General features: G+C 71.4%; 193 protein-coding genes, 1 pseudogene and 1 riboswitch (2 of these 195 running past the window's edge). Of the genes and pseudogenes, 75 read left to right on the top strand and 119 right to left on the bottom strand.

The features are described from left to right. Window positions 1-215 carry the beginning of a molybdopterin-dependent oxidoreductase gene (locus ACH4SI_RS20520; RefSeq protein ID WP_398297516.1) on the bottom strand. 1045 nt of this gene lie to the left of the window's left edge, so the window shows 215 of its 1260 coding nt (coding positions 1-215); the start codon lies at window positions 213-215; its stop codon lies off the left edge, out of view. Window positions 216-380: 165 nt separating this feature from the next. Between ACH4SI_RS20520 and ACH4SI_RS20525 the strand changes: the two genes are divergently transcribed. Together ACH4SI_RS20525 and ACH4SI_RS20530 are read left to right on the top strand one after the other, a co-directional pair. Then, on the top strand, window positions 381-1790 hold the full coding sequence (locus ACH4SI_RS20525; RefSeq protein WP_398297518.1) for a hypothetical protein: 1410 nt from the start codon (window positions 381-383) through the stop codon (window positions 1788-1790). Between the two features lie 114 nt (window positions 1791-1904). Next, the gene (locus ACH4SI_RS20530) at window positions 1905-3215 is read left to right on the top strand and encodes a hypothetical protein (protein WP_398297520.1); all 1311 of its coding nucleotides are present in this window, start codon (window positions 1905-1907) and stop codon (window positions 3213-3215) included. Window positions 3216-3292: 77 nt separating this feature from the next. On the opposite strand, the gene ACH4SI_RS20535 is transcribed toward ACH4SI_RS20530, so the two are convergent. Then, window positions 3293-5266 carry a transglycosylase domain-containing protein gene (locus ACH4SI_RS20535; RefSeq protein ID WP_398297988.1) on the bottom strand — a complete coding sequence of 658 codons (1974 nt, stop codon included), beginning with the start codon at window positions 5264-5266 and terminating at the stop codon, window positions 3293-3295. Between the two features lie 357 nt (window positions 5267-5623). Here ACH4SI_RS20535 and ACH4SI_RS20540 point away from each other — a divergent pair, with 357 nt between their 5' ends. The 4 genes from ACH4SI_RS20540 (at window position 5624) to ACH4SI_RS20555 (ending at window position 10783) form a co-directional block, all read left to right on the top strand. Beyond that, entirely contained in the window at window positions 5624-6925 is a 1302-nt protein-coding gene (locus ACH4SI_RS20540; RefSeq protein ID WP_398297522.1) for a DUF692 domain-containing protein, read from the top strand. Window positions 6926-6930: 5 nt separating this feature from the next. Continuing rightward, window positions 6931-7980 (top strand): TIGR04222 domain-containing membrane protein, encoded by a 1050-nt coding sequence (locus ACH4SI_RS20545; RefSeq protein ID WP_398297524.1) that lies wholly within the window; start codon window positions 6931-6933, stop codon window positions 7978-7980. A gap of 81 nt (window positions 7981-8061) precedes the next feature. Beyond that, complete coding sequence (locus ACH4SI_RS20550; protein WP_398297526.1) at window positions 8062-8868, top strand: TIGR04222 domain-containing membrane protein; 807 nt, start codon at window positions 8062-8064, stop codon at window positions 8866-8868. Between the two features lie 100 nt (window positions 8869-8968). Next, window positions 8969-10783, top strand: coding sequence for an alpha/beta hydrolase (locus ACH4SI_RS20555; RefSeq protein ID WP_398297528.1), 1815 nt, complete (start codon window positions 8969-8971; stop codon window positions 10781-10783). 29 nt (window positions 10784-10812) lie between these two features. On the opposite strand, the gene hemQ is transcribed toward ACH4SI_RS20555, so the two are convergent. Genes hemQ through ACH4SI_RS20570 form a run of 3 tightly spaced genes read right to left on the bottom strand, consistent with a single transcriptional unit; the run spans window position 10813 to window position 14754 of the window. Then, window positions 10813-11565, bottom strand: a complete 753-nt coding sequence (hemQ, locus tag ACH4SI_RS20560; protein WP_398297530.1) for a hydrogen peroxide-dependent heme synthase — start codon at window positions 11563-11565, stop codon at window positions 10813-10815. 4 nt (window positions 11566-11569) lie between these two features. Next, window positions 11570-13024, bottom strand: coding sequence for a protoporphyrinogen oxidase (gene hemG / locus ACH4SI_RS20565; protein ID WP_398297532.1), 1455 nt, complete (start codon window positions 13022-13024; stop codon window positions 11570-11572). After that, window positions 13021-14754: an IclR family transcriptional regulator C-terminal domain-containing protein gene (locus tag ACH4SI_RS20570; RefSeq protein WP_398297534.1), complete on the bottom strand. Its 1734-nt coding sequence runs from the start codon at window positions 14752-14754 to the stop codon at window positions 13021-13023. The genes hemG and ACH4SI_RS20570 overlap by 4 nt, the downstream gene beginning before the upstream one ends. A 97-nt stretch (window positions 14755-14851) precedes the next feature. Here ACH4SI_RS20570 and ACH4SI_RS20575 point away from each other — a divergent pair, with 97 nt between their 5' ends. The 3 genes from ACH4SI_RS20575 (at window position 14852) to ACH4SI_RS20585 (ending at window position 18392) form a co-directional block, all read left to right on the top strand. Continuing rightward, the gene (locus tag ACH4SI_RS20575; RefSeq protein WP_398297536.1) at window positions 14852-16036 is read left to right on the top strand and encodes a 4-hydroxybenzoate 3-monooxygenase; all 1185 of its coding nucleotides are present in this window, start codon (window positions 14852-14854) and stop codon (window positions 16034-16036) included. Further along, on the top strand, window positions 16033-16842 hold the full coding sequence (locus tag ACH4SI_RS20580) for an IclR family transcriptional regulator (RefSeq protein ID WP_398297538.1): 810 nt from the start codon (window positions 16033-16035) through the stop codon (window positions 16840-16842). Before ACH4SI_RS20575 ends, ACH4SI_RS20580 begins: the two co-directional genes overlap by 4 nt. A 104-nt stretch (window positions 16843-16946) precedes the next feature. After that, window positions 16947-18392, top strand: coding sequence for an MFS transporter (locus ACH4SI_RS20585; RefSeq protein WP_398297540.1), 1446 nt, complete (start codon window positions 16947-16949; stop codon window positions 18390-18392). A 61-nt stretch (window positions 18393-18453) separates the two neighbouring features. Here the strand turns inward: ACH4SI_RS20585 and ACH4SI_RS20590 are convergent, their stop codons facing one another. From ACH4SI_RS20590 to ACH4SI_RS20625, 8 genes are all read right to left on the bottom strand, one after another. Then, complete coding sequence (locus ACH4SI_RS20590) at window positions 18454-18912, bottom strand: protein-tyrosine phosphatase family protein (RefSeq protein WP_398297542.1); 459 nt, start codon at window positions 18910-18912, stop codon at window positions 18454-18456. Continuing rightward, window positions 18909-19877, bottom strand: a complete 969-nt coding sequence (locus tag ACH4SI_RS20595; RefSeq protein ID WP_398297544.1) for a lysylphosphatidylglycerol synthase transmembrane domain-containing protein — start codon at window positions 19875-19877, stop codon at window positions 18909-18911. The genes ACH4SI_RS20590 and ACH4SI_RS20595 overlap by 4 nt, the downstream gene beginning before the upstream one ends. After that, the gene (locus ACH4SI_RS20600) at window positions 19874-22258 is read right to left on the bottom strand and encodes a PEP/pyruvate-binding domain-containing protein (protein ID WP_398297546.1); all 2385 of its coding nucleotides are present in this window, start codon (window positions 22256-22258) and stop codon (window positions 19874-19876) included. Before ACH4SI_RS20600 ends, ACH4SI_RS20595 begins: the two co-directional genes overlap by 4 nt. Next, window positions 22251-23285, bottom strand: coding sequence for a Rieske 2Fe-2S domain-containing protein (locus ACH4SI_RS20605; protein ID WP_398297549.1), 1035 nt, complete (start codon window positions 23283-23285; stop codon window positions 22251-22253). Before ACH4SI_RS20605 ends, ACH4SI_RS20600 begins: the two co-directional genes overlap by 8 nt. A gap of 55 nt (window positions 23286-23340) precedes the next feature. Next, window positions 23341-24339, bottom strand: a complete 999-nt coding sequence (locus ACH4SI_RS20610) for a Rieske 2Fe-2S domain-containing protein (RefSeq protein ID WP_398297551.1) — start codon at window positions 24337-24339, stop codon at window positions 23341-23343. Beyond that, window positions 24336-25442, bottom strand: a complete 1107-nt coding sequence (locus ACH4SI_RS20615; protein WP_398297554.1) for a Rieske 2Fe-2S domain-containing protein — start codon at window positions 25440-25442, stop codon at window positions 24336-24338. The genes ACH4SI_RS20610 and ACH4SI_RS20615 overlap by 4 nt, the downstream gene beginning before the upstream one ends. Continuing rightward, on the bottom strand, window positions 25439-26356 hold the full coding sequence (locus ACH4SI_RS20620) for a polyprenyl synthetase family protein (protein ID WP_398297556.1): 918 nt from the start codon (window positions 26354-26356) through the stop codon (window positions 25439-25441). Before ACH4SI_RS20620 ends, ACH4SI_RS20615 begins: the two co-directional genes overlap by 4 nt. A 137-nt stretch (window positions 26357-26493) precedes the next feature. Then, window positions 26494-27495 carry a TauD/TfdA family dioxygenase gene (locus ACH4SI_RS20625; protein ID WP_398297558.1) on the bottom strand — a complete coding sequence of 334 codons (1002 nt, stop codon included), beginning with the start codon at window positions 27493-27495 and terminating at the stop codon, window positions 26494-26496. A gap of 267 nt (window positions 27496-27762) precedes the next feature. Here ACH4SI_RS20625 and ACH4SI_RS20630 point away from each other — a divergent pair, with 267 nt between their 5' ends. From ACH4SI_RS20630 to ACH4SI_RS20650, 5 genes are all read left to right on the top strand, one after another. After that, a complete protein-coding gene (locus ACH4SI_RS20630) occupies window positions 27763-29286 on the top strand; it encodes a hypothetical protein (RefSeq protein WP_398297560.1) in 1524 nt (507 codons plus the stop codon). Window positions 29287-29315: 29 nt separating this feature from the next. Further along, window positions 29316-29915: a phosphatase PAP2 family protein gene (locus ACH4SI_RS20635; RefSeq protein WP_398297562.1), complete on the top strand. Its 600-nt coding sequence runs from the start codon at window positions 29316-29318 to the stop codon at window positions 29913-29915. Further along, complete coding sequence (locus ACH4SI_RS20640) at window positions 29912-30796, top strand: hypothetical protein (protein ID WP_398297564.1); 885 nt, start codon at window positions 29912-29914, stop codon at window positions 30794-30796. Before ACH4SI_RS20635 ends, ACH4SI_RS20640 begins: the two co-directional genes overlap by 4 nt. A gap of 46 nt (window positions 30797-30842) precedes the next feature. Next, window positions 30843-32042, top strand: coding sequence for a cytochrome P450 (locus ACH4SI_RS20645; RefSeq protein ID WP_398297566.1), 1200 nt, complete (start codon window positions 30843-30845; stop codon window positions 32040-32042). A 146-nt stretch (window positions 32043-32188) separates the two neighbouring features. Continuing rightward, window positions 32189-33574 carry an FAD-dependent oxidoreductase gene (locus ACH4SI_RS20650; protein ID WP_398297990.1) on the top strand — a complete coding sequence of 462 codons (1386 nt, stop codon included), beginning with the start codon at window positions 32189-32191 and terminating at the stop codon, window positions 33572-33574. A gap of 27 nt (window positions 33575-33601) precedes the next feature. On the opposite strand, the gene hemE is transcribed toward ACH4SI_RS20650, so the two are convergent. Then, window positions 33602-34687, bottom strand: coding sequence for a uroporphyrinogen decarboxylase (gene hemE / locus ACH4SI_RS20655; RefSeq protein WP_398297568.1), 1086 nt, complete (start codon window positions 34685-34687; stop codon window positions 33602-33604). Between the two features lie 91 nt (window positions 34688-34778). Between hemE and ACH4SI_RS20660 the strand changes: the two genes are divergently transcribed. The 5 genes from ACH4SI_RS20660 (at window position 34779) to ACH4SI_RS20680 (ending at window position 41362) form a co-directional block, all read left to right on the top strand. Next, on the top strand, window positions 34779-35498 hold the full coding sequence (locus ACH4SI_RS20660; RefSeq protein WP_398297570.1) for a DUF3000 domain-containing protein: 720 nt from the start codon (window positions 34779-34781) through the stop codon (window positions 35496-35498). Window positions 35499-35664: 166 nt separating this feature from the next. Next, window positions 35665-36327, top strand: coding sequence for a response regulator transcription factor (locus ACH4SI_RS20665; protein ID WP_063730929.1), 663 nt, complete (start codon window positions 35665-35667; stop codon window positions 36325-36327). 105 nt (window positions 36328-36432) lie between these two features. Continuing rightward, complete coding sequence (locus ACH4SI_RS20670; protein ID WP_398297573.1) at window positions 36433-37710, top strand: HRDC domain-containing protein; 1278 nt, start codon at window positions 36433-36435, stop codon at window positions 37708-37710. 308 nt (window positions 37711-38018) lie between these two features. Further along, window positions 38019-39236, top strand: coding sequence for a thiolase family protein (locus ACH4SI_RS20675; RefSeq protein WP_398297575.1), 1218 nt, complete (start codon window positions 38019-38021; stop codon window positions 39234-39236). Beyond that, complete coding sequence (locus tag ACH4SI_RS20680) at window positions 39233-41362, top strand: 3-hydroxyacyl-CoA dehydrogenase NAD-binding domain-containing protein (RefSeq protein WP_398297577.1); 2130 nt, start codon at window positions 39233-39235, stop codon at window positions 41360-41362. The genes ACH4SI_RS20675 and ACH4SI_RS20680 overlap by 4 nt, the downstream gene beginning before the upstream one ends. A 63-nt stretch (window positions 41363-41425) precedes the next feature. Here ACH4SI_RS20680 and ACH4SI_RS20685 read toward each other — a convergent pair whose 3' ends face one another. Genes ACH4SI_RS20685 through ACH4SI_RS20700 form a run of 4 tightly spaced genes read right to left on the bottom strand, consistent with a single transcriptional unit; the run spans window position 41426 to window position 45555 of the window. Continuing rightward, window positions 41426-42247, bottom strand: a complete 822-nt coding sequence (locus ACH4SI_RS20685; protein WP_398297579.1) for a carbohydrate ABC transporter permease — start codon at window positions 42245-42247, stop codon at window positions 41426-41428. Then, a complete protein-coding gene (locus tag ACH4SI_RS20690; RefSeq protein ID WP_398297581.1) occupies window positions 42244-43194 on the bottom strand; it encodes a carbohydrate ABC transporter permease in 951 nt (316 codons plus the stop codon). Before ACH4SI_RS20690 ends, ACH4SI_RS20685 begins: the two co-directional genes overlap by 4 nt. Before the next feature lie 11 nt (window positions 43195-43205). After that, window positions 43206-44594, bottom strand: a complete 1389-nt coding sequence (locus ACH4SI_RS20695; protein WP_398297583.1) for an extracellular solute-binding protein — start codon at window positions 44592-44594, stop codon at window positions 43206-43208. Beyond that, window positions 44587-45555: a carbohydrate kinase family protein gene (locus ACH4SI_RS20700; protein WP_398297585.1), complete on the bottom strand. Its 969-nt coding sequence runs from the start codon at window positions 45553-45555 to the stop codon at window positions 44587-44589. Before ACH4SI_RS20700 ends, ACH4SI_RS20695 begins: the two co-directional genes overlap by 8 nt. Window positions 45556-45699: 144 nt before the next feature. On the opposite strand from ACH4SI_RS20700, the gene ACH4SI_RS20705 reads away from it, so the two are divergent. Both ACH4SI_RS20705 and ACH4SI_RS20710 read left to right on the top strand, forming a co-directional pair. Further along, window positions 45700-46482 (top strand): DeoR/GlpR family DNA-binding transcription regulator, encoded by a 783-nt coding sequence (locus ACH4SI_RS20705; protein WP_398297587.1) that lies wholly within the window; start codon window positions 45700-45702, stop codon window positions 46480-46482. Next, on the top strand, window positions 46479-47846 hold the full coding sequence (locus tag ACH4SI_RS20710; protein WP_398297589.1) for a 6-phospho-beta-glucosidase: 1368 nt from the start codon (window positions 46479-46481) through the stop codon (window positions 47844-47846). Before ACH4SI_RS20705 ends, ACH4SI_RS20710 begins: the two co-directional genes overlap by 4 nt. An 18-nt stretch (window positions 47847-47864) precedes the next feature. Here ACH4SI_RS20710 and ACH4SI_RS20715 read toward each other — a convergent pair whose 3' ends face one another. Next, the gene (locus ACH4SI_RS20715; RefSeq protein WP_398297591.1) at window positions 47865-48923 is read right to left on the bottom strand and encodes a hypothetical protein; all 1059 of its coding nucleotides are present in this window, start codon (window positions 48921-48923) and stop codon (window positions 47865-47867) included. 67 nt (window positions 48924-48990) lie between these two features. Here ACH4SI_RS20715 and ACH4SI_RS20720 point away from each other — a divergent pair, with 67 nt between their 5' ends. Then, the gene (locus ACH4SI_RS20720) at window positions 48991-49395 is read left to right on the top strand and encodes an NTP pyrophosphohydrolase (RefSeq protein ID WP_398297593.1); all 405 of its coding nucleotides are present in this window, start codon (window positions 48991-48993) and stop codon (window positions 49393-49395) included. A 41-nt stretch (window positions 49396-49436) separates the two neighbouring features. Here the strand turns inward: ACH4SI_RS20720 and ACH4SI_RS20725 are convergent, their stop codons facing one another. The 9 genes from ACH4SI_RS20725 to ngcE all read right to left on the bottom strand — a co-directional run bounded on the left by ACH4SI_RS20725 (window position 49437) and on the right by ngcE (window position 61752). After that, window positions 49437-50984, bottom strand: a complete 1548-nt coding sequence (locus ACH4SI_RS20725; protein WP_398297992.1) for an amino acid permease — start codon at window positions 50982-50984, stop codon at window positions 49437-49439. Between the two features lie 205 nt (window positions 50985-51189). Beyond that, on the bottom strand, window positions 51190-53178 hold the full coding sequence (gene dxs, locus ACH4SI_RS20730; RefSeq protein ID WP_398297595.1) for a 1-deoxy-D-xylulose-5-phosphate synthase: 1989 nt from the start codon (window positions 53176-53178) through the stop codon (window positions 51190-51192). Window positions 53179-53298: 120 nt separating this feature from the next. Further along, entirely contained in the window at window positions 53299-54639 is a 1341-nt protein-coding gene (locus ACH4SI_RS20735) for a sugar ABC transporter permease (RefSeq protein ID WP_398297597.1), read from the bottom strand. Then, complete coding sequence (locus tag ACH4SI_RS20740; protein ID WP_398297599.1) at window positions 54636-55424, bottom strand: ATP-binding cassette domain-containing protein; 789 nt, start codon at window positions 55422-55424, stop codon at window positions 54636-54638. The genes ACH4SI_RS20735 and ACH4SI_RS20740 overlap by 4 nt, the downstream gene beginning before the upstream one ends. 135 nt (window positions 55425-55559) lie before the next feature. Next, window positions 55560-56657 (bottom strand): substrate-binding domain-containing protein, encoded by a 1098-nt coding sequence (locus tag ACH4SI_RS20745; protein ID WP_398297601.1) that lies wholly within the window; start codon window positions 56655-56657, stop codon window positions 55560-55562. 260 nt (window positions 56658-56917) lie between these two features. After that, window positions 56918-58117, bottom strand: a complete 1200-nt coding sequence (locus ACH4SI_RS20750) for an ROK family protein (protein ID WP_398297603.1) — start codon at window positions 58115-58117, stop codon at window positions 56918-56920. 177 nt (window positions 58118-58294) lie between these two features. Continuing rightward, window positions 58295-59239, bottom strand: coding sequence for a carbohydrate ABC transporter permease (locus ACH4SI_RS20755; RefSeq protein ID WP_398297605.1), 945 nt, complete (start codon window positions 59237-59239; stop codon window positions 58295-58297). Between the two features lie 85 nt (window positions 59240-59324). Then, entirely contained in the window at window positions 59325-60242 is a 918-nt protein-coding gene (locus ACH4SI_RS20760; protein ID WP_398297607.1) for a carbohydrate ABC transporter permease, read from the bottom strand. Window positions 60243-60315: 73 nt separating this feature from the next. After that, window positions 60316-61752: an N-acetylglucosamine/diacetylchitobiose ABC transporter substrate-binding protein gene (gene ngcE / locus ACH4SI_RS20765; protein ID WP_398297609.1), complete on the bottom strand. Its 1437-nt coding sequence runs from the start codon at window positions 61750-61752 to the stop codon at window positions 60316-60318. A 339-nt stretch (window positions 61753-62091) separates the two neighbouring features. Here ngcE and ACH4SI_RS20770 point away from each other — a divergent pair, with 339 nt between their 5' ends. Together ACH4SI_RS20770 and ACH4SI_RS20775 are read left to right on the top strand one after the other, a co-directional pair. Continuing rightward, window positions 62092-62613 (top strand): hypothetical protein, encoded by a 522-nt coding sequence (locus tag ACH4SI_RS20770; protein ID WP_398297611.1) that lies wholly within the window; start codon window positions 62092-62094, stop codon window positions 62611-62613. Window positions 62614-63048: 435 nt separating this feature from the next. Further along, on the top strand, window positions 63049-66906 hold the full coding sequence (locus tag ACH4SI_RS20775; RefSeq protein WP_398297613.1) for a GH92 family glycosyl hydrolase: 3858 nt from the start codon (window positions 63049-63051) through the stop codon (window positions 66904-66906). Between the two features lie 374 nt (window positions 66907-67280). On the opposite strand, the gene ACH4SI_RS20780 is transcribed toward ACH4SI_RS20775, so the two are convergent. Further along, complete coding sequence (locus tag ACH4SI_RS20780) at window positions 67281-67586, bottom strand: hypothetical protein (protein WP_398297615.1); 306 nt, start codon at window positions 67584-67586, stop codon at window positions 67281-67283. Between the two features lie 167 nt (window positions 67587-67753). Between ACH4SI_RS20780 and ACH4SI_RS20785 the strand changes: the two genes are divergently transcribed. Further along, window positions 67754-68614, top strand: a complete 861-nt coding sequence (locus tag ACH4SI_RS20785) for a helix-turn-helix domain-containing protein (protein WP_398297617.1) — start codon at window positions 67754-67756, stop codon at window positions 68612-68614. Between the two features lie 6 nt (window positions 68615-68620). Further along, window positions 68621-68824: a DUF397 domain-containing protein gene (locus ACH4SI_RS20790; RefSeq protein ID WP_398297619.1), complete on the top strand. Its 204-nt coding sequence runs from the start codon at window positions 68621-68623 to the stop codon at window positions 68822-68824. On the opposite strand, the gene ACH4SI_RS20795 is transcribed toward ACH4SI_RS20790, so the two are convergent. Further along, window positions 68808-70391 (bottom strand): FAD-dependent monooxygenase, encoded by a 1584-nt coding sequence (locus ACH4SI_RS20795; RefSeq protein ID WP_398297621.1) that lies wholly within the window; start codon window positions 70389-70391, stop codon window positions 68808-68810. The two genes, ACH4SI_RS20790 and ACH4SI_RS20795, sit on opposite strands and share 17 nt — an antisense overlap. Before the next feature lie 185 nt (window positions 70392-70576). On the opposite strand from ACH4SI_RS20795, the gene ACH4SI_RS20800 reads away from it, so the two are divergent. Further along, on the top strand, window positions 70577-71347 hold the full coding sequence (locus ACH4SI_RS20800) for a PIG-L deacetylase family protein (protein WP_398297623.1): 771 nt from the start codon (window positions 70577-70579) through the stop codon (window positions 71345-71347). Window positions 71348-71378: 31 nt separating this feature from the next. Beyond that, the gene (locus tag ACH4SI_RS20805; RefSeq protein WP_398297625.1) at window positions 71379-71918 is read left to right on the top strand and encodes a GNAT family N-acetyltransferase; all 540 of its coding nucleotides are present in this window, start codon (window positions 71379-71381) and stop codon (window positions 71916-71918) included. A 7-nt stretch (window positions 71919-71925) separates the two neighbouring features. Here ACH4SI_RS20805 and ACH4SI_RS20810 read toward each other — a convergent pair whose 3' ends face one another. From ACH4SI_RS20810 to ACH4SI_RS20825, 4 genes are read right to left on the bottom strand one after another with little or no spacing between them, the layout of a single operon-like run. After that, on the bottom strand, window positions 71926-72192 hold the full coding sequence (locus ACH4SI_RS20810; RefSeq protein ID WP_398297627.1) for a hypothetical protein: 267 nt from the start codon (window positions 72190-72192) through the stop codon (window positions 71926-71928). 2 nt (window positions 72193-72194) lie between these two features. Next, window positions 72195-72389 (bottom strand): hypothetical protein, encoded by a 195-nt coding sequence (locus ACH4SI_RS20815; protein ID WP_398297629.1) that lies wholly within the window; start codon window positions 72387-72389, stop codon window positions 72195-72197. Continuing rightward, window positions 72389-73312 carry a hypothetical protein gene (locus tag ACH4SI_RS20820; RefSeq protein ID WP_398297631.1) on the bottom strand — a complete coding sequence of 308 codons (924 nt, stop codon included), beginning with the start codon at window positions 73310-73312 and terminating at the stop codon, window positions 72389-72391. Before ACH4SI_RS20820 ends, ACH4SI_RS20815 begins: the two co-directional genes overlap by 1 nt. Next, on the bottom strand, window positions 73299-74321 hold the full coding sequence (locus ACH4SI_RS20825; protein WP_398297633.1) for an NAD-dependent epimerase/dehydratase family protein: 1023 nt from the start codon (window positions 74319-74321) through the stop codon (window positions 73299-73301). Before ACH4SI_RS20825 ends, ACH4SI_RS20820 begins: the two co-directional genes overlap by 14 nt. A gap of 78 nt (window positions 74322-74399) precedes the next feature. Between ACH4SI_RS20825 and ACH4SI_RS20830 the strand changes: the two genes are divergently transcribed. Then, entirely contained in the window at window positions 74400-75287 is an 888-nt protein-coding gene (locus tag ACH4SI_RS20830) for a GNAT family N-acetyltransferase (RefSeq protein ID WP_398297636.1), read from the top strand. A gap of 61 nt (window positions 75288-75348) precedes the next feature. Here ACH4SI_RS20830 and acnA read toward each other — a convergent pair whose 3' ends face one another. After that, window positions 75349-78066 carry an aconitate hydratase AcnA gene (gene acnA / locus ACH4SI_RS20835; protein ID WP_398297638.1) on the bottom strand — a complete coding sequence of 906 codons (2718 nt, stop codon included), beginning with the start codon at window positions 78064-78066 and terminating at the stop codon, window positions 75349-75351. A 296-nt stretch (window positions 78067-78362) separates the two neighbouring features. Between acnA and ACH4SI_RS20840 the strand changes: the two genes are divergently transcribed. Together ACH4SI_RS20840 and ACH4SI_RS20845 are read left to right on the top strand one after the other, a co-directional pair. Next, entirely contained in the window at window positions 78363-79262 is a 900-nt protein-coding gene (locus ACH4SI_RS20840; RefSeq protein ID WP_398297640.1) for a LysR family transcriptional regulator, read from the top strand. A 53-nt stretch (window positions 79263-79315) separates the two neighbouring features. Further along, on the top strand, window positions 79316-79882 hold the full coding sequence (locus ACH4SI_RS20845) for a Uma2 family endonuclease (RefSeq protein WP_398297642.1): 567 nt from the start codon (window positions 79316-79318) through the stop codon (window positions 79880-79882). A gap of 6 nt (window positions 79883-79888) precedes the next feature. Here ACH4SI_RS20845 and ACH4SI_RS20850 read toward each other — a convergent pair whose 3' ends face one another. Further along, a complete protein-coding gene (locus ACH4SI_RS20850; RefSeq protein WP_398297644.1) occupies window positions 79889-80248 on the bottom strand; it encodes a GntR family transcriptional regulator in 360 nt (119 codons plus the stop codon). An 8-nt stretch (window positions 80249-80256) separates the two neighbouring features. Then, window positions 80257-81222 (bottom strand): DUF1648 domain-containing protein, encoded by a 966-nt coding sequence (locus ACH4SI_RS20855; protein WP_398297646.1) that lies wholly within the window; start codon window positions 81220-81222, stop codon window positions 80257-80259. 111 nt (window positions 81223-81333) lie between these two features. Here ACH4SI_RS20855 and ACH4SI_RS20860 point away from each other — a divergent pair, with 111 nt between their 5' ends. Continuing rightward, on the top strand, window positions 81334-82863 hold the full coding sequence (locus tag ACH4SI_RS20860) for a helix-turn-helix domain-containing protein (protein WP_398297648.1): 1530 nt from the start codon (window positions 81334-81336) through the stop codon (window positions 82861-82863). A gap of 106 nt (window positions 82864-82969) precedes the next feature. Here ACH4SI_RS20860 and ACH4SI_RS20865 read toward each other — a convergent pair whose 3' ends face one another. Next, entirely contained in the window at window positions 82970-84343 is a 1374-nt protein-coding gene (locus tag ACH4SI_RS20865; RefSeq protein ID WP_398297650.1) for a cytochrome P450, read from the bottom strand. 432 nt (window positions 84344-84775) lie between these two features. On the opposite strand from ACH4SI_RS20865, the gene ACH4SI_RS20870 reads away from it, so the two are divergent. From ACH4SI_RS20870 to ACH4SI_RS20900, 7 genes are all read left to right on the top strand, one after another. Beyond that, window positions 84776-85279, top strand: coding sequence for a hypothetical protein (locus tag ACH4SI_RS20870; protein ID WP_398297652.1), 504 nt, complete (start codon window positions 84776-84778; stop codon window positions 85277-85279). 46 nt (window positions 85280-85325) lie between these two features. After that, window positions 85326-86240 carry a hypothetical protein gene (locus ACH4SI_RS20875; RefSeq protein WP_398297654.1) on the top strand — a complete coding sequence of 305 codons (915 nt, stop codon included), beginning with the start codon at window positions 85326-85328 and terminating at the stop codon, window positions 86238-86240. Between the two features lie 126 nt (window positions 86241-86366). Continuing rightward, a complete protein-coding gene (locus ACH4SI_RS20880) occupies window positions 86367-87290 on the top strand; it encodes a class I SAM-dependent methyltransferase (protein WP_398297656.1) in 924 nt (307 codons plus the stop codon). A 44-nt stretch (window positions 87291-87334) separates the two neighbouring features. Further along, on the top strand, window positions 87335-87949 hold the full coding sequence (locus ACH4SI_RS20885; RefSeq protein ID WP_398297658.1) for a GNAT family N-acetyltransferase: 615 nt from the start codon (window positions 87335-87337) through the stop codon (window positions 87947-87949). Between the two features lie 174 nt (window positions 87950-88123). Beyond that, the gene (locus ACH4SI_RS20890; protein ID WP_398297660.1) at window positions 88124-88996 is read left to right on the top strand and encodes a hypothetical protein; all 873 of its coding nucleotides are present in this window, start codon (window positions 88124-88126) and stop codon (window positions 88994-88996) included. Window positions 88997-89666: 670 nt separating this feature from the next. Next, complete coding sequence (locus tag ACH4SI_RS20895) at window positions 89667-91085, top strand: family 2B encapsulin nanocompartment shell protein (protein WP_398297662.1); 1419 nt, start codon at window positions 89667-89669, stop codon at window positions 91083-91085. A gap of 158 nt (window positions 91086-91243) precedes the next feature. Then, on the top strand, window positions 91244-93490 hold the full coding sequence (locus ACH4SI_RS20900) for a family 2 encapsulin nanocompartment cargo protein terpene cyclase (RefSeq protein WP_398297665.1): 2247 nt from the start codon (window positions 91244-91246) through the stop codon (window positions 93488-93490). Between the two features lie 673 nt (window positions 93491-94163). Here the strand turns inward: ACH4SI_RS20900 and ACH4SI_RS20905 are convergent. Genes ACH4SI_RS20905 through ACH4SI_RS20920 form a run of 4 tightly spaced genes read right to left on the bottom strand, consistent with a single transcriptional unit; the run spans window position 94164 to window position 97349 of the window. After that, window positions 94164-95234: a serine hydrolase domain-containing protein gene (locus ACH4SI_RS20905; protein ID WP_398297667.1), complete on the bottom strand. Its 1071-nt coding sequence runs from the start codon at window positions 95232-95234 to the stop codon at window positions 94164-94166. 27 nt (window positions 95235-95261) lie between these two features. Continuing rightward, entirely contained in the window at window positions 95262-95777 is a 516-nt protein-coding gene (locus ACH4SI_RS20910) for an ArsR/SmtB family transcription factor (RefSeq protein WP_398297669.1), read from the bottom strand. A gap of 46 nt (window positions 95778-95823) precedes the next feature. Further along, window positions 95824-96228, bottom strand: coding sequence for a RidA family protein (locus ACH4SI_RS20915; protein ID WP_398297671.1), 405 nt, complete (start codon window positions 96226-96228; stop codon window positions 95824-95826). Beyond that, window positions 96225-97349 (bottom strand): acyl-CoA dehydrogenase family protein, encoded by a 1125-nt coding sequence (locus tag ACH4SI_RS20920; protein WP_398297673.1) that lies wholly within the window; start codon window positions 97347-97349, stop codon window positions 96225-96227. The genes ACH4SI_RS20915 and ACH4SI_RS20920 overlap by 4 nt, the downstream gene beginning before the upstream one ends. A 127-nt stretch (window positions 97350-97476) precedes the next feature. Here ACH4SI_RS20920 and ACH4SI_RS20925 point away from each other — a divergent pair, with 127 nt between their 5' ends. From ACH4SI_RS20925 to ACH4SI_RS20935, 3 genes are read left to right on the top strand one after another with little or no spacing between them, the layout of a single operon-like run. Continuing rightward, window positions 97477-99123: an AMP-binding protein gene (locus tag ACH4SI_RS20925; RefSeq protein ID WP_398297675.1), complete on the top strand. Its 1647-nt coding sequence runs from the start codon at window positions 97477-97479 to the stop codon at window positions 99121-99123. Window positions 99124-99127: 4 nt separating this feature from the next. Continuing rightward, window positions 99128-99967: a PaaX family transcriptional regulator C-terminal domain-containing protein gene (locus ACH4SI_RS20930; RefSeq protein ID WP_398297677.1), complete on the top strand. Its 840-nt coding sequence runs from the start codon at window positions 99128-99130 to the stop codon at window positions 99965-99967. Further along, entirely contained in the window at window positions 99967-100236 is a 270-nt protein-coding gene (locus tag ACH4SI_RS20935) for a hypothetical protein (RefSeq protein WP_398297679.1), read from the top strand. Before ACH4SI_RS20930 ends, ACH4SI_RS20935 begins: the two co-directional genes overlap by 1 nt. 184 nt (window positions 100237-100420) lie before the next feature. Here the strand turns inward: ACH4SI_RS20935 and ACH4SI_RS20940 are convergent, their stop codons facing one another. Together ACH4SI_RS20940 and ACH4SI_RS20945 are read right to left on the bottom strand one after the other, a co-directional pair. Then, the gene (locus ACH4SI_RS20940) at window positions 100421-101356 is read right to left on the bottom strand and encodes an NADPH:quinone reductase (RefSeq protein WP_398297681.1); all 936 of its coding nucleotides are present in this window, start codon (window positions 101354-101356) and stop codon (window positions 100421-100423) included. A gap of 150 nt (window positions 101357-101506) precedes the next feature. Continuing rightward, on the bottom strand, window positions 101507-102259 hold the full coding sequence (locus ACH4SI_RS20945; protein ID WP_398297683.1) for an enoyl-CoA hydratase/isomerase family protein: 753 nt from the start codon (window positions 102257-102259) through the stop codon (window positions 101507-101509). 157 nt (window positions 102260-102416) lie between these two features. Here ACH4SI_RS20945 and ACH4SI_RS20950 point away from each other — a divergent pair, with 157 nt between their 5' ends. From ACH4SI_RS20950 to ACH4SI_RS20965, 4 genes are all read left to right on the top strand, one after another. After that, complete coding sequence (locus tag ACH4SI_RS20950) at window positions 102417-102662, top strand: winged helix-turn-helix transcriptional regulator (protein ID WP_398297994.1); 246 nt, start codon at window positions 102417-102419, stop codon at window positions 102660-102662. Between the two features lie 214 nt (window positions 102663-102876). Then, window positions 102877-104091 carry a cytochrome P450 gene (locus ACH4SI_RS20955; protein WP_398297685.1) on the top strand — a complete coding sequence of 405 codons (1215 nt, stop codon included), beginning with the start codon at window positions 102877-102879 and terminating at the stop codon, window positions 104089-104091. A gap of 20 nt (window positions 104092-104111) precedes the next feature. Continuing rightward, window positions 104112-104306 (top strand): ferredoxin, encoded by a 195-nt coding sequence (locus ACH4SI_RS20960; RefSeq protein ID WP_398297687.1) that lies wholly within the window; start codon window positions 104112-104114, stop codon window positions 104304-104306. A gap of 10 nt (window positions 104307-104316) precedes the next feature. Further along, window positions 104317-104988 carry a TetR/AcrR family transcriptional regulator gene (locus tag ACH4SI_RS20965; protein ID WP_398297689.1) on the top strand — a complete coding sequence of 224 codons (672 nt, stop codon included), beginning with the start codon at window positions 104317-104319 and terminating at the stop codon, window positions 104986-104988. Here ACH4SI_RS20965 and ACH4SI_RS20970 read toward each other — a convergent pair. Together ACH4SI_RS20970 and ACH4SI_RS20975 are read right to left on the bottom strand one after the other, a co-directional pair. Continuing rightward, the gene (locus ACH4SI_RS20970; RefSeq protein ID WP_398297691.1) at window positions 104985-107291 is read right to left on the bottom strand and encodes a bifunctional salicylyl-CoA 5-hydroxylase/oxidoreductase; all 2307 of its coding nucleotides are present in this window, start codon (window positions 107289-107291) and stop codon (window positions 104985-104987) included. The two genes, ACH4SI_RS20965 and ACH4SI_RS20970, sit on opposite strands and share 4 nt — an antisense overlap. Further along, on the bottom strand, window positions 107288-108115 hold the full coding sequence (locus ACH4SI_RS20975; RefSeq protein ID WP_398297693.1) for an enoyl-CoA hydratase family protein: 828 nt from the start codon (window positions 108113-108115) through the stop codon (window positions 107288-107290). Before ACH4SI_RS20975 ends, ACH4SI_RS20970 begins: the two co-directional genes overlap by 4 nt. Window positions 108116-108350: 235 nt before the next feature. Between ACH4SI_RS20975 and ACH4SI_RS20980 the strand changes: the two genes are divergently transcribed. Further along, window positions 108351-108848: an ATP-binding protein gene (locus ACH4SI_RS20980; protein WP_398297996.1), complete on the top strand. Its 498-nt coding sequence runs from the start codon at window positions 108351-108353 to the stop codon at window positions 108846-108848. Window positions 108849-108858: 10 nt separating this feature from the next. On the opposite strand, the gene argF is transcribed toward ACH4SI_RS20980, so the two are convergent. From argF to ACH4SI_RS21010, 6 genes are all read right to left on the bottom strand, one after another. Continuing rightward, a complete protein-coding gene (gene argF, locus ACH4SI_RS20985; protein ID WP_398297998.1) occupies window positions 108859-109863 on the bottom strand; it encodes an ornithine carbamoyltransferase in 1005 nt (334 codons plus the stop codon). Window positions 109864-110020: 157 nt separating this feature from the next. Then, window positions 110021-111250, bottom strand: a complete 1230-nt coding sequence (locus ACH4SI_RS20990; protein ID WP_398297695.1) for an arginine deiminase — start codon at window positions 111248-111250, stop codon at window positions 110021-110023. A gap of 67 nt (window positions 111251-111317) precedes the next feature. After that, on the bottom strand, window positions 111318-112118 hold the full coding sequence (locus tag ACH4SI_RS20995) for a hypothetical protein (protein WP_398297697.1): 801 nt from the start codon (window positions 112116-112118) through the stop codon (window positions 111318-111320). 14 nt (window positions 112119-112132) lie between these two features. Further along, window positions 112133-114208, bottom strand: a complete 2076-nt coding sequence (locus ACH4SI_RS21000) for a hypothetical protein (protein ID WP_398297699.1) — start codon at window positions 114206-114208, stop codon at window positions 112133-112135. 264 nt (window positions 114209-114472) lie between these two features. Beyond that, window positions 114473-115192: a Crp/Fnr family transcriptional regulator gene (locus tag ACH4SI_RS21005; protein WP_398297701.1), complete on the bottom strand. Its 720-nt coding sequence runs from the start codon at window positions 115190-115192 to the stop codon at window positions 114473-114475. Between the two features lie 84 nt (window positions 115193-115276). Beyond that, window positions 115277-116770 carry an MFS transporter gene (locus ACH4SI_RS21010; RefSeq protein ID WP_398297703.1) on the bottom strand — a complete coding sequence of 498 codons (1494 nt, stop codon included), beginning with the start codon at window positions 116768-116770 and terminating at the stop codon, window positions 115277-115279. Between the two features lie 72 nt (window positions 116771-116842). Between ACH4SI_RS21010 and ACH4SI_RS21015 the strand changes: the two genes are divergently transcribed. After that, window positions 116843-117832 (top strand): GlxA family transcriptional regulator, encoded by a 990-nt coding sequence (locus ACH4SI_RS21015; protein ID WP_398297705.1) that lies wholly within the window; start codon window positions 116843-116845, stop codon window positions 117830-117832. An 85-nt stretch (window positions 117833-117917) separates the two neighbouring features. Here ACH4SI_RS21015 and ACH4SI_RS21020 read toward each other — a convergent pair whose 3' ends face one another. The 7 genes from ACH4SI_RS21020 to ACH4SI_RS21050 all read right to left on the bottom strand — a co-directional run bounded on the left by ACH4SI_RS21020 (window position 117918) and on the right by ACH4SI_RS21050 (window position 126260). Beyond that, complete coding sequence (locus tag ACH4SI_RS21020) at window positions 117918-120545, bottom strand: polynucleotide kinase-phosphatase (protein ID WP_398297707.1); 2628 nt, start codon at window positions 120543-120545, stop codon at window positions 117918-117920. Beyond that, the gene (locus ACH4SI_RS21025) at window positions 120542-122179 is read right to left on the bottom strand and encodes a 3' terminal RNA ribose 2'-O-methyltransferase Hen1 (RefSeq protein ID WP_398297709.1); all 1638 of its coding nucleotides are present in this window, start codon (window positions 122177-122179) and stop codon (window positions 120542-120544) included. Before ACH4SI_RS21025 ends, ACH4SI_RS21020 begins: the two co-directional genes overlap by 4 nt. 34 nt (window positions 122180-122213) lie before the next feature. Then, window positions 122214-123131 (bottom strand): homocysteine S-methyltransferase, encoded by a 918-nt coding sequence (mmuM, locus tag ACH4SI_RS21030; protein ID WP_398297711.1) that lies wholly within the window; start codon window positions 123129-123131, stop codon window positions 122214-122216. Window positions 123132-123154: 23 nt separating this feature from the next. After that, a complete protein-coding gene (locus ACH4SI_RS21035) occupies window positions 123155-124078 on the bottom strand; it encodes an LLM class F420-dependent oxidoreductase (RefSeq protein WP_398297713.1) in 924 nt (307 codons plus the stop codon). 18 nt (window positions 124079-124096) lie between these two features. Then, window positions 124097-124582, bottom strand: a complete 486-nt coding sequence (locus ACH4SI_RS21040; RefSeq protein ID WP_398297714.1) for a DUF6099 family protein — start codon at window positions 124580-124582, stop codon at window positions 124097-124099. 132 nt (window positions 124583-124714) lie between these two features. After that, the gene (locus ACH4SI_RS21045) at window positions 124715-125140 is read right to left on the bottom strand and encodes a nucleotide pyrophosphohydrolase (RefSeq protein ID WP_398297716.1); all 426 of its coding nucleotides are present in this window, start codon (window positions 125138-125140) and stop codon (window positions 124715-124717) included. Further along, window positions 125124-126260 carry an AAA family ATPase gene (locus ACH4SI_RS21050; RefSeq protein ID WP_398297718.1) on the bottom strand — a complete coding sequence of 379 codons (1137 nt, stop codon included), beginning with the start codon at window positions 126258-126260 and terminating at the stop codon, window positions 125124-125126. The genes ACH4SI_RS21045 and ACH4SI_RS21050 overlap by 17 nt, the downstream gene beginning before the upstream one ends. Window positions 126261-126405: 145 nt before the next feature. On the opposite strand from ACH4SI_RS21050, the gene ACH4SI_RS21055 reads away from it, so the two are divergent. The 3 genes from ACH4SI_RS21055 (at window position 126406) to ACH4SI_RS21065 (ending at window position 127598) form a co-directional block, all read left to right on the top strand. After that, window positions 126406-126930 carry a hypothetical protein gene (locus ACH4SI_RS21055; protein WP_398297720.1) on the top strand — a complete coding sequence of 175 codons (525 nt, stop codon included), beginning with the start codon at window positions 126406-126408 and terminating at the stop codon, window positions 126928-126930. A 22-nt stretch (window positions 126931-126952) separates the two neighbouring features. Beyond that, window positions 126953-127300, top strand: coding sequence for a toxin-antitoxin system YwqK family antitoxin (locus ACH4SI_RS21060; protein ID WP_398297722.1), 348 nt, complete (start codon window positions 126953-126955; stop codon window positions 127298-127300). A gap of 82 nt (window positions 127301-127382) precedes the next feature. Then, on the top strand, window positions 127383-127598 hold the full coding sequence (locus ACH4SI_RS21065) for a hypothetical protein (RefSeq protein WP_398297724.1): 216 nt from the start codon (window positions 127383-127385) through the stop codon (window positions 127596-127598). Window positions 127599-127609: 11 nt separating this feature from the next. Here ACH4SI_RS21065 and ACH4SI_RS21070 read toward each other — a convergent pair whose 3' ends face one another. After that, window positions 127610-129076, bottom strand: a complete 1467-nt coding sequence (locus tag ACH4SI_RS21070; RefSeq protein ID WP_398297726.1) for an ATP-binding protein — start codon at window positions 129074-129076, stop codon at window positions 127610-127612. A gap of 274 nt (window positions 129077-129350) precedes the next feature. Here ACH4SI_RS21070 and ACH4SI_RS21075 point away from each other — a divergent pair, with 274 nt between their 5' ends. The 3 genes and pseudogenes from ACH4SI_RS21075 to ACH4SI_RS21085 all read left to right on the top strand — a co-directional run. Continuing rightward, window positions 129351-129941 carry a hypothetical protein gene (locus ACH4SI_RS21075; protein ID WP_398297729.1) on the top strand — a complete coding sequence of 197 codons (591 nt, stop codon included), beginning with the start codon at window positions 129351-129353 and terminating at the stop codon, window positions 129939-129941. Between the two features lie 301 nt (window positions 129942-130242). Then, window positions 130243-131271: an AAA domain-containing protein gene (locus ACH4SI_RS21080; protein ID WP_398298000.1), complete on the top strand. Its 1029-nt coding sequence runs from the start codon at window positions 130243-130245 to the stop codon at window positions 131269-131271. A gap of 14 nt (window positions 131272-131285) precedes the next feature. Then, a pseudogene (locus ACH4SI_RS21085) lies at window positions 131286-131543 on the top strand (AAA domain-containing protein); the annotation flags it as partial. Between the two features lie 898 nt (window positions 131544-132441). Here ACH4SI_RS21085 and ACH4SI_RS21090 read toward each other — a convergent pair. Genes ACH4SI_RS21090 through ACH4SI_RS21105 form a run of 4 tightly spaced genes read right to left on the bottom strand, consistent with a single transcriptional unit; the run spans window position 132442 to window position 141386 of the window. Continuing rightward, window positions 132442-135216 carry a pPIWI_RE module domain-containing protein gene (locus ACH4SI_RS21090; RefSeq protein WP_398297730.1) on the bottom strand — a complete coding sequence of 925 codons (2775 nt, stop codon included), beginning with the start codon at window positions 135214-135216 and terminating at the stop codon, window positions 132442-132444. A 32-nt stretch (window positions 135217-135248) separates the two neighbouring features. Continuing rightward, the gene (locus ACH4SI_RS21095) at window positions 135249-138755 is read right to left on the bottom strand and encodes a hypothetical protein (protein ID WP_398297732.1); all 3507 of its coding nucleotides are present in this window, start codon (window positions 138753-138755) and stop codon (window positions 135249-135251) included. Further along, complete coding sequence (locus tag ACH4SI_RS21100) at window positions 138748-139944, bottom strand: hypothetical protein (protein WP_398297734.1); 1197 nt, start codon at window positions 139942-139944, stop codon at window positions 138748-138750. Before ACH4SI_RS21100 ends, ACH4SI_RS21095 begins: the two co-directional genes overlap by 8 nt. Beyond that, window positions 139890-141386, bottom strand: coding sequence for a PD-(D/E)XK nuclease family protein (locus tag ACH4SI_RS21105; protein WP_398297736.1), 1497 nt, complete (start codon window positions 141384-141386; stop codon window positions 139890-139892). Before ACH4SI_RS21105 ends, ACH4SI_RS21100 begins: the two co-directional genes overlap by 55 nt. 102 nt (window positions 141387-141488) lie before the next feature. On the opposite strand from ACH4SI_RS21105, the gene ACH4SI_RS21110 reads away from it, so the two are divergent. Further along, complete coding sequence (locus tag ACH4SI_RS21110) at window positions 141489-142397, top strand: serine/threonine protein kinase (protein WP_398297738.1); 909 nt, start codon at window positions 141489-141491, stop codon at window positions 142395-142397. A 32-nt stretch (window positions 142398-142429) separates the two neighbouring features. Here the strand turns inward: ACH4SI_RS21110 and ACH4SI_RS21115 are convergent, their stop codons facing one another. After that, a complete protein-coding gene (locus ACH4SI_RS21115) occupies window positions 142430-145006 on the bottom strand; it encodes a tetratricopeptide repeat protein (protein ID WP_398297740.1) in 2577 nt (858 codons plus the stop codon). Window positions 145007-145427: 421 nt separating this feature from the next. Here ACH4SI_RS21115 and ACH4SI_RS21120 point away from each other — a divergent pair, with 421 nt between their 5' ends. From ACH4SI_RS21120 to ACH4SI_RS21130, 3 genes are all read left to right on the top strand, one after another. Beyond that, window positions 145428-145586 carry a hypothetical protein gene (locus ACH4SI_RS21120; protein WP_398297742.1) on the top strand — a complete coding sequence of 53 codons (159 nt, stop codon included), beginning with the start codon at window positions 145428-145430 and terminating at the stop codon, window positions 145584-145586. 376 nt (window positions 145587-145962) lie between these two features. Further along, on the top strand, window positions 145963-146649 hold the full coding sequence (locus ACH4SI_RS21125; RefSeq protein WP_398297744.1) for a hypothetical protein: 687 nt from the start codon (window positions 145963-145965) through the stop codon (window positions 146647-146649). Then, window positions 146646-146921, top strand: a complete 276-nt coding sequence (locus tag ACH4SI_RS21130; RefSeq protein ID WP_398297746.1) for a helix-turn-helix domain-containing protein — start codon at window positions 146646-146648, stop codon at window positions 146919-146921. The genes ACH4SI_RS21125 and ACH4SI_RS21130 overlap by 4 nt, the downstream gene beginning before the upstream one ends. A gap of 451 nt (window positions 146922-147372) precedes the next feature. Here the strand turns inward: ACH4SI_RS21130 and ACH4SI_RS21135 are convergent, their stop codons facing one another. The 8 genes from ACH4SI_RS21135 to ACH4SI_RS21170 form a co-directional block, all read right to left on the bottom strand. After that, window positions 147373-148716, bottom strand: coding sequence for a class I SAM-dependent RNA methyltransferase (locus tag ACH4SI_RS21135; RefSeq protein ID WP_398297748.1), 1344 nt, complete (start codon window positions 148714-148716; stop codon window positions 147373-147375). 110 nt (window positions 148717-148826) lie between these two features. Further along, window positions 148827-150908, bottom strand: coding sequence for an APC family permease (locus ACH4SI_RS21140; RefSeq protein ID WP_398297750.1), 2082 nt, complete (start codon window positions 150906-150908; stop codon window positions 148827-148829). Window positions 150909-150996: 88 nt separating this feature from the next. Further along, window positions 150997-152115, bottom strand: coding sequence for a cytochrome P450 (locus tag ACH4SI_RS21145; RefSeq protein ID WP_398297752.1), 1119 nt, complete (start codon window positions 152113-152115; stop codon window positions 150997-150999). Then, window positions 152097-153578 (bottom strand): cytochrome P450, encoded by a 1482-nt coding sequence (locus ACH4SI_RS21150; protein ID WP_398297754.1) that lies wholly within the window; start codon window positions 153576-153578, stop codon window positions 152097-152099. The genes ACH4SI_RS21145 and ACH4SI_RS21150 overlap by 19 nt, the downstream gene beginning before the upstream one ends. Then, window positions 153575-154186 (bottom strand): GTP-binding protein, encoded by a 612-nt coding sequence (locus tag ACH4SI_RS21155; RefSeq protein ID WP_398297756.1) that lies wholly within the window; start codon window positions 154184-154186, stop codon window positions 153575-153577. Before ACH4SI_RS21155 ends, ACH4SI_RS21150 begins: the two co-directional genes overlap by 4 nt. Continuing rightward, window positions 154164-154523, bottom strand: a complete 360-nt coding sequence (locus ACH4SI_RS21160; protein WP_398297758.1) for a DUF742 domain-containing protein — start codon at window positions 154521-154523, stop codon at window positions 154164-154166. Before ACH4SI_RS21160 ends, ACH4SI_RS21155 begins: the two co-directional genes overlap by 23 nt. Next, the gene (locus ACH4SI_RS21165) at window positions 154520-154948 is read right to left on the bottom strand and encodes a roadblock/LC7 domain-containing protein (RefSeq protein ID WP_398297760.1); all 429 of its coding nucleotides are present in this window, start codon (window positions 154946-154948) and stop codon (window positions 154520-154522) included. The genes ACH4SI_RS21160 and ACH4SI_RS21165 overlap by 4 nt, the downstream gene beginning before the upstream one ends. Continuing rightward, complete coding sequence (locus ACH4SI_RS21170) at window positions 154945-156414, bottom strand: ATP-binding protein (protein WP_398297762.1); 1470 nt, start codon at window positions 156412-156414, stop codon at window positions 154945-154947. The genes ACH4SI_RS21165 and ACH4SI_RS21170 overlap by 4 nt, the downstream gene beginning before the upstream one ends. 481 nt (window positions 156415-156895) lie before the next feature. Here ACH4SI_RS21170 and ACH4SI_RS21175 point away from each other — a divergent pair, with 481 nt between their 5' ends. After that, complete coding sequence (locus ACH4SI_RS21175; RefSeq protein WP_398297764.1) at window positions 156896-157564, top strand: potassium channel family protein; 669 nt, start codon at window positions 156896-156898, stop codon at window positions 157562-157564. Between the two features lie 88 nt (window positions 157565-157652). Further along, window positions 157653-158330, top strand: coding sequence for a potassium channel family protein (locus ACH4SI_RS21180; protein ID WP_398297766.1), 678 nt, complete (start codon window positions 157653-157655; stop codon window positions 158328-158330). Between the two features lie 56 nt (window positions 158331-158386). Here the strand turns inward: ACH4SI_RS21180 and ACH4SI_RS21185 are convergent, their stop codons facing one another. The 12 genes from ACH4SI_RS21185 to ACH4SI_RS21240 all read right to left on the bottom strand — a co-directional run bounded on the left by ACH4SI_RS21185 (window position 158387) and on the right by ACH4SI_RS21240 (window position 170911). Beyond that, window positions 158387-159229 carry a DUF3159 domain-containing protein gene (locus ACH4SI_RS21185; protein WP_398297768.1) on the bottom strand — a complete coding sequence of 281 codons (843 nt, stop codon included), beginning with the start codon at window positions 159227-159229 and terminating at the stop codon, window positions 158387-158389. A gap of 3 nt (window positions 159230-159232) precedes the next feature. Next, the gene (locus ACH4SI_RS21190) at window positions 159233-159643 is read right to left on the bottom strand and encodes an OB-fold nucleic acid binding domain-containing protein (RefSeq protein ID WP_361484755.1); all 411 of its coding nucleotides are present in this window, start codon (window positions 159641-159643) and stop codon (window positions 159233-159235) included. 155 nt (window positions 159644-159798) lie between these two features. Continuing rightward, on the bottom strand, window positions 159799-160482 hold the full coding sequence (locus tag ACH4SI_RS21195) for a response regulator (protein ID WP_398297770.1): 684 nt from the start codon (window positions 160480-160482) through the stop codon (window positions 159799-159801). Continuing rightward, on the bottom strand, window positions 160479-163058 hold the full coding sequence (locus ACH4SI_RS21200; protein WP_398297772.1) for an ATP-binding protein: 2580 nt from the start codon (window positions 163056-163058) through the stop codon (window positions 160479-160481). Before ACH4SI_RS21200 ends, ACH4SI_RS21195 begins: the two co-directional genes overlap by 4 nt. 4 nt (window positions 163059-163062) lie before the next feature. Beyond that, entirely contained in the window at window positions 163063-163725 is a 663-nt protein-coding gene (gene kdpC / locus ACH4SI_RS21205) for a potassium-transporting ATPase subunit KdpC (RefSeq protein ID WP_398297774.1), read from the bottom strand. Window positions 163726-163733: 8 nt separating this feature from the next. Further along, window positions 163734-165842 (bottom strand): potassium-transporting ATPase subunit KdpB, encoded by a 2109-nt coding sequence (gene kdpB, locus ACH4SI_RS21210; protein WP_398297776.1) that lies wholly within the window; start codon window positions 165840-165842, stop codon window positions 163734-163736. Then, entirely contained in the window at window positions 165839-167524 is a 1686-nt protein-coding gene (gene kdpA, locus ACH4SI_RS21215) for a potassium-transporting ATPase subunit KdpA (RefSeq protein WP_398297778.1), read from the bottom strand. The genes kdpB and kdpA overlap by 4 nt, the downstream gene beginning before the upstream one ends. Before the next feature lie 7 nt (window positions 167525-167531). After that, window positions 167532-167621 (bottom strand): K(+)-transporting ATPase subunit F, encoded by a 90-nt coding sequence (gene kdpF / locus ACH4SI_RS21220; RefSeq protein ID WP_037817630.1) that lies wholly within the window; start codon window positions 167619-167621, stop codon window positions 167532-167534. Between the two features lie 322 nt (window positions 167622-167943). Beyond that, window positions 167944-168816 carry a hypothetical protein gene (locus ACH4SI_RS21225; RefSeq protein WP_398297781.1) on the bottom strand — a complete coding sequence of 291 codons (873 nt, stop codon included), beginning with the start codon at window positions 168814-168816 and terminating at the stop codon, window positions 167944-167946. A 208-nt stretch (window positions 168817-169024) separates the two neighbouring features. Next, entirely contained in the window at window positions 169025-169816 is a 792-nt protein-coding gene (locus ACH4SI_RS21230) for a DUF3710 domain-containing protein (protein ID WP_398297783.1), read from the bottom strand. Window position 169817: 1 nt separating this feature from the next. Then, window positions 169818-170333 (bottom strand): dUTP diphosphatase, encoded by a 516-nt coding sequence (gene dut / locus ACH4SI_RS21235; protein ID WP_398297785.1) that lies wholly within the window; start codon window positions 170331-170333, stop codon window positions 169818-169820. After that, window positions 170330-170911 carry a PaaI family thioesterase gene (locus ACH4SI_RS21240; protein WP_398297787.1) on the bottom strand — a complete coding sequence of 194 codons (582 nt, stop codon included), beginning with the start codon at window positions 170909-170911 and terminating at the stop codon, window positions 170330-170332. Before ACH4SI_RS21240 ends, dut begins: the two co-directional genes overlap by 4 nt. Window positions 170912-170970: 59 nt before the next feature. Here ACH4SI_RS21240 and ACH4SI_RS21245 point away from each other — a divergent pair, with 59 nt between their 5' ends. Further along, window positions 170971-171414, top strand: a complete 444-nt coding sequence (locus ACH4SI_RS21245; RefSeq protein ID WP_398297789.1) for a DUF3093 domain-containing protein — start codon at window positions 170971-170973, stop codon at window positions 171412-171414. A gap of 15 nt (window positions 171415-171429) precedes the next feature. Here ACH4SI_RS21245 and ACH4SI_RS21250 read toward each other — a convergent pair whose 3' ends face one another. The 4 genes from ACH4SI_RS21250 to ACH4SI_RS21265 all read right to left on the bottom strand — a co-directional run bounded on the left by ACH4SI_RS21250 (window position 171430) and on the right by ACH4SI_RS21265 (window position 174869). Further along, window positions 171430-172206 carry a hypothetical protein gene (locus ACH4SI_RS21250; RefSeq protein WP_398297791.1) on the bottom strand — a complete coding sequence of 259 codons (777 nt, stop codon included), beginning with the start codon at window positions 172204-172206 and terminating at the stop codon, window positions 171430-171432. Between the two features lie 35 nt (window positions 172207-172241). Further along, window positions 172242-172544: a DUF4193 domain-containing protein gene (locus ACH4SI_RS21255; protein WP_009714537.1), complete on the bottom strand. Its 303-nt coding sequence runs from the start codon at window positions 172542-172544 to the stop codon at window positions 172242-172244. Between the two features lie 429 nt (window positions 172545-172973). Next, complete coding sequence (locus tag ACH4SI_RS21260; protein WP_398297793.1) at window positions 172974-174209, bottom strand: sensor histidine kinase; 1236 nt, start codon at window positions 174207-174209, stop codon at window positions 172974-172976. Window positions 174210-174215: 6 nt separating this feature from the next. Next, complete coding sequence (locus ACH4SI_RS21265; RefSeq protein ID WP_398297795.1) at window positions 174216-174869, bottom strand: response regulator transcription factor; 654 nt, start codon at window positions 174867-174869, stop codon at window positions 174216-174218. 323 nt (window positions 174870-175192) lie between these two features. Between ACH4SI_RS21265 and ACH4SI_RS21270 the strand changes: the two genes are divergently transcribed. After that, entirely contained in the window at window positions 175193-175360 is a 168-nt protein-coding gene (locus tag ACH4SI_RS21270) for a hypothetical protein (RefSeq protein ID WP_167542486.1), read from the top strand. Between the two features lie 175 nt (window positions 175361-175535). Here the strand turns inward: ACH4SI_RS21270 and ACH4SI_RS21275 are convergent, their stop codons facing one another. Together ACH4SI_RS21275 and ACH4SI_RS21280 are read right to left on the bottom strand one after the other, a co-directional pair. After that, window positions 175536-176336, bottom strand: a complete 801-nt coding sequence (locus ACH4SI_RS21275) for an inositol monophosphatase family protein (RefSeq protein WP_398297797.1) — start codon at window positions 176334-176336, stop codon at window positions 175536-175538. A 74-nt stretch (window positions 176337-176410) separates the two neighbouring features. Further along, a complete protein-coding gene (locus tag ACH4SI_RS21280) occupies window positions 176411-177553 on the bottom strand; it encodes a ferrochelatase (protein WP_398297799.1) in 1143 nt (380 codons plus the stop codon). A gap of 194 nt (window positions 177554-177747) precedes the next feature. On the opposite strand from ACH4SI_RS21280, the gene ACH4SI_RS21285 reads away from it, so the two are divergent. From ACH4SI_RS21285 to sepH, 3 genes are all read left to right on the top strand, one after another. Continuing rightward, window positions 177748-179004 (top strand): MFS transporter, encoded by a 1257-nt coding sequence (locus tag ACH4SI_RS21285; RefSeq protein WP_398297801.1) that lies wholly within the window; start codon window positions 177748-177750, stop codon window positions 179002-179004. Next, complete coding sequence (locus tag ACH4SI_RS21290; protein ID WP_398297803.1) at window positions 178958-180283, top strand: D-arabinono-1,4-lactone oxidase; 1326 nt, start codon at window positions 178958-178960, stop codon at window positions 180281-180283. The genes ACH4SI_RS21285 and ACH4SI_RS21290 overlap by 47 nt, the downstream gene beginning before the upstream one ends. A gap of 391 nt (window positions 180284-180674) precedes the next feature. Continuing rightward, window positions 180675-181766: a septation protein SepH gene (gene sepH / locus ACH4SI_RS21295; RefSeq protein WP_398297805.1), complete on the top strand. Its 1092-nt coding sequence runs from the start codon at window positions 180675-180677 to the stop codon at window positions 181764-181766. Window positions 181767-181862: 96 nt separating this feature from the next. Here sepH and ACH4SI_RS21300 read toward each other — a convergent pair whose 3' ends face one another. Then, on the bottom strand, window positions 181863-182699 hold the full coding sequence (locus ACH4SI_RS21300; protein ID WP_398297807.1) for a sulfurtransferase: 837 nt from the start codon (window positions 182697-182699) through the stop codon (window positions 181863-181865). A gap of 160 nt (window positions 182700-182859) precedes the next feature. Here ACH4SI_RS21300 and ACH4SI_RS21305 point away from each other — a divergent pair, with 160 nt between their 5' ends. After that, window positions 182860-183657, top strand: coding sequence for a VOC family protein (locus ACH4SI_RS21305; RefSeq protein ID WP_398297809.1), 798 nt, complete (start codon window positions 182860-182862; stop codon window positions 183655-183657). On the opposite strand, the gene ACH4SI_RS21310 is transcribed toward ACH4SI_RS21305, so the two are convergent. From ACH4SI_RS21310 to ACH4SI_RS21325, 4 genes are all read right to left on the bottom strand, one after another. Then, window positions 183654-184325, bottom strand: coding sequence for a thymidine kinase (locus tag ACH4SI_RS21310; RefSeq protein ID WP_398298002.1), 672 nt, complete (start codon window positions 184323-184325; stop codon window positions 183654-183656). The two genes, ACH4SI_RS21305 and ACH4SI_RS21310, sit on opposite strands and share 4 nt — an antisense overlap. 77 nt (window positions 184326-184402) lie before the next feature. After that, window positions 184403-185632, bottom strand: a complete 1230-nt coding sequence (locus ACH4SI_RS21315; protein WP_398297811.1) for an alkaline phosphatase family protein — start codon at window positions 185630-185632, stop codon at window positions 184403-184405. Continuing rightward, window positions 185632-186228: a DUF5998 family protein gene (locus ACH4SI_RS21320; protein ID WP_055549785.1), complete on the bottom strand. Its 597-nt coding sequence runs from the start codon at window positions 186226-186228 to the stop codon at window positions 185632-185634. The genes ACH4SI_RS21315 and ACH4SI_RS21320 overlap by 1 nt, the downstream gene beginning before the upstream one ends. Window positions 186229-186503: 275 nt before the next feature. After that, a complete protein-coding gene (locus ACH4SI_RS21325; protein WP_398297814.1) occupies window positions 186504-189443 on the bottom strand; it encodes a GNAT family N-acetyltransferase in 2940 nt (979 codons plus the stop codon). Window positions 189444-189642: 199 nt separating this feature from the next. On the opposite strand from ACH4SI_RS21325, the gene ACH4SI_RS21330 reads away from it, so the two are divergent. Beyond that, window positions 189643-189924 (top strand): HPr family phosphocarrier protein, encoded by a 282-nt coding sequence (locus tag ACH4SI_RS21330; protein WP_398297816.1) that lies wholly within the window; start codon window positions 189643-189645, stop codon window positions 189922-189924. 114 nt (window positions 189925-190038) lie between these two features. Here the strand turns inward: ACH4SI_RS21330 and ACH4SI_RS21335 are convergent, their stop codons facing one another. The 4 genes from ACH4SI_RS21335 to ACH4SI_RS21350 form a co-directional block, all read right to left on the bottom strand. Next, window positions 190039-190818: a GntR family transcriptional regulator gene (locus tag ACH4SI_RS21335; protein ID WP_398297818.1), complete on the bottom strand. Its 780-nt coding sequence runs from the start codon at window positions 190816-190818 to the stop codon at window positions 190039-190041. A 201-nt stretch (window positions 190819-191019) separates the two neighbouring features. Continuing rightward, a complete protein-coding gene (locus ACH4SI_RS21340) occupies window positions 191020-191814 on the bottom strand; it encodes a M23 family metallopeptidase (RefSeq protein ID WP_398297820.1) in 795 nt (264 codons plus the stop codon). A 13-nt stretch (window positions 191815-191827) separates the two neighbouring features. After that, window positions 191828-191990: riboswitch (cyclic di-AMP (ydaO/yuaA leader) on the bottom strand. 224 nt (window positions 191991-192214) lie between these two features. Next, window positions 192215-193600: a M16 family metallopeptidase gene (locus ACH4SI_RS21345; RefSeq protein ID WP_398298004.1), complete on the bottom strand. Its 1386-nt coding sequence runs from the start codon at window positions 193598-193600 to the stop codon at window positions 192215-192217. Window positions 193601-193620: 20 nt separating this feature from the next. Then, the gene (locus ACH4SI_RS21350) at window positions 193621-195003 is read right to left on the bottom strand and encodes a M16 family metallopeptidase (RefSeq protein WP_398298006.1); all 1383 of its coding nucleotides are present in this window, start codon (window positions 195001-195003) and stop codon (window positions 193621-193623) included. Window positions 195004-195291: 288 nt separating this feature from the next. Here ACH4SI_RS21350 and ACH4SI_RS21355 point away from each other — a divergent pair, with 288 nt between their 5' ends. Further along, on the top strand, window positions 195292-197736 hold the full coding sequence (locus ACH4SI_RS21355) for a DNA topoisomerase (ATP-hydrolyzing) subunit A (protein WP_398297822.1): 2445 nt from the start codon (window positions 195292-195294) through the stop codon (window positions 197734-197736). Between the two features lie 101 nt (window positions 197737-197837). On the opposite strand, the gene ACH4SI_RS21360 is transcribed toward ACH4SI_RS21355, so the two are convergent. After that, a complete protein-coding gene (locus ACH4SI_RS21360) occupies window positions 197838-198242 on the bottom strand; it encodes a tetratricopeptide repeat protein (protein ID WP_398297824.1) in 405 nt (134 codons plus the stop codon). Window positions 198243-198390: 148 nt separating this feature from the next. Between ACH4SI_RS21360 and ACH4SI_RS21365 the strand changes: the two genes are divergently transcribed. From ACH4SI_RS21365 to ACH4SI_RS21375, 3 genes are all read left to right on the top strand, one after another. Then, the gene (locus ACH4SI_RS21365; RefSeq protein WP_398297826.1) at window positions 198391-199377 is read left to right on the top strand and encodes a sucrase ferredoxin; all 987 of its coding nucleotides are present in this window, start codon (window positions 198391-198393) and stop codon (window positions 199375-199377) included. A gap of 81 nt (window positions 199378-199458) precedes the next feature. Then, complete coding sequence (locus ACH4SI_RS21370) at window positions 199459-201117, top strand: ATP-binding protein (RefSeq protein ID WP_398297828.1); 1659 nt, start codon at window positions 199459-199461, stop codon at window positions 201115-201117. A gap of 44 nt (window positions 201118-201161) precedes the next feature. After that, window positions 201162-201836: a response regulator gene (locus ACH4SI_RS21375; RefSeq protein ID WP_398298008.1), complete on the top strand. Its 675-nt coding sequence runs from the start codon at window positions 201162-201164 to the stop codon at window positions 201834-201836. A 25-nt stretch (window positions 201837-201861) separates the two neighbouring features. Here ACH4SI_RS21375 and ACH4SI_RS21380 read toward each other — a convergent pair whose 3' ends face one another. The 6 genes from ACH4SI_RS21380 to ACH4SI_RS21405 all read right to left on the bottom strand — a co-directional run bounded on the left by ACH4SI_RS21380 (window position 201862) and on the right by ACH4SI_RS21405 (window position 208668). Next, a complete protein-coding gene (locus tag ACH4SI_RS21380) occupies window positions 201862-203469 on the bottom strand; it encodes a cation acetate symporter (RefSeq protein ID WP_398297830.1) in 1608 nt (535 codons plus the stop codon). Beyond that, window positions 203466-203918 carry a DUF485 domain-containing protein gene (locus ACH4SI_RS21385; RefSeq protein ID WP_398297832.1) on the bottom strand — a complete coding sequence of 151 codons (453 nt, stop codon included), beginning with the start codon at window positions 203916-203918 and terminating at the stop codon, window positions 203466-203468. Before ACH4SI_RS21385 ends, ACH4SI_RS21380 begins: the two co-directional genes overlap by 4 nt. A gap of 101 nt (window positions 203919-204019) precedes the next feature. After that, entirely contained in the window at window positions 204020-204706 is a 687-nt protein-coding gene (locus ACH4SI_RS21390; RefSeq protein ID WP_398297834.1) for a response regulator, read from the bottom strand. A gap of 17 nt (window positions 204707-204723) precedes the next feature. Continuing rightward, complete coding sequence (locus tag ACH4SI_RS21395; protein ID WP_398297836.1) at window positions 204724-205878, bottom strand: sensor histidine kinase; 1155 nt, start codon at window positions 205876-205878, stop codon at window positions 204724-204726. Between the two features lie 20 nt (window positions 205879-205898). Next, the gene (locus ACH4SI_RS21400; RefSeq protein WP_398297838.1) at window positions 205899-206402 is read right to left on the bottom strand and encodes a DUF1453 domain-containing protein; all 504 of its coding nucleotides are present in this window, start codon (window positions 206400-206402) and stop codon (window positions 205899-205901) included. Between the two features lie 142 nt (window positions 206403-206544). After that, window positions 206545-208668, bottom strand: a complete 2124-nt coding sequence (locus ACH4SI_RS21405; protein ID WP_398297840.1) for a type IIA DNA topoisomerase subunit B — start codon at window positions 208666-208668, stop codon at window positions 206545-206547. Between the two features lie 442 nt (window positions 208669-209110). Between ACH4SI_RS21405 and ACH4SI_RS21410 the strand changes: the two genes are divergently transcribed. Next, window positions 209111-209341, top strand: coding sequence for a hypothetical protein (locus ACH4SI_RS21410; RefSeq protein WP_030842698.1), 231 nt, complete (start codon window positions 209111-209113; stop codon window positions 209339-209341). A 225-nt stretch (window positions 209342-209566) separates the two neighbouring features. Here ACH4SI_RS21410 and ACH4SI_RS21415 read toward each other — a convergent pair whose 3' ends face one another. The 6 genes from ACH4SI_RS21415 to ACH4SI_RS21440 all read right to left on the bottom strand — a co-directional run bounded on the left by ACH4SI_RS21415 (window position 209567) and on the right by ACH4SI_RS21440 (window position 218199). Continuing rightward, window positions 209567-210397, bottom strand: coding sequence for a S1 family peptidase (locus ACH4SI_RS21415; RefSeq protein ID WP_398297842.1), 831 nt, complete (start codon window positions 210395-210397; stop codon window positions 209567-209569). Window positions 210398-210597: 200 nt separating this feature from the next. Then, a complete protein-coding gene (locus ACH4SI_RS21420) occupies window positions 210598-212166 on the bottom strand; it encodes an RNA polymerase sigma factor (protein WP_398297844.1) in 1569 nt (522 codons plus the stop codon). 498 nt (window positions 212167-212664) lie between these two features. Further along, window positions 212665-213615 (bottom strand): FadR/GntR family transcriptional regulator, encoded by a 951-nt coding sequence (locus tag ACH4SI_RS21425; protein ID WP_398297846.1) that lies wholly within the window; start codon window positions 213613-213615, stop codon window positions 212665-212667. A gap of 85 nt (window positions 213616-213700) precedes the next feature. After that, a complete protein-coding gene (locus tag ACH4SI_RS21430) occupies window positions 213701-215734 on the bottom strand; it encodes an ATP-binding cassette domain-containing protein (protein WP_398297848.1) in 2034 nt (677 codons plus the stop codon). Between the two features lie 130 nt (window positions 215735-215864). Then, window positions 215865-216626: an NUDIX hydrolase gene (locus ACH4SI_RS21435; protein WP_398297850.1), complete on the bottom strand. Its 762-nt coding sequence runs from the start codon at window positions 216624-216626 to the stop codon at window positions 215865-215867. 169 nt (window positions 216627-216795) lie between these two features. Beyond that, entirely contained in the window at window positions 216796-218199 is a 1404-nt protein-coding gene (locus tag ACH4SI_RS21440) for a DUF4192 domain-containing protein (protein ID WP_398297852.1), read from the bottom strand. A gap of 110 nt (window positions 218200-218309) precedes the next feature. Here ACH4SI_RS21440 and ACH4SI_RS21445 point away from each other — a divergent pair, with 110 nt between their 5' ends. Together ACH4SI_RS21445 and ACH4SI_RS21450 are read left to right on the top strand one after the other, a co-directional pair. Then, window positions 218310-220499, top strand: coding sequence for a DEAD/DEAH box helicase (locus ACH4SI_RS21445; protein ID WP_398297854.1), 2190 nt, complete (start codon window positions 218310-218312; stop codon window positions 220497-220499). A 218-nt stretch (window positions 220500-220717) separates the two neighbouring features. Then, entirely contained in the window at window positions 220718-221338 is a 621-nt protein-coding gene (locus ACH4SI_RS21450) for a hypothetical protein (RefSeq protein WP_398297856.1), read from the top strand. An 80-nt stretch (window positions 221339-221418) separates the two neighbouring features. Here ACH4SI_RS21450 and ACH4SI_RS21455 read toward each other — a convergent pair whose 3' ends face one another. The 4 genes from ACH4SI_RS21455 to ACH4SI_RS21470 form a co-directional block, all read right to left on the bottom strand. Beyond that, window positions 221419-222075, bottom strand: a complete 657-nt coding sequence (locus tag ACH4SI_RS21455) for a hypothetical protein (RefSeq protein WP_398297858.1) — start codon at window positions 222073-222075, stop codon at window positions 221419-221421. A 68-nt stretch (window positions 222076-222143) separates the two neighbouring features. Further along, window positions 222144-222845 (bottom strand): ribonuclease HII, encoded by a 702-nt coding sequence (locus ACH4SI_RS21460; protein WP_398297860.1) that lies wholly within the window; start codon window positions 222843-222845, stop codon window positions 222144-222146. Window positions 222846-223035: 190 nt separating this feature from the next. Then, entirely contained in the window at window positions 223036-223926 is an 891-nt protein-coding gene (locus tag ACH4SI_RS21465) for an ADP-ribosylglycohydrolase family protein (protein ID WP_398297862.1), read from the bottom strand. Between the two features lie 11 nt (window positions 223927-223937). Next, window positions 223938-224597, bottom strand: coding sequence for a histidine phosphatase family protein (locus ACH4SI_RS21470; RefSeq protein ID WP_398297864.1), 660 nt, complete (start codon window positions 224595-224597; stop codon window positions 223938-223940). A gap of 154 nt (window positions 224598-224751) precedes the next feature. Between ACH4SI_RS21470 and ACH4SI_RS21475 the strand changes: the two genes are divergently transcribed. Beyond that, window positions 224752-225150, top strand: coding sequence for a TetR/AcrR family transcriptional regulator (locus tag ACH4SI_RS21475; RefSeq protein WP_398297866.1), 399 nt, complete (start codon window positions 224752-224754; stop codon window positions 225148-225150). 46 nt (window positions 225151-225196) lie between these two features. Here ACH4SI_RS21475 and ACH4SI_RS21480 read toward each other — a convergent pair whose 3' ends face one another. Beyond that, window positions 225197-225802 carry a YdbC family protein gene (locus tag ACH4SI_RS21480; protein WP_398297868.1) on the bottom strand — a complete coding sequence of 202 codons (606 nt, stop codon included), beginning with the start codon at window positions 225800-225802 and terminating at the stop codon, window positions 225197-225199. Between the two features lie 485 nt (window positions 225803-226287). After that, a protein-coding gene (locus tag ACH4SI_RS21485) for a vitamin B12-dependent ribonucleotide reductase (protein ID WP_398297870.1) crosses the window boundary here: on the bottom strand, window positions 226288-228549 show its 3' portion. Its footprint extends 603 nt past the window's final position; the window shows 2262 of its 2865 coding nt (coding positions 604-2865); the start codon falls outside the window, past its right edge; its stop codon occupies window positions 226288-226290.

Consider the following 228549-nt stretch of genomic DNA (forward strand, 5'->3'; position numbering starts at 1 on the left):
ACGGGGTGGGTCGGCCAGGAGAAGAGGAAGAAGCCGAGCAGCCCCTTGTCCGGCGTCTGGTCGTTGACCGGGGACAGATCCGGGTTGTACGCGGCGTACGACAGCAGCCCGGTGACGAACAGCACCGGGATCCCGAACAGCAGGATCAGACCGAACACGGACGTCAGCCAGGGGCCGCGCAGGGGGCTCCGCCAAGCGGGTGGACTGGGGCTCATGACCACGACGGTATGGCCGCCGGACCGGTCATCAGGGGCTCCGACGCATGACGAAACGCTGACGTCGGCCCGCCTGGCGGTACCCCTCCGCACAGGATCTGACGGTTCGGTGACGTGACGCGCCACAGCGGCCGATCCGGCAGGTCACCGGCTTAGCGTGAGGCCGTGAAGCTCCCCCTCCGCACCGATGACCAGACCGTTCGCACGCCGGACGGCGACGAGCGGACCGGCCGCCGCCGGGACGTGCTCGCCGCCGCTGCCGCCGGGCTCCTCTTCGCCGTCGCGGCCGCCGTCGGCACCCTGATCCAGCGGGCGTATCACACCCTGTACGTCGACTGGGCGCCGCTGTACGCCGACTGGCTGCCCCACGTGGGCCCCGGCACCCCAGCGGCCGTCGCCCTCGCCGTGGCCGTCGTCGCCCACGGCCCGCGCTACGCGGCGACGTTGCCGTGGCGTCGGCTGCTGTGGGCGGGCTGGGCGGCGGCGATGGCCTGGACCTGGGCGCTGGCGCTCGTCGACGGCTGGGGACGGGGCGTGGCCGGGCGACTGACGCAGCGGAACGAGTATCTGCGCGGCGTCGACCGCTTCCAGGACATCGGCGCCGCGCTGCGCGGCTTCACCGACCACATCCTGATCACCCAGCCCGACCACTGGCCCGCGCACATCGCCGGGCATCCGCCGGGCGCCGTGCTCACCTTTGTCGGGCTCGACCGCCTGGGGCTCGGCGGCGGCGGATGGGCGGGGGCGTTCTGCATCACCGCCGGAAGCTCGGCGGCGGCCGCCGTCCTGGTCACGCTGCGCGCGCTGGGGCAGGAGCGGGCGGCGCGCACCGCCGCGCCCTTCCTCGTCCTGGCCCCGGCCGCGGTGTGGGTGGGGGCTTCGGCGGACGGCTACTTCACGGCGGTCGCGGCCTGGGGGCTCGCGCTGCTCGCGCTGGCGGCGAGCCGTACGGCCCGGGCGCCGGGCGCGGTCGCACTGGCCGCCGGGCTGCTGCTCGGCCTCACCGCGTACGTGTCGTACGGGCTCACGCTCATGGCGCTGCCCGCCGCGGCCGTGCTGGTCCTCGCCCGAACGGTGCGGCCGCTGCCGTACGCGCTGGCCGGGGCGGCGGCGGTGGCGGCCGCGTTCACCCTGGCCGGATTCACCTGGTGGGAGGGGTACGCCCTGCTGGTCGAGCGCTACTACCAGGGGGTCGCGGCGGAGCGCCCGTACGGCTACTGGGTGTGGGCCAACCTCGCCTGCACGGTGGTCACGGCCGGTCTCGCCTCCGTCGCCGGGGCCCGCCGGGCGGCGGGGGCCGTGCCGGGGGCGGTACGGCGGCTGCGCGGTGGGGGTGACGGTGACCACGGCGGGGCTGACGGGCTCGTGGTGCTCGTCCTCGCCGCACTGCTCGCGCTGGCCACCGCCGATCTGTCCGGGATGAGCAAGGCCGAGACGGAGCGCATCTGGCTGCCGTTCGTGCTCTGGCTGCTGCCATCCGCCGCGCTGCTGCCCGCCCGTGACCTGCGCCGCTGGCTGGCGGCGCAGGCCGGTCTCGCGCTGCTGGTGAACCATCTGCTGCTGACCGGTTGGTGAGTGTCGGTTGATGAGTGGCCGGTGTGAAGAGCGGGTGATACTTCTGTGATACTGAGCGGGGGACACAACTGAACCGTTGCCAGGGGGCGGGACCCGTTGAAGGCGTTGAAGACCTTGAAGGCATCGCAGTCCTTGAAGGCGTTGAAGGCATTATCGGCGCGGAACGCCTACGGCGTGGCCGCGCCCCTGGGGGCGCTCGCGGCCGTGGCCGTGGTCGTGGCGCTGCTCATCGCCCTGACCTCGCCGGGGGATACGGGCGGCGCGGTGGACGGCAGCGTCCAGGCCGCCGCCCCCGTGCCGCGAGCGGACAAGGTTCCCCGGGCCACCAAGAAGAAGAACAAGTACGCCAACTGGGACGGCAAGGTGAAGGTGATCGGGGACGGTTCCACGTCCTACACCGGTCCCCAGCCGCACCAGATGAAGATCGAGAAACTGAAGCCGGGCCAGAAGCCCCCGCAGTTCGTGGTCTTCTCCTGGGACGGCGGGCTGGAGAACGGCGACCACCTCTTCTCCCGCTTCCGCCGGGTCGCCAAGGAATCCAACGCCACGATGACGTTCTTCCTCAGCGGCATGTATCTGCTGCCCAAGTACAAGAGCGATCTCTATCAGCCGCCGATGCACAAGCGGGGCTCGGCCGCCATATCCTTCCCCACCGACGAGCACATACGCGAGACGCTGGAACAGCTGCGCGGGGCGTGGCAGGACGGCAATGAGATCGGCTCGCACTTCAACGGGCATTTCTGCGGCGCCAAGGGCGGCGAGGACTGGACCACCCAGCAGTGGAAGAGCGAGACCGAGCAGGCGTACTCGTTCGTGGAGCACTGGAAGACCAATACGGGTTTCACCGACATCGAGCCGCTGCCCTTCGACTACGACGAGGAACTGGTCGGCGGCCGCGCCCCCTGTCTGGAGGGACAGAAGAATCTGATCCCGGCCATCAAATCGCTGGGCTGGCGCTACGACGCGAGTTCTCCGGGCGACTTCCAGCTGTGGCCGTCCAAAATCGACGGCATCTGGAACTTCCCGCTCCAGCTGGTGCCGTATCCGGAGAGCGAGAAGCAGGTCCTCTCCATGGACTTCAACTTCCTCTACAACCAGTCCGGCGACAGCACCGAGGGCGATCCGGCGAAGTACACCGAATGGGAGCGGCTGACCCGCGAGGGCTATCTGAACGGTTTCGAGCGCGTCTACAACGGCAGCCGGGCACCGCTGTTCATCGGCAACCACTTCGAGACCTGGAACGGCGGCATCTACATGCAGGCCATCGAAGACGTGATGCGCAGCGTGTGCAAGCGCCAGGGCGTGCAGTGCGTTTCGTTCAAGCAGCTCGCCGACTGGCTGGACGCCCAGGACCCGAAGGTCCTGGACAAGCTCCGGATGCTCGACCCGGCGGAATCGCCGGACTGGTCGACGTACACGAAGTAGAGATACCCGAGTAACGAAAGAGCCCGGCCCGGTGCGTTCCTCCGACGCACCGGGCCGGGCTTTCGCATATCCCCCGGCTACTTCTTCCCCGCACCCGCCATATAGCGCGTCCAGATGTCCAGCGGATAGGTGTCGCTCGCCTTTCCAGTGGCGTCTCCGCCCATTCCCTTGAGCGGCAATAACTCCTGGGTCTTGGGGTCCACCCGCGACAGCGACACGGCCGTGGACACCTCATCGGTGTAGCCGACGAACCAGGACGAGGTGCCGTCCTGCGCCGTGCCCGTCTTGCCGGCCGCATCGGGCCCCACCACGGCCGCCGCCTGCCCGGTGCCGCCCTGGACCGCGCCGTGCAGCGCGTCGTCCACCTGCGCCGCGACCTGGGCGCTGAACGCCCGCTTGGCGCGGTCCTTGCGCAGGGCGAACTTCTCGCCGTTACGGGTCAGCCCACTCACCGAGAACGGCGGCACATGGGTGCCGTCCGCCGCGAACGTCGCGTAGGCGCTGGCCATCCGGATGGAGCTGGGCGTCGCGGTGCCGAGCGAGAACATGGGCACTCGCGCGCCGAAGCTGCTGGGCAACAGCCCCGCGTCGATGGATGCCTGGCGGACCCGGTCGAGGCCGACGTCCATGCCGAGCTGCATCATCGGGGTGTTGATGGACCGGACGATGGCCTGGCGCAGGCTGACCTGCCCATACGACTGCTCGCCGTCGTTCTCGCCCCGCACGATCTTGCCGCCGCGGTCCCAGTAGGGCCCCTCGGGAGTCTTCACGGCGACCTTGTTGTTGCCGTCGTAGAGGGTGGTGGGAGTGACGGGCGTGCGGGGCCCGTAGCGCTCCTTGAGCACGCCGTCGCGCAGCGCCGCCGCGTAGACGAAGGGCGTGAAGGCGGTACCGGCCGGGACGACGGAGGCGTTGGCGTCGTTGAAGCCCTGCTCCAGATAGCCGGGGCCGCCGTACAGCGCCTCGATGCGACCGCCCGGCGTCACGGAGGCGGCGCCGATGCGTACGTACCGGTCCTCCTTGCGGTTCTTGGGGTCCAGGCCGTCGCGGGTCTTCTTCACCGACGCGGCGAGCGCGTTGACCTTCGCCTTCTCGAAGGTGGTGTGAATCTGATAGCCGCCCAGGTCGAAGTCGGCGTCGGAGATGGCGGTATGGGAACTCACATACGCCTTTGCGGTCTCCACCAGATAGCCGACCTGGCCGGTGAGCCCGGCGGACCTGGGCGCCGGATGGGGTTCGGGGAACGTGGTGTACTTCGCCCGCTCGGCCTTGGAGAGCTTGCCGATGTCGACCATCCGGTCCAGCACCCATTTCCAGCGGTCGACCGCCCTTTTGTGGTTCTTGGCGCTGAGCGTGGGGTCGAAGGTTCCGGCGCCCTTGAGGAGCGAGGCGAGCATCGCGCCCTCGCTCGCGTTGAGCCGGGAGACGTCCTTGCCGTAGTACGCGTAGGAGGCCCGCTGAATGCCGTAGGTGCCGCGCCCGAACCAGCTGGTGTTCAGATACCGCTCGAGAATCTCCTGCTTGGTCATCCGGTCGTCGAGCTTGATGGCCATGAACATCTCGGTGAGCTTGCGGGAGAACGTCTGGCGCTGATTGAGATAGGCATTCTTCACATACTGCTGGGTGATGGTCGAGCCGCCCTGGGTCTCGCCTCCCGTCACCATCCGGGTCACGGCGCGCATCAGACCGCTCGGGGAGACGCCGCTGTCCGAGTAGAAACTCGCGTTCTCGGCGGCGAGGATCGCCCACTGGACCTTTTCCGGCACCTTGGACAACGCCACCTCCTGACGGTTGACCGGGCCCGTACGGGCCATCTCGGAGCCGTCGGCCCAGTAGTAGACGTTGTCCTGCTGGGTGGCGAAGTCGTTGAGGTTCTTGGGTATGTCGGTCTGCATGTAGAGATAGCTCAGGACCCCGGTGAGACTCCCGAGGCAGAACACGAAGAGGAGACCGATCTGGCGCCACGACGGCAGCCACCGCCGCGCGCCCTGTCTCCCGGCCCGGGGATAGTCGAGCCGGATATGGTGGGCCGCCCAGCGACGCAGCTGCATGCCCCGGCCGACCGACGACGGCGGTGGCTTGCGGTGTGCGTTACGGCGGTGCTTCCCCATGGCATTGTTGCTGCCCAGCACGTGTGTTCCCCCACGCTCGCTCCGCGCGCGGGCGCGGCACATAAGGTGTGATCTTCCATCCCCCCAGACCACACGACCTTATTCTCCCTTCCGAACATCTGTAGCCACAGGGCCCCAAAATTTTGTAACAGTGCCTCAGCGGCGCGCAGAAGGGGGCGTAGCGTGACACCCCGAAGCTCACATGAACCTCTGAACCGCAAGCGCCGTGGATTCGTCCTCCCCTCAGAGGGTCATTACCCCGACAGACCGACTGAGCGACTGAGCGAAGGGGGAGCCATGACGCGTCTCGGGACCGGAATCGGCTGGCGACCGGAAATCGCCGAGGACATCGCGCGCCTGCCCGGCATCGACTGGGTGGAGGTGGTGGCCGAGAACGTCTGCCCCGGCCATGTGCCCGACGCGCTGCTGCGGCTGCGCGAGCGCGGTACGACGGTGGTCCCGCACGGCGTCTCCCTCGGCCTCGGCGGCGCCGAGCGACCGGACCCCGAGCGGCTGACGGCCCTGGCGGAGCGGGCGGAGGCGCTGGGTTCGCCCCTGGTCACCGAGCACATCGCGTTCGTACGGGCCGGGGGGCCGCTGACCGGGTCGCCCGCCCTCGAGGCCGGGCATCTGCTGCCGGTGCCGCGCACCCGGGACGCGCTGGACGTGCTGTGCGAGAACGTGGCGATAGCCCAGGCGGCGCTGCCGGTGCCGCTCGCGCTGGAGAACATCGCGGCGTTGATCTCCTGGCCCGGCGAGGAGATGACCGAGGGCCAGTTCCTTGCCGAGCTGGTCGAGCGGGCCGGCGTACGGCTGCTCATCGACGTCGCCAACCTGCACACCAACCACGTCAACCGGGGCGAGGACCCGGCCGAGGCGCTGGACGAGCTGCCGACCTCGGCCATCGCTTACGTCCATGTGGCGGGCGGGGTCGAACGGGACGGGGTGTGGCACGACAGCCACGCCCACCCGGTGACGCAGCCGGTGCTCGACGTGCTCGCCGAACTGTGCGCCCGTACGACGCCGCCCGGGGTGCTGCTGGAGCGGGACGAGGACTTCCCGGCGGCCGAGGAGCTGGCGGGCGAACTGGCCGCGATCCGCGCGGTGACGGCGGCCGGGGTGACGGCCACGGACGCCGCCGTGCCGAAGCGCGGCACCGATGGCGGGGGCATACCGGCCACCGACGCCGCGCGGGAGCGGCTGGCGCGCGCCCAGAACGAGCTGCTGTCGGCGCTCGTCGCGGGCGGCCCTGCGCCGGAGGGGTTCGACCGGCAGCGGCTGGGGGTCCAGAGCCGGGCGCTGACGGTCAAGCGGTCCGGGGTGGTCGCCAAGGTCGCGCCCGAGCTGCCGGAGATCCTGGGCGACGGCTACCGCCGGGCGTTCGAGGGTTACGCCGACGGCCGCCCGATGACCGGCGGCTACCGCCGCGACGCGATGGCGTTCGTCGAACATCTGCTGGCGGCCGATGACGTCCGGGACGCGGCGACGCGGCGCGGGCTGACGCTGTGGTGGCAGGAGCGGTCCGGGCCCGCCCCGCTGTCCCCGCACCCGCTGGCGCGCTTCGCCCGCCGGGCCCGGCTCGTGCTGACCGGGGGGTGACGGGCATGGCCGCGTTCGTGATCCTCGTGTACGTGGTGGTGACCGTGTCGTCGGCCGTGGTCATCACGGGCGTCGTACGGACCCGGCGGGCCGCCGCGGGGGCGCCGGAAACCGGCGTTGACGACCTCATGGAGGCCGCGTTCCTGGCAGGCGGGCCCGGCCGGGTGGCCGACACCGTGATCAGCGAGATGCACACCGACGGCCGGCTGGCGGTCGGCGGGCCCGGGGTGGTCTCGCTACGGCAGCCGGTCGCCCGCACCCCGATCGAGAACGCGCTTCTCGACGTTCTCACCCGTTCCCCGAACGGCGCCCTCGACCGGCTGCGCCGGGAGCTGATGCGCGCCCCGGAGGTGCAGGCCATCGGGGACGACCTTGCGCGGCGCGGGCTGCTGATGCGACCCGCCGCCCTCCGTCCGTGGCGGAACGCGGCGTGGGCGCAGGTGGTGGCCTGCTGGCTGGGCGTGCCTCTGGGCATCTGGCTGACCGTCCGGCAGATGGGCGGGAACGGCGGGTTCCCGGTGATCATCCAGATCCTTCCGGCGCTGTTCCTCGGCTTCGGGGTCGGCGGCGTCTGCGCGAGCCTGACCAAGGGCCGGCTGACGTCGGCCGGGAGGCGAGCCCTGGACGCCTTCCGGAGGGACACCGAGATGGGCACCGCCGAGCGGCCCGGAAGGCTGCCCAGCGGGCACTGGTCGTCGGCGCCCGCCGTATCCTCCGCGAACTCCGCGGCGAGGGCGGCGCCCGCCGTCGCGGTCGCCGTGGCGCTGGGCGGCGCGGCGACCATCGCCGCCGACACGGTGCTGCGGGACCAACTGCTCCAGGCCCATCGCGTGACGGGCGCGGGCGTGCCTTCGGGCAACGGTTCGGGTTCGTCGGGCATCTCCGACTTCTCCGGCGGCTCATGGTGCGGCGGCGGCTCCGGGGGCTCCGGCTGCGGCGGCTCGTCGTGCGGAGGCGGCTCCTCATGCGGGGGCGGCGGTTCCGGCTGCGGCGGCGGTGGTGGCGGCGGTGGCTGCGGCGGCGGTGGCGGTGGTGGCTGCGGCGGAGGCAGTTGACCGCTCACGAATCGCGGCACCGAATCGTGCATATCGCGAAATCTGTGGCGCGGAACCGGTCGGGTCCAGTAGAACTCGGCCATGTTGTGGGTCCTGTTCCTGCTCGTCGCGTGGGGCTCGGCGGTGGTCAGCTGCACCCGCCTGTGTCTCGCCGCGGTCGCGGCCGCCCAGCCGATGGACGCCGGTCCCGAGCCGGAGGGGCGGGCCCTGAGCCTGTACGAGGCGGCGTTCCTGGCCGGCGGGCCGCAGCGGGTGGCCGATCTCGCCCTGGTGTCGATGTCCCGTGAGCGCCGTCTGCTGCTCGCCCACACCGGCTGGGTCACCGTCGTGGACCCGGACGGCCGGGACGATCTCGAACGCTCGGTCATCGCCGCGGTAGGTCCGCGGGGCCAGTCCCCCGTGCCGCCGGTCCGCAACCTCCTGGCCGCCGCCGACCCGGTGCGGGCGCTGGCCGACCGGCTGGTGACGGCGGGGCTCGCGGTGCCCGCGGGGGCGCGGGCGAACGTGGCGGCCGCGGTGCGGCAGGTGCGGCTCGCGTGCGTGGTGGTCCTGCTGACGGGGGTGGTCGCGCTGCTGATGGTGCCGCCCGCCTCGGGCCCGGGCCCCGCGCTGGCGTGGTTCGCGCTTCCGCTGCTCCTCACCGCGAGCTGTCTGGTGATCGCGCGGATCGAGGTGCATCCGTACTCACGCTGGGCCTCCCCCGCCGGGCAGCGGCTGCTGGGCCGGATCGAGGTGCCGCCGCGGCGGCCCGTCGCCCGGCGCGCCGGGGACGTGACGGACGAGGAGCGCGACGACGGCGAGTTGCTCACCGCGCTCGCTGTCCACGGCACGGCCGCTCTGCCCGATCCGGCGCTGCGTGCGGCGCTGAGGGCGCATTGGGGTCATTGACCCCGACACCGCGGCCCGGTGCTTTACATGGCCAATCACCGCACCAAGTATCCCTTTTGTCGCGTGATGCGCGGAGGGATGGCTTGCGGAGGGACGGCTTGTGAGAGCAGCAGCGCTGTACGGCATCCTCGGGCCGCTGTCCCTGTCCCTGGCCATGACCGGGCTCCTCGCCACCCCCGCCACCGGCAGACCGCTCGCCACGCCTCCCGCGACACCCACGGCGCCCGCGCGCCTCCTCACATCCGCCGCCGGTCCCCCGGCGGCCACCGCCCTCGCGGCGGCGGCGCCCGCCTGGTCCGCCGCGCCCGCCTCCGCCGTGCCGGTCTCCCCCGCGCTGGCCTCCCCCGGGCTGGCCACGCCCCGGGGCGGCGCCGCCGAGGCCCGCGGGGTGACGGCGGCGGCCCGGAAGGCGGCCGCCCGGGGCATCGCCTTCGGCAGCTGCCCACGCTCCGAGGAGCTGTCCTCCGACGTCCGCTGCGGCACCGTCTCCGTACCGCTGGACTACGCGCGGCCGCACGGCAAACACATCCGTCTCACCGTCAGCCGGGTCCGCGCCTCCGGCCCCGAGGCCCGGCGGCAGGGCGCGCTGGTCTACAACCCGGGCGGGCCGGGCGCGTCCAGCATGACGTTCCCCGCGTACGCCGCCGAGGGCGCGTTCCGCAAGACGGCCGCGGCCTACGACTTCGTCGGATACGCGCCCCGCGGAGTCGGCCGCTCCGCGCCCGTGTCCTGTCAGCGGCCGGCGGACTTCGCCGAGACGCCGACCAGCTCCCCGCAGCACCCCTCCGCGGAGTTCAAGCGGGCGCTGGTGGCGCGGGCGCGCGCGTACGCCCGGGGCTGCGCGCGCCGTACGGGGGCGGTCCTGCGGCACATCACCACGCTCAACAACGCCCGCGACCTCGATGTGCTGCGCGCCGCGCTCGGCGAGAAGCGGCTCACCTTCGTGGGCGCCTCGTACGGCACGTACTACGGGGCCGTGTACGCGACGCTCTTCCCCCGCCATGTGCGCCGCATGGTGTTCGACAGCGTGGTCAACCCCGGCCCCTGGCAGATCTGGTACCGCAACAACCTCGACCAGTCCCTGGCCTTCGAGCGGCGCTGGGCGGACTGGCGCCGCTGGACCGCCCGGCACCACGCCGTCTACCACCTCGGCACGACCCCCGCCCGGGTGCTCGCCGCGTACCGGAAGGCGACGCACCGCCTGGCCCGGAAACCGGCGGGAGGCCACGTCGGCACCGGCGAGCTGCAGGACGCGTTCGTACGGGTGGGCTACAACGACGCCTACTGGGACGCCGCCGCCCGCGCCCTCGCCGCCTATCTGCGCGGCGATTCCCGGCCGCTGATCGCACTGGCCGCGTCCGAGTCCGGGGACGCGAAGGCCGCGGAGAACGGCAATGCCGTCTACACCGCCGTGGAGTGCAACGACGCGCCCTGGCCGCGCGCCTGGGCCAGCTGGGACCGGGACAACACCGCCCTCGCGCGCCGTGCGCCCTTCGAGACCTGGGACAACGTGGCGATGAACCTGCCCTGCGCCTACTGGCCGCTGGAGCACGACACCCCGATGGACGTGACCGCCCGGCCGGGGCTGCCCCCGGTGCTGCTGCTGGCGGCCGAACGGGACGCGGCCACGCCGTACGCGGGCGCCAAGGAACTGTGGCGCAGACTCCCCGGCGCCTCGCTGGTGACCGAGCGGAAGTCCGGTACGCACGGCCTGTGGGGCGGCCCGAACGACTGCGTCAACCGCAAGGTCGACACGTATCTGCTGACCGGGAGGACGCCGGGCCGGACGGCCTACTGCGCACCGCGCGCGGCGCCGGAACCGCGACCGGCCCCGGTGCCCGAGTCCGGCAAGCAGCCCGCGCTGCCCGGCGCCCCCGGATCGCCGGAAGCCACCGGGGTGCCCGGGATGCCGTGACCGTCGGGCCGGGCGACGACCGCTGACCGTCAGGCCAGACCGGCGACCAGCTCGGAGACCGGCTTGCGCCGCCCGGTGTAGAACGGCACCTCCTCGCGCACATGACGCCGCGCCTCGGAGGCCCGCAGGTGGCGCATCAGGTCGACGATCCGGTGCAGCTCGTCCGCCTCGAAGGCGAGGATCCACTCGTAGTCGCCGAGGGAGAACGACGCGACCGTGTTGGCGCGCACATCGGGGAAGCCGCGCGCCATCTTGCCGTGGTCCGCGAGCATCGTGCGGCGCTCCTCGTCGGGCAGCAGATACCAGTCGTAGGACCGCACGAAGGGGTAGACGCTGACGTAGTCGCGCGCGTGCTCGTCCGCGAGGAAGGCCGGGATGTGCGACTTGTTGAACTCCGCCGGGCGGTGCAGCGCCATGTTCGACCACACCGGCTCCAGGGCGCGGCCGAGCCGGGTGCGGCGGAAGAGGTTGTACGCCTCCTGCAGCGCGTCGGAGGTCTCCGAGTGCCACCAGATCATGACGTCCGCGTCCGCCCGCAGCCCGGAGAGGTCGTAGGTGCCGCGCACCGTGACGTCCTTGGCGTCGAGCTGCGCGAAGAGCTGCTCGACCTCGTCGGCGTAGCCGGTGCGGTCCTCCGGCAGCACGTCGCGCAGCCGGAAGACCGACCACAGGGTGTAGCGGATGACCTCGTTGAGGTCCTTGGCCTTCTTCCCGGCGTTGGGAGCCTTCGGAGACAGGGTTGCCTCGGGCGTGTCGGGGGTCTCGGGAACAGCAGCAGTCATGGTCCTATTCTCGCTCTCCGCCGTGCGAGCCCGCCGCCAGGGTCGCCGTGAGCGGTCCGAGCAGTTCGTCGGCGGCCGTGCGGGCGGATCCGACGCACGCGGGGATGCCGACGCCCTCGTAGACCGCGCCGCACACCCGCAGCCCGGGCAGCTTGGCGACCTCCGCGCGGATCCGGGCGACCCGGTCGAGATGGCCGACCGGGTACTGGGGCAGTCCGCCGTCCCAGCGGGTCACCCGGGTCGCCACCGGCTTGGCGCCGAGGCCGGTGGCCTCGCCCAGATCGGCGAGCGACATCCCTACCAGATCGGCGTCGTCGCGCTTCAGATGCTCCTCGTCCTCAAACCGCCCGATCGAGGTACGCAGCACGAAGAGATCGGGGGCGGCGTCGCGGAGCCAGCCCCATTTGCGGCTGGAGAACGTGGCCGCCTTGATCGTGTGGCCGTCCACCGGCGGGACCAGAAAGCCGCTGCCCTCCGCGAGCGAGGCCACGTCCTCGCGACGGAAGGCCATCGTGATCAGCGCCATGGAGGCGTAGTCGACGGTGGCCAGCTCGGCGGAGGCGGCCGGGGAGTCGGCCGCCAGGAGCCGGGCGGCGGCGGGCGCGGGGGCCGCCAGCACGACCGCGTCGGCCCGCAGTACCTCGCCGTCGGTGACGACGGTCCAGCCGTCGGCGGTCCGCCGCAGCTCCCGTACGGGTGTGTGGGTACGGATCTCGCCGCCCGCGGCCCGTACGGCGTCGGCCACCGCGAGCGGCAGCCGCCCGATGCCGCCGTCGATACCCGTGAACACCGGCCCCTCCTGCCGCTGGGCGGCCCGCTCGGTCAGCGCGCGGACCCCCTCGGCCAGCGGGCGGTTCGCCCGGGCCAGTTCGAAGAGGGTGGGCACCGCGGCCCGCATCGAGGTGCGGTACACATCCCCCGCGTACACCCCGCCGAGCAACGGCTCGACCAGCCGGTCCACGACCTCCCGGCCGAGCCGCGCGGCGATGAACTCGCCGAGCGCCACGTCCTCGCCGACCGGCGTGGGAGGCAGCTCCGCGTCGCGGGCGATGCGGGCCAGCCCCTCGTCCGAGATCACCCCGGACGCGGCGAGCGGCGCGAGATCGCCGGGCACGCCCATCACATGGCCCTTGGGCATCGGCCGCAGGGCGCCGCGCGTCCACAGGGAGGCGGTCGCCGTCGCGGGCGGCTCCAGCCGCTCGCCGAGGCCGACGGCGCGCGCCAGCTCCACGCCCTCCGGGCGCCGGGCGAGCATCGATTCGGCGCCCAGGTCGACGGCCACGCCCTCGATCTCGCCCGCGCACAGCTTGCCGCCCAGCCGCCCCGACGCCTCCAGCACGGTCACCCGCGCCCCGCCGGTCCGTAGCCGGTGGGCGGCCGCGAGGCCCGAGATCCCGCCGCCGATGACGACGGCATGGCCGGTGTGCCCAGGATTGTGCGGGGGGTTCGCTGCGCTCATGCCCCCACTCTCTCACCCGCCCCCAGGGGGTGATGGGCGGAGGCCGTGGCGAGGTCGGCCTCGATGCGGGCGGCGGCGGTCCGCAACGCCGGAAGCAACTCCTCAACGGTGGATTCCGCGCTGCCGCGGCCCGCGTGAGTGGCGATGTTGAGCGCGGCCACCACCCGGCCGTCCGCGCCCCGCACGGGCACCGCGAGCGACCGCAGCCCCTCCTCCAATTCCTCGTCCACCAGGGCGTATCCGTCCCTCCCGGTCCGCTCCAGGATCCGGGCCAGCTCGGGCACGGCGGTCACGGTGTGCCGGGTCAGCGGCCGGGGGTCGAGCCCGGCGAGGTACGCGGCGCGCTCGTCCGCGCCCAGCCCCGCGAGCAGCACCCGGCCCATGGAGGTCGCGTGGGCGGGGAACCGGGTGCCGATGGTGATGTTGACGCTCATGATCCGCACGGTGGGCACGCGCGCCACATACCGGATGTCGTCGCCGTCGAGGACCGCCAGGGACGCCGACTCGTGGACGGTGCGGACCAGTTCGCGCATATGGGGCTGGGCCAGCTCGGTGAACGACAGGTCGCCCAGCGGCGCGTAGCCCAGCTCCAGCACCCGTGGCAGCGGGCGGAAGGTCCGGCCGTCGGCCGCCGCGTATTCGGCGTATCCCAGCTCGACGAGGGTGAGCAGGGAGCGGCGCGCGGTGGCCCGGGGCAGCCCGGTGGCCTCGGCCACGGCGGTGAGCGTGAGCCCGTGCCCCGCTCCGTCGCCCTCCTCCCCCGGAGTGCCCAGCGCCCGCAGCACGGTGAGTCCGCGCGCGAGCGACTGCAGATATCCGGCCCCCAGCTCCCGCTTGGCCGCCCGCGCCGGGTCCTCGGTGGACCCGGCAGCGGCGAGCCCGCGCCCCGGCGGGCGCCTCCGGCGCGTGGGCGGGGCGGCCAACGCCGCCTCCATCGCCGGGATCTCCGCAGACAGCGGGCTCAGCACGGCGGCCCGCAGCGAGGCCACGTCGTGGCGGCTGGTGTGACTGACGACGTTCACCGCGCACACGGTGCGGCCCGAGCCGTCCCGCACCGGTACGGACACCGCCACCAGGCCGGGCTCGATCAGCTGGTCGTCGGCCGCCCAGCCGGTCCGGACGGCCTCCCGTACGCGCGCCTCGAAGCCGGTGTCGGCGGCGGGCCGGTGGCGCGGCGGAACGGCGGGGAAGGCGGCGTCGAGGGGGTCGGCGGCGCGGCGGGCGCGCCAGGCCGCCCACGCCCGCTCGTCCCAGTCGGCGGCGAAGAGCGCGCCCGGGGCGCAGCGCTCGGCGGGGAGCAGATCGCCGATGCGGAAGGCGAGGGACATGGTGCGGCGGCGGGTGGCCTGGACGACGAAGCGCGCCCCGTCGCCGTCCGGCACGGCGACCGAGACCGATTCGTCGAGCCCGTCGGCGAGCCGCTCGGCGAACGGCCCGAGCACGTCCGGCAGGCCGCTGGCGGCGAGGTAGGCGTTGCCCAGCTCCATGAGGCGGGCCGCGAGGCTGACGTCGCGCCCGTCGAGCCGCACATACCCCAGCTGTTCGAGCGTGCCCACGACGCGGTCGACGACGGACCGGGCGAGCCCGGTGCCGCGCACGAGGTCGCCGGGCCTGACCGCGGCCTGGCCCGGGTGCGCGGCCAGCCGGGTCAGCTCGCAGAGCACGGCGAGGCCGCGCTCCAGAGGGCCGACGGGACCATTGACAGGTGGGGTCACCGGACCGAGACTCATCACGAGTCCGATTATGAACGAAGTTTCACTCCGCGAACAAGTGGGGATCCTCACCTCACCTGGCTCGGACGACCGGCCCGGACGAAGGGACGATTCGATGCGCACGACCGTCGGGATCATCGGTGGAGGACCCGCCGGCCTGCTGCTCGCCCGCCTGCTGCACCGCGCGGGGGTGGACTGCGTGGTGCTGGAGAGCCGGGACCGGGCCTATGTCGAGCGGCGGCAGCGGGCCGGAATCCTGGAGCAGGGCACCGTCGACGTGCTGCGGGAGTGCGGCGCGGCCGAGCGCCTGGACCGCGAGGGGCTGCCGCACCAGGGCATCGAGCTGCGCTTCGAGGGCCGCGCCCACCGCATCGACTTCCCGGCCGCCACCGGCGGCAAGTCGGTGACGGTCTACGCCCAGACGGAGATCGTCAAGGATCTGGTCCGGCTCCAGCTCGCCGACCCCGGGGGCCCTCCGCTGCTGTTCGAGGCCGAGGCCCTGGCCATCGAGAAGGCCGATTCCGATGCGCCGGTCGTCCGCTTCCGTCACGAGGGCCGCGAAGAGGCGCTGAGCTGCGACTTCGTGGCGGGCTGCGACGGCTTCCACGGCATCGCCCGGGGCGCGGTCCCGGTCGACCGGGTCCGCGCCTTCGAGCGCACCTATCCCTACTCCTGGCTCGGGGTGCTGGCCGATGTGCCGCCGTCCTGCGAGGAGTTGATCTACGCCCGCCATCGGCGCGGCTTCGCCCTGCACAGCATGCGCTCCCCACAGGTCTCCCGGCTCTACCTCCAGGTGCCGAACGACACCGACCCCGCCGACTGGTCCGACGAGCAGATCTGGGACGAGCTGTCCGCCCGCTTCGCGCTGGACGACAGCGGGTGGAGACTGGAGCGCGGCCCGATCACCGCCAAGTCGGTCACCCCGATGCGGAGTTTCGTCCAGGAGCCGATGCGCCACGGCCGCCTCTTCCTCGCGGGCGACGCCGCGCACATCGTGCCGCCGACCGGGGCCAAGGGCCTCAACCTCGCCGTCGGTGACGTGGTCACCCTGGCCCGTGCGCTGGTCCAGCACCACACGACGGGCTCGACGGAGCTGCTGGACGGCTATTCGGAGACGTGTCTGCGCCGGGTGTGGCAGGCCGAGCGCTTCTCGTACTTCATGACGGACACCCTGCACCGGCCCCCGGAGCAGACACCGTTCGAGGACCGGCTGCAGATCGCCCAGCTGGACCGGATCGCCACCTCCCGCACCGCTTCCACCGAGCTGGCCGAGAACTACGTCGGCCTTCCGCTGTCATGACGGCCCCCGCGCACCCCGCGGCCGGCCGGCCGGATGCCGGGCGGTCGGTCGCGGGCCGGGTGCTAGCCGTGCTGGACGCGTTCGACGCCTCGCACCGGTCGCTGTCGCTCACCGCCCTCGCCCGGCGCGCCGGGCTGCCGCTGGCCACCGCGCACCGGATGGTCGCCTCGCTCACCCGCTGGGGCGCCCTGGAGCGCGACACCTCGGGGGCGTACCACATCGGGCTGCGGCTGTGGGAGGTGGCGACGCTGTCGCCGCGCGGGGTCGGGGTGCGCGAGGCGGCGCTGCCGTTCATGGAGGACCTGTACGAGGCCACCCATGAGAACGTCCAGCTGGCGGTGCGCGACGGCCTGGAGGTGGTCTACGTCGAGCTGATCTCCGGCCGCTCCGCGGTCCATGTGCGCACCCGGGTCGGCAGCCGCTGGCCGCTGCACGCCACGGGCGTCGGCCTGGTGCTGCTCGCGTACGGGCCGCCGGGCCTGGGCGAGCGGGTGTGCGCCCGGCCGATGCGCCGCTTCACCGAGCGGACCATCCAGGACCCGGCGCGGCTCCGGGCCACGCTCGCCGAGGTGCGGCGCACCGGGATCGCCGTCAGCGACCGGCAGATCACCATGGACGGGCTGTCCATCGCCGCCCCGGTGCGGGGGCCGCGCGGGGAGGTGGTGGCCTCGCTGTCGGTGGTAGTCCCGGCCGCTGAGGGGCGGGCGCCGGGGCTGATACCCGCGGTGCGGGTCGCCGCCCACGGCATATCCCGTACCCTCGCCGCCGCCTGGGGGCAAGAGTCGCTTGCCGAGGTTTCCGGCTGACGGAAGACCTGGAACTGCCCCTTGCCGGGGGTCCGTTCACGCCACATTCTGTGGGGCACATCGCGCTCCGCGCTGGAAACCCAACGCCCGAGGGGGCGCCCGAAGTGACCACCGAGGACACCGCCACGCGGGAGCGGACGGCCTCACCCCGCGGCTGGCAGCCCTATCACACGCTGTGGGCCATGCTGCTGGGCGGCTGGCTCTTCTCCTACGCCGACCGCACCCTCACCGGCCCGGTGGTGACCTGGCTGATCGAGAACGACCACGGCATGCTCGGCTCCGCCGGCCATCCGCATGCCCTCGGCGGTCTGATCGGCAGCCTCTTCTTCGCGGGCTACATGCTCACCCAGTTCCCCGGCGGCTATCTCGGGGACCGCTTCGGGCACCGCACGATGCTCGCCGTCTCGCTGCTGTGGGCGGGGGTGGCGACCCTGGCCAGCGGCGTGGTGAGCGGGCTGATCGCGTTCGTCGTCCTGCGGGTGCTGACCGGTCTCGGCGAGGGCGTCTTCTACTCCAACGACCGCTCGCTGATCGCCCAGCGCACCCCGCCCGCGAAGGCCGGCCTCGGCATGGGCGTCGCCATCACCGGGCTGTCGATCGGGCTGACGATCGCGACCATCAGCACGCCCTATCTCATCGACTGGGGCGCCCAGGTGTTCGGCCACGAGGACGCCTGGCGGATGCCGTTCCTGGTGCTGGGCGGTGCGACGCTGGCGTTCGGCTGGATCACCACGGTCTACATGCGCCGCATCGGCGGCCCGCTGAAAGCCACCGGCTCCACGCTGCGGCTGCTGGGGATCTCGGCGGTGCTGTGCGCGGCCGTCATGGCGGTCTATCTGATCGCCGACGGGGCGGGCATGCCGAGCTGGGGCGTGGCCGTCCTGGAGTGCGTGCTCGCGTTCGTGCTGATCGGGGCGATCTTCGCCCGGCGCGGATCACGGCTCGGCGCCGTCTCCCGCAACCGCAATGTGCTGCTGCTCAGCTTCGCCTTCATCGCGGTCATGTGGAACCTGTGGTTCTTCAGCTTCTGGTCGGTGTCGATCGTCGCCGACGCCGCCCACAGCTCCTTCCAGAACGCGGCGCTGGTCGCGACGTTCAACGCGGGCGCGGGCATCCTCGGGTTCCCGGTCGGCGGCCGGCTGTCGGACCTGGCGAAGGACCGGGGGTGGGGGCGGCGGCCGCTGCTGATCGCGTTCACCGTGGTCCAGGGCGTGCTGGTGCTGGTCTTCGCGGCCTATCTCCAGGCCCAGGAGAAGCCGTCCCTGCTGGTGATGTCCGTCCTGCTCTTCGTCACCAGCCTCTTCTTCAACGCCCTCCAGCCGATGGCGCACGCCCTGCTGAACGATGTGGCCGACGCGTCCGAGCGCGGCGCCGCCTTCGGCCTGTTCAACCTGGTCGGGGAGATAGGCGCGGTGATCAGCCCGGCGCTCAGCGGCACCCTCTTCGACCACTACGGCAGCTGGACGTCCGCCGTCTACATCGACGGCGCGCTGATGCTCACGAGTGCTGTTCTGTACGTCCTGGTCCGCGAGCCCACCGCCCGCTCGTAGGGGGGTGCGGGTCGCCGCGAGGCGCCGGGCCAGGTTTCCCGGCCCGACGCCTCGCAGGCGGTTACGCCCGTCCCGAGCCGGTGGCGGCGGCGGCGAAGACCTGGCGGATGAAGCGCCGCTGCCAGGGCACCTCGACCGCACGGGAGTGATAGTTCTGCCGCACCCACTTGACCGCTTCCTTGGGCTCCATGCCCTCGAAGACGCAGATCGCGGACAGTGCCGTACCAGTCCGTCCGATGCCGCCCCCGCAGCAGACCTCCACGCGTTCGCTCGCGGCGCGCTCGTGGGCGACGCGGAGTTTGCGCATCGCGTCCATGGGGTCGGCGGGAAGCCAGAAGTCCCGCCAGGGGACCCACAAGGACTCCCACGGCGGCTCGGGCGGCTGATGGTCGGTCAAATGCACCGCAAACGTAGGAGTCTGCCCCTCCGGCAGATCATATCTGAGGCCGCGCCCCCGAATCATCCGCCCCGAGGGCAGTTGAATCACCTTGGGAGTATCGGCGTTCCACAGTTCGGTCATGACGCATCCCGTTTCGATCGGTCTCGTAGAAATGACTTGCCGGCCATCGCGATCATCCCCAGCGGGATCTGGGGAAGTACTTGTTGGGCGTGGAAGACCAGCGCGAAGGCCAATCCTTCGGCCTGCCCGAGGACGCCCGCCGTCGCGCCCAGCACGGCCGCCTCGAAGGTGCCCAGTTGCCCCGGCAGGGTCGGCAAGATGTTGGACACCTCGATCGACAGCAGGACGAGCACCAGGACGGCCGCCGACAGCCGCAGGTCGAGGGCCTTCGCGACAGCCACCGCCGCCACGAGGTCGAGCGCCCGGGTGACGACCCCGGCCGCCCCCACCTCCGCGAAGACACGCGGATGGCGCACCGTCCCGAGCGAGGTGCGCGCGTCGAAGACGATCCGCCGCAGCCGGCCCTCACGAGCCGGGGCGGACGGGGTGCGCGCGACCCTCACGATCAGGACGGACTCCACCGTCAGCACCGCCAGGTACGCCCAGGCGACGGCCACCGCCCAGCCCGGCACCCCGCTCCCCGGCCACCAGATCACCACCAGGAAGGGCACCAGACCCAGGCTGGAGAAGTACTTGCGGACCAGCATGAGCGTGACGGTAGTCGTCCGGGCCACCCCTTCGCGCAGGAGATAGCCGACCCGGACAAATTCGCCCACTCCTTCGGGGCTGACGGCCGCCGCCGCTTGGACGGCGAACTCGATCCGTACCAGGAGCGGGAACCGGATCCGGGCCTCGGTGAACAGCCCGTTCCAGCCGAGGGCCCGGGTCACTTGCGAGGCCACGTTGGCCAGGACGGCCACGGCGAGCCATCCCGGGTCGGCAGCCGACAGCTCCCTCCACAGGTGGTCCGGATCCATACCCCGCAGGGTGAACACCAGGCTGACGGCCACCGCGGCGAACAGCAGCGCCCGGATCACCCGGTCGCGCGTGCTGCGGCTCTCCGCCGAGGACTCCGTTGGGGTCACAGGTCCCCCATGAGCCGAACGGTGCCCGAGTCGCCGTCCACGGCCAGCACGTTCCCGGTGACGATCCGCGAGGTCGCGGCCCGGACCCCCATCACCGCCGGGATGCCGTACTCGCGCGCCACCACCGAGCCGTGCGAGAGCGCACCCCCGACGTCGGCCACCACCGCGCCGGCGCGGGCCAGGAGCGGGGCCCACGCCGGTGTCACCTGACGTACGACGAGGACCTCGCCCTTCTCCAGAGCGTCCGCCTCCGCGATCTCGTGGATCACCCGGGCCCGGCCCGTGTAGTTCCCCGGGCTCACCGCCGACCCGCTCAGCTCGCCGTCCCGTTCCTCCCGCCGCTCGACCCCGAACAGGGCCAGGGACGTGATGTCCGTCCCGAAGAGCATGATCCGCGCGTCGGCGGGGACCACATCGGGCGGGTTGAGCCGCCGCTGCCATTGACGTCGCAGACGGCGCTCGCGCACCAGGTCGGGCCAGCGTGCGTCGCCCGCGTGCCCGCTCACCCAGCCGCTCAGCTCCTCTCCCGTCAGGTAGAAGACGTCATCGGCGGCGGTGAGCAGTCCCGCGCGCACCAGCCGGTGACCGAGTTCGAGATATCCGGCCCGCATGAACGGCCAGCCCAGCGTGAAGTAGTGCAGCGCCTCGTCCCGTACGCCGCTCCAGTGGTTCGCCCACCGGTGGACTCCGCGCCGCAACCGGCCGAGTGGCCCGTGCCCGAGCCGGCGGGCCAGGTCGGTGGCGCCGCCGGGACCCGGCACCGGCGCCCCGGCGCCCGGTTCGCCGCCGCCGCGGCGGCGGTCGGCTATCACCGAGCGAAGCATCGAGGGATCGTCGACCGCGGTGGGCTCGGCCAGGTCGAGGCTGTACACCAGATGGCCGAATCGCCGCAGGTACTCACGGAGCAGCTGCTCCTCTTCCTCCGGGGCCGCCGCCGCGACCCGGTCCAGGGCACGATCGGCCTGGTGGGCAAGCCGGTCCCCGCCCACGAGCAGGGCCCCGGCCGTGATCCCCGCGGTGCGGCGGCCGCTGCGTGCCAGGACCGCCGCCAGCAGCCACTCGGTGGTGTTCCAGTGCCAGGCGAGGCCACCGATCACCGCCCAGTAGCGGGCGCTCAGCTCCTCGACGGTTCGGATCCGCCGCAGCACCTCGGCCGACGCGAGGTCGGCGAGCGGCGTATCCCGCACCCCCGCCAGGCCGTCCCGGAGCGCGGGCAGCACCTCGCCGCGCCAGCGGCGCTCCACGGGCGAGAGGTGGAAGCCCAGCCAGCGCGCGGTGAGCCGCAGGGTGCGCAGGGGGTATCGGGAGAGGGGGAAGTCGAACCGCAGATAGGCGAACCCGTTGACGGTCCCGTGCATCGGCTCCGGGATCAGCGGGCTCCGCGTCCGTCGTTCGGGCGGACCGCCCCAGTTGGTCGCCCACCGGTCGATCAGCGTCGGGAACAGGGTGGTCGCGAAGAGCGGGGAAAGCGGATCGGACAACCATGAGTCGCAGATGCTCATCCGGGCCCACCGCGCCCCGGGGACCTCGCTCACCCAGTCGCCGAACTGCGTCGGCCGCGGGACGGCGGCGGTGATCGGACGGGCCTGCAACAGGTGGAGTCCGGTGTCGTCCAGGGCCCACTCGATGTCCTGCGGTCCGCCCAGCGCTCTTTCCACGGCCAGCGCCGTCCGCACCAGCGAGCGGAGGGGGCCCGTCCGCCCCTCCGTCCCGCCCATCCGCTCCCCGAACGCGGTGCTGAACGCGGGCGCGTGCGGGTCGTTCCGGGAGAACGCCGCCCGGTTCGGCTCCACCACCCCGTCGACGAGCTGCGTGCCGAGCCCCTCAACCGCCTCCACGAGGACCAGGTGATGGGCTTCCGCGACCGGGGCCTCCGCTGTGAACACCACCCCGGCCCAGGTGGGGGCCACCATCGCCTGCACCACGACGGCCATCGCCGGGGCCTCGTCGGCCAGGCCGATCCGGCCCCGGTAGACCTCGGCGGCGGCGGAGTGCCGGGACCGCTGGCACCGGCCGACGGCGGCCAGCAGCTCCTCGAAGGTACGGACACCGAGCACGCTCTCGTACTGACCGGCCGCGCTGCTCGCCACACCGTCCTCGCTGGTGGCCGAGGACCGCACGGCGACGCCGTGCGGCGCGTGCAGGGACTCCCAGCGCGCTCGTACCTCCGCGACCGCGTCGGGGAGGAGCCCCGACCCGCCGGCGCTCCCCCCGTCCTCCTCCCGGCCCGCCGAGGCGGCGAAGACATCCACCGGGAGGCAGAAGCCGGGCGGCACCGGGAACCCCGCCGCCATCAGCCGGCCCAGCCCCTTCGCCTTGCCCCCGACCCGTTCCACGGGCAGCTCGGCGGCTTCGACCAGATCCATGACGCCCTCAGCCACGTTGCGCCAACTCCACCCACTGTTGGTAGAACCGCCGGAACCGCCGGACCGCCTCGTCCCCGGGCACATAGATGCCGTGCCGGTCGCCCGGCAGCAGGGTGTCGAAGATCGGAAGGTCCTGGCGGGCTGCCACCTGTACCTCGGCACGGTGGACGAGCGCGCGCAGCCGTCCCAGGATCCCCGTACCGTCGGCGTCAACAGCGGCGCTGATGTGCTGGATGCTCCGGTGCTCCCCGATCGGGGTGACGGCCAGGACCATCCGGTACAGGCGCCGGCCGTCCGCGAAGTACTCGATCTCCTGGCAGCTCGCCCAGCCCCGCAGCCGCAGAGTGAACTCGTCGGCGTTGAGCCCGAACACGTTCGACACCGTGCCCAGCACGCCCCGGTACGAGGGCCAGGTCAAGGTCGCGTCGCAGCGCTCCTCCGGGTCGGCGTCCGCACTCTCCCGCGCGGCCGGGAACGTGATGCGGGCGTCCCCGGCCACCGTCAGTCCGTGCAGGGCCACCAAGTGGTCCGGGTCGTAGGTGTTCTCCAGAATCCGCCGGGTGGTGGCCCTGGTCGGATCGGCCAGCCGGAAGCTCCGGGTGCTCGGAAACCGCCGCGCCCGAAGGTCCGGCAGGTCCGGCGGTTCATAGCGCGGCGGCCCGTTCCCGTACCAGACCCACACATAGCCCGAACACTCGCGTGTGGGCAGCGAGGTGACGGCGGCCCGGGCCGGCGGGCGCCGCCCCGGCACGAACACGCACGCTCCCGACTCGTCGAACCGCCATCGGTGGAAGGGGCATTCGAGCGCTCCGTCGACCACCTTTCCGCCGTACAGGGCGGCCCCCGCGTGCGGGCAGATCGCGCCCTGCACATGGGCCCGGCCGTCCTCGCCCCGCCAGGCGACGCAGGCGTCCCCGAACAGGGTGGTCCGGCGCGGCCCGCGCCGCAGCTCCGCCGAAGGGAGCGCGACGTACCAGCCCGAGGCGAGGTTCGTGACCGGCCGTGCCGACGCCGTCCTCCGCTCAACCGTCCTGTGCCTCATCCGGCCCCCTCCTCAACGGTCCGCTGTCGTCTCCCCTTCGGTCCCGGTCGCCCCCTCACTCCGTCCCCCTCCCCGTCCAGCGGCGATGGAACTGGCGGAACCGCAGCACGCCCTCGTCGTCCGAGGTGTTGACCGAGCCGTCGGTCTCCTCGGCGTCCCGGTAGATGCGCAGGTCCGCCCGGGTTCCCCACCAGTGCTGGAGCCGGTACGCCCAGAAGACCGGGGCGGAGCCGAGCAGCCCCCCGGCCCGAGGCATGACGGTCCAGCCGTGCATGGTGGTCGCGCCCTCGGCCACCGGCGTCACGGCCAGCAACTCGTGTGCCATCGGGCGGTCGTTCAGCTCGAAGGTGAGCACCTGGTACGAGGGCGTCGAGCGCAGATGCAGACAGAGGCGCCCCAGACTCGGACGCCGGACCAGCGGGCCCGGCAGTGCGATCGACTCCGTGGTGAGGCGCGCCCCGATCGTGTGCTTGTTCTCCTCGGTGTCCCAGGTGAGCCGCAGATCGTCGGCGATCCCGTGGACCACCGGGAAGTGGGGCAGGTCGAAACCGTTCTCCAGGACCCGGCGAGCCGTCGCGTTCGTGTCGAAGGCGAACCGGTAGCGCCGGTGGGCCGGCGACACCGGGCCCAGGTGGGGGAAGTCCGGCGGCGGGTACTCGGGGACCGCCGAGCCCACCCAGGTCCAGACGTAGCCGAGCCCCTCCCAGGACGGGTGGACCCGGGCCGAGGCGCCGCGCGGCACCCGCCGGGTGGCGGGAGCGGCCACACAGGTCCCGTCGCCGTCGAACCGCCAGTGGTGGAACGCGCACCGCAGCGCGCCGTCCACCACCCGCCCCAGTTCCAGGGCGGCTCCCTGGTGGGGACAGAAGCGGTCCATGACCACGGCCGCGCCGTCGCCCGCGCGCCACACCACCACCTCCACCCCGGCCACGACGACGGCTCGGGGCCGTCGTCCCACCCGTGTGGAGCGCTCGGCCACGTACCACCCGCGCGCCAGACCGCGGGGCGGTTCGAGATCGCGGGGCGGTTGTCCCCGCACCGGGGCCAGACTCATGAGCCGGCCCTTCCGTCCGTCGCGCGGTCGACCCACGACTGGTAGTAGCGGCGGAACCGGAGCAGCCCGTTGTCGTAGCGCACGTAGACCGTGGGCTGGGCGTTGCGGGTCGAGTCGTAGACGGGCACGTCCTGGAAGGTCCCCGCGCGGTTCTGGACCCAGAACAGGGCGTAGTTGAAGAGGGTGCGGTGCCATCGTCCGGTACGGCGCACCCCCGCCCAGCCGACCTGCCGGGTGACCCGGTCCCCCTCGGGGACGATCCCCATGATCACTTTGTAGACCTCGGTGCCGTCCACGTACGCCGTGAACCGCTGTCCGCCCGGCCACCCGTCGACCAGCAGCTGCATGCGGCGGCCCATCGCGAAGGTGGAGACGACACCGGTGAGCCACGCGAGCGGCGCGCGGCGCAGGGGCGGCCGCCACGGCCGGCCGGAGAACCAGACGCCGAACCAGGCGTCGTCCCGCGACAGCGGCGGGCCGTTGTCCGCCGCTTCGGACTGCTCGGTCAGGACGCGGAACTCCACCCCGTCCAGATCCAGTCCGTGCAGCGCGCTGAAGTGCTGGTGGTCGACGGCGTTCTCCAGCAGTTGCCGGATCGTCCCGGTCGTCGCGTCGTCGTAGGTGAAGCCGACGTAACGACGGGGGCGGTCGGACAGGGCCGGGAACTCCGGCAGTTCGAAAAGGGGTTCGGCGGTGCCGTACCACACCCAGACGAACCCGTGGGCCTCTCGGGTGGGGTAGGACCGCGTTCGCGCGGTCGTCGGGATGCGCGAGAGCCCCGGAATGGCGGAGCAGACGCCGTTCCCGTCGAACCGCCAATGGTGGAAGGGGCAGCGCAGTTCACCGTCGACGACGTCCCCGAGCCCCAGGTTGGCGCCCTGGTGCGGGCAGTGCGCCGCGACACAGCGCGCCACCCCTCGTCGATCACGCCACAGCACCACCTCGCGCCCGAAGAGCCGCATCCGGTGTGGCTTCTTGTCCAGACGCGAACCCCTGATCGCGGCGTACCACGAGGCGGCGATGTTCGCCCCGGCGGGATTCGGCGGGACGGCCGAGGCCGGGCTCGTCTCCAGCTCCTCCCGGGAGCCGTCCGCGCCGATCACGCCGCGGCCCGGTCGTGGACGACCTGGGCGGCCCACCGGAGCATCGACGCGCGCTCGCCGAACCCGTCGAGCTGCGCCACCGCCCGCGTGATCAGTTCACGTGCCCGCTCGCGGGCCTTCTCCACCCCCATCAGCCGGGGATACGTCCATTTGCCCGCGGCCCGGTCCTGGCCGACTTCCTTGCCGAACTCGTCGAAGCTCGACGTCTCGTCGAGTATGTCGTCGACGATCTGATAGGCGAGTCCGAGGTTCCTCGCGTAGGTCGTGAGACGGGCTATGTCGTCCTGCGAAGCCCCTCCCAGTATCGCCCCGGTGACCACGGCAGCCTCGATCAGCGCACCCGTCTTCTTGATGTGCATCTCCTCCACGGTCCACGCGTCGACTTCCTCGCGTCCTTGGCAATAGAGGTCGATCGCCTGGCCGCCGGACAGACCGGACGGGCCGACCACTTCGATGAGTTTGGCCATGACGCCCAGGAGTTTCTCCTGACGCAGCGCTCCGGCGTTCTGGAGGATGAACTCCAGGGCGTAGGCGAGCAGCGCGTCGCCCGCCAGCAAAGCCATACCCTCGCCGAATACGCGATGGTTGGAAGGACTGCCGCGGCGGAAATCGTCGTTGTCCATGGACGGCAGGTCGTCGTGGATGAGCGACGCGGTGTGCAGCATCTCCAGGGCGCAGGCGGTGGGGAGAGCGAGCGCGACATCGGTGGCGAAGATCTCGAAGGTCAACAGGCATAGAGTCGGCCGAATACGCTTTCCGTCGGCCAGCAACGAATAGGCCATCGCCTCGCGCAGCCGAGGCGGTTCCACCGAGTCCACGGAGGAGCGCAGCTTTTCGTTCACCTGGCGGCGAAAGTTCTCCATCGATACCGGAAAGCTGGCTTCCATTTGGGTGTTGTCAACTGTGAAGGACACGAGCGCTCATTCCCCCCTATGGATTCGCTGTGCGATTCATCGATTGACCGGGCGACCCGCGGCCGAGCGGTTGACCGGACGGCGCTGATGATGCCGGTTCACGGCAGGATGCGACGACCGGTGCCCGTCCGGTCCGTTCAGAACGCCCGTGCGCTCATTTCCGCCCTCGCCTCGGCCGGCGAAGTGCCGGCCACGCTCATCCGCTTCAACCAGCGGTCCGTACCGTCGAACCGCGGCCGAAAGGCCCGTCGGCCGTGCACGGCACGGTAGTTGTCCACGATCAGCACGTCCCCCTCGCCGACCACCACGTCCCGCTGGGCGCGGTTCAGCTCGTCGACGATCGCGGCCAGTGCCTCGGCGGCCTCGTCGTCGCCGAGCAGCGCGGTCGTGTAGGGCCCGTCGATCCGCAGGTAGGGAGCCTCGGGATCGCCGAACAAGAGGGCGACCGGGTCAGGGTTCTCGTTCATCTCGTGCGCGCGCCGGAGTATCTCGCTCCCGGGCGCGAACTCGGCCAGTTGACGCAGATGCTCCAGGTCCGGGCGGATCAGAAAGCGTCGCTCGCCGAGCACGGATCGGTGACGCTCGGCCAGCCGCAGGTCGTGGACGCTGCCGAGCGTGGTGGGCACCTGATCGGGGTTCCTGATGCCGAGGAGCGCCAGATAGCGGCATCGACCCTGGTGGAAGCCGTCCTCGGTGTGCCACTCCAGGGTGACCGAGCCATGACCGCTCTGCTCCTCCCGATCGCTCTCGACCGGGATCAGGTTCTGCACCATCCGGCCCCGCTGGATGGTCGGCCACGCGAAGACCTCGCCCAGACAGGACGCCAGGAGCGCCAGTTGCGCCTCCTCCAGATCCTGGCGACTGGTGTCGAGTGCTTCCTGCCAGGAGAGCGGGGTCGGCCCGCAGCGTTCGGGGTCGACGCGCACCCCCGAGATGCGCAGCGCGCACAGCGAGGGCGATTCCCGAAATTGCCTCAGTACCGCGCGAATTGACTCGGGTATTCGAGGGACATACTCTTCCAGTCCCTCATAGAAAGAAGGATTCGCGGGAAGGCCTTGGGCGGCCAGGGCGGTCCGAGCTGCTGCGCATAACCCATCGGCCTCTTCGGTCGACAGTAAGTGCCCTAAAACGACGTCCATCGCAAACCCCCGTGGTTTGACCGTTGACCATATCCACGAGGAGCGGCATGGGCAACATTCAACGACGAAAAGCGTCAGACCTGTGCGACAGGTCTTGCAAGTAAGCCTGGGCCGTGCGGATCATTATGGTACACCATGTTCATCATCTGTTCGGGTAATCGCAACCCGGAACTACCGATTCCGTTAAGGCGGTTGTGCGTCCGGCGATCGGACGGCCCACGCGGGATTCGGCTCTAGGAGGCTGGATTGAGCAGGATAGGAACTCTGATGAGACTGCCGGCTTCTCAGCGCGCCAAACAGGTGCTGACCTCGGTCGTCACCCAAGTCGCCCCACCGATACGGCGTTCCACCGAGGTCGCGGTCAGCGAGGGCATCCACCGCCCCGTCCTCGGGTCGTCCCTGAAACGGCAACTTCGCGCCACGCCGGTGCGCCTGACGGCGCGCTACCTGACATTCGCGATGAAACGCGGCCGTCTCGCGGCACTCGCCCCGGAGCCCGTGGGGGGGAATCTATTCGGACATCTGATAGTGTTTCGGGACGCCTGCATCGAAAGGGTTCTGGCGCGGCTCTGCGCCCGCATTCCCGATGGAGCGCGCGCGCATCAGGACATCGCGGAACTCGCCGAAACGGAATACGCGGTCCGGCAGGGCGCGGCGGAACCCCACCAGTTGCGGCGGCTCATGGAACTGGCTCCCACCGAGCTCCGCGTCGTCCGCGACCTCGGCCGCCCCTGGGACCGCCACGGCGACGAGGCGCTCCGCGAGGCACTCCGGCCCGCCGAGACCCTGGCCTACGTCGCATCGGACGTGACGCAGTACGCCGCCGGCACCGACACGGTCAAGCGCACCAACATCTACGCCGCCTTCGTCGAGACCTACGGGGACACGGCGGCGGAGCGACTCCGCGACGAAGTGGATGATTTCCGGGCACAGTTCGAGAAACGCCTGCAATCCCTCGAACCCGCGGATCGCGAGCGGCTCCACCACGCGTACACGCGCCACTGCGCCCCCGCCTGGGGCGACTACCCGGACCCCGCGGCCGAACGGCACGAGCAGGAGAGCGCGGCCGAGGGGGTGTCGAGCGCCGTCGTCCTGTTCGGCATGTTGTGCGTGGTCGGATGGCTGGTCGCCTACGTGGCGATCGTCTACCGGGGCTTCGCCGACCAGACCTTCGGCGTGCCGCTCGCCGCCCTCTGCGCCAATCTCACCTGGGAGTTCGCCTACGGTTTCCTCCTGGACCCGTTGGGGGACTACTTCCACACCGCGAGCATCTTCGGCTTCCTGGTCGACGCGGTGATCGCTTGGCAGGCGTGGAAGTACGGCGCGGCGCAGTTCCCGAACAGCGCCCTGGGCAAGTACTTCCGCCCGATGTTCGGGCTGTTCCTGGCCATCGCCCTGCCGGTCAACTACTACGCGTTCATCGATCTGGCGGATCCCGACGGGGAGTACACCGGGTTCGGCATCAACCTCATGATGTCGATCCTGTACATCAAGATGCTGGAGGACCGCGGATCGCCCGCGGGCCAGTCGATGTACATCGCCCTGGGCAAGTGGCTGGGCACGCTGTGCGCCTGGATCGCCACGGCGCTCACCGTCACCACCTCACCGCAACGGACCTGGCCGACGAGCTGGTCCGACTTCCTGCGGAAATCGCTGGGCCACCGTTCGTATCCGCTGACGCCACTGATCAACGTGATGTACGGATGGACGTTCCTGCTCGACGCCGCCTACTGCGTTCTGCTCCACCGCAGTATCCGCGCCGCCGGCATGTCGCCCTGGCGCAGGCTCTGAGACCCCTCGTCGGATCGGCGGTCTCGGCGGTGGCGTTCGTCCTGCTGACCGCGCTGGTGGCTTCCGGAAGCGACGCCATCAGCGCGGTCGACGCCGATGTCCGGGCACTCGCCGACCTCGCACTCGGCACGTCGGACGGGCCCTGGCCCGGCGCCGGCGGGAGGGCCGACCTGGTCGGCTCGGCGCTGCTCGGGGCCGGCCTGGCGGCAGTCCTCGGCGTGTTGCTGCGCCGTCGCCGGTTCGGCGCCGCCCTGTGGGTGCTCGCCGGCCTCACCGCGCAGTTCGCGGCGGAGATGCTGCTCGAACCTGTGGTGGGGCGGCCGCTCCCGGTCCCGGCCGACGGCACACCCCCCGACGCCGGGTTCAGTTTCCCGTCCGGCCACATGGCCTCCGCGACGCTCCTGCTCGTGGTGCTGCTGGTGGTGATGCGCACCGGCACGCCGCTGTGGTGGCTGTGCCTGGTCGTGGGCCCGCTCTGTGCGGCGGCTGTCGGGATCTCCCGCGTCCTGGCCGACGCCCACCACGCCGCCGATGTCGCGGGCGGCGCGCTGCTGGGGCTCGCGGTCGGCTTCGCCGTCGCCTGGCGCGTCGACGCCCGCTCCCCGAACACCTTCGGAAAGGAAGCATGATGAACAGCTCCTGCCTGGCGGCGACTCCCCTGGGAAAGGCCGCGGGCATCGTGCGGGACTACGTCCTGCGGATGTACTACGTGGTGGACGAGGTGCCGCGTCGGCAGCGCCTGCGGCTGACGCCCGTGCTGCTCGGCGTCGAGTACCTGGTCTATCGCGTCGACTCCCTGGCCGAACGCAATGCGGCGGTGGACCTCGATGCCGTGCGCAACAGCGACTACGAGTCGTTCCACACCTACAAGAGGGCGTTCGAGAAGGTACTGCGTGCGCTGGGCGCGTGGAACGAGGACGTGGCGTTCCTGGTCGACGAGGCGGAGCGGTTCATCCGCCTGGAGAACGGCGCCACATCGCGCGGGACCGTCACCCGGGACGACACCCTCGCCATGGTCGAGCTGCGGCCCACCGACGTACGCCTGTTGCGTGCCATGTCCTTCGCCCTGCGCGGGCGTCCGATGGACCCCGCGACCCGGGACCTGCTCTGGCCGGTGGAGGTGCTCGCGGACATAGCGAACGACCTCCGGCACTACGAGCGGGACGTCGCGTCAGGCACCTTGAACGTGTATGCCGCCTTCGTGGAGCTCTTCGGCGACGCGGCCGCCACCGAGCTTCGGCGCGAGGTCGACCGGTACGAGGCGATGTTCCTGGAGCGCCTGTCCGCGCTGGCGCCCGAGCGGCGTGCGCGGATCGCCGAGGTCTGCCGACAACGCTACGCGGCGGCCGTGGAGCCGTACCCCCGGGTGATTGCCCCTTCCCCGGCCCCCGCGCCACCCTCCCGGCCCTCCGGCACGGGCCTGCGCAAGGGCGCCGCCGTCGGCGTGGCCCTGGCCGTCGGCGCCCTCGCCGCGGCGGCGCACAGGCGCGGACGGGCCCGCCCGGCCTGAGCCGATGCCCATCCCTACCGATACACATGACGAGAGGACATACGCGATGAGCGGCGCGATACGCCCGATGCCGGTCATGTTCAACCCGCTTTCCGACGGATTCATGGAGGACCCGCACCCCCACTACGCCGAGGTGCGCCGTCACGCGCCGGTGCACGAGCATCCGGGCGGGTTCTGGATGGTCTCCCGGTACGAGGACGTGGAGGCGCTGCTGCGCGCGGACCTCTCCGTCGACAAGCGCAACGCGGGGGGCTCCGCCGGCCCCGCCCGCCCACCACGCCTCAAGGGGCTCGCACTGATCGACCAGGACCCCCCGCACCACACCAGACTGCGCAAACTCGTCTCCCAGGCATTCACCCCCCGGGCGATGAACGGCATCGAGCCGGTGGTGCGCGACCTGGTCGACAAGGCGCTGGACGACCTGGGCCGCGCCGGGGGCGGGGACCTGGTCGACGCCTTCGCGTTCCCGCTGCCGTTCGCCGTGATCACCCGGATCCTCGGGATGCCGAAGATCGACACCGTGCGCCTGCGCGAGCTGACCAGTCTGCTCATCCGGCTGGGAGAGCCCGGCGCCGGCTCCGGCGGGAAGGCCGACATCGAGGCCGCCGACGCCGAGTTGCTGGAGCTGGTCTCCGACGCGATCTCCCGCAAGCGCCAGGACCGCGGCGACGACCTGCTCACCGCCCTCATCGATGCCGAGGACGGCGGCGACCGGCTCAGCCACGACGAGCTGGTGGCCCAGGTCGCCATGATCTACGTCGCCGGCTACGAGACGACCGTGAACCTGCTCTCCGGCGGGATCCTCGCACTGCTGCGCCATCCCGACCAGCTCAGCCTCCTGCGCGGCGCTCCCGAGCTGGACCGGAACGCGATCGAGGAACTGCTCCGGTACGAACCACCGGTCCATCTCGCCCGACGTATCACCCTTCGTCCCCACCGGGTCGCGGGACACGACATCCCGGCCGGCTCGATCGTCCTCGCGAGCCTGGCCGGCGCCAACCGTGACGAGGAATTCTGGGGCCCGGACGCCGACCGGCTGCGGCTGGACCGCGAGAACGCGCGCCGCCACCTCTCCTTCGGCGGCGGCGCCCACTACTGCGTCGGCGGGGCGCTCGCCCGGATCCAGGGACGGATCGCCATCGGGGAACTGATCCGCCGCTTCCCCGGCCTGGAGCAGGCGGGCGAGGTCCGCTGGAACGGTCTGCTGAGCCTGCGAGGCCCCGCCCACCTCCCGATCCGCCTCTGACCGCACGCGAGCGGGCAGCCCGCCGCCGATGCGGCGGCGGGCTCCTCACGAGTGCTGTTCTGTACGTCCTGGTCCGCGAGCCCATGGCGCGCTCGTAGCGTGGTACCCGACGGACCATGACATACGGCGGCGAAGGGGCGGATTCGATGGCGGCGGCACGGCGGATGGTGGTCATCGGGGGCGATGCGGCGGGGATGTCCGCCGCGTCCCGGGCGCGCAGGCTCAGCAAGCGGGGCGAGCTGGAGATCCTGGCCTTCGAGCGCGGTCACTTCACGTCGTATTCGGCCTGCGGCATCCCGTACTGGGCCGGGGGCCTGGTGAACGGCCCCGACGACCTCGTCGCCCGCACCCCGGAGGCGCACCGCGGGCGCGGTATCGACGTCCGGCTACGGAGCGAGGTCACCGAGATCGACGTCGCCGGGCAGCGGGTCCGGGTCCGGGACCTGGACGGCGGCGCCGAGCGCTGGCACGGCTTCGACGACCTGGTCATCGCCACCGGCGCCCGCCCGCGCCGCCCCGACATGCCCGGTATCGACGCGCCCGGGGTGCACGGGGTGCAGACCCTGGACGACGGGCGGGCGCTGCTGGAGACCCTGGAGGGCCGGACGGTCGAGCGGGCGGTCGTGGTCGGCGCCGGATACATCGGGGTGGAGATGGCCGAGGCGCTCACCCGCCGCGGCTGCCGGGTCACCGTCCTGGAGCGCGGCGAACAGCCGATGGCCACCCTCGACCCCGACATGGGACGGCTGGTGCGGGAGGCGATGACCGGGCTCGGCATCGACACCGTGACCGGCGCGGAGGTCGCCGAGGTGCTGACCGGCGAGGACGGTCGGGTGCGCGGGGTGGCCACCAAGGTCAGCGAATACCCCGCCCAGCTGGTCGTCCTGGGCCTCGGGGTGGCCCCCGAGACCGGGCTCGCCCGGGAGGCGGGGCTGCCGCTGGGCGAGTCGGGCGGGCTGCTCACCGACCTGGCCATGCGGGTGCGCGGCCACACCAACATCTGGGCGGGCGGCGACTGCGTGGAGGTCCTGGACCAGGTGTCCGGCCGCACCCGGCACATCCCGCTGGGCACCCACGCCAACAAGCAGGGCCAGGTCATCGGCACCAATATCGGTGGCGGCTATGCGACGTTCCCCGGTGTGGTCGGCACCGCGGTCAGCAAGGTCTGCGATCTGGAGATCGCCCGCACCGGGCTGCTGGAGGCCCAGGCGGAGGAGGTGGGGCTGCGCTTCCACACCGTCACCGCCGAGTCGACCAGCCGCGCCGGGTACTACCCCGACGCCCGCCCGATGACGGTGAAGATGCTCGCCGAGCGCCGCACGGGGCGGCTACTCGGCACGCAGATCGTCGGCCGGGAGGGCGCCGGCAAGCGCGTGGACATCGCGGCGGTCGCGCTGACCGCCGGGATGACGGTCGAGCAGGTGGCGTCGCTGGACCTGGGGTACGCCCCGCCGTTCTCCCCGGTGTGGGACCCGGTGCAGGTGGCGGCGCGCAAGGCGGCTGCCGTCGTACGGGAGGCGGCGGACCGCTAGGGCACAGCGGGCGCCGCCGCCCGGGCTTCAGCGCGCGGTGCGGGTGTGGACGTACTCGACGAGCCGGGTCAGGGCCTCCGGGTCGGTGGTGGGCAGCACGCCGTGGCCGAGGTTGAAGATGTGCCCTTCGAGACCCCGGGCCGCGTCCAGCACCTCGGCCGCCTTGGCCTCCACCGCCTCGCGCGGCGCGAACAGCACGGCCGGGTCGAGGTTGCCCTGAATCGCCTTGCCGGGGCCCACCCGCCGGGCGGCCTCGTCCAGCGGCACCCGCCAGTCGGCGCCGACGACGTCCGCGCCCGCCTCGCCGAGCAGGCCGAGGAGTTCACCGGTGCCGACGCCGAAGTGGATGCGCGGCACGCCGTACCCGGCGACGGCCTCGAAGACCTTCGCGGAGGCGGGCATCACGCTACGGCGGTAGTCGGCCGGGGCCAGGGCGCCGACCCAGGAGTCGAAGAGCTGCACGGCCGAGGCACCCGCCTCGATCTGCACCTTCAGGAAGGTCGCGGTGATGTCCGCGAGCCGGTCGAGCAGCTCGGCCCACAGCTCGGGGGCGCCGTACATGAGCGCCTTGGTGTGCTCGTGGTTGCGCGACGGGCCGCCCTCGACCAGATAGCTGGCGAGCGTGAAGGGCGCGCCCGCGAAGCCGATGAGGGGGGTGGCGCCCAGCTCGCCGACGAGCGACCCGACCGCCTCGGTGACGTACTTCACATCGTCCGGGTCGAGCGGACGCAGCCGCTCCAGATCCGCCCGGCTGCGGATCGGGCGCTCCACGACGGGGCCGACACCGGGCTTGATGTCGAGGTCGAGCCCGATCGCCTTGAGCGGCACCACGATGTCGCTGAAGTAGATCGCCGCGTCCACGCCATGACGGCGCACCGGCTGCAGCGTGATCTCCGTGACCAGGTCGGGGCGCATGCAGGACTCCAGCATGGCGGTGCCCTCACGGACCTTGCGGTACTCCGGCAGCGAGCGCCCCGCCTGCCGCATGAACCACACCGGGGTGTGCGGCACCGGTTCGCGTCGACAGGCCCGGAGGAAGGCCGAATCGGCGCAGGGGTTCGCCGCCGGGCGGCCGGTCTGCTGCTGGCCCGAGGGCCGCTCTGTGGCGCTCATGCACCAAATCTTCGCACGGGCCGAACGAGTGACCCGCCAACCCGGGTGTTCCTCCCCGGTTGGAGCCCTCGATGCGCCTAGTCTTCCGGGCATGGCAGCGGTTCAAGGACACCTCTCGAACGGTGCTGACGGTGCTGACGGCCCGGACGCGGGCGGGGAGGGCGCCCCGCTCGCCTTCCGGCGCGCGGTCGCCGGTCTGCGCGCGGTACGGGTGCGGCCCGAGGTGGAGCTCGACCCGACCCCACCACCGCGCCGCCTGGCGCCGTTCTCGTACGCACTCGAAGCGGTGGTCGCGGACGCCACCGCCGACGACGAGGAGGAGCTGGCCGAGGGCCGGCTCATCCTGCTGCACGACCCGGCGGGCCACGACGCCTGGCGCGGTACCTTCCGGCTGGTCACGCTGATCCACGCCGACCTGGAGCCGGAGATCGCGGCGGATCCCCTGCTGCCGGAGGTGTGCTGGTCGTGGCTCACCGGCGCGCTGGAGGCGCGCGGGCTCGCCTGCTCGGAGCCCAGCGGCACGGTGACACGCGCCAGCTCCCACTACTTCGGCGGGATCGGGGAGCGGGAGCCGTCGACCCGGATCGAGATCCGGGCCTCCTGGACGCCGTCGGACCACCCGTCACCCGAGCCGGCCCACCCGGAGCGGGCGGACGAGGCGGTCGCGGAGCCGCTGGGCGTACCGGACACCGGGGCGCACCTGGCGGCCTGGTGCGATCTGCTGTGCCAGATCGCCGGTCTGCCCCCGGCCGGGACGACGGAGGCGGGCGTGGTCTCCCTCCCCCAGCGCCGCGGACCCCAGCCCCGCTGAGCGGGCCCCGATACAGGGGGCCACTGCGCGCTTCCGCCGCTCGGGCAACCCCGTCTGACCGAGATTGCCCGAATTGTTACTCACCAAATCGTGATCATTCCCTAAAGCTGGACCGTATCGGTGCCGAAGGAGTGGTGACCCGTCCCACCACTTCCCAGGAGGCCTGGTGTCTGTTCTCCTCGAGCAACCGTCCAGCCTGGTCGCCTATCGCCCGAACAAGCCGACGGCCATGGTCGTCGTCGCCGACCCCCGCGTTCGTTCCACCGTCACCCGTCACCTGTGGGCCCTCGGGGTGCGCGACGTCATCGAGGCGTCGTCCGTCGCGGAGGCCCGCCCCCGTATCGGCAACCCGCGCGACATCTGCGTCGCCGACGTCCACCTCCCCGACGGCTCCGGCCTCACCCTGCTGTCCGAGACCCGCGCCGCGGGCTGGCCGAACGGCCTTGCCCTCTCCGCCGCCGACGACATCGGCGCGGTGCGCAACGCACTGGCCGGCGGCGTCAAGGGCTACGTCGTCACCGGCACCCGCACCAACCTGGGCATCCCGGGCCGTCCCGGCGCCGCCCCCATCGGCGCCGCCGCCGCCCGGATGCACCGCCGCCCGCCGGGCGCCCCCGGTCACCCGGGTGGCTACCGGGAGCTGTCGGGACGCGAGGTCGAGGTGCTGAGGCTGGTTGCGGAGGGCCAGTCCAACAAGGCCATCGGCGTCTCGATGGGCCTGTCCGCACTCACCGTCAAGAGCCACCTCGCCCGCATCGCCCGCAAGCTCGGCACCGGCGACCGGGCCGGCATGGTCGCGGTCGCGCTGCGTACCGGCATCATCCACTGAGCCCCACGGCGGGGATCACCCGCCGCGCACCACACAGGCGCCCGTCGACGGAACGTTCCGTCGACGGGCGCCTGTGTACTCGCCGTACACAGCTACCCTTGACAGGTGACCGACGCCCAAGAGACCGCAGACGAGACGACACTGCGAACCACCGGGGGCGCTCCCCCGGACGACCTCCCCCCGGCGCCGGTCCCCTTGCTGGAGCCGCGTGAGGGCATTCCGCCCGTCACTGCCGACCCGGACGCGCTCGCCGAGGTCGTCGCGGCCTTCGCCGCGGGACACGGCCCCGTCGCCGTCGACGCCGAGCGCGCCTCCGGCTACCGCTACGGACAGCGGGCCTATCTGGTCCAGCTGCGCCGGGCCGGAGCGGGGACCGCACTGATCGACCCCGTCGGCTGCCCCGACCTGTCGGGGCTGGGGGCCGCCATCGCCGACGCCGAGTGGGTGCTGCACGCCGCGACCCAGGATCTGCCGTGTCTGCGTGACATAGGCATGGTCCCGGACCGGCTGTTCGACACCGAACTCGCGGGCCGGCTGGCCGGGTTCGCCCGGGTGGGGCTCGGCGCCATGGTCGAGAACATCCTCGGCTACGCGCTGGAGAAGGGGCATTCGGCCGTCGACTGGTCGACCCGCCCGCTGCCCGAGCCGTGGCTGCATTACGCCGCGCTCGACGTGGAGCTGCTGGTCGACCTGCGCGACGCGCTGGAGGAGGAGCTGACCCGGCAGGGGAAGCTGGAGTGGGCCCACCAGGAGTTCGCGGCCATCGCCGCGGCCCCGCCCGCCCCGCCCCGCAAGGACCCCTGGCGGCGTACGTCGGGGATGCACAAGGTGAGACGACGACGGCAGATGGCCGTGGTGCGCGAGCTGTGGACGGCCCGGGACCGGATCGCCCAGCGCCGCGACGTGTCGCCCGGCAAGGTGCTGGGGGACGCGGCGATCGTGGAGGCCGCGCTGGCGCTGCCGGTGAACGTCCGGGCGCTGTCCGCGCTCAGCGGCTTCGGCCACCGGATGAGCCGCCGCCAGCTGGAGCAGTGGCAGGCCGCGGTGGACCGGGCCAGGGAGCTGCCGGAGGCCGAACTTCCGCAGCCCGGCCAGCCGGTGGCCGGCCCGCCCCCGCCGCGCGCCTGGGCCGACAAGGATCCCGCCGCGGCGGCCCGGCTCTCGGCGGCCCGCACGGCGGTGACGGCGCTCGCCGAACGGCTGAACCTGCCGCAGGAGAACCTGATCGCCCCGGACACGGTCCGGCGGCTGTGCTGGGAGCCCCCGGCGGAGCCGACGACGGCCGCGGTGGCGGACGTTCTCGCCGCTCATGGCGCCCGTCCCTGGCAGATCGACCAGGTCTCAACGGTCCTGACCGGCGCCCTGGGGACGGAGTCGGCGTGACCCCCGGCGTGATGTGACGCGCGTGGACCGGCGGCCTCGGCCGCCGGTCCGTTCAGGGCGTGTCCGCACAGTCGCGTCGGGTCAGCCCGCGGCGTCAGGGGGTACCTCCCAGCGGTAGCTGGGGGAGCGTGCCAGGCGTCGCGGGCCCGGCGGGACTGTGCGGACACGCCCTACGTGTGACCTGTGACCTTCGACGCTACGGCGGCGAAGACTGGGCAGCGTGGTTACTCATAAGTAGCATGAGGGTGTGGAGGCGCGCCGATGGCGTGCCCGCAGCAGTGCCATCCCGCACCTGGAGGAGAGCCAACGTGCCTCGTACCGCTAGGGACGTCGTCTTCGTCGACGGCGTCCGTACCCCGTTCGGCAAGGCGGGCCCGAAGGGCATCTACCACGAGACCCGCGCCGACGACCTGGTCGTCAAGTGCATCCGGGAGCTGCTGCGACGCAACCCGGACCTGCCGCCTGAGCGCATCGACGAGGTGGCCGTCGCCGCGACCACCCAGATCGGGGACCAGGGCCTGACCATCGGCCGCACCGCGGGCATCCTGGCCGGGCTGCCGCAGTCCGTCCCGGGCTACTCGATCGACCGGATGTGTGCCGGTGCGATGACCGCCGTCACCGCCACCGCGGGCTCCATCGCCTTCGGCGCGTACGACGCGGTCGTCGCGGGCGGCGTGGAGCACATGGGCCGCCACCCGATGGGCGAGGGCGTCGACCCGAACCCGCGCTTCGTCTCCGAGAAGCTGGTCGACGAGTCGGCCCTCTTCATGGGCATGACGGCGGAGAACCTGCACGACCGGCTGCCGCACCTCACCAAGCAGCGCGCCGACGAGTTCGCCGTGCGCAGCCAGGAGAAGGCCGCCAAGGCGTACGCCAACGGCAAGATCCAGCAGGACCTGGTGCCGGTCTCGGTGCGCCGCACCACCCCCGAAGGCGGGGAGACCGGCTGGGGGCTCGCGACCTCCGACGAGCCGATGCGCCCGGGCACCACGCTGGAGAACCTGGCCACGCTGAAGACCCCGTTCCGGCCGCACGGCCGGGTCACCGCGGGCAACTCCGCGGGGCTCAACGACGGCGCCACCGCCTCCCTGGTCGCCTCCGAGGACTTCGCCCGGGAGCTGGACCTGCCGGTCAGGATGCGCCTGGTGTCGTTCGCCTTCGCGGGCGTCGAGCCCGAGGTGATGGGCTACGGCCCGGTCCCGGCGACCAAGAAGGCCCTGTCCAAGGCGGGGCTGACGATCGATGACATCGGCCTCTTCGAGATCAACGAGGCGTTCGCCGTCCAGGTGCTGTCGTTCCTGGACCACTACGGCATCGCGGACGACGACCCGCGCGTCAACCAGTACGGCGGCGCGATCGCCTTCGGCCACCCGCTCGCCTCCTCCGGCGTCCGCCTGATGACGCAGCTGGCGCGGCAGTTCGAGGAGCAGCCGGAAGTCCGCTACGGCATCACCACCATGTGCATCGGTTTCGGCATGGGGGGCACCGTGATCTGGGAGAACCCGCACTTCGAGGGGAACAAGTGACTACCACCGCAGAGCTTCTCAAGGGAGCGGCCGAGCTGTTCCCGGACGAGGTCGTGACGCAGGCGCACGTCCGCCACCTCGACCTCCCCCAGGACGCGGGCCGTTTCGCGCTCATCACCCTGGACAACGGCCTGGACCACACCAAGCCGACCACCTTCGGCCCGGCCTCGCTCGCCAATCTGAACGCGGCGATCGACCAGGTGGAGAAGGAGGCAGCGGACGGCGAGATCACCGGCGTCGGCATCACCGGCAAGCCGTTCATCTTCGCCGTCGGCGCCGACCTCAAGGGCGTGGAGCTGCTGAAGCGCCACGAGGACGCGCTCGCCATCGGCAAGGGCGGCCACGATGTCTTCAAGCGGCTGTCCACGCTCGCCGTGCCCACCTTCGCGTACTACAACGGCGCGGCGATGGGCGGCGGCGTCGAGGTCGGCCTGCACTGCGCCTACCGCACCGTCTCGGCCGCGCTGCCCGCGTTCTCGCTGCCCGAGGTGTTCCTCGGCCTGGTCCCCGGCTGGGGCGGCTGCACCCTGCTGCCGAACCTGATCGGCGCGGACCGCGCGGTCTCGGTCATCATCGAGAACTCGCTCAACCAGAACAAGCAGCTCAAGGGCAAGCAGGTCTACGAGCTGGGGATCGCGGACGCCCTGTTCGAGGGCGCCGACTTCCTGGAGCAGTCGCTGATCTGGACGGCGTCCGTCCTCAAGGGCGAGATCGAGATCGCCCGGCCCGAGATCGACCGCGGCGACGCCTGGCATGAGGCCGTGGTGCGCGGCCGCGCCATCGCCGACGGCAAGGTGCACGGGGCGGCCCCGGCCGCGTACCGCGCGCTGGAGATCATCGACGCGGCCCGCAACGGCGACCTCGCCCGCGGCTACGAGGCCGAGGAGAAGGCGCTCGCCGACCTCATCATGGGCGGTGAGCTGCGCAGCGGCATCTACGCCTTCAACCTGGTGCAGAAGCGCGCCAAGCGCCCGGCCGGCGCCCCGGACAAGTCGCTGGCCCGCCCGGTCTCCAAGGTCGGCGTGGTGGGCGCGGGGCTGATGGCCTCGCAGCTGGCGCTGCTGTTCGCGCGCCGCCTGGAGGTGCCGGTCGTGCTGACCGACATCGACCAGGAGCGCGTCGACAAGGGCGTCGGCTACGTCCACGACGAGATCGACAAGCTGCTGCTCAAGGGCCGTATCAACCAGGACAAGGCCAACCGGCTCAAGGCCGCGGTGACCGGGTCGCTGGACAAGGCCGCCGCCTTCGGGGACGCCGACTTCGTCATCGAGGCCGTCTTCGAGGAGATGGGCGTCAAGCAGCAGGTGTTCGCCGAGGTCGAGGCGGTCGTGCCGGAGCACGCCATCCTCGCCACCAACACCTCCTCGCTGTCGGTGTCCGAGATGGCGTCGAAGCTCAAGCACCCCGAGCGGGTCGTCGGCTTCCACTTCTTCAACCCGGTCGCGATCCTGCCGCTGCTGGAGATCGTCCGCGGCGAGAAGACCGATGACGCGTCGCTGGCCACGGCCTTCGGGGTGGCCAAGAAGCTGAAGAAGACCGCCGTCCTGGTGAAGGACGCCCCGGCGTTCGTCGTCAACCGGATCCTGACCCGCTTCATGGGCGAGATCCAGAACGTCATCGACGAGGGCACCCCGGTCGACGTCGCGGAGCGCGCGGTGGAGCCGCTCGGGCTGCCGATGTCCCCGCTGGTGCTGCTGGAGCTGGTCGGCCCGGCCATCGGCCTGCACGTGTCCGAGACGCTGCACGGCGCCTTCCCGGACCGCTTCACGGTCTCGGAGAACCTCAAGCGCGTGGTCGAGGCGGGCAAGCGCGGCTTCTACGTCTACGACTCCGGCAAGCCGGAGCTGGACCCGGAGGTCGCCGCGCTGCTCCAGCAGGGCGGCACGGTCCTGACGGAGGAGCAGGTGCGCGACCGGGTGCTGGACGCCGTCGCGCAGGAGATCGGCCTGATGCTGGACGAGGGCGTCGTCGCCGAGGCGCAGGACATCGACCTGTGCCTGATCACCGGCGCCGGCTGGCCCTTCCACCTGGGCGGCCTCACGCCGTACCTGGACCGTGAGGGCGTCTCGGAGCGGGTGAACGGGAAGCGGTTCCTGGCCCCTGGGGTCGCGAGCGTCCCCGCGTAAGCCGCACCGCGTGAGATGCCCGGGCGCCGGGCGGGCTGGGTCCCGCCCGGCGCCCGGTGTCTTTCAGCCCTTCACCGCGCCGGAGAGCATGCCGGAGATGAAGTGCCGCTGGAGGAAGACATACAGGGCGACGACCGGCAGGGCCACGATGATGGAGGCGGCCGCCAGCAGGGAGTACTGGGTGGTGTGCTCGCTCTGGAAGAAGGCCAGGCCGAGCGGCGCGGTGCGCTTGTTCTCGTCGGTGATCATGACCAGCGGGAGCAGGAACTCGTTCCAGGTCCACATGAACACCAGCATCGCCATCGTCAGCAGCGCCGGACGGCTGGTGGGCACCAGGATCCGCCACAGCAGCCCCCAGTCGGACGCCCCGTCCAGGCGCGCCGCCTCGATGACGCTCGTCGGCACCGAGCGGAAGAAGTTGCGCATCCAGAAGACGCTGAAGGCGAGGGACTGGGCGGTCTGCGGGAGGATCAGCGACCAGTAGGAGTTGGTGAGCCCGGTGTCGCGCAGGTTGAAGTACAGCGGGATGACGAACGCCTCGGGCGGGATCATCAGCCCGATGAGGGTGACGTAGAAGAGCAGCGACCGGCCGGGGTAGTCGAAGTGCGCGAACGAGAAGCCCGCCAGGATCGCCAGGACGGACGTCAGGAGCACCACCGACACCGCCACCAGCACGCTGGAGGACAGATAGGTGCCGAAGTGGCCCTGGCGCCAGGCGGCGGCGAAGTTGCCGAAGTCCAGGTGGTGGGGCCAGGTGAAGGAGGGCGAGGACTGCGCGGCCGGGGTCAGCGCGGACGCCACCACGCCGATCAGCGGCACCAGGGCCAGCGCGGCGAAGACGGTGAGGATGGCGTAGTTCAGCAGGCGTTCGCGTCCGGAGATCATGTCTCGTCCTCCTGTGGCTGGAGCTTGGTGATCAGGAAGGTGAGACAGAGGATCACCACGGTCAGCACGACGGCGATGGCGCAGGCCGAGCCCACCTGGCTGGTGCCGAAGGCCCGGTTGTAGACCTCGTACGCGGGGAGGCTGGTGGCGTCGCCCGGGCCGCCGTGGGTGGCGACGTACACCAGGTCGAAGGTGCGCAGCGCGGCGATCACGGTGAGGGTGAGCGCGACGGTGATCTGCCCGCGCAGCCCGGGCAGGGTGACGGCGAAGAACTCCCGTACCGCGCCTGCCCCGTCCAGCTTCGCGGCCTCGTACAGGTCCGCCGGGATCTGCCCGATACCGGCGATGAACAGCACCAGGCACAGGCCGATCTCCAGCCAGGTGCCGATGAGTCCGACGGCGGGCAGGGCGGTGGAGAAGTCACCGAGCCAGGGGCGGGCGATCGCCTCCAGTCCGATGGCGCGCAGCGCGGTGTTGAGGACGCCGTCGGGGGCGTAGATCGCCGTCCAGGCGGTGGCCGTCACGACCATGGCGACCACCTGCGGCAGGAAGATCATCGCCCGGAAGGCCGAGACCCCGCGCAGTCGGCCGGCGCGGGTGGTGACCGCGGCGAGCATCAGGGCGAGCGTGATCGGGATGAAGGAGAAGAACAGGATCAGGACGAAGGAATGGAGGAAGCTCACGCGCAGCTGCGGATCGCGGGCGATCTCGGTGTAGTTGGCGAACCCCGCCCACGTGGAGGCGGACACTCCGTCCCAGTGGAAGAAGGAGATCTGCACCAGCTGACCGAGCGGGACCAGTAGGAAGGCCGTGAGGACGGCCAGGGCGGGAAGGGCGTAGAGGTAGCCCTTCCACTGGATGACGCGGCCGCGGCGCCGGGCCGGCGCCCGGGTGGGGGCGCCGGCCGCGTGCTTGGCGGTCTTTGAGCGGGGTGCGGTGGTGGCCATAGGGGACGGACCTAACGGCTGCTCTGGAAGGAGGAGTAGTCGGACTGGAGCGTGCTGGTGAACGCCTTGGGGCTCAGGTGTCCGGCGGTCAGCTCCTGCACGGCGGCGGTGAGGGTGTCGTAGAAGGTCGGGGTGGTGTAGTCGAGGTACGGAAGCAGCCCGTCCTTCTCGCTCACGCCCTTCCACTGGGTGAGAACGTCCGCGTCGACAGTGCCGGGGGTGGGCTTGTACTCGGCCGGCGGCAGGGCCGGCAGGTTGCCGTGGGCACCGGAGACCTTCATGCCGTTGTGGTCGACGAGGAAGTTGATGTACGCGGCGGCCACGTCGGGGTGCTTGGACTTGGAGGTCACGGACCACGCCAGGCCCTCGCCGCCCTGGGTGAGCGGGGGCTGCCCGGCGGCGGGGCTGAGCGCGGTGAAGCCGACGTTCTTCTTCATCTTGGGGGCGAGGACGGCCGCCTGCCAGGTGCCGTCCACCAGGAACAAGGACTTGCCCTTGGCGAAGGAGGCGACGGCCTGGTCCTTGCTCTGACCGTTGAAGCCGGAGCCCAGGTACCCCTTGTCGGCCCAGCCGCGCAGCGTGCTCGCGGCCTTGAGCGTGCCGGGGTCCGTCCACTTGGCGCCGCCCTCGTTGAAGACGAGCTTGCGGACCGCCGTCTTGCCGGCGGTGGCGGCCTGGACGACGCCGAAGATGTGGATGCCGGGGCTCTTGTCGGCGTCGCCGTAGGAGAGCGGCTGGAGGCCCGACGCCTTGGACTTGGCCAGGGCCTTCTCGAAGCTGCCGAGCGTGGTGGGCACGGACAGGCCGAGCGACTTCAGCTTGGCCTTGTTGTAGTAGACGCCGACGATCTCACCGGTCTGCGAGACCCCGTACAGGTTGCCGGTCTTCCAGGTCTTGCCGTCGGAGGTGAACCGGTTGAGGTCGAGCAGCTGGGACGGGTAGGCGCTGTTCCAGCCGTACGCCTTGGCATACCGGTCCACGGGCTGGAGCAGCCGGGCCTTCACGAAGGCGCCCATGTCGGGGTAGCCCTGGTTCGCCTGGACGACGTCGGGCGGGTTGCTGGAGGACAGGGCGAGCTTCAGCGTGGTCTTGAGGTCGGAGAAGGACCGGGAGACGCGCTTGATGGTGACGTTCGGGTACTTCTTCATGAACGCCTTGTTGAGCGCGTCGGTGGAGGCGTCGGTTCCGGGGTCGGTGTTCTGGTCCCACTCGGTGAGAGTGACCTTCCCGGCCTTGGCGGGGTCCTTGGAGACCGGGCCGGAGGTCTTCGTGCCGCCGGCGGAGGAGGAGTCGGCGCTCGGGCCGGGGGAACAGGCCGCGACGCCGGTCAGGACGCCGGTGGCGAGCGCCGCCGCGGCTATGAGGCGACGACGGGAGTGCCGTGGAGTTCTCTCATTCATGGGTGGTTCCTTCTGGTGCTGGTGGCGCGGTCCCCCAGGGGGCGGCGTCGTCCGGAATGCGGGGGTGGTGTTCGAGGAAGGCGTTGATCTCCTCGCGGTACGGTGCGCTGCTCGCGCCGCCCAGGCTCCGCACCGACAGGGCGGCGCACAGTCCGGCGTAGCGGAGCCGGGTGGGGAGGGACCAGCCGTGGTGCAGGCCGGTGATCAGCCCCGCGGTGAACACGTCACCGGCGCCGGTGGGGTCGACGGCCTCCACGCGGGGAGCGGAGGCCCGGACCAGCTCGCCGGTGCCGCCATCCACCCCGACCGCGCCGCGACCGCCATCGGTCACGACGACATCGGGCACGTGGTCGGCGAGGATCTTCACGGCCTCCTCGACCGTGCCGGTGCGGGTGTAGCTCATCGCCTCGACGGCGTTGCAGATGAACACGTCGACCTCGGCGAGCCGGGTGAGCAGCTCCGGTGACCAGTGGCCGGTGGGGTCCCAGCCGACGCCGCCGACCACACGGGTGCCGCGGGCGCGGAGTCCGGCCGCCCAGTCGGGCAGCGGGCCCCCGACGCCGAGGTGCAGGAAGCGCACGTCGGGCAGCTCGCCCTCCCACACCTCGGGGCGCCGCGCCCCCTCCTCCTGGTAGGTGAGGAAGGCGCGGTCGTGCTCCTGGGGCACCGCGACCGTGACCGGGGTGTGCACGGCGGGGTCCCGGCGCAGCCAGGTCAGGTCCAGGTTGTCCTCGGTCGCGAGCCGGGCGGCGAGGTGCTCGCCGAAGGGGTCGGTGCCGATCACGCCGAAGATCCCGGTCCGCAGCCCCAGGCGGGCCGCGGCGACGCTGCGGGTGGCGGTCCCTCCGGCGGAGACGGCGAATCGGTCGGCGTACACCTCGGTCCCTGGGGTGGGCAGATGCGGGATGCCGCCGAAGACGAGGTCGCAGAAGACCTCGCCGGCGAAGAGCACGTCGAGCACGGGGAACCGCCTCTCTCCGGTGCGACCACGGTGAAGTGCTCAACTATGAGCACCGCATATGCCAAATGACAAGAGTCAGTCAGTCACAACAATGTCTCGTTCCTCGTATGACTGACTTCGGTCATGCGGTGCTATCTTCAACGCGTGACTTCACGCAAACGACACGCGAAGATCGTCGAGTCGCTCCGGTCGACCGGGGTGGCCTCGGTCCGCGAACTCGCGGAAAACCTGCAGGTCAGCGAGTCCACGATCCGCCGGGACCTGACCCTGCTGGACCGTAACGGCGAGCTGGTCCGCACCTACGGCGGAGCGGCCATGTCACCGCGGGGCACCGTGGAGCCCGTCGACGAGGAGGCGGACGAGGCCCCCTTCGACGTGGTCGCCTCGCGCCAAGCGACGCTGAAGACCGCGATGGCCGAGGAAGCCGTGAAGCTGGTCGAGGACGACAGCGTGATCGTCCTGGACATCGGAACCACGCCCCGGGCCATCGCCCGCCGGCTGCGGGGCCGTCCCGTCACCGTGATCACCAGCAGCCTGGCGGTGCTCGACGAGCTCCGCGACGACGACGCCGTACGACTGGTGATGCTCGGCGGCGTGCTGCGCCGCAACTACCAGTCCCTGGTGGGGTCCCTCACCGAGCAGGCGCTCCGTCAGGTCAGCGCCGACCTGCTCTTCCTGAGCTGCACCGGAGTGCGGCCGGGCGGCCATGTGGTGGACAACATGGCCGTCGAGGCCCCCCTCAAACAAGCCATGATCGAGACAGCCGGGAAGGTCGTCCTGGTCGCCGACGAGACCAAATTCCCCGGCACCGGATCGCTGCGCGTGTGCTCGCTCTCCGACATCGACGTCCTGATCAGCACCAGCGGCGCCGACCCCGACACGCTCCAGCTCTACCGCGAAGCGGACGGAAAGGTAATACTCGCATGAAGTTGACCATCCTCGGCGGCGGCGGATTCCGCGTGCCGTACGTCTACCAGGCTCTGCTGCGCGATCAGGGTTCCCCCCGCATCGACGACGTGTGGCTGCACGACACCGACACGGCCCGGCTCAAGGCCATGGCCGCCGTGCTCGCCCAGTTCGCCGACGGCCATGCCGACGCGCCCCGGGTGACCGTCACCACGTCGCTCGACGACGCCTTGGAGGGCAGCGACTTCGTGTTCGCCGCCATCCGCGTGGGCGGTCTCGCGGGGCGCACGTGCGACGAGCGGGTCGCCCTCGACCTCGACGTCCTCGGCCAGGAGACCACCGGCCCGGGCGGCCTGGCCTACGGGCTGCGCACCATCCCCGTCATGCTCGACATCGCGCACCGGGTGCGGCGCCTGGCGCCGCACGCCTACGTCATCAACTTCACCAACCCGGCCGGCATGATCACCGAAGCGATGCAGAGCGTCCTCGGCGACCGCGTCCTCGGCATCTGCGACACCCCGTCGGGGCTGGGCCGCCGCATCGCCACGACCCTCGGCCTGGACCCGTCCCGCGCCCAGTTCGACTACGTCGGTCTCAACCACCTCGGCTGGATGCGCCGTGTCCTCCACGACGGCGAGGACGTCCTGCCCCGGCTGCTCGAGAGCGAACGCCTCGGCGACCTGGAGGAAGGCGTCGTCTTCGGGCAGGAGTGGCTGCGCGACCTCGGTGTGATCCCCAACGAGTACCTGTACTACTACTACTTCAACCGGGAAGCCGTCCGCTCCATCCTCGACGCTCCCCAGACCCGCGGCGAGTTTCTCGCCCGCCAGCAGCGCGAGTTCTACCAGCGGGTGACCGAGGCGGCCGATGGCGCGGCCGTGTCGCTGTGGCGGAAGACCATCGCCGACCGCAGCGCCAACTACATGGCCGAGGCCAAGGGCGCCGTCCAGGGAGAGGCACAGGCCGACGAGAACTTCCTGCCGGACCCCGCCCACCAGGGGTACGCCGGGGTCGCCCTCGCGGTGATGGCCGCCATCAGCCGCAACGAACGCGCCACGATGATCCTCAACGTGCGCAACGGAACCACCGTCTCCGCGCTCCCCGACGACGCCGTCGTCGAGGTGCCCGTGACCATCGACGCGGGTGGCGTCCGCCCGCTCACGGTCACCCAGCCCGACCTTCATCAGAGCGGCCTGATGCAACAGGTCAAGGCGGTCGAGCGCCTCACCATCAGCGCCGCGACCACCGGCTCCCGCGCCGACGCCACGAAGGCGTTCTCGCTCCATCCCCTGGTCGACTCGGTGACGGTCGGCCGCAAGCTGCTCGACGGCTACATCGACCGCATCCCCGAAGTGGCCGCGGTCTTCGGCGGCCGGACCTCCTAGCCCGCCGGACCGGACGCCCTAGCCTTTGGGCCCCGGGCCGCCCACCCGGGACCAGGCGCGCAGGGCCAGGCCCCGCTCGTCCGTCTTCTGACGCGCCACCAGCAGCCCGCCGTCCGGCGCCATCGCCGCCAGGACCACCAGCCCGCGCCCGTCGAGGGCCAGCGCCGGATGCCGGGCGCCGGGGTCGCCGGACGGGGTCCACCACACGCCCGCCGCCTCGTCCTCCGCCGGATGCGCGGCGACGGCCAGCCGGCCGTCGGCGGCGTCGTGGTGCGCCAGGACGGTGCAGTCGTGGCCGTCCACCGGGGCGCGGAGCGCCGCGACCGGGCCGGTGCCCATCGCCCCGCCCAGCGGCGCGGGGGCCGGGGCGTCCGGCCGCCAGGCCAGGACCTCACCGCTGCCGGCGTCGCGCCAGTAGTGGGTGAGAGTGCCGGGGCTGGTCTCCACCGAGGACACCGAATCCGGCTGGGCGTCGGCGGGGACGTCCTCGGCGCGCTTCGGGGCGGCGCCGGGCGTGGGCTGGTGCCAGCGCAGCGCGACGCCCTTCCCGGCCGGGGCGAGTAGTTCGAGGCGGCCGTCGGCGGTCACGGCCGCCGACAGGCCGTCCAGCACGTGCGCGCCCTTCCAGTCGGTCCAGCGGTCCCATCCCCCCTTGGGGTTCTGCCGCCGCGCGCTCACCCCGCCCCCGGCGTTGCGGACGAAGACGCGGAGGGCGCCCGTGGCGTCAACCGCCGCCGCCGGCGGCCCGGTCCGCCGCGCCTTGGTGCGGTCCTTGGGGTGGGGGGTGCCCAGGGAGTGCCATGCGGTGAGCGGGCGCCCGGTCTGGAACTGGGTGGCGTGGACGATGTCGACCTGTGGCCCGTCCTTGCCCTCCACGCGCCGGAGCCCCACCAGATGGGCGTAGCCGTCGGCGCCCTGAGCGACCGTCACCCGGGACAGCCCGGGGAGCTGGATCGGCCAGGGGCCCGTCCAGTCCGGTCCGCCGGGGCGATCCTCGGTCCACCGGGCGAGACCCCCCGCCACCAGTCCGTACGCCGTGAGCCTGCCGTCCTTGCCGCGGAGCAACCGCAACGCCATGGCCCGCTGCCAACCTTCCCGCGTCGATCTTCCGAACCCCCGTCCCTCATAGTATTTTGCCTGGTCTATGAGTGGTCTCGTCGGGCTTGTCGTCGTCGACGCAGCGAACGTGGTCGGCTCGGTGCCGGACGGCTGGTGGCGCGACCGGCACGGGGCCGCCGAGCGGCTGCGCGACCGGCTCGGCGCGGTCGCGGTGAGCGGCGTCCCGGAGCGCGCGGGCGTCCCCGACTGGGCCCGTCAACCGCCGCTGGACATCGTCCTGGTGGTGGAGGGCGCGGCGCGCGGGGTGCAGCCGGTGGAGGGCGTACGGGTGGAGCCCGCGCCGGGGAGCGGGGACGACCGGATCGTGGAGGTGGTGGCCGGGCGCGAACCGGGGCGGCCCTGTCTGGTGGTCACGGCCGACCGCGAACTGCGGGAGCGGGTGACGGCGCTGGGCTCGGAGGTCGTGGGCCCCCGCAGCGTCCGGGGATAGACGCGGCGTCAGGCGTCAGGCATCAGGGGATGGACGCGGCGTCAGTTGCGCGAGCCCGCCTCGGTCTCCCGGCTGTGCCTGCGCCCGTACAGGACGTAGATGACGACGCCCAGCACCATCCACACCGCGAACCGCACCCAGGTCTCGGCGGGCAGATTGAGCATCAGCCACAGCGACGCCGCCACGGACACGGCCGGCAGCACCGGCACCCACGGCGCACGGAAGGCGCGGTGCAGGTCGGGGCGGGTACGGCGGAGGACGACGATGCCGAGCGCGACGACGACGAACGCGAAGAGGGTGCCGATGTTCACCAGGGCCGCCAGCGCCTTGATGCTGGTGAACCCCGAGACCACGGCGATGATGACGCCCAGCAGGACCGTCGAGCGGTACGGCGTGCCGTACCGCGGGTGCACCTTGGCGAAGACCCGGGGCAGCAGCCCGTCGCGGCTCATCGCGAAGAAGACCCGGGTCTGGCCCAGCAGCAGGATCATGCACACGGTGGTGAGTCCGACCGCCGCGCCGAAGCTGATGAGGCCCGCGTAGAAGGGATGTCCGGTCGCCTTGAAGGCGTCGGCGAGCGGGGCGTCGATCGACAGCCGCGAGTACTTCTCCATGCCGGTGACCACGATGGACACCGCGACATAGAGCGCGGTGCAGATGAAGAGCGAGCCGAGGATGCCGCGCGGCATGTCGTGCTGCGGGTTCCTGGTCTCCTCCGCCGCCGTGGCCACGACGTCGAAGCCGATGAACGCGAAGAAGACCACGGCGGCGGCGGTGAAGATCCCCTCGACACCGAAGCTCGTCGGCCGGTAGCCGGCCATCAGCTCGATCAGCGGCGCCCTCAGCCCGGAGACGGAGGCCGTGCCCTGGGCCTCGGGGACGAAGGGGTGGTAGTTGTCCGCGTCGATGAAGAAGGAGCCCGCGATGATGACGAGCAGCACGACGGTCACCTTCACCGCGACCACGACGGAGGTGACGCGCGCGGACAGCTTCATGCCGAGGACCAGGATCGCGGTCAGCACCAGCACCAGGGCGGCGGCGAGGATGTCGAAGGTGAAGCCGCTCGCCGCGTCGGGGCCGGAGAGCACGGCGGGCAGCCGCCAGCCCGCGTTGTCCAGGAGCGAGCGTACGTAGCCGGCCCAGCCGACCGCGACCACGGCGGTGCCGAGCGCGAACTCCAGGACCAGGTCCCAGCCGATGATCCAGGCGGGCAGCTCGCCGAGCGAGGCGTACGAGAAGGTGTACGCGGAGCCGGCCACCGGCAGGGTCGAGGCGAACTCGGCGTAGCACAGCGCGGCCAGCGCGCACACCACGCCCGCGACCACGAAGGCCAGCGCGGTCGCGGGGCCCGCCTGCTGCCTGGCGACGGCCCCGGTGAGCACGAAGATGCCGGTGCCGATGATGACGCCGACGCCGAAGACCGTGAGGTCCAGGGCGGACAGCGACCGGGTGAGGGCGTACTCGGGCTCCTCGGTGTCCCGGATGGACTGCTCGATCGACTTCGTCCGCAGAAAGGCCGGCCGGGCCTTGGCCCGGGGGCCGCTTCGGCCTCCGTCGCCGCCTGGTTCCTCATCGCTCACCGGTGACACCTCCACGCCTGCCCCCGCGCGTCATGGTTCTGCCAACCGCCCGGGAGCGAAGCGCGCACACTCGGCGGCCTCGCCGATTCACCCGATGGGGGCGGACAGGCGGGATCGGCGCTGGGCCGGTCGGAGCAGACAGCCGGTCGGAGCAGAAAAGGGCCCCGGCCCGGACCGTGGAGGTCCGGGCCGGGGCCCTTGGCGCCGGAAGCCGTCAGTCGCGCACCGGCTCGGCGGTCGCCGGACGCGTCGCCACGCCCGCCTCCTCCGTACCGGACGAGTCCTCGTAGCCGCCGCCGAGCCGCGAGACCAGGCCGGTGATCTGGCGGGCGACGTCCGGCGCGGTCAGACCGATCTCGGCCATGACCTCCTTGCGCGAGGCGTGCTCCAGGAAGCGCGGCGGGATGCCGAAGTCGCGAACCGGCATGTCGACGCCGGAGTCCCGCAGCGCCTGCGCGATGGCGGAGCCCACACCGCCGACCCGGCTGTTGTCCTCGACGGTGACGACCACGCGGTGGCGCTCGGCGAGCGCCGGAAGCTCCTCGTCCACCGGCTTGACCCAGCGCGGGTCGACCACCGTGGCCGAAATGCCCTGCTTGTCCAGAAGGTCGGCGATCTCCAGGCACATCGGGGCCAGTGCGCCGACGGAGACCAGCAGGACGTCCGGGGTGTCCCCCGCGCTCTCCGCGGGCTCGCGCAGCACGTCCATGCCGCCGATCCGGCCGACCGCGGCGACCTCCGGGCCGACCGCGCCCTTGGAGTACCGCACCACCGTCGGCGCGTCGTCCACCTCGACGGCCTCCCGCAGCTGGGCGCGGACCTGGCCGGCGTCGCGCGGGGCGGCGATCCGCAGCCCGGGGACGACCTGGAGCAGCGACATGTCCCACATGCCGTTGTGCGAAGGACCGTCCGAACCGGTGATCCCGGCACGGTCGAGGACGAAGGTGACGCCGCACTTGTGCAGCGCCACATCCATCAGCACCTGGTCGAAGGCGCGGTTGAGGAACGTGGCGTAGACCGCGAAGACCGGATGCAGACCGCCGGTGGCAAGACCGGCCGCCGAGACGGCGCCGTGCTGCTCGGCGATGCCCACGTCGAAGACCCGCTCGGGGAACCGCTTCGCGAACTCGGTGAGGCCCACCGGGTGCAGCATCGCCGCCGTGATCGCGACGATGTCCTCCCGCTCCTCGCCGAGCTTGACCATCTCCTCGCCGAAGACCGAGGTCCAGTCGGCGCCGCCCGCCGAGATCGGCAGCCCGGTGTCGGGGTGGATCGGGCCGATGCCGTGGAAACGGTCGGTCTCGTCCTGCTCGGCCGGGGTGTAGCCGCGGCCCTTCTCCGTGAGGCAGTGCACGATGACCGGGCCGCCGAAACGCTTCGCCCGCTGCAGCGCGGACTCCAGCGCCTCGATGTCATGGCCGTCGATCGGGCCGACGTACTTCAGCCCCAGGTCCTCGAACATGCCCTGCGGGGCGATGAAGTCCTTCAGCCCCTTCTTCGCGCCGTGCAGCGTCTCGTACAGCGGCCGGCCGACGACCGGGGTGCGCTCCAGGAGGTCCTTGCCGCGGGCCAGGAAGCGCTCGTAGCCGTCGGTGGTGCGCAGCGTGGCGAGGTGGTTCGCGAGGCCGCCGATGGTCGGCGAGTACGACCACTCGTTGTCGTTCACGACGATGACGAGCGGGCGGTTCTTCGCGGCGGCGATGTTGTTCAGCGCCTCCCAGGCCATCCCGCCGGTCAGCGCGCCGTCCCCGATGACCGCGACCACATGGTCCTGCTTGCCCTGAAGCTCGTTCGCCTTGGCGATGCCCTCGGCCCAGCCGAGGACGGCGGAGGCGTGGCTGTTCTCGATGACGTCGTGCTCCGACTCGGCGCGCGACGGGTAACCCGACAGCCCGCCCTTCTTCTTGAGCCGCGAGAAGTCCTGGCGCCCGGTGAGCAGCTTGTGGACGTAGGACTGGTGGCCGGTGTCCAGCAGCACCTTGTCCTTCGGCGACTCGAAGACCCGGTGCAGGGCGATGGTCAGCTCGACCACGCCCAGGTTGGGTCCGAGGTGCCCTCCGGTCTTGGACACGGCGTCGACGAGAAAGGTGCGGATCTCCGCGGCCAGCTGGTTCAGCTGCTCCGGGGCGAGCCGGTCCAGATCGCGCGGTCCCCTGATGCCGGTCAGCAGCACCCGTGCCTCCTTGCTGTCGAGCGTCTCCATCGAGCCTTCTCAGTAGCCCCCGAGAGTCTAATGCTCCCCTACGTGAAGGCCCGGTCCGGCTCCGGGGCGCGGTGTCGATACGCCCCGGCCCCGAAGACGTTCCCTGATGAGAGGGGGTTCCTAACCCCGGCCGGCCGAGCGCTGTGTTCTCCGCGACACCGAGTCGATCACCACGGCGGCCAGCAGCACCGAGCCGGTGATCATGTACTGCACGGAGTTCGCGACGCCCAGCAGGTTCATCCCCGACGAGATCGACCCGATGACCAGCATGCCGAGCATCGCCGACCACACCGAGCCACGCCCGCCGAAGAGGCTGGTGCCGCCGATGACCGCGGCCGCGATGGCCTCCATGAGCAGGTTGCCGGTACCCGCCTGCTGGCTCGCGGAGCCGATCCGGGACGCGATCATGAGACCGCCGAACGCGGCCATGAGCCCGGACAGCGCGAACACCGAGATCCGTACGGCGACCACGTTGATGCCCGCGCGGCGGGCGGCCTCGACGCTGCCGCCCAGCGCGATCACCTTGCGCCCGTACGGGGTGCGGCGCACCACGAAGTCGAGCGCGACCAGCACCACCACGAAGATCACCAGGGCGAGCGGCAGGCCCATGTACTCGTTCAGCCGCCAGGCCGCCGCGTAGGCGATCACCGCGAGCACGGCGGTGCGCACCAGGATCTCGCTCAGCGGCCGGGAGGGTATGCCGACCGCCTTGCGGCGCCGGCTGTCCAGGAACTGGGCGAGAAAGAAAGCGCCCACCGCGACGGTCGCGGCGCCGTAGGCGGCGATGAGCTGGCTGAAGTAATGCCCGGTGAGGGTGTGCATGAAGCTGTCGTCGTCGATGCCGATGGTGCCGGTGGTGCCGAGCACCTGGAGCATCAGCCCGTTCCAGGCCAGCAGACCGGCGAGGGTGACGACGAACGCCGGGACGCCGATCTTGGCGAAGAAGAAGCCGTGCACCGCGCCCAGCGCCGCACCGGCGGCCAGCGCCGCGACGACCGCGACGCCCTCGGGCACACCGTGGCGCACGTTCAGCACCGCGAGGGTGGCCGCGGCCAGACCGCTCACGGAGCCGACGGACAGATCGATCTCGCCGAGCAGCAGCACGAAGACGATCCCGACCGAGATCATGCCGGTGCCGCCGATGAGGATCGACAGGTCGGAGAGGTTCTTGGGTGAGAGGAAGGCGCTGTCCTTCGCCTGGAAGACCGCCCAGATGATGGCGATGCCGACGATCACCGGGACCGCGCCCAGGTCGCCGCTGCGCATCTTGCGGGCGAACTCGTTGAGGTAGCCCTTGAAGCCCTCCTGGCGCACCAGCAGCCGAGGATCGACCACCGTGACGGCGTCCTTGGCCACCGGGCTGGCGTCGGCCGGTCCGGCCGGGGCCTTGTTGCCGACGTCGTCCCCGCCGGCCCCCTGCCCGCCATGGGCGTCGTTCGTCTTGTCGAGACGGGTGCTCACTTGGCGGCCTCCCCGCTGCGCGCCTTGCGGCGGGTCACGGCGTTGTCCGTGGCGCCGGTGATGGCGGAAATGATCTCTTCTTGAGAGGTGGTACGGACGTCGAACGTGCCGTTGTTACGGCCCAGCCGCAGCACCGCGACCCGGTCCGCGACCGCCTTGACGTCGGCCATGTTGTGGCTGATGAGGATCACGGCGAGGCCGCGCTCGCGCAGCCGCTCGACCAGGTCGAGGACCTGTGCGGTCTGCTCGACACCGAGGGCTGCGGTCGGCTCGTCCAGGATGACCAGCTTGGGCTCGCCCAGCATCGAGCGGGCGATGGCGACGGTCTGCCGCTGGCCGCCGGAGAGCGAGGCGATCGGGATCCGCACGCTGGGGATGCGGATCGACAGGGTGCTGAGCAGTTCGCGGGCGCGACGCTCCATCTCGACCTCGTCCAGCACCCCGGCGCGCAGGATCTCGCGGCCGAGGAAGAGGTTGCCGACGACGTCGATGTTGTCGCACAGGGCGAGGTCCTGATACACCGTCGCGATGCCCAGCTCCTGGGCGTCGTGCGGCCGGGTGATCTCGACGGGCCTGCCCTGCCATTCGAGGACGCCCTCGTCGGCGGGGCCGACTCCGGCGATCGCCTTGACGAGGGTCGACTTTCCGGCGCCGTTGTCGCCCACCAGGGCGACCACTTCACCGGCGCTGACCTCCAGGTGGATGTCGGTGAGCGCCTGGACGGCGCCGAACCGCTTGGAGATCCCGCGCAACGCCAACACGGGTTCGTATCCCACGATGGCCATCTCCGTTCCGGGCAGGGGCGGGCCCTGCTGTGTGACGGAGGGGAGAGAACTCTCCCCTCGGACGGGGGTGTTGGGGGTGTGGCGGGCGGGCCGCCGGTGTGGTCACGGCGGCCCGCTCCGGTCCGGCGGGCGAGGCTACTTGAGCCCGGCCGCGTCGCAGGCGGCCTTCAGCTTCGCCGAGCAGATCTGGTTGACCGTGTACAGGCCGTCCTTGATGACGGTGCTCTTGATGTTGTCCTTGGTCAGCGAGACCGGGGGGATGAGCGTGGCCGGGATGTCCTTGGTGGTCGGGCTGTCGACCGTGCTGGTCCCGCCGGCCTTCTCACCGCGGCCGAGGGCGATGGCCATCTTCGCGGCCGCGGTCGCCTCCGCCACGTAGGACTTGTAGACGCTCATGTACTGCTCGCCGCTCACCACCCGCTGCACACCGGCGAGTTCGGCGTCCTGACCGGTGACCGGAGGCAGCGGCTTGACGCCACCGCTCTTGAGCGCGGTGATCGCGCCGCCCGCCATGCTGTCGTTGGCGGAGTAGACGCCGACGATGTTGTCCTTGCCCAGGGAGGAAATGGCTCCCGTCATGGCCTTGTTGGCCTCCTCGGCCAGCCAGCGGTCGACGTCGTACGACTTGCCGATGTCCACCTTGCCCTTGAGGACCGAGAGCGCGCCCTTCTTGAACATGGCGGCGTTGGGGTCGGCCTCCCAGCCGTTGAGCATGACGATCTTGCCGTCCTTGGCCTTCTTCCCCAGGCCCTTCAGCAGCGCCTCGCCCTGGACCTTGCCGACCGTCTCGTTGTCGAAGGACGTGTACGCGGACACCGGACCCTCGGCCAGCCGGTCGTAGGCGACGACAGGGATGTGCGCCTCGGCGGCCTTCTTGACCGAGCCGCCAATGGACTTGGAGTCGACCGAATCCAGAATGATGACGTCGACCTTCTTTGTGATCATGGAGTCGACCTGCTGCTGCTGGACCGCGGGGTCCGACTTGGCGTTGACGTACTGAATCTTGCAGTCGGCGCAGTCGGCCAGAATCTTCTTCTTGATCAAGGGCCGGTCGAAGTTCTCGTATCTCGCCGTCTGGTCCTCGGGCAGCAGGAGCCCGATGGTCAGCGGACCCGACTTCTTCTTCTTTTCGCCCTTGCCGTCGGCTTCTTTCGCCGAACCACAAGCGGCGAGCGAGGCGGCCATCGATACGACGGCGGTGGCAATGGCGACGCGACGCATCGTTGCGTTCATAAGGGGGTGACCTCCCTGACGAGGCCGCGTCATTGCGGCCGAGGTGGCGTGAAGTCAACTCCGGTGCCGTCATGACGTCAAGAAGTAAATCCTTAACGAGATGGCAACGGTGCCATTCGTTATCTGAGTGAACGCAGTCCGGGCGGTTCCGAGATGGCCACGAGGGCACGCGAAATGCCCCCGAGGACACGGGAAAGGTCCTCCGGGGGCACGCGGCGCGTCAGGGTGTCAGGGCAGGCTGTCCGGCGTACGGCGGTGGCTCAGGCGAGCGCCGGGGTGCCCGCCGACAGCGCGCCCTCAAGCAGCGTCGAGTCGCCCATCTCGCTCAGCACCAGCGCGAGGGCGCCCAGCACCTCGGCCCGGCCGCCGAGCGCCCCGGGCATCACGGCCAGCTGACGGGCGGCGCTCGGAATCGCGTACCGCGCGACCGACTCGCGGATCGGGCCCAGCACCAGCTCCCCCGCCTCGGCGAGGTGGCCGCCCAGCACCATGCGGCTGGGGTTGATCAGATTGCACAGGTTCGCCACGCCGCTGCCGATGTGCCGACCGACGTCCGCGATCACCCGGCGGCAGCCGGGGTCGCCGTCCCGGGCGAGCTGCACCATGCGCTCGATGGTGAGGTCCGTGCCGTGGGCGGAGTGCAGCAGCGGCAGGACGTAGCGGGCCGCGGCGAAGGTCTCCAGACAGCCGCGGTTGCCGCAGCGGCACACCGGGCCCGACTCGTCGAGGGTGATGTGGCCGATCTCGCCCGCCGTGCCGCCCGGGCCGCGGTAGATCTGGCCGCTGATCACCAGCCCCGCGCCGACGCCATCGGCGACCTTGATGTACGCGAGGTCGGCGACCCCGCGCCCGGAGCCCCACACCAGCTCGCCGAGCGCGCCCAGGTTGGCGTCGTTGTCCACGTGCACCGGCACCCCGAGCCGCTCGGCCAGGTCGTCGCGCGGATTGGTGCCCGCCCAGCCCGGCAGGATCGCGGTCGAGCCGAGCGTGCCGGTCTCCACGTCTATCGGGGCCGGGACGCCGAGGCCGACGCCGACGACCTTGCCCTGACTCAGGCCGGTGCTCGTGATCAGCCGGCTGACCAGCTGCTCCGCCCGGTCCAGGCCCTGCGCGGAGGAGGCGTCCACATCCAGTGGCTCCGCCTCCTCGGCCAGGACCTGGTGGGCGAGGTTCCCGACCGCGACCCGGAGGTGCGTATGACCGAAATCCACGCCCACGACGATGCCCGCGTCCCCGCTGAGCGAGACGCTGCGCGCCCGGCGGCCGCCCGCCGAGGTGGGCGTGACCTCGACCGTTCCGCCGTCCTTCAGCTCGCGCACGATGTTGGAGACCGTGGCCGCGGACAGCCCGGTGGACCGGGCGATCTCCGCCTGGGTCAGCGAGCCCGCCATGCGCACCGCACGGACCACCCGCTCGAGATTGGCCCGGTGCAGCGACGACTGCGATCCCGGAGTCTCCACGCCCATCCACTCCCGCCTTCACGGGCGGCACGCCGGCCGCTCCGCCGGCCGGGCCGCAGCGATGGGGCCCGGCTTGTCTCCAACATGTGAACTCTAAGCTGAGCCGCTTCGCTCGTGCCACGTCAAGCCCTCGACATGCCATTTGCTTCGTTCACATAAGAGAGGGTATGGGGAATTTTATTTGAGCGCTCCGGCGGTCAGCCCGGTCTGGACCTGGCGCTGGAAGACGATGTAGGCCGCGAGCACCGGAAGCATCGCCAGTACCAGCCCGGCGAACAGCGCCGACCAGTCCCCCTTGTATTGCTGGCTGGCCGCGAGCTGCACAAGACCCTGGGTGAGCACCCGCTTGTCCTCGTCCGTGTTGAGCACCGTGGGCAGCATGTACTGGTTCCACTGGCCGAGGAAATTGAAGATGCCGACGCTGATCAGCCCGGGCTTCGCCATCGGCAGCATGACCTGGAAGAACGTCCGGGTGTGGGACGCGCCGTCGATCAGTGCCGCTTCCGCCACCGAGGTGGGCAGGGTCTTGAAGAAGGAGGTGAGGAAGAAGACGGTGAACGGCAGCGAATAGGCGATATAGACCAGAATCAGCCCGTGGAAGGTGTTGAGCAGGCTCATGTTCTTCATGACGAAGAACAGCGGCACCAGCGCCAGGATGATGGGAAAGCTCATCCCGCCGACGAACATGAAGTAGACGACGCGCTTCCCGGGGAATTCGAACCGGGCCAGCACATACGCCGCCATCGCCCCCAGCAGCATCGTGCCGAGCAGCGAACAGCCCACCACCAGAACGGTGTTGAGGAAGAAGTCGCCGATGTTCGACTTGCCCCAGGCACGCGACCAGTTGTCGAAGTGCAGCGCGGAGGGCAGCCCCCACGGCGAGGTGAAGATCTCCTTGTCGGTCTTGAGGCTGCTCATCACCGCCCACAGCAGCGGCATGGTGACGAGCAGCCCCCAGATCACCAGCATGCCGTGCGAGAAGACGTTGAGGACCTTGCCCTCGCTGCCGAGCCGCCCCTCGGGGGTGAAGCGCGGCGGCCGCTTGGCGACGGGCCCGGCGAGCGGTGGCTCGTCCTCCTTGGTGACGCCGGGGAGTTCCGAGGGCTCTGCTTGCGAGGTCACTGTGGTCCCCCCAGGTCGGCGGTCGAGCGGTGGTTCGCAGGTGCGGCCGCGGGCGCGGCGGCGGGCGCGGTCGTGGGCCCCGGCATCAGTACTCCAGCCGATCGCGTCGGCCGAGCCTGCCCACGACGACCGCGAAGATCAGGGTGACGATCAGCATCGCGACGCCGATCGTGGTCGCCCGTCCGGCCTGCCCGTCGTGGAAGGTCTTGGTGTAGACGTAGTAGCCCAGCACCTGGGTGGAGTCGGCCGGTCCGCCCGGCCCCACCGTCATGATCTGCACGACGGCGAACGCGTCGAGGGCGATGATGCCCATGTAGATCCAGCCGGTCTGGACCGTGTCCCACAGCAGCGGCACGGTGATCCGGAAGAAGGTGTTCACGCGGTTGGCGCCGTCGAGCAGCGCTGCCTCGTAGAAGTCCCTCGGGATGGAACTCATCCCGGCGGAGAAGAGGACGACGTAGAAGCCGACATTGCTCCAGACCATGACGGCCATGAGGCACCACAGCGCGATCTTCGGATCGGCCAGCCACTCCTGCTGGAGCGCGTCCAGGCCGATCCCGCCGAGGAAGGCGTTGAGAGCGCCGTTGCGCGGGTTGTAGGTGAACTGGAACAGCAGGGCGACGATCGCGATCGACAGCACCTGCGGAAAGAAATAGATCACCTTGTAGACGCTCGACCCGCGCACGCCCGTGACGGCCGCGTTCTTTCTCCCGCGGCCGCCGACATTGAGCATGAAGGCGAAGAAAAGTCCGAGCCCGAGCGTCACCAGCGGCACGATCAGCAGCAGCAGAACATTGTGCCCGACCGCTTTCCAGAAGAGGTCGTCATGCAGCAGCCAGTCGTAGTTCCTGAATCCGACCATCTTGAAGTCGGAGCTCAGGCCCGTCCAGTCCGTGAACGAATAGTAGATGGCCTGGACGAACGGCGAGATCACGAAGACCGCGTAAAGGATCACCGGCAGGGCCAGGAACCCCGCGATGAACCGGTACTTACCATGCTGCATTTCTACCGACCTCGGACTTCCCTCGCGGATAATGCCGCCGGTGACGCATCGAATCCCATCAGATGTGCCTCGGTCAGACGTGCTTGTACTTCTTGACGGCGTCGTCCTTCGCCGTGTCGTCGGCGAACTTCTGGCACTTCTTGATCGCCTCGGCCGGAGTCATCCGGCCCGCCATCATCTCGCCCAGCGCGCCCACGCCGATCTGCTGCTTCTCCAGCGTCACGTACCAGTCCTGGATGCGCGGGTTGACCACGTTCTTGCCGGCCTTCTCCAGCGCCGCCTGGGCCGACGACAGACCCGACGGCAGGCTCAGCCCGTCGGTGCCGCCGTTGAGCGAGGAGAGTGAGGAGACCTGCTGGACGAAGTTCTTGGTCGACTTCTCGCCGAGCATGATCCGCAGCAGCTCCATGCCGCCCTCGGGGTTCTTGGCCGCCTTCGGCACGATGAAGGGCTCACCGCCGGAGGCCCAGAGGGTGCCGAACGGCATCTTGTCGCTCTTGTCGAGGCTGGAGGGCGCGGCCACCGCCATCTGGAAGTCCTTCGGCGTGGTCTTCTTCGCCTCGTTCTCCACCCAGGAGCCGTTCGGGATGAACAGCGCCTTGCCCTCGTTCCAGGCGGTCTGCGACTCGATGTGGGTCAGCCCCGGGGTGCCCTTGAGGATGTAGCCCTTCTTGTAGAGCTCGTAGTACGCCTCGAAGGCGGCCTTCACGGCCGGGTCCTTCCAGGCGTTCGGCTCCAGATTGTCGATCGAGTCCAGGACGCCCTTACCGCCGATCTTGGCGATGAAGGGGTAGAGGCTGAACGGCAGGTAGTACGGGAACTTGCCCGGGTACGTCCAGCCCGCGACGCCCTTCTTCTTGGCCTTCTCGCAGACCTTGAGCATGTCGTCCCAGGTCTCCGGGTACTCCGCGTCGAGCTTCGCCAGGTTGGTCTTGGAGTACCAGACGCCGTAGACGGTGTACGCGTAGTAGAGGATCCACACCGGCTTGCCGTCGAACTGCCCCATCTCGACGACGCCGGGGCGCAGCGTCTCGCGCACCGTCTTGTTCGGGTCGTCGAGGGAGGGCGCGTCGAGCAGCGGGGTGAGGTCGGTCAGCTGGTTCTTGCTGACCAGGGTGCCGAAGTCCATCTGCTCGGCACCGGAGTTGTCGACGAGGTCCGGCGGGGTACCGCCGTTGAACCGCGGCTGGAGCACGGTCTGGATCTTCTGCGTCGCGGCGTGCTTGATCTTGCCCTTGGTCTTCGGGTACGCCTTGACGAACTCCGCCTCGGCGTCCTTGGCGTACTTCTGGCCGAAGCCGCCGTCGAAGATGACGACGTCGAGCGGTGCGCTCGCGTTGACGGCGAGCGGGTTCTTGGCGCTCTTCTCGCCCTTGTCGACCTTCTTCTCGTTGTCGTCGCCGCCGCTGGCACAGGCGGAGAGCACACTCATCGCGGGCACGGTGATCAGCCCGAGGGCCGCCGACCGCTTGATCAGGTCACGCCGACCGAAATCTGAGGTGGATCCCATGCTCAAGTCCTCGCCTTCGTCAGGACTCAGGCGGTGTAACGGTCTCCCGTACATGCTCGCCTCCGGGCGAGGGGCCCGACACCGCGGGTCAGTTGAAGCGTGAAGCGGAATTGCTGGGTGTGCACAGGGAGGGCTCAGAACCGCCGAGGCCCGCTCGGCACGGCCGCGGCGCGGCCTCCCCCCTGGGGCGACAGGTATAGTCCACTGGGCATCGAGAGGGCAAGATCGAGAGGTCATCGGGGTGGCATCTTTCCCGAGTTGAGACCTGTCCGACATACCGTGGGGGGCCCAGCCCGTACGGCACTCAGGCGTGCGCGCGATCCCCGAGAGGCGGTCCTCGTGACCCGGAAGCAGCTCCCCCTCGCCACCAGCGTTGTCGTGGCCGCGACACTCGCCCTCTCCGCGGGCTGTGGCACCGACAGAGGCGGCTCTCCGGCCGGGGACTCCAAGGGCGGCGCCGCGATCGGCAAGGGCATGGCCCGGCTCCCGGTGGAACCGACGGAGGAGCCGACCGAGGAGCCCACCGAAGACCCCACCGACACCCCCTCGGACGGGCCGACCGGCGGCTCCGGGCTGATATCGGCGGACGCCAAGATGGGCACATGCGGCTGGAGCTCGGACGGCAAGCCGTACGCCAATGTGAAAATCAGCAACTCCAGCTCCTCCACGGCCTATTACTTCCTCCTCGTCGGGTTCGTGGACAGCTCCGACGAGGTCGTGACCACGGGCACCGAGTCCGACGTCTCGGTGCCGGCGAACTCCGACAAGACCGTCAAGGTCTCCGCCCTCCAGGCGGACTCCTCCAAGAAGGCGAAGAAGTGCCGTCTGTCGATGGCCACCAAGTCCGACTCTCCCGGCTGACGCATCCGCTGATGGATTATTGACCGGCCGTCATGGGCAGGGGCCGCATCCCGGCGCGGGTGCGGCCCGCGTCGCGCGGTCGCCACCCCAAGATCACTCGCATGGAGTGCCAGGGGGTGTCCGCACGGCGGTGTGGGACCCTCGACGCCCGGTACGCGCCCCCAGCCACCGCCGGGAGGCGCTCCCCTGACGCCGCGTCGTCGGGCGCCGTCCGAGCAGTCCGCCCCCGGACCCCGCCCGAAAGGCGCCCCTTGACGGGCCGCAGGCTGATCCAACGCCCCGACTGCGCGGACGCCCCCAGGCGGTGCTCACCCGCACGGGTTACGCACGGCCGTCACCTTGACACCACGCTCCCCAAAACGTCCTACTTATCTCTGGCGTACCTCCCTGCCCCACCCAATCGACAACGTTGTCAGACTCGTTGAGAGGCCGAGTATGCGACAGAGACGGCTCAGACGCAGACCTCGCTTAAGCCGAGCGGCCGCCCTGGTGGCGGCCGCTCTGCTGGCCGCGACCGCCCAGGGCGCGGCGACCGCCGTTCCGCACGTCCCCGATGCGGCCTCGGACCGCGCAGGGACGCGGTTCGCCTCGTCCTTCGAAGCGGACGATCCGCAGCCCGACTGGCGCAACACCGTCGAGACCACCCCGGGCGGCGGCGAGAAGGCCGACGGGGTCGACGGCGGCTACACCTCCGGCATCCCGGGGAACGTGACCGACAAGGTCACCGAGATCCGGGCGAGCAGCGAATACGCCGACGCGGGCGAGACCAAGGAGAACCTGGTCGACGGCGAGGTCAACACCAAGTGGCTCGCGTTCGACCGGACGCCATGGCTCGAATTCGACCTCTCCGAGCCCGTCGCCGTCGTCCGCTACGCCCTCACCTCCGCCAACGACGTCGAGGAACGCGACCCGGCCGACTGGACGCTCAAGGGCTCCGCCGACGGCTCCGACTGGACCACGCTGGACACCCGTAAGGACGAGGCGTTCGGCGAGCGCCACCAGACCCGGGAGTTCTCCGTCGAGGGCGCCGCCGCCTACCGCCACTTCCGCCTGGAGATCACCCGCAACAAGGGAGCGGACGCCACCCAGCTCGCCGAGATGCAGTTCGGAGACGGCAACACCAGCCCGCCCGCCCCCGCCGACATGCGCAGCCTGGTCGACCGGGGCCCCTCCGGTTCCCCCACCGCCAAGGGGAACGCGGGCTTCACCGGCACCCACGCCCTGCGCTACGCGGGCAACCACAAGCCGGACGGCCGGGCGTACTCGTACAACAAGGTCTTCGACGCGAACACGGCCGTCACCCGCGACACCCTGCTCTCGTACCGGATCTTCCCGTCGATGACCGAGACCGACCTGAGCTATCCCGCCACCCATGTCTCCGTCGACCTCGCCTTCACCGACGGCACCTATCTGAGCGAGCTGCCCGGCGCGGTGGACCAGCACGGGGCGCGGATGAGCCCCCAGGGCCAGGCGGCCTCCAAGACGCTGTACGTCAACCAGTGGAACCACAAGGAAGCCCGGATCGGGGCCGTCGCGGCGGGCAAGACCGTCGACCGGATCCTCGTCGCCTACGACTCCCCCGCGGGCCCGGCGAAGTTCCGCGGCTGGGTGGACGACATCTCCCTCGCCCCCAAGGCGCCCGAGAAGCCCCTGAAGCACCTCTCCGACTACGCGGTGACCACCCGCGGCACGAACTCCAGCGGCAGCTTCTCGCGCGGCAACAACTTCCCCGCGACGGCCGTCCCGGGTGGCTTCAACTTCTGGACGCCGATGACCAACGCGGGCTCCACCGACTGGCTCTACCAGTACGCCCGCGCCAACAACGACGACAACCTCCCCACCATCCAGGCGTTCGGCGCGAGCCATGAGCCGAGCCCGTGGATGGGCGACCGGGGGACCTTCCAGGTGATGCCGTCCACCGCGGCCGGCACCCCGGACGCCTCCCGCACCGCCCGCGCGCTCCCCTTCCGCCACGACAAGGAGACGGCCCGGCCGTACGGCTACGGCGTGACGTTCGAGAACGGCCTCAAGGCCGAGATCGCTCCCACCGACCACGCGGCGGTCATGCGCTTCACCTATCCGGGTGAGGACGCGAGCGTCATCTTCGACAACGTCAACAACGACGCCGGGCTCACCCTCGACCCCGAGCACGGCGTCGTCACCGGCTGGTCCGACGTCAAGAGCGGAGGGTCCGCCGGCGCCACCCGGATGTTCGTCTACGGCGTCTTCGACGCTCCCGTCAGCGCGAGCGGCCCGCTGCCCGGAGGCGGCGGCAAGGACGTCACCGGCTACTTCCGCTTCCGCCCGGGTGCAGACCGCACCGTCACCCTCCGGCTCGCCACCTCCCTCATCGGCATCGACCAGGCGAAGACCAACCTGGAGCGCGAAATCCCCGCCGCGACGTCGTTCGAGCAGGTCAAGCGCCGCGCCCAGAGCGCCTGGGACGACATCCTGGGCCGTATCGAGGTCGAGGGAGCCAGCCGCGACCAACTCACCACGCTCTACTCCAGCCTCTACCGGCTGTACCTCTATCCCAATTCCGCTTACGAGAACACCGGGACCGCGCGGAAGCCGCGCTACCAGTACGCGAGCCCCTTCTCCCCCGCCGTCGGCGAGAACACCCCGACCCGCACCGGCGCGAAGATCGTCGACGGCAAGGTGTACGTCAACAACGGCTTCTGGGACACCTACCGCACCACCTGGCCCGCCTACTCGCTGCTGACCCCGAAGCGCGCGGGCACGATGGTCGACGGCTTCGTCCAGCAGTACAAGGACGGCGGCTGGATCTCCCGCTGGTCCTCCCCCGGCTACGCCGACCTGATGACCGGCACCAGCTCGGACGTCGCCTTCGCGGACGCGTACCTCAAGGGCGTCCGCTTCGACGCCGAGGCCGCGTACGAGGCGGCGCTCAAGAACGCCACCGCCGTGCCGCCATCGCCGGGTGTGGGGCGGAAGGGCATGTCCACCTCCCCCTTCCTCGGCTACACCAGCACCGAGACCCATGAGGGCCTGTCCTGGGCGCTGGAGGGCTACCTCAACGACTTCGGCCTGGCGAAGATGGGCCGTGCCCTGTACGAGAAGACCAAGAAGCCCCGCTACAAGGAGGAGTCCGACTACTTCCTCCACCGCGCCCAGAACTACGTCATGCTCTTCGACGACAAGGCGGGCTTCTTCCAGGGCAAGGACGCGGCCGGGAAGTGGCGGGTGCCGTCCGAGAAGTACGACCCCCGGATCTGGGGCTACGACTACACCGAGACCAACGGCTGGGGCTACGCCTTCACCGCCCCGCAGGACAGCCGGGGCCTGGCCAACCTCTACGGGGGGCGGTCGGGGCTGGCAAAAAAGCTCGACACCTACTTCTCCACTCCGGAGACCGCCTCCCCCGAGTTCAAGGGTTCCTACAGCGGCGTCATCCATGAGATGACCGAGGCCCGCGACGTCCGGATGGGCATGTACGGCCACAGCAACCAGGTCGCGCACCACGCCACCTACATGTACGACGCGGCCGGACAGCCCTGGAAGACCCAGGAGAAGGTCCGCGAGGTGCTCGCCCGCCTCTACACCGGCAGCGAGATCGGCCAGGGCTACCACGGCGACGAGGACAACGGCGAGCAGTCGGCCTGGTATATCTTCAGCGCGCTCGGCTTCTACCCCCTGGTGATGGGCGGCTCCGAGTACGCGATCGCTTCGCCGCTGTTCACCAAGGCCACGGTGCACCTGGAGAACGGCCGCGACCTGGTGATCAAGGCTCAGCGCAACAGTCGGTCCAACGTCTACGTCCAAGCCCTGAAGGTCAACGGCAAGGCGTGGAACTCCACCGCGCTCCCCCACTCGGTGCTCGCCCGGGGCGGCACGCTGGAGTTCGCGATGGGCGCCGAGCCGTCGAAGTGGGGCACGGGCGCCGATGCCGCCCCGTCGTCCATCACCCAGGACGACAGGGTGCCCACACCGCGCCGCGATCTGACGGTCCCAAGCGGTGGCACGGCGCTCCTCGATGACACCTCCGGTACGGATTCGACGTTCGAGTCGGTGGCCCTGCCGGTTACTTCGCCGTCCCGGGCGGTCCAATACACCCTGACCTCCTCCGACCGCACGAAGGCCCCCACCGGGTGGGTCCTCGAAGGCTCCCAGGACGGCGACAAGTGGCAGCCCCTGGACCGGCGGTCGGCCGAGTCCTTCGACTGGGACAAGCAGACCCGCGTCTTCACGGTCCACACGCCGGGCACGTACGAGCACTACCGCCTGGTGCCGGACGGCAAGGCCACGCTGGCAGAGGTCGAACTGCTCGGCTGAGCCAATGGGGATGGGTCAGGCCGGGCTCAGTCCCGGCGCGGGCACGTGGTCGGCGACGACGCGCCATCGGACGACGCGGCCCGGCCCGCTTCCGCGCCGTCTCGCGCCTGCGGCGCCTGGAGCATGGGGCGGCCCGGGGCCGGGTAGCGCGCCGTCGCCGTCGAGCGGGCCGGATGGGGCTGAGCGCCGTGCGCTCGGCCCATTGCGGTGAGTCTGGGCCGCCCGCTGGCCGCATGTGAACGAACCGACGGCGCATACTCACCGCAAGCGCGGCGACAGCCCGCCGGACGGCGACGGCGCGGGCCCGGGGCGGGGCCCCGCCGCTGCTCCATGCGCCGCAGGCGCGAGACGAAGCCCGCGCCCGACGGCCGGTCTCAGGCCGCCTCGGCGCGCTCGAAGGCGGGCGCCGAGGGCGCGGCGAACCACACGATCCGCGCGGTGATCCCCTTCTCCCGCCCGAACCACCACGTCGCTCGTTCGGGTGAAGTGAGGCTGAGCCGATGTTGCCCGTTGGCGGTGACGACATGCGCGCTCCCGTCCTCGTACGCCATGCCCCACGCGGCGATCTCCCCGTCCAGGGCGCCAGGTTCCACCTCGTACTGCACGGCCACGGCGAAGACGCGGGGCGCCGTGTCGAGTGCGAGGTCGCGGAGTTCTTGGTCGAAGTCGAAGGCAGCCATGGAAGTCTCCCGTCAGGAAGGGGAATTGGGCCATGCACGTACGGTGACGTGGTTCACACCGTAGCGGCCAACATGCGCTGCATTCCATGCTTTCTGCGAATGGAGCGCACTAACCCTCCGTTAGAGTGACAGCGGTGCATCTCGACGGACATAAGGAGTGACAGGTCATGGCAGCGACCACCCGGCCACCGACCCAGCGGCAGCGGCGCTTGGGCGCGGAGCTGCGGCGGCTCCGCGAACGAACAGACATGTCCGCCACGGAGGCAGGGGCGCGTTTCGGCTCCAATCAGTCACGCATCAGCAACATGGAGGCGGGGCGCTACCCGGTAAGCGCCGACCGAGTTCGTGCTTTCGCCCACCTGTACAGCTGCGCGGATCAGGAACTCATCGACGCGCTCGCCAACATGACTGGGCGGCAACCCCGGGGATGGTGGGAGCAGCACCGGGAGACCCTTCCGGCGGAGCTACTCGATCTGGCCGAACTGGAACACCACGCCACGTACGTACGCGTGGCCACCATGGTTCACATCCCTGGACTTCTGCAGACCCGGGAATACGCTCAAGTGCACTTCGAGGCAGGTATCCCCAGACTCTCGCCGCCAGCCGTAGAGCATCGTGTCTCGTTCCGGATCAAACGCCAGGGCATCCTTTACGCCGACGAGCCAACCCCACTGACCGCAATCATCCACGAAGCCGCGTTGCGCATCGGACTCGGTGACCCGGACACCGCCCGTGCCCAGCTTCAGCACCTTGTCGATATGAGCGAACGCGAGCACATCACCGTCTTGGTGATCCCCTTCGGCGTAGGGCCTCTACCTTGTTCCGGCCAGCCCATCGACTACTTCGGCGGCTCTGTGCCGCAACTCGACACCGTCCAGCTCGACACGGACCATGGCATCGATCTGCTCGACGCTGAGGCGCACCTCGTCCATTACAGGAGTGTTCTGGACCGTTTCGAGGGCTACGCTCTCAAGCCGACGGCGTCCCGTGACCTGATCCACGGGGTCACACAGAGCCTTGAGAGGTAGCAGCAGATGTCAGCTCGCGTCTGGCGAAAGTCTTCTTACAGTCAGCAGGGAGCCAACTGCCTCTACGTCGCCGCTCCGGCCCCCCACACCATCGCGCTCCGGGAGAGCGACGACCCGGACGTCATCCTCACCACCACACCCGCCACCCTCGGCACCTTCATACGCGCGGCGAAGGCCGGCACACTCGACCGCCTCACCGAGAACCAGTAGGGCTCGGAGACTGCGTGGGGCACGTCATCGCGATGAGGGCGTGGCGGAGGGTGGCATCGCTCGGTGGGCGGTCGCGCCAGCGGGCGCCGATGTGGCCGTCAGGCCGGATGAGCAACGCTCCACCCGGGCGGAGGCCGCAAAGGTCGGTGTGTTCGCCAGGAAGGGCCTCGACGCGCAGCGGCCATGGTGCGGGGGTGCGCTGTGCCCAGTAGGTGGGGTCCGGGGCGAGCAAGGTGAACCATTCACCAAAGGCGTCCAGCGTGGATCGGTCGCTCGTGAGCCAGAGGTGCGGCATGCGACGGCCTGGTTCTGCGGTGGGGACGTAATCCGTGGCCGTCTCGGATGGCTCGGGTGGGGCGTCGGTGAGGACGGCGTGGGAGCGGTAGGTGACGCCGAGCACAAGACCGAGCTGGGCGAAGTACCGGTCCGACCAAGGAAGTTCGACGTCGGCCGGCGTCACGTCGCTCATCCGGCGCTGCTCGCGGCGCCGGTCCTGCACTTGGAGCATGAGGCGGGTGTTGGCCACCGCTTCCCGAAGCGTCTGGTGGGCGACGGGTTGTCGCTCCGCCTCGTAGGTATCCAACAGGCTCGGTTCGGCCCACCCATGGAGCACGCCCGCCAGCTTCCAGCACAGGTTGTGCACGTCGGCGATGCCGGCGTTCATGCCCAGGCCGCCGATGATGGGGATCGCGTGGGCGGCATCACCGGCCAGCAGGATCCGGCCGTGACGGAAGCGTTCGGCGACGAACGCGTTCATCACCCAGTGCTCGACCCGCAACGCGTCGGCTCGTACGTCGCCACTTTGGCCGAGGGCGCGCGAGAGGAGTTCGGGCCAGTCGGCGTGCGTGGCGTCTTCGGGTGTGGGGAGGGACCAGGCCCAGCCTCGTTCAGGGTACAACGGGGCGAATAATCCGTGGGCGGTGAAGTAGACCCCGGCGGGCTGGCGGGCGCACCAGCGATTGAGGTCGGCGTCGAACAGGATGGTGGTGAAGCCCCCCATCGCCCCGGGACCGGTGGTGTCGATTCCGAGCAGTTGCCGGACGGTGGAGTTCGCGCCGTCGGCGGCGAGTACGTATCGGGCACGTACAGAGGTCTTGCCACCGCGTTGGTGGTCGACGAGCGAGGCCACGAGGCTGTCGGCTTCCTCGGTCAGGCCGATGAGCTCGACCCCGAACCGCACGTGCGCGTCCGCTGCGGCAAGCAGAGTGGGTTCCAGCCGATCCTGCGAGGTGACCACACCGATCACGGGGCTCTCGGGTACCGGCGCGTTGACCCCGACCATCGCCGCCGTGGCGAAGTCGCGGTCGTGCAGGGTGTCACGGAAGCGGACGCGGCCATACTCCGGTGGGAACGCATTGCCCGTGATCTCGGCGGCGAGGCCGAGCTGACGGTAGATCTCCATCGAGCGCATGTTGACCAGCCGGGCCCGGGGAAAAGGCGACAGTCCGCCGTGTTTCTCGACCAGCAATACCCGCACGCCCCACCGCTCCAGTAGCGCTCGGGCGGTGAGCCCGACGGGCCCAGCGCCGACGATCAACACAGCTACCTCGGTGTGTGCTACGGGCATGTCGCGCTCCTGCTGCTCACCTCGGATCCATCGGGGCACTCGGTGAGGTCAATCTGCCGCACCCGGTGACCGGGCGCAATGCCAGCGCGACGGCGTACGCCCGAACGTGCTGCGCGACCCTTCGCCGACTGGGCATCCGCGATACCGCGGCTCTCTGACGCCCGACGAATGCCAGGATGGACCGCATGGCTACCGTCCTGGCATTCCACGCCCACCCCGACGACGAGGCCCTGCTGACCGGCGGCACGCTCGCCCGGCTCGCCCACGAGGGGCACCGAGTGGTGGTCGTGGTCGCCACGGACGGGCTGATGGACGCCGCGCCGACGGAGGCCGAATCACCCCGCCTGCACGAGCTGCGCACCAGCGCCGCCCTGTTGGGCGTCGACCGCGTCGTGCACCTCGGCTACGCGGACAGCGGCCACGGCCCGCTCCTCTACCCCGACCCGCCGGACCGTGCGCGCTTCGTCCGCGCGGACACGGAGGAGGTCGCCGAGCGGCTGGCCACGATCCTCCGCGACGAGGATGCGTCGATGCTGCTCCACTACGACCCCCACGGCGGCTACGGCCACCGCGACCACATCAAGGTCCACCAGGTCGGACGCCGCGCCGCCGAACTGGCCAAGACGCCGAGGGTGCTGGAAGCGACGATGCCGCGCGACACCGCCGAGCGCCTGGTCCGCCTGGCCCACCGGCTGAGGATCCCCCTCCGCTTCGACCCCGAGGAGCTGAGCACCCGTTTCAGCCCCCGGTCGGATATCACCCACCGCCTCGACGTCCGCCGCTACGCCCGCCAGAAGCAGGCGGCCCTGGCGGCCCACCGCTCCCAGATCGACGGCACCGGCCGCATGAGCGCCGCCATGCGGAAGCTGACCCGCCTACCGTCCCCGCTCTTCGGCCTGCTGCTCGGCCGAGAGTGGTATATCGACGTCTCCCCCGTCCGTTCCCCACAGTCCTAGGTGCATCGTGGGCCGGTGTGAGCGTGCGCGGATGGAAGATCTGGGGCCCGTGGCTTGGCCGCCTGAGCCGATCAGGACCGAACGGCTCGTGCTCCGTGAGCCCGAGACCCGGGACCGGGCGGCGTTCATCGAACTGCTCGTCTCGCCAGAGGTGCACACCTACCTCGGAGGCCCCCGCCAGCGTGACGAGCTTGAGCGCGAGACGCCTGAGGTGCCCGAGCGGTGGCCCGGGAGCTTCGTCGTTGATCTCGACGGGGCGATGATCGGCCAGATCCTGCTCAGGAGAACAACCGGGCATTGTCGCCTGGCTGCCACGGGGAAGGCCGATCTCGGCTACCTGTTCCTGCCGCAGGCCTGGGGACTCGGGTACGCCGCCGAGGCCTGCGCGGCGGCACTCGGTTGGCTCGCCGACATCCTTCCCGGCGAGCCGGTGGTGCTCACCACCCAAACCGCCAACGTCGGCTCGATGCGCCTCGCGACGAAGCTAGGGTTCACCGAGGTAGAGCGGTTCGAAGCATGGGACGCTGAGCAGTGGCTCGGTATGTGGACCCCGGTCACGCCGTCCAGTTGAGTTCGTCCTAGCCGTCGGCGAACAGCTCCGCAGTGCGCGAAACGGTCACGGCCCGGTCCAGCCAGACGCCAAGGACGTCCAGGTCCCTGCACGACTCGATACGCTTTCGCGCCTCGGCGGTGACTACAAGCTCCCGTTGGCCAAGGACCCGCAAGATGTCCTCAGCGCGGCTCTCGATCCGAACGTCAGCGAAGGCTTGCTGGCCGATGCTGGAGCAGTAGAAGAAGTTGGGCTCCACGTCGATCAGGCGACACAGGTCCTCAGCGGAAGACACCGTCAGGGCTCCATCCACCAGTCCCCGAGAAGTTCCAGGTCGGTACACAGCTGAATGCGTTCGCGAGCCATGCCAACGACCTCAAAGCCCCGCTGATTGAGGACCCGCACAATAGTTTCGGCGCGGGTCTCGGCCCGAACCTTGGCGAAGGCTACCTGCGAGTGCTCGGAGCGGAAGAAGCTGAGCAGTGCGGACATCAGTCGAACAGATCCTCCACACGGGAGGCGGTGGCGGCCCGGTCCACCCAGGTACCGAGAACATCCATGTCCTTGCACGCCTCGATGCGCTCACGTGTCTCGTCGGTGACCTCAAGCCCTCGGGCCTTGAGGACCCGTAGCAGGTCGACGGCGCGCACCTCTGCGAAAGCGTGCTGGGCATGCTGGGAACGGAAGTAGTTCATCAGCACGGGCATCAGGTCTCTCCAGATCTCTCGTGCCGGGGTGTTTCCAAGACCGGCTTCAACGAGTTCGGCGTAGATGTTTTCCTGAACCGGGTCAAGTTTGCTGAGAGCGGTCGCGAGTGCCTTCAGTATCTCATCGATGCCTTCGCTTCTGCTGTGCGTAATCGCGGAGAAGGCAGCGATCGGGATATCCCTGGCCACCTCCTTCGCATCCGTGACGACGGGAGTGTTGCTGGGGCCCAGGACCAGCGGGCGGACCGTCAGGGAAGGGTGGCTCGGTAAGCCCAGCGTGATGGGCCGGGCGGCCCAGCGAGCCGTGGCGTCGTCGGGGCAGAGCACGATCAGCACCGGCTGGTGCCGGAACTTCGCGTGCATGTACGAGAGGTAGTACGCCCAGGCCGCCGGTTTGTCCTTGTCCCGTCTGCTCTGCGGCTCGATCGCGAAGAGATACGTGCCGTGCTTCTCGGTCTCGACCTGGAGCAGGGTGTCCACCCGTCTCTCGACGGGTGCGATCTCGGTGAGGTCGGGGCTGACGACGAACGTCTTGCTCGTATCCGGGAACGGAACACCCAGCAGTTTTCGGAGCGCTCGGACGATGGCCCCGGTGTCCTCCTGGAAAATCCGGTGGAGCGCTTCGTGTGAGGAACTGACCATGCGTTGAACGCTAAAGACGTGAGGGCAAGTGTCGGTGGCATTTGCCTTCACCTCACTCGAACGCATGCAGCCGCTCTTTGCGTTGACGTTGGGCGGCCAGCACCTCCGCCTCCTTCTCCGGTGCAAGGCCCACCGTCGGGCGGTCCGGGCGCTGCGGCGCCTGGCCGCCCAAGCCTCGCAGCCAGGCCCACGTATCCGTCACCGTCTCCCCGACCGGGCGGCACCGCAGGCCCGCCGCGAGCGCCTTCGAGACGTCGGCGGCGTGCAGCGTGTCGTACCGCTCGCCCGGGGGGAGCCAGATGGGGAGGTCGGTCCAGGGGGCGATGTCGGCGGCGAGGATGCGGTCCGGGTCGGTCCAGCGGAGGTCGGCGAGCGCGCCGGTGACGCGTACGCAGGTCTCCAGGAGTTCGCCCATCGTGGTGTGGCCCTGTGGGCTGACCGTGTTGTACGTGCCGCCGAGGCCGCGTTCGGCAGCGTCGAGGAGCCAGGTGGCCAGGTCGCGGGCGTCGATGTACTGCAACGGGAGGTCGCGCGGGCCGGGGGCGAGGACCGGGCCGCCGCGGGCGATGCGGGTCAGCCACCAGGGCAGGCGGCCGACGTTCTCGTACGGGCCGAGGATCAGCCCCGGCCGGGCCAGCAGCGCGCGGTCGCCGAAGGCGGAGAGCGCGGCGAGTTCGCCGCCCCGCTTGGCGCGGGCGTAGTCGGCGTCGTCATCGTCGTCCGGGGACGCCTCCACCACCGGGCCGTCCTCGGCGAGTCCAGCGGGCCCCGGGTAGGCGTAGACGGAGCGGGTGGAGACGTACGCGTAGTGGCGTACGCGGCCGGCGAGGAGCCGGGCCGCGTCGTGGACGGCCGAGGGGGCGCCGGACCAGGTGTCCACGACGGCGTCCCATACGCCCTCTTCGAGGGCGGTGAGCCCGTCGGGTGCGGTGCGGTCACCGTGCAGCACGGTGGTCCCCGGCGGCGGGGCGTGGTGGCCGCGGTGGAACACCGTGACCTGCCAGCCCCGGGCCAGGGCCGCCTCGGTGACGGCGCGTCCCACGAACTCCGTTCCACCCAGCGTCAGAAGTCTCATGACGGGGACTCTGACCGTTCCGGGCGGCGCGCGCCCGGCGTCTTAGCCAGCAGCAGATTTCGCGCCATGATGGTGCGCATGATCCTCCGCCAGCTACGTGACACCGAGGAGGACGCCGAGGCGGTCAGGACCGTGGCCTCGGCCGCCTTCGACACCTCGCGCGCCCTGCGGGGCGAACCGGCGGCCGACTGGCCGCCCGACCGGCTCGCCCGGATCGACAGCCGCAACCGCCATCTGGCGCGCACCGATCCGGGCGGCTGCTGGCTCGCCGTGGACGATGTCGGGATGCCGGTCGGCACGGTGCTGTCCACGCGCCGCGAAGGCACCTGGGGGCTCGCGCTGTTCGCCGTGCTGCCCCGGGCCCAGCGGCGCGGGATCGGCCGGGAGCTGATGGCGGCGGCGCTGCTGTACGGGCGGGCCTGTCTGCGCGGGATCATCTGCGGGTCCCGGGATCCCCGCGCGGCGGCCACCTATCGACGGGCGGGCTTTACCCTGCATCCGTCGATGCGGCTGCGCGGCACGGTCGACAAGGAGCTGAAGAACCGGCTGCCGTCGCTGGACGGCGCGGTCCACGAGGGCACGGCGCGGCACCGGGACCTGATGGACTCCCTGGACCGCCGCACCCGCGGCGGGGCGCACGGCCCCGACCACGAGGAGATGCTGCGGCACTCGCGGCTGCTGGTCGTCGACGAGCTGACCGGCAGCGGCTACTGCTACGTCGGCGCGGACGGGGACGTCGAACTGCTCGCCGCGACCTCCCGCCGCATCGCCGGGCGGCTGCTGACCGCCGCCCTGCTCAGCGTCCCGGTCGGCACGGAGGTGGCGGTGGAGAACCTGACGGCCGAGCAGGAGTGGGCGGTGGACGTCGGCCTCGAAGCGGGTCTGGAGCTGTCCAACGCGGGCTATGTGTGCCTGCGCGGGATGCGTCCGCCGTCGCCGTACATCCCCTCCGGCGCGTTCCTCTGAGGCATACGGACGGGCCGTACCCCTGCGCAGGGGTACGGCCCGTCCGTCGCGCGGATGCGTCTTACTTGCGGATCAGCGAGCGCAGCACGTACTGCATGATGCCGCCGTTGCGGTAGTAGTCCGCCTCGCCGGGGGTGTCGATGCGCACCTTGGCGTCGAACTCGACCTCACCGGCCTTGACCTTCACCGTCTCCGGGATGCCGCCCTCGTTGAGCGCGGTGACGCCGGTGATGTCGAAGGTCTCCTCGCCGGTCAGGCCCAGCGACTGCGCCGAGGCGCCCTCGGGGAACTGGAGCGGGAGGACGCCCATGCCGATGAGGTTCGAGCGGTGGATGCGCTCGTACGACTCGGCGATGACGGCCTTGACGCCGAGCAGCGCGGTGCCCTTGGCGGCCCAGTCGCGGGACGAGCCGGAGCCGTACTCCTTGCCCGCCAGGATGACCAGCGGGGTGCCGGCCGCCTGGTAGTTCTGCGAGGCGTCGTAGATGAACGAGACCGGCCCGCCGTCCTGCGTGAAGTCGCGGGTGAAGCCGCCCTCGGTGCCGGGCGCGATCTGGTTGCGCAGCCGGATGTTGGCGAAGGTGCCGCGGATCATGACCTCGTGGTTGCCTCGGCGGGAGCCGTAGGAGTTGAAGTCGCGACGCTCGACACCGTGCTCGGTGAGGTACTTGCCGGCCGGGGTGTCGGCCTTGATCGCACCGGCCGGGGAGATGTGGTCGGTGGTGACCGAGTCGCCCAGCTTGGCGAGCACGCGGGCACCGCTGACGTCGGTGACCGGGGCCGGGTCCATGGTCAGGCCCTCGAAGTACGGGGGCTTGCGGACGTAGGTGGACTCCGCGTCCCACTCGAAGGTGTTGCCGGTCGGGATCGGCAGCGCCTGCCACTGGGCGTCACCGGCGAAGACGTCCTGGTAGGACTTGTTGAACATGTCCTCGCCGATGGCGTTGGCCACGACGTCGTTGACCTCGGCCTCGGTCGGCCAGATGTCCTCGAGGAAGACCGGCTTGCCCTCCTGGTCGGTGCCCAGCGCGTCCGTGGTGATGTTCACCTTCATCGAACCGGCGATGGCGTACGCGACGACCAGCGGCGGGGATGCCAGGTAGTTCATCTTGACGTCGGGGTTGATCCGGCCCTCGAAGTTCCGGTTGCCGGAGAGGACGGAGGTGACGGCGAGGTCGGCCTCGTTGACGGCCTTGGAGACCTCGTCCGGCAGCGGGCCGGAGTTGCCGATGCAGGTGGTGCAGCCGTAGCCGACGAGGTTGAAGCCGACCTTGTCGAGGTAGGGGGTCAGGCCCGCCTTGTCGAAGTAGTCGGTGACGACCTTCGAGCCCGGGGCCAGGGTGGTCTTGACCCACGGCTTGCGGGTCAGGCCCTTCTCGACCGCCTTCTTGGCCACCAGGGCGGCGGCGACCATGACGTACGGGTTCGAGGTGTTGGTGCAGGAGGTGATCGCGGCGACGGTGACGGCGCCGTGGTCGATCTCGTACGTCGAACCGTCGGGGGCGGTGACCAGGGTGGGCTTGCTCGGCACGCCGTTGGAGACGGCCGGGGCGTCGGAGGCCGGGAAGGACTCCTTGCCCGCCTCGTCCTCCTCCGCGTCGGGGACGTAGTTGCGGACGTCCTGGGCGAACTGCTGCGCCGCCTCGGCGAGCACGATGCGGTCCTGCGGGCGCTTCGGGCCGGCGATCGACGGGACGACCGTGGAGAGGTCCAGCTCCAGCTTCTCGGAGAAGTCGGGCTCGGCGGCCGGGTCGAGCCAGAGGCCCTGCTCCTTGGCGTACGCCTCGACCAGCGCGAGCTGCTGCTCGCTGCGGCCGGTGAGCTTCAGGTAGTTGATCGTCTCGTCGTCGATCGGGAAGATCGCGGCGGTCGAGCCGAACTCCGGCGACATGTTGCCGATGGTGGCGCGGTTGGCCAGGCTCGTGGCCGCCACACCCTCGCCGTAGAACTCGACGAACTTGCCGACGACACCGTGCTTGCGCAGCATCTCGGTGATGGTCAGCACGAGGTCGGTGGCGGTGGTACCGGGCTTCAGCTCACCCGTCAGCTTGAAGCCGACGACGCGCGGGATGAGCATCGAGACCGGCTGGCCGAGCATCGCGGCCTCGGCCTCGATGCCGCCGACGCCCCAGCCGAGCACGCCGAGGCCGTTGACCATGGTGGTGTGCGAGTCGGTGCCGACCAGGGTGTCCGGGTACGCCTGGCCGTTGCGGACCATGACGGTGCGGGCCAGGTGCTCGATGTTGACCTGGTGCACGATGCCGGTGCCGGGCGGGACGACCTTGAACTCGTCGAACGCGGTCTGGCCCCAGCGCAGGAACTGGTAGCGCTCCTTGTTGCGCCCGTACTCCAGCTCCACGTTCTGGGTGAAGGCGTCGTTGGTGCCGAACTTGTCGGCGATCACGGAGTGGTCGATGACCAGCTCGGCCGGGGCCAGCGGGTTGATCTTCGCCGGGTCGCCGCCCAGCTCCTTCACGGCCTCGCGCATGGTGGCGAGGTCGACCACGCACGGCACACCGGTGAAGTCCTGCATGATCACGCGGGCCGGCGTGAACTGGATCTCCTGGCTCGGCTGGGACTGTGAGTCCCAGCCGCCGAGCGCTCGGATGTGGTCGGCGGTGATGTTGGCGCCGTCCTCCGTGCGGAGCAGGTTCTCCAGCAGGACCTTGAGGCTGTAGGGGAGGCGGGCGGCCCCCTCCACCTTGTCCAGCCTGAAGATCTCGTACGACTCGTCGCCCACCTGCAGGGTGCTGCGGGCATCGAAGCTGTTCGCCGACACGACAGTCTCCTTCATGCATGAATTACGCGCGTACCACCGCAATGCTGCCGCGACATGCCCGCGCCGATCCGCTAAGGTAGGGCTAAGTTAGGTAACCCTTACCGGTGCGGCGCGACGGTAGCGCCCGTTCGACAGATATCTCGATGTCGAGATAACTCTAGTACATGGCCATCCCGGCGGTCAGCCCAGCCCTGCCACCGGGGCGGCGTCATGCCGTGAAAATGGGGGCATCGGCGGCCATCGTGATGTCCGGAGACCTCACGAACGGCCCCTGCCGAGCCGCGATACTTGTCCCCATGGATCCGCATCTGCTCCGCACCTTCGTCTCCGTGGCCCACTGCGGCTCCTTCTCCGACGCCGCCCACAAGCTCGGCTCCACGCAGTCGGTCGTCTCCCAGCAGATCGCGACCCTCGAAGCCGATCTGCGCACACCGCTGCTGACCCGGCGGCCGGTGACGCTCACCACAGCCGGGGCACGGCTGCTGGAGCACGCGGGTCCGCTGCTGCGGCGACTGGACGCGGCCCGGGCGGACGTCGAGCGGCTGGCCGGGCCCGCCGCCGGGCGGCTGGTCCTCGGCGCCTCACCGTTGGCCATGACCCCCGACGTCGCGACGGCCCTGGACGAGACGCGCCGCGCCTGCCCGGACGCGGGCGCCGCCGTACGGATCCTCGGCCGCCGGGAGGTCCCGGCGGCCGTCGCCACCGGGGTGCTGGACCTGGGGCTGCTCGACGGCCCGGCCACCCCCGGCGCCCCGCTCCCGCTGCCCGACGCCGGGCCACTCACCACGATCGCGGTCGCGGAGACGCCGCTGGTCGTGGTCCTGCCGACCGGCCACCCACTGGCCCGCCGACTCGGCCTGCGGCTGGCGGACCTCGCCGACTCCCCCTGGCTGGACGCCCCGGACGCCGCGATGCCGCTCGGCGCCCTGCGCGCCGCGAGCGGCGCCGGCGGCTTCCGCGCCTCGCTGACATACGAGGGCACGGACGTCCGCGCGCTCCTCGCCCTGGCCGCGGCCGGCCACGGCCTGACGCTGCTCCCCCACGCGGCCGCCGAGGACGCCCCTGGCCTCGCCGCGATCCCCCTGACCACCCCCCGTCTGGTCCACCGCACCGAACTCCTCCACGGCCCCGCCGTGGACGGCCCGGCCCGCACGCTGGCGGCGGTCCTGACGGGGGACGGTCACCGGTACGGGTGATTGCCGGGCGGATTTGCGCGACTTCGGCTGGGATTGCGATAGGCCATGCGCCTATGAGGACGCAACCCCATGAATACACGGCTTCGTATGTGCCCGACGACCCCGAAACCGCACTGAAGTTTGCGGTCCAGCACCACCAAGGGGACCGGGTGCAGATCATCGAGGGGAACATCGAACCGTCGTCTCGGCCGTGGGGCGATGAAAGGACAACCGACAAGATCCGCAACCAGATCGCGTCAGCCGTGTCCAAGCTCGGCTGCGCATCGGGATCAGGAGATCTGGACCTTCCTGGCAGCAGCAACTGGTACGTGCCGGATCTGGCCGTCGTGCCGCGCGAGCTCGCGAAGGGTGGTGGCGCGCTGCTACCCGACCAGACCCTGCTGGTCGTCGAGATCACCTCGGACTCCAACGGCGACACCGATCGGATCGTCAAGCGCCGCCGCTACGCCGAGTACGGCGCACCGCTGTATCTGCTGGTCGACCGGCAGGAGCGCACCTGCACGCTCTACGCCGCACCCGGACCCCTCGGCTACACCAAATCGGACGGGCCGCACCCCTTCGGCACCCCCATCACGCTCCCTGAGCCCTTCGGCCTGGAGTTGGACACCTCGGATTTCTGACGCGGCTCAGCCGCCCGCCAGGCGGGTGCGCACCAGGGACAGGACCTCCTCGTCCGACAGGCCGAGCGACCGGGCCTCCTCCACCAGGTTCTGGACGCCCTCCAGGAGCCGGGCGCGGGCGGTGGGCTGTTCGCCGGTGATCACGGCGCCGCGGCCGCGGCGGAGGTCGATGAGGTCCTCCTCGCGGAGGCGCTGGTAGCCGCGGAGGACCGTGTGGACGTTGACGCCGAGGGAGTCGGCGAGGGTGCGGGCGGCGGGGAGGCGTTCGCCGGGGCGGAGGGTGCCGTCGGCGATGGCGCCGCGGACGGTGGCGGCGATCTGGTCCCCCAGGGGGACCGGGGAGCCGAGGTCGACACGGAAGAGCATGGTGAGCCTTACGTTCCAGGAGCGGTCCGGTCGCGCTCGACCAGGGTGTTGAGCAGGGCCGCCGCGGTGGCGGCGTCGTCCACCGTCACCACGAACTCCTTGCCGGTGGTCAGCCGCAGGAACAGCGCGTCGCCCGAGCGCAGCACCAGGGCGCTGCGCCCCGACTGGATGCGGTAGCCCCAGCCGCCCAGGGTGAGGGCGCGGGCCTCGCGGCTGGTGGCGTTCGCGATCCGCTCCAGCGGTATCCGCATCCGCGGGCGCGGGGCGAACCACGGCGCGACGGAGAGGCCGCGGCGGTCGACGGTGACCCGGCATTGGGACAGCGCCACCGAGATCAGCCCGACGACGATCAGCGCCGCCTCCGCCGGCACATCCGTGACCACGGTGAGCACCACACCCAGCAGGGCGGTGCCCCCTCCCACGACGGCCAGCACGCGCGATCCGACGCTGCGCGTCCAGACGGCGGGCTCGCCCTTGGCGAGCGGCAGCCGGGGACCGGCCGCCTCGTCGGGGGGCTCGTCGGCGGGGGCGGCGCCCCGGCCCGCCAGCAGCCATCCCGCCCCGCCGACGGCCCCGGCGACGGCGAGGGACACGGCCAGGTGCCACAGGGGGAGGGTCACCTCGGTGGCACGGCCGGCGCCGGCGTTGGCGCCCAGCGTCGTGATGAAGACGTACGCGAGCATCGCGGCCGTCCCGCACCCGGCGGCGACCAGAATCCGCCACGTGCCGGGCCCCGTGCGCGAGTGGTGGGCCGTGACCGCCATGAGGAGGCCCGGGAGCAGCAGAGCAGCGGTGATCACCGGGAGGAAGGCACCCAGACCGGTGAATCCGTCGGCCTGCCCGCCGGAGCTGAAATGTATGGCGAGCCGATCCGGCAGCCGATCGCGCAACACGGCGAAGGCCACCAGAACAGCGGCCCAGGCCAGCACAAAGGGCAGAGCGACGACGCCCGCGCGCCGCCAGGAACCGTTCACGACAACCCCCCTTGTTCGCGTACTACTAGAACAATACCCGGCTGGACAGACAGCACACCCCCACTCACCCCTGTCGCATGCGCATCTCATATCTGAGATAGCCTCTACTGCATGACTGACGACTACCTCTCCCGCATCGGCAAGCTCATCCGTGACGCCCGGCAGCACCGCGGCTGGACCCAGTCGCAGCTCGCGGAGGCGCTCGGCACCAGCCAGAGCGCCGTCAATCGCATCGAGCGCGGGAATCAGAACATCAGCCTTGAGATGATCGCCCGTATCGGTGAGGCGCTGGACAGTGAAATCGTCTCGCTCGGGTACGCGGGCCCGATGCATTTGCGTGTAGTCGGCGGGCGCCGCCTTTCCGGCGCCATCGACGTGAAAACGAGCAAGAACGCGTGTGTCGCGCTGCTGTGCGCCACCCTCCTCAACGCGGGCCGCACCACGCTGCGGAGGGTCGCCAGGATCGAGGAGGTGTACCGCATCCTCGAGGTGCTGGGCAGCATCGGCGTTCGCGCCCGCTGGATCAACGACGGCAACGACTTGGAGATCGTGCCGCCCGCCGAGCTGGACCTCGGCTCCATGGACACCGAGGCCGCGCGCCGCACGCGCAGCGTCATCATGTTCCTCGGCCCGCTCCTGCACCGGATGGACCGCTTCCGGATCCCCTACGCGGGCGGCTGCGACCTCGGCACCCGCACCGTGCAGCCCCACATGACCGCGCTGCGCCCCTTCGGCCTCGAAGTGACCGCCACCGACGGCATGTACCACGCCCGCGTCGACCGCTCGGTCTCCCCCGGCCGCGCGATCGTACTGACCGAGCGGGGCGACACGGTCACCGAGAACGCGCTGCTCGCGGCCGCCCGCCACGACGGCGTCACGGTGATCCGCAATGCCTCCTCCAACTACATGGTCCAGGATCTGTGCTTCTTCCTGGAGGAATTGGGCGTCAAGGTCGAGGGCGTGGGCACCACCACGCTGACCGTCCACGGCGTCACCCACATCGACCGTGACGTCGACTACGCGCCCTCCGAGGACCCGGTGGAGGCGATGAGCCTGCTCGCCGCCGCCGTCGTCACCGAGTCGGAGCTGACGATCCGCCGGGTGCCGGTCGAGTTCCTGGAGATCGAGCTGGCCATCCTCGAGGAGATGGGGCTCGACCACGAGCGCAGCCCGGAGTACGCGGCGGACAACGGCCGTACCCGGCTGATCGATCTGACGGTCCGGCCGTCGAAGCTCCAGGCGCCCATCGACAAGATCCACCCGATGCCGTTCCCCGGCGTCAACATCGACAACGTGCCCTTCTTCGCCGCCATCGCGGCTGCCGCCCAGGGCTCGACGCTGATTCACGACTGGGTCTACGACAACCGCGCCATCTATCTGACGGAGCTGAACCGCCTGGGCGCCCACGTCAAACTCCTCGACCCGCACCGGGTCCTGGTCGAGGGCCCCACCCGCTGGCGCTCCGCCGAGATGATGTGCCCGCCCGCCCTCCGCCCCGCCGTGGTCGTCCTGCTGGCGATGATGGCCGCGCCCGGCACCTCGGTGCTGCGCAACGTGTACGTGATCAACCGAGGTTACGAGGACCTGGCCGAGCGGCTGAACTCGATCGGCGCGCAGATCGAGACCTTCCGCGACATCTGAGAGCTCTCAGAATCGGTGCCGCCAAGCCCCCTATGACCTGCACAAATACGGGGACGAGAGGGTGCGGCGGCGCCTCTGGGACTTTTCTGGGACTTTTGGCCACCGTCTACAGCTCATGGCTGTCTCCCACTGCTTCAGTTCCTTGCCGCGGTCGCACCCGCAGGAGGAGGCGGCGCGGATGCAGGATGGCGCTGTGCGGGGCCGGACGCGCATCGGACCCCGGGGCGCTGCGCAACTGCCACCGGTGGGTAATGGTCGCGAGGGCGAGGGTGGCCTCGACCATGCCGTAGCGATCTCCGATGCATTTGCGTGACCCTGCGCCGAAGGGCAGGTACGCCCCGCGGGGAAGACGGCCGACGTGGTGCGGCAGCCAGCGGTCGGGGTCGAACACGTCAGGATCCGCGTAGAAGCGGGGGTTTCGGTGCACCGCGGCGCTGCTGAAGACGACCGTGCTTCCGGGGCGCAGTTCGTGTCCGCCCAGCCGGGTGGGGGCGGTGGTCACCCGTGTGAGCAGCCAAGCGGGAGGATAGAGGCGGAGCGCCTCGGTCAGTACGCGGGAGGTATAGGGAAGTCGGGCCGCGTCGCTCCACTGCGCCGACCTGCCGTCGAGCACCCGGTCCACCTCCTCGTGGACCCGGCGCTCGGCGTCGGGATGCTGGGCCAGGAGGTGCAGGGCCCAGGCCAGCGATGCCGCGACGGTGTCCGAGCCGGCGATGAGCAGCGGGAGGACCTGCTCATCGATGTCCGCGTCGGACAGCCGGCCGTCGCCCTTCTCCTTCCGGGCGGCGATCATGGCGGAGAGAATGCCGCCGTCCTCGCCCCGATCATGAGCGCTCTCGGCCATGAGGCGGTCGCGGGCGCGCAGGAGATCCTGCATCACTTGCTGGAGTCGACGGATCATGGGCAGCGGGAGCTTTTCCAGCCACCGTGGCACCATCAGCCGCGGCAGGAAACTACCCATCGCAGCTGCCATGCTGCGCCGGAACTCCTCTACCGAGTCCGGGTCGGCACTGGTACGGAACAGCGTGCGGCTGACCGTACGCAGTGCCATGTCACAGAGTGTGGGGAAGCCGTCGATGACCTGGCCGTCTCGCCAGGAGGCTGTCGTGGCGGTGATTTCGTCGACCATGGCCTCGCTGTACTGCTCCAGCCTGCTGCGATGGAAACCCGGTTGCATCAGCCGACGCTGCCGAAGGTGATCCCGATGGGGACACAGTGGCAGGCCGTTGCCCGCCAGCGCGCGCGCCTTGCCATACATCCAGCCGCCCTTGTCGAACGTACGGTCGTCCGTCAGGACCTGCCACAACAGCTCCGGATGGCACGCGACGTACGCGCGCAGCGGACCCAGCCGGATCGTCACCAGATCACCATGACTGGCCAGAGAGGTGGTGAAGTCAAGCGGGCGCCGCAGCAGCGCCCAGCCATGTCCGACGACCGGAAGCGCGCCCGGGGCAGCCGCGGCAGTGAAGGTGTGGGGCATCGGCGCCGGTTCCCTCATCAAGCGGTGGACCAGGGAGTACTTTCAGATGACCTCACCTGATCATCGCGCCATCGCTCCGTCAAGATCGACTGAAAAGAGCGAGGCCGACGGCTCGATGAACACCGCACGGTCCCGGACCTCGGGCCCATGGAGCACGAGCCTCTCAGCAAGCTCGGCAGCGATCAAGACTTGCCCACCGATCAACTCATCGGCCTGAGGCAGGGCCTGGCAGGCGGCCACTTCTCGGCCTTGGCCCCAGCGCCTTGACGCGACACGACGCCAATGACCAGGTAGGTCAGGAAACGAACATCGTGCAATCGCGACTCGCCATATTCACCCGCATGAGTGAACCGCGTCGGTAGAAGTTTTACCTCCTCGCACTCCGCGCAGACGTACCCGGGGCAGGTCAACAACGAGAGCGAAGGAGTAGTTATGTCGTACGAGGGTGAGAAGCAACTCATGGTGAACCGCCTGAATGGGAGCCTCCTGACGGTGCAGGGAGGCAAGTGTTTCGACGGAGCACGCATATGCAGTGTTCGCTACGCGACTTATGACCACTACCCGCAGCGGTGGACGACGCGGAAGATCGGAGAGGTAGGCGGGTGGACGGTTTGCCACGTCGAAATATCGGAAGGCGGCGAAACCTTCCGTCTGGCCGTTGACAGCGATGAGCCAAAGATCTCTCTCGCCAGCCAGCCCTTGCTCAAAGAGCCCGACGACTCAGATCGGCAGAAGTGGTGCTTTCGCTCCGACTGGTCAGGAGGGGGCGCTCATCTGATGAATGTGGCACCTTATTTGAACCGTTCGGCCGGGCTGGGACTCAGGGATGACTTCGGACTGGAGTGGACTGAGGCCGCCCTGGTCAGGAACTTCTCGACCATTGAACAACTGTGGTACTTCAATGCGGGCGATTACAAGGACTCCATTCCCAACTGACCTCTGCTGGTAGGCGGCCTCCAGAAAGTCATACAAGGAGTTCTTCATGAGCACGACCGACATCAGGCCCTCCGCCGATGCCGTGGAACCGCACGGAGGCGGGCACCCCTTCCACATCACCAAGGAGGAGGAGCGGCAGCTGCGCCTCCAGGGCGCGCGGGCCACGCCATCACTGGTGATCGGGCAGGCGACGTCCTTTGACGAGTACGCCCGGCAGCTGATGATCCCGCCCGCGGTGATGGACCTGGCTCGCAAGGCCGAGCCCCTGCGGCTCTCGGCCTGGGAAGTGGAGGCGCTGCGCAAGCATCTGGCCCCCGCCGAGCCGGACGGCAGCGTGGGACTACTGCGCCGGATCCTGCAGCTGAAGTACGACGACGACAGCTCCCACCCGCCCTACATCCGCGTCGCCTGCACCGGCCGAGGACACTACGACCACCTGGCCACCAAGCATGGTCACCTGGATTCCCTCGAAGACCCCGAGGGTGAGATCGGTTCGCCGGTGGTGCTGGAAATTTGGCCCGCGCAGCACTATTCGCCCATCCACTCCCACGGGCACACGTCGGGCATCGTCTTCTGCCTCGCCGGCCAGCTCGACGTCATGGCCTACGACAGCCTGCACTGGGACGCCACCAAACTCGGCCTGATCACCCTCACTCCGGGGCAGTGCGCCTGGCTCACGAAGGACAACTACGCCGTACACCGGGTGTACTGCCCGATGGACGGCGGCGACGGCACCACGGGGCCGGGATACATGAACTCCACTGCCGAGTTCGGTGCCAGCTTCCACGTCTACCTCAACCCGGACGGCTCCTCAGTGGAGAGCGACGACGGCGAAAGCCATAACCGGGACGCCTTCGACTACATACACGAAGAGAGCAAGAAACACAAAAAGTTCGAGACCCAGTCCGACCTGTCCTGGAGCGTACTGCGCCGAGTTCTGTCCAGCACCACACTGACCTGACCAGACGCGCCACGTAACTCCGATTTCGCATGGGGCCCGTCAGCTTGTTGGCGGGCCCCTTGCTCGTTCAGATACGCCGTCATGGGGGGCGATCAGAGCGATGCGGAGCGAATAGATTACTGTTGAATGGTGGACCCGCAAGAACAAGACGTGAAGCTGTCAGGCGTTGCTGAGACGACTTTATGGACGCTATATCACCGCGCACTCGATGCCCGTAACCCGGACACCGCACTGTATGACCCGAAAGCGGTGGAACTGACTGACTCCATCGCCTTTCCCTTCAAAAACCGTTTCGGCTCCGGCAACTGGGGACAGGCGCAGGGAACGGGGCTGCGTGCCCTCTGTTTCGATGCTGAGGTGCGCCGCTTCCTCACCGACCACCCCGAGGGCACCGTGGTCTCACTCGGGGAGGGACTGGAAACGCAGTTCTGGCGGGTGGACAACGGCAGCGTCCGCTGGCTGAGCGTCGACCTTCCCGACGTGGCCGCTGTCCGGAAACGGCTGCTTCCGGACACGGACCGCCGCCGCACTCTGGCCTGTTCGGTGACCGACAGGTCATGGATGGCCGAGGTGGACGATTCGCGTGGCCTGCTGATCACGGCTCAGGGCGTGCTGATGTACCTGTCGCCTGCCGAGGCTCACGATCTGATCGCGGAGTGTGCGCACCGCTTCCCCGGTGCGGCACTCGTATTCGACACACCACCTCAGTGGGTCACCGGCCGTACGGTACGACGCCAATGGCGCTATCCGGCCGGCTACCAGCCGCCCCCCATGCCCTGGGGCATGACCTCGGCGGAGGAGGAGAAACTGCGCGGGCTCCCGAAGGTGGCCGGGGTGCGCAGCGTCCGCGTCCCGCGCGGGCGGGGCCTGGTGTGCGGGGTGCTGCTGCCCGCACTGACATATGTGCCGGGACTGCGGTCGCGAAAGCCCCTCTGGGTCACGCGAGTCGACTTCCAGACAGATGAGGAGCGTCCGGTGGGAGCCGACGCGGCACAGCAGGATCAGCAGATACGTAACGTTCCCGCCAAGCAATCGGAAAGTGACCGTTGATGAGCGCGCCTCCGCAGGAAAGCAGCTACACAGAGGGACAGCCAGTGCTGCTGGAGAGGAATGACCTCCGGCTGAGGGAGTTCACCCCTGACGACGTTGACGGTGTGCTGCGTATCTTCGGCGACCCCAGCACCACACTCCAGTTCGGCATGAAATCCTTCCGGCAGAGTGAGGCCGCGGAACTGGTGGAACAGGCAGCCGAGAGTGCGCGGCAGCGGCCGCGTACGCAGTACAGGCTGGCCGTCAGCCAGATCAGCACAGGCGAACTCATCGCCACGGTCAAGCTTTTCGTCACACCGCCGTCCGAGGGTGCGCTCGTACAGCTGGGTCACCGCAGTGCGGAGTTCGGCTGTGCGTTCCGGCCTGACATGACCCACAAGGGCCTGAGTGTCGAGGTCGGCCGCCTCGTGAGCGCATTCGCCTTTGGCCAGCTCGGGCTGCACCGAGTCTGGGCAGGTTTCATGCCGTCCAACGTGGCGGCACAGCGGGCCGCGGAGAAGTCCGGTCTGACGCACGAGGGAACGCTCCGCGACTACTGCTGGGTAGACGGCAACTGGCACGATCTGGCGATCTGCTCGATTCTGGCAACCGAATGGCAGCAATCCGTGTCCGGCCCCCTCTCCGGCCCTCGTCCAGGAGCGATGGCCGCTCGGCCGTGACCGGGCCCTGGGCCCCGAGCCGGTCCAGCGTCATCGCCTCGCGCTCACCCTGACCTGGTAGGTGCAGGTTGCCCGGCCGCCCGCGATAGCAGCCGGGCAACCGGCTTCCTGCTGAGCGGCGTCGGCGTCGATCACGAAGCTTCCTAGGCTGCCCGGCTCCTCTCCTCACGTAACGTGGGGGCCACGGTTGCGATAACCCCGCGCAAGGCCCGGCGTTGCTACAACGCTCACCATCCCTTCCACGCGGGGTACTACTTCGCACCCGAGCACGACGACACGTACGCCGAGCTCGGGCTGGCGCGCGGGGCCATGGCGTACTTCGCCGGGCGGTCCTCACCGTTCGGTGCTGTGGGATCAGGTGTGGTCACCGCCGCCTTCTACAACTTCCATCCGGACCTCGTTGCCCCGCACCTCCCCCGCGCCTGGAAGATCGCCTCCCCCGAAGCCGTCCTGGAGGCCCGACCGCGCATCACGGATGCGTACCTCAGGCGGTTGCTGGGGCGTGAGGCGCTCTCCTCACCCGAGATGGCGGAAAGCGCCACCTTGGCTCTTCGAGCGGCGGAGGCATGCCGCCGACCCGGGAGGCCGCTGTACTCGGCCAATGCCGACCTGCCGGTGCCCGACGCTCCGCATCTGGCCCTGTGGCACGCGACGACCCTGCTCCGTGAACGCCGCGGCGACGGCCATGCGATCGCGCTCTCGGAAGCCGACCTCGACGGCTTGGAGGCGCTGGTGTCTCATACCGCCACCGGGACGAACTGGCGCCCCGCATACCTGCAATCCACACGGGGCTGGTCCCCGGAAGAGTGGGCCGCGGCGCAGGACCGCTTGCGGGAACGTGGGCTTCTCGACGCCCAAGGCGCGTTGACGGACCAGGGCGCCGAGCTGCGCCGTGCCATCGAGGCGGATACCGACCGCCTCGACCTGGCACCGTACGAACACCTGGGAGCGGCGGGCACCCGACGGCTCACCGAACTGACCGGCGCCTTCTCCAAAGTGGTGCTGGCAGGTGGAGGCATGCCGCTCAAGGAGATCGGCAAGCGCTGAGCCGGACGGTCTCCTGCCGAATTCCGTGACGATCAGGCTGAGATGTTGTCCGTTGCGTGCCGTGGGCTCTCATCCGTGAGGCTTTGACCCGGGCCGGGGATGCCAGGTCCGCGTGGTGGCTGACCTCGCGCATGAGCCGCCCGACGGAACAGCGGGCCGCGTGCCCACGCCTTCGCACCGGAGCCGACGGTGGGCGCACCGGACCTCATAGGTCCCGCCAAGGCGAGGGGATGCCACGGACGCGCTCGGCGAGCTGCTCGTCGCACAGGCGCCGGGCGGACCTGGACCGCCCGCGGCGTGCGTTGTATGCCGATGCCGACGGGTCCAGTTCCTCTCACACGGGCTCGCCCCCGAAGTCGTCGCGGAGGTAGTTGATCTCCGAGTCGGCCTCGTGCGGGGCTGGACGAGCTCCTTCGGGCTGCGGGCCGGGCGGGCGGCGGCCAGCTCGGGGAACGCGCCTTCCCACCCCGACCGTGCTGTCACAACCGGCCTGACCAGGCCGAATTGAGTCGCTTCCGCCAAAAACTCCCTATCCACCGCTTCGAGTTACCGCCAGGAGCGGAGTGTTAGTGTCCGATGCGGGCGAAGATCATTTTCTTGCGTCCCGACAGTGACGACCGGCCTGTCGCTGTCGTTCCTTCTCCCGCTCTCATGGATGGATGGCGCCTTCATGTCCCTGCCGTTCGACCCGCCCCCTGCCGACCAGGACGCCCCGCAGCCTCAGCTGAGCCTGGCCACGGCTGCCGCGCGGAATCTGGCGAGTACGACGAAGACCCCTCCGCAGATGCAGGGCCTCTCCTCGCGGTGGCTGCTGCGCCTGCTGCCATGGGTGCAGGTCTCCGGAGGTGCGTACCGGGTGAACCGCCGGCTCACCCACACCCTCGGCGACGGCCGGGTCGAGTTCGTCGCCACCGGCGCGGACGTCCGGGTCATCCCGGCCGAGCTGCGTGAGCTGCCGCCGCTGCGGGACTTCACGGACGAGCAGGTCCTAGGCGCGCTGGCGGAGCGGTTCGAGCAGCGGGAGGTGGCCGCGGGCGAGACCATCGTGGAGTCGGGCCGCCCGGCCGACGAGGTCGTTCTCCTCGCGCACGGCAAGAGCAACAAGCTGGGTACCGGCAAGTACGGGGACCCGACCGTCCTCGGTGTGCTCGCGGACGGCGACTACGTCGGCGAGGGGCTGCTGACCGGCGCGGCCGGCGAGTGGGAGTTCACGGTGCGCGCGGTGACGACGTGCACCGTCCTGAGCCTGTCCCGGGCGGCGTTCGAGGAGGTCCAGGGCCGCTCGGAAGTGCTGCGCACGCACCTGGAGGCGCTCGGCACCGCCGCTCGCCCGCCGCAGAACAAGCAGGGGGAGGCCGCCATCGACCTGGCCTCCGGACACGAGGGCGAGCTGACTCTGCCCGGCACGTTCGTCGACTACGAGCTCAGCCCCCGCGAGTACGAGCTGAGCGTCGCCCAGACCGTGCTCCGCGTGCACAGCCGCGTCGCCGACCTCTACAACGACCCCATGAACCAGGTGGAGCAGCAGCTCCGTCTCACGGTCGAGGCGCTGCGCGAGCGCCAGGAACACGAGCTGGTCAACAACCGTGACTTCGGCCTCCTCCACAACGCCGACCTGAAGCAGCGCATCCGTACGCACAGCGGCCCGCCCACTCCCGACGACCTCGACGAGCTGATCTCGCGGCGCCGCAAGACCCAGTTCCTGCTCGCCCACCCGAAGGCGATCGCGGCCTTCGGCCGGGAGTGCAACAAGCGCGGGCTCTACCCGCAGGGCGGGGAGCTGGACGGCCACCAGGTCCCGGCCTGGCGCGGCATCCCGATCCTGCCCTGCAACAAGATCCCGGTCAGCTCCGCAGGCACCAGCTCCATCCTGGCCATGCGCACAGGCGAGGAGGACCAGGGTGTCGTCGGCCTCCACCAGACCGGCATACCCGACGAGATCGAGCCCGGCCTCAACGCCCGCTTCATGGGCATCGACGAGAAGGCGATCATCTCCTACCTGGTCAGCACCTACTACTCCGCGGCGGTCCTCGTCCCGGACGCGCTCGGCGTCCTCGAAGACGTCGAGATCGGCCACTACGGGAACTAGAGAAGGCCGGGCGGATCAGGGCGCGCGCCCCGAGGGGCAGTCGACGATCTCGCCGGGGCGCGCCCCGCACCCCGCCCCGACTGATCCGCCGGACCCGGTGTGATCCGCCGGACACGGCTTGAGCGCACGCTTCGCATCCAGGAAAGGGCCGGGCACCCGTGACACAGCCTTTTGAACTGCCGGACTTCTACATGCCGCACCCCGCGCGCCTGAACCCTCATCTGGAACAGGCACGGCAGCACTCGAAGCGGTGGGCCCGTGAGATGGGCATGCTCGAAGGCTCGGGTATCTGGGAGGAGCGGGACCTCGACGCGCACGACTACGCCCTGCTGTGCGCCTACACCCACCCCGACGCGTCCGGCCCGGCCCTTTCCCTGGTGACCGACTGGTACGTGTGGGTCTTCTTCTTCGACGACCACTTCCTCGAGGAGTTCAAGTACACGAATGACCGGGAGGGCGCCAAGGCGTACCTGGACCGGCTGCCGCTGTTCATGCCCACCGACCCGGCCGCGACCGTCCCCGAGCCGGTGAACCCGGTCGAGGCCGGTCTGGCCGACCTGTGGGCCCGTACGGTGCCGAGCATGTCGGCGGGGTGGCGGGCGCGGTTCGCGGAGAGCACCGAGAACCTCCTCAACGAGTCGTTGTGGGAGCTGTCGAACATCAACGCCCACCGCATTCCCAACCCTGTCGAGTACATCGAGATGCGCCGCAAGGTCGGCGGTGCCCCCTGGTCCGCGGGACTGGTCGAGTACGCGATCGGGGCCGAGGTACCCGCGCCGGTCGCCGCGGCGCGCCCGTTGCAGGTGCTGCGCGACAGCTTCTCCGACGCCGTGCACCTGCGGAACGACCTCTTCTCGTACCAGCGCGAGGTCGAGGAGGAGGGAGAGAACAGCAACGGCGTGCTGGTCCTGGAGACCTTCCTCGGCTGCGCCACCCAGGAGGCCGCAGACGCCATCAACGACCTGCTCACCTCCCGCCTCCAGCAGTTCGAGAACACCGTCTTCACCGAGCTTCCCCCGCTCTTCGCCGAGACCGGCCTGAGCCCGGACCGATGTGCGGCCGTCCTCGCCTACGTCAAGGGGCTCCAGGACTGGCAGTCGGGCGGCCACGAGTGGCACATGCGGTCCAGCCGCTACATGAACGGGAACGGGGCGGAGGGGGACCCGGCCCCGTCGGGACTCGGCGGGTTCTCGCTCGCGCCGAGCGGACTGGGCACCTCCGCGGCGCGGATCGGGCTGACGACCACCCGCCGGGCCGAGGCCGGCCGGCTGCGGAGCTTCAGCCACGTCCCGCATCAGCGCGTGGGGCCCTCGCGACTGCCCGATTTCTTCATGCCGTTCACCACCCGGCTCAGTCCCCACCTGGACGGCGCCCGGCGGAACGTGGTCGCGTGGGGGCGCCGCATGGGCATGCTCGAAGCCCAGCCCGGCATCCCCGGCTCGCACATCTGGACCGAGCGCGAGCTCGCCGGTTTCGACTTCCCCCTGTGCGCGGCGGGCATCCACCCCGACGCCACGCCCGAGCAGCTCGACATCACCTCCGGCTGGCTGACCTGGGGCACGTACGGGGACGACTACTTCCCCGTCGTCTTCGGCCGCACCCGCGACCTGACCGCCGCGAAGGCCGCCAACGCGCGGCTCTCGTCCTTCATGCCGGTGGACGGCTCCGCGCCACCCACCCCCGCCAACGCGCTGGAACGCGGCCTGGCCGACCTCTGGGCCCGCACCGCCGGCCCGATGACCCCGCAGGCCCGCCGCACCTTCCGTACGGCCATCGAGGACATGACCTCCAGCTGGCTGTGGGAACTGGCCAACCAGGCCCAGAACCGCATCCCCGACCCCGTCGACTACATCGAGATGCGCCGGATGACCTTCGGCTCCGACCTCACCATGAGCCTGTGCCGACTGGCCCACGGGCAGCAGGTCCCACCCGAGATCTACCGCAGCGGCCCGCTGCGCTCCCTGGAGAACGCCGCCGCCGACTACGCCTGCCTCCTCAACGACGTCTTCTCCTACCAGAAGGAGATCGAGTACGAGGGCGAGGTGCACAACGGTGTCCTGGTCGTCCAGAACTTCTTCAACTGCGACTACCCGACCGCCCTCGGTATCATCCACGACCTGATGACCTCCCGGATGCGCCAGTTCCAGCACGTCGCGCAGCACGAACTCCCCGTCGTCTACGACGACTTCAAACTGGGTCCGGACGCCCGCCGCATCCTGGACGGCTACGTGCGCGAGCTGGAGAACTGGCTGTCGGGCATCCTCACCTGGCACCAGGGCTGCCGCCGCTACAAGGAGGACGACCTGCGCCGCGACCTCCCCGGCCGCCCGCACCGCCGCCTCGACATCCCCACCGGCCTGGGAACCTCGGCCGCCCACATCCCCCGGCTGACGCGACGGCGGTGACGCCTCGGCACGTCCGGACACCCACGGCGAGCCGACGGCGGCGCGGGGACGAGCGGCGAAGGGCGTCCGCGCCCGGAAGGAAGGAACCGGCCCCCGGGCGCGATGCGTTTGCCCGCCGGTTCCAAGCCATGCCGCTTCGCGTAGTTGACGCCGCGCCGCCACTCCGCGACCTCGTCTTCATCGGGATCAGCAAAGCGGACACGTCCCTCGGCGACGAGTCTCTCGATCAGCTCCCGTGCTTTCGCACGCCGGGCACGCGCGAACAGAAGGCCACGATCACGCGGGGCGTAGGCCGAGCGCCAGTCTCCCGATGCCCAGGCTCCAGGTTCTTCGCCAGCTGCGAGCCGTTCGAGAAGCGCGCGCGCTGCCTTTGTTCAGGGTGGACCACCGATGCACAGGCTCCAGCTCACACCGCACCACCGCACTCTGGATAGAGCCGAAAGAGTGGCCGTCAGCAGTGGGAGTCCTCTGGGACTTTTCTGGGACTTCCGGCTGCATCAACAGGGACGAGCGCGAAACAGGGGAAAGGCTATCTATGCTGGTCAGCGGCATGCAGCCACTCAGCACGGCAGGTCACAGAGCCGGCTGGTCTCTTCCGCGACATCTGAGCCGAGCCGAAGTCTGAGCCGAGCCGAAGAAGGGGCGCGCGGCACCGCGCGCCCCCTGCATCGCGTCAGCGGTCGGCGGCGAGGGCGTCGAGCAGCTCGTGGGTGAGGATGTCCATCGGGCGGTCCTTCCCCTCGGGCACCGGGCTGACGTTGTTCGTCATCATCACCACCGCCGTCCCGCTCTCCCGGTTGAACGCCGCACAGGTGCCGAAGCCGCCCGTTTGCCCGTTGTGCCAGGTCATGGTGCGGCCGCCGGGCAGCGGGCTGAGGTGCCAGGCGAGCCCGAGCCGCAGGCCGCTGTCGTCGGTGAAGTGGGTCCGCTGGGTCAGTTCGATGGCCGCGCGCAACGGGGAGCGCTCGGGGCGGAGTTGGGCGGCCAGGAAGCGCAGCATGTCGTCGACGGTACTGTAGAGGGAGGTGCCCGCGGCGCTGAGCACGCGGTCGTGCCAGTCGGGCACCGGTGTGCCCTCGTAGTGGCCCACGGCCTTGCGGAGCAGCATGTCCGGCCGCAGGGTCGTCGTGGTGTCGGTCAGCCGCAGCGGCGCGGCCACCCGCTGCCGCAGCATTTCGTCCACGCGGTCGAAGGCCAGGGCCTGGCCGAGGAGTCCGAAGCCGAGGTTCGAGTAGGAGTATTTCTCGCCCGGTTCGGTGGCGAGGGTGGTCTTGCCGAGGCCCTCGGCCAGGTCGTCCAGCGTGTAGTGCGCATACGGGTCGTACGGGTTCGCCCCGTCGAGGAGGTTGGGCGGCAGCGAGGGCAGGCCGGAGGAGTGGGTCGCCAGATCGGCGAGGGTGATCCGCCGGGGGCCCTTGCGGGGTATGGGGAACCGGGCGGGCAGGGTGAGCGGGGCGTCGAGGCGCGTTTCGCCCGCGCCGACGGCGAGGGCGAGGGCGGTGGCGGTGAGCGTCTTGCTGATCGAGCCGAGCTGGAAGACGGTCCGGCCGTCCGGCGTCCGCTTCCCCTTCCCGGCCGCGCCCGCCACGTACGTACGCCCGCCCCGGATGACGCCGCACACCGCACTCGGAGCCCCGGCGGCCAGCACCTGGTCCAGGGTGCGCCGCACCTGTGCGGGCAGGGTGTCGTCGGCCGCTGCGGCGGTGCCGGACAGCAGCGGTGTGACCGCCGTGGCGGTCGCCATGGCGATTAATTGACGTCGGTTCATATGTCATTCCCCCGTTGTGGGTTTGCCTGGTGGCACCACCGCGGACAGCAGCACGAGCAGCGGTACGACCCGGCCCGCGGGCACCTGGTAGTGGCCACGGCCCTCGGCCTGGAGCCAGCCGGCCGCCGTGAGCTGCTTGAGGTGGTGGTAGAGCTGGCCGGTGGTGTTCAGCCCGGCGGTCTCCTGGAGTTCGGCCGCGGAGCAGATGCCGCCCAGCACGGCGTGCAGCAGGGTGAGCCGCACCGGGTGGCCCAGCGCGGCGTAGGGCGCGGCGTGTTCGGACCAGTCCGCGTCCAGCAGCCCGTCCGTCGTGGCGCCCTGCTGCCATTCGTAGTGCTTGCCGGTGGGCAGCTCGACCGCACCGGTGAACAGCACCTGCCCGTGTCCCGTGGCCCGTCGGCGCAGCCCCTCCAGGGCCCAGAACACCTCGTTCCGCGGGGTGTCCGGCGCTTCGGACTCCAGGCGCGACACCCGTTCTTCGAGTGCCGCGACCCGCTCGTGCAGGGACTCGTCGGCCATGCGCGAGACACTACGTTATTCCGGAATAACAGAGCAACAGCTTTCCCTACGGCAGCACCGCCATGCCGTCCAGTTCGACCATCGCCTCCTCGTCCCACAGCCGGACGATGCCGATGACCGCCATCGCCGGATAGTCGCGGCCGGCTATCTCCTGCCAGATCCGGCCGAGTTCGGGGGCGCACTCGCGGTAGGCGGCGACATCGGTGGTGTGGACGGTCAGCCGGGCGAGGTCGGCGGGGGCGCCGCCGGCGGACTGCAGCGCGGTGAGCAGATTGATGAGCGCCCGGCGGAACTGGTCGGGGAGGGTGTCTCCGACGATCTCGCCGTCCTGGTCCAGCGCGGTCTGACCCGCCAGGAAGACAAGTTGCCCGCCGGTCGCGGTGACGGCGTGGCTGAATCCGGCGGGCGGGGACAGCTCGGCGGGGTTGATCCGTTGCAGGGGCTCTGTCATCGGTACAGCTCCTTCGCGATGATCGTGCGCTGGACCTCGGTGGCGCCCTCGTAGATCCGGGGCGCGCGTACTTCACGGTAGAGGTGTTCCAGCGGATGGCCACGGCGAAGCGCGCGGGCGCCATGAATCTGGACGGCGGCGTCCACGACGTACTGCGCGGTCTCGGTGGCCAGCAGCTTGGCCATGGCCGAGCGCCGGGCGATGCCGGGCTCGCCGTCGTCGTACGCCGTGGCCGCCGCGTACACCAGCAGCCGGGCGGCCTCGGTGCGGGTGGCCATCTCGGCGAGCTGGTGCGAGACGGACTGCAGATCCTTCAGGGGTCCGCCGAAGGCGGTACGGCTTCCGGCGTGCGCCAGCGAGGCGTCCAGCGCCGCCTGCGCCATGCCGACGGCGAACGCGCCCACGCTCGGGCGCAGCAGGTTGAGGGTGCGCATGGCGACGCGGAAGCCCGCGTCCGGCACGCCCAGCACGTCCTCGGCGGTGACCGGGACGCCGTCGAAGACGAGGCGGCCGATGGGGTGCGGGCTGAGCATCTCCAGGGGTTCGCCGCCGAGTCCGGGGCGGTCGGCGGGGACCAGGAAGGCGGTGACGCCGCGTGAGCCCGCGCCGGGGGTGGTGCGAGCGAAGACGGTGGTGACGTCGGCCCCGGGCGCGTTGGAGATCCAGCACTTCTCGCCGGTCAGCCGCCAGCCCCCGGCGCCGTCCCGGTCGGCCCGCAGGGTGAGCGCGGCCGCGTCCGATCCGGCGTCCGGCTCGCTCAGCGCGAAGGCGGTGACGGTGCGGCCCGCCCGGATCCCGGGCATCCAGCGCTCGTAGAGCTTCTCGCCGCCGGACAGCACGATCGGGTACGCGCCGAGCCCCTGGAGGGCGAGCGCGGTCTCGGCCTCGGTGCATTCCATGGCCAGCGACTCGCGCAGCAGGCACAGGTCGAGTGCCCGGATCGGTCCGTCCTCCGGGAACAGCCGCTCCAGCAGGCCCAGTTCGCCCAATGCCTCGGTCAACGGCCGGTTGATGCGCCCCGGCGTACCGGCGTCAGCGAGCGGACGCAAGCTCCTCCGGGCCAGCGTACGCAGCCGGGCGCACCAGCGCCGCTGCTCCGGATCCAGTGCGAATGACGGCATCGGGGCCCTCCCTCGACACAACCCTTATCGCGGCATATTGACTGTCGTCACCATCACGTTACGCTGGCAAAGCGGCTTCAGACAGCCATCCGGCAGGCACATCGGGCAGGCAGGGGGCGCATTCTCGATGGAGCTCAGGCCTTCGGCACACGTCGACACCTTCGCCCGTGACCACCTCCCGCCCGCCACCCAGTGGCCCGGGCTCCTTCTCGACCTGCCGGGGCCACGCCGCCCCGACCGGCTCAACTGCGGGGCGGAGTTACTGGATCGGACCGTGGAGCGCTACGGGCCGGAGCGGGCCGCCGTGCGCGACGGCTCCGGCGCGGTGTGGACGTACGGAGAGTTGCGCGCGCACGTCGACCGCATCGCGCACACCCTCACCACCACGCTCGGCGTCGTCCCCGGCAACCGTGTGCTGCTGCGCGGCCCCACCTCCCCCTGGCTGGCCGCCTGCTGGCTCGCCGTCATGAAGGCGGGCGCGGTCGCGGTGACCGTCCTGGCCGCCCAGCGGTCCCGCGAACTCGCCACCATCTGCGGCATCGCCCGCGTCCGGCACGCGCTGTGCGACGCGCGGTTCGCGGACGACCTGGTCAAGGCGGAGGTGCCGGGGCTGCGCACCCTCACGTACGGCGGTGACGCGCCCGACGACCTGCTGCGGCTCGCGGCCCGCGCGCCCGCGTCGTACGAGGCCGTGCCGACCTCCGCCGACGATGTCGCCCTCATCGCCTTCACCTCGGGAACCACGGGGCGGCCCAAGGGCTGCATGCACTTCCACCGCGATGTGCTCGCCATCGCGGACACCTTCTCGGCCCAGGTGCTGCGGCCCACCCCCGACGACGTGTTCGCGGGCAGCCCGCCGCTCGGCTTCACCTTCGGCCTCGGCGGTCTCGTCGTCTTCCCGCTGCGCGCCGGGGCGTCGGCGCTGCTGACCGACCGGGGCGGGGGCGGGCCGGAGCGGCTGCTCGGCGACATCGGGCGCCACCGCGTGTCCGTGCTGTTCACCGCGCCCACCGCCTACCGGGCCATGCTGCACCGGCTGCGCACCGACCCCGGGGCGTACGACGTCTCCTCCCTCCGCCGCTGCGTCTCCGCCGGGGAGAACCTGCCCGCCGCCACCTGGCACGACTGGCACGAGACCACCGGGCTGCGCATCATCAACGGCATCGGCGCCACCGAACTGCTCCACATCTTCCTGTCCGCCGCCGACGACGCGATCCGCCCGGGGACGACGGGCGTTCCGGTGCCGGGCTACGAGGCGCGAGTGGTCCGGATGGCCGACGCCGACCTGTGCCCCGTCCCCGACGGCGAACCGGGCCTGCTCGCCGTGCGCGGCCCGACCGGCTGCCGCTACCTGGCGGACGAACGCCAGCGTGTCTACGTACGCGACGGCTGGAACCTCACCGGTGACACCTACGTCCGCGACCCGGACGGCTACTTCCGCTACGTGGCCCGCGCCGACGACATGATCATCTCGTCCGGGTACAACATCGCGGGCCCCGAGGTCGAAGACGCCCTGCTGCGCCACCCCGACGTGGAGGAAGCCGCGGTCACCGGGCAGCCGGACGAGGAGCGGGGCATGATCGTCGTGGCCCATGTCGTGCTGCGCGCGGGCGTCCCGCGGACCGAGGAGACCGTGGCCGCCCTCAGGGCCTTCACCACCGCCGAGCTCACCCCCTACAAGTGCCCGCGCCGCTTCGTCTTCCTCGACGCGCTCCCCCGCACCGCCACCGGCAAGCTCCAGCGCTACCGCCTCCGCGGCGGCGCCCTAAAGTGACCTCGTGAACGGCCAGCACACCCCGCGCTCCCTCATCGTCACCCACTACGGCGCCTACGGGCGCGGCGCTCCCGGCCGGCCCGCCGGGCCGGTGCCCGTCGCCGCCCTCATCCGGCTGCTGGGCGCCGTCGGCGTCGATCCGCCCTCGGTGCGCTCCGCCGTCTCCCGCCTCAAGCGGCGCGGGCTGCTGGTCGCCGACCGGACCGCCGCGGGCGCCGCCGGGTACGCCCTGTCGACGGACGCCCGCCAACTCCTCGACGACGGCGACCACCGCATCTACCCCCGCCCCACCCCGGAGCCCGGCCGCTGGCTGCTCGCCGTCTTCTCCGTCCCCGAGCAGGAGCGCAACAAGCGCCATCTGCTCCGCTCCCGCCTCTCCCGCCTCGGCTTCGGCACCGCCGCCCCCGGCGTCTGGATCGCCCCGGACCGCCTCTACGACGAGACCCGCCACACCCTGGAACGGCTCGGCCTCTCCTCGTACGTCGACCTCTTCCGGGGCGACCACGCGGGCTTCACCCCCACCGCCGAGGCGGTCCGCCGCTGGTGGGACCTGGACGAACTCGCCGCCCTCCACCACGACTTCCTCGCCGCCCACGAACCGGTCCTCGCTCGCTGGACCGGCCACACCCCCACCCCCGAGGCCGCCTACCGCGACTACCTCCTGGCCCTCGACTCCTGGCGCCACCTCCCCTACGCCGACCCCGGCCTGCCCCCCTCGCTCCTCCCCGACGACTGGCCCGGCGCCCGCGCCGCCGAGGTCTTCACGGCGCTGCACGAGCGGCTGCGCGACGCGGGGGCGGAGTACGCGGAGGCGGCACTTCACTGGACGATGGGATCAGTCTGATGGCACTCGCAGCCCTGGGGTTCACCCTCATACCGTGGTTATGGGCCTTCGCCGCCACCATCCCCTTCCGCCAGGTCCGAACGGGACTGCTCTGGTCCCTCCTCCACCTGTCCGCCACCGGCGCCCTCCTGCTGTGGCTGCGCGCGAGCACGGGCGGGCAGACGGCAACTTGGACAAAGCTCCTCCTACCGCCGCTCCTCGCCGGCGGCGTCCGGCTCGTCTACGAGATGTACCGCCGCCTCACCGGCGAAACGAACGACAAGCCCTGAGCCCCCACCTCACACCCAGAACGGCGGGACTGGTACGGCGACGGCTTCGCCTCCCACTCCCCTGGGCGGACGTTTTCTCGGCCTCGGCATTCGATAAGCAGATCTTCGACCCCTTCTTGCTCCGATCCACGAGTCGGATCAGCCTGCTCCTCGGCCGGCTCGATGGACACGGCAAGTGGACTGATCAGCGCAGGTCGAGTACGGCCTTCCCGATGAGGCCGTTCTCGACGGCCTCGTGTGCGAGCGCCACGTCGTCGAGGCTGAAGGAGTGCACTGGCAGTGGCGTGAGAGCGTCCTCGCGCAGGGCTGCGGTGATCTCTGTGGCGGCGCGCAGCAGCGCGTCCCGCGGTTCGGTGAGGAAAAGCGCGAACCGCAGCACCAGGTTGGACCACATGAGCCGGAAGACCGGCAGGGTCGGGTCGTCGGGCTGTGCCGCGTAGGTCACGATGGTTGCTCCCGGGCCGGTGACGGCCAGGTCCAGTTCGAGGTTGTCGGTCAGCGAGACCTCAATGATCCGGTCGACAGGCCCGGCTCCGTCGAGGATCTGCTGGGCGGCGTCGGCGTCGCGATAGTTCACGACGAGGTCTGCACCCGCGGCCCTGGCCAGCGCGGCCTTTTCCGGACCGCTGACCGTCGTCACGATCCGTGCGCCCGCAATCCGGCCGAGTTCGATCGCGTAGTGCCCCACGGCGCCCGCACCGGCCGCAACGAGTACGGTGCGGGCGCGGGGCGAACCGTCGGCATGCAGGCACCAGTGCGCGGTCATCGCCGGGATGCCGAGGCAGGCGCCGAGCTCGTCGGGGGCCCCGTCCGGCAGCGCAAGGGCCTGCTCGGACGGTACTACGGTCCACTCCGCCGCGGTCCCCCACGGATGACCTGCGCCGGCCATCCAAATCCACACGCGTTCACCGATCCGGCTCGGGTCGACGCCCGCGCCGACCGCGTCGATCGTGCCGGTGCCGTCCTGGTGCGGAATGCGGCCGGTGTATTCGCCGACACGTGGGAAGTCCTGCGGGGTGGAGTTCCGCCGCATGAATATGTCGCCCGGGTTGATCGCGGAGAGTGCGATACGAACGCTGACCTGGCCGGGGCCGGGCTCAGGGCGTTCAACGTCAAGCACCCGCAGCACGCTCTTCGCGGGGCCCGGCGTGTCGTAGAAGGCCGCCTACATCGGTTCATCTCTCCTCTTGGGTGTGGCGCGATCCACGGCACTGGCCGGGGAGCGCGCACGTCACCACGGCGGGGTCCTTCCCGGCCTGTGACTCTCGCTCTACAGGCCGGCTGCGACGCTTCGCATGACCGATTCCAGATCGCGCTCACCCGCAGGAGTCTGCACACCGCGCTCCAGAGCCCCTGTCATAAGTCGTGCCGGCAGATCCCCGCTCACCAGCTCCGCCCATGCGTCGTTCTCCGCTCGCAGGCCGTCGGTCAGGTCCGCCGGAGGGACCAGTCGCTTGGCGGCGGCGATGAGCACCGGGGAAAGCGCGGCGATCTTTTCCGCCACCCCGTCGACGAACGCGTCCAGTTCGGCCGCCGGTACCGCACGGTTGATCCACCCGTAGGCGGCTGCGGTGTCCGCATCCACCAGATCGCCGGTGAGCAGCAGCTCCAGCGCCCGGTTGCGCCCGGCCCGCTCGCGCAGGTACTGCGTTCCTCCGCCGCCCGGCACGATGCCCATCAGCACCTCGCTCTGTCCGATACCCGCGGTCTCCCGCGCAGCGAAGGTCATGTCGGCCGCCGCGACGAACTCGGCGCCGCCGGCTCGCGCCGTGCCCGCCAGTTTGATGATCGTCACCTGCGGCTGGTGGCGCAGCAGTTCGCCGACCCCCTGGAAGAGATTGGCGTCCGGGTTGCGGTCCGCGATCCCCTGCAGCTCGTCCATCTCGTGGAGGATGTGGATGTCGACGTGGGCGATGAAGAACTCGGGGTTCGCGCTGGAGAACACGATGACGCGGACCGAGCGATCGTCCCGCAGCGTCCCGAGGGCGTCGTGCAGTTCGCGGATCAGGGTTCCGCTGAGCACGTTGACAGGGGGTTGTCCAGGGTGAGCCACGCGACTCCGGCGTCGATGGCGACGCGGAGCGTCGTGTACCGGTCCAGGTTCATGAGTGTTCCAAGGTTTGCGGTAAGCCAGTAGGTTTGCAACGCATACCTACCCTGGGCTCTGCCCCGAGGACGAGATCAAGCGACAACTGGAGGGCATCACGCAGCGGGTACTGACCCAGACACTGCGCAGACTCGAACGCAACGGCCTGATCCGGCGCCGGGTGCTCGAGACCTCCCCCCTCGGCGTGGAGTACTCCCTCACTCACCTCGGCGAGTCCTTCCGCGAGCCCTTCACCCGTCTGTACGACTGGACGGTCGAGCACAGCGACGAGGTCCTGACGGCGCAGCACGAATACGACGTGCGGTCATCAGGACAGTGAGATGTCATCTCACTTGACTCAGTAAGTTTCCTTGCTGACCGCAACCGTCTTCATCGCAATCGGTGAGTCCGCACTATTGGCGTGCCCGCGGCAGCGGTGAGCTGTACCCGGCAGCGCCCGGGGCGAATGTCGGCCATCCCTTCTAAAGCGATTGCCTTAATAAGTCAGTCGACTTACGGTGATCGCAGGTCCCCGACACCGGAGGAGTCCCCCCATGACGGAAGCCGTCCCCGACTACCCGTTCGAGCAGCCGAACCTCCTGGAGCCCCCGCGCGAGTGGGCCGAGACGCGGGCCGCGTGCCCCGTGGCACACGTGCGGATGCCCAGTGGGGATGTGGTCGGCCTGCTGACCGGGTACGAGGAGGTCCGCGGGCTGCTGACCGACCCGCGGTTCAGCCGCAACCTCGACCGCAAGGGCGCCGCACGCATGGCGACCACCGACGACGGGGGGATGTTCAGCCGGCCGTCCCCGGGAGAGGTGGACAACAAGGAAGGGCCGGGGCACCGGCGGTGGCGGCGGCTGATCAGCCGCGCGTTCACGGTGAAGAAGATGGAGGGGTGGCGGCCGCGGGTCCAGGAGATGGCCGACGCGCTGGTGGACGACATGGTGGCCAAGGGGTCGCCCGCGGATCTGCGCGCGGCGCTGGCGCTTCCGCTGCCGGTGCGGGTCATCTGCGCGCTGCTGGGTGCGCCGAGCGAGGACCAGGACAAGTTCGCGCGCTGGTCGGAGGTGCTGCTGACGCTGACGCGTTACACGCAGGCCGAAGTGGACGAGGCACAGCGGGACTTCCACGCGTACGCGTCGGATCTGGTCGAGCGCAAGCGGGCCGAGCCGGGCGACGATCTGCTCAGTGAGCTGACGCAGATCTCCGACAGCGAGGACGGGCGGCTCAGCCACGACGAGCTGATCTCCACCGCGGTCGGCCTCCTGCTGGCGGGGCACGAGACCACGTCCAACATGATTTTGAAGATGACGGCGATGCTGCTGTCGGAGCGGGAGCGCTACGAAGCCATGGTCGCCGACCCCGGGCTGGTCCCCGGTGTGGTGGAGGAAGCGCTGCGGATGGACGCGAACGGCGGCGTGGGCATCCCCCGGTTCATCACCGAGGACACGGAGGTCAGCGGGGTGCCGGTCGCCGCCGGGAGCACGCTGTTCGTCAATCTGCACGCCGCCAACCGGGACGAGCGCAAGTTCCCCGAACCCGACCGGTTCGATCCGCGCCGCGAGAACAACGCCCAGCACCTCGCCTTCGGCGCGGGACCGCACTTCTGCGTCGGGCAGACCCTCGCCCGGGTGGAACTCCAGGTGGTGCTGGGGACGTTCGTCAGGCGGCTGCCCGAGCTGCGGCTGCGGGAGTCCGCGGAGAATCTCCGCGCCCGCGAGGGAGTGGCGGCGGGCGGTTTCGAGGACATGTGGGTCACCTGGTGACGGCCGGCGAGGAAGGTACCATGAAGATCACTGCTGACGAGGGAGTCTGCTGCGGCAGCGGGATGTGCGTGCTCAGGGCCGACCAGGTCTTCGACCAGCGTGAGGAGGACGGGATCGTGGTCGTGCTGGACGACGCTCCGCCTCCGGAGCACCACGATGCCGTCCGCGAGGCCGCTTCGGCGTGCCCGACCGGGGCCATCAGCCTGACGGAATGACTCCTGCCGAATGACGCTTTCCGGCCCGGCTGCCCCGCCGTCCGCGCGCTCGGTGCTCGCGCGGGACAAACTGATGCGCACCGCCGAGCGGCTCTACGCCGAGCGCGGCTTCGCGGGCGTCTCGGTGCGGCAGATCAGCGAGGCAGCCGGGCAGCGCAACAACTCGGCGGTGCAGTACCACTTCGACAGCCGTGACAACCTCATCAAGACGATCCTGTCGAACCACACCGCGCTCGTGGAGAAGCACCGCATCGCCATGGTGGAGGCGCTGCGCGGGCAGGAGGCCGTGTCCCTGGAGAAGCACTACCGCTGCCTCATCCTGCCGACCGTGGAGACCCATATCGAAGCGGGCACCCCCACGTGGCGCGCCCGCTTCTTCGCCCAGGCGCTCGTCGAACCGGTGTTCCGCGACCACGTCCTGCGGGAGCATCTGGACAGCCCGTCCCTGCGCCTCCTGGACGAGATCGGTGCCATTCGCCGGGACGAGATCCGCCCCGATCTCTTCGCCCGGCACGGCGCCATGGTGCGCCAGCTGTCGGCGCACGCCTTCGCCGAGCTGGAGTACGACCTGGCGAACGGCCGTATCGACCCGGCCGCAGCGGTGGATTCGTGGCGGGTCCTGGGCCGGGACCTGATCACAGCGCTGTGCGGGCTCACCACCGCTCTGCTCGGTCCCCTCTAGCTCTCCAGCGCGAGCCGGGGCCTCGGGGCATCCGTGCGGCCCGTCGGGGGTGTGCGGCTGCCCGCCTGGTACGGGAGGGGCCAGGGGGCGGCCGGGCCGGTGTAGTTCTGGTCGGCGGCGGCGTGCAGGGTCCAGTGGGGGTCGTACAGGTGGGGGCGGGCCAGGGCGCAGAGGTCGGCGCGGCCCGCCAGGATCAGGGAGTTGACGTCGTCCCAGGAGGAGATGGCGCCGACCGCGATGACGGGGACGCCGAGTTCGTTGCGGATGCGGTCGGCGTAGGGGGTCTGGTAGGAGCGGCCGTAGTCGGGGGTCTCGTCGGGGACGACCTGGCCGGTGGAGACGTCGATGGCGTCGGCGCCGTGGGCGGTGAAGGCGGCGGCGATGGCGACCGCGTCGTCGGCCGTGGTGCCGCCGTCGGCCCAGTCGGTGGCGGAGACGCGGACCGTCATGGGTCGGTCGTCGGGCCAGACGGCGCGGACGGCGTCGAAGACCTCCAGGGGATAGCGGAGGCGGGCGTCGAGGGAGCCGCCGTAGGCGTCGGTGCGGTGGTTGGTGAGCGGGGAGAGGAAGCTGGAGAGCAGATAGCCGTGGGCGCAGTGGAGTTCGAGGAGGTCGAAGCCCGCGCGGGCGGCGCGTTCGGCGGCGCGGACGAACTGATCGCGGACGGCGGCGAGTCCGGCGGTGTCGAGGGCCTGCGGGGTCTGGTTGACGCCGGGGCGGTACGGGAGGGGCGAGGGGGCGACGAGCGGCCAGTTGCCGTGCGGGAGGGGCATGTCGATGCCCTCCCACATGAGCCGGGTGGAGCCCTTGCGCCCGCTGTGGCCGAGCTGGACGCCGATGGCCACGCCCGGGGAGTGGGTGTGGGCGAAGTCCGTGACGCGGCGCCAGGCGGTTTCGTGGGCGTCGGCGTAGAGGCCGGTGCAGCCGGGGGTGATACGGCCCTCCGGGCTGACGCAGACCATTTCCGTCATCACAAGACCGGCCCCGCCGAGCGCCCGGCCGCCGAGGTGGACGAGGTGGAAGTCGCCGGGGGTTCCGTCGGGGGCGGCGGAGTACATGTCCATGGGGGACACGACGACGCGGTTGCGGAGGGTGAGATCGCGGAGGCGGAAGGGGGTGAACATGGGCGGGGTGGCGGCGGGTAAGGCGGCCTCGCGCTCCACGGTCTCCACGAATTCCGCGTCGCGCAGCCGCAGGTTGTCGTGGGTGACCCGGCGGCTGCGGGTGAGGAGGTTGAACGCGAACTGCCGGGGCGGCTGGTCCAGATACAGCTCCAGGCCCTCGAACCACTCCAGGCTGGCGCGGGCCGCGCGCTGGGTCGATGCGACCACCGGGCGGCGTTCGGCCTCGTACGCGGCGAGCGCGTCGGGGAGGGCGGAGTGTTCGTCGAGGGAGGCGGCCAGTGCGAGGGCGTCCTCGACGGCGAGCTTGGTGCCGGAGCCGATGGAGAAGTGGGCGGTGTGCGCCGCGTCGCCGATGAGGACCGTATTGCCGTGTGACCAGCGCTCGTTGACGACCGTGCGGAAGGCGGTCCACTGTGAGCGGTTGCCGCGCAGGGGGTGGCCGCCGAGCGCGTCGGTGAAGAGCTTGGCGCAGCGCTCGGTGGACTCGCGTTCGGTGCACTGGTCGAGCCCGGCCCGTCGCCACACCTCTTCGCGCGTCTCGATGATGACGGTGCTGGCGTCCGGCTCATACGGGTAGCCGTGGAGCTGCATGACGCCGTGCTCGGTCTCGGCGATCTCGAAGCGGAAGGCGTCGAAGGCGATGTCGGCGGCGAGCCAGATGTAGCGGCAGCGGTGCGTGGTGATGCGGGGGCGGAACGCGTCGGCGTGGGCCTGGCGGGTGGTGCTGCCCGCCCCGTCGGCCGCGATGACCAGGTCGTACGTGCGGGACAGCTGCTCGGCGGGTGGCGCCTGGGTACGGAACCGGAGCCGTACGCCGAGGGCCTGGCAGCGCTCGTGGAGGATCCGCAGCAACCGGCGGCGGCCGAGGGCGGCGAAGCCGTGGCCGCCGGAGGTGAGCACATGGCCGCGGTGGGCCACGTCGATGTCGTCCCAGCGGACGAACGCGTCGCGGAGGGCGGCGTAGACGACGGGGTCGGCGTGTTCGATGCCGCCGAGGGTCTCGTCGGAGAGGACGACGCCGAAGCCGAAGGTCTCGTCGGGGCTGCCCCGCTCCCAGACGGTGATCTCGCGCCGCGGGTCGAGGCGGGCGAGCAGGGCCGCCGCGTACAGACCGCCGGGGCCGCCGCCGACGACGGCGATGCGGAGCGGGGGGCGTGAAGAGCCGGGGACGGGGGTCATCGCCCCTGCCACAGGGGCGCGCGGCGGGCGGTGAACGCGGCGTGGAACTCGGTGTAGTCCGCGCCGGTCATCAGCAGCGCCTGGGTCGACGCGTCCATCTCGATCGCGGCGGACAGCGGCATGTCGAGTTCGGCGGTGAGCAGCGCCTTGGTCTGGGCGAGGGCGAGGGAGGGCCCGTCGGCCAGCCGCCGGGCGAGCGCCGCCGCCTCGGCCCCGGCCTGGCCCTCGTCGGCCAGCACGCTGATCAGGCCGATGCGCTCGGCCTCGGGGGCGCGGACCGGTTCGCCGAGCATCAGCAGCCGGGTGGCGTGGCCGAGCCCCACCACGCGGGGCAGCAGATAGGCGGCGCCCATGTCGCCGCCGGAGAGCCCGACCTTGGTGAAGAGGAAGGAGAAGCGGGCCGACGGGTCGGCGACCCGGAAGTCGGCGGCGAGGGCGAGGACGGCGCCCGCGCCGGCGGCGGCACCGTGCACGGCGGCGACCACGGGGAAGGGGCACTCCCTTAAGCCGCGGACCACCTGCCCGGTCATCCGGTTGAAGTCGAGCAGCTGGCGGGTGTCCATGGCGAGGGTGGCGCCGATGATCTCGTCGACGTCGCCGCCGGAGCAGAAGCCGCGGCCGTCACCGCCGAGCACGAGGGCGTGTACGGAGCCGTCGCGGGCCAGCTCGGCGAGGAGGTCGCGCAGATCGGCGTAGGCGCCGAAGGTGAGCGCGTTGAGCTTCTCGGGGCGGGCGAGGGTGACGGTGGCGACGCCCTTGTCGAGGGTGAGGCGCAGATGCCGCCAGTCCTCGGTGCGGGGCGCGGAACCGGTGAATGGACTCATGGGGGCCATGGCCTCCTTCAGCCGGACGGCTGGGTCTGCCTGGTGCCTGCGTGCCTGCTTTTCGAAGTTATCACCGCTACGTGATTGTCGTCACGAGTGCGCGATAGAACGGACCGTGATCGATGAGTGGCCGATGGGGCCTTAAGTCCCCCCAAGAGTGGTCTCAGGCCCCTTCCGGCACTATCGTCCGCTTCATACCGTCAAGGGCTGCGGTACTCCGCTCCACGCCGACCGTCTGGACCCGTACGTGCCCGAACCCCTTCACGCCGCTACCTGGCGCTTCGCACTGCCGCACACCACGGCCGCCGTGCCGCTGGCCCGTGCGCTGATCCGCAACACGCTGGCCGACATCGGCGCGCCCGTGGACGGCGACACGGCGGAGCTGCTGACGGCCGAGCTGGTCGCCAACGCGGTGCAGCACACGGCCGGAGACGAGCCGATAGAGCTGGTGGTGGAGCTGGTGCCGACCGGCGGCTGGCAGGTGGAGGTGCACGACATGGACCCCACCCCGCCCGGCGGGTTCAGCGGCCCGGACGGCCCACGGGAACACGCACATGAAGAGGTGCGCGAATCCGGCGGCCCCGGCCGCCCCGAGGGACCCAAGAGATCCGACGCCCTGGCCGAACGGGGACGCGGACTGCTGCTCATCCGGGCCCTCAGCGCGGACACCGGCTACCGCCCCACCCCCTTCGGCAAGGCCGTCTGGTTCACCCTTCCCCCGGCGGAAGGCTGAGGGCTGAGGGTTACGCCGCGCCGAGCGTCGCCACCAGCACCGCCTTGATGGTGTGCATCCGGTTCTCCGCCTCGTCGAAGACGACCGAGTGCTCCGACTCGAAGACCTCCTCGGTGACCTCCAGCTCGGTCAGCCCGTGCCGCTGGTAGATCTCCCGGCCCACATCCGTGCCGAGGTCGTGGAAGGCCGGGAGGCAGTGCATGAACTTCACGGCGTCGTTGCCGGTGGCGCGCAGCACGTCCATCGTCACCGCGTACGGCCCCAGCAGCGCTATCCGCTCGTCCCACACCTCCTTGGGCTCGCCCATCGACACCCAGACGTCGGTGGCGATGAAGTCCGCGCCGCGCACGCCCTCGGAGACGTCCTCGGTGAGCGTGATCCGGGCGCCGGAGGCCGTGGCCATCTGACGCGCCAGCTCCACGATGGTGTTGTCCGGCCACAGCAGCTTGGGCGCGACGATCCGCACGTCCATGCCCAGCAGGGCCCCGGTGACGAGGTAGGAGTTGCCCATGTTGTACCGGGCATCGCCGAGGTAGGCGTACGCGATCCGGTCCAGCGGCTTGTCGCTGTGCTCGGCCATGGTGAGGACGTCGGCGAGCATCTGGGTGGGGTGCCACTCGTCGGTGAGGCCGTTGTAGACCGGCACTCCGGCGTGGGTGGCCAGCGCCTCGACCACGCCCTGGCCGTGTCCGCGGTACTCGATCGCGTCGTACATCCGGCCGAGCACCCGCGCCGTGTCCTTGACCGACTCCTTGTGGCCGATCTGCGAGCCGAGCGGGTCGAGGTACGTGGTCGAGCCGCCCTGGTCGGCGGCGGCGACCTCGAAGGCGCAGCGGGTACGGGTGGAGGTCTTCTCGAAGATCAGGGCGATGTTCCTGCCCTGGAGCCGGCGCGTCTCGGTTCCCGCGCGCTTGGCCGCCTTCAGCTCGACCGACAGGTCGACCAGGTGCCGGAACTCCTCTGCGGTGAAGTCCAGCTCCTTGAGGAAGTGGCGGCCGGTGAGGTCAATCGCCATGGGGTGGGCTCCTAGATCGCGGCGGTCGAGCGGGTCGAGCAGAGTGAGCGGGTCGAGCGGGTCGATGTGGCCGCAGCGCACACCACCGCGACCGTGAACCATGGAAGCATATACGAGCTTCTGTATATATGCGGGGGTCGCGGTGGTAACCCCACCGTTACGACTCCACGGCGTCCCGCTCGACCGGGCAGCTCATACAGCGCGGCCCGCCCCGGCCGCGGCCCAGCTCGCTGCCCGGGATGTCGATGACCTCGATGCCGCGCTTGCGCAGGAACGTGTTGGTCGTCGCGTTCCGCTCGTAGGCGACCACCACACCCGGCTCGACCGCGAGCACATTGCAGCCGTCGTCCCACTGCTCGCGCTCCGCCGCGTGCACGTCCTGGGTGGCGGTGAGCACCCGGATGGCGTCCAGGCCGAGCGCGGCGGCTATGGCCCGGTGCATGTGCTCCGGCGGATGGTCGGTGACCTTCAGCTCCCGGCTGCCCGCGCCCGGCTCGATGGTGTACGAGCGGAGCATCCCGAGCCCCGCGTACTGGGTGAAGGTGTCCCCGTCGACCATCGTCATCACCGTGTCGAGGTGCATGAAGGCGCGCCCCTTGGGCATGTCGAGCGCCACGATCGTACGGGCCGAACCGGCCTCGAAGAGCCGGTGCGCCAGCATCTCCACGGCCTGCGGGGTGGTCCGCTCGCTCATGCCGATCAGCACCGCGCCCTTGCCGAGCACCAGCACGTCGCCGCCCTCGATCGTCGACGGGTACGCGGCCTGACCCTCCGACCAGACGTGGAAGTCCTCGGCCGCGAACAGCGGGTGGTGGCGGTAGACGGCCTCGTAGTGCACCGTCTCGTGCCAGCGGGCGGGCCAGCGCATCGCGTTGATGGCCACCCCGTCGTACACCCAGGCGGAGGCGTCCCGGGTGAACAGGTGGTTGGGGAGCGGGTTCACCAGGAAGTCGTCCGGCTCCATCGCGTGGAAGCGGATGGAGACCGGCTCCGCGAACCGGGCCAGATACTCGCGCTTCGTCATGCCGCCGATCAGCGCCTCGGCCAGCTCCGGTGCGGTCAGCTCGTCGAAGGCCGCGCGCAGCCGGTCGGTGGCCAGCGGGCCGTACTCCTTCTCGTCGAAGACCCGGTCCAGCACCAGGGACCGCGCCGCGGCGAGGGCCAGGCTCTCGGCCAGCAGGTCACCGAAGAGATGGACCTCGACGCCCCGGTCGCGCAGCACGTCCGCGAATCCGTCGTGCTCCTGGCGGGCCCGGCGCACCCACAGGACGTCGTCGAAGAGGAGCGCGTCCCGGTTGGTGGGGGTGAGCCGCTTCAGCTCCAGGTCGGGACGGTGCAGAATGACGCGGCGCAGCCGCCCGGCCTCCGAGTCCACGTGGAATCCCATGATTCCATCTTCGCCGCTTCGGGCCCGCTGCGGATGACCCTCGACACAAAGTCATGACCGAGGGGCCCTATGCCGCCGCGAGGATGACGATCAGGACCAGGGCCACGGCCAGGAAGCCCAGCAGGGCCGAGACCCACAGCTGACCCGGCTGAAGATCGATACGGCCGCCGTCGCCGCCGCCGTCCTCGGTACCGCGGCGGCGCACGGGCCATCGTGCGGGGCGGCGGCCTGCTCCGCGGGAGACGGCCTCCGCGCGCTCCCGGCACTCCTCATGCTCACGGCACTCCTCGGCCAGGCCGCCGAACAGCGCCTTCCAGCCCTTCTCCCCGAAGCCGGTGACCTGCCGGGTGGTGGCGATACGGCGCACCACCTCGCGCCCCGCGCCGTCGCCCGCCGCCCACAGTCCGGGCAGGACGCACGCCATCAGCTCGGGGACGGCGCCCCGGTCGGCGTACGGGCGCACCAGGCCCTCGTACAGCATCAGCGCGTTGCGCACCCGGAGGCGGCCGCTCCCGCCCGGCTGATCCAGGTAGAGGCGGGCGACCAGCACCTTCTCGCAGACCGCGTCGGCGAGCCGCGGCCCGCGCTCGGGGGCGCGGCGCACCAGCTCGACGACGACGCGGGTGGCCCGGTCGGCGGGCAGTCCGGCGTCGAGCGCGCTCAGCAGCAGCCCGTCGTCGGCCTCGCGCAGCGCCGCGGGGAGGGCGTCGCCGCCGTGCCGCAGCGCCTCGCGCAGGGTGCGCAGGGTGCGTACGGCGGACACCGGGACGACCTCCGTGGTGTGGGCCCGTTCCGTGTCCCGCTCCGTGCTCTGCGTGTTTTCCGTGTCCTGCTCCGTGTCCTGGGTGTACTCCGTGTCCTTCACCATCGACGTTCCTCTCCTCACAGCGCTTCCAGCACCTCCCGGATCCGGGTGGCCGCCCGTACGTCGAGCGGTTCGTCACCGTCGTGCGCCAGCCGGGGCAGGAAGCCGTACAACACCGCCAGCTGGCGGTCGTCGCGGGCGGCCCGCCGGATCCAGCCGACCAGCGCGTCCTCGGCCGCGGCCGCCGAACGGGCCCAGGTCAGCGCGACCCGCAGCAGTTCGGCGAGCTGCGGTGCGCTGCCCGGCCGGGCGGCCAGCAGCGCGGTGGCCAGCGGCCAGGCGGCGTACGGCTCCAGCTCCGGCACCTCGCACAGCCCCCACAGATGCGAGGTGCGGGTGGTGACGGCGCGCAGCACCGTCAGCAGCGCGAGGTCCCGGCGCGGCCGCCGGGTGTCGTGCAGCCAGTGGGTGAGCGCGGCGAGCGCGGCTTCCGGCTCCGTTCCGGCCAGCAGCCGCAGCACGCTGTACGAGGTGATCCGGCCGTCGTCCGCGTACGCCAGCCGGGCCAGCTCCTCCAGGGACGCCTGGACCGAGCCCGCGGCGAGGCCGTAGCCGTGGGCGAGGGCCGCCGTCTCGCGCTCGCGTTCGTCGTCGCCGAGGGCCCAGCCGCGCAACAGGCCGTCCACGGCGGGCCGTACGCCGTCGTCCCGGGCCGCCTCGGCGAGCGCCGTGGCCGCCGCCATCCGCTGCACCGGGCTGTCGGCCCGGGCCAGCGGCAGCAGCAGTTCGACGAAGCCGTACAGATAGTCGCGGGCGCAGAGCACGCCCGCGGCGACGGCCGCGCGCACCCACACCTGGGGGCGCGGGTCGTCGCACAGGGCGCGCAGCCAGCGGGCCATCGGGCCGCGGACGTTGTGGTGGCCGTCCCATGCCTCGCACAGCACCGCCGACGCCAGCCGCCGCCCCTGGAACCGGACGGCGCGGACCGGGACCGACGCCTCGCCCAGATCCTCCACGCCGTCGCAGCACACCGCGCGCACCGCGGCGAGCCCGGCCCCGGGGCGGGCGGCGAACAGCGGGCGCCCGGGCGCGTACTGGGGGTCGAGCGTGACGGCCAGCTCCCAGGTCAGCAGCTCGGCGGCCTCGGCCGTGAGGCTGTGCGCGGAGCCGTCGAAGACGGCGAGGGCGATCCGCAGCGCCGCCGTACGCAGCGCGGGCAGCGCGGCGGGCAGGGTGCCGGGGCGGCCCGCGCCGTCGAACCACGCGCGGGCCTGGTCCGGGGCGAAGGCCCGGCAGCGCTCCAGCAGCCCTTCGCCGGACAACCGGCCCTCGGCGTGGGCGGCGAGGTGCCGGGCGAGCCGGGCGGCCTCCGCAGGGCGCGGCTCGTCCAGGCCGAGGGCGTCGGCCACATCGGGGCGGGCGGCGGTGGCGCGGGCGAGGTCCAGCAGCTCGGCGGGCTTGTCCGCGAGCAGGTCGGACAGGTGCTGGTCCAGCACCTCGGCGGCGGCCGGGGGTTCGTACGGCACGGCGTGACGGCGGGCGCCCAGCAGCCGGTCGGCGGCCGGGCCGCCCGGGACCACGACGACGCCGAACGCCGCACGCTCGGCGAAGTGGGCGCGCAGCCGGTCCAGAAGGGGCCCGGGGTCGGTTTCGTCGGCGGGGAGTTCGAGGAGATAGCCGTGGCCGCGCTCGGTCTGCGGCGCGGTGAGCAGGCCGGAGAGGGCGCCGGGCCCGAGCCGGACCACGTCGCGGCCCGCCTGCCCGTCCGCTTCGGCCGGGTCGTCTCCATCGGCCAGGTCGGCGAGGAGCGCGAGCCCCGTCCAGGCGCGGCCGGTGCCGGGTTCGCCGCACAGGGCGAGGAGGTGGCTGCGCCGCAGCCGCTCCCGCATTCCGGCGTAGCCGGGGACGGGCCGGTAGACGCGGCGCAACAGCGCCAGCTCCTCCCGGGTGACCGGCCCTTCGGGGAGCGGGCGGTGCTCGTCCCCGTCGGGCGGACGCGGCGGGCAGTCGGTGACGCGCAGATGTGCGCGCGCCTCGCGCGCCGTGCGGGCGCCGCCCGCCTCCCCCGCGCCGTCCAGCGGGCCGCCCCTCGGGATGTCCAGCCGCCGCGGGCCCGGGTCCGCCGGGATGTCGATGCCGTCCGGTCCGCTCATCGCCCGCCGCCCTTCAGCCGGTCCCCGTAGGTCCTCGTACGTCCTCGGGGGTGGCGTCCTTGGAGCGAGATCCGAAGCGGGCGGCGGGGCCTCACCCCCGTATCCGTCCCGCCGCCCTTCTCCGGTGCCAGGCGCTGGGCCATGTGCACCCCCGTCGCACACGGTCCCGTTCACCTGTGCCATCACCAGAGTGGGCCGGGCGCGGGGCGGGGGCTGTAGCCGTTTACACAGTCGCGCGCATTCGTGGAGCGTGCGCGCCCGCGCTCATTCGCAGGGGCGCGCCGGGATGTGCTCCCCGGTCGCACGCCCCTCGGCCAGCAGCCGCAGCAGCCCGATGTCCTGCACCTCGAAGCGGCGCGAGGCGGTCCGTACGACACCCTGGTCGCGCAGCAGCCGCAGCGCCTTGGCGACGGCCTCCCGGGTCGAGCCCACGGCGGCCGCGATGTCGTGCTGCGGCAGCTGCAGATCGACGGCGATGACCCCGCCGGGACCGGGGTGGCCGGTGCGCTCGGCGATCTCGACCAGCCGGGCGGCCAGCCGCTGGAGCACCTTCTCGGAGGCGAGGGAGCGCCGTTCGCCGTCGGAGCTGCGCAGCCGGGAACTGAACTGACGCATGATCAGTACGGTGGCGACCGGCCGCGCCGCCAGATAGGCGCGGAACCGGTCGCCGGAGACCACGACCGCCTCCATCCGGCCGAGCGCGGTGACGGTGGCGCTGCGCGAGCCGTGGTCCACCGCGGCCTGGTCCCCCACCACCTCGCCCGCGCCGCGCAGCGCCAGGATCAGCCGCACTCCGCGTTCGGTCTCCACGGAGACGGTGGCCCAGCCGGAGACGATCGCGACGACGAAGGTGGTGCGGTCGTGCTCGCGCAGGACGACCTCGGAGGGTTCGTACGTCCGCGGGCTGCCGAGCGCGAGCAGGGCGCGCCGGTCGTCGGCGGGGAGCGCGTGCAGAAAGGGCCGGCCGTCCTCGAAGAGACTCATCCGCCCTCCCGCTTCGCTGGTGGCTCGTCAGGTTGCGGAGAACCGATGGGATGACGAGCACGCTAGGCAGGTGGCACGGGCACGTCAATGGGGCAGGACGGAACCGGTGTCCGCGGGCGGACCTGCGGCGGAATCCGTTCGAACACCTCTGCAATCGCCCGTCCGCCCGCCGGCTCCGCGGAGGGCCGTCGCCGCGAGCGCGGCGAGCCCGGCGGCCACCGCGGCGAAGACCCAGCCCCCGCGCAGCGCCCCCACGTCCGGCCGGTCGGCGCCGCCCGTGATCACGACCAGCGCCGCCACTCCCAGGGCCGAACCGCCCTGCCGGGACATCATCAGCACGCCCGAGCCGAGGGAGAGCTGACGGGCCGGAAGAAGTCCGGCGGCCGCGAACATGACCGGCTGGTAGAGCCCCGCGCCGATCCCGGTGAGCACCAGCCCCGGCATGAACGCCACGGCGTAGTGCCCGCCGTCGCCACCGGCGAACAGCAGCCACCACACCGGCCCGGCAGCGAAGCACAGCGCGCCGAGCGCGGCGGCGCGCCGCTCCCCCAGGGCCCGTACGAGCCGCCCCGACAGCACCGAGACCACCAGCACCGCCAGCGGCCAGGGCGTGATGGCCAGGCCCGCGCGGACCGTGGACCAGCCCCAGGCGCCGGTGAACAGGAGGGTCGAGGCGAGGAGCATCGACGCGTAGGCGAGGAAGTAGCCGAGCAGGCCGAGGGTGGCGGCGGTGAACGCACGGGTACGGAACAGCGCCGGGTCCACCACCGGGTCCGGGTGGCGGCGCATGTGGGCCACCGCCAGCCCGCCCGCCACCATTCCCCCGGCCAGGAAGCCGAGGGTGGCCGGTGCGCCGTAACCCCAGTCCGGGGCCTCGACGCAGGCGGTGGTCAGGGCTCCGGTGGCGAGGAGTACCAGCAGGGTGCCGATCGGGTCGAGGCGGCGGCGCTCGCCGCGCGCCGGGCCGATGCGCGGCAGCAGCCGCAGGCCCGCCGCCCAGGCGACCAGCACCACGGGCGCGTTGATCAGGAAGATCCACCGCCAGTCGGAGGCGGCGAGCAGGCCGCCCGCCACCGGCCCCGAGCTGGCGGCGACCGCGCTGACCGCCGTCCACGCGCCGACCGCCGTGGGCCGTTCGCGCGCGGGGAAGGCGGGCAGCGCCAGCGCCAGGGAGGTGGGCACCAGCACGGCCGCCGCCGCACCCTGCACGACGCGCGCCCCGACGAGCGCGCCGAGCCCGGGGGCCGCCCCGCAGGCGACCGAGGCCAGCCCGAACAGCACCATGCTGGCCAGGAACGAGCGCCGGCCGCCGATCGCGTCGGCCAGCCGCCCGGCCGGGACCAGCAGCGCCGCGAGCACGATGGTGTAGGCGTTGAGCACCCAGGACAGCTCGGCGGTGGTGGCCGAGCGGAAGTCCGCGCCGATGGCGGGGAAGGCGATGTTGACCGCGATCATGTCGAGCACGGCGAGGAACTGGGCCGCCGACGCGACCGCGAGGATCAGCCAGCGCCGGGGGTCCGGGGGCGTGCCGGGGGCGGGCGCACCACTCCCCGGTGCCTTCGTGGAAGGAATCGTCATGCCCATCCAGCATCGGCTGTGCGGTCGTCCACAACGAGTGGCAAGAGCGACAGCACGCGCTACATTCTTGCCATGCGCCCCTCGATAGCCGTCGCCGTCACCGAAGGCATGCCGATCTTCGATCTGGCCGTCCCGTGCCATGTCTTCGGCTCCGATCGCCCCGAACTCCCCGACGACTGGTACGACCTGCGGGTCTGTGCGATCGGCCCGGAGAGCGGCCGGGCCGGGGCCCCGGTGGCCACCCGCTCGTGGTTCGCCGCGCACACGCCGTACGGGGCGGCGGAGTTGGTCGGCGCCGACACGGTGATCGTCCCGGCCTCCGCCGACGTACGCGGCGACCCGCCCGGGGAACTGGTCGACGCGCTGCGCGAGGCGCACGGGCGCGGCGCCCGCATCGTGTCGCTGTGCTCGGGCGCGTTCACCCTCGCCGCGACCGGGCTGCTCGACGGCCGGACGGCGGCCACCCACTGGATGTACGCGGCGCTGTTCGCCGAGCGCTATCCGGCCGTACGCCTCGATCCGTCGGTGCTGTACGTCGACCACGGCGACGTCCTCACCGGGGCGGGCTCGACCGCGTGCATCGACGTGTGCCTGCACCTGGTACGCGAGGACTTCGGCAGCGAGGCGGCGAACACCGTGGCCCGGCAGCTCGTGGCGCCCGCCCACCGGCCCGGCGGCCAGGCCCAGTACATCGAGACGCCGCTGCCGGAGCGCACCGACGACTCGCTCGCCCCGCTGCTGCACTGGGCCGCCGAACACCTCGCGGAGCCGCTGACCCTCGCGGACCTCGCCCACCGCGCCCACACCAGCCCGCGCACGTTGGCCCGGCGCTTCGAGGCCGCCACCGGGACGACGCCACTGCGCTGGCTGCGAGGCCAGCGCATCGCGCGGGCCAGGGCCCTGCTGGAGGGCGGCGACCTGCCGATGGACCGGATCGCGGAGCTGTGCGGACTGGGGACGCCGGCCAACCTACGGCGCCACTTCACCCGGGCGGTGGGTGTGCCGCCGCACGACTACCGCCGCGCGTTCCGCGCCCGCGAGTCGGCGGCGACCGCCGTCTGACCCCGGGGGGCGGGCACGATCAGGCCCCGGGCCGGGGACGGGAATCGGCGCCTGCCCGCCGTCCGGCACCGGGCCCGGGCCCCGGCTACAGCCGCGGATCCACCGGCTCCGACTCCAGGGCCAGCACCGCGAACACCGCCTCGTGCACCCGCCACAGCGGCTCCCCATCCGCCAGCCGGTCCAGCGCCTCCAGGCCCAGCGCGTACTCCCGCAGGGCCAGCGAGCGCTTGTGGCCGAGGTGGCGCCGGCGCAGCTGGTCCAGGTTCTCCGGGCGGGTGTACTCCGGGCCGTAGACGATCCGCAGATACTCCCGGCCCCGGCATTTGACGCCCGGCTGGACCAGCCGGCCGTCGCCCTTGCGGACGAAGCCCTGGAGCGGTTTGACGACCATGCCCTCGCCGCCCGCCTCCGTCAGCTCCAGCCACCACGCGACGCCCTCGGCCACCGACGCGTCGTCCTCGGTGTCGACGACCAGGCGGCGGGTGGGGGCGAGCAACGGGCCACCGTCCGGGCCCGGCTTCTCCGCCTCGATCATGCGGTCGATCAGGGCGAGTTGCCGGTCGTGCGGGAGCGCGGCGAGGCTGCGCCCCTGGGCGGCCAGGATCTGGAACGGCGCCATCCGTATGCCGTCCAGCCCGTCGACCGGCCAGCAGTAGCGCCGGTACGCCTCGGTGAACGCGGCCGCGTCCACGGCCCGCCCGCCCTGCTTGTCGAGGAGCGCGGACACCTCGACGCCGCGCGCCGCCGCGCTCTCCAGCGCCGAGAGCACCCCCGGGAAGACGGCACCGGACGCCGCGCCCACCGCCGCGTACTGGTTGCGCAGCAGCCCGGCGGCCTTGAGCGACCACGGCATCAACTCGGCGTCCAGCAGCAGCCAGTCGGTCTCCAGCTCCTGCCACAGACCGGCGCCCTCGATGCCGCCGCGCACCCTGCCGAGGACGGATTCGGCCAGCGGCGGGTCGTCGAAGAACGGCCGCCCGGTGCGAGTGAACACCATGCCGGATACGCCCTCGGGCGCCCCGAAGCGCTCCTTCGCCACCTCCTCGTCGCGGCAGATCAGCGCCACCGCCCGGGAGCCCATGTGCTTCTCCTCGCAGATCACCTGGCGCACCCCGTCCGCGCGGTAGGCGGCGAACGCCTCCGCCGGGTGCTCCAAGAAGTGTCCGTCAGCGGCTCCGCCGCGGGCTTCCCCCGCCGAGGTGGCGACGGGCGCCATGGTGGGCGGGAGGTAGGGCAGCAGCCGTGGGTCGACGGCGAAGCGGCTCATGACCTCCAGGGCCGCCGCCGCGTTCTCCTCCTTGACCGCGATCCGGCCCATGTGACGGGTCTCGACGACACGGCGGCCGCGCACATCGGCGAGGTCGAGCGGACGGCCTTCGGCGCCGCCCGGGGCCTCGTTGCCCAGCGGTCTGACCGGCTCGTACCAGACCTGCTCGGCCGGGACGTCCACGATCTCGCGCTCCGGCCAGCGCAGCGCGGTCATCCGGCCGCCGAAGACGCAGCCGGTGTCCAGGCAGAGGGTGTTGTTGAGCCAGGTCGCCCTGGGGGTGGGCGTGTGGCCGTAGACGACCGCGGCGCGGCCCCGGTAGTCCTCGGCCCACGGGTAGCGCACCGGCAGACCGAACTCGTCGGTCTCACCGGTCGTCTCCCCGTACAGCGCGTGCGAACGCACCCGGCCCGACGTGCGGCCGTGGTACTTCTCGGGCAGCCCGGCGTGACAGACCACCAGCGCCCCGCCGTCCAGCACATAGTGGCTGACCAGCGACTCGATGAACTCCCGCGCCCGGTCGGCGAACTCCGGGTCCGCGGTGTGCTCGCGGTCCAGCTGCTCGACCGTCTCGGCGAGGCCGTGGGCGATCCGGACCTTGCGGCCCTTGAGATAGCGGGCGAGCTTGTTCTCATGGTTGCCGGGCACACAGAGCGCCGCCCCGGAGGCGACCATACCCATCACCAGGCGCAGCACCCCGGGGCTGTCCGGCCCGCGGTCGACGAGGTCGCCCACGAAGACGGCGGTGCGCCCCTCCGGGTGGACGGCGTCGACCGGGCGGCCCTGCCCGTCACGGCGCAGCGCATATCCGAGCTTGCCCAGCAGGGTTTCCAGCTCGGAGCGGCAGCCGTGGATGTCGCCGATGATGTCGAACGGGCCGGTGAGGTGGCGCAGATCGTTGTAGCGGCGCTCGATGGCGATCTCCGCGGCCTCGACCTGCTCGACGCCGCGCAGGATGTGCACCTTGCGGAACCCCTCGCGCTCCAGGGCCTTCAGGGAGCGGCGCAGCTCGCGGCGCTGGCGCGGGATGACGTGGGAGGGCATCTCGGCCCGGTCGGGGCGGGCCGCGTTGCGCCGCGCGCACTCGCCCTCGGGGATGTCGAGGACGATCGCGACCGGGAGGACGTCGTGCTCGCGCGCCAGCTGGATCAGGCTCCGGCGGGCCTCGGGCTGGACGTTGGTCGCGTCGACCACGGTCAGCCGCCCGGCCGCCAGCCGCTTGCCCGCGATTGTGTGGAGCAGGTCGAAGGCGTCGGGGGTGGCGCTCTGGTCGTTCTCGTCGTCGGAGACGAGGCCCCGGCAGACGTCGGAGGAGACGATCTGGGTGGGCTTGAAGTGGCGCCGGGCGAAGGTGGACTTGCCGGAGCCGGTGGTGCCGACGAGGACCACGAGGGACAGGTCGGGCACGCCGAGGCTGCGCGGGTCGAGCGTCATGGTGTCGGTCATGCGGCGGCCTCCTTCGATGTCGTGGTCGTCGTGGAGCCGGCAGTCGTGCCGGTTTCGCCGCTCTCCTGCCGGAAGAGCGCGAGCTGGGTCGGCGGCCCGACCTCGGGGTCCTCGGGGCCGACGGGGCGGAACTCCACGGCGTAGCCGTGCCGTTCGGCGACTCCCCGGGCCCAGTCCCGGAACTCCTCGCGCGTCCACTCGAAGCGGTGGTCGGGGTGGCGGACCTGCCCGGCGGGCAGGGTCTCCCAGCGCACGTTGTACTCGACGTTGGGCGTGGTCACCACGACCACCGTGGGCCGGGCGGCGCCGAACACCGCGTACTCCAGGGCGGGCAGCCGGGGCGGATCCACATGCTCGATCACCTCGCTGAGCACCGCCGCGTCATAGCCGGTCAGCCGGGAGTCGGTGTACGCGAGCGAGCCCTGCGTCAGCTTGAGCCGCGCCGACTGCCGCTCGGGCATCCGGTCCAGGCGCAGCCGCCGCGCCGCCTCGTTCAGCGCGCGTATCGACACATCGACACCGACGAGCTCGGTGAACCGCGCGTCCTTGAGCAGCTCGCCCAGCAACTGGCCCTGGCCGCACCCGAGATCGACCACCCGGGACGCCCCGGCACCCCGCAGGGCGTCGAGGATCGCCTCGCGCCGCCGCACGGCCAGCGGCACCGGCCGCGGCGCGCTCTCCTCCTCCGGCTCCACGCCTCCTCGCCCCCCTTGCACCGCCTGTCCCATCTGCTCCGTCTGCTCCGTCCGGCCCTCCTGCCCCGACTGCTCCGACTGCCCCGCCCGCTCCGTCCCGCCCTCCTGCTCGGCGAACTCGGCGGCGAGCTCCTCCACCGCGTTGTCGATCTCCTCCACCTCGGCGTCGTCCGTCTCCGCGAGCCGAGCCAGCTCCAGCCGCTCCAGCGCGCTGCGGGTCAGCGACCAGCGGCGGGCCAGATAGCGGTTGGTGATCAGCCGCTGCTCGGGGTGGCGCTCCAGCCAGCCCTCGCCGGAACGCAGCAGCTTGTCCACCTCGTCCGGCGCCACCCAGTAGTGCTTCGCGTCGTCCAGCACCGGCAGCAGCACATACAGATGGCGCAGCGCGTCGGCGAGCCGCAGCTCGCCCTCCAGCACCAGCCGTACGTACCGCGAGTCGCCCCACTGCGGGAACCGCTCGTCCAGCGGCACCGGCTCGGCCGTCACCGCCCAGCCCAGCGGCGCGAAGAGCCGCTCGACCAGGGCGGCGCCGCCGCGGGCCGGCAGGGCGGGCACCTCGATCCGCAGGGGCAGCGGCCGCTCCGGCAGGTCGGGCCGCGCCTTGCAGTGGCCCCTCAGGGCGCTGGAGAAGACGGTGCTCAGCGCGACGGCCAGCAGCGAGGAGGCCGCGTACGGACGGTCGTTGACGTACTGGGCGAGCGCGGAGTCGGGCGCGCCGCCCCGCCCCTTGCCCCGGCCCCGCCGCACCAGCGCGACGGGGTCGACCTCCAGCAGCAGCGCCGCCGTGCAGCGCTCGGTGTCCGCCTCGGGGTAGAGGACGTGCGCGGTGCCATGGGAGGTCGAGAACCGCTGCGCCTTGTCGGGATGCTTGTGCAACAGGAACCCGAGGTCGGTCGCGGGACGCTCGCTGGTGCCGGTGGTGGTAATCGTCAAGAACACCCGTCCGAGTATCGCCGGGTGCGCGCCCCCTCACCTAATGGTTTCTCACCACGCCCGCCAGCTCGGCGATCCGGTCCGGCCCCACCCGGCAGCAGCCGCCGATGAGCCGCGCCCCGGCATCCCGCCACGCCTTCACCCGCGCCGGGTCGAAGGTGGACCGCCCGCGCCAGCTCCGGGCCGTCGCGTCCCACTCCTCTCCGCTGTTCGGATACACCACCACCGGCTTTCCGGTGGCCTCGGCCGCGATCTCCACGGCCCGGTCCGCGTCGCCCGGCTCGCAGCAGTTGACGCCGACGGCGATCACCTGCTCGTTCCCGGCGGCGACGGCGAACGCGTCCCGGAGCGGCTGCCCGGCCCGGGTGGCCTCTCCCGCGATGCTGTACGACAGCCACACGGGCACCCCGCAGCCCTCGACGGCCCGCAGCATGGCCGCCGCCTCGTCGGCGTCCGGCACCGTCTCCAGGGCCAGCACATCGGGCCCGGCCGCCACCAGCGCCTCGATCCTCGGCCGGTGGAACCGCTCCAGCTCGGCCACGCTCAGCCCGTACCGCCCCCGGTACTCGCTGCCGTCGGCCAGCATCGCCCCGTAGGGCCCCACGGAGGCCGCCACCCACACCGGGGCTGCCGGGTCGGCCGCCCCCTCGGCCGCGCTCCGGGCCAGCTCGACGCTGCGCCCCAGCAGCGCCGTGGCGTCCTCGCGCGCCACGCCCCGATGGGCGAAGCCCTCGTAGGTGGCCTGGTAGCTGCTGGTGATGAGCACCCGCGCGCCCGCCCGCACATACGCGGCGTGCGCCGCCTCGATCTGCCCCGGGTCATCGGCGAGCAGCCGGGCCGACCACAGCTCGTCGGAAAGGTCGCAGCCCTGGGCCTCCAACTGGTTGGACAGCCCGCCGTCGAGAACGAGCGGCCCGCTTTCCACAGCGGTGGCCAGAGGCGTAGAGGGGACGGACATCACGGGTACTCCTGGTGGTTCGTTCAGCCCAGCTGGGCCTGGACCTGGGATGAAATCAGCTCGAGGTGATCGAGGTCGTCGAGGTCCAGGATCTGGAGGTAGACCCGGGACGCCCCGGCCTCCGCATAGCGGCCGATCTTCTCGACCACCTCGGCCGGGGAGCCCGCCAGCCCGTTCTCCTTCAGCTCCGGGACCTCACGGCCGATCGCCGCGGCCCGCCGGGCGACCTCGGCGTCGTCCTTGCCCACACAGACCACCAGCGCATTCGAGTACACCAGGTCGTCGCCCTTGCGCCCGGCCTCCTCGGCGGCCGCCCGCACCCGGCCGAACTGGGCCTCGCTGTCCTCGACCGAAGCGAACGGCATGTTGAACTCGTCCGCGAACCGCGCGGCCAGCCGCGGGGTGCGGGTCGGCCCCTGACCGCCGACCAGCACCGGCACCCGGCCCTGGGCGGGCTTGGGCAGCGCGGGCGAGTCGGTGAGCTGGTAGTGCGCACCGTCATGGCTGAAGGTCTCGCCGACCGGCGTCTTCCACAGGCCGGTGACGATGGCCAGCTGCTCCTCCAGCCGCGCGAACTTCTCCTTCGGGAAGGGGATGCCGTACGCGGTGTGCTCCTCCTCGTACCAGCCCGCGCCCAGGCCCAGCTCGACTCGGCCACCCGACATCTGGTCGACCTGCGCGACCTGGATCGCGAGGACGCCCGGAAGCCGGAAGGTGGCGGCGGTCATCAGGGTGCCCAGCCGGATCCGCTTGGTCTCGCGGGCCAGCCCGGCGAGGGTGAGCCACGCGTCGGTCGGGCCCGGCAGCCCGTCGACGCCTCCCATGCGCAGGTAGTGGTCGGAACGGAAGAAGGCGTCGAAGCCGAGGTCTTCGGTGGCCTTCGCGACGGAGAGCAGAGTGTCGTAGCTCGCGCCCTGCTGGGGCTCGGTGAAAATGCGGAGATCCATGCCCCCCATCCTGCCTTCTCACGCCGCACCACCCCACTCCCCACCCCACTCCAGCCCCGTGAGATGCCTCAGCATCCCGTGCACCCGGTCCCTGGCCTCGTCCGCCGCGTCGATCGCCTCGACGCACTGCCAGTACAGCGCCTCCTCCTCCGTGCTGGAGGCGACGCCCACCAGCGCGAATCCCGCCTCCGCGAGCAGATCCCCCAGCGCCAGCAGCACGCCTCGGGGGTCCCGCACCTCCGACAGCTGAGCCGCCCGTAAGCCCCCGCCGCGCAGCGCGGGATGGTGCAGCGCCGGGTGAAACAGCGCCCCGCGTGCCCTGCCGCCCGCCTCGCACAGGCCGCGCGCCTCCGCCCGCGCCGCCGCCGGGCCGCTCACCATGAAGTATCCGCCGACCGCTTCCGCCAGCGCCTGGACCTGCCAGGCCTCGGCCACGATGTCCTGCACGCCCCCGGCCTTCGCCAGGGCGTGCCGGGTGACACCGATCAGCCGCATCGCGTCCATGCCCCGAACCCCTCTCAACGGACTTTCCGCACCCGTCACTCCTCCACTACCCAGAGTGATGACTAACAGGCCGAAAAGCTAGGGGAATTCAGGAATCTGTTGACAACAGTTGCGTTGTGGATAACTTTATCACTACGGAGAGTGACGAACGGGACTTCCGGGAGCCTCCTCGACCGGGAACCGGCCCTCGTTGCGGTCGATCTTCGCGGCCAGCGCGGCGAGCGCGTCGATCCCCAGCACCTCGCAGAACTGGAGCAGATACGCCAGCACATCGGCGACCTCGTCCTCGACCCGGGCCGCCTTCCCCGGCTCCTCCATCACCCGCGCCGACTCCTCCGGCGTCAGCCACTGGAAGATCTCCACCAGCTCCGACGCCTCGACGCTCAGCGCCGCCGCGAGGTTCTTCGGGGTGTGGTACCGCTGCCAGTCGCGCACCGCCGCGAAGGCCGCCAGCCGGCGCTGCAGGCCCGCCACATCGAGGGCGTCGGACCGTCGCTCGCCAGCGGCGGAAAGCTCAGGGGGACGCGCACCGGACTCGGGTTCAAGAGACTCGCTCACGCTCCAGGTTTACCACCGTGACGGGGGCGTCCCCGACCGCCCCCGTCACGTCCCCCACGGTCCCCACCAGCCGGATGTGCCCCCGTGCGCACATCCGGACCGCCACCCCCAGCAGTTCCCGCGCCTGCCGCCGGTCCAGGCAGCGGTCGAAACCGTCCGCCAGGACCGTCAGCACCTGCCGCGCGGGAAGCACATCCGCGACCGGGTCCATCGCCAGCACCCCCGGCCCGGTCAGCAGCACCAGCGCGAGCGCCAGATAGCGCAACTCCCCGTCGCCCAGCCGCTCCACGGGCAGCGCGCCCAGCTCCCCCTGCTCCACCAGGGCCCGCACTTCGCCGCCCCCGGCCCCCTCGGTCACCAGGCCCTCCACCGGCCCCGCGCACCCCGCCCGCACCGCCGCGACCAGCGCCGCGTGCCGGGAGACGCACTCCCGGCTGGTGCGCCGCAGCACCGCCGCCAGGTTCTCGCAGCCCCCGCGCAGCCGCCCGTCGCGCGGCGCCGCCGGCGCCCGCATCCGATCCGGCCGCGGATCGCAGGGGAACACCGAACGCAGCGCGATCACCACCTGCTCGGCGGCGGCCAGCGCGAGCCGCTGCCCCTCGGTGATGCCCGCCACCCGCAGCGGCAGCACCGAGGTCGCCAGCCGGTCGTCGGGCAGCGGAGCCCGGGTGACCGCGACCGCCCCCGCCGTATGCCAGGCGGCCTGGACGCAGCGCCGCCCCGGATCGCGCAGCGCCGTCTCCAGCAGCGTCTCCCCCGCCCCCGTCAACCTCTCGCCCACGATGCGCAGTTCGGGCTCGGCCTGCACGGCGACATCGAGCCGCACCGGCCCCACCGGCCCGTCCACGGTGCACCCGATACGGAAGCCGCGCCGCCCCTGCCGGTCCGGCCGCGCCCGGCACGGGATGTACGACGCCGGCTCGCGGAACACCTCCGCGAGCCGGGCGCCGCCCGCCAGGCGCGCGAGCGCCCCGTACGCCTCCAGCACGCCCGATTTTCCGCTTCCGCTCGGCCCGGCGAACAGAGTCAGCGGTCCCAGCGAAAACACCGCACGTCGATGGGACTTGAAGGCGGACAGCCTCAACTCGGTCACGGCGGGCCGCAGCCCGGATGCGCTCATGCCCGGAACATATCTGTGGCGCACACCGCCGAACCGTTACTCCTTCCGTATCTTCCTACCATCGGGGGATGGTGGCCGTGGCCGAAGATGACCGATGGGAAGCGAGGGGCGTGCATGAACGGGGCAACGGGGAGGGGCGGCCGTGATGGCTGACAGCACCTTCTGGATCGCGGCCCTCACCGGTGGCACCGCCGTCCTGGCCAGCTGGGTCACCAGCCGAGGCAACACCCGCGCCGCCCAGATCCAGGCCGACACCGCCGCCCGCGCCCAGCAGTCGGAACGGCTGCGCGACAGCAGGCGGACCGCGTACCTCGAATTGATCGAGCAGATTCACCGCATGGGCGACTTCTACTGGGAGATCTCCGCCGCCCAGCGCAACGGCGAGTTCCGAAGCCGCCCCGCACTGCTGGCCGAAACCCTGGAGCGCGAGCGCGACCACTACGGGAAGCTGCGGCACTGCGCGCGCGTGGTCGAGCTGGAGGGCCCCTCCGCCGCGGGCGAGGCGGCCCACAAACTCCAGAAGTCGACCGGCCGGTTCCACCGCTCGCTGGAGGCCATGGCCGCCGACGACCCGGAGGCGATACGGCGCTTCAACGACGCCTACAGCCCGTTCTGGGCCGCCCTGGGGGACTTCGTCGACACCGCGAAGGCATCCTTGCAGGAACCCTAGACACAGCCCGCGGGAGGCGAACGTGGCACAGGAGCCCGAGCCGACCGCGGCCACCCGGGTGGTCCGGGACGACGACCTGGACTCGTACCCGCAGGACGGCCCTGTCCACTACCAGGGCGAGCTGTTCACGGGCGACGGCGAGGACCGCGCGTTCGACGGCACCCTCAATTTGCGCACGTCCTACCTCGACGGCCGGCAACACGGCCCGGACCGCGAGTGGCACCCGGACGGAACCCTGAAGACGGAGGGGTTCTTCCAGCACGGCATCCCGGTCGGTGTGCACCGGGCATGGAGGCCCGACGGGACGATGTCGCAGGAGGTGGAATTCTCTGACAGCGGCATGATCCTCAGGCGTGACAGCCACCCATGACCGGGGGCAACCTTCGGCTTCGCTCAGCTGTCTGTCTGCGGTGAGTCGAGGCGTCTGCTTTCACGGGGGCGGCGGCAAGGCCATGAACCCCAAGATCACAACAGGGAGGAATCCCGCGCTGCCGTGGAAGAAGACGGTGACGTTGCGCGGCATCATGCCGTCGGCGGTGACGCCGGTCTCCACCGACCCCTCGGTGAGCTGCAAGATCGTGTACAAGGGCAAGGTCATCGCGGAGAAAAAGGGCAAGAGCCTGATCAAGGCCGGTGCGTGCGTCGGGGAGTCCCCGATCGCCGCCTGACCCCAGGCAGTTCACTCGCCGTGGTACATACGATCCAGGTCGACCAGCTCGACGTCGCCGCGTCGGCCGGCTTCGCGCCGGAGATCGTCGGTGAAACCGGAACGCGCGAAGAGCAGGAGCTTGGGCAGCGCCCCCACGCGGGCGCTGGGCAACAGCCCCCGGAGGTGTTCGAGCCGCTCCAGCTGCGGCAGGGCGACGGGGGCGAGGGTCGCCTTGGCCTCGCCGATCGCGGTGATCCGCTCGGGTCCGTACGCCGGCGACTCCGCCACCACGAGGTCCAGCTCGTGCCCGCGACGGTGGTCCCGGCAGGCGATCTCGGTCGGGCGCACCCAGGTTGCCCGGCCGCCGAGGCTCTCCGCTGCGGCGTGTTCGAAGCACCACTGGCGGGCCAGCTCCTCGAAGTGCGGACCGTAGATCTTCCCCGCGACGGTGTCGGCGCTGTCCGCCCAGACGCGCTCGGCCCGGCCCACGACCAGCTCCGGCTCATGCCGCTGGATCAGCAGCTGGTGCAGCCTCACCGCGGGCTCGGCGACCCGGAAGACGCTGCGCTTGTCCCTGAGGGCGTCCTCCACCTGCTCCAGCAGGCCGATGTCCTGGAGCCCAGAGAGCAGATGCGCCAGCGCGCTGCTCGGCCGCCCCAGGGCCCCGGCGATCTCCGACCGCCGGTGGTGCCCGGCGCTGACCGCCGCCAGGACCGCCGCGTACGAGGTCGGGTCGGAAATCGAGGGCTCCTCGCGCAGCAGCAGCCCTCCCTCCCGGAACATGGCGGAGGCCGGGTTGAGGAGCCGGCGGGCCACCCACCGGTCGAAGTCCGCCAGGCCCTCCGGCCCCGCGCCCCCGCACATCTCCCGGTACGCCGGGGTCCCGCCCACCAGCGCGTGCAGCCGGAACGCCAGCTCGGGGTCCTCCGCCACGCCCCAGAACGCGGCCGCCTCCCGGTAGCGGAAGGGCCGCACCACCAGCTCCATGCCCGCCCGCCCGCGCAAGGGCGCGCCGCCACCCAGAAGCTGCGCCATCGTGGTCAGCGCACTGCCACAGAGGATCATCCGGGTCCGGGTGTGCTCCTTGGCATGGCTCAGCGGGCTGAGAGCCTGTTGCAGATAGGAGGGCAGCGCAGGGGTCGCCGACACCAGGTAGGGGAACTCGTCGATCACCACCGGCACGGGGGTGTCCTCACCGATCCGCAACAGCTCGTCCAGCGCGTCCCGCCAGTCTGCGAACAGCACCGGCCGCCGCAGCCCGCGGAACGCCGCGTACGCCCTGCCCAGATCCGCGAGATTCTGCGTCTCGCTCTGCTGGGTCGCCGCGAACAGGAAACCGCCCGCCTGGCGGGCCAGCAGTTCGAGCATCAGCGTCTTCCCCTGCCGCCGCCGCCCGTAGACCAGGCCGAGCGACGCCCCCTGGCGCTCCGATGCCGCGAACTCGTCCAGTTCCCGCCATTCCGCATCCCGTGCGAACAGCCGCTCCGGCTTGATCACCGATAACCACCTCTCCGATTATGATAGGCGCAGCTATCATAATCCGCTCGATGTAATTGTCGACGCTCACGGGATCACCACGCCCACCCGCTGGGTAGGGTCCGCACGGGATCTGCCGGGCGGACGGGGAGCGGGGGCGACGGCGGTGGGGTGGGGCGAGGAGATCGCTACGGCCCTGGGCGAGCTGGTCGCGATCATGGGCGGCACGGGCAGACAGCCGTGATGGCAGCGCATCGGGCGCGCGATCCGCACCAAGGAGGCGGGCTGGTACGCGGTGGATCTGCGCGGCTCCGACATCGGACCGGACCAGCTGGACGCGCTGCGCCTCGCGGGTCCGGAGTCGGACGGTGTCGAGACCAAGGGCTTCGCCGTCGCGGAGACGGTACAAAGCGGCTCCCTGCTCACGCTGAAGGTCGCGGAGTTCGCCGACCTCACGGACGCGTATCTGTGGCTGCTCAAACAGCCACAGACCTTTCTCGTCGAGGCGCTGCGCGACGGCATCGCCGGGCTGGGCGAGACCCCGCTGGCGAGCGCCCTGGCCGGAGGCACGGTCGGCGGTGCCTCGTCGTCCGACCCCGACCCTCCGGGGTTCCATCCCGCGCAGGGGGACGCCTACCGTGCGTGCCTCGGCCAAGGTGTGCATCTGGTGTGGGGTCCGCCGGGCACCGGGAAGACGACGGTGCTGAAGCGTGCGATCGGGGACCTGATCGCACGGGGTCCGCGTGGGCCCGCCGCAGCTGCGGGAGGTCGCCGACAACCCCGAGGTGTCGCTGCCGCTCATGGTGCGAGCGCGGCTGGCCGAGACGGCCGAGCGGCGCCTCAAGATCGAGACCGCCCTGGTGGACGTCCGGACCCGCGCGGCTGAGCTGTCCGCACTGGATGTCTCCCTCACCCGCTTCGACCCGACCGCGCACTTCAACGCCCTGAAGCTGCTCCGCACGCCCAACCAGGACCCGGTGTCGGTACGGGAGCGCGCGGAGACGGCGGCGGGCCTGCTGGAGGATGCGGAAGCGACCCGGGACATGGTGGAAAAGGCCACGACGGCGGCCCAGCGGCGCCGGGACGGGGCTGAGGAGTCGCGCCGCCAGTGGGCCGAGATCGACCGGCTTCGCGAGGAACAGTCCCGCGTCCTCAACGCCGCTGAGCGGAAGCAGGCCGAGTGCCTGATGACCGAGAACAACCTCAGCGATCTGCGCGAGGAGTTTCGGCAGCTCGACGCCCAGCGCTCCGTGGCACGGTGGCGTGCCCGGGAGAAGCGACAGACCCTCCGCGAGCGTCTGGCCGCCGCAGAGGAGGATGTCGCCCGCGCTCGTCGGGTGGCGCAGGCCGCGCGCACCACAGCGGAGGCGCACGTCGTCACGCTGGAGAAGGACGTGGCCGAGCTGGTCGCCGGCATCATCCACACCCCCGAGCAGATCACCGCCCTGGAACAGGCGCTCACGACCGCACTGTCCGCCCGCAGGTCGGCCCTGGACCTCGTGGCCACCCGCCGCGAGGAGACCACCCGGCTGGAGCAGGCCGTCGTCCGCGCCCTGGACGCCGCTGAGCTCACCGCCCGCGCCGCGCGGCTGCGCCCCCAGGTGACGGCTGACGCCGCCCGCGGCTCCGCCCTCGAGGAGGAGTTCCAGCAGGTCCAGGAAGAGTACGAACGCCTTGCCCGCAACGCCCAGGGCGAGATCATCAAGAGCGCGAAACTGGTGGCCACCACGCTCACCCGGTTCCGCACCAACAAGGCGGTCTTCGAGGGCCCGTACGACGTGGTCCTGGTCGACGAGGCCGGTGCGGCGACGCTGCCAGAGGTGATTCTCGCAACGGCGAAGGCGACTCGGACGGCCGTCCTGCTCAATGATTTCATGCAGCTCGGCCCGGTCATCGAGGATCAGCTGAAAGATCTCGACCGCCCGGACGTCAAACGTTGGCTGCTCCCGGACGTTCCAGCACTGCGGTATCCGGGACCCGGCGGAGGCTCAGCGACACCCGGCCTGCGTCACCCTGACCGAGCAGCACCGCTTCGGTCCGGCGGTGATGCGCCCGCGCTCGCGTACGGAGGCATGCTGCGGGCGGCAAGCAGGTCGCCGCACCGAGACCGCCCGACGACCCTGAGATCGTCGTCGTCGACACCGACGGACTGCACGAACTGGCCAGGCCCCATCTCACAGGCCGCCGCAGCGGCTGGTGGCCGGCCGGGACGCTGATCGCCAGAGCCCTCGTGGAGTACCACCGCGAGAAGGGCGAGGAACCGGGCATCGTCACGCCCTACGGCGTCCAGGCGGATGCGACGCTCGAAGCCCTGCGGGATGTGGAAAGCGGTGGCGTCCCGCTGGCGGAGGTGGGCACTGCGCACCGTTTCCAGGGCAGGGAGTTCCCCGTCGTCGTCTTCGACACGGTCGAAGGCGAGGACGGCCGCGAATTGTGGATGTCGCTGGCGCACCGGGAACCGGGCGCGTCGGACTGGGCGCGCAGCGGCGTGCGTCTGTTCAACGTGGCGGCCACCCGCGTCCAGACCCGCCTCTACGTCATCGGCAGCTGGGAACGCATCCGGGCCACGAAGAACGGCAAGGTCTTCGCACACCTGGCCGACCTGGTCGGCACCTCCGGCGTACGGCGGCTACGGGCCAGCCACCTGATCACTCCGCCGCACGAAAACACCCGGGACCTCGGCGGTTTCGGCGCCGCGCTCGCGGATGTCCTGGCCCGGCACGTCACGGTGACGGGCATCGACGACGAGCGGACCTTCTTCAGCATGTTCGAGGACGAGATCCGCCAGGCCCGCACCTCGATCTGGCTGTGGGCGCCGTGGGTGGCGAACCGCGTACGCGACATCCTGCCGCTGCTGCGCGAGGCCTCCGAACGCGGCGTACGGGTCACCGTGTTCATCCGCGACGACACGGACCAGATCCAAGGCCGTCCGGACAACCAGGGCCTCATCGAGGATCTCCGGTCCGTCGTCCACACGGTCGTCCCCGCCGAAGTGCGCCCGCTGCGGCGGCACGAGCATCGAACTGCGCCGCCGCCGCAACGGCGTCTGGTTCTGGCGCTGCTACGACACGGTCTGCAAGACCGGGCTGAACGGCCGGAGCAACGCGTGGAACCAGGACATCAGGTCCGGCGGTGCCAGACGCTGAGGATCACGCGCCCTTCGCGGCCGGTTCGAGGATGGCGACGCACTCCACGTGGTGCGTCACCGGAAGCATGTCACCCAGCTGAGCCAGAGAAAACCGCAGGTCAGTGCAATCTCTCGTCTCCGTCTGGGGCCACCAGATGCGCAGAGCGTCAAACGAGCGTCACGGCGGAGAAAACAATCGGGCCCGGTGATCCCCTATCAGCGTCGATCGTTGGGGCGTCCCATGCAGGCGGCGTGTCGCTCATGGAGTGGATGACGTGCTCCCCTCCTCCTTCGTTCCAGCCAGCGGAAGCACGTACTGACCGGCGAGACGTGCCAGGTGCAGCGGGAGGGGCCGGGCGAGCGGCGGGTAGTCGTCGTGGTAACGCAGCTGGTGCGTGAGCGTCGCCCACTCCGCCGGCCGGTCGGGCAGGTCCCCTTCACGCCCCGAGTCCGCCAGCGCCTTCTCCGACAGGCAGCCGAGCACGGTGATCTCCAGCTGCCCGGGGTTCCAAGCGGTCTTCCCTGGTGCTGTCCGGCCCTGTGCCGTGGGCGCCAGCTTCATGAGTCCCTTCGGTAGCTTCGCCGCCGTGTGCGGGGTCGAAGCAGTACTCGCGAAGACACGGCTCTCCGTCTCCGCCGTCCCCCACACTCCCTCGGCGAAGCCGACCCTGTCCTTGGCGTCGTGGGCGTACCACTCCGCCACTTCCTCCCGCGCGTTGGCGTCCCGTACGAGCACCGCCCGCAGGTCGTCGCCGTAGAGCGTGTGGCGCTGGGCGGGTTCGGCACCGAAGCCAAGCATGTCGCGGTGCAGTTCGCCGTTGCGCAGGCCCGGCCAGCATTGGCGCAGATTGCCGGCGTCCGCCAGCAGGAGCGTCGGGCGGTCGCGGAGCTGGAAGAGCAGCGCGCGGATCTGCCGCTCGGTCTCCCGCTGTCTGTACTGCTCCACGCCCGGGCGGGTAGTGGGCCAGAGCTGTCCTCGGGCGGCCGCGCCATCGCCAGGGCCTCCCGTATCAGCCTCCTCCCCCTTCCCCGCCTCCGCCACGGGTTCCACTGCCTGGGAGAGCAGCAGCAACAGCTTCGGGTATGGCACCCATTCGGCTCGCTCGGCGTCCCATCCCTCGATGACGCCCGGTCCGTCCCCGGGTCGGACCCTCACCGCGACCAGTCGGCGGACGGGGCACCGCGTGGGCCCCTTCCTGGTGTGGCGTACGAGCCAGAGCGCCGCGTACTGGAGGTCGCCGGGAACTCCGGCTCCCACCCGGTGGGCGGGCGGACTGATCGCGCCGAGCTGCCGGAAGGCATCCAGCCAGGTCCACTTGGCCCGGTGCTCTAGGCCGCTCTCGGTGTCATCGGGCAGGTTGACGAACTGGCTCAGCCGGCCCTGCCGCGCCCAGGCGATGCGCAGCGCGTGCTTGGGGTCGGAGTCCGGGACGGCGGCGAAGCGCTCCTTGCCGGCAATCTCCGCGATCACGACTCCGGCCCCGTCGGGTCGCGAGACCATCCGGTCCGCCACCAGCCGGCAGCGCCCTTCGACGGCTTCGGCCAGCCGGACGGCCCTGGGGCGCCTGCGCTCCCGGGAAACCGGCAGGGCGTCGGCCAGGGACCCCGCGGGCCGGGCTCGTACGCGGATCTCGACCCCCTCGCCCCGCCACCGCCAGGTGTCGTCGTCGGATGGCCCCATTTTCTCCCCGGGAGGGAAACCGATGAGCTTCGGCAGTTCTGCGAGCAGTGCGGCACGGGTCTCCGGGGACTGCCAGAAGACGTCGACCTCCAGGGGACGGCCGTTCAGGGCACGCGCCAGCGCCGCCCGCCGCTGCAAGGCCAACCGCGCGTCCCGGACGCCCGGACCAACTCCCACACCCGAACGAGGCAGCAGCGAGGGGGTGTTGCTCCGGGTGACCCGCGTGAGGTCGGGGACCCGGGTCAGCATGGGGCGCACCCCTTCCTCGACCCAGGCGTCCAGATCCGCGCGCTCCCGTGGCATCAGCCCGGGTCCGACCTCGTGCGGGCCGATCGACGGGTGGTAGACGATGCCGGCGGCCACGCCCCCGGACCCGTTGATCCAGCGTTCCGGATGAGTGAAGAGCGCTTCGGGCTGCGGGTAGTTGCGAACGATGTCCAGTTCGGGCACGAGCGGTGCGGGGCTGTGGTGGCGCCAGGCCAGTTCCTTCAGCCGCCGGTCGTAGCCGAGGGTGTTCACCATCAGCCTGTGGCCCCGGTCCGGCCCTCCCGGCCACGGCAACGGGGCATCGAGCAGGACGGTCGCGCCGCCGAGCTGGTGAGGGCGTACGTCCAGCCGGGTAGCCCACCGGCGTACCTGCGTCGACAGGTGGACACGGAACCGTGGGGCGAACGGCACGGTGTGGACGGTGATGTTGAGGCAGGCCGAGTAGTACCAGGTCTGGCCGCGTCGCTCGTACCGCTGGGGCGGCCAGGAGACGAGTCGCGCACCGTTGCCCGAGCTCTCGACACGGAAGTGGAGTGTGGCGCCCCCGGTGCGGAACGTCCGGGCGGCCAGCCGGAAGGCGACCCACTCGGGCAGCAGGCTGTAGAGCCGCGCGGCGGGTTCGGCGGTACCGCCCGCCGAGGTCACCGTCTCGGCGAGGTCGATCGATTCGGCCTCCCAATGCGGCAGCTGGACGGTCTCGGCCGGGTCGTCGGAGCGGAGCCTCCCCTCCAGATCGGCGCCTTCGGTGTCGTCCTCCTCCCGGTACATGCCCGCCGCCCAAGTGCCGATCACCGGGGCCAGCGCTTCCGACGGGACGGCTTCCCGGGCGTAAAGCCACGGCAGGCGGCCGTCCCTTCCGGCGTTGCGACCTGTCGCGATGACACCGGGGGCCATCGCCTGGAGCAGGGAGTTGAGCCTGCGTACGGGGAGCCGGTCGGGGCGGGCGGAGCCCTTGTCGGCCTCGGAGTGCATCCTGGTGAGCTCGGTATGCAACTCCTCGCCGAGCCGCAGTACCTTCATCTCCTCCCGCCACGGCCCATGGAACGGGTCGGGTTCGTAGGCTGCGACGCGAATGGTGTGATACACGAAATTTCCTTCTTAAAGCTGGAGTTCGGCGCTTACGGGTGGGCCGTGGCGGCAGCAGGGGCGAGCAGACGGGTGAGCATGCGCCGGAGCGGTTCGTACAGGGCGCGGGCGATGAACTGCTCCTCCGCGCTCTTCGTACCGCCGTCGAAGTACGGGTCCAGCACGTCGAGCACGCTGTGCAGCAGGCTGGAGCGGGGGGTGTCGGGGCGTGGTGGTACGGCCTCGCGGTTCGGGGCGAAGGCGGCGTCGACGAAGACCACGCGGGCCGGTACGCCGCCGCGTACCAGACGCCCGATCACCTGCCACAGCAAGACGAGCATGTCCCAGGTGACCTGCTCCCGGACCTCGTCGTCGAGGCGGCTCCACGCCATCGAGCGGGCGAGTACCTGGTACCAGCGCGAACGGGCGAGGCGGCGGACCTCGTCGGCATATTCCTCGACGGTGGCCTGTCCCTGTCCCCAGGTGGCGAAGTCACCGCCGGTGACGGCGCGGACGATCCAGTCGTTGACGGCGTGGACGGCCAGGGACAGGTCCTCGGGGTGCGGATTGGGCCGTGCCAGGAAGTAGACCGTGCCGATGGCCGCCTCGTCGTCGTCATTGAGGATGTTGTGGCCCCGCTCCACGGCCAGCAGGGGGGCCACGAGGATGTTCGCGTCGAGGTCCTTCAGGTGCTCGACGTCGCCCCGGCGCAGTGATCGGGCGCGGTAGGCGGACGGCGCCTCGTCCTCCGGGGCGATCTCCTCGTCGTCCGAGACCAGGCAGAGCACGCTGTCGCGCCAGCGGGAGTTGAGGTTGTGCAGGGTGTCGGCCACGATGCGCGCCTCGGCGTAGCTGCCGACCAGCAGGAGAATCTGGTCGCGCCCCGGGGGAAGGGAGAGCAACTCGCGCTCCAGCGGGCCACCTTCGAGGGCGTCGTACTCCCCCGCCCCGAGATGGTTGGCGATGCGGCGCAGCTTCTCGGGGCGGTCGTCCGGGTGGGTTCCCGACAGGCGCAGCTTCTCGTCGCCGTCGTCGATGAACTCGAAGCGCATCGGGCTCTCGTCCGCGATGCGTTCGGTCACCTCGGCCGGCGGCTCGATGACCACACCGACCGGGACACAGACGTGGTAGCGGCTGGACGCGCCCGCCCAACTGCTGCCGGACATGAGCAGCAGATGGGCTCCGGGCCTGCCGTCGACAGAGGCGAGGTGAGGCATGGCGCGCAGTAGCTCACGTCCGACGCCGCTGCAGCGGAAGAAGGTCAGCTCACCGCTACGGACTCCGCCCTGGTCCTCGCCCGGGACCCGGAACTGGAAGCCGAGTACGTTGCCCATCGGGGCCTCGGGCACCATCGGGCCGTAGTCGAGCGGCCGACGGTACATCGTGTTGTAGCCAAGGCTGAGGGCGGCCTCGACGCGGGGCCACATGGCGTTGATCATGGCGAGCCGGGGTTCCAGGGCGCTGAGCAGCAGCGTGAACTCGAAGCGTTCGGCGAGTTCCTGCCGCCACTGCTCGGGGGTCTGGGGCGGCAGCTTGGGCTTCCGGCGGCGCCCGCGCTTCTTCTGCCGTTCGTCCTCCTCGCGCTGCCACTCGTCGTACTCCTCTTCGTACTTCTGCTTCCGGGCGGCCATGTACTGCGGGTCGATGTGGAAGACCTCGTCCATGACCTCGGTGAGGTGACGCCGGGTGTTCTCCGGGTTGCCGGTGTGGAGCAGTTCGTTGAGGAGGGCGGTCAGCCGACTGAAGTCCTCCTCCGTCCTGCGGCGGCGGTCGCCGAAGGGGTTGTCTCGGAAGGCGTCGAGAAGATTGCCGAGGGCCTCTCTGGGGGCGTGGTTTTGGTGTTCCGGCCCGCTGCCATAGGGAAGCTCGTAGCGTTCGTCGAGCAGTCCGAGCTGGAGCGTCCAGGCGCTGAAGTAGCCCATCCGCACCCAGTTGCGCAGCTCGTAACCGGCAACGAGCATCGCGTACAGCCGGTCGGTGGCCAACCCGGCGGTGTTGAGGGCTGCGGCGAAGGTCTCCACATCCCGTTCGGAGAGCTGGGTGCGCCCGCTCTCCGCGAGTTCCCGGATCTTGTGCCGGGTCAGCTGGTCGATGAGTCCCTTGTCCTCGTCGCTGGCGAGGACGACGGCGGGGGCGAAGGTCTGGTCGAGCTGCATCTGCACGCGGTCGGCCTCGTCAATGATCACGAGGTCGCTGCGGCGGCAGGCGAGTTCGAGGTAGCGGATGCGCTCGCCGTTCTGAGGGCTGGGCGGCGAGGCGTCGATCAGTCCGGCCGGCGTGGCCACCCAAATCAGGGCGCCGACCAGGCTGCGGGCTCCGTGGTGCCGGGGGCATGCGGACCAGTACGGGCAGCTCGTCACCCTCTTCTGCCATTCGGAAGCCCGTCCGCCGCCCTTGACCCGCCGCGGGTCCGACGGTGGCCGGAGCCGGGAGCAGGGCGCCTCGCCGAAGGCGAGCGGCTCGGTGGACGAAGTGGCGGCCTGCCGCCTGACGTTGAGCACGCAGGAGGTCCCGAGATAGGTGAAAGCGGGGTCGTCGTGGGCAAGCAGCCGGTGCTCGCTCCGGCCCGCCAGCCGACGGTGCAGCCGCTGGGCGTGCCGCTCCCGGCCGGAGGAGCCGAGCACGGGTGCGGCGGCGTCGGTGTAGAGGTTGTAGAGCCGGACGAGCTTCAGCACCTCTGCGACGTCGGTGACCACGATGGTGGTGCGTTTGCCAAGCTTGGCGAGATGGACGGCGATGATGTCGCGCAGTGTGCTCTTGCCCGCGCCGACGATGCCGAGCAGGTGCTGGATCCTGTCGACTGTGAACCTGAAGTCCTCGTTTTTCCCGGTCTTGTGGAACGTGCTGTTCTCCTTGGTGGACAGGTCGAAGGCCCGTAGCCGCTCCAGCCAGCGCGGCGGCCTCCCTCCGTCGGCGCCGGCGTGCGTGGCGTCCATCTCCGCCGCGGTGCGCTCCAGGTCCTTCCTGGTGAAGACCAGGGGCTCTCCACCGCCGGCCGGTTCCAGGTCCATGTCGTGGGCGACGAGGGGGGTGTGGGGGACGGGCGGCAGGTCGACGACGGCCATGGTGCGGCTGACGGGGAAGGCGTGCGGGCCCTGGCCCGCGACCGGCAAGCGTTTGCCCGCCAGAGGCGGTGCGGCACGCAGCAGTTGCTCGTAGACGGGGAAGCGGTCGCCGGCGACGGAGAGTTCGCGACGGGTGGCGGGCGACTCGGTGTCCGGTACGTCGTAGCCGCGCACTCTGGGGTCGAACAGCTGGTAGCTCTCCAGCGCCTCCCGCCAGGTACGGCTCCTGCGCAACGTCCACAGCGAGTACCGGGCGACACGCAGCGTCTGCGCGGTGTCCGGTGGCAGCGGCGCTCCGTACGCCTCAGCGAACCCGTACCCGCTGAACAGCACCCAGGCGCTGCCCGCGGGGCTGCCCGGCATCAGCTTCTGCTGGAGGTACAGGCCGAGTTCCACCTGGCAGAGGGCTTCCAGGGCGGGCTTGGGGGCAGACGGCCCCAGGAACGCCTGGAGTGCGCGGAGTACGTCGTTCAGGGGCGCGGTGATGCTACGCATCGCCCTTCTCCTCTCTCCTGGCCCGTCCCAGGTCGGGCACGAGGTCCACGGGTGTGGTGAGCACCAGCCGGTCCCGCAGGAGCGCGGGAAGGGCGTCGGTGAATGACTCCCGGTAGCCGTCCCGCCCAGCGAGCGCGTCAGGGACCACGACGAGAGCGCGGTCCGCGAGGAGTGCGCCGTCGGTGAGATGTGCGGCGAGGAGGGCCGGCTGCAGGCGGTCGTACACCTGGATGTCCACGATTCCGGACCCGGTTTCGCTGAGCCGGTAGGCGGACAGAGACCCCGACAGGGCATCGTGACCGACCCCGGCGCGATCCAGTGCGTCGCGGGCGGCCTCTTCGGTCCGGTACGGCAGTGCGAGGAACGTCCGCAGCGACCCCCGCAGGATCCACGCCTGGTCCGGTTCGCGGATCAGTTCTGGAGGGTCATGGCGCGGGCATTCCTCGCCCTCGCACCAGATGTCCGCGTCGGTGGCGGGCGACCCGGGTACGGGCACGGCCCCATCCCGGGGCAGTGCAGGGAGCCCGCACGAGGGGCAGCGCAGGAAGACGCCGTCGACGAGCAGGGATTCGGGCAGCGGCCCGTAGAGGTCCTTGACCCGGCTCCAGACAGCCTGGCTCCAGCCGGGCCCGAAGCGGTCCTGTCGGTGGACCACCGGGTGGCGGGCCAGGAACCTCCGGCACTGCCGGTAGCGCTCGCCCGTCACGCACCGCGCCTCCAGGTCGCCCAGAAGCGCGCGGGCTTGCGCCGCCACGCCCCCGTCCGGCCTGTACGAGGCGACTTCGAGGCACGACCGGCTCGGCATCCGGCCAACCGGGTGCACCAGCGTCGTACCCGGGGTGACCAGGGAGGCGGGAACCGCGAAGAGCGGATCGTCGGCAGGCCTGGTCCGGCACCACTCCCATAGCTCCGGAAGGCTCCTCGGTGGTGTCTCCCCGACGTCGAGGCAGTGCATCACCGTGCGGTCCAGCGCGCGCTGGGCAAGGCCGGGATAGGGCAGGGCGAAAGAGCGGAGTCCCTGGACCTCGGCGAGGGCCGCCACCATGCGGGCGAGCTCGCAGAAGAGCTCGATGCCCACGTCCTCGGGCGCCTCTCCGGCCTCCGGCTGGCCGGGCCGGCGGGCCGCCCCCGCCCTCATGCCGCGGCCTCGGCGGCGGGCGACGCCGAGCACCAGCGGGCCACTTCGCACCGTGCGCAGGAGCGTCCGGGCCTGGCCGCGTAGCGGTCGTCCTCGTGCCAGTCGGCCACCATCGCTCGTAGGACTTCCTCCGCTGCGGTCCGGTTGACCGTGGCGAAGGGGTCGATGATCTCCAGGTCGGCACCGCCGGGGCGCAGCACCTCCAGCTCGACCCGGGCACGGGACGGAGCGCCACCCAGGTCACCGCGGGCGATCAGCACGGCCGCCAAGGCCAGTTGGGGGTAAAGCTCCAACAGGGGGCGATTGGAGCGCCGTTCAGTGGCGGAAGTCTTGGTCTCGCGCCACACCCATGAGCCGGCGTCCCGGTAGAGCAGGTCGGGTGCGGCGATCACCACGACGTCGGCGGCGGTGTCGTGTCGCACCACCCGGGGTTCGGTCCGCACGTCTGTGCCGTCCCCGACGCACCGCAGCGGGCAGACCGCGGCGTGCCGCCGCAACAGGAGTGCGCCGAGCCTGCGTTCGTGGTCGGGCAGGTCGAATCCGTCGGGCACCCACTCCTCGGGGACTTCGACCGTGCACGGTCGTGGTGATCCGTGGCCGTGCCGGTCAGCGAGGTAGGCGTGCAAGGCCCGGCCGCGTTCGGCCGTTACCTCGCGCTCGACGGAGTCCGCCGTGGGCAGGTGCAATCGGCGCATGTGGTCACGGGCCGGGCAGACCCGGTAGTTACGTCCGTTGGTCACCGACCAGGTGCGGCGGGGCCGGTCTGGCGCGTCGATGCCCAGCAGTCCGGGCGCCACGCGCAGGGCCGGGCAGACCGACAGGTAGGGGCATCCGCCGCAGGCGGAACCGGGGCGGTATTCCCGTCCGTCCAGTACGCCGGCCAGGGCATCGGGGCCGTGCTTGCGGTAGCCGGCGAGTGCCTGCGCCCGGCTGCCGGCGAAGAGCTCCCGCGTACGGCCGTCGAACAGCGCGAACTCCACGATCCGTAGGTGCTCCGGCGGTGGCCCGGGGGTGCCCTCGGCCAGCACCAGGGCGACGGCGGCGGTGAACCCGTCGGGCGGCAGGTCCCGGTTCAGGCGATGCACCGGCAGACGGAGTTCACGGTAGGCGCCGTCGGCGGAGGCCAGGCAGCGGCCCCACACGGTGAAGCGGTATTCCTGGGCGTTCCGCGGGTCGGGGCCGGACGGCCGGTAGCGATACGTCCACGGCTCGGGCACCTCGTTCAGGGGGCGTTCCGGGTCGGCCGGGAAGGCAGCTTCGTACGCCTTCATGCCATGGTCTGACCAGGTCCTCAGGCCGTCGTGCGGAGGGTCGGTACGTGTCCGGGGCGGGCTGCCGGAAGGACGGAAGCGGGCGTCGCAGGCGGCCATGAAGGGGCCCAGAGCGAACTGCTCCAACTGCTCGCGGCGGCGCGGTACGGGGTCGGCGGTGTGGTAACCGCGGGCCTTGAGGGCGTCGGCGGCGGGGCACCGGAATTCTCCTCCCTTGAACATTCCGGCGGATACCGTTATGGCTACGGAGGTTCGGGTCACCCCGTCGGGGGGCATCCATGGCTCTGACATTTCCTGCTCCATTTCTGTCCGGAGGAAAGAAGGGTGGCCGTGAGGGAAATCGAGGAGATCGGCAATGCGGAGAAGCGCTACGAAGTGCTGGACATGGTCGGTGACGGCGGCCAGGGCGACCTTTTCCTCGGCCGTGACCGCAGGAGCGGGGAGAGGGTGGCGCTGAAGCTCCAGAAGGCCCGGGATCTCGGCCCCGAGAGCGATTTCCACTGGGCTGGCAGGAACCTCCTCGAAGAGGGCTCCCGCATGATGATGCTGACGGGAATTCAGGCCATTCCCGAAATCATCGCCACCGGGACACACCGAGGGCGTCGATGCCTGGTCATGGAATTCATCGAGGGACACCAACTACAGAACGTCCTGTTGGCGGCCCGGCCCGTCAGACATCCCGGTGCTGTCGCGTCCGTCATCGGCCAGCTGTGCGAAATTCTGCGGGAAGTACACGAACGGAATCTGGTGCACTGCGATCTCAAACCCGAGAACGTCATCGTGCGACCGGACGGCCGTCTCAGTCTCATCGACATGGGCCACGCGATCATGGCGGGCGAGCGGACACTCCACGAGCGAGGGACGCGTGGCTGGGCCTCCCCCGAGCAGTCCGACGCGTGCCCTCCGGGTTTGACGCGGCGGGCGGACATCTTCGGGCTCGGCTGCATTCTGCTGGAGATGACCGTCATGCGGCTGCCCTACGGCGGACTGGAGGAGCGGGCGGAACCGGGTGGCCCAGTGCTCCCGCCCGACCTGCTCGCCAAGCTCCCCCCGGAGTTCGCCTCCCTCGCGCTGTGGATGGTCCGGTGGAAGGCGGAGGAGCGGCCGGCGGATGTCCGTGAGGTGTTCGAACGGCTCCGCCCATACCTGCCCCGGCTGGGCTCGCGACGGCCGTCGAAGCGGCTGCGCCCCGACCCGACCGAGTACTACCGCACCCATCCACCCCTGCTGTGACGGTGAGCCGACGGTCACCGGCCGAGTGGGGGTCACCTCAGCCCTTCCAGCAACTCGCGTACCTCACGTACGCCTTCGCCTCCCATCAGCTCACGCAGCATGATGACTCTCTCCAGCTCCCGTACCGCCTCATCGGTCCTACCGGCGGATACCAGGACGTCCGCGAAGAGCTGCCGCGCCTTGTCCTCGTTGGGCCAGTTCTCCTGTTCGCGATAAATGTCGCAGGCCCGGCGGTACAAGGAGACGGCCTCGTCCCGCTCGGAGCGTGCCATGTGCACCTTGGCCAGGGTGAACAGCACGTCAGCCAGGCCGCTGCGCTCCACCGTGCGCTCCACCGCACCCAGGGCGTCGGCGCATCGCCGGAGCGCCCGCTCGTGATCGCCCCTGTCGTGGTAGAGCGCGCCGAGCGCGTTCAGGGTGGCCGCCTCCCCGACCGAGTCGGACACCCCCCGGCACAACTCCAGTGCCTGGCACAGCGCTTCCTCCGCCCCCGTCCGGTCGCCCTGCTTGCGCAGGGTGATCCCGAGCCGGTGCAGCGACCGGGCCAAACTCAGTCGGCCTGCCTCGCTGTGGTCCTCCTCGCTGAGCCGGACGGCCCGGCGCAGGTGGCCCACGGCCACGTCGTACTTGCCGAGCCGCCACTGTGTCCCTGCCAGCATCCGGTGGACCATGGCGCAATCGACCGGGGCGGCAGCGGATTCCGCTGCGTCGGCGGCGTACTGGAGGTTGTTCAGCGCGTCGTCGAGGAGGTGGCGGCGCCACTGATAGGTGACCAGGGCCATCGAAAGCAGCCATTCGTACCGTTCGATGCCCTGGCCAATGGCTAATCGGATGCCTCGCTGGACGGCGGCGTATTCCTCGTCCAAGAACGCCATAGCCTGCCCCGGTCCTGCGGGGTCGGTGACCGTGACCCCGTCAGCCTCGCCGATGGGTAGGACGCGCTCATGGTCGAGCGCCCGATCGCAGGCACGGACGTTATGCAGCTGGTGTTCCAGCACCTGCCGTACGGTCGCACACTCGATGTCCGCCGTCTCTCCATCCGCCCCCGGCCGCACGTGCTGGCGGGCGAAGGCCCGCACGAGGTCGTGCAGTCCATACCGGTCGCCCTGGAGCTCCACCAGGTTCGCCGCCACGAGTTCCACCAAGGCCCGGTCGGTGCGCGCCCCTTCACCTGCCGCCCTTCCTAGGTCCATCACCGCCTCCCAGGAGGCGCTGGGCCCGGGGTGGACGGCGAGCTGCCACAGCAGCAGCCGGGCCTCCTCACCGAGCACGCGTACGGAGCAGTTCAGCGCGGCGCGGACCGATAGTTCGTGCTCCGGCAGGTGCAGGGTATCCAGCTCCGCCCGCTCTCGCTCCTCCCTCAGCTCCCGCACCAGGGCGGGGAGGGTACGCAGCGGACGCGCACCGCCTTCCAGGAGCCGGGCCACCACAGCGAGGGCCAGCGGCAGCCTGCCGCAGAGGCGGACCAGGTCGCGGAAGGCCTGGGCGTACTTCACCCGGTCCTCGGCCGACACCTTCTCCTGGAGCACCTCCAAGGCGTCCGCCTCTTGCAGCGGCTCCATCTTGCGGAACAGCACCCTTCTCTCTGACTGCAGTCGGAAGAGGTCGTTACGGCTGGTGATGATCACGGCGCTAGTGCCGTCTCCGGGAAGCAACGGCAGCACCTGCTGGGCGTTGAGCGCGTCGTCGAGGACCATGAGTACCGAGCGGTGGGCCAGTGCCGATCGCAGGGCATTACTCTTGCTCTCCGGTCCGGTCACCGTGGTGTAGGGCGGCAGCGCGGCCAGGAACCCGTTCAGGACCTCGTCCGGTTCGGCGGGCAGCACGTCTCCGCCGACGAACCCGTTCAGTCCGGCGTAGAGCACCCCGTCGGGAAACCGCTGCCGCAGCCGACGGGCGAGGTGGTGAGCCACCGTGCTCTTCCCGACACCCGCCATGCCGCTGATGAGGACCAACGCCAGGTTGCCAGCGTCCTGTTCCTCGCCCACGCCCTCGACGAGGCCGCGGATCAGTTCGTCCTGCCCGACCGGCCTGCGTCTGCTGCCGGGCAACTGGTCGGGTACGGGCGGCAGGAGCGTCCCGCCCGGCCGGTGGGCGACTCCCCGGACCTGGTCGATGGCGCTCTGCAATTCGGCGTCCGGCTTTCCGTTGCGCTTCGTCCACTCCTTGATGAGCCGTTCACACTGGCGCTCCGGCAGGTCGTCGTGGGCGAGCAGGTAGAAGCGGAAAATCTGGGGCAGTTCCGGTGCGCGCTCGAACCATTTCTCCGTCTCCTCGCGGAGCCATTTCTCCTTCCTGGACCTCCAAGCGGCCTCCAGCCGGGCGAACACGGCAGCCATCAACTCGGCCCGCAGCTTCTCCCGGCGCAGTTGGAAGCCGCTCTGGGTCAGCCCGCGCAGCGGTTCGTCGTCGTCCCACTCCTCCAGGGCCGCACCGAGGTGCTCGAACCGCTCCGGGTGGCTCAGCCCTTCGGACCTCGCCACCCCGTCGCGGAAGCGGAGCAGGTCGACGCTGCCCTCCGGCACGCGGAGCGTGCAGTAGCCCGACGTGCCCTGGGGCACGACCTTCGGGCCCAGTTGCTTCCGCAGGTCGGAGACGGCACGGTCCACCCGGTCGCCAACCTTCTCGTCGCCCTCCCAGAGGACTTCGGCGATCTCCCTCCTGGTGCATCGACAGCCCGGCGATGTCACCAGAAGTGCGAACAGCGCAGCCGCCTTCGAACCTCCGAAGACCCTTCCGCCATCGTCCCCTTCGGCTCTGACCATGCCCAGCACGTGCCCCTCCATCGCCCTTCCCCTCTCCGCACCGGAAGCAGTGGTCCAGCCCCTCGACGGCGCCCCTTCATCTGTGCGCTGCGGTGTGCCGCTTCACACGCGCTTTGCTCCTTCACGCCCCCCTGGCTCAGTTTTCCCTCAGTTTCCGCTCTGCGGCCTTTTCCCGTCCCCGGGCACGATGGCACCAGCCGCTCGCAGAAGCGCGAAACGGCGGTGTAGTCATCCATCGACCCACCAGGAAGGAACCGCAGGTTCTATGAATAACCGTCAGCGAAACCGTCGGGCGAGCCGTCTGCGCCAGTCCCCCGACTGGCCGCCGAGCCGCCGTCGGCGGGCGGCCGACCGGACCGAGGGCACCACGCCGACGACCCCGCGCACCGAGGCGCCGGACGCCTCGCCCTCCGAGACCGCCTGAGCCCCACGGCTCGTGGGTGCCTGTCCCGGGCGGGCACCCACCCACCTCGGCCCCACCCTTACGAACTCCTCCGACCGGTGAGCTCGCGGCCTTTCCGCACCTGTCACACGCTCGTGGTCGAAGGCGGTGATTCCCGGTCGACAAGACCAACACCGCATACGTACGCATCAAAGTGAGGCGCCTGGGGCTTGCTCCCGTTCCATCCACATCTGGGGTGTGTGGCCACCCCGCAGGACTTCAGCCCGTGCAACACCTCGGTACCTCCGGCACCTTCAGCCCAAAGAAAGGATATTTCCTGATGTATCCACCATCAAGCAGTATGTTCGCCTCGGTGAGGCGGCACTTCGACGACCCCCGGGTCAGCGAGGCTGTCCTCGTGACCGTTCCTACGGGCACCGAGGGGGCGGAGCCGGTCCGACTGACCGCCGCCGAGACGCACGAAGCCTTGTACGGGCCGGGCTCCGACCCGCAATTCGCCGACGCGGTCTGGAAGGAGGTGCTCCGCACCGCGCTGAGTGACCTCGCTCCACACGGCGCCGGGAAGCTCCTGGTGATCTGGCTGGCGCTGCCCCGATTGACCATGACGGTCCACCGCGTCTGCACGCGCCTGCGTGCCGATCGGTCGGACGTGGAGGCCGAGACGGTCTTGGCCCTCCTGGAGGAACTGGCGGCCCCGGACGCCGCGAACCGCCTCTCCGGCTCCACCCTGATCCACGCGGCGCGCACCAAGGCGTGGCGCTTCGCCCGCGACGGCCTGCGGGAGCTCCCCTCCACCCAGGTCGAGCGGATCGCCCAGGACCGCGCGCTCACCGCGCCCGACGGGGAGGCGGACGCTCCGGCCGAGGAGGGCCTGGACGTGCGGGTCGACCGGCCGGACGGCCCGGCCGGGCTGCGCGCCCCGCTGCGCCTCCGGGTACGGCCGGAGCATCTGCGCAAGGGTACTTTCGCCGACACCGACGACGTGACGAGGGACCGTTCGACGCGCCACGGCCCCCGGAAGAAGCGACCGTCCGGACGCCGCGTGGGCACCCGGCCGGTCCGCCCTGCGGGGAGGCGAGCATGACGGACCCGGCAGAGGGCCGACTCAGTTTCACCGAGATGTTCGACCTGCCCGTCGCAGTGGACCTGCGGACGGCGGCCCGAGCGCTCGGGATCGGCTCGACGACCGCGTACCGGCTGATCCGCGAGGACGAGTTCCCCTGCTCCGTCCTCCGCGTCGGACGCAGGTACAGGATTCCGACCAACGAACTGATGCGCGCCCTGGGGATCGAGGACCGTCCGCTGTACAGCGTGGACCTGAAGCTGGACGCGGACGACCCGAGCACCCACCTCTGACAAGGAGGAAGAGGGGCTCGTGTCCTCCACCACCGTGCGGCCCCGTGGCATCAGCCACGGGGCCGCACGGCCCTGCTTCTCCACACCCCACCCGGTCCGTCACCCGATGGTGGCCCGCTGAGTCGCCGCGGCCGGATGATCGTGCGCCATGGCAAAGTGAGCAGGTCGATCTGAGGAGCGACCTCAGCGCCGGTTGTGACACGACTCCACACAGCATGAGCAGCAGGCCGGTAGGCCGGACACATCGTTAAGAGCAGCGTCGGATGAGCGTCGAAACGACTTCTCACCGCCCCCGCGATGATCGGGCCCACGAACCCTTCATCCAGCATGGCCTCCGCAGAACCGCAGGTCAGAGGCTCGCATCCGTCATGTGACAGGCTCCACGTCATGCACGCCAGGGAACAGGTCGATCACACCGCGGCACACCTGAGCAGCCCAGGGAAACCGCAGCTCAGGCGCCCTTCGCGACGGGTTCAAGCACCGCCACGCACTCCACGTGGTGCGTCACCGGGAACAGGTCGAACGCGCGCAGGCGGCGCGGTACGTAGCCCGCTTCGCGGAAGTAGGCGAGGTCGCGGGCGAGGGCTGCCGGGTCGCAGGCCACGTAGGCGATGCGGCGGGCGCCCAGGGAGGCGAGATGGGCGACGGTGTCCTTGCCGGCGCCGACGCGGGGCGGGTCGAGGACGATGAGGTCGGCCTCGGTGATGCCGGTGCGGGGCAGCACCTGCTCGACCTTGCCATGTTCGATGCGGACGCGGTCCAGGTCCTGGAGGTTGTGCCGGGCGTCGTCGGCGGCGCGCTTACTGGACTCGATGCCCAGCACCGCGCCCTGCTCGCCGACCCGCTCGCCGAGGGCGCCCGCGAAGAGGCCGACGCCGCAGTAGAGGTCGAGCGCCGTTTCGCCCTTGCGCGGCATGAGGCCCTGCATGACGGCCTCGACCAGCAGGTCGGCGGCCTTGGGGTGGACCTGCCAGAAGCCGCCCTCGCCGACGCGCCAGGTGCGGCCCGCGGCGCGTTCGCGGACGAAGGGGCGGCCGTGGACGCGGTGCACGAGGCGGTGCCGCTCGCGGCCGCGGGACTCCCCGATGCGCAGGACCGAGACCGGGCGGTCGAGTTCGACGATCGGCAGCCGGCCGCCGGGGCGGGGGGTGAGGACGACCTGGCGGTCGGAGGAGCCGGTGGCGGCGATGGCCTCGACGGACTCGATCTGCGGCCACTCCCGCTTCTCGATGCCGAGTTCGGTGACCCCGGGCGCGGCGATCAGACAGTGGTCGACGGGTTCGACCTCGTGCGAGCGGTGGCGGCGCAGCCCCGCGTGGCCCTGGGCGTCCACCGCGTACTGCAGCCGGGTGCGCCAGGCCGGTACCTCGCCGCGGGACACCTTGTCGCCGGGGGCGGGTTCGACGGTGCCGTCCCAGCGGGCGGTCTCGGGGGTGAGCCCGGCCAGCCGCTGAAGCTGCTCGGTGATCACCTCGGCCTTGAGCCTGCGCTGGGCGCCGGGGGCGACGTGCTGCCAGTCGCAGCCGCCGCACCGGCCGGGGCCGGAGAACGGGCAGGGGGCCTCCACCCGGTCCTTGGCGGGGTCCAGGATCCGCACCGCGTCGGCGCGCAGGAAGCGCGCGCCTTCCTCGCCCTCGGTGACCCGGGCGACGACCCGCTCACCGGGCAGGGTGTGGCGGACGAACAGCACCTGGCCCTCGGCGGTCCGGGCGATGCAGTGGCCGCCGTGCGCCACCGGGCCGACCTCGACCTCGTACTCCTCGCCGACCAGCGACGTCTTGGGCTGACTTTGCATGGCGGGCTCGGCTCCGTAAGGGGTGAGGGTGCGGGTGGGACAACAGCGGCCCGGGCGGGGCAACAGCAGCCCACCAGTCTACGGCCCCGCACCCCCGCCCCACACAAAGGCTATCGGCCAGGCGTACGGACGCCCGCCTTCTCGGCCTTGCGCTCGCCCTTCGGCCGCGGCGGCACCACGGGACCGCGCCGGACCGAGCCGGGTGCGGCCCACTCCGCCCGCTTGCGGGCGCGTTTGCGGGCCAGCTCCGAGGAGTCCAGCTGCCAGGGCACGGAGGTCACCATCACGCCGGGGGTGAACAGCAGCCGGCCCTTGAGCCGCAGCGCGCTCTGGTTGTGCAGCAGGTGCTCGTACCAGCGGCCGACCACGTACTCGGGGATGTAGACGGAGACCACGTCGCGCGGGCTCTCCCGGCGCAGACTCTTGACGTAGTCGATGACCGGCCGGGTGATCTCGCGGTACGGCGAGTCGAGGATCTTCAGCGGGACGTCGACTCCGCGCTCGCTCCACTCGGACTGCAGCGCCTTGGTCTCGGCGGGGTCGACGTTGATGCTGAGCGCCTCCAGCCGGTGGGAGCGCATCAGCTTGGCGTAGGCGAGGGCGCGCAGCGTCGGCTTGTGGATCTTGGAGACGAGGACGATGGAGTGCACCCGGGAGGGGCGGACGTCCTCCTCGTCCTGCTGCTCGTCGGCCGCGGCCAGTTCCTCGGAGACGCCGTCGTAGTGGCGCCGGATGGCCGTCATGGTGATGTAGAAGACGGCCATGCCGAGCAGCGCCACCCACGCGCCGTGGGTGAACTTGGTGAGCAGCACGACGACCAGGACCAGCCCGGTGAAGAAGGCGCCGAAGGTGTTGATCGCGCGGGCGCGGATCATGCGGCGGCGGGCGGCCGGGTCGCGCTCGGTGGCCAGGTGGCGGTTCCAGTGCCGCACCATGCCGGTCTGGCTGAGGGTGAAGGAGACGAAGACGCCGACGATGTAGAGCTGGATCAGCCGGGTCGAGTCCGCGCCGTAGATGTAGACGAGGACCGCGGCGGCGGAGGCGAGCAGCACGATGCCGTTGGAGAAGGCGAGCCGGTCGCCGCGGGTGTGCAGCTGGCGCGGCAGGTAGCGGTCCTGGGCGAGGATCGAGCCGAGCAGCGGGAAGCCGTTGTACGCGGTGTTGGCGGCCAGGAACAGGACCAGCGCGGTGGCCGCGGCGAGCACCACGAACAGGAACGAGCCGTCACCGAAGACGGCGGCCGCGACCTGCGAGATCACCGGGTTCTGGGTGTATCCGGAACCGAGCGCGGCGCCGTCCTTGAACAGGTCGCTGGCCGGGTTCTCGGCCATCTTGACGTTGGTGACCAGGGCGAGGGTGATGATGCCGACGAACATGGCGACGGCGAGGCCGCCCATCAGCGCCAGCGTCGTCGCCGCGTTCCGGCTCTTGGGCTTGCGGAAGGCGGGCACCCCGTTGCTGATGGCCTCGACGCCGGTGAGCGCGGCGCAGCCGTCGGAGAAGGCGCGCAGCAGCAGGAAGACCAGCGCGAAGCCGGCCAGCCCGGTCTGCTCGGCGTGGACCTCGAAACCGGCGGTGGGGGCCTTCATGTCGTCACCGAGGACGAGCCCGCGGTAGGCGCCCCAGAAGATCATCACGAAGACGCCGCCGACGAAGACGTACGTGGGGATCGCGAAGAGCTTGCCCGACTCGCGGACGCCGCGCAGGTTCATCAGGGTCAGCAGCAGGATGATCGCGACCGCGACGAGCGTCTTGTGCTCCACGATGAAGGGCACGGCGGAGCCGAGGTTCTCCACGCCGGAGGAGATCGACACGGCCACCGTCAGCACGTAGTCGACCAGCAGGGCGCTGGCGACGGTGAGGCCCGCCTTGGGGCCGAGGTTGGTGTTGGCGACCTCGTAGTCACCGCCTCCGCTGGGATACGCGTGCACGTTCTGGCGGTACGAGGCGACCACCGTGAACATGAGCACGATGATCGCGATCGTGATCCACGGAGAGTAGTGGTAGGCCGACGCACCCGCCACGGAAAGGACGATCATCACCTGCCCGGGCGCGTACGCGACGGAGGACAGGGGGTCGGAGGCGAAAACGGGGAGCGCGATGCGCTTCGGGAGGAGCGTTTCCCCCAGCTTGTCGCTGCGCAGCGCCTGCCCGATCAGGATCCGTTTCGGGAGGTCGGTCAGTTTGGACACGCTGAGGATCGTAAAGGGTGGGCGGGGCGCCCGCCCACCCGCCTGCCCACACGGAGGCGGGCGGGCGGCGGAACGGCCCGCACGGCGGTCAGGACAGCCGTACCGGCAGGGTGCGGTGGCCGTTGGAAATGAAGGACTCCACCGGCTCCAGCGCGTCCTGCCCGGACGCTAGCGAGAGTCGAGGGAAGCGGTCGAACAGCGCCGGGAGCGCGATCACTGCTTCCAGCCGGGCGAGCGGGGCGCCGACGCACAGATGGACGCCGTGGCCGAACGCGAGGTGGTTCTTGATCTCCCGGGTGACGTCGAACCGGTCGGCGTCCTCGCCGTGCACCTGCGGGTCGCGCCCGGCGGCCGCGTAGGCGGCGACGATCGCGTCACCCTTGCGCAGCACCACTCCGCCGTCCAGCTCGATGTCCTCGACGGCGTAGCGCAGCGGCAGGTTGGCGACCGGGGCGGAGTGCCGCAGCGCCTCCTCGATCACGTCCTCCCAGGTGGCCCGTCCCGCCCGGACGTGTTCAAGCTGCTCGGGCTGGCTGAGCAGCAGGTGAATGGCGTTGTCCAGCAGGTTGACCGTGGTCTCGTGACCGGCCGAGAGGAACAGGGCGAGGGTGTCGGTGAGCTCCTTCTCGCTGAGCTTGGAGTCGTTCCCCTCACCCTGGACCTCCAGCAGCCCGCTGGTCAGGTCGTCGCCCGGGTGCTCGCGCTTGGTGGCCACCAGCTCGCCGAGGACGGCGTACAGCTCGGTGTAGGTCGCGGTGACCTCCTCCGGGGTGGCGGAGGTGTGGAAGATGCTGTCGACGACCCGGCGCATCCGCCCCACCAGGTGCTCGTCGTCCATCCCGAACAGCTCGGAGATCACCTGGATGGGCACCGGATACGCGTACGCCTCGCGCAGGTCGACCACCTCGCCCGGCGGGGTGGCGGCAAGCCGGTCCAGGAGGTCGGCGCACATCTTCTCGATGCGCGGCCGCAGCGCGGCGGTGCGCCGCGCGGTGAACGCCTTGGAGATCAGCGTGCGCAGCCGCCGGTGGTCGGTGCCGTAGGAGGTGAACATGTTCTCGACGGCGACCCAGGTGATCAGCGGCCACTCCTGCGAGATCTCACCGTTGATCCAGGCCGGCCAGTGCTGGCGGGGGTCCTTGGAGACGCGGGGGTCGGTGAGCAGCCGCTTGAGCGTGCTCTGGGTGCTTATTGCCCACGCCACCACGCCGTGAGGAAGCTCAACAAGCGTCGCTTCGCCACCTGCGGCGACTCGGGCCGCTTCTCCGACGATGTCTCGGCCGGTGGGGTCGAGGACGATGGGACGGGTTTCCATTGGCTGTCTCCAGGGTTCTCGGCGGATCGGGCTGACTCGGGTCGGACGGACTCGGGTGCGGATGCTGCGAACGGTTCGATGGAGGTCGCCAATTGGGCGGGGAAGCGCACCGGCAGGGACGCCAGGGCGCGGTGGAACGGTCCGGTCCGCCAGGTCAGCCGTTCGGCGGGGACGGCCAGTTCCAGGTCGGGCAGACGGTCGAGAAGCCGCTCGATCGCGACGGTGGCGATCAGACGGGCGGGCCGCTCCGCGGGGCAGCGGTGGGCGCCGGCGCTCCACGCCAGATGGGCCCGGTTGCCGGACCGCCGGTCGGTGGCGAGGGCGGCCTCCTGGTTGGCGGCGGCGTAGCTGATGAGCACCGGCTCGCCCTTGCGCAGCCGCACGCCCGCGACATCGCAGTCGTAGCGGGGGAAGCGGGTGCCGTAGTTGGCCATCGGCGGGTCGTTCCACAGGACCTCGTCGATGGCGTCCTCGACGGGCATGCTGCCGCCGGACAGCTCACCGGCGAAGCGGTCGTCCGACAGCAGCAGGCGCAGCGCGTTGGCGATCAGGTTCTGCTGGGGGTCGGTGCCGGCCGCCATCATCAGGATGATCTGCTGCATCAGCTCGTCGTCGGCCAGCTGCGAGGGGTGCGCGATCAGCCAGGAGGTGACATCGGCCGAGGGCCGCTGGCGCTTGCTCGCCACCAGGCCCGAGATCCAGCGCAGCAGGTCCTCGTTGGCCTGTGCGGCCTCCTCGCCGCTGTCGAAGAGCTTCATCATCGTCTCGACCAGCTTCGGTCCGTCCGCGGCGAGCGCGCCGAAGAGCTGGTTGAAGACGAGCAGCGGGAGGACCGACGCGTATTCGATGAGCAGGTCGGCCTCGCCCCGGGAGGCGAAAGCGTCGATCAGGGTCTCCGCGCTGCGCTCGACGTACTCGCTGAGCGCGTGCGGGTCGACCCGGTCCAGGCTGTCGGTGATCGCCCCGCGCAGCCGGGCGTGCGCCTCGCCGTCGGAGAACAGGGCGTTCGGCCGGTACATCATCATGGGGGCGACCGGGCTGTCCTGCTGGACGGTCCCGTCGTGCACCGCCCGCCAGCCGCGCGGGTCCTTGGCGAACCGCTCGGTGTCACGCAGGACCTCCAGCCCGAGCTGATAGCTGGTCACGAGCGAGCCGTACACCCCGGGCGACAGCTCCACCGGCGCGATCGGCCCGTGGACGGTGCGCATCCGCTCATAGGCGGCGTACGGGTCGGCGGCGAAGTCGGCCCCGTACATCGGCACCGTGCCGCGGCTGCCCACGACTCCGGTGGGGCCCGTGTGCGCGGGGCAGCCGGGTGGTGGAACGGGTCCGGCGGCGGCGAAACGGTTGGTCACACATTCTCCTGAGCGCTTGCGGTGTGGAGGGCCTGCAGATACTGGACGAGGGCGATCAGCGCGTGGGTGGAGGAGATCCGGTCCCGGGCGTCACAGGTGACCAGCGGGGTCTCCGGCAGCAGATCGAGCGCCTCCCGCACCTCGGTCTCGGCGAAGCGGGGCGCCCCCTCGAAGTGGTTGACGGCGACCGCGTACGGCAGCCCCTGCTCCTCCAGGACGGCCATCACCTGGAAGGACTGCTCCAGCCGCCGGGTGTCGGCGAGGACCAGCGCGCCCAGCGCGCCGCGCGTCATGTCCTTCCACATCCGGGTGAAGCGCTGCTGTCCGGGCGCGCCGAAGAGGTACAGGACCAGGGACTCGCTGAGGGTGAGCCGGCCGAAGTCCATGGCGACGGTGGTGGTCGTCTTCTCCTCGATGCCCGCGAGGTCGTCGATCAGCGCACCGGCCTGAGTCATCGCCTCTTCGGTGCGCAGCGGGCGGATTTCGGACAGCGCGCCCACGAAGGTCGTCTTGCCGACCGCGAAGTGACCGACGACCAGCAGCTTGGCCGCGGTCCGTACGGTCTGGGGCAGATAGACGGCCCGGTCAGAGGCGAGCACGGAGTCCATCGAGCACCTCCTGGAGCAGCTGGGTCTCAGGGAGCTCGGCGGTCGGGATGGGGGCCCGGGTGCTGATGTGGCCGCTGTCGACCAGATCGCCCAGCAGGACCTTGGTGACGCTCACCGGCAGCTCCAGATATCCGGCGACCTCGGCGACCGACAGCGCGCCGCCGAGGCAGAGTTCCATGACCGCCCGCTTCTCCGGGCTGAGACCGGCGAGCGGCCGGTCGGGGTGGGCCATGACCAGGGTCACCAGGTCGAAGGTGTTGCGGCTCGGGTAGGCACGGCCGTCGGTCACGACATACGGCCGTACCAGTCCCTTCTCGCGCCTGCCCGGGCCACTCATACGTGGCTGCCGATCCCTTGCCGGGTCGTGCCCTGCCGCGGCGGGCTGGTCAGTTCCTTGCCCAGCCGGTCGACCAGCTTCTGCATCCGGTAGCTGACGGCCTCCATGTCCACGTTCTCGGTGGCCGAGACGGCCAGGTACGCGCCCGGCCCTGCGGCGATCAGGAAGATGTAGCCGCCGACGAACTCGACCAGCGTCTGCTGCCAGGGCGTCTCCTCGCGGTCGCAGAACTCGGAGGTGCTGCGGCTGATGGACTGGAGCCCGGAGAGCGCGGCGGCCTGGCGTTCGGCCTCGTCGCGCGAGATGCCCTCGGAGTGCGACCGCAGCATCCCGTCGGCGGAGAGCAGGATCGCGTGCCGTGCCTCCGGCATCTTGACCACCTCGTCGAGCATCCAGCCCAGCTCGTTGTTCATGTGGTCGTTCATGCCTGGCGATTCCCTTCTTCGTTGTGAGGGGCGGCATCCTGTGAGACGCCACGGCCGGACCGCGTACCGCGCGCGAACGCGCCCATGCGCTTGGCGGTCTCTTCGGCCGAGCGGGCACGGTGCGAACCCGTGTCGGTCTGGGGGGCGCCGGACCGCTGTCCGGGCGGGGTGGGCCAGTCGTCCGCCGGTGGGGCGGCGGCCTGCCGGCGGCGGCGCTTGGGCAGACCGCCCGCGGTCTCCCCGTACACGCGCGTCGCCTCCTCGTCCATGGAGGGCGCGGGAGCGGGGGCCGGGGCAGGCGCCTGGGGCGCGGCAGGGGCCTGGGCCTCCGCGGGGACCTGCGGCGCGGCGGGGGCCTGCGGCGTGGCCCTGCGCCGGGTCGGGCGGGACGGGAGGGTACGCAGCGGAGCGGCGGCCTCGGCCTCGTACGCGTCTTGGGCCGCCGGCGCGGCGGCGGGCGCCTCGGCGTCGATGTGGGTGAGCAGCGCGCTGGGGAGGAACAGGACGGCGCGGACGCCACCGTACGGGGACCGGGTGTCCACCGAGACGCTGAAGCCGTACCGGGCGGCGAGCAGGCCCACCACGGCGAAGCCGAACTGCGGCGGGTCGCCGAGCCGCGAGACGTCCACGGCGCGCTGACCGGACAGCAGCCCGGCGGCCCGCTGGACCTCCAGGCCGTCCATACCGACCCCGGCGTCGTCGATCACGATGCAGGCGCCGTTGTGCACGGGCTGCAGGCTGACCTCGACGTTGGTGTTGGGCTGGGAGTGCCGGGCGGCGTTGTCCAGCAGCTCGGCGATTGCGAGCACCAGGGGCTCCACCGTGCGGCTCACCACGCCGATGTCGATCAGGGCGTGCACCTGGACCCGCCGGTAGTCGCGGATGCGCGACTTGGCGCCCCGGACCACATCGGTCATCGAGGAGGCGGTGCGCTGACGGCCGGGCCAGGAGCCGCACAGCACGGCGATGGCCTGGGCGCGCCGGCCGAACTGCGCGTTGGCGTGGTCGATCTCCAGGAGGTCGCGCAGCACGTCGGGGTTGTCGTGCCGCTCCTGCATCTCCGAGATCGACACCTGCTGCTCATTGGCGAGGCCCTGGAGGGCGCGCATCGACGCCTTGAGCGCGGCCTTGGCGGAGGCGTCGGCCCGCGACTGCGCCTTGTCCATCGCGCGCGCGAAGTGTTCCATGACCGCGTGCAGGCTCTGCGCGTAGGCGGTCCCGGCCAGCTTCTCGTCCCGCAGCCCGGGCAACGGGGTGGGCTGGTTCAGCGCGTCCGCGATCGCCGGGATGCGGACCGCGACCAGATGCTGCACTTCCTCGTCCCGGGCGCGCAGGCTGTCCTCGAGGGTGGCGCTACGCCTGCGGGCTGCGGCGGTGATCCGCCGCTGGCGCATCAGAAGCACCAGAACGATGAGGAGAACGACGGCCAGGCACCAGCTCACTGCCTCCGTTATGTGATCTGTCATCAGGAACCTCGTGCAGAGAACGCGGGTGTGGAAGGAACGATTCAGAGCCCTGATGTCCCGTCCGGAAACGGAGTACGGCGATCATCTTAGCCATGCTGTGACCTAGTGTCCGATGGCCGTAACAAAGTTCGAACTCACGGGACTCTATTGCCATTTCACGTAAGGGTTCGGTGAAGGTCCTGGATATCGGGCAAAGATGGGGGAGGTCGTCCCCCCACGGCGGTCGCCGGTGCCCGCCGCTCACGGTAGTCGCCCGGCCACTCGCGCACCACGTTTCCTCCCGGCCGGTGCACTCGGGCAGGGAATCGCCCCATGGGTATGGATACGGTGGGAACAGACGCCGTGGCGGACGACCTCCGTCGCCGTACGGCACCGGCATCGGGGCCCTTGCCCCGCTGTCACCCCGTAGGTCCTGGAAGGAAGATGTGAGCAGGGTGTTTGCGCAGGTCAGCACGGTCATCAGGAGTGCGGGGTAAGACGCATGCATATCGTGATCATGGGCTGTGGCCGGGTGGGCGCGGCGCTCGCCCAGACCCTGGAGCAACAGGGACACACCGTCGCGGTCGTCGACCAGGACCCCACCGCCTTCCGTCGCCTCGGCGCGGGTTTCGGCGGCCGCCGGGTGACCGGCGTCGGATTCGACCAGGACACGCTCCGCGAGGCGGGCATCGAGGAGGCCGGGGCCTTCGCCGCGGTCAGCAGCGGCGACAACTCCAACATCATCGCGGCCCGGGTGGCCCGCGAGATGTTCGGCGTGGAGAACGTGGCGGCCCGGATCTACGACCCGCGCCGCGCCGAGGTCTACCAGCGCCTGGGCATCCCCACGGTGGCCACCGTGCGGTGGACCGCCGACCAGATGCTGCGGCGGCTGCTGCCCTCCGGCGCCGAGCCGCTGTGGCGGGACCCCAGCGGCGGCGTGCAGCTCGCCGAGGTGCACACCTCCCCCGCATGGGTGGGGCACAAGGTCAGCAAGCTCCAGGAGGAGACCGGGGTACGGGTCGCGTTCCTGACCCGGCTCGGCGAGGCGATGCTGCCCACCTCGCAGACGGTGCTGCAGGAGGGCGACCTGGTGCATGTGATGATGCGCACCGACGAGGTCGAGAAGGTCGAGGCGTCCTTTGACGAGGGACCTGAGGAGGGTGTGCGGTGAGCGACGCACGCACGGCCGCCGGGCCGCACCCTGAGGCGAAAGCTGCACTTCTGCGCCGTGCGGGCGGAGAAGCGAACGAGGAGACGCGATGAGGGTTGCCATTGCCGGAGCGGGCGCCGTCGGGCGCTCCATCGCGGGTGAGCTGCTGGAGAACGGGCACGAGGTCCTCCTCATCGACAAGGCACCGACCGCCATCTCGGTGGAGCGGGTGCCGCAGGCCGAATGGCTGCTGGCCGACGCGTGCGAGATCACGTCACTGGACGAGGCGGCGCTCCAGCGCTGCAACGTGGTCATCGCGGCCACCGGGGACGACAAGGTCAATCTGGTGGTGTCGCTGCTCGCGAAGACCGAGTACGCGGTGCCGCGGGTGGTCGCCCGCGTCAACAACCCCAAGAACGAGTGGCTGTTCAACGAGGCGTGGGGCGTCGATGTCGCCGTCTCCACGCCGCGGCTGATGTCGGCGCTGGTCGAGGAGGCGGTGAGCGTCGGCGATCTGGTGCGACTGCTGCGCTTCAGCCACGGCGACGCGAACCTGGTGGAGCTGACGCTGCCGCCGGAGGCGGCCCTGGTCGGCACCCGGGTCGGCGACGTGGAATGGCCGGAGGACACCACGCTGGTCACGATCATCCGGGGCACCCGGGTGCTGACCCCGAACAAGGACGACGTCCTGGAGGCCGGCGACGAGCTGCTGTTCGTCGCGGCCCAGGCGCGCGAGGAGCAGCTGGAGCAGCTGCTGTCCGTCCAGCGCCAGGACGCCGCGGGCTGACGCCGACGCGAAAGGCCCCGGGCTTCCCCGTACGGGAACCCGGGGCCTCGTAGTCGTCAGTGCCGGGGCGGGCGCCGGTCGGCCGACTCGGTGCGGGCCTCGTTCACGATCTGGTCGGTCCACTCCGAGAGCAGCGGGTCGGCGATCCGCTCGGCCTGCTCGGCCTCCCGCTTCGCGCGCTCGCGCTCCCGCTCCGCCTTCTCCTCGGCCTCCATCTCGGCGATCACGTCGATCGGCGGCGGGGCCTTGGCGAGGAAGATCCACGTCAGGTAGACGCACAGCAGGAACGGCGGAATGCCGAGCGCCACCTTCACCCAGCCGAGCTGGGTGACGTCCCCCCACCAGTAGAGCGGGAAGAGGATCGCCGACTTGGCGAGCAGGATCAGCCCCCACGCCCAGGTGGACCGGGTGTACGCGCGGAACCGGCCGGGGTTGCGGGTGCGCCAGGAGAGGTTCTCCTTGAGCATCGGCCCGAGCAGCACGCCGATCAGCGGATAGCGGAAGATCGCCGAGAGGACGTACGCGATCGCCAGCCCGAGCGTGTAGAGCATGCCCGGCAGGTAGAAGTTCTTGGCGTCGCCGGACATCATCGCGAAGATCGCGCCGAACGCGACCCCGAAGACCCCGCTGAAGGCGTGCTTCAGCGTCTCCTTGCGCGCCAGGCGGGTCAGCGCCAGCAGCACGGTCAGGCCGAGCGCGGCGATCGCGGCCAGGTGGATGTCGCGCTTGATGGTGTACAGCAGGACGAAGACCAGCCCGGGGACGGTGGTGTCCACCATGCCCCGCACCCCGCCGAACGCCTCCAGGAGCGCGGTGTCCGCCGCCGCCCTGCTCTGTGCGGTGTCGTCGGCGTCCTGGTGATGGGTCTCGGTCGGGGTCGTCTTGTCGTCGGACGTCACCGGCTACTCCTGTCCGAGTGGTCGGAGTTCGTACTTCGGATTGAACAGCACCCGGCGCCCGTGGCTCATGGAGATCCGGCCGGTGGCGATCAGCTTGCGGCCCGGTTCTATACCGATGATGGAGCGGCGGCCCAGCCACACCACGTCGAGGGCGGCAGTGCCGTCGAAGAGCTCTGCCTCCAGCGCGGGCACTCCGGCCCGCGGCCGCAGCGTGACCGTGCGCAGTGTACCCGTCACCTTGACGATCTGTCGGTCGCCGCAGTCACCGATCTTGGTGCAGCCCGCGTTCTCCGCGTCCTGCTGCAGCTCGGCGGAGTGCAGCTCCTCCTGGGAGCTCGACAGCCGGTCGATCATCCGCCGGAAGCGGCCAACCGGCTTGTCACGCTTCCCGGGGGGCTGGGGTACGGAACTCATGCGGCCAGCGTACCGGGGAGCCCCGCCGATTCCCCGCGCAACCGCGTCCCCGCCCCGCCGCTCACCGCTCGAAGCGGTAACCCATCCCCGGCTCCGTAATACAGCATCCCCCGGGGGCAACCCCCGGACCCCCGGCCGGACACCCGCCCCGCCGCTCACCGCTCGAAGCGGTAACCCATCCCTGGCTCCGTAATGAAGTGCCGCGGATGGGAGGGGTCGTTCTCCAGCTTGCGGCGCAACTGCGCCATGTAGACGCGCAGGTAGTTGGTCTCGGTCCCGTACGAAGGCCCCCAGACCTCCTGGAGCAACTGCTTCTGGCTGACGAGGCGGCCCTCATTGCGCACCAGCACCTCCAGCAGATGCCATTCGGTGGGCGTCAACCGGACGTCGCGCCCGTCACGGTGCGCCTTCTTGGCGGCCAGGTCGACACTGAACCCGTCGGTCACGACGACCACCGCGGCGTCCAAAGGCCCGGAGGGCTCGGCGCGGCGGACCGCGGCGCGCAGCCGGGCCAGCAGCTCGTCCATGCCGAACGGCTTGGTGACGTAGTCATCGGCCCCCGCGTCCAGCGCCTCGACCTTCTCGTCGGAGGTCTGGCGGGCCGAGAGCACCAGGATCGGGACCCGGGTCCAGCCCCGCAGCCCCTTGATCACTTCCACGCCGTCCATATCGGGCAGGCCCAGGTCGAGCACGACCACATCGGGGTGGCGGGTGGCGGCGAGCTTCAGGGCGGTCGCGCCGTCCCCGGCGGCGTCGACCTCGTACTTGCGCGCCTTCAGGTTGATCACGAGGGCGCGTACGATCTGCGGCTCGTCGTCCACCACGAGCACCCGGTTCATCTGACGGCCTGCCTCTCCGTTGTGCCGTGCGGGTCGTGCCGCGGGCGGCCGGGGGCGGCCCGCAGGGTCAGCACCATGGTCATCCCGCCCCCGGGGGTGTCCTCGGCGGCCAGCGATCCGCCCATCGCCTCCACGAAGCCGCGGGCGACGGCGAGTCCGAGGCCGACCCCGGAGCCGCGCGGGGCGTCCCCGTAGCGCTGGAAGGGTTCGAAGATACGGTCCTTCGCGGCGTCCGGGACACCCGGGCCGCGGTCGGCGACGCGCAGTTCGACCCGTTCGCCGAGCGCGCTCGCGGAGACCAGCACGGGCCGGTCCCGCGGGCTGTACTTCACCGCGTTCTCGACGATGTTGGCGACGCTGCGCTCCAGCAGCCCCGGGTCGACCTCGACCATCGGCAGATCCTCGGGGATCTCCAGGGTGACGCCGCTTTCGGGCACACCGACGAGCGCCATCGGCACGACCTCGTCCAGGTCGATCTCCCGGATGAGGGGGGCGACGGTGCCGGTCTGGAGCCGGGACATGTCGAGCAGATTCCCCACCAGGTGGTCGAGGCGGTCGGCGCCGTCCTCGATGCCCTCCAGCAGCTCGGCCTCGTCCTCCGGTGACCAGGCCACGTCGTCCGCGCGCAGGGACGACACGGCCGCCTTGATGGCCGCGAGCGGGGTGCGCAGGTCATGGCTGACGGCGGCGAGCAGGGCGGTACGGATGCGGTTGCCCTCGGCCAGCTCGCGGGCCCGCTCCGCCTCCCCCACCAGCCGCTGCCGGTCCAGCACGACGGCGGCCTGGGCGGCGAAGGCGGCCAGCACCCGGCGGTCCTCGGCGGGCAGCACCCGGCCGGACAGCGCGAGCGCCATATGGTCGCCCACCGGCATGTCCACGTCCGCGTCCTCGGGCCGCTCCGGCGGGGTTGCGCCCGCGGTGCCGCCGGCGCTGCCCGCGCAGGTCCAGGGCGCGACGTCGCTCTCGCGCTCCAGCAGCGCCACCGTGTCCATGCCGAAGGTCTCGCGGACCCGTTCCAGCAGCGCCTCCAGGCTGGTCTCCCCGCGCAGCACGCTGCCCGCGAGGAAGGACAGCACCTCGGACTCGGCGCGCAGCCGGGCGGCCTGATGGGTGCGGCGCGCGGCCAGGTCGACGACGGAGGCGACGCTGACCGCGACCGCCACGAAGATCACTATGGCGACGATGTTCTCGGGGTCGGCGATGGTCCAGGTGTGCGTGGGCGGGGTGAAGTAGTAGTTGAGCAGCAGCGATCCGACGGCCGCCGAGGCGAGGGCGGGCAGCATCCCGCCCAGCAGGGCCGCCAGCACGTTGAGGAACAGGAACAGCAGCACCTCGTTGGCGAAGCCCGGACCGGCGTCCGCGCTGAGCGTGGCCCCCGTACCGGTGAGCGCCAGGGTGAGCAGGGCGGGCCCGGCGACCCCCACCAGCCAGCCCGCGATCAGCCGGGCGCGGCCGAGCCGGGCGCCGCGCGCGACCGGCAGTCCGCGCCCCTTCGCGACCTCGTCGTGGGTGACGATGTGCACGTCCAGGTCGGGCCCCGAGTCCCGGGCGACGGTCGCGCCCACGCCCGGCCCGAAGACGTGACTCCAGGCCTTGCGGCGGCTGGAGCCGAGCACGATCTGGGTGGCGTTGACGCCCCGCGCGAACTCCAGCAGCGCACCCGGGATGTCCTCCCCGATGACGTGGTGGAAGGTGCCGCCCAGGTCCTCGACCAGGGTGCGCTGGACCGCCAGCTCCTTCGGGGAGGCCGAGGTGAGGCCGTCGCTGCGGGCGATGTAGACGGCCAGGATCTCGCTGCCGGAGCCCTTGGCCGCCATCCGGGAGGCGCGCCGGATGAGCGTGCGCCCCTCGGGGCCGCCGGTGAGCCCGACGACGATGCGCTCGCGCGCCTGCCAGGTGGAGCGGATGCTGTGCTCGTCGCGGTACTGCTGGAGGTATTCGTCGACCCGGTCGGCGGTCCACAGCAGGGCCAGCTCGCGCAGCGCGGTGAGGTTCCCGGGCCGGAAGTAGTTGGACAGCGCGGCGTCGACCTTGTCGGGCGCGTAGATGTTGCCGTGCGCCATGCGGCGGCGCAGCGCCTGGGGTGACATGTCGACCAGCTCGATCTGGTCGGCGCGGCGCACCACCTCGTCGGGCACGGTCTCCCGCTGCCGTACGCCCGTTATCGACTCGACCACGTCCCCCAGCGACTCCAGGTGCTGGATGTTGACGGTGGAGACGACGTCGATCCCGGCCTTCAGCAGCTCCTCGACGTCCTGCCAGCGCTTGGCGTTGCGGGAGCCGGGGACGTTGGTGTGGGCCAGCTCGTCGACGAGCGCGACGCCGGGGCGGCGGGCGAGCACCGCGTCCACATCCATCTCGGTGAACGCGGAGCCCCGGTACTCCAGCTCCCGGCGCGGCACCTCCTCCAGGCCGGCCATCATCACCTCGGTGCGGCGGCGGCCGTGGTGCTCCACGAAGCCGACCACGAGGTCGGTGCCCCGCTCGACCCGCCGGTGCCCCTCGGACAGCATCGCGTAGGTCTTGCCGACGCCCGGCGCCGCGCCGAGGTAGATCCGAAGCTTGCCGCGTCCCATGCCCCTATTTTCCCCGTTCGCTCAGGTGCCGGACGGCGATGTTCAGCTCCAGCACGTTGACGTGCGGCTCGCCCAGGAAGCCGAGCGGGCGACCGTCGGTGTGCTCCCGGACCAGCCGGGCCACCTCGGCGCGGGGCAGGCCGTTCGCCCGGGCCACCCGGTTCACCTGGAGGGCGGCGTACGCGGGCGAGATGTCCGGGTCGACGCCGGAGGCGGAGGCAGTGACCGCGTCCGGGGGTACGGCGGCGGGCGAGACCCCGTTGAAGGCGGCGATCCGGCCGCGGCGCTCCTTGATCTGCCCGCTCAGCACCGTGCTGTCGGCGGCGAGGTTGGACCCGCCCGAGACGAGGATCTTGTACTGGGTGTTGACGGTGTTGGTGCCCGCCGCCGAGGGGCGCGGCTGGAAGTACTTCGGGTCCGGCAGCGGGTTCCCGGCCTTGTCCTTGCGCGCCAGGGTGTACGTCTGACCGATGAGCGCGGAGCCCGCGGTCCTGCCGTCCGCCCGTACCTCGGAGCCGTTCGCCCGGTGCGGGAAGGCGGCCTGCGCGATGCCGGTGACGGCGAGCGGATAGAGCACCCCGCAGAGCACCGTGAGGGCGATCAGGGCGCGCAGTGCGGCGCCCGCAAGCCGGACTGTGGAGCGTGCTGTGCCGTTGAGAAGGGTCATGACTGGGGTCACCCGATGCCCGGTATGAGGGAGAGGAGCAGGTCGATGAGTTTGATGCCGAGGAACGGGGCGATGAGCCCGCCCAGGCCGTAGAGGGCGAGGTTGCGGCGGAGCATCCGGTCGGCGCTCATCGGGCGGTAGCGCACGCCTCTGAGGGCGAGGGGCACCAGCGCGACGATGACCAGCGCGTTGAACACGACCGCGGACAGGATCGCGGACTGGGCCGAGGCCAGATGCATGATGTTGAGCGCGTCCAGGCCCTGGTAGCCCGCCACGCCCGCGAACATCGCCGGGATGATCGCGAAGTACTTCGCGACGTCGTTGGCGATCGAGAAGGTGGTCAGCGCGCCACGGGTGATCAGCAACTGTTTGCCGATCTCCACGATCTCGATGAGCTTGGTCGGGTTGGAGTCCAGGTCGACCATGTTCCCGGCCTCCTTGGCGGCCGAGGTGCCGGTGTTCATGGCCACGCCGACGTCGGCCTGGGCGAGCGCCGGGGCGTCGTTCGTCCCGTCGCCGGTCATCGCGACCAGCTTGCCGCCCGCCTGCTCGCGCTTGATGAGCGCCATCTTGTCCTCGGGGGTGGCCTCCGCCAGGAAGTCGTCCACGCCCGCCTCGTCGGCGATCGCCTTGGCGGTCAGCGGGTTGTCACCCGTGATCATCACGGTCTTGATGCCCATCCGGCGCAGCTCGTCGAACCGCTCCCGCATGCCCTCCTTGACGACGTCCTTGAGGTGGATCACGCCGAGCACGCCCGGGCTGCCGGCGCCGTCCGCCGCGACCAGCAGCGGGGTGCCGCCCGCCGCCGAGATCGCGTCGACCTTCTCCTGGGCGTCGGACGGGACGTGTCCGCCGCGTTCGCGGACCCAGGCGATGACGGCGCCCGCCGCGCCCTTGCGCACCGAGGTGCCGTCCACGTCGACGCCGGACATCCGGGTCTGGGCGGTGAAGGGCACGAAGGTGGCGTGGCCGAGTTCGCCCTCGTGGCGGGCGCGCAGTCCGTACGCCTCCTTGGCGAGGACCACGATCGAGCGGCCCTCGGGCGTCTCGTCGGCGAGGGAGGAGAGCTGGGCGGCCTCCGCGAGCTCCGCCTCGGTCGCACCGTCCACCGGGACGAACTCCGCGGCCTGCCGGTTGCCCAAGGTGATCGTGCCGGTCTTGTCGAGCAGCAGCGTCGACACGTCGCCCGCCGCCTCGACCGCGCGCCCGGACATCGCGAGCACATTGCGCTGGACCAGGCGGTCCATGCCCGCGATCCCGATCGCCGAGAGCAGCGCCCCGATGGTGGTCGGGATGAGGCACACCAGCAAGGCGGTGAGCACGATCATGGTCTGTTCGGCGCCCGCGTAGATCGCGAACGGCTGGAGGGTGACGACCGCCAGCAGGAAGACGATGGTGAGCGAGGCCAGCAGGATGTTGAGCGCGATCTCGTTCGGGGTCTTCTGCCGGGCGGCGCCCTCGACCAGATTGATCATCCGGTCGATGAAGGTCTCACCGGGCCTCGCCGTGATCTTGATCACGATGCGGTCGGAGAGCACCTTGGTGCCGCCGGTGACCGCGCACCGGTCGCCGCCGGACTCGCGGATGACCGGCGCGGACTCGCCGGTGATGGCGGACTCGTCGACGGACGCGACGCCCTCGACGACATCGCCGTCGCCCGGGATGACGTCGCCCGCCTCGCAGACCACCAGGTCGCCGACGCGCAGCGCGGTGCCGGGCACCCGTTCCTCGCCCCCGTCCGCGAGCCGCCGGGCCTCGGTGTCGGTCTTGGCCTTGCGCAGGGTGTCGGCCTGCGCCTTGCCGCGCCCCTCGGCGACGGCCTCGGCGAGGTTGGCGAAGAGCACGGTCAGCCACAGCCACGCGGTGATCGCCCAGCCGAACCAGTCGCCGGGATCGAGGGCGGCGAGCACGGTGGTGAGCACCGACCCGATCTCCACGACGAACATCACCGGGGACTTCGCCAGCACCCGCGGATCGAGCTTGCGGAAGGCGTCCGGCAGGGAGGTGAGCAGCTGCCGCGGGTCGAACAGGCCGCCGGAGACCCGGCCGCCGCCCGGGTCGTGCTGGTGCGGATGCGTTCCGTCGGGGGCGGGGCGTACAGGGGTGGTCGTGCTCATGAGAGTCCCTCCGCCATCGGGCCAAGGGCCAGGGCCGGGAAGTAGGTGAGACCGGTGACGATCAGGACGGCGCCGACGAGCAGCCCCGCGAAGAGCGGCTTCTCGGTGCGCAGGGTGCCCGCCGTCTCGGGGACGGGCTTCTGCTCGGCGAGCGAACCGGCCAGCGCCAGGATGAAGACCATCGGCAGGAAGCGGCCGAGCAGCATCGCCAGGCCGAGCGTGGTGTTGTACCAGTCGGTGTTGGCGTTCAGGCCCGCGAAGGCGGAGCCGTTGTTGTTGGCGCCGGAGGTGAAGGCGTACAGCACCTCGGAGAAGCCGTGCGCCCCGCTGTGGCCCGCCGCGTCGCCCGCGGTGTTGAGGATCGAGTGCGGCGGGGTGGACAGCACCACGGACAGGGCGGTGAAGCCGAGCGCCAGCGCCGGGGTGACGAGGATGGAGCACGCGGCGAGCTTGATCTCGCGGGAGCCGATCTTCTTGCCCAGGTACTCGGGCGTACGGCCGACCATGAGCCCCGCGATGAAGACCGCGATCACGGCCATCACGAGCATGCCGTAGAGGCCGGAGCCCACCCCGCCGGGGGCGATCTCGCCGAGCATCATGCCCAGCAGCGCGATGCCGCCGCCGAAGCCGGTGAGGGAGGAGTGCATGGCGTCCACCGCGCCGGTGGAGGTCAGCGTCGTACTCGTCGCGAAGATCGAGGACGCGCCGACTCCGAACCGCTGCTCCTTGCCCTCCATCGCGGCGCCCGCGGCCCGGAGGGCCGGGCCGCCATGGTGGAACTCGCTCCACATCATCAGCGCCGTGAAGCCCAGCCAGATCAGGCCCATGGCGGCGAGGATCGCGTACCCCTGCCGGACGTTCCCGACGAGGACGCCGAAGGTGCGGGTCAGCGAGAACGGGATGACGAGGATCAGGAAGATCTCGAAGAGGTTGGTGAAGGCGTTCGGATTCTCGAACGGGTAGGCGGAGTTGGCGTTGAAGAAGCCGCCGCCGTTGGTGCCGATCTCCTTGATGGCCTCCTGCGAGGCGACCGCGCCGCCGTTCATCTGCCGGCTGCCGCCGGTGAGCTGCCCGACCTCGTGGATGCCCGCGAAGTTCTGGATCGCGCCGCACGCCACCAGCACGACCGCGGCGATCACCGCCATCGGGATCAGGACGCGGACGACCGTGCGCACCAGGTCGGCCCAGAAGTTGCCCAGCTCGCCGGTGCGGGAGCGGGCGAAGCCCCGGACGAGCGCGATGGCCACCGCGATGCCGACGGCGGCGGACAGGAAGTTCTGCACCGCGAGCCCGGCGGTCTGGACGACATGGCCCATGGACTGCTCGCCCGCGTAGGACTGCCAGTTGGTGTTGGAGACGAAGGACGCGGCGGTGTTGAACGCCTGCGCCGGGCCGATCGAGGAGAAGCCGAGCGAGAGCGGCAGCGCGCCCTGGAGGCGCTGGAGCAGATACAGGAACAGGACGCTGACGCCGGAGAAGGCGAGCACCCCGCGCAGATACGCGGGCCAGCGCATCCGGGTGTCCGGGTCGGCGCCGACGCAGCGGTAGATCCACCGCTCGGCGCGCAGATGGGTCGCGGAGCGGTAGACGGCGGCCAGGTAGTCGCCGAGCGGCCGGTACACCAGGGCGAGCGCGCCGATGAGCGCGGTGAGCTGGAGCACCGCGGCGAGTTCGGAACTCATGACGCCCTCAGAACCTCTCGGGGAAGAGGAGGGCGAGGACCAGATAGCCCAGCAGCGCGACGGCCACGACCAGGCCGACGACGTTCTCGGCGGTCACAGCTTCGTCACCCCTTTGGCGACGAGGGCCACCAGCGCGAACACCGCGAGCGTGGCGACGACGAAGGCCAGATCGGCCATCGTGGGCTCCTAGAGGATCGGTGGAGAGCTGACCTCTAGAGCAAAACGCCTGTTCGGAGCGCAGGAGCCGCCGTTGACGGCTCCCTTACGGCGGCGGGCACCCTCTTGACGCCTCCCTGACGCCGGGGGCGCGCGCACGCACAACACCGGCGCACGCGAAATATCCGGTGGGCCGTACTCCGCAGAGAAAAGTACGGCCCACCGGTAGAACGCTCACATCAGCGGAGCCTTACGCCGGGGACTCAGCCGGATGCGAGCGAGCAGCCCGCCAGAGCGTCAAGACCGGAGGGGGCGGTCGAGCCCTGGCGGGAGAATGAGATCTTGATGCGGTCGATCGTGGACTTCCGCTTGTCGGCCAGCGGGCCCAGGATCGCGTTCTGCACGAAGTTCGGACCGCCCTGGCCCGCGGAGGTCGCGAGTCTCTTGTTGGCCTCGCTGAGCTGGGTGTCCAGCAGCGCGAGGTTGCGGTCCACCTCCGCCTTGGCGGCGGCCGGCACATCGCCGATCTCACCGGCGACGTCCGGGCAGCTGATCGTCTGGCCGGAGCCCGCGCCCGCGTCCGCACCGGCCCCCGTGTCGGCACCGGTCTCCGCCGCCGGGTCGGCCGAGGCCGCGGCGCTGGCGGCGGCCGTCGGGCTCGCCCCGGCCCCGTTCTCGGCACCCGCCCCGGCGCCGCCGCCGGACAGCGTGCACTCGGCGAGGGCGTCCAGGCCGGTCGGCTTCTCGGCCCGGCGCCCGATGGAGATCGCGATGCGATCGAGGGTGGACTTCCGCTTGTCCGCCAGCGGACCGAGGATCGCGTTCTGCACGAAGTTCGGGCCGCCCTCGCCCTGGCTGGTGCTCAGCCGCTTGTTCGCCTCGGCGAGCTGGGTGTCCAGGAGGGCGAGGTTGCGGTCCACCTCCGCCTTGGCCTCCGCGGGAATCTCCGGAAGGGATCCTTCAACGGCGGGGCAGCTGATCGTGGACGCGGCCTTGACCGACGCCTTTCCGCTGCCGCTGCTGTCGTCCTGACCCGCCATGGCGGCTCCCACCGCGACGGACGCACAGGTGATACCGCCGATCACACCGGCGACGACGATCCGCCGACGGTGAAGTAACGGAAGCCCTCGGGACATTGATCACTCACCTCGTTGAGATGGGACAGGGGATATGCCCGTCGCGCCCGCTCTCCCACTACCGCGGGCGCGCCGGGGGGTCTCTCGCCCATCAATACGCCCCGGGTGGCGGGGGTGTTCAACGTGGTGCGAAAAAAAGCCGAAGGGCCCCGGGGAAACTCCCCGGGCCCCTTCGGACCTGGCCTTGCGGACCGAGTGCGGCCTGCGGTCAGCGCACCTCGGTGATCTCCGGACCGCGCTGGAGCTGGTCGGCGCCGCCCGCGAACCGCGAGCCCTGCGCCTCATCCTGCTGCACCCCGTCGGGCACCATCTGCGCGTCGTTCGGCAGCTTGAGCACGATCGGGTCGCGCGGGGCCATCGGACCCTCACCGCGCACCACGACCGTGTCCTGGAAGATCGCCTCCAGCAGGCTGCCGGTCTCGGGCTGCACGGCGCCCTGCCCGGAGATCACTCCGCGCAGGAACCAGCGCGGCCCGTCGACGCCGATGAAGCGCACCACCTGGACGCCGTTCTTGCCGTCCGGCAGCTGCACCGGCACCTGGGCCCGCAGCTCCCAGCCGAGCGGCCCCTCGACCTCGTCCACCACACCGCCCTGCTGGGTGATGCCGGTGGCGATCTCGTCCCGCACCTCGGTCCAGATGCCTTCCTTCTTGGGCGCGGCGAACGCCTGCAGCTGCACGGCGCTGTCCCGCAGCACCACGGTCGCGGCCACGATCGCGTCCCCCGCGACCTCGACCCGCAGCTCCATGCCCTCGACCCCGGGCACGAACATGCCGCCGAGGTCCACCCGGCCCTCGCCGGGCTCCCGCACCTCGGACACGTCCCACGGGCCGTCGGGGCGCGGCGCGGGGGGCAGGCTCACCCTGGGAGCCTCCGCGTCGCCCTCGTCGACGAGGCCGTCGGCGCCCTCCGCGTCCTCCGCGTCCTCGGCCAACTCCTCGGAGGTCACGTCGAGCGACTCGACGTCCTCCTCGCTGCGCTTGCGGCGACGTCCGAACACGTCATCGTCCTTCCCGGTCGGAACCGACCGAAGCGTATCCATTCCCACCCGTTGTGCCGTCCACGGCGGCATGACCGCCGGTGGACCCGAAGCCCCCTTCGGCCCGCGCCGACCCGGGAAGCTCCGCCACCTCCTGGAAGCGCACCTTCTCGACCTGCTGGACGACCATCTGGGCGACCCGGTCGTAGCGCTCGAACCGCACGCTCTCGCGCGGGTCGAGATTGACCACGATCACCTTGATCTCTCCACGGTACCCGGCATCGATGGTCCCCGGGGCATTCACCATGGCGACTCCGCAGCGGGCGGCGAGTCCGGACCTCGGATGCACGAAGGCGGCATACCCCTCCGGGAGCGCGATAGACACTCCGGTGGGCAGAACCGCGCGCTCGCCCGGGGCCAGCTCCGCCGCCTCGGTGGTGACGAGATCGGCACCGGCGTCCCCCGGGTGGGCATACCCCGGGATCGGCACGTGGGGGTCCACCCTGCGGATCAACACGTCCACCGGTACGGGAGTCACGGATTCACCTCGAATGCGCGCGCGACCTTCACCTGATCCGGGTCGGCGAGCGCCGCGTTGATCTCCTCCGACCGGCCGTTCTTGATGAAGTGGTCGACCTGCACCTCTATGAAGAGGGCCTCCGCGCGCACCGCGACGGGCCCCTCGGGACCCCCGATGCGGCCCGTGGCCGCACAGTAGATCTTGCGGCCGTGCACGGCGGTCACCCGTGCCTCCAGGTGCAGCACGGTGCCGACGGGCACCGGCCGGACGAAGTCCGTCTCCAGCCGCCCGGTCACGGCGATCACGCGCTGCAGCCAGTTGAGTGCCCCGAGCGTCTCGTCCAGCGCCGCGGTCAGCACGCCGCCGTGGGCCAGCCCGGGCGCGCCCTGATGGGCGGCGTCCACGGTGAACTCGGCCGTGAGGCCGACGCCCTCGCCCGCCCGCACCCGCAGGCGCAGGCCACCCGCCTGCTCGCCACAGCCGAAGCACTGGTCGTAGTGCGCGCCGAGGAGTTCCCCGGGCGCGGGCGCGTCGGGGTGGCGCACGGGTGCCGTGGCGCCGTCCGGCGGCTTCAGCACTGTCGTTCTTCCACTCACAACGGCTGACCTTACCCGCGAGAGATGCCCCGGCAGGCGGCCATGCCAAGCTGATACGCATGCAGCCTTACGACGAACGTCTCACCGCGCCCCGTTCCTGGTGGTTCATCGCGATTCTGATCGGGGTCGGCACGGCGTTGGTCATGCTGCCGTTCGGCACCCTGCCGATGCTCGGTGGCCTGATCGGCGGCGCGGCGCTGGCCTGTGTCGCGGTGAGTTCGTACGGCTCGGCCCGGGTGCGGGTGGTGGCGGGCTCGCTGGTCGCGGGAGAGGCCAGGATCCCGGTGACGGCCCTCGGGACCGCCGAGGTGCTGGACGCCGAGGAGGCGGCCGCCTGGCGGACGTACAAGGCCGATCCGCGGGCCTTCATGCTGCTGCGGAGCTACATCCCGACCGCGCTGCGGGTCGAGGTCACCGATCCGCAGGATCCGACGCCCTACGTGTACGTCTCCACCCGGGACCCCGAGGGCCTGGCGGCGGCGCTGACGGCCGTACGCGCCTAGGAGACGTCTTCCCGCCTAGGAGGCGTCTTCCGGGCCCCGCTGCGGGGGCGGCAGCTCGCCCGGGGCTCCGGGCGGCTCGCCGGGGGCTTCCGGGGACGAGGGAAGGGCGTCCCAGGGCACCTGGCGGTCGCGCAGCTCCTTGCGGATCTTGCGCGCGAGTCTTTTGGTGTCGCGCCGGTTCATCGAGGCGCCGACGGCCGCGCCGACCATGAAGGGCGCGAGGACGGGCAGGTTCCGGAAGCTCCGCCTCAGCACCTGCTGGCGCAGCTCGCGCTTCAGCCGGACGTTCAGCGCGGCGTTGACGCTGCCGGGGACGGTGGGGTCGATGCCGCGCTCCTCGGCCCATGAGCTGAGGTAGACGGCGGCCCGCTGCCGGACGGTCCCGGGCGCCCGCACCCCGTAGACCTCGTGCAGCTCGGCGATGAGCTTGAACTCTATGGACGCCACGCCGACGATCTCGGCGGCCAGCTCGGTGGGCATGGCGGGCGGGGCCGGCAGCATCGCCGCGGCACCGACGCCCGCACCCACGGTGGAGGTGCCGTACGCCGCACCGGCCACCAGCTTGTCCGCGATCTCCTCCGGACCGAGCCCGGGGAACTGCTTGCGCAGCGCCGCGAGATCGCGGACCGGAACGCGCGGGGCATTCACCGCGATCCGGTCGGCGACCGCGTACACCCCCGCCCGGGCACGGCCGCCGCCCCGCCGGACGCCGCGACCGAGGGCGGCCGCGAGCGAGGCCACCCGGCCTCGCTCGACATGCGCCCCCTCCACACCATCGTGCTCCGCGTTCACACTGCCGTGCTCCGCGTCCACGACCGGCCCGCGGCTCAGGCCGCGCAGTCGCGGCAGATCGGCTGGCCGTTCTTGGTCTCGGCGGCCAGCTGGCTGCGGTGGTGCACGAGGAAGCAGCTCATGCACGTGAACTCGTCGGCCTGGCGGGGCAGCACCCGCACGGACAGCTCCTCGTTGGAGAGGTCCGCGCCGGGCAGCTCCAGGCCCTCGGCCTGCTCGAACTCGTCGACGTCGACGGTGGACGCCGACTTGTCGTTCCGCCGGGCCTTGAGTTCCTCGATGCTGTCCTCGTTGACGTCATCGTCGGTCTTGCGTGGGGTGTCGTAATCCGTTGCCATGTCGCTCTCCCCCTCTGGGTGTCTGCGGTGTCTCAGCGCTCGTAACGCGTGAGAGGCCGGACTTGTGCCCGACCTGAGGCGGAGATTTTGCCTCACATCAAGGTCTGTTACTCAATCGACACCCAACCGCACCCCTGAAGAGGTGATCGGGTTGGATGGCCATCGGGACCGTACACGGTCCGAATGTCGCACTCTCATGCGCCATGACGTGTACTTCCCGTGATCACAGTGCCTGAAAACCCGGATTTTTACGGCTTTCCGGCAACCGGCACGATCACGCAGAGTGTATGGCTTGAAAATCGCCCATGTGATCGATCACACACGATCCAGGTGGTGGGCGGATCACGAAAATTCCGCCCAAAGCGAACACCCCACGAGGGTACTCCCCCTTTCAGCATTCCGCCGTCTCGCCGTTTCGCCGTTCCGCACTCAGACCGGGAGCACCACCCGCATCACCAGGCCGCCGCCCTCCCGCGGCTCGGCCGCGATGCGGCCGCCGTGGGCGCGCGCCACCGAACGGGCGATCGACAGCCCGAGGCCGACGCCCTTGTCGCTGCCGGTGCGCTCGGTGCGGAGCCTGCGGAAGGGCTCGAAGATGTTGTCCATCTCGTACGCCGGGATCACCGGTCCGGTGTTCGCGACCACCAGCACCGCCTGCCCCTGCCGCACCTCGGTGGTCACCTCCACCCAGCCGTGGTCCGGGACGTTGTAGCGCACCGCGTTCTGCACCAGGTTCAGCGCGATCCGCTCCAGCAGCACCCCGTTGCCCTGGACCACCGCGGCCGCCCGTTCGCCCCGGATCTCCACCCCCTGGGCCTGGGCCTCGGTCCGGACCTGTTCCAGCGCCTGGGAGGCGACCTCGGCCAGATCCACCGGCTTGCGGTCGACGATCTCGTTGTCGCTGCGGGCCAGCAGCAGCAGACCCTCCACCAGCTGCTCGCTGCGCTCGTTGGTGGACAGCAGCGTCTTGCCGAGCTGGACCAGCTCCGGGGACGCCTGCGGATCGGACAGCTGCACCTCCAGCAGGGTGCGGTTGATCGCCAGCGGGGTGCGCAGCTCGTGCGAGGCGTTCGCGACGAACCGCTGCTGCGCGGTGAACGCCCGGTCCAGTCGCTCCAGCATCTCGTCGAAGGTGTCCGCCAGCTCCTTCAGCTCGTCGTCCGGCCCGTCCAGCTCGATCCGGCGGGACAGGTCCGAGCCCGCCACCTGACGCGCCGTACGGGTGATGCGGCCCAGCGGCGAGAGCACCCGCCCGGCCATGGCGTAGCCGAACGCGAACGCGACCACGGCCAGCCCCAGCAGCGCCAGCAGCGAGCGGCGCAGCAGCCCGTCCAGGGCGAAGTCGCGCTGCTGGGACATGCACTGGGCCACCGCCCGGTTGAACGCGTCGTTGTTGCCCTGGCTGGGCAGATGGCACGTGTCGGAGGGCTTGTAGTCGATCCGCACGATCTGCAGCGGGAACTCGCTGCCCCGGCGGATGGCGTCGGCCGCCAGCAGATAGATGATCGTCAGCAGCACCACACCGGCGATCAGGAACATCCCGCCGTACAGCAGGGTGAGCCGTATCCGGATGGTGGGGCGCAGCCAGGGGTTGGGCGGCGAGGTGTGCTGCGGGTCCCAGCTGGGCTTGGGCGGTGCCGCCGGCGGGAGCGGAGTCGTGGCCATGCCCGGTCAGATCCGGTAACCCGAGCCGGGGACCGTGACGATCACGGCCGGCTCGCCGAGCTTGCGGCGCAGCGTCATGACGGTCACCCGGACGACGTTGGTGAACGGGTCGGTGTTCTCGTCCCACGCCTTCTCCAGCAGCTGCTCGGCCGAGACCACGGCGCCCTCGCTGCGCATGAGGACCTCCAGCACCGCGAACTCCTTCGGCGCCAGCGCGATCTCCTTGTCGTCCCGGAACACCTCGCGGCGGTTCGGGTCCAGCTTGATCCCGGACCGCTCCAGGACCGGCGGCAGGGCGACGGTGGTGCGGCGGCCGAGCGCCCGCACCCGGGCGATCAGCTCGCTGAAGGCGAACGGCTTGGGGAGGTAGTCGTCGGCGCCGATCTCCAGCCCCTCGACGCGGTCACTGACGTCACCGGAGGCGGTGAGCATCAGGACGCGGGTGGGCATGCCGAGTTCGACGATCTTGCGGCACACGTCGTCGCCATGGACGAGCGGCAGGTCACGGTCGAGGACCACGACGTCGTAGTCGTTGACGGCGATGCGCTCCAGGGCGGCGGCACCGTCATACACGACGTCGACGGCCATGGCCTCCCGGCGCAGTCCGGTGGCCACCGCGTCGGCGAGCAGTTGCTCGTCCTCGACGACGAGTACACGCACGTCGTTCGTCCTTCCCTCATGGCCGCGGCGGGCTCTCGTGCTCCACAGCGTTCGGCGCCTCCATCCTGCCTCGAAGTCTCATAAACCGGCGGTAAGAGGTGCCGGGGCCGCGGGCGGACGGCCGACTTCAAGATCCTTCAGAAACTTTTGGCGCCGGAGGTTTCCGCTCCGAGTGGGGTGGGGAGGACGACTGCACACCCCGCGATCACGCCCTGTATGTGGCTATCCATTGACGCCGCTGCCACCCTCAGGGATTCACGTACGTGATCGCTCCCGCCGTCGGCACACCCCCGTGCCACCGACCCACGACGAGGGGGCGCACCATGGACGCGTTCACCGCAGGCATTCTGCAGCGTATAGAGACCACCCAGTCCGACCTCACCCGCGCCCGCGAGACAGGCGACGAGTTCCTCGCCGACGTGGAGCTGGCGGAGCTGGAAGACCTCCGTCGGCTCGCCGCCGAGCATGGCGTGGAAGTAAGCGCCGCCTGATCCAGGTTGTTTGATCCACTGCGCCGTCGGTTCCCGTTGGCGGCTTGATCACCCGGTGTGACGGAGACCGATCCAGCTCCGGTACGCCGATCCATGAGCACGACCGGCACAATCCACGCCGAAGCGCCCCGGTGCCCTCCTGGCACCGGGGCGCTTCGCGTGCCCGGGAGGCGACTCAGTCGTGCCAGGCGCCCAGGTCCTCCAGCAGGGCCTGCAGCGGCTCGAAGAGACCGGGGGCGGCGGCGATGGTCAGCTCCGTCGATGCGGGTATGCCCGGCCGTCCGCCGGTGAGCGCGCCCGCCTCGCGGGCTATGAGGGCGCCGGCCGCGTAGTCCCAGGGGTTGAGCCCGCGCTCGTAGTACGCGTTGAGCCGGCCGCAGGCCAGGTCGCACAGGTCGATGGCGGCCGATCCGCCGCGCCGGATGTCGCGCACCTGGGGCAGCAGTTCGTTCAGGACCCTGGCCTGCCCGATGCGGCGCTCGCGCAGATAGCCGAAGCCGGTGCCGATCAGCGCCTGCTCGAAGGGGGGCGCGGGGAGCACCCGCACCGGCTCCCCGTCCGCGTACGCGCCCTGGCCGAGGACCGCGTGGTACGTCTCGCCGCGCATCGGCGCCGTCACCACGCCGACGACCGGCTCGCCGTCCCGCTCGACGGCGATGCTGACCGCCCAGGACGGGAGGCCGTAGAGGTAGTTCACGGTGCCGTCGAGGGGGTCGATCACCCAGCGGACACCGCTGCTGCCCTCGCTGCTCGCGCCCTCCTCGCCCAGCACGCCGTCCTCCGGGCGGTGCTGCGCGAGGAAGTCGGTGATCAGCTTCTCGGAGGCGACGTCCATCTCGGTGACGACATCGATCGGGCTGGACTTGGTGGCGGCCACGCCGAGGTCGGCCGGGCGGCCGTCGCGCAGCAGGTCCCCGGCCCTGCGGGCGACCTCCAGGGCCAGTTCGAGCAGTTCGGCGTTGAGCGAGTCGGTCATCGTGCTCCTTTGCGGATTACCCGTGCGTACTGCGTGTGCGCGTGCGATGGCCCTGGAGATCCGTCGGAGGGGAACTAGTCGGCCCCGGCGGCGGCCGGCCGCGGCGAGCGGGCCGGACAGCAGCCCACCGGGCAGAGGTCGTGGCTCGGGCCCAGCGCGCCCAGCGCACAGCGCTCGGGCGCCGACGGGGCGTCCCCGGCGGCGAACCGCTCGGCGGCCGCGCGCTCCAGCAGCAGATCGCGCACCGCCGCCGCGAACCGCGGGTCCGCGCCCACCGTCGAGGCCCGGGCGACCGGGAGGCCGAGATCGGCCGCCTTGGCGGCCGCCTCGGTGTCCAGGTCGTACTTGACCTCCATGTGGTCCGAGACGAAGCCGATCGGGACCATCACGGCGGCGGGCACGCCGTCGCCGTGCAGCTCCTCCAGGTGGTCGCAGATGTCCGGCTCCAGCCAGGGGATGTGCGGGGCACCGCTGCGGGACTGGTAGACCAGCCGCCACGGGTGCTCGGCGCCGGTCTCCTCGCGCACCGCCTCGGCGATCAGCCGAGCGACGTCGAGGTGCTCGGCGACGTACGCACCGCCCGCTCCGTGGTCCTCGACCGGGCCGGAGGTGTCCGCGGCGGCGGTCGGGATGGAGTGGGTGGTGAACGCGAGGTGCGCGCCCGCCCGCAGCCCCTCGGGCAGCTCGGCGAGCGCGGCGAGCGTCGCGTCCACCATGGGCCGGACGAAGCCGGGGTGGTTGAAGTAGTGCCGCAGCTTGTCCACGCGCGGCAGCGGCAGCCCCTCGCCCTCCAGGGCGGCGAGCGCGTCCGCGAGGTTCTCGCGGTACTGGCGGCAGCCCGAGTACGAGGCGTACGCGCTGGTGGCGAGCACCGCGATGCGGCGGTGGCCGTCGGTGACCATCTCGCGCAGGGTGTCGGTCAGGTACGGCGCCCAGTTGCGATTGCCCCAGTACACCGGCAGGTCCAGCCCGTGCTCGGCGAAGTCCTTGCGCAGCGCGTGCAGAAGCTCGCGGTTCTGCGCGTTGATCGGACTGACGCCGCCGAACAGGAAGTAGTGCTGCCCGACCTCCTTGAGCCGCTCCCGGGGGATGCCCCTCCCCCGCGTGACGTTCTCCAGGAACGGCACGACGTCCTCCGGGCCCTCGGGCCCGCCGAACGAGAGCAACAGCAGGGCGTCGTATGGGGCGGGGGATGTCCGCGCTGGCTGTTCCGGCATGGTCCCGATCCTGCCACCAGCCCCGGACCGGCGGGAAATGCCCCTGCGCGGACCCCGGGGCGACCGTAAGCTGTATCAGCTTCGACGTTCCTTACCCTGCCGCGCCCCACCGCCCCCGGCGACCTGCGCTCTTTACCCGCACGCCGTCCCGTCCCGCCGCTCTGCCGCCCTGCCAGCCCGCGGAGGCCCCTGTCATGCCCGGCCCCAGTCCCTACCGTGTGATCTTCGCCGCCCCCGGCGCCAAGGCGTTCTCCATGGCCGGGTTCATCGGGCGGATGACCGTGGCCATGACGAGCATCGGGGTGGTCACGATGGTCTCCCGACTCACCGGCCGGTACGGACTCGCCGGTGCGCTGGCGGCCACCCTCGCGCTCTCGGTCGCCGTCATCGGCCCGCAGACCTCCCGGCTGGTCGACCGGTACGGCCAGCGCCGGGTGCTGCGCCCGGCGACCCTCGTCACGCTCACCTCGCTGGCCGGACTGCTGCTGGCGGCGCACCGGGGCTGGCCGGACTGGACGCTGTTCGCGTGCGCCGCCACGGCCGGCTGTGTGCCGAGCGTCGGGTCCATGGTGCGAGCCCGCTGGGCCGCGATCCACCAGGACGCGCCGCGCGAACTGCACGCCGCGTACTCCTGGGAGGCCATCGTCGACGAGGTCTGCTTCATCCTGGGGCCGATGATCTCGATCTGGCTCTGCACCGCCTGGTTCCCGGAGGCGGGGCCGCTGCTGGCCGGCTGCTTCCTGGCCGTCGGCGTCTTCTGGCTCACCGCGCAGCGGGCCACCGAGCCCGCGCCGCATCCGCGCGGGCCGCACACCGGTGGCTCCGCGCTGCGCTCGCGCGCGCTCCAGGTGCTGGTCCTCACCTTCGTCGCGGTCGGCACGATCTTCGGGGGGATCGACGTGGCGACGGTGGCGTACGCCGAGGCCGAGGGCCACAAGGCGGCGGCGAGCCTGGTCCTGGCGGTGTACGCGCTGGGCTCGTGCGCGGCGGGAGCCGTCTTCGGGCTGCTGCCACGCAAAAGATCACTCTCTTTCCGCTGGTTGCTGGGTATTTGTGCGATGACCGTGAGTATGATCCCCCTCCAACTGGTCGGGAACCTTTCGTTTCTGGCCGTGGCGCTCTTTGTCGCGGGCCTGGCCGTCGCACCGACGATGGTCACGACCATGGCCCTCGTCGAACAGCACGTACCACGCGCGCATCTGACCGAGGGAATGACCTGGGTGAGCACCGGGCTCATGGTCGGCGTGGCGCTCGGCTCGTCGGCCACCGGAGGGGTGGTGGACGCCGCCGGGGCCCGCGCGGGGTACGCGGTGCCGGCCGTGGCCGGGGCGCTCGCGGCGGCGGTGGCGTTCCTCGGGTATCGCCGGCTCCGGCCGGCGCCACAGCGGGAGGGGTCGGGAGCGGATGGCCGTCAAGACCGTAAGAACCGAGCGGAACAGCGTGTGGCGTAACTGGGCGGGGAACGTCATCGCCCGTCCGGTACGGAGTGTGGCCCCCTCCTCCACTCAGGAGCTGGCCGAGGCGGTGCGGCAGGCCGTGGCGGACGGACTGCGGGTCAAGCCGGTGGGCACCGGCCACTCCTTCACCACCACGGCCGCCACGGACGGCGTGCTGATACGCCCCGACCGCCTGGTGGGCGTGCGGGAGGTGGACCCGGAGGCGGGCACGGTGACCGTCGCCGCGGGCACCTCGCTGCGTCAGCTCAACGAGACCCTGTCGGGCCACGGTCTGTCGCTGACCAACATGGGCGACATCATGGAGCAGACGGTGGCCGGGGCCACCTCCACCGGCACCCATGGGACCGGGCGCGACAGCGCCTCGATCGCCGCCCAGGTCAAGGGGCTGGAGCTGGTCACGGCGGACGGCTCGGTGCTGCACTGCTCGGCGACCGAGCACCCGGAGATCTTCGCGGCCGCCCGGGTCGGCCTCGGGGCGCTCGGCGTGGTCACGGCGATCACCTTCGGGGTGGAGCGGGAGTTTCTGCTCACGGCGCGCGAGGAGCCGATGTCGTTCGACCGGGTGATGACGGACTTCGAACAACTCGTCGCCGAGAACGAACACTTCGAGTTCTACTGGTTCCCGCACACCGGCAACTGCAACACCAAGCGCAACAACCGCAGCACCGGCCCCGCGGCCCCGGTCGGCCGGGTCAGCGGCTGGGTGGACGACGAGCTGCTGTCCAACGGCATCTTCCAGGTGGCCTGCACGGTGGGCCGGGCGGTCCCCGCCACGATCCCCGGGATCGCCAAAATCTCCAGCCGCGCCCTGTCCGCCCGTACCTACACGGACATTCCTTACAAAGTCTTCACCAGCCCGCGCCGGGTCCGCTTCCTGGAGATGGAGTACGCGGTGCCGCGCGAGGCCGCCGTCCCGGCGCTGCGCGAACTGAAGGCGACCGTCGAGCGGTCGGGGCTGCGGGTCAGCTTCCCCGTGGAGGTGCGGACCGCGCCCGCCGACGACATCCCGCTGTCCACCGCCTCCGGCCGGGACACCGCGTACATCGCCGTCCACCTCTACCGGGGCACCCCGCACCGGGCGTACTTCACGGCCGCCGAGCAGATCATGACCGCGCACGGCGGACGCCCGCACTGGGGAAAGCTGCACAGCCGCGACGCCGCCTATCTGTCCGGGGTCTATCCGCGGTTCGGCGAGTTCACCGCGCTGCGCGAACGGCTCGACCCGGACCGGGTGTTCGGCAACGACTACCTGCGGCGGGTCCTCGGCGGCTGACGGGGCCGCCGGGCACGCTGCCTCTCCCGGCGTCGCGTGGACAGTCGCGTGGACATTCGTTCCCGCTCGCAGAGGGAAGTGAACTATAAACGAAGCGGATCATTCCGATTCTGACGTTTCCGTGAAACTTGCCGCCCAAATTGCGCCCTCCTTCGAAGGATTCGGTGCCGGATCACCACGCCACGCCCGAACTCGGCTGGCGCGCCGCTCCACCCGAGCGGCCCGAATGGAGTACTGTGGCGAGCCCTGGCCCCGATTTCCCGTCCGGCCGCCCGGACCCAACGGGAGGGGCCGAGGGCGGCAACCAACCGGCCCGGGCAACTCGGCAAAGTTGTGGCAGGCTGCACCCGGGCAGGCCACACTCGTCTAGCGGGAGAGCAGCGACGCAACCGTGACGTCGGCAGGCACCACCCGGGAGGTCCCCATGCCCGAACTGCGTGTCGTGGCCGTCAGCAACGACGGCACACGGCTGGTGCTCAAGGCTGCGGACAGCACGGAGTACACGCTTCCCATCGACGAGCGACTGCGCGCCGCGGTGCGCAACGACCGCGCTCGGCTCGGCCAGATCGAGATCGAGGTCGAGAGCCATCTCCGGCCCCGTGACATCCAGGCTCGTATACGCGCCGGCGCCACGGCCGAAGAGGTCGCCACGATGGCCGGCATTCCCGTCGACCGCGTGCGCCGCTTCGAGGGCCCGGTGCTCGCGGAGCGCGCGTTCATGGCCGAGCGCGCCCGTAAGACACCCGTGCGCCGTCCCGGGGAGAACACCGGACCGCAGCTCGGCGAGGCCGTGGCGGAGCGGCTGCTGCTGCGCGGCGCCGAGAAGGACACCGCGCAGTGGGACTCGTGGCGGCGTGACGACGGCACCTGGGAGGTGCTGCTGGTCTACCGGGTCGCCGGCGAGCCGCACTCGGCGAGCTGGACGTACGACCCGCCCCGGCGGCTGGTCCAGGCCGTGGACGACGAGGCGCGGACGCTCATCGGCGAGGCCGACGACACCCCGGAGCCCAGCTTCCCCTTCGTGCCGCGCATCGCCCGGCTGCCCCGCGACCGGGACAAGGACAGAGGGACGGCCTCCGAATACGGCGACGACGAGGACGAGTCCGCACTCCCGGTGCCGTCGTCCGCCTCGCTGGACGACGGCCTCGGCGGCGAGCGCGACTCGCTGACCAGCCTGCTGGAGGCCGTGCCCAACTTCCGTGGGGACATGGTCGTGCCCGAGGCGCCGGTCGTGGCGCCGCCCCCACCGCCGGACGAGCCGGTGGAGGAGGCGGAGGCCGTCGAGCCGCCCGCCCCGGCGGCGAGCGCGGGTTCGGCGTACGCGGATGTGCTGATGCCCCGTTCGGTCGCGGGCCACCGCGACCGGTTGACCGGCACGACGGATCGCCAGGCGGAGGCGGACGGTGTCCGTCCGGGCCGCCGGGCGGCGGTGCCGAGCTGGGACGAGATCGTCTTCGGTACGCGTCGCAAGAAGCAGGAGTAGCCCCAAGGGCCGCTCACACTCGAAAGCTCCGGGCCCGTCACCGACCAGCGGTGACGGGCCCGGAGCTGGTGCGCACGGCGATTCAGCCGCGCTCGTTCAGCCCCGCTCGGGGCCGGTGGCCACCGGACGGCTGTCGTCGGCGGACCACTCGCTCCACGAGCCCACGTACAGGGCCGCCGGAATCCCGGCTTCCGCCAGGGCCAGGACCTGGTGCGCGGCCGAGACGCCCGAACCGCAGTACACCCCGACCTCGGCACCCTTGGTGGCGCCGAGATCCGCGAAGCGCTCGGCCAGCCGCTCGGCGGGCAGCAGATGCCCGTCGTCGGTGACGTTCTCGACGGTGGGAGCGGAGATCGCGCCCGGGATGTGGCCGCCGACCCGGTCGATCGGCTCGACCTCGCCGCGGTAGCGCTCGCCCGCCCGCGCGTCCAGCAGCACTCCGCGCCGCGCGAGCGCGGCCGCGTCGTCCGCGCTCAGCAGCGGCAGGGCACCGGGCTCCGGGACGAAGTCGCCCTCGGGCCCGCCCGGGAGTTCGGTGGTCAGCGCGCCACCGGCCGCGGTCCAGGCGGGCAGACCGCCGTCGAGCACGCGTACATCGGGGTGGCCCGCCCAGCGGAGCAGCCACCAGGCGCGCGCCGCCGCCCACCCCTGTCCGCCGTCGTACGCCACCACACGCCGGCCCCGGCCGACCCCGGCCCGGCGCATCGCGGCCGCGAACGCGGAAAGATCGGGCATCGGATGGCGCCCCGCCGCCCCGGCCGGGCTCGCCAGCTCGGTGTCGAGATCGACGTACACGGCGCCGGGCAGATGTCCGGCCTCGTACGCGGGGCGACCGGGAGGGCCGCCGAGCTGCCAGCGCACGTCCAGCAGAAGCGGGGGACGCTCCCCCGTCAGCGCGTCCATGAGATCGGGTGCGGTGATGATGGCATTCATGAGAACCATCCTTGCGTAGATACCCCTGCGGCGGCTTGCCGCGACAGATGGTGGAAATATCGTTCGGGCCCCCACATCAGCACCTCCGCATCACCGCCCCGCGCCGCCGACCGGCCCGGGGCCGCACGGCCACGACGATGGTCCGAGGAGAGAGTGACGTATGACCGAGGCAGCGACTCGGCGCGCACCGGGCACGCCCTGCTGGACGAGTTTGATGGTGCACAGCCTTGCCGCGACACAGGACTTCTACCATGCCCTGTTCGACTGGGAGTTCACCCCTGGTCCGCAGCAGCTCGGCGCGTACGTCCGCGCCGTACGGGACGGCCGGCCGGTCGCCGGGCTGGGCGAACTGCCGCCGGATCGTCACCTTCCGGTTTCCTGGATGACCTATCTGGCCTCCGACGACGCCGACGAGACGGCGGAAATGATCCGCGCCTGCGGCGGCACCGTGGCCGTGGGCCCGCTGGACGCGGATGAGGCGGGCCGGATGCTGATCGCCGCCGACCCGGAGGGCGCGGTGTTCGGAGTGTGGCAGGAGGAGGAGCACGCCGCCCTCCGGGAGGCGGGGCTGCCGGGCACCCCGGTCTGGCACGAGCTGACGGCCCGCGAGTCCGGGGCGGTCGCGAAGTTCTACCGGATGGTCTTCGGCTACGAACCGGACGACGCCGAGAGCGCGGCACCGCCCGGGCCCGGCGAGCCCGGCCGCCGGACCCTGCGTCTGGCCGGGCGGCCGGTGTGCGCGATCCGGAGCGGGGGCCGGGCCCTGCTCCGCGGCCGGGGCGCGCACTGGATGACGCACTTCGCGGTGGCGGACGTGGACGAAGCCGTGCGCCGGGTGGCCGAGTTGGGCGGCCGGGTGGTCGAGCCGCCGTCGGACCGGGCCACCGGGCGCGCGGCCCTGGTCACGGACCGGGAGGGCGCGGCCTTCACGGTCGTCCGGGCTGCTACGGGAAGCTAGGGAACCGTCGGCGGGTCGGCGGGCGAGTCGACCGGCAGCACATCGGGTGACAGGCTTGCGGCCCGCGCGCCGGCGGCCGTCATCCGGCGCCGGTGGTGGCGACGGCACAGCACCTCGTAACCCACCTCGCCCTCCGACCGGTTGACGTCGCCCACGACGACCTGGGCGCCCTCGACGACCATCTCGCCGCCGACCGTACGGGCGTTGTGCGTCGCCCGGGCGCCGCACCAGCACAACGCCTCGACCTGGAGCACCTCCACCCGGTCCGCGAGTTCGACCAGGCGCTGGGAGCCGGGGAAGAGCTTGCTGCGGAAGTCTGTGGTGATGCCGAACGCGAAGACGTCCAGGCCCAGGTCGTCGACGACCCGGGCGAGTTGGTCGATCTGGAGCGGGGTGAGGAACTGCGCCTCGTCCACGATGACGTAGTCGGCACGGCCCCCGGCCGTCAGCACGCCGACCACATGGGCGTAGAAGTCCAGGTCCGCCACGGCCTCGACGGCCTCGGTGACCAGCCCGAGCCGCGAGGAGAGCTTGCCGTGGCCCGCCCGGTCGTCCCGCGCGTAGATCATCCCCTGGAGCCCACGGGCCGAGCGGTTGTGCTCGATCTGCAGAGCCAGTGTGCTCTTTCCGCAGTCCATGGTTCCGGAGAAGAACACCAGCTCGGGCATGGGGGTGGTGGAGCCTTTCATACGGGACGCTACGGGACGGATGGCGGCGGGCCGGCCGCGTGGCGCGACGCGGTCGCTCAGGAGCGTACTTCGAGCAGCGGGACGAGCTGCTCCACCGGGGTCATCGAACCGTGCAGCCCGACCATCGCGGACTCCTTGGGCTCGGTCTCCGAGGCGACGATCGCGACATCGTCGTGGGCGGCGGCCACGATGTCGCCGATGCGCCGGTAGACCCGGTCGTCCACACCGCCGTTTCCGCCGGGCGGCCCGAACCAGCCCGCCTCGATAGCCTCGTCACGGCCGGCCACCCACATCCGCTCCCCCACCACCTCGCGCCATACGGCGAGCACGTCGCCGGCGGCGCCGGGGACCGCGTACAGATGGCGGGCACGGCCCTCGCCGCCCAGCAGGGCGACACCCGCCCGCAGCTCCCAGTCCGTGTCGAAGTCGAGGCGCGACTCCGGGTCGAAGGGGATGTCGATCATGCCGTGGTCGGCGGTCACGTAGAGCGCGGCGCGGGGCGGGAGTTGTTCGGCGAGCCGCTGGGCAAGCCCGTCGACGTAGCGGAGTTGGTCACGCCACTCGTCGGAGTCGACGCCGAAACGATGACCTTTGCCGTCCACTTCGCTGTAGTACGTGTAGACGAGCGAGCGGTCCCCGGCGCCCAGCTGCTCGGCCGCGAGGTCCATCCGCTCCTCGCCGGAGAGCCGGCCGTGGAAGGTGCCGCCGCTCAGCGCGATCTTGGTGAGCGGGGTCTCCTCGAAGGTCGGCGCGGAGACCTGGCAGGTGTGCACGCCCGCGGCGTCGGCCAGCTGGAAGACCGTGGGATACGGCTGCCAGGCGTGCGGATCCGTCCAGGGCTGCCAGCGCAGCTGGTTCATCAGCAGGCCGGTGGCGGGGTCGGCCACCGTATAGCCCGGCAGGCCGTGGGCGCCGGGCGGCAGGCCCGTGCCCACGGAGGCGAGCGAGGTCGCGGTGGTGGACGGGAAGCCCGCGGTGAGCGGGGCGCCGGTGCCGTTCATCGAGGTGGAGAGCAGCGAGGTCAGAAAGGGCGCCTCGGCGGGGTGGTCGCGCAGCAGCTCCCAGCCCAGACCGTCGACCAGGAAGACGCAGGCCCGGTCGGCAGGGGCGAGGTCGAGCCCGGACGTCAACCCGGGGACCCCCTGGCCGGCGGCGATCGCGGGCAGCAGATCGGCGAGCGACCCGGTGCCGTAGCGCGGAACCGGAGCGGTGCGCGGGTCGAGCGGGACCGGCTCGGGCCAGGCGGAGTCGGCGGCGGTGGTCGGGCCGGTGGCGGATCCGGGCATCAGCGGCCGGCGTCCGGCGTGGCCGCGGTGGCCTCGGAGAGCGCCTGGGCGAAGGCGAGGGTCTGGCGGACTGTGTCGGGGCCGTCGCCCGCCTCGCTGACCCGCAGGCTCAGATCGTCGGCGGTGGACGAGCCGGTGTAGCCGTGGTCGGCCTCGCAGTTGGGGTCGCCGCAGGCGGCGGGCTCCAGGTCGAGGCGGTTGACGGCGCCCCAGCCGATGGTCAGCACGACCTCGCGGGGCAGCGTGCCCGGGGTGTACGACTCGGGGTTGGCGACGACCCGGCTGAGCACCACCGACGAGATCCGCTGGAGCTTCACGGACTCGGTGGAGGTGGTCGCGTACGGCGACGGGGAGGTGCCGTCCGCCGCCTGCTCGTCGGTGTGGCTGACGATGAAGCGGTTTCCGGTGAGGACGAGGACCGTGACATGGCGGCGGACCTCGTTGGCGTCGAACGTGGTCTCCTGATGGACCAGGTACGACACGATCGGCTCGCCGCCCACGGCGGCCTCCACCGCCTCGGCCACGAGTGCCGGGTAATAGCCGCTGCGCTCGATCGCCGCGCGCAGCCCCTGGGTCGTCGTACCGGTCTTCGCCATGGGCACCATCCTACGGGGCGGCGCCGACACCGGCTCCCATGCCCGTCCAGGTCCCAAGGGGGTGCCTTGCCAATCATGCCGGGCTCCCGACGCCGCTGTGACATCAGCCGCTGCCGCGGCGGGCGGCACCTCGCCGCGCCGCGCTCGTCGCACGCAGCGCCGCTGCGCTCTCCTCACGCGACTTGCGATGCTCCCCCAGCTACCGCTGGGAGGTGCCCCCTGCACCAGACGCCGCTCGCTGATCCGGCCTGATCGACAAGACACCCCCTGGGCCGTCAGTAGGCGGGCAGATGGCGGGGGCCGAGGTCGGTGCGCACCGGCGGCGGCGCCAGCCGCGCGGACGCGCCGAGCACGGAGAGGCCCTGCTGGGCGACCACCACCGGCTCCAGGTCGACGGCGACCACCTCGGGGTGGTCGTCCACCAGCCGCGACACCCTCAGCAGCAGCTCTTCGAGGGCCGCGGTGTCCACCGGCTTGGACCCCCGCCAGCCGAAGAGGAGCGGCGCGGTCCGGATGGACCTGATCAGCTCGGCCGCGTCCCGGTCGGTGGCGGGGACGAGCCGGTGCGCGGTGTCGCCCAGCAGCTCGGACGGGGCGCCGGCCAGCCCGAAGGAGAGCACGGCCCCGGCGCCGGGGTCTATCGCGGCCCGTACGACGGTGTCGACGCCGCGCGGCGCCATCCGCTGTACGACCAGGCCCAGCTCCTCGGCGGGGCCGAGATGCGCGGTCAGTTCGGCGTAGGCGCGGCGCAGTTCCGGCTCGCCGCCGAGTTCGAGCCGCACCCCGCCCAGGTCGGTGCGGTGACGCAGATGCGGGGCGGTGGGCTTCAGCGCGACCGGATAGCCGAGCCGCCCGGCGGCCCGTACGGCGGTGTCGGGGTCGGGCGCGGGCAGCGCGGGCAGCACGCTGACGCCGTAGCGGGCCAGCAGGCGCTGGGTGTCGGCGGCGGACAGCTCGATGCCGGTGCCGACGGCGGGGGCGTCGGGCGGCGGGATGTTCCGTTGTGGGGCTCCCTCGCGCGGGGCCAGCAGCACCTCGATGTCGGCGGCGGCCCCGGCCTCGTCGATGTCGTCGTACTCCGGCACCCGGCCGGGCTCCCCGGATTCCCGCCGCCAGCGCGCGTACCGCACGGCCTCGGCGAGCGCCCGCACCGCGCGCTCGGCGGCCGGGTAGGCCGGGATCCGGCGGGTCCCGGCCGGGGGTTCGGTCCGCGGTTCGGCCGGGGGTTCGGCGCCGGGCGGCGGGGCCGGGTCGCCGAAGCCCGCGAGGGCCTCCGCGAGGCCGGGGATCTCCAGGTGGACCACCGCCACCGGCTTGCCCGCGCCGCGCCCGGGCGCCTCGGCGGCCGCCGTGCGGACGGCCGCGGCCAGGTCCGCCGCGCGGGCGTCGCCGACCGAGGGGATGACGGTGACGACGATGGCGTCGCACTCGTCGTCGCCGAGCGCTCCGGTCAGGGCGCGGTGGAAGTCCTCGGGGGCGGCGTCCGTGGTCAGGTCGCGGGGCGGCAGCGGGAGCAGCCCTTCGGTGAGGCAGGCGTCGTAGGTGAGCAGGCCGAGGGAATCGGAATTGCCGAGGATGGCGACGCGCGGCCCCTCCGGGAGTGGCTGGGAGGCGAGCAGGACTCCGACGTCGGCGAGCTGGGTGACGGTGTCCACGCGCAGGACGCCGGCCTGTCGCAGCAGGTGGGAGACGGTGGCATCGGGGATGCGGGTGGTGGGCACCGCGTGCCCGGTGGGGGCGCTGCCGCTGTGCCGGGCGCCCTTGACGACCACGACGGGCTTGACGGCGGCGGTGCGGCGGGCGAGCCGGGTGAACTTGCGGGGGTTGCCGATGGACTCGAGGTACATGAGGGCGACGTCGGTCTGCGGGTCCTCGAACCAGTACTGGAGGAGGTCGTTGCCGGAGACATCGGCGCGGTTCCCGGTGGAGACAAACGTAGAAATACCAGCAATACCAGCGATACCCGCAAGGCCGGCGAGACCCGCGAGGCCCGTCATCCCCTCGGTGCAGGTGGGCCGGGTGAGTCCGGCGCCGCGCCGGTGCAGCCCGGACAGCAGGGCGATGCCGATCGCGCCGGACTGGGTGAACAGCCCGATGCGGCCGGGGACCGGCAGCCGCGGTGAGAGGGAGGCGTTCAGCCGCACGCCCTCGGCGGTGTTGATGATGCCGAAGGCGTTGGGGCCGATGACGCGCATGCCGTAGGTGCGGGCCCGGCGGACCAGGTCGCGCTGACGGTCGCGGCCCTCGGGGCCGCTCTCGGCGTATCCGGCGGAGAGGACGACGAGCCCCTGGACGCCGTGTTCGCCGCAGTCGGCGACGACGTCGGGCACCTGCGCGGCGGGCACGGCGACGACGGCCAGGTCGACCGGGCCTTCGACCTCACGGAGGGAACGGTGGGCCGGGACGCCGTCGGGCTCCAGGCGCGTCCAGTCCTCGGGGAAGGCGTGGTTGACGGCGTGGACCCGCCCGGTGAAGCCGCCATCGAGGAGGTTGCGCAGCACGGTGCGGCCGACCCCGCCGGGGGCCCGGCCGGTTCCGATGACGGCGACGGAGCCGGGGGTGAGCAGCCGCTGCACGGAGCGGGCCTCGGCACGCTGTTCGCGGGCGCGCATGACGGCCAGGGAGGCGTCGGTGGGTTCGAGGTCGAATTCGAGGCGGACGACCCCGTCGTCGAAGCTGCGCTTCTGGGTGTAGCCGGCGTCCGTGAACACCTTGATCATCTTGGTGTTGGCGGGCAGCACCTCGGCGGCGAAGCGGCGGATGCCGCGCTCGCGGGCGACGGCGGCGATGTGCTCGAGGAGGGCGGAGGCCACGCCGCGCCCCTGGTGGGCGTCCTGCACCAGGAAGGCGACTTCGGCCTCGTCGGCGGGGGCGCCCTGCGAGGAGGAGGACGAGAGGTGCGCGGGCAGGCCGTCCTCGTCGATGCGGTCGTAGCGGACGGTGGCGATGAACTCGCCCCCGACGGTCGCCGCGAGGCCGACCCGGTCGACGTAATCGTGGTGGGTGAAGCGGTGGACGTCGCGGTCGGAGAGCCGGGGGTAGGGCGCGAAGAAGCGGTAGTACTTCGACTCGTCCGAGACGCGTTCGTAGAAGCTGACCAGGCGCTGTGCGTCATCGGGCGTGATGGGGCGGATCTGCGCGGTGCCACCGTCCCTGAGCACGACGTCGGCCTCCCAATGGGTGGGATAGGCGTGATCATCCGACGGGCTCGGCATGGGGACAGGGTACGGGCTCAAGTCCGGGACGCCGAGGTCCGCATGGCGGACACCCTTGCGTGAACGGGAGGTGGCGAGGGAAAGTCCGTATCGGACCTGTTCGGACATGACCGGACCCACTCGGGCCCGACCCGGGCGGGACCGGACACCGTATGATCTGGTCTAGACAACACCACCCGCAGATCTGAAGGGCAACACCATGGCTGAGCGCCGCGTCAACATCGGCTGGGCCGAGGGCCTGCACGCCCGTCCGGCGTCGATCTTCGTCCGTGCGGCGACCGCCGCCGGCGTCCCCATCACGATCGCCAAGGCGGGCGGCGCCCCGGTCAACGCCGCTTCCATGCTCGCCGTGCTCGGCCTGGGCGCTCAGGGCGGCGACGAGGTCGTGCTCGCCTCCGAGGCCGAGGACGCGGAGGTCGCGCTCGACCGTCTGGCGAAGCTCGTGGCCGAGGGTCTCGAGGAGCTTCCGGAGACCGTCTGATTCCGTCCGAATCGCATTTCTGCGCGGCGGGGCCGCGGTGAACCATTACGGATCACCGCGGCCCCGTTGTTTTTCCGCCTACGGAATTTCTTTGAGCCGCCTACCGGGCTGCTGTTAATTCCGGCCACTCGCCGTGTTTACGGATTGTTTCGAAGTTCTCACCTGGGACGCGTTTCGCCATCGGTATTCGGCCAGCGAACGCTCGGTGTGCGCGGCGACGAGCTCGCGGGCCCGGTCGGCGTCACCGCGCGCGACCGCGTCCACGATCGCCCCGTGCTCCGCCCAGGACTCGACGGCGCGCACCGACGGGTCCGCGCCCCCCGTCGGGCCCGGCGCGCCCTGCACGGCCTGCGCGCCGCGCGCCGCCTGCCGGGCCGGATCCACCGCGTACACCCACGCCGTCTTGCGCCGCAGCTGCACCAGCAGTCCCGCCAGGCTCGGGCTGCCGGACGCCTGGGCGAGCGTCTCGTGGAACCAGTCGCCCAGCGAGCGCAGCTCGCCCAGCCGGCCGCGCTCCGCCCGCTCCTGGCCGAGCCGGACCAGACCGCGCAGCACCTTCAGATGCCCCTCGGTGCGGCGCTGGGCGGCCCTGGCGGCCCCCAGCGGCTCCAGCAGGGCCCGGATGTCCAGGACGTCGGCCGCCTCCTTCTCGGACGGCTGCGCGACGCACGCGCCCGCATGCCGCCGGGTGGTGACGAAGCCCTCGGACTCCAGGGTGCGCAGCGCCTCGCGGACGGGCACCCGGGAGACCCCGTAGCGCCGGGCGAGCAGTTCCTCGGTCAGCCGGCTGCCGGGCGGGCAGGCACCGGAGATGATGTCGTCACGGATCGCCGCGCACACCGCGTGTGCCGAAATCCGGCGACCGCCCTGGAGCGCGGTCGTATCCCCGTTCACTTCCGGTCCCGCATTGTCGATCCTCCGCCTCAACCCCGCGAAACGCATCCGATTGACGCGCGTTCAGCGACTCTATTCGAAGCCGCCGGGATTTCCGATGGGCGAAGGAAATTCGGGGATATTTTTTGGTCACAGCGGAGCGGGCACGCCGAAGGCCCCGTCCGGGCGCGGACGGGGCCTTTCGACAGGAGGGGCGACGGGTCAGAGGTTGACACCGTGCGAGCGCAGGTACGACAGCGGGTCCATGTCCGAGCCGTACTCCGCCGTGGTGCGGGCCTCGAAGTGCAGGTGCGGGCCGGTGACGTTGCCGGTCGCGCCGGACAGGCCGATCTGCTGGCCGGGGGTGACCTTCTGGCCGACCGAGACGCCGATCGAGGAGAGGTGGCCGTACTGGGTGTAGGTGCCGTCGTTCATCTTGATGACGACGTTGTTGCCGTAGGAGCCACCCCAGCCCGCCTCGACGACCTCACCCATGCCCACCGAATGCACCTCGGTGCCGGTGGAGGCGCTGAAGTCGATCCCGGTGTGGCTGCCGGAGGACCACAGGCCGCTGGACGCCTGGTACCCCGTGGAGACGGAGGAGCCCTCGACGGGCGAGACGAACGTGTTGAGGCGCTTGCGCTCCTCCTCACGCGCGGCGCGCTCCTTGGCGTCGCGCTCCGCCTTGGCCTTCTTCGCGGCGGCCTCGGCCTTCCGTGCGGCCTCCTGGCGGGCCACGGCCTCGGCCTTGGCCTTGGCGGCGGCGAACTCGGCGGCGCTCTGCTGCGACTGGGCCTGCGCGTCGATCTGGTCGGAGAGACCGTCGCCCATCACCATTGCCTGGCGGAGACCGGTGTCCTGGGGAGACGGCGTCTCGCCGGTCGCGGCGAGGGCCGGGCCGGCGATGCCGGCGACGACGCCCGAGGCGACCGTGGTAATGCCGGCGATGTTGGCGCCGGTACGGACGGCGGCCTGGCTGGGACGTCGGTGCTTCCCGGCGGCACGGGTGAACGCCATGTGGTGGCGCACTCCTTTCCTTCCCTCTCGCCTACCGGGTTAGCTGACGGGTTCGGAGCAGGAAGGTCTCCTACGGGCCCCTCCCCCGGCCGGGGAAGGCGTCCGATTCACCCCAGGGACGTTTGGGTCCCCGGCTCCCCTGGCACTCGCACCATGGGACTCGGCGATGACTGTCCGTGCCGCGGGTGCGGCGGTATCCGGCGAACAGCCGCACTGACGCTAAACGGGCCGCGTTTCGATCACCAAACGGTTACGGGTTTTTGTTGTTCTCGCCACAAACCAAACAGCCCTCAAATCGGGCATAAGGGAGGACCCTGGCGTCGCACTCGACGCCAGGGTCCTTGTGGTGATACGGCGTTGGGCCGGGCCCCGGGACATATCGGGCCCGCCGGAACGCGGTTCAGCCGGTGATGACGCGCACCTCTCCGATGCCGAGCGCCTTGACCGGCTCCTCGATCTTCGAGGCGTCACCCACCAGGACGGTCACCAGCCGGTCGGCGGGGAAGGCGCTCACGACCGCCGCGGTCGCCTCCACCGTGCCCGCCTCGGCGAGCCGGGCGTACAGCTGTGCCTGGAAGTCGTCCGGCAGGTGCTGCTCGACCTGGTCGGCGAGCGTGCCCGCGACGGCGGCGGCCGTCTCGTACTTGAGCGGGGCGACACCGACGAGGTTCTGCACGGCGACGTCACGCTCGGCGTCCGTCAGCCCCTCCTCCTTCAGCGTCCGCAGCACCGTCCACAGGTCCTCCAGCGCCGGGCCGGTGACCTCGGTGGCCACCGAACCGCTGATCGCCAGCAGCGAGGCGCCCGCCGAGCCGCCGCCGGCCGGCGAGGGCGGCGTGGAGCGCAGCACCTGGCCGAAGGCGCGCACCCCGTAGGTGTAGCCCTTCTCCTCGCGCAGTACCCGGTCCAGACGGGAGGTGAGGGTGCCGCCCAGGCAGTAGGTGCCCAGCACCTGCGCGGGCCAGACGCGGTCGTGCCGGTCGGCGCCGATGCGCCCGATGAGCAGCTGGGTCTGGACCGCGCCGGGCCGGTCGACGATCACCACACGGCCGGTGTCGTCGGCGATGATCGGCGGGACCGAGCCCTGCGGAGCCGGGCCGCCGGTCCAGGCACCGAGGGTGTCGGCGAGCGCCTGGTCGAGGTCGACACCGGCCAGGTCGCCGACGACGACCGCGGTCGTGGTGGACGGCCGGATGTGCGCCTCGTAGAAGGCCCGCACCGCCGCGGCGTCGATGCCCTCGATGGTCTCCTCGGTGCCCTGGCGCGGCCGGGACATCCGCGATTCGGCCGGGAACAGCTCCTTGGCCAGGGCCATGGAAGCGCGGCGGGCCGGGTTGGCCAGCTCGTGCGGGATCTCGTCCAGCCGGTTGCGCACCAGCCGCTCGACCTCGCCGTCGGGGAAGGCGGGTGCGCGCAGGGCGTCGGCGAGCAGGCCGAGCGCCTTGGGCAGCCGGGAGACCGGCACCTCCAGGGAGACCCGGACGCCGGGGTGGTCCGCGTGGGCGTCCAGGGTGGCGCCGCAGCGCTCCAGCTCGGCGGCGAACTCCTCGGCGGTGTGCTTGTCGGTGCCCTCGGACAGGGCGCGCGCCATGATCGTGGCGACGCCCTCAAGCCCGGCCGGCTCGGTGTCCAGCGGGGCGTCGAGGTTGATCTCCACGGCGACGACCTGCTGGCCGGGGCGGTGGCAGCGCAGCACGGTGAGCCCGTTGGACAGCTCACTGCGCTCCGGCGCCGGGAAGGCCCACGGCCTGGGGGCGCCGCCCTGCGGCTGCGGGTGAAAGGTCATGGTGGCGGTGACGGCGTCGCTCACTGGGCCGCCTCCCCTTCTGCGTCGGTGTCGGCGGCTTCTGCGGCGTTGCCGGACTGGGCTGCCCGGTCTGCGTCCTCGGCGCCCCGGACGGGCTCGTAGACCAGCACGGCGCGGTTGTCGGGGCGCAGCCGCGCAGCGGCCACGGCCCGCACCTCCTCCGCGGTGATGTCCAGCACCCGTCCCACGGCGGTCAGGGCCAGCTGCGGGTCGCCGAACAGCACGGCGAACCGGCACAGCTCGTCGGCGCGGCCGCCGACGGTGGCCAGCCGGTCCAGCCACTCGCGCTCGATCTGCGCTTGGGCGCGCTCCATCTCCTGCGGCGTCGGGCCCTCCTCGGCGAAGCGGGCCAGCTCCTCGTCGACGGCGGCCTCGATGCCGGGCACCTCGACCCCGCCGGAGGTCTTCACGTCCAGCCAGCCCAGCGACGGCGCGCCCGCCAGCCGCAGCAGGCCGAACCCGGCGGCGACGGCCGTACGGTCGCGGCGCACCAGGCGGTTGTGCAGCCGGGAGGACTCGCCGCCGCCGAGGACGGTCAGCGCCAGGTCGGCGGCGTCGGCCTCACGGGTACCGTCGTGCGGCAGCCGGTACGCGGCCATCAGGGCGCGGGCGGGGACCTCCTCCTCCACGACCTCGCGCAGCTGCCCGCCGATGACGTCGGGGAGGGTGCCGTCGCGGGGCGGCCGCTTGCCCTCGTGGGAGGGAATGGTGCCGAAGTACTTCTCGATCCAGGCGAGCGTCTGCTCGGGGTCGATGTCGCCCACGACGGACAGCACCGCGTTGTTCGGCGCGTAGTACGTGCGGAAGAACTCCCGGGCGTCCTCCAGGGAGGCGGCGTCCAGGTCGGCCATCGAGCCGATGGGGGTGTGGTGGTACGGGTGGCCCTCGGGGTAGGCCATGGCGACGAGCTTCTCGAAGGCCGTGCCGTACGGGACGTTGTCGTAGCGCTGGCGGCGCTCGTTCTTGACGACGTCCCGCTGGTTCTCCAGGCTCTCGTCGTCCAGTGCGGTCAGGAGGGACCCCATGCGGTCCGCCTCCAGCCACAGCGCCAGCTCGAGCTGGTGGGCGGGCATCGTCTCGAAGTAGTTGGTGCGCTCGAAGCTCGTCGTGCCGTTGAGCGAGCCGCCGGCCCCCTGGACCAGCTCGAAGTGGCCGTTCCCCGTCACCTGGGCCGAGCCCTGGAACATCAGGTGCTCGAAGAGGTGGGCGAGGCCGGTACGCCCCTTGACCTCATGGCGTGAGCCGACGTCGTACCAGAGGCAGAGCGCGGCGACCGGGGTCAGGTGATCCTCGGAGAGCACTACCCGCAGGCCGTTGGCCAGACGGTGCTCGGTCGCTTTCAGGCCGCCGGAGCCGGCCTGTTGCGTGGCCGTGTGACCCATGGGCATGTACGTCCCTTCGATCGCGTGATGGAGCGCGTGCGAACCGTGTGATGAGCGCTTCTGTCACTCTATGCAACCGCACGGACATCTGGCGAAGTTCCCGTCGGGCAAAGGTCGGGCCAAGGTCGCGCAGGCGGCCGGAACGGGGCGCGAAGGGGGCCGTGCGGGGCCGTTCACAGGGCCACTCGGCGCCTCTCGTGGAGAGGCCCGTTCCACAGTTGTCGGCGGACGGGGCCACAATGGTCCGCGTCAGATCCCGCTCTGCCCGTTGAAGGAGCCGCAAGCGCGATGGCCCGCCGCAGCACGAAGAGTCCGCCGCCGGACGACTTCGAGGAGCGCATCCTCGACATCGACGTCGTCGACGAGATGCAGGGCTCCTACCTCGAGTACGCCTACTCGGTCATCTATTCGCGCGCGCTGCCCGACGCCCGCGACGGGCTCAAGCCCGTGCACCGCCGCATCCTCTACCAGATGAACGAGATGGGGCTGCGCCCCGAGCGCGGCTTCGTGAAGTGCGCCCGCGTCGTCGGCGAGGTGATGGGAAAGCTCCACCCGCACGGTGACGCGTCGATCTACGACGCGCTGGTGCGCATGGCGCAGCCGTTCTCGATGCGCCTGCCGATGGTCGACGGCCACGGCAACTTCGGCTCGCTGGGCAATGACGACCCGCCCGCCGCGATGCGGTACACCGAGTGCCGTATGGCCTCGGCGACCTCGCTGATGACCGAGTCCATCGACGAGGACACGGTCGACTTCTCGCCGAACTACGACGGCAGCGAGCAGGAGCCCGTCACCCTCCCCGCCGCCTATCCGAACCTCCTGGTCAACGGCACGTCCGGGATCGCGGTCGGCATGGCGACGAACATGCCGCCGCACAACCTGGGCGAGGTGGTCGCCGCCGCCCGCCACCTGATCAGGCACCCGGGTGCGGACCTGGACACGCTGATGCGGCATGTGCCGGGACCCGACCTGCCGACCGGCGGACAGATCGTCGGGCTCAGCGGCGTCCGGGACGCGTACGAGACGGGGCGCGGCAGCTTCAAGATCCGCGCCACGGTGGCCGTGGAGGACGTGACGCCCCGCCGCAAGGGCCTCGTCGTCACGGAGCTTCCCTTCACGGTCGGCCCCGAGAAGGTCATCTCCAAGATCAAGGACCTGGTCGGCGCGAAGAAGCTCCAGGGCATCGCGGACGTCAAGGACCTCACCGACCGTGCGCACGGCCTGCGCCTGGTGATCGAGATCAAGAACGGCTTCAACCCGGAGGCCGTGCTGGAGCAGCTCTACAAGCTCACGCCGATGGAGGAGTCCTTCGGCATCAACAACGTGGCTCTGGTGGACGGCCAGCCGCTCACGCTGGGGCTCAAGGAGCTGCTGGAGGTCTACCTCGACCACCGCTTCGACGTGGTGCGCCGGCGCAGCGAGTTCCGGCGCACCAAGCGGCGCAACCGGCTGCACCTGGTCGAGGGGCTGCTGGTGGCCCTGCTCGACATCGACGAGGTCATCCGCCTCATCCGGTCGAGCGAGAACTCGGCGCAGGCCAAGGAAACGCTGATGCACCGCTTCGAGCTGTCCGATGTCCAGACGCAGTACATCCTGGACACTCCGCTGCGCCGGCTGACCAAGTTCGACCGGATCGAGCTGGAGTCGGAACGCGACAAGCTCAACGCGGAGATCGAGGAGCTGACCCGGATCCTCGACTCGGACGCCGAGCTGCGCAAGCTGGTCTCCTCCGAACTGGCCACGGTCGGCAAGAAGTTCGGCACCCCGCGGCGTACGGTGCTGCTGGAGTCCGCCGACGCCCCGGTGACCGCGGTGCCGCTGGAGGTCGCGGACGACCCGTGCCGGGTCCTGCTGTCCTCCACCGGGCTGCTGGCCCGTACGGCGAACGGGGAACCGTTCGCGGGCGGACAGACCAAGCGCAGCAAGCACGACGCGATCGTCTCGGCCGTCCCGGCGACGGCCCGCGCGGAGGTCGGGGCGGTGACCTCGACCGGGCGGCTGCTGCGGCTCCAGGTGATCGACCTGCCACAGCTTCCGGAGGGGACCCCCGAGCTGTCGGGCGGGGCGCCGATCGCCGAGTTCCTGTCGCTGGAGGACGGCGAGGAGCTGATCTGCCTCACCACCCTGGACGAGTCCTCACCGGGGCTCGCCATCGGCACGGAGCAGGGCGTCGTCAAGCGCGTGGTCCCGGACTATCCGGCCCACAAGGAGGAGCTGGAGGTCATCGCCCTCAAGGAGGGCGACCGGATCGTGGGCGCGGTCGAGCTGCGCACGGGCGAGGAGGACCTGGTCTTCATCACCGACGACGCCCAACTGCTGCGCTATCAGGCGGCCCAGGTGCGGCCGCAGGGGCGTGCGGCGGGCGGCATGGCGGGCATCAAGCTCGGGTCCGGCGCGAAGGTGATCTCGTTCACAGCGGTGGACCCGGCGGCCGATGCCGTGGTGTTCACCGTCTCCGGTTCGCACGGCACGCTCGACGACTCCGCACTGCAGACGGCCAAGCTCACCCCCTTCGACCAGTACCCCCGCAAGGGACGGGCCACGGGCGGGGTGCGCTGCCAGCGGTTCCTCAAGGGCGAGGACTGTCTGGTGCTGGCCTGGGCGGGCGCGACCCCGGCCCGCGCGGCGTCCGCCACTGGCTCCCCGGTGCCGCTGCCGGAGCCCGATCCGCGCCGGGACGGCTCCGGAGTGCCGCTCGCCAAGCCGGTGGCGGTGGTCGCCGGGCCGGTGTAGCCACGGCGGAAACGGACGATCAGGGGCGCGGCACCGGATGGGTGCCGCGCCCCGCGCATATCGGGCCCCTCACATACGGGGCCCGAAGGATCAGCGGCGGTTCAGTGTCCGGCGCCGTTGCGCCGGGCCCGCAACTGCCGGAGGGCCACCTGGGCGCCGGGATGGCCGCGGTCGGCCGCCTTCCGGAAGTGCCGCTCCGCCTCCGCCGCGTCGCCGAGGTCCAGGTACAGGGTGCCGAGCACCACCAGCGCGGTGAGGTCCCCCGCGGCGACCGCTTTCCCGAGCCAGTGCAGGGCCTCCGGGTACGCACCCCGGTTGCCGAGCCCGATGCCGTAGACCGTCATGCCCTCCCGGTCACCGGCGAGCGCCGCCTGCCGGGCGAGCGCCTCGGGGATCGGCCGTCCCTCGGCGTACGCCGCCCGCACCCTCGCCCTCAGGCCCGGATCCAGCCGCCGCGCCCCGCGTCTCCCCCGGCGCCCGCGCCACCGCGCCCACAGCCCACGCATCAGAACCCCCTCCGCCCCCGGAAGCGCCATTCTCCCGCCGTCCCCGCCCACGCGGAACAGGGAGCGCCCCCGGACCGTCCCGCTCCCCCGGCACCCTGATTCCCCCGCCCGTGCGCGAAGTTGATCGACAGAGGTTAGGCTTACCTTTGTGAGCACGTGCACGACCGCTTCCCGGGACCTGTCCGAGCCGCTCGCCGGAACGGCGGCCACCGCCCCCACCTGGCTGCTTCTCGAACAGCCGGGTCCCTGGGGCGCCGAAGCCCTGACGGCCAGCCGGCTGGACCCCGCGGTGGGGCGCGCCCTGGAGCGCGCTGCCGAGGGCACCGGCGTACGGGTCGCGCTGATACGCCGGCCCGGCCGCCACGCCGATCTGCCCGCGGGCAGCCGTCACCGGGTGTTCGTGGCGCACACCCGGCCCGGCCGCTCCTGGATCCGCACGACCGCCCTCGCCGAGCCGGAACGGCTGCTCGGCCTGGACTTCGCCGCGCTGGGCGCGGGCGACCCGGGCGGGCTGGCCGGGGCGGTGGATGACGCCCCCGACGACATCCCCGGGGAGTGGGAGGAGTACACCGGCGACCCGCTGGTGCTGGTGTGCACCAACGGCAAGCGCGACCGCTGCTGCGCGCTGCTCGGCCGCCCGCTCGCCGCCGAGCTGACCGCCGCCGGTGTGGAGGGCACCTGGGAGATCACCCACATCGGCGGCCACCGCTTCTCGCCGACGCTCGTCGTCCTGCCGCACGGCTACGCCTACGGCAGGGTCACCGCCCAGGACGTCAAGGACACCCTCGCGGCGCTGCGCGAGAACCGGGTGGCCACCGAGGGCTGCCGCGGCCGCTCCGCGTGGGAGCGCCCCGGGCAGGCGGCCGAGCTGGCGGTCCGCGAGCTGACCGGTGAGGACGGCGCCGACGCGCTGACCGTCGTACGGACCGAGAGCGCCGCCCCCGCCTGGTCGGTGACCGTGGCGCACACCGACGGCCGGGTGTGGCGGGTGAGCGTGGCGCAGGTGGCCGCCGCCCCGCCGCGGCAGCAGAGCTGCGGTTCGCCGCTGGGCTCCCCGGCCCGTATGGACGTGGTCGGCATCCGGGCGGTCCGGCCCGCGCGGGACGGACGGACGGTCACCCTCGGCAGGCGCTGAGCGATCGCCCCGGCGCTCCTGAAGAACCGCGGGGGTCCTGGCGGCGTCCCCGGGCCCCGCCCTTCGTTACCCTTCGTTGCCATGAGCGCCGCGATACCGCCGGGGCCGCCCTCCGCGGCCACAAGGTGGCGCATCGGCTGGCCCCGACGCGTCTTCTCCCAGGTGCTGCTGATGCAGCTGGCCATCGCCACGGGCGTCACCGTGCTCGCGACCGGCCTCTTCCTGCGCCCGCTCGGCGCCCAGCTCGACGACCAGGCCATGCGCCGGGCGCTGGCCATCGCGCAGACCACGGCCTCCGAACCGCGGCTGGTCACGGCGCTCCAGCACACCCGCCCCTCGGCGGGCGGTCCGGTCCAGGCCGCGGCGGACCGCATCCGCCGCTCGACCGGCGCCGAATACGTCGTGATCATGGACCGGCGCGGGATCCGCTGGTCCCACACCTCTCCGGACGAGATCGGCAAGCACGTCTCCACCAGCCCCGAGGAAGCCCTCGCGGGCCACGACGTCATGCAGATCGACGACGGCACGCTCGGCCGCTCGGCCCGCGGCAAGGTGCCGCTGCGCGACCGGGACGGCCGCATCGTGGGCGCGGTGTCGGTCGGCATCGCGTACGAGACCGTGCGCGGCCGGCTGCTCGGCGCGCTCCCCGGGATGCTCGCGTACGCGGGCGGCGCGCTCGCCGTCGCCGTCCTGGCGGCCTATCTGGTCTCCCGCAGGCTCCAGCGGCGCACCCATGACCTCGCCTTCTCCGACATCTCCGCGCTGCTCGCCGAGCGCGAGGCCATGCTGCACGGCATCCGCGAGGGTGTCGTCGCGCTCGACACGCATGGCCGCATCCGGCTGATGAACGACGAGGCGCAGCGGCTGCTGGACCTGCGCGCCGAGGACACCGGGCGGCCGCTGGAGGCGGTGCTGCCGCCCGGCCGTACGACCGATGTGCTCGCAGGCCGGGTCACCGGCGCCGACCTGCTGACCGTCAGCGGCGGCCGGGTGCTGGTCGCCAACCGGATGCCCACGGACGACGGCGGCGCGGTGGCCACCCTGCGCGACCGCACCGAGCTGGAGCGGCTCGGCCGCGAACTTGACGGCACCCGCGGGCTGATCGACGCGCTGCGCGCCCAGGACCATGAGCACGCCAACCGGATGCACACCCTCCTCGGCCTGCTCGAACTCGAACTCCACGAGGAGGCGGTGGAGTTCATCACCGAGGCCGTCGGCGTGCACCGCGCCACCGCGGAGCAGGTCACCGAGCGGGTACACGATCCGCTGCTGGCCGCCCTGCTGGTAGGCAAGGCCACGGTCGCCACGGAGCGCGGGGTGGCCCTGCGCATCGCCGAGGGCACCCTGCTGCCGGACCGGCTGGTGGATCCGCCGGGCCTGGTGACGATCGTCGGCAACCTGATCGACAACGCGCTGGACGCGGCGGTCGGTTCGGCCGAGCCGCGGGTCGAGGTGGAATTGTGCGCGGACGACCGTACGGTGCTGCTGCGGGTCTCGGACACCGGGCCCGGTATCCCCGACGACCGGCGCGACCTGGTCTTCACCGAGGGCTGGTCCACCAAGAAGCCGCCCGCGCACGGACAGCGCGGCATCGGGCTGGCGCTGGTGCGCCGCCTCGCCGAGCGCCAGGGCGGCAGCGCCCGGGTGGCCGACCGCGACGGCGGCGGCGCCGAGTTCACCGTCGTCCTCCCCGAGGCGCTGGCCGAGGCGCCGCTGACCGCGACAGGAGAGCCGCGATGACCGCCGCGATCGGATCGGACACCGGCCCGGGCGGCCTCAGCGGCCTGATCGAGGTTCTGGTCGTGGACGACGATGTGCGGGTCGCCCGCGTCAACGCGGCGTACGTCGGGAAGGTGCCGGGCTTCCGTGTCGCCGGGCAGGCGCACACGGCCGCCGACGCGCTGGCCTTCCTGGAGCGCGACCACGCCGATCTCGTCCTGCTCGACCACTATCTGCCGGACGAGACCGGGCTCGCGCTGGTGGGGCGGCTGCGGCAGCTGGGCCACCACACCGACATCATCATGGTGACCGCCGCCCGCGACATCGGCACCGTCCAGGCCGCGATGCGCCACGGCGCGCTGCAGTACCTGGTCAAGCCGTTCACGTTCGCCGGACTGCGGGCCAAGCTGGAGGGCTACGCGGCGCTGCGCCGCGCCCTGTCGGGCGGCGGCGAGGCCGGGCAGGACCAGGTGGACCGGATCTTCGGCGCCGTGGGCGGCGCCTCGGCCGGCCCCGCCGAGCTGCCCAAGGGCCACTCGGCGCTCACCGCCGACCTCGTACGGGAGGTGCTGCACGGGGCCGACGGCCCGCTGTCGGCCCAGGAGGTCGCCGACCGCGCGTCGCTCAGCAGACAGACCGCCCAGCGCTATCTGAAGCTCCTGGAGCGCACGGGCCGGGTGCGGCTCAGCCTCAAGTACGGCGAGACCGGCCGCCCGGAACACCGCTACGACTGGGTCTGAGCCCCAGGGCCCCGAGCCGGGGCGCTCAGGCCGCGCCCGCGCCGGTGAGGGCCCGTACCTCCGTCTCCGCGTGCCTGGCCGCGTGCCCGCGGGTGCCCGCGGCCTCGCCGGAGAGGACCGTGCCGAGCCAGCCGGCGAGAAAACCCAGGGGGACCGAGACCAGACCCGGGTTCTGCAGCGGGAAGACGTGGAAGTCCACTCCGGAGAAGATCGCGTCGGGGCCGCCGGAGACCACCGGGGACAGCACCACCAGCACCACCGCCGGGACCAGCCCGCCGTAGACCGACCACACCGCCCCGCGCGTGGTGAACCGCCGCCAGAACAGCGAATACAGCAGCACCGGGAGGTTCGCGGACGCGGCGGCCGCGAAGGCGAGCCCCACCAGGAAGGCCACGTTGAGATCGTCGGCGAGCAGCCCCAGGCCGATCGCCGCCGCCCCGATCCCGACCGCCGCGACCCGCGCGACCGCGACCTCACTGCGCGGTGTGCGGTCCTTGCGGCGGCTCAGCGAGGCGTACAGGTCATGGGCGACGGAGGCCGAGGAGGCGAGGGTGATCCCGGCGACGACGGCGAGGATGGTGGCGAACGCGACGGCGGCGACGATCGCGAACAGCACCGTCCCGCCCGTCGACCCGGCGCCCCCGCCGAGGTCGAGCGCGAGCAGCGGCACGGCCGTGTTGCCCGCCGCGTTGGAGCTGCGGACGGCATCGGTGCCCAGCACGGCCGCCGCGCCGAAGCCCAGCACGATCGTCATCAGGTAGAAGCCGCCGATCAGCCCGATCGACCAGATGACGGACCGGCGGGCGGCCGGGGCCGTCGGCACGGTGTAGAAGCGCGAGAGAATGTGCGGCAGCCCGGCGGTGCCCAGCACGAGGGCGATCCCGAGGCTCACGAAGTCCAGCCGGGCGGTCCAGCCGTCGCCGTAGGCGAGGCCCGGGGCGAGGAAGTCGCTGCCCTGCCCGCTGTGCCGCGCCGCGGTGCTCAGCAGGCTGTCGATGTCGCCGTGGAAGCGGACCAGGACGAGCACGGTGAGCGCCACCGCGCCGCCCATCAGCAGGACGGCCTTCACGATCTGGATCCAGGTCGTGGCCCGCATCCCGCCCAGCGCCACGAAGACCACCATGAGGGTGCCCACGCCGATGACCGTCCAGGCCCGGGCCCGGGACCCCGTCTCGTCCAGCAGCAGGGCGACCAGGCTGCCCGCGCCGACCATCTGGGCGACGAGGTAGAGCACGCAGACGGTGACCGAGGAGACGCCCGCGGCGATCCGGACCGGGCGCTCGCTCATCCGCGCGGCCAGCACATCGGCGAGCGTGAACCGGCCGCAGTTGCGGACGAGTTCGGCGACCAGCAGCAGCACCACCAGCCAGGCCACCAGGAAGCCGACGCAGTAGAGCACCCCGTCGTAGCCGAAGAGCGCGATGAGGCCGGAGATGCCGAGGAAGGAGGCGGCCGACATGTAGTCGCCCGCGATGGCGAAGCCGTTCTCCATCGGGGAGAACAGCCGCCCGCACGTGTAGAACTCCTCCGGGGAGCCCTGCCGCCGGCGGCTCGCCCAGGTGGTGATCGCGAGCGTGGCTGCTACGAAGACGCCGAAGAGCAGGAGCGCGAGGCTCTGCTGATTGCCGGTCACCGCCCGTGCCCCCGCATCATCTCCTGCGTCACCCAGCGCAGCTCCAGTGCGACCCGGTCCCGGCGCAGCCGCGCATGGCGGGCGTACGCCCACGTCAGCAGGAAGGTGGTGGCGAACTGGGCGAGCCCCGCGACCATCGCGACATTGAGCGCGCCCGCCACCGGCCGGGCCATCATGCCGGGCGCGGTGGTCGCCGCGACCACATACGCGAGATACCACAGCAGAAAGGCGGCGGCCGCGGGGAAGACGAAGCGGCGGTAGCGCCTGCGCACCTCCTGGAAGGCGGCGCTGCCGTGCACCTCCGTGTACACCTCCTCGGCCGCGGGCGGGCGGGCGCGCCGGGGCGGGCCGGCCGTCTCGTCCGAACCGCCCCAGCCGGAGGCGAGCGCGTCGTACCAGGGATCGTCCAGCCGGGCCGCCCCGGCATCGCGCGCGTTGTGCATGTCCACCCGAAAGCTCCTTGTTCACTGCCGCGTTGGCGTGCCCAAGGATGGACAGAGTGAGAAGATCCCGGATACTCCAATACCGGACGTTCACCCCATCAGGTGACTCAGGTGATGAACAACCCGGAATCGGTGTCGGGCGGAGCGGCGATGCCGTGATGGTAGGCGTAGCGCACAGCCTGGGCGCGGTCGCGGACCGCGGTCTTGGCGAACAGGTTGTTGATATGCGTCTTCACGGTGGCGGGCGCGATGCTCAGCCGGCGCGCGATCTCCGGGTTGGACAGCCCCTCGGCGACCAGGGCCAGCACCTCCGCCTCCCGGGGCGTGAGCCCGTCCGGCAGCGGCCCGGCCGGATCCGCCCCCGGCTCCGGTGGCTCCGTGATCCGCTCCAGCAGCCGCCGCTGTACTTGGGGCGACAGCCCGGCGTCCCCCGACATCACGCCCTCCACGGCCCGGACGATCTCGTCGGCGTCGGCGTCCTTGGTCAGATAGCCGCGGGCACCGGCGCGCAGCGCCGGGAAGAGCGAGTCGTCGTCGGCGTAGGTGGTGAGCACCACGACCTTCGTGCCCGGGTGCTCCGCGCACACCCGGCGCGTCGCCTCCACACCGTCGCAGCGGGGCATCCGCAGATCCATCAGCACGATGTCCGGGGCCAGCTCGGCGACCAGCCGCAGCGCCTCCTCGCCGTCGCCCGCCGAACCGACCACCTCGATACCGGGCAGCAGCCCCAGCAGCATCACGATGCCCTCGCGCACCACCGTCTGATCGTCGGCCACCACGATCCGCGCCGTCACAGCGGCACCCGCCGCCGTCACAGCGGCACCCGCAGTCGCACCACGAACCCCTCCCCTTCCGGCCCGGCGTCCAGCGTGCCGCCGAGGAGTTCGGCGCGCTCGCGCATTCCGAGCAGACCGTACCCGGCGCCGCTCGCCGTCAGACCGGCGGCGGCCGGTGCCTTACGGGCGCCACTGTCGCGGACCTCCAGCGAGACCGCGTCCTCGGCGTAGCCCAGCCGCAGCTCCACCCGGGCGCCCGGCGCGTGCTTACGGACGTTCGTCAGCGCCTCCTGCGCGACCCGGCGGAGCGTGAGCCCCGCCTCCGCGGTCAGCGTCCGCGGCTCGCCCAGCCGCGCGAAGCGGGCGCCCTGGGCCGCGGCCGACTCCCGCAGGAAATCCTCGACCGGGGCCATCTCGCCGCGCAGCGCGGACAGCGCCTGGCGGGTCTCGGCGAGCCCGTCGCGGGCCATCCCCCGGGCGGCGACCACCCGGTCCAGCACCTTCGCGGAGTCCTCGCCGCGCTCGATCAGCAGCCGTGCGGCCTCCAGGTGGACCAGCTGGGCGGACAGGCTGTGCGCCAGCACGTCATGGATCTCGCGGGCGATCCGGGACCGCTCGGCCAGCGCCGCCGACTCGGCCTCCGCCCGCCGGGCCGCCCGTTCCTGCTCCAGCAGCCGGTAGGCTGTGCCGCGGGCCTCCTCGTCCAGCCGGAGGGCATAGCCGCCGAGCCCCACGGCCGCGACCGTGATCGCTTCGGAGAGCGGGGAGCCGCCGTCGGTGAGCGCGTACGCCCCCAGTGCCACGGCGGCGCAGCCGACCGCGCTCGGCAAGGGCAGCCGCTCCATGGCGAGGACGGCGCTCACGACCCACACCGCGGCGGCCGGGGTCTCCACCCCGAGGGCGTACAGCGCGGCCCCCGCGGCGATCAGTAGGGCGAGCAGCCCCAGGGCGGGGCCGAGCCGGTGGTCGAGCGTGACCCGGCGCAGCGCGTACACCAGGGCGGCGCACCCGGCGAGCGCAGCGATCACCGCGGCCCGCCCCCACCCATGGAAGGCGTCGTTCCGGAGGACGTTCACCAGCAGCCAGCCGGTCAGGCCCAGCCACATGCCACCGTTGATCAGCAGCCTGATCCGGGGCACGCCCTCCCGCGACAGCGCCTGCCGCGAGGGCCACTGCGTCCATCCGCCCATTGGCCCAGTGTGCCCCGTGCTCACCGGCCGGCGGTGCCCTGCGCACCGGCCCGCACCGGCACCGGGCCCAGCCCCCTCGCCCGCATCATGACGACGGCGCCGCGCAGCAGCAGGGACGCCGCGAGCGACAGCATGAGCGGGCCGCTGCCCTGCGGTACGCCCGCGAGCACGCCCACCCCCGCCAGAACCGCCCGGCACACCATGGCGCCCGCCCACACCATCGCCGTGGTCTTCGCGCCCTGGGTCCAGACCGCGCCGGAGTCATCCGTCCACACCCGGCTGGTCCACCCCCACCCGGCTCCGGTCGCCACCCCGACGAGGACCTCCACCACCAGCAGCGCCGCGGCGGCCACCCGGTGGTCGTGGTCGATCAGCCCGGGTTCGCGCAGCGCGAGATACCCGAGCACCACCGGCACCACCCACCAGCGCCGCGCGTCCTCGGTCACCTTCTGCGGCCGGAACTGCCGTACGAGCACGATGACGACGACCGCGGCGATGAGCACGACCCGGGCGAGTTCCGGCATGAGAAAAGCCTCCGTGGGGCGGGAACGAGAACGCTCCCGACGCTACGGACGGGCCCGGCCACGGGGATCGGAGCCAGGGCGGATCACGGGTGGAAACCGTCTCTCCACCCGGGGGTGGAGAGACGGCCGCTCCGGAAGGGGGTCAGACGTCGATGCGCGACATGTCCAGGGTCGCCGCCGAGTTGGTGATGAACTCCCTGCGCGGCGCGACCTCGTTGCCCATGAGCAGATGGAAGGCCTGCTCGGCGGCGTCGAGATCGCTGATGTTGATACGCCGCAGCGTGCGGTGGCGCGGGTCCATCGTGGTCTCCGCGAGCTGGTCGGCGTCCATCTCGCCGAGACCCTTGTAGCGCTGGATGCCGTCCTTGTAGCGGACCCCGCGGCGCTCCAGGTCCAGCAGCGTCTCCCGCAGCTCGTTGTCGGAGTACGTGTAGACGTACTTCTCCTGGCCCCGCTTCGGGTTGACCAGCTCCACCCGGTGCAGCGGCGGCACGGCCGAGAAGACCCGGCCCTGCTCCACCATCGGCCGCATGTAGCGCTGGAACAGGGTGAGCAGCAGACAGCGGATGTGGGCGCCGTCGACGTCGGCGTCGGCGAGGAAGATCACCTTGCCGTAGCGGGCCTGGTCGATGTCGAACGTACGGCCCGAACCGGCCCCTATGACCTGGATGATCGACCCGCACTCGGCGTTCTTCAGCATGTCCGAGACGGACGACTTCTGCACGTTGAGGATCTTGCCGCGGATCGGCAGCAGCGCCTGGAACTCGGAGTTCCGGGCGAGCTTGGCCGTGCCGAGCGCCGAGTCACCCTCGACGATGAACAGTTCGCTGCGGTCCACGTCGTCACTGCGGCAGTCGGCCAGCTTCGCGGGCAGCGAGGAGGACTCCAGCGCGGTCTTGCGGCGCTGCGCCTCCTTGTGCTGGCGGGCCGCGATGCGCGTGCGGGCCGCGGCGACGACCTTCTCCAGGACGGCGCGGGCCTGCTGCTTGGCGTCCCGCTTGGCGGACGTCAGGAATGCCTTCAGCTCCTTGGAGACCACGTTGGCCACGATGCGGGAGGCGGCCGAGGTTCCCAGCACCTCCTTGGTCTGGCCCTCGAACTGCGGCTCCGCGAGCCGCACGGTCACGACGGCGGTCAGGCCCTCCATGACGTCGTCCTTGACGACGTCGTCCTCGGCGACGCGCAGCAGCTTGGCGGAGCGCAGCACCTCGTTGACGGTCTTGGTGACCGACCGCTCGAAGCCGGAGACGTGGGTGCCGCCCTTGGGGGTGGCGATGATGTTGACGAAGGACTTGGTGGTGGCGTCGTAGCCGGTGCCCCAGCGCAGCGCGATGTCGACGCCCATCTCCCGGGTAACCTCGGTCGGCGTCATGTGGCCGCGCTCGTCGAGGACCGGAACGGTCTCCTTGAAGGTGCCCTGGCCGGACAGGCGCAGCACGTCGCAGACGGCCTTGTCCTGGGCGAGGTACTCGCAGAACTCGCTGATGCCGCCGTCGTAGCGGAAGGTCTCCTCGACGGGCCCCTCGCGGCCCTCGAGGGCCCGCTCGTCCCGCACGACCAGCGTCAGGCCCGGCACCAGGAAGGCGGTCTGGCGGGCGCGGGCGTGCAGCGTCTCCAGGGAGAGCTTGGCGTCCTTGAGGAAGATCTGCCGGTCCGACCAGTAGCGGATGCGGGTGCCGGTGCGGGTCTTGGGAACCCGCTTGCCCTTGAGGATGCCGCTGGAGGGGTCGAAGGGGGCGTCCGGGCCGGGCTCGGTGAAGATCCCGGGAACGCCGCGCCGGAAGCTGATCGAGTGGGTCTTGCCGTGCAGGTCCACCTCGACGTCGAGGCGGCTGGACAGCGCGTTCACCACGGAGGCGCCGACGCCGTGCAGGCCGCCGGAGGCCGCGTACGCGCCGCCGCCGAACTTGCCGCCGGCGTGCAGCTTGGTCATCACGACCTCGACGCCGGACAGCCCGGTCTTGGGCTCGACGTCGACCGGGATCCCCCGGCCGTTGTCCCGGACCTCCACGGAACCGTCGTCGTGCAGATGCACCTCGATGCGGTCACAGTAGCCGCCCAGGGCTTCGTCCACCGAGTTGTCGATGATCTCCCAGAGACAGTGCATGAGACCGCGGCTGTCTGTCGACCCGATGTACATACCGGGCCGCTTGCGCACTGCCTCGAGCCCCTCGAGGACGAGAAGGTGCCGCGCGGTGTAGTTGGAGCCGCCCCGGTCTGCTCCGGTAAGCAGCGCACTGGACGGCACGGACGTATCGGCGGTCACGCGGTTCGCTCCTCGCTGAATTTCTGTTGGCCCGACTGTGGGCACGATGGTGGCACGGGTCGCCCGTCAGAGCGTACCGAGGCCTGATAGAGCCTTCGTGCCGCCACCCGTGAATCGTCCATCCTAGTCCAGGCCGACCCGTTTTCGCTCGTACGTTCGATAGCCCGTTTGGCGTGAAGCACACATCACGTTCCCTTGGAGGCATGAACCATTTAGGCTCCGGGCACGTCCTCATGAACAACCGGCAACCCGGCCGGGAGGACAAAATCCGACAAGCGACGTGAATCCGTAAACCAACGCAATACGGCTCATTCGCCGCCAACCGTCACCATCCGGCCCACTCAGAAGCAATTTTTGAGAAAAAGCCACGAGCGGGAACGATATCGGGCTGGTTGGATGTTGACCCTGGTACGACAGCTCGTCGAGCTAGAGAAGAGGCGACGTGACTACTGTTCTGACCCCTGCGAGCCCGCTGACGGCCGCTGACCGCTGCGACCGCTGCGGCGCCCAGGCATACCTGCGTGTCGTCCTGATCAGCGGCGGTGAACTGCTCTTCTGCGCCCACCACGGGCGCAAGTTCGAGCCGGAACTCAAGAAGATCGCCGCGGAAATACAGGACGAGACCGAGCGGTTGACCGCCGCTCCGGCGTCTGCGTCGGACGACGAACGCTGACGCCTCGCGCCACGACGACGAGCGAAACCGGCCAAGGGCCGGACGTCGGGCGGCCCGCCCCAGCCAGGGGAGGGCCGCCCGCGCTCGTGTCGCGGCGCGCCGTGCCCCCGTTCACCTGCCTGCCCCCAGGAGACCAGGCGCCCCTCCCGGGCCTGCCGGGCCTCCGGTGCCTCCGGTGCCTCCGGGCGGGCACCTTCGCGAACCCGAGGCTTCCGCTCGGCCGTCTCAGCCATACGCCGCCACCAGCGGCGCCACCGCCGAGACCCGCGTGTAGACGCCCGGCCGCCCGGCCACCGCGCAGCCACTCCCCCAGGACACCAGGCCCACCAGCCGCCCCTCGGCGACCAGCGGACCTCCGCTGTCCCCCTGACAGGCGTCCCGGCCGCCGCCCGTGACCCCGGCACAGACCATCGAAGCGGGCTGATAATCGCCCTCCGCGTTACCGGGGTAGGCCTTCCGGCATGTCGCGTCGGGCAGGAGACGTACCGCCGTGGCCCGCAGCGTCAGCGCATAGCTGCCGTCCCCGTCCGTGTCGCCCCAGCCGTACACCATGGCCCGCCCCCCGGCCCGGTACGCCGGGTCCCCGGCCCGCGCCATGCGGATGACGTAGGCGGGCGGCAGCGGCCGCCCCAGGGTGAGTACGGCGATGTCCCCGGCCCGGTCGTCGGCCTGGTACGCCGGATTGACCCACACCTTCGCCGGCGCCATCTCCACCCCGCGGGCCCCCTGCAGATCATTGCGGCCGACGATCACCCGCAGGTCCCGCACCTCCTGCCACTTCCTGCCCAGCACCGCCCGGCTCAGGCAGTGCGCCGCCGTGATGACCTGCGTGGGGGCCACCGCCACACCCCCGCAGTACTGCCCCGAGCGCTTCGCGCCGAACAGCTCACGACTGGCCAGCGCGACCACCCAGGGCGCCTCGGCCGTACGGACCCGATGCCCGCCCACCACGGCACGGTCGGCCGTCGCCGGGGCGGGCGCGATCAGCAGCAGCGCGAGCGCGGCGGCGAGCAGCATGACGAGGCGGGCGGGGAACGAGGGCAGCGACCTACGCATGCAGCCTCCTGACCGTACGAAGTGAGTCGCCCACCCAGCGTCACCCCACTCGGCACGGTCCGCATCCCGAAGAGGGCCAACCGGGGCGGGCCGACCTCGGCCATCCGGGTGGAGCGCCCTCGGAGAGCGCGAAGGCCGGGCCCTCCGAGGAGGCCCGGCCTTCGTATGGCGCTGTGCGGTGCGGCGGCCGCCCGGTCCCGTCAGTCCAGGTAGTCGCGGAGGACCTGGGAGCGGGACGGGTGGCGCAGCTTCGACATGGTCTTGGACTCGATCTGGCGGATGCGCTCACGCGTCACGCCATAGACCTTGCCGATCTCGTCGAGCGTCTTCGGCTGACCGTCGGTGAGGCCGAAGCGCATGGACACCACGCCCGCCTCGCGCTCGCTGAGCGTGTCGAGCACCGAGTGCAGCTGCTCCTGGAGCAGGGTGAAGCTCACGGCGTCGGCCGGGACGACGGCCTCGGAGTCCTCGATGAGGTCACCGAACTCGCTGTCGCCGTCCTCACCCAGCGGGGTGTGCAGGGAGATCGGCTCACGGCCGTACTTCTGGACCTCGATGACCTTCTCGGGGGTCATGTCCAGCTCCTTGGCCAGCTCCTCCGGGGTGGGCTCGCGGCCCAGGTCCTGGAGCATCTGGCGCTGCACGCGCGCGAGCTTGTTGATGACCTCGACCATGTGCACCGGGATACGGATGGTGCGGGCCTGGTCGGCCATGGCACGCGTGATCGCCTGGCGGATCCACCAGGTGGCGTACGTCGAGAACTTGTAGCCCTTGGTGTAGTCGAACTTCTCGACGGCGCGGATCAGACCGAGGTTGCCCTCCTGGATCAGGTCCAGGAAGAGCATGCCGCGGCCCGTGTAACGCTTGGCCAGGGAGACCACCAGACGGAGGTTGGCCTCCAGAAGGTGATTCTTGGCGCGCCGGCCGTCCTCGGCGATGATCTCCAGCTCACGCTTGAGCTTGGGGGCGAGCTTGTCGGAGTTGGCGAGCTTGTCCTCGGCGAACAGACCGGCCTCGATCCGCTTCGCGAGCTCGACCTCCTGCTCGGCATTGAGCAGCGGGACCTTGCCGATCTGCTTCAGGTAGTCCTTGACCGGGTCGGCGGTGGCACCTGCCGCGGCGACCTGCTGCGCCGGGGCGTCGTCCTCGTCGTCGTCGGAGAGCACGAAGCCCGCGTTCTCCGGCTCGGGCTCGGCACCCTCGGGGGCCGGCTTGCCCGCCGGCACCTCCTCGATGACGTCCTCGGCCTCGAGGATCTCGTCGGTGACGTCCTTCTTGGCGGCGGTCTTCTTCGCGACCGCCTTCTTCGCGGGGGCGGCCTTCTTCGCCGCCGCCTTCTTGGCGGTGGTCTTCTTGGCGGCGGCCTTCTTCGCGGGTGCCGCCGACGCCTCCTCGGCCGGGCCGCCCGCGGCTGTCGCGGGAGCGGCCGGAGCGGCGGGGGCCTTCTTGGCGGCGACCGTCTTGGCCGCGACGGTCTTGGTGGCGGTGCGCTTCGCCGGGCTCTTCGCTGCGACGCTCTTGCGGGTGCGCTTGGGCGCCTCTGCGGCACTGACCATCAGCGTCACACCCTCCTCGTCGAGGATCTGGTTGAGGCTGCGCAGAACGTTCTTCCACTGGGTTGGCGGAATCTGGTCAGCCTCGAAGGCCCGACGCACGTCATCGCCGGCGATCTGCCCCTCAGCCTTTCCCCGCTCGATGAGCGCCATGACAGACTCGGATTCGGCGATCTCCGGCGGGAGCGTACGGGATGTGCTGGCCGACACGAACAACCTCTCGGAACGTTGGAAACGGCTTCCGGCCCCGTCCGCTGTGGACCGGAGCCGACGACCGCCGGCAGGGATGAACCGACGGCGCGCGGGCGGAGTGCGGAGGAGTACAGCGTCGCGAGCGACATCTGTATTCCCTCCGCGGCTGCCACCTCTTTAATCATCGCGCTGCCCCAAAGAGCGTTACGCCCAATCGTCGTGGCCCGAGTCACACCACATACCGGTCCTCATACCCGCACAACGGGACAGATAACTCCGAGTCGATCACGCACCGACTCCCGAGCGGCCCTCCCGATCCGCCCGGACTGCGTCTCATGTCACGTCCCGTGCCTGACGCCCCGCGCCGCTGTCGCAATCCGCCGCGCTGTCGCGGTTCGCGCCGCGCCGCCGAACCCGCGGGCGGGATCCGGCGACGCCACTCCGTACGCCGCGCACTGCCGGTGGCCCGCCGCCCGAGGCTTGCCATACGCCGTACACCCCGGGCGCCGTCCACGCCGGGGGTCAGTGCTCGCGCGGCGCGGGCACCCCGACCTCGGCATGATCGAGATCCGGGTGGACGGCCAGGAGTTGGCGCATCGCGCCCTCGGCCGCCGCGGCGTCTCCCGAACCGACCGCCTCGACGATCCGGCGGTGGTGGCCGACGCTCGCCTCGGTGAGCCGGTCACAGCCGCTGGCCGGCGCCCCGGAGACATGGAGGGCGGCGGCGACGATGCCCGCCAGGTGCTCCAGCATCCGGTTGCCCCCGACCTGGAGCAGGAGGGCGTGGAACTCGGCATCGGCGCGGGAGAAGGTGAGGGTGTCGCCCTGGGTCAGCGAGTGCCCCATGATCTCGGCCATGTCGGCCAGCCGCTGCTGCACGTCCTCACGGCCGTGGCCCGCGGCGAGGCGCGCCGCCAGGGGCTCGATCGTCCAGCGCAGCTCGCACAGCTCGCGGCGCTGGTCGTCACGCTGCGGCCCGAAGGCGCGCCACTCGATGATGTCCGGATCCAGCAGGTTCCAGTCGCTGACCGGGCGGACCCGGGTGCCTACGTTGGGGCGGGCGCTGACCAGGCCCTTGGCCTCGAGGACGCGCAGCGATTCCCGGACGACGGTGCGGGAGACCTCGAAGCGCTGGCCGATCTCCTCCGGGACCAGCGGGCGATCGGCGCCCAGGTCGCCGGAAACGATCATCTGGCCGAGCTGCTGAACGAGTTGGCCGTGCAGCCCGCGGCCCCGGTTGCCGGCCGCGCGGCGGCCCACCCGGCCGATCTCCGCGTCCGCGCCGTCCCAAGAGGGGGCGCTGCCGCGGTCGGCGCCGGGGGCGTCGGCGTAGGAGTAGCGGTCAAGCTCGCCCGAGCCGGCGAGGCCGGAGTCGGCGGGACGAGCCGCGGTCATGGTGGTGTGCGCAAGGGTACTCACGCATCCTTTGTCGGCGACGCTCCGGAGCCCCTTGAGGTCTTTGGTGAAAAGCACACGAAAGGGTGATCGCCCATTACCTCACAATTGACGCTGATTCGGACAGAAAGCAGCACCCTTCACCGGTGCGCGGCCGGGCCGTCTACTGGCGAGCCCTTCTGCCGCGCAGCCCGGTGAGGGCGTAGGCGAACAGCAGCACCGCCACCGACAGCATCAGGGCCTGCCCCACGGGCTGGCCCGCGAGTCGCAGCGCGGCCGCCACTCCCCGGTTGAGCATGGACGGCGGGCGGTCCAGGGCCACGGCGCGCAGCCGGTGCGGCAGCCCGACGAACAGGTGCAGCGACGGCTCTTCCATCGCGCGCCGGACCACGGGAACCGCCAGGAGCGGCACCGCGAGGAGCGTGGCCAGCCCGAGCGCGGTGGACCGGAAGACGCCCGCGGCGAGCAGTCCGGCCCAGGAGCAGCCGACGGTGAGGCCGAAAACGCTCGCCATCAGCACCGGCCAGTCGCTCGGAAGCGGCACCGCGTTCCCACCGACGAGCAGCAGGAGCGCCGCGCTGTCGAGGACGATGGCGCCGAGCGACAGCAGCGTGGCGCCGACCGCGCAGACGACGAACTTGGCGACCAGCAGGCCGACCTGTTGCGGTACGGCGTCCCGCGCGGGGGCCAGTGCCGGATAGCGGAACTCGTCGCCGAAGGCGAGGGCGCCCAGCAGCCCGGCGGCGATCGCGATGGGCGGCAGCGGAAGGTCGGCGGGCCAGCCGGTGAGCCGGTGCAGCTCCCCGGCGCCGCCCTCGCGGGCCAGCAGAACGGAGGCGAGGAGCGAGAGGGCGAGCGCCGCGGCGCCGATCAGCCAGCCGGTCCGCACCCCGGTGGCGCGGCGCAGTTCGTATCGCATCGGCCAGGCCGGGCCGGGGAGCCGGAGCCTGTGGAGCACCCGGGGCGGCGAGGCCTCGGGGTCGCGGGCGTGGACTCCGGCGGGGGTCGCGGGCCCCAGGTCGGCGGCCTCCTCGACCAGCCGGTGCACCACGATGCCGTGGCGGTAGGCGGCCTCGCCGACGGAGGCGCTGGGGAGGCCGTAGACGGAGATGCGGGTCTCGTCGTCCCGCACCACCGAGAACGGGTCGGCGACCGCCTCCTCCTCGGCCTCGGGCCCCCTCTCGGCCACCACACCGCTCGCGGGCGCCTCGACGCCGGGCGCCGGGACAGGTACAAGAGCGGTGGCGGGCTCGGCGTCCGCCCCGGGAGCACTCACCCCCGTGGACGAGCCGTCGCCCTCATCCGCCTTGTCCTTGGTGCGGCCCAGGCCGCCGAGCCTGGCCTTGGCCTTGACCTTGACCCCGGCTTTGCCTTCCTCCTCGGCCTCGTCCGCCCGGGCGTGCGCCGCCGCTTCGGCCGCCGCCGCACGCTCCGCCCGCCGCTCGGCCTCCGCCGCCTCCCGGGCGGCGTGCGCCTCCTCCTCCAGGACGGCGGCCAGCCGGCCGGCGAGCGGTGAGCGGACGACGACACGGGGGCGCAGCCGGGTGCGGCAGAACTCGTCGACCGTCTGATCCGCCACCAGTCGGCCCGCCTCCAACGTGAGGATGCGGTCCGCGACGCGGGCGACCCCCTCGGCGTCCTCGGTGGTGATCAGCACGGCGCCGCCCTGGTCGGCGAATCCGCACAGCAGCCCGTTGAGCCAGTCGGTCTCACGGACCGACAGGCCCCGCGCCGGCTCGTCCAGCACGAGGGTGTGCGGATCTCCGAGCAGCGCGGTGGCGATACCGAGACGGCGCTCCATCCCGAGGGTCAGACCGCCGAGGCGCTCGTCCGCCAGATCGGTGAGACCGACGACGTCGAGGACGACATCGGCGCGGGCAGCGGGCACCCCGGCGGCGGCACCGAGCATTCTCAGATGACCGCGCACGGTGCGACCCGGATGCCCCGGGACATCGTCGAGGAGAACGCCGATCTCACGGGCCGGGCGCCGGATGCGGTGCAGGGGGCGGCCCCGGAAGAACGCGGAGCCATGGCCCCGGTCGAGCTGCAGCAGCAGCCGCAACGCACTGGTCTTCCCGGCGCCGGGACCACCGAGCAGGGCGGTGACACGCCCCGGCGGGGCCTCGAAGGTGAGATCGTCGATGGCGGGCGCGTGGTTGCGGCGGCGGGCGCTGGTCAGTCCGGTGGCCTGGATCATGGCTTCTCCCGCGGGGCATGGAACCGCTCGGTGGCACGTGGGGACTGGTGACGTACCGGAGCACGGTAACCCGCTATGTCCTATTTCGTCGGCACATACACCCCCCGATGAGTCGTCGTGTCACGGGCCGTCACACCTCGGGACGAAGCATGGGCGGATTGAGCAACGTGGCACCCCCGGCCCGGAACAGCTGGGCGGGCCGCCCGCCCTGACGGGTCGTCGTGCCCCCGGTGGGCACCAGGAATCCTGGCGTTCCGGTGACCTTGCGGTGGAAGTTGCGCGGATCCAGGGCCACACCCCACACCGCCTCGTACACCCGGCGCAGCTCGCCGACCGTGAACTCCTGAGGGCAGAAGGCGGTGGCCAACGAGGAGTACTCGATCTTGGAGCGGGCGCGCTCGACGCCGTCCGCGAGGATGCGGGCGTGATCGAAGGCGAGCGGGGCGGCCAGGTCCGCGTCCCGACCGAAGGCTCCCTCCTGGTCGAGCAGCGACTCGACCGGGGCCCAGCGGACACTGTGGGCGTCGCCTCCGGGCCGGGGGGCGGGCAGGTCGGGTGCCAGCGCCAGATGCGCGACGCTGACCACCCGCATCCTGGGGTCCCGCTTCGGGTCGCCGTAGGTGGCGAGCTGTTCGAGGTGCGCGGCGTTCGGCGGGACCGGAAGCGCCGGGTCATGGGCGTGCAGCCCGGTCTCCTCGGCCAGCTCCCTGGCCGCGGCGGCGGACAGGTCCTCGTCGGCGCGCACGAAACCGCCGGGCAGCGCCCATCGCCCCTTGAAGGGCGGCTCGCCGCGGCGGACGGCCAACGCACACAGTGCGTGCCGCCGCACGGTGAGCACGACCAGATCCACGGTGACGGCGAAAGCCGGGAAGGCCGATGGGTCGTAGGGCATGAGACGATCATAGTCGTCTGCCTGACGATAATCAGGCCCTTGAGCATGATCGGCAATGTTGCCGAAAGCGCTCTCCCAGGCGTTTTCCCGTTCGGCGCTCGTACCTCCTTCCGCATGGGGCGATCACGCCCGAGGGCGTTCCTGACGGTCCGTCCGGCGCCGCCCGTGGTCAGCGGCGGCTGCGGGTGCCGCGCCCGCCCGTCCTGCGCCGGGTCCGGGCCCTGCCCTCCGGCCGCCGCCTGGCACCGGACGCGCCCGGTCCACTGGGGCCGCCCGGTCCGGTGGTGCGAACGGGCCATCGCCGCCCGGTCCGCTCCGGATGCCCTCCGCCGTCCGCCGCGGGCTCCGCCTCCGCGGGCTCGGGGGCCGTCTCGGCGGGCTCGGGGGCCGTCACGGCCGTGCCGTCGATACGCCGCAGCTCCTCGTGGACCGCGGCGTGCACCGCCTCGTCCGCACTGTCGCGGCGCAGACACTGGCGCAACAGCTCGGGGTCGAGCCCCTCGTTGCACGCCTGGTGGAGCAGCTTGGCGAAGAGGTAGTGCGGATCGACCCGCAGCGCTCGGCCGAGCGCGACCCGGGCCGAGGGCTCGTCCCCGGACGACCAGGCGACCCAGCCGGCCAGGGTGAGCGGGGCCGCGGCGTGTTCCCCGTACGAGCCGGCGCAGCGGCGGGCCAGGGCGCGCCACAGCCGCAGCGCCGCCTCCGCGTCCGGCTCCTCCATCCACTGGGCTGCCCGGTCGCGGGCCACTCGGTCCTGCAACCCGATGATCACCGAGGCGGTTTCCTCGTCGTCCAGCAGGCCGTCGTCCCGGGCATCGGCCGCGCCCGGGTCGGCGATCGGCGGCGCGCCACGCAAGCGGTCCATCATCCGGCGTGCGAGGCCCAGGGTCTCCTCCCGCACGGCGGCACAGTCCACACCTCCCAGGATTTTCGGTACGAGTCGGCCCCCGGCCATGTCCAGCGCCCGCTCCTGCCCCTCGGCGCGGGCCCCGGTGAGCGGCGCGAGCCTGGCCTCCATCTCGCGCAGCGAACCGCGCACATGCACCCCCGCGAAGGTCGCCGCCGCGGCCATCACCGAGGTGCCCGGCATGGCGAGCGGCACCCCTTCCGGTGGACAGCAGCGCCGGTCGGGACAGACGTAGGACCAGAACCGGCCGCCGGAAATGCACAGCGCCTCGAAGACCGGCACCTCGAAGCCGCCGCACGCGGTGCGCAGGCGCTGAGCGAGGGGCCGCAGCCGCTCCATCACGTCCCGCCCGGACTCGCCCTCGGCCGGTTCCTGGCACAGGAACAGCACGATCCCGTCGGGCCGGTCGCCACGCCGCTCACTGCCCCCGATCAGGCACTCGGCGAGCTGATCGGACACCTCGGGCCACTCCTCACGGACGCGGGGGATGCCGAGCCGGAGTCTGCCGCCGAACCGGCCGCGCGGTCCGTGCAACGCGATCATCACCACGCTGTCATCGGGGTGGAAGCCCAGCACGTAGGGCAAGGCGTCGGCCAGCTCGGCGGGGCTGCGGAGGGTGACCTGCTCCTCGCCGGACAGGCCGGCCGTGTCGTTGTCTCGAGTCATGACCCGACGGTCCCTCAGGCCGGTCGGCTCCGCCAGCCCTGTGGATAACGTTATCCACAGGCTGCGGGCCCCGTTCGCGCGTTGTCGGGGGGATCGGGTTGCATGGGGGCATGAGCGACGAAAATCTGCGCATCTCGGCCGACCGCGTCCTGGCCCGCCTCGTCGGGGACACCACCGGTTCCGCGCGGCTGCGGGAGGACCAATGGCGGGCCATCGAGGCGCTGGTCGCCGATCGCCGCCGGGCGCTGGTCGTGCAGCGCACCGGCTGGGGCAAGTCCGCGGTGTACTTCGTCGCCACCGCGCTGCTGCGCGAGCGCGGCAGCGGCCCGACCGTGATCGTCTCCCCGCTGCTGGCGCTGATGCGCAACCAGGTCGAGGCCGCGGCGCGGGCCGGTATCCACGCCCGCACCATCAACTCCGCGAACGCCGAGGAGTGGGACACCATCCAGGCGGAGGTGGCCGCGGGTGAGGTGGATGTGCTGCTGGTGAGCCCCGAGCGGCTGAACAACCCCGATTTCCGCGATCAGGTGCTGCCCCGGCTCGCTGCCGCCACCGGGCTGCTGGTCGTGGACGAGGCGCATTGCATCTCCGACTGGGGCCATGACTTCCGGCCCGATTACCGCAGGCTGCGCACCATGCTGGCCGATCTGCCCCAGGGCGTGCCCGTGCTGGCCACGACGGCGACGGCCAACGCCCGGGTGACCGCGGATGTGGCCGAGCAGCTGGGCACGGGCGGGCGGGAGAAGCCGGGCGACGACGAGGGGAGCGCGCGGGCGCTGGTGCTGCGCGGGCCGCTGGACCGGGAGAGCCTGAGCCTGGGTGTGCTGCCGCTGCCGGATGCCGCGCACCGGCTCGCCTGGCTCGCCGACCACCTCCATGACCTGCCGGGCTCCGGAATCGTCTACACCCTCACCGTCGCCGCGGCCGAGGAGGTGACCGCGTTCCTGCGGCAGCGCGGCCACACCGTCGCTTCCTACACCGGCAAGACCGAGAACGCGGACCGCCAGCAGGCCGAGGAGGACCTCCTGGCCAACCGGGTCAAGGCGCTGGTCGCCACCTCGGCGCTGGGCATGGGCTTCGACAAGCCGGACCTCGGCTTCGTGGTGCACCTCGGTTCACCCTCGTCCCCCATCGCCTACTACCAGCAGGTCGGCCGCGCCGGGCGTGGTGTGGAGCACGCCGAGGTGCTGCTGCTGCCGGGCCGCGAGGACGAGGCGATCTGGCGCTATTTCGCCTCGCTCGCCTTCCCGCCCGAGGAGCAGGTGCGCCGCACCCTGGACGTCCTGGCGGCGGCGGACCGGCCGGTGTCCCTGCCCGCGCTGGAGCCGCAGGTCGAGCTGCGGCGCTCGCGCCTGGAGACGATGCTCAAGGTGCTCGACGTCGACGGGGCGGTGCGGCGGGTGCGCGGCGGCTGGACCGCCACGGGCCGGCCCTGGACCTACGACGCCGAGCGGTATGCGTGGGTGGCGCGGCAGCGCGAGGCGGAGCAGCAGGCGATGCGCGACTACGCCTCGACGGGCGAGTGCCGGATGGAGTTTCTGCGGCAGCAGTTGGACGACGAGAAGGCGGCCCCGTGCGGCCGCTGTGACAACTGCGCGGGGGCCCGGTTCACCACCGAGGTGTCCGACGCCTCCCTCGACGCGGCGCGTGGCGAGCTGGGCCGACCCGGCGTGGAGGTGGAGCCGCGCCGCATGTGGCCGACCGGGCTGCCCGCCGTCGGTGTCGACCTCAAGGGACGTATTCCCGCGGGCGAGCAGGCCGCGGCCGGCCGGGCGCTCGGCCGTCTGTCCGACATCGGATGGGGAAACCGGCTGCGTCCCCTGCTCGCCCCGCAGGCTCCGGACACCCCGGTGCCCGACGATGTGGCGAGCGCGGTGGTGACCGTGCTCGCGGACTGGGCCAAGGGCCCCGGAGGATGGGCTTCGGGCGCCCCGGAGGCACCGGCCCGCCCGGTGGGTGTGGTCACGATCGCCTCGCACACCCGGCCCCGGCTCATCCAGAGCCTCGGCGAGCGGATCGCCGCCGTCGGCCGGATGCCCCTGCTGGGCACCGTCTCCTACCACGACACCGGGGTGGACACCCGCGTGCCGCGCACCAACAGCGCGCAGCGGCTGCGGGCGCTGCACGGGGCGCTGACCGTGCCGCCCGCGCTGGCGGCGGCCCTGGCCGAGGCCGGTGGCCCGGTGCTGCTCGTCGATGACCTGGCGGACACGGGCTGGACGTTGGCCGTCGCGGCCCGGCTGCTCCGCCGGGCCGGTGCGGCCGAGGTGTTTCCGCTGGTCCTCGCCGTGCAGGGCTGAGCACGGCGGTGGCCCGGAGGGGGTGAGGAATTTAGGAGGCACATAGCCGCAAACCGGCCAGGTGTGCCAACTGCTCATTGCCGCGCGCCAGCGCTTCCCGCAAGAATTGTCAGAAGCTCCCCGCGCCGACCCCTCGTGGTCCTGACGGGGCCGTGTCGTGGTGTGCGCCCGCGCCCGACCCTCGCACGGACCATGGGCGCGCAGACGAAGGGAGGACCGTGACCTTCGGCTTCGCTCCGCCACCGTCCGCCGACCATGCTGTCCGGCTGGGACGGATGCTCGAACCCTCCGAATGGGCCGCCGCCGGCATTCCACTGCTGCGCAATCCGCGTGAGGTCGTCCTCGGACTGCACAGCCGCCATCTGCCGACTCCCTCGACTGCCGTCGTCGCGGTCCTCGATCCGGAGGAACGCCTCACGGCGAGCGCGTCGTTCAGGCAGCATGGCTCCGCCGCACCCGACGGATGGGAATTCCGCAACGCACTCCTGGGCCAACTGCGCCGGGTGATCCCCCACGATCTGCGGCGCCGCTCACCGATCCGCACCGCCGTGCTGCTCTACTGCCGCGAGGGCGAGAGCCGGTGGACGGAAGAGGACGGCGCCTGGATGTGGGGGCTGCGGGACGCCTGCACCCTGCACGGGCTGCGCTGTGGTGCGTACATCACCCTGACCCGGGAGGGCTGGCAGGTCCTGGGCGAGGGGCGGGGCGGCCGACGGCCGCACTCCGCTTCGCTCCGGACCGCACTGGGGATAGCCTCCGCACCCGATGGCGACACGGCACCCCTGCCCCGGCCGCTGGGCAGGGCGCGCGAGGTGCTGCACCGCTCAGCGGCCGTGTGACCGCCGACCGGCCGGACGCCGGACAGCTCCTCGACGCGCGTCAGGGGCTGCCGGGCACCGGGCGTACGGGAAGTGCGGAATCAGACGCCCGCGGTCATGAGGGTGTTGATGCGCTGCGGGTCACCGCAGACGATCAGCAGCGCCGAGGCACGGCTCATCGCCCGGGGCAGTGCACCGGCCACGGAATCGTCCGCCCCGCCGTTGACGGCGACGACCACGACCGAGCGGCCCTTGGCGCGGTCGGCGTCCGCGGCGGCGTAGAAGATGTCGTCACCGGCGTCGTGCTGCGCCCAGTAGGACGCCTCGCCGAAGGACAACTCGTGGGCCGCCCAGGGATGCTGGTCCCCCGTGGTCAGGACCAGGATGTCGCCTGGCGCCCGGCCGGAGTCCAGCAGCAGGTCGACCGCCTCGTCCGCCGCGTCCAGGGCGCCGTCCACCGAGGCGGGGATCAGCTGGATCTGGGGCGCGGCCGTCGAGGCGGCGGCGGTCTTGGCGGCCGGGGCCGCCGGTGCGGTCGGCGCGGGCTTCGCCGCATCGCTCGTGGCGCGCTGCGACGGAGCCGACGAGGTCCCGGCGGAACCACGGTTCGGACCGGGGCTGCCGGGTCGCCGCGGGGCGGGGCGGGGGCCGGGACCAGGGACAGGACGAGGGGTCGGCGCGGTGCGGCCTGCGGCCGGAGTCGCGCGAGGACCCGGGACACTCTCGTGAATCTGAGGCTCCTCGGGGATGAGAGGCATGGGCTGATGTCTATCAAACGTCGGTGCGAGACGCACCGGCGGGTGGTGGTTCGGACCGGTCGGTCTGCTCAGAAGTCGAAGCCGAGTTGGCCGCCGACCTCCGGCTCGGACGGTTCAGGTGTATTGCGCACGCGCTTGAGATGCCGCCAGCGGGGCAGCCCGTCCAGGTAGGCCCAGGACAGCCGGTGATGGGGCGTGGGCCCCTGTTCCCGCAGGGCGGCGCGGTGGACGGGGGACGGGTATCCGGCGTTGTCCCCGAACCGGAAGTCCGCGTGCGCGCCTCCCAGTTCGGCCATCAACGCGTCCCGCCGCACCTTGGCGATCACGGAAGCGGCAGCGACGGCCACACAGGACTGATCGCCCTTGATGACCGTGCGGACCCTCCAGGGAGCGCCGAGGTAGTCGTGCTTGCCATCGAGGATCACCGCGTCCGGACGGACGGGCAGCCCGTCGAGAGCCCGGGTCGCGGCGAGCCGCAGCGCGGCCGTCATCCCCAGGTCGTCGATCTCCTCGGGCGAGGAGTGACCCAGGGCGTGCGCGGTGACCCACGACTCCAATTCGTGCGCCAGCTCCGTGCGCCTCTTGGGGCTCAGCAGCTTGGAGTCCGTGAGCCCGGTCGGCGGACGCCGCAGACCGGTGACCGCCGCACAGACCGTCACCGGACCTGCCCAGGCCCCTCGCCCGACCTCGTCGACACCGACGACGATCTTGGCTCCTGTCGTGGCGCGGAGCGAGCGCTCGACACTGTGGGTGGGCGGTTGGTAGGCCATGGCGAGGACAACATTACGCCGCTCACCCGGCCGCCGTGTACCCGGATCAGGCGCTCCGCCCCCGGGCCGCCGGAATGGGCCCGGCCGTGGACGGCTCCGACGGCCTCCACACCCAACCCGGCACGGCGCGGGGGCGGTTCGACCGCGCGGCGACACGGCCGTGATCCGGGACGACGCACGGCGCCGTCCGTCAGTCCGCCGACGGGATCCAGGCCGGGAGCGGCTCGGTCCGCTCCTGCCATCCGCGAGGCGGTGCGCCGCGAGAACCGGAGGCGATCACTCCGCCGACGATCGCGCAGGTGGTGTCCACGTCCCCGCCGGCCTGCGCGGTCGTCCAGAACGCGTCCTCGAAGGACTCCAGGTGCCGTGCCGCGGCCCACAGCGCGAAGGGCACGGTGTCGTGGGCGCTGGTGCGGCGGCCGCACCCCAGCACCGCGGCGACAGTACCGGCGTCCGCGTAGTCCAGCATGTCGAGGGCGCGCCGCAGCCCCGCCTGGACGGCGCTGCGCGGAACGGCCTCGATCACCCGGTCCAGCAGGGCTTCCGGCCCGCCGTGGCCCGCCGGGTCGGCCACCACGGCTGCCGCGGCGGCCACCGCCATCGCCCCCGCCACGGCCTCCCGGTGCTGGTGGGTGGTGTACGCGGAGATCTCCGCCTGATGTGTCGCCTGCTCCACGTCGCCGGCGTACCAGGCGCCCAGCGGAGCGATCCGCATGGCGGCGCCGTTACCCCATGATCCCTGCCCCTGGAACAGCCCGGCGGCCAGATCGCGCCAGTCGCCGCCCTCCCTGACCAGCCGGAGCATCCGGTTCACGGCGGGGCCGTATCCGCGGTCGAAGTCGTGGCGCACGGCGAACGACCGGGCGAGGGCATCCTGGTCGATCCGGCCGTGGTCGGCGAGGACGGCCAGCACGGAGGCGCCCATCTCGGTGTCGTCGGTCCACTGCCAGGGGGCGGGTGGCAGTTCACGGCGCTTGAGGAAGGGATAGTTGGCGGGCACGAAGAACTGGGAGCCGAGGGCATCGCCCACGGACAGCCCGCGCAGGCTCGCCAGAGCCCGGTGGTAACGGTCAGTGGTCATCGCCGGGCACTCTAACCGGTGAGTCCGTAGGGCTCGGGGGTGCACCAACGCTCGAAGGGGCGGTCGAGGTGGTAACGGCCGTCGGAGCCCAGCAGCAGCATCCTCGTCTCGGCGTTGTCCGGGTTGGACAGGGACTCGAATTCGGCGACGCTCCAGTGCAGCCAGCGCATGCAGAAGAGCCTCATGGTCAGCCCGTGGGTGACCAGCAGGACGTTCGGTGGATGCGCCGGGTCCTCGAAGCTGCGCCACAGGCTCTCCAGGAACGCGTCCACCCGGTCGTAGACATCGGCCCCGGACTCGCCCTGCGCGAAGCGGTAGAAGAAGTGCCCGTAGGCGTCGCGGTACGCCTTCTGCTTCCGCACGTCCTCGCGGTCCTGCCAGTTTCCCCAGTCCTGCTCGCGCAGCCGCGGCTCCTCCCGGACCCGGGTACGGGACGGATCCAGACCGAGCAGCTCGAGGGTCTGGTGGGTGCGCCGGTACGGCGACACATAGACCGATACGCGCTCCTCGGCGAAGGTGGCACGCAGCCGGACGCCCGCCTCCTGCGCCTGCCGCCGCCCGGTCTCGGTCAGCTTCAGGGCGTGGTCGGGCACGCGTTCGTACACGGAGTCATCGGCGTTCCCCTCCGATTCTCCGTGCCGTATGAGGATGATGCGCCGGGGTCGTGCCATGCCGCCCACCCTAGATCGGGCGTGCGGCAACCGCCTCGCTCCCCTCCACCGCCACCGGACGACCGCCGATCGAACCTGCAAACACAACCACAGTTGCATTAACCTTGAAGTGACACAGGGAAACCGGCTAAGGCAACCCGAGTCGCAATTGTCCGTGGAGGGCGCAGCTCACACCCCGGGCACCGTCCGTCCCGGCGGGCGCACCGCGCGTACCCGCGCCGCGGTCCGCGACGCGGTGCTCACCGGCCTCGCCGAGCACGGTTACCCGGGCCGGACGGTCGAATACGTCGCCGAGCGCTCCGGCGTCCACAAAACGACGGTCTACCGGCGCTGGGGCAGCGTCGAGGGGCTGGTGGCCGACGCGCTCCGGCTCGCCGGGGAGGACTCCTGGACGGCCCCCGACACCGGCATCCTCGACGGCGATCTGCGGGCCCTGGCCTCGCCGCCGCCTTCCGGTCCCCTCGCGCGGCGGAGGCGCTTCGTGACTTCCATGCCAAGCGGTTCAGCGGTCGCCGCCGGCGTCCGGGCCGGGGCGTACCTCCCGGCCGGGTGACGATCGGACGCGGGACCGAGGGCGGCGGCCGGGCGCGGTCGCGTTCTCAGACCGTCCAGGCGGACTCGACGCCCACCACGTCGCCGGCTATCGCGGCCACGTCCGCCTCCGTCTGTGCGCGCAGCCCCAGCCGCTCCACCCGCTCCACCCGGTACTTCCCGTGCTCGGCGGCCGAGTCCCACATCGACAGCACGAGGAACTCGTTCCCCGGCGCCTCACCGAAGACCCCGCGCAGCATCCCGGGCGACCCGGCCATCGCCGGATTCCACACCTTCTCCTGCACCAGCGTGAAGTGGTCCACCCGGTCCGCGTGCACCCGGCAGTGCGCGACCCGCAGCACGTCCGCGTCATGGAAGCGGGGCTGGAAGCCGACCTTCACATCGAAGCGATGCTCGAAGAGCCGGACCTGCATGTTCCGGTACGTGCCCGACTGCGCGGCCGCCAACCGATTGTGCGACCGCGCCATGAAGGAGTCGTAGAACGCCCGGCTCTCCCAGAACGCGAAGATGTGCGCCACGTTCGGCCGCCCCCGGCTCCAGCCGCCGCCCTGCCCCCGGAATCCCGGCTCGCCGGGCATCCCCGCCCACTTCCGCTGCCCGCGCTCGAACCCCGGGCGGTCCACCACGGTGCAGCGAATCCACTTGACCAGCACCGCGCCATCCTACGGCCACGGCGGTGGCACGCATCACGCAGCAAACCGTCCACCCAGCGCCGCGGGGTGGACCGAGGGTGCCGCGACGGAGACCGCATCCGGCCTCCCCCATGGGCCGGCGTCAGCGCCGCCTGCGCCCCGGGCCCGGCCCCGGAAGCCCCGCACCGGCACCCGGCATTCCGGCGCCGGGCCCGTAAGCCGCATGCCCGGACCCGGTGTGCACGCCCGCCTGCAGCTGCTGCCCTCCGGGAAGGGGCGCGTACCAGGCGCTTCCGTACAGGACGCCGCTGAGCCCGGACAACAGCCGTTGCACATCGGGCTCCAGTCGGGGCGTTGCCGAATTTCATGGTGCGTGTGAGAAGTCGAGTGACAGGAGATACCCGAACCGCTACAGTCCCCCGACTTCTGCCTGTCCACACCCACGCAAGCGGGGCGCGGCCCGAAGGCCACGCCCCGCATCGAAGGTCACCCGCCAGGGCGGACGATCAGCTGCAGCCGCTCGTCGAGCCGCAGCCCTCGCACAGGTAGCAGCTGCCCGCGCGGCGCATCTTGGTGCCGCAGGAGAAGCACAGCGGTGCGTCGGCGTTCAGGCCCAGCTGGATCTCGACCAGCTCGGTCGAGCTGTGGGCCTCCTTCGGGGCGGACGTCTCGGACTGGGACACGGCCGTGGTGGCCTTCGGGGCCTCCAGCCGGCGCGGCGCCGACTGGGCCAGGCCCTCGACGTCGACGTCGTCCTCGGACGCCTCGTACGAACCGGTCTCCAGGTGACGCTGGCGCTCCTCGGCGGAGTGGATGCCGAGCGCCGACCGGGTCTCGAACGGCAGGAAGTCCAGCGCCAGCCGGCGGAAGATGTAGTCGACGATCGACTGGGCCATCCGCACGTCCGGGTCGTCCGTCATGCCGGCCGGCTCGAAGCGCATGTTGGTGAACTTCGAGACGTACGTCTCCAGGGGCACCCCGTACTGGAGGCCGACCGAGACGGCGATGGAGAAGGCGTCCATCATGCCCGCGAGGGTCGAGCCCTGCTTGGACATCTTCAGGAAGACCTCACCGAGCCCGTCGTCCGGGTAGGAGTTCGCCGTCATGTAGCCCTCGGCGCCGCCGACCGTGAAGGACGTGGTGATGCCCGGACGGCCCTTGGGCAGGCGCTTGCGGACCGGACGGTACTCGACGACCTTCTCGACCTCCGGCTCGGCCTGCTCCGCCGCCTTCTCCTCCTTCTTCTTGGCGGAGAGCGGCTGACCGACCTTGCAGTTGTCGCGGTAGATCGCCAGCGCCTTGAGGCCCAGCTTCCAGCCCTCGAAGTAGATCTCCTCGATTTCCTCGACGGTGGCCGACTCCGACATGTTGACCGTCTTGGAGATCGCGCCGGACAGGAACGGCTGGGCAGCGGCCATCATCCGCACGTGGCCCATCGGCGAGATGGAGCGCTCGCCCATGGCGCAGTCGAAAACCTCGTAGTGCTCGGGCTTCAGCCCCGGCGCGTCGATCACATTGCCGTGCTCGGCGATGTGGGCGACGATCGCCTCGACCTGCTCCGGCTGGTAGCCGAGCCGCTTGAGCGCCTTGGGGACCGTGTTGTTCACGATCTGCATCGAGCCGCCGCCGACCAGCTTCTTGAACTTCACCAGGGCCAGGTCCGGCTCGACGCCCGTGGTGTCGCAGTCCATCATCAGGCCGATGGTGCCGGTGGGGGCGAGCACCGACGCCTGGGCGTTGCGGAAACCGCTCTTCTCGCCGAGGCGCAGCACGTCCTGCCATGCCTCGGTGGCCGCCGCCCAGACCGGGGAGTCCAGGTCGTCCACGCGCTTGGCGATGGCGTTGGCGTCCGAGTGCTGCTTCATGACGCGGTTGTGGGCGTCCGCGTTGCGGGCGTAGCCGTCGTACGGGCCGACGACGGCCGCCAGCTCGGCGGAGCGCTTGTACGAGGTACCGGTCATCAGGGAGGTGATGGCGCCCGCCAGGGCCCGGCCGCCGTCGCTGTCGTAGGCGTGGCCGGTGGCCATCAGCAGGGCGCCGAGGTTGGCGTAGCCGATGCCCAGCTGGCGGAAGGCGCGGGTCGTCTCGCCGATCTTCTGGGTCGGGAAGTCCGCGAAGCAGATGGAGATGTCCATCGCGGTGATGACCAGCTCGACGACCTTGGCGAAGCGCTCGGCGTCGAAGCGCTGGTTGCCGGCGTCGTCGTCCTCCAGGAACTTCATGAGGTTGAGCGAGGCGAGGTTGCACGAGGAATTGTCCAGGTGCATGTACTCGCTGCACGGGTTGGAGGCGGTGATCCGGCCCGACTCCGGCGAGGTGTGCCAGTGGTTGATCGTGTCGTCGTACTGGATGCCCGGGTCGGCGCAGGCCCAGGCCGCCTCGGCCATCTTGCGGAAGAGGGACTTGGCGTCGACCTCCTCGATGGGCTCACCGGTCATACGGCTGCGCAGGCCGAACTGCGAGCCGGACTCCACGGCCTTCATGAACGCGTCGTTCACGCGGACCGAGTTGTTGGCGTTCTGGTACTGGACGGACGTGATGTCGTCGCCGCCCAGGTCCATGTCGAAGCCCGCGTCGCGCAGGGCGCGGACCTTCTCCTCCTCCTTGACCTTGGTCTCGATGAACGCCTCGACGTCCGGGTGGTCGACGTCGAGCACGACCATCTTGGCGGCCCGGCGGGTCGCACCGCCGGACTTGATCGTTCCGGCGGAGGCGTCGGCGCCGCGCATGAAGGAGACGGGCCCGGAGGCGTTGCCGCCGGAGGAGAG

The organism is Streptomyces sp. NPDC021212, assembly GCF_044332925.1.
Taxonomy (GTDB): domain Bacteria; phylum Actinomycetota; class Actinomycetes; order Streptomycetales; family Streptomycetaceae; genus Streptomyces.

Excerpts from the sequence above, each read along its gene's own strand:
- ACH4SI_RS21170 (WP_398297762.1), bottom strand. The coding sequence starts at position 156,414 with ATGACAGATCACATAACGGAGGCAGTGAGCTGGTGCCTGGCCGTCGTT.
- ACH4SI_RS21095 (WP_398297732.1), bottom strand. The coding sequence starts at position 138,755 with ATGCGTAGCATCACCGCGCCCCTGAACGACGTACTCCGCGCACTCCAG.
- ACH4SI_RS20955 (WP_398297685.1), top strand. The coding sequence starts at position 102,877 with ATGACGGAAGCCGTCCCCGACTACCCGTTCGAGCAGCCGAACCTCCTG.
- ACH4SI_RS21345 (WP_398298004.1), bottom strand. The coding sequence starts at position 193,600 with ATGACCTTTCACCCGCAGCCGCAGGGCGGCGCCCCCAGGCCGTGGGCC.
- ACH4SI_RS20640 (WP_398297564.1), top strand. The coding sequence starts at position 29,912 with ATGATGAACAGCTCCTGCCTGGCGGCGACTCCCCTGGGAAAGGCCGCG.
- mmuM (WP_398297711.1), bottom strand. The coding sequence starts at position 123,131 with ATGTCCGTCCCCTCTACGCCTCTGGCCACCGCTGTGGAAAGCGGGCCG.
- ACH4SI_RS20625 (WP_398297558.1), bottom strand. The coding sequence starts at position 27,495 with ATGGACGTCGTTTTAGGGCACTTACTGTCGACCGAAGAGGCCGATGGG.
- hemG (WP_398297532.1), bottom strand. The coding sequence starts at position 13,024 with ATGAGCGCAGCGAACCCCCCGCACAATCCTGGGCACACCGGCCATGCC.
- ACH4SI_RS20740 (WP_398297599.1), bottom strand. The coding sequence starts at position 55,424 with ATGGCCATCGTGGGATACGAACCCGTGTTGGCGTTGCGCGGGATCTCC.
- ACH4SI_RS21325 (WP_398297814.1), bottom strand. The coding sequence starts at position 189,443 with ATGCCGAGCCCGTCGGATGATCACGCCTATCCCACCCATTGGGAGGCC.
- ACH4SI_RS21395 (WP_398297836.1), bottom strand. The coding sequence starts at position 205,878 with ATGGGCGGATGGACGCAGTGGCCCTCGCGGCAGGCGCTGTCGCGGGAG.
- ACH4SI_RS20825 (WP_398297633.1), bottom strand. The coding sequence starts at position 74,321 with ATGAGACTTCTGACGCTGGGTGGAACGGAGTTCGTGGGACGCGCCGTC.
- ACH4SI_RS21355 (WP_398297822.1), top strand. The coding sequence starts at position 195,292 with ATGGCCCGCCGCAGCACGAAGAGTCCGCCGCCGGACGACTTCGAGGAG.
- ACH4SI_RS20805 (WP_398297625.1), top strand. The coding sequence starts at position 71,379 with ATGGAAGATCTGGGGCCCGTGGCTTGGCCGCCTGAGCCGATCAGGACC.
- kdpC (WP_398297774.1), bottom strand. The coding sequence starts at position 163,725 with ATGACCCTTCTCAACGGCACAGCACGCTCCACAGTCCGGCTTGCGGGC.
- ACH4SI_RS20645 (WP_398297566.1), top strand. The coding sequence starts at position 30,843 with ATGAGCGGCGCGATACGCCCGATGCCGGTCATGTTCAACCCGCTTTCC.
- ACH4SI_RS20650 (WP_398297990.1), top strand. The coding sequence starts at position 32,189 with ATGGCGGCGGCACGGCGGATGGTGGTCATCGGGGGCGATGCGGCGGGG.
- ACH4SI_RS20800 (WP_398297623.1), top strand. The coding sequence starts at position 70,577 with ATGGCTACCGTCCTGGCATTCCACGCCCACCCCGACGACGAGGCCCTG.
- ACH4SI_RS21120 (WP_398297742.1), top strand. The coding sequence starts at position 145,428 with ATGAATAACCGTCAGCGAAACCGTCGGGCGAGCCGTCTGCGCCAGTCC.
- ngcE (WP_398297609.1), bottom strand. The coding sequence starts at position 61,752 with ATGGGATCCACCTCAGATTTCGGTCGGCGTGACCTGATCAAGCGGTCG.
- ACH4SI_RS21175 (WP_398297764.1), top strand. The coding sequence starts at position 156,896 with ATGCATATCGTGATCATGGGCTGTGGCCGGGTGGGCGCGGCGCTCGCC.
- ACH4SI_RS20605 (WP_398297549.1), bottom strand. The coding sequence starts at position 23,285 with ATGAGGCACAGGACGGTTGAGCGGAGGACGGCGTCGGCACGGCCGGTC.
- ACH4SI_RS21245 (WP_398297789.1), top strand. The coding sequence starts at position 170,971 with ATGCAGCCTTACGACGAACGTCTCACCGCGCCCCGTTCCTGGTGGTTC.
- ACH4SI_RS20590 (WP_398297542.1), bottom strand. The coding sequence starts at position 18,912 with ATGACCGAACTGTGGAACGCCGATACTCCCAAGGTGATTCAACTGCCC.
- ACH4SI_RS20760 (WP_398297607.1), bottom strand. The coding sequence starts at position 60,242 with ATGCAGCATGGTAAGTACCGGTTCATCGCGGGGTTCCTGGCCCTGCCG.
- argF (WP_398297998.1), bottom strand. The coding sequence starts at position 109,863 with ATGGCGATTGACCTCACCGGCCGCCACTTCCTCAAGGAGCTGGACTTC.
- kdpB (WP_398297776.1), bottom strand. The coding sequence starts at position 165,842 with ATGAGCACGACCACCCCTGTACGCCCCGCCCCCGACGGAACGCATCCG.
- ACH4SI_RS21440 (WP_398297852.1), bottom strand. The coding sequence starts at position 218,199 with ATGACTCGAGACAACGACACGGCCGGCCTGTCCGGCGAGGAGCAGGTC.
- ACH4SI_RS21300 (WP_398297807.1), bottom strand. The coding sequence starts at position 182,699 with ATGAATGCCATCATCACCGCACCCGATCTCATGGACGCGCTGACGGGG.
- ACH4SI_RS20795 (WP_398297621.1), bottom strand. The coding sequence starts at position 70,391 with ATGCCCGTAGCACACACCGAGGTAGCTGTGTTGATCGTCGGCGCTGGG.
- ACH4SI_RS20860 (WP_398297648.1), top strand. The coding sequence starts at position 81,334 with ATGACTGACGACTACCTCTCCCGCATCGGCAAGCTCATCCGTGACGCC.
- ACH4SI_RS21305 (WP_398297809.1), top strand. The coding sequence starts at position 182,860 with ATGACCGAGGCAGCGACTCGGCGCGCACCGGGCACGCCCTGCTGGACG.
- ACH4SI_RS21190 (WP_361484755.1), bottom strand. The coding sequence starts at position 159,643 with ATGAGTTCCGTACCCCAGCCCCCCGGGAAGCGTGACAAGCCGGTTGGC.
- ACH4SI_RS20965 (WP_398297689.1), top strand. The coding sequence starts at position 104,317 with ATGACGCTTTCCGGCCCGGCTGCCCCGCCGTCCGCGCGCTCGGTGCTC.
- ACH4SI_RS21165 (WP_398297760.1), bottom strand. The coding sequence starts at position 154,948 with ATGAACGACCACATGAACAACGAGCTGGGCTGGATGCTCGACGAGGTG.
- ACH4SI_RS21470 (WP_398297864.1), bottom strand. The coding sequence starts at position 224,597 with ATGGCACGACCCCGGCGCATCATCCTCATACGGCACGGAGAATCGGAG.
- ACH4SI_RS21415 (WP_398297842.1), bottom strand. The coding sequence starts at position 210,397 with ATGCGTAGGTCGCTGCCCTCGTTCCCCGCCCGCCTCGTCATGCTGCTC.
- ACH4SI_RS21005 (WP_398297701.1), bottom strand. The coding sequence starts at position 115,192 with ATGAGTCTCTTCGAGGACGGCCGGCCCTTTCTGCACGCGCTCCCCGCC.
- ACH4SI_RS21290 (WP_398297803.1), top strand. The coding sequence starts at position 178,958 with ATGGCCGTCAAGACCGTAAGAACCGAGCGGAACAGCGTGTGGCGTAAC.
- ACH4SI_RS21225 (WP_398297781.1), bottom strand. The coding sequence starts at position 168,816 with ATGTCCCGAGGGCTTCCGTTACTTCACCGTCGGCGGATCGTCGTCGCC.
- ACH4SI_RS20915 (WP_398297671.1), bottom strand. The coding sequence starts at position 96,228 with ATGACAGAGCCCCTGCAACGGATCAACCCCGCCGAGCTGTCCCCGCCC.
- ACH4SI_RS20780 (WP_398297615.1), bottom strand. The coding sequence starts at position 67,586 with ATGGCTGCCTTCGACTTCGACCAAGAACTCCGCGACCTCGCACTCGAC.
- ACH4SI_RS20815 (WP_398297629.1), bottom strand. The coding sequence starts at position 72,389 with ATGTCCGCACTGCTCAGCTTCTTCCGCTCCGAGCACTCGCAGGTAGCC.
- ACH4SI_RS21255 (WP_009714537.1), bottom strand. The coding sequence starts at position 172,544 with ATGGCAACGGATTACGACACCCCACGCAAGACCGACGATGACGTCAAC.
- ACH4SI_RS21370 (WP_398297828.1), top strand. The coding sequence starts at position 199,459 with ATGAGCGCCGCGATACCGCCGGGGCCGCCCTCCGCGGCCACAAGGTGG.
- ACH4SI_RS21320 (WP_055549785.1), bottom strand. The coding sequence starts at position 186,228 with ATGGCGAAGACCGGTACGACGACCCAGGGGCTGCGCGCGGCGATCGAG.
- ACH4SI_RS20550 (WP_398297526.1), top strand. The coding sequence starts at position 8,062 with ATGTTGTGGGTCCTGTTCCTGCTCGTCGCGTGGGGCTCGGCGGTGGTC.
- ACH4SI_RS21135 (WP_398297748.1), bottom strand. The coding sequence starts at position 148,716 with ATGCAAAGTCAGCCCAAGACGTCGCTGGTCGGCGAGGAGTACGAGGTC.
- ACH4SI_RS20575 (WP_398297536.1), top strand. The coding sequence starts at position 14,852 with ATGCGCACGACCGTCGGGATCATCGGTGGAGGACCCGCCGGCCTGCTG.
- ACH4SI_RS20790 (WP_398297619.1), top strand. The coding sequence starts at position 68,621 with ATGTCAGCTCGCGTCTGGCGAAAGTCTTCTTACAGTCAGCAGGGAGCC.
- ACH4SI_RS21010 (WP_398297703.1), bottom strand. The coding sequence starts at position 116,770 with ATGACGATTCCTTCCACGAAGGCACCGGGGAGTGGTGCGCCCGCCCCC.
- ACH4SI_RS20925 (WP_398297675.1), top strand. The coding sequence starts at position 97,477 with ATGGAGCTCAGGCCTTCGGCACACGTCGACACCTTCGCCCGTGACCAC.
- dxs (WP_398297595.1), bottom strand. The coding sequence starts at position 53,178 with ATGGAGACGCTCGACAGCAAGGAGGCACGGGTGCTGCTGACCGGCATC.
- ACH4SI_RS20695 (WP_398297583.1), bottom strand. The coding sequence starts at position 44,594 with ATGAATGAGAGAACTCCACGGCACTCCCGTCGTCGCCTCATAGCCGCG.
- ACH4SI_RS21105 (WP_398297736.1), bottom strand. The coding sequence starts at position 141,386 with ATGTTCAAGGGAGGAGAATTCCGGTGCCCCGCCGCCGACGCCCTCAAG.
- ACH4SI_RS21055 (WP_398297720.1), top strand. The coding sequence starts at position 126,406 with ATGGCTGACAGCACCTTCTGGATCGCGGCCCTCACCGGTGGCACCGCC.
- ACH4SI_RS20690 (WP_398297581.1), bottom strand. The coding sequence starts at position 43,194 with ATGGCCACCACCGCACCCCGCTCAAAGACCGCCAAGCACGCGGCCGGC.
- kdpA (WP_398297778.1), bottom strand. The coding sequence starts at position 167,524 with ATGAGTTCCGAACTCGCCGCGGTGCTCCAGCTCACCGCGCTCATCGGC.
- ACH4SI_RS20775 (WP_398297613.1), top strand. The coding sequence starts at position 63,049 with ATGCGACAGAGACGGCTCAGACGCAGACCTCGCTTAAGCCGAGCGGCC.
- ACH4SI_RS20960 (WP_398297687.1), top strand. The coding sequence starts at position 104,112 with ATGAAGATCACTGCTGACGAGGGAGTCTGCTGCGGCAGCGGGATGTGC.
- ACH4SI_RS20970 (WP_398297691.1), bottom strand. The coding sequence starts at position 107,291 with ATGACCCCCGTCCCCGGCTCTTCACGCCCCCCGCTCCGCATCGCCGTC.
- ACH4SI_RS21315 (WP_398297811.1), bottom strand. The coding sequence starts at position 185,632 with ATGCCCGGATCCGCCACCGGCCCGACCACCGCCGCCGACTCCGCCTGG.
- ACH4SI_RS21035 (WP_398297713.1), bottom strand. The coding sequence starts at position 124,078 with ATGGATCTCCGCATTTTCACCGAGCCCCAGCAGGGCGCGAGCTACGAC.
- hemE (WP_398297568.1), bottom strand. The coding sequence starts at position 34,687 with ATGAGCGCCACAGAGCGGCCCTCGGGCCAGCAGCAGACCGGCCGCCCG.
- ACH4SI_RS21310 (WP_398298002.1), bottom strand. The coding sequence starts at position 184,325 with ATGCCCGAGCTGGTGTTCTTCTCCGGAACCATGGACTGCGGAAAGAGC.
- ACH4SI_RS21275 (WP_398297797.1), bottom strand. The coding sequence starts at position 176,336 with ATGACCGACTCGCTCAACGCCGAACTGCTCGAACTGGCCCTGGAGGTC.
- ACH4SI_RS20785 (WP_398297617.1), top strand. The coding sequence starts at position 67,754 with ATGGCAGCGACCACCCGGCCACCGACCCAGCGGCAGCGGCGCTTGGGC.
- ACH4SI_RS21195 (WP_398297770.1), bottom strand. The coding sequence starts at position 160,482 with ATGAACCGGGTGCTCGTGGTGGACGACGAGCCGCAGATCGTACGCGCC.
- ACH4SI_RS20715 (WP_398297591.1), bottom strand. The coding sequence starts at position 48,923 with ATGGCGTTGCGGTTGCTCCGCGGCAAGGACGGCAGGCTCACGGCGTAC.
- ACH4SI_RS21465 (WP_398297862.1), bottom strand. The coding sequence starts at position 223,926 with ATGACCACTGACCGTTACCACCGGGCTCTGGCGAGCCTGCGCGGGCTG.
- ACH4SI_RS21270 (WP_167542486.1), top strand. The coding sequence starts at position 175,193 with ATGGACGCGTTCACCGCAGGCATTCTGCAGCGTATAGAGACCACCCAG.
- ACH4SI_RS21130 (WP_398297746.1), top strand. The coding sequence starts at position 146,646 with ATGACGGACCCGGCAGAGGGCCGACTCAGTTTCACCGAGATGTTCGAC.
- ACH4SI_RS20580 (WP_398297538.1), top strand. The coding sequence starts at position 16,033 with ATGACGGCCCCCGCGCACCCCGCGGCCGGCCGGCCGGATGCCGGGCGG.
- hemQ (WP_398297530.1), bottom strand. The coding sequence starts at position 11,565 with ATGACTGCTGCTGTTCCCGAGACCCCCGACACGCCCGAGGCAACCCTG.
- ACH4SI_RS20630 (WP_398297560.1), top strand. The coding sequence starts at position 27,763 with ATGAGACTGCCGGCTTCTCAGCGCGCCAAACAGGTGCTGACCTCGGTC.
- ACH4SI_RS20685 (WP_398297579.1), bottom strand. The coding sequence starts at position 42,247 with ATGATCTCCGGACGCGAACGCCTGCTGAACTACGCCATCCTCACCGTC.
- ACH4SI_RS20905 (WP_398297667.1), bottom strand. The coding sequence starts at position 95,234 with ATGGCGACCGCCACGGCGGTCACACCGCTGCTGTCCGGCACCGCCGCA.
- ACH4SI_RS21280 (WP_398297799.1), bottom strand. The coding sequence starts at position 177,553 with ATGCCGGAACAGCCAGCGCGGACATCCCCCGCCCCATACGACGCCCTG.
- ACH4SI_RS20610 (WP_398297551.1), bottom strand. The coding sequence starts at position 24,339 with ATGAGTCTGGCCCCGGTGCGGGGACAACCGCCCCGCGATCTCGAACCG.
- ACH4SI_RS20845 (WP_398297642.1), top strand. The coding sequence starts at position 79,316 with ATGAGGACGCAACCCCATGAATACACGGCTTCGTATGTGCCCGACGAC.
- ACH4SI_RS21455 (WP_398297858.1), bottom strand. The coding sequence starts at position 222,075 with ATGCCTCTCATCCCCGAGGAGCCTCAGATTCACGAGAGTGTCCCGGGT.
- ACH4SI_RS21020 (WP_398297707.1), bottom strand. The coding sequence starts at position 120,545 with ATGACCGACACCATGACGCTCGACCCGCGCAGCCTCGGCGTGCCCGAC.
- ACH4SI_RS21285 (WP_398297801.1), top strand. The coding sequence starts at position 177,748 with ATGCCCGGCCCCAGTCCCTACCGTGTGATCTTCGCCGCCCCCGGCGCC.
- ACH4SI_RS21260 (WP_398297793.1), bottom strand. The coding sequence starts at position 174,209 with ATGGCCACGACTCCGCTCCCGCCGGCGGCACCGCCCAAGCCCAGCTGG.
- ACH4SI_RS20995 (WP_398297697.1), bottom strand. The coding sequence starts at position 112,118 with ATGGTGAAGGACACGGAGTACACCCAGGACACGGAGCAGGACACGGAA.
- ACH4SI_RS20910 (WP_398297669.1), bottom strand. The coding sequence starts at position 95,777 with ATGGCCGACGAGTCCCTGCACGAGCGGGTCGCGGCACTCGAAGAACGG.
- ACH4SI_RS21400 (WP_398297838.1), bottom strand. The coding sequence starts at position 206,402 with ATGCCGGAACTCGCCCGGGTCGTGCTCATCGCCGCGGTCGTCGTCATC.
- ACH4SI_RS20920 (WP_398297673.1), bottom strand. The coding sequence starts at position 97,349 with ATGCCGTCATTCGCACTGGATCCGGAGCAGCGGCGCTGGTGCGCCCGG.
- ACH4SI_RS20570 (WP_398297534.1), bottom strand. The coding sequence starts at position 14,754 with ATGAGTCTCGGTCCGGTGACCCCACCTGTCAATGGTCCCGTCGGCCCT.
- ACH4SI_RS21350 (WP_398298006.1), bottom strand. The coding sequence starts at position 195,003 with ATGGGTCACACGGCCACGCAACAGGCCGGCTCCGGCGGCCTGAAAGCG.
- ACH4SI_RS21460 (WP_398297860.1), bottom strand. The coding sequence starts at position 222,845 with ATGGCCTACCAACCGCCCACCCACAGTGTCGAGCGCTCGCTCCGCGCC.
- ACH4SI_RS21160 (WP_398297758.1), bottom strand. The coding sequence starts at position 154,523 with ATGAGTGGCCCGGGCAGGCGCGAGAAGGGACTGGTACGGCCGTATGTC.
- ACH4SI_RS20720 (WP_398297593.1), top strand. The coding sequence starts at position 48,991 with ATGAGTGGTCTCGTCGGGCTTGTCGTCGTCGACGCAGCGAACGTGGTC.
- ACH4SI_RS21180 (WP_398297766.1), top strand. The coding sequence starts at position 157,653 with ATGAGGGTTGCCATTGCCGGAGCGGGCGCCGTCGGGCGCTCCATCGCG.
- ACH4SI_RS20870 (WP_398297652.1), top strand. The coding sequence starts at position 84,776 with ATGTCGTACGAGGGTGAGAAGCAACTCATGGTGAACCGCCTGAATGGG.
- ACH4SI_RS21200 (WP_398297772.1), bottom strand. The coding sequence starts at position 163,058 with ATGGGACGCGGCAAGCTTCGGATCTACCTCGGCGCGGCGCCGGGCGTC.
- ACH4SI_RS20745 (WP_398297601.1), bottom strand. The coding sequence starts at position 56,657 with ATGAACGCAACGATGCGTCGCGTCGCCATTGCCACCGCCGTCGTATCG.
- ACH4SI_RS20710 (WP_398297589.1), top strand. The coding sequence starts at position 46,479 with ATGAAGTTGACCATCCTCGGCGGCGGCGGATTCCGCGTGCCGTACGTC.
- ACH4SI_RS21050 (WP_398297718.1), bottom strand. The coding sequence starts at position 126,260 with ATGAGCGCATCCGGGCTGCGGCCCGCCGTGACCGAGTTGAGGCTGTCC.
- ACH4SI_RS20660 (WP_398297570.1), top strand. The coding sequence starts at position 34,779 with ATGGCAGCGGTTCAAGGACACCTCTCGAACGGTGCTGACGGTGCTGAC.
- ACH4SI_RS20830 (WP_398297636.1), top strand. The coding sequence starts at position 74,400 with ATGATCCTCCGCCAGCTACGTGACACCGAGGAGGACGCCGAGGCGGTC.
- ACH4SI_RS21340 (WP_398297820.1), bottom strand. The coding sequence starts at position 191,814 with ATGGCGTTCACCCGTGCCGCCGGGAAGCACCGACGTCCCAGCCAGGCC.
- ACH4SI_RS20895 (WP_398297662.1), top strand. The coding sequence starts at position 89,667 with ATGTCCCTGCCGTTCGACCCGCCCCCTGCCGACCAGGACGCCCCGCAG.
- ACH4SI_RS20935 (WP_398297679.1), top strand. The coding sequence starts at position 99,967 with ATGGCACTCGCAGCCCTGGGGTTCACCCTCATACCGTGGTTATGGGCC.
- ACH4SI_RS21360 (WP_398297824.1), bottom strand. The coding sequence starts at position 198,242 with ATGCGTGGGCTGTGGGCGCGGTGGCGCGGGCGCCGGGGGAGACGCGGG.
- ACH4SI_RS21430 (WP_398297848.1), bottom strand. The coding sequence starts at position 215,734 with ATGATCCAGGCCACCGGACTGACCAGCGCCCGCCGCCGCAACCACGCG.
- ACH4SI_RS20545 (WP_398297524.1), top strand. The coding sequence starts at position 6,931 with ATGGCCGCGTTCGTGATCCTCGTGTACGTGGTGGTGACCGTGTCGTCG.
- ACH4SI_RS20850 (WP_398297644.1), bottom strand. The coding sequence starts at position 80,248 with ATGCTCTTCCGTGTCGACCTCGGCTCCCCGGTCCCCCTGGGGGACCAG.
- ACH4SI_RS21080 (WP_398298000.1), top strand. The coding sequence starts at position 130,243 with ATGACCGAGAACAACCTCAGCGATCTGCGCGAGGAGTTTCGGCAGCTC.
- ACH4SI_RS20540 (WP_398297522.1), top strand. The coding sequence starts at position 5,624 with ATGACGCGTCTCGGGACCGGAATCGGCTGGCGACCGGAAATCGCCGAG.
- ACH4SI_RS20975 (WP_398297693.1), bottom strand. The coding sequence starts at position 108,115 with ATGAGTCCATTCACCGGTTCCGCGCCCCGCACCGAGGACTGGCGGCAT.
- ACH4SI_RS20865 (WP_398297650.1), bottom strand. The coding sequence starts at position 84,343 with ATGCCCCACACCTTCACTGCCGCGGCTGCCCCGGGCGCGCTTCCGGTC.
- ACH4SI_RS21040 (WP_398297714.1), bottom strand. The coding sequence starts at position 124,582 with ATGGACGCGATGCGGCTGATCGGTGTCACCCGGCACGCCCTGGCGAAG.
- ACH4SI_RS21435 (WP_398297850.1), bottom strand. The coding sequence starts at position 216,626 with ATGCCCTACGACCCATCGGCCTTCCCGGCTTTCGCCGTCACCGTGGAT.
- ACH4SI_RS20990 (WP_398297695.1), bottom strand. The coding sequence starts at position 111,250 with ATGGGATTCCACGTGGACTCGGAGGCCGGGCGGCTGCGCCGCGTCATT.
- ACH4SI_RS20880 (WP_398297656.1), top strand. The coding sequence starts at position 86,367 with ATGGTGGACCCGCAAGAACAAGACGTGAAGCTGTCAGGCGTTGCTGAG.
- ACH4SI_RS20820 (WP_398297631.1), bottom strand. The coding sequence starts at position 73,312 with ATGCGTTCGAGTGAGGTGAAGGCAAATGCCACCGACACTTGCCCTCAC.
- ACH4SI_RS20875 (WP_398297654.1), top strand. The coding sequence starts at position 85,326 with ATGAGCACGACCGACATCAGGCCCTCCGCCGATGCCGTGGAACCGCAC.
- ACH4SI_RS21015 (WP_398297705.1), top strand. The coding sequence starts at position 116,843 with ATGCGCCCCTCGATAGCCGTCGCCGTCACCGAAGGCATGCCGATCTTC.
- ACH4SI_RS21445 (WP_398297854.1), top strand. The coding sequence starts at position 218,310 with ATGAGCGACGAAAATCTGCGCATCTCGGCCGACCGCGTCCTGGCCCGC.
- ACH4SI_RS20535 (WP_398297988.1), bottom strand. The coding sequence starts at position 5,266 with ATGCAGCTGCGTCGCTGGGCGGCCCACCATATCCGGCTCGACTATCCC.
- ACH4SI_RS20840 (WP_398297640.1), top strand. The coding sequence starts at position 78,363 with ATGGATCCGCATCTGCTCCGCACCTTCGTCTCCGTGGCCCACTGCGGC.
- ACH4SI_RS21155 (WP_398297756.1), bottom strand. The coding sequence starts at position 154,186 with ATGGACTCCGTGCTCGCCTCTGACCGGGCCGTCTATCTGCCCCAGACC.
- ACH4SI_RS21000 (WP_398297699.1), bottom strand. The coding sequence starts at position 114,208 with ATGAGCGGACCGGACGGCATCGACATCCCGGCGGACCCGGGCCCGCGG.
- ACH4SI_RS21065 (WP_398297724.1), top strand. The coding sequence starts at position 127,383 with ATGAACCCCAAGATCACAACAGGGAGGAATCCCGCGCTGCCGTGGAAG.
- ACH4SI_RS21330 (WP_398297816.1), top strand. The coding sequence starts at position 189,643 with ATGGCTGAGCGCCGCGTCAACATCGGCTGGGCCGAGGGCCTGCACGCC.